212 protein-coding genes (2 of these 212 running past the window's edge) are annotated in these 220,669 nt (G+C 68.6%); 111 read left to right on the top strand and 101 right to left on the bottom strand.

Annotation, left to right across the window (positions count from 1 at the left end):
* The 4 genes from mblB to tnpB form a co-directional block, all read left to right on the top strand.
* A protein-coding gene (mblB, locus tag QTI51_RS26660) for an anti-phage 6A-MBL system MBL-fold protein (protein ID WP_286516738.1) crosses the window boundary here: on the top strand, window positions 1-899 show its 3' portion. The gene continues 298 nt to the left of window position 1, outside the view; 899 of the gene's 1,197 nt are visible here — the last part of the coding sequence; its start codon lies off the left edge, out of view; it ends in the stop codon at window positions 897-899.
* Window positions 896-3,145, top strand: coding sequence for an anti-phage 6A-MBL system cap2_3 protein (gene cap2-3, locus QTI51_RS26655; RefSeq protein WP_286516736.1), 2,250 nt, complete (start codon window positions 896-898; stop codon window positions 3,143-3,145). The genes mblB and cap2-3 overlap by 4 nt, the downstream gene beginning before the upstream one ends.
* A 186-nt stretch (window positions 3,146-3,331) precedes the next feature.
* Window positions 3,332-4,141: a hypothetical protein gene (locus QTI51_RS26650; RefSeq protein WP_286516735.1), complete on the top strand. Its 810-nt coding sequence runs from the start codon at window positions 3,332-3,334 to the stop codon at window positions 4,139-4,141.
* Between the two features lie 203 nt (window positions 4,142-4,344).
* A complete protein-coding gene (tnpB, locus tag QTI51_RS38975; protein WP_353506553.1) occupies window positions 4,345-4,542 on the top strand; it encodes an IS66 family insertion sequence element accessory protein TnpB in 198 nt (65 codons plus the stop codon).
* A gap of 87 nt (window positions 4,543-4,629) precedes the next feature.
* Here the strand turns inward: tnpB and QTI51_RS26640 are convergent, their stop codons facing one another.
* The 3 genes from QTI51_RS26640 to QTI51_RS26630 form a co-directional block, all read right to left on the bottom strand.
* Window positions 4,630-6,099, bottom strand: a complete 1,470-nt coding sequence (locus tag QTI51_RS26640) for a hypothetical protein (RefSeq protein WP_286516731.1) — start codon at window positions 6,097-6,099, stop codon at window positions 4,630-4,632.
* 12 nt (window positions 6,100-6,111) lie between these two features.
* Entirely contained in the window at window positions 6,112-6,276 is a 165-nt protein-coding gene (locus QTI51_RS26635; RefSeq protein ID WP_286516729.1) for a hypothetical protein, read from the bottom strand.
* A gap of 217 nt (window positions 6,277-6,493) precedes the next feature.
* On the bottom strand, window positions 6,494-7,924 hold the full coding sequence (locus QTI51_RS26630; RefSeq protein ID WP_286516728.1) for an MFS transporter: 1,431 nt from the start codon (window positions 7,922-7,924) through the stop codon (window positions 6,494-6,496).
* A 148-nt stretch (window positions 7,925-8,072) separates the two neighbouring features.
* Between QTI51_RS26630 and QTI51_RS26625 the strand changes: the two genes are divergently transcribed.
* On the top strand, window positions 8,073-8,996 hold the full coding sequence (locus QTI51_RS26625; protein WP_286516826.1) for a LysR family transcriptional regulator: 924 nt from the start codon (window positions 8,073-8,075) through the stop codon (window positions 8,994-8,996).
* A gap of 50 nt (window positions 8,997-9,046) precedes the next feature.
* On the opposite strand, the gene QTI51_RS26620 is transcribed toward QTI51_RS26625, so the two are convergent.
* The 4 genes from QTI51_RS26620 to QTI51_RS26605 all read right to left on the bottom strand — a co-directional run bounded on the left by QTI51_RS26620 (window position 9,047) and on the right by QTI51_RS26605 (window position 12,799).
* Window positions 9,047-10,060 carry a succinylglutamate desuccinylase/aspartoacylase family protein gene (locus QTI51_RS26620; RefSeq protein ID WP_286516726.1) on the bottom strand — a complete coding sequence of 338 codons (1,014 nt, stop codon included), beginning with the start codon at window positions 10,058-10,060 and terminating at the stop codon, window positions 9,047-9,049.
* Window positions 10,057-10,890 (bottom strand): transporter substrate-binding domain-containing protein, encoded by an 834-nt coding sequence (locus QTI51_RS26615; RefSeq protein ID WP_286516724.1) that lies wholly within the window; start codon window positions 10,888-10,890, stop codon window positions 10,057-10,059. Before QTI51_RS26615 ends, QTI51_RS26620 begins: the two co-directional genes overlap by 4 nt.
* A complete protein-coding gene (locus QTI51_RS26610; protein WP_286516722.1) occupies window positions 10,887-11,723 on the bottom strand; it encodes a transporter substrate-binding domain-containing protein in 837 nt (278 codons plus the stop codon). The genes QTI51_RS26615 and QTI51_RS26610 overlap by 4 nt, the downstream gene beginning before the upstream one ends.
* A 122-nt stretch (window positions 11,724-11,845) precedes the next feature.
* Window positions 11,846-12,799, bottom strand: a complete 954-nt coding sequence (locus tag QTI51_RS26605; RefSeq protein ID WP_286516720.1) for a LysR substrate-binding domain-containing protein — start codon at window positions 12,797-12,799, stop codon at window positions 11,846-11,848.
* Window positions 12,800-12,908: 109 nt separating this feature from the next.
* On the opposite strand from QTI51_RS26605, the gene metC reads away from it, so the two are divergent.
* Genes metC through QTI51_RS26590 form a run of 3 tightly spaced genes read left to right on the top strand, consistent with a single transcriptional unit; the run spans window position 12,909 to window position 15,494 of the window.
* Window positions 12,909-14,066, top strand: coding sequence for a cystathionine beta-lyase (metC, locus tag QTI51_RS26600; protein ID WP_286516718.1), 1,158 nt, complete (start codon window positions 12,909-12,911; stop codon window positions 14,064-14,066).
* A 10-nt stretch (window positions 14,067-14,076) separates the two neighbouring features.
* Window positions 14,077-14,727 (top strand): amino acid ABC transporter permease, encoded by a 651-nt coding sequence (locus tag QTI51_RS26595; protein ID WP_286516717.1) that lies wholly within the window; start codon window positions 14,077-14,079, stop codon window positions 14,725-14,727.
* On the top strand, window positions 14,724-15,494 hold the full coding sequence (locus QTI51_RS26590; protein ID WP_286516716.1) for an amino acid ABC transporter ATP-binding protein: 771 nt from the start codon (window positions 14,724-14,726) through the stop codon (window positions 15,492-15,494). The genes QTI51_RS26595 and QTI51_RS26590 overlap by 4 nt, the downstream gene beginning before the upstream one ends.
* A 52-nt stretch (window positions 15,495-15,546) precedes the next feature.
* Here the strand turns inward: QTI51_RS26590 and QTI51_RS26585 are convergent, their stop codons facing one another.
* Complete coding sequence (locus QTI51_RS26585; RefSeq protein ID WP_286516714.1) at window positions 15,547-16,734, bottom strand: MFS transporter; 1,188 nt, start codon at window positions 16,732-16,734, stop codon at window positions 15,547-15,549.
* A gap of 92 nt (window positions 16,735-16,826) precedes the next feature.
* Between QTI51_RS26585 and QTI51_RS26580 the strand changes: the two genes are divergently transcribed.
* Window positions 16,827-17,606 carry an AraC family transcriptional regulator gene (locus QTI51_RS26580; protein WP_286516713.1) on the top strand — a complete coding sequence of 260 codons (780 nt, stop codon included), beginning with the start codon at window positions 16,827-16,829 and terminating at the stop codon, window positions 17,604-17,606.
* Between the two features lie 105 nt (window positions 17,607-17,711).
* Window positions 17,712-18,230 (top strand): hypothetical protein, encoded by a 519-nt coding sequence (locus QTI51_RS26575; protein ID WP_286516712.1) that lies wholly within the window; start codon window positions 17,712-17,714, stop codon window positions 18,228-18,230.
* A gap of 89 nt (window positions 18,231-18,319) precedes the next feature.
* Here QTI51_RS26575 and QTI51_RS26570 read toward each other — a convergent pair whose 3' ends face one another.
* The 5 genes from QTI51_RS26570 to QTI51_RS26550 all read right to left on the bottom strand — a co-directional run bounded on the left by QTI51_RS26570 (window position 18,320) and on the right by QTI51_RS26550 (window position 24,195).
* Complete coding sequence (locus QTI51_RS26570; RefSeq protein ID WP_286516711.1) at window positions 18,320-19,612, bottom strand: TRAP transporter large permease; 1,293 nt, start codon at window positions 19,610-19,612, stop codon at window positions 18,320-18,322.
* Window positions 19,613-19,622: 10 nt separating this feature from the next.
* A complete protein-coding gene (locus QTI51_RS26565; protein ID WP_286516709.1) occupies window positions 19,623-20,135 on the bottom strand; it encodes a TRAP transporter small permease in 513 nt (170 codons plus the stop codon).
* A gap of 127 nt (window positions 20,136-20,262) precedes the next feature.
* Complete coding sequence (locus QTI51_RS26560; protein WP_286516707.1) at window positions 20,263-21,249, bottom strand: TRAP transporter substrate-binding protein; 987 nt, start codon at window positions 21,247-21,249, stop codon at window positions 20,263-20,265.
* Between the two features lie 43 nt (window positions 21,250-21,292).
* Window positions 21,293-22,339, bottom strand: coding sequence for a D-erythronate dehydrogenase (gene denD, locus QTI51_RS26555; RefSeq protein ID WP_286516706.1), 1,047 nt, complete (start codon window positions 22,337-22,339; stop codon window positions 21,293-21,295).
* A gap of 158 nt (window positions 22,340-22,497) precedes the next feature.
* Entirely contained in the window at window positions 22,498-24,195 is a 1,698-nt protein-coding gene (locus QTI51_RS26550) for an electron transfer flavoprotein-ubiquinone oxidoreductase (RefSeq protein WP_286516704.1), read from the bottom strand.
* Window positions 24,196-24,340: 145 nt separating this feature from the next.
* On the opposite strand from QTI51_RS26550, the gene QTI51_RS26545 reads away from it, so the two are divergent.
* The 4 genes from QTI51_RS26545 (at window position 24,341) to QTI51_RS26530 (ending at window position 27,205) form a co-directional block, all read left to right on the top strand.
* The gene (locus QTI51_RS26545) at window positions 24,341-25,123 is read left to right on the top strand and encodes an SDR family oxidoreductase (RefSeq protein ID WP_286516703.1); all 783 of its coding nucleotides are present in this window, start codon (window positions 24,341-24,343) and stop codon (window positions 25,121-25,123) included.
* A 77-nt stretch (window positions 25,124-25,200) separates the two neighbouring features.
* Window positions 25,201-26,031, top strand: a complete 831-nt coding sequence (locus QTI51_RS26540) for a DMT family transporter (RefSeq protein WP_503011544.1) — start codon at window positions 25,201-25,203, stop codon at window positions 26,029-26,031.
* Window positions 26,028-26,450, top strand: coding sequence for an acyl-CoA thioesterase (locus tag QTI51_RS26535; protein ID WP_286516701.1), 423 nt, complete (start codon window positions 26,028-26,030; stop codon window positions 26,448-26,450). The genes QTI51_RS26540 and QTI51_RS26535 overlap by 4 nt, the downstream gene beginning before the upstream one ends.
* Window positions 26,451-26,533: 83 nt before the next feature.
* Window positions 26,534-27,205: a M949_RS01915 family surface polysaccharide biosynthesis protein gene (locus QTI51_RS26530; RefSeq protein ID WP_286516700.1), complete on the top strand. Its 672-nt coding sequence runs from the start codon at window positions 26,534-26,536 to the stop codon at window positions 27,203-27,205.
* Window positions 27,206-27,259: 54 nt separating this feature from the next.
* Here the strand turns inward: QTI51_RS26530 and QTI51_RS26525 are convergent, their stop codons facing one another.
* Window positions 27,260-28,660, bottom strand: coding sequence for an ATP-binding protein (locus QTI51_RS26525; RefSeq protein WP_116912093.1), 1,401 nt, complete (start codon window positions 28,658-28,660; stop codon window positions 27,260-27,262).
* On the bottom strand, window positions 28,657-29,331 hold the full coding sequence (locus tag QTI51_RS26520) for a response regulator transcription factor (protein WP_116912092.1): 675 nt from the start codon (window positions 29,329-29,331) through the stop codon (window positions 28,657-28,659). Before QTI51_RS26520 ends, QTI51_RS26525 begins: the two co-directional genes overlap by 4 nt.
* A 163-nt stretch (window positions 29,332-29,494) precedes the next feature.
* On the opposite strand from QTI51_RS26520, the gene QTI51_RS26515 reads away from it, so the two are divergent.
* The 3 genes from QTI51_RS26515 (at window position 29,495) to QTI51_RS26505 (ending at window position 32,624) form a co-directional block, all read left to right on the top strand.
* Window positions 29,495-30,211 carry a phosphatase PAP2 family protein gene (locus QTI51_RS26515; RefSeq protein ID WP_116912091.1) on the top strand — a complete coding sequence of 239 codons (717 nt, stop codon included), beginning with the start codon at window positions 29,495-29,497 and terminating at the stop codon, window positions 30,209-30,211.
* The gene (locus tag QTI51_RS26510; RefSeq protein WP_116912090.1) at window positions 30,198-30,770 is read left to right on the top strand and encodes a phosphatase PAP2 family protein; all 573 of its coding nucleotides are present in this window, start codon (window positions 30,198-30,200) and stop codon (window positions 30,768-30,770) included. The genes QTI51_RS26515 and QTI51_RS26510 overlap by 14 nt, the downstream gene beginning before the upstream one ends.
* 102 nt (window positions 30,771-30,872) lie before the next feature.
* Window positions 30,873-32,624, top strand: a complete 1,752-nt coding sequence (locus tag QTI51_RS26505) for a phosphoethanolamine transferase (protein ID WP_116912089.1) — start codon at window positions 30,873-30,875, stop codon at window positions 32,622-32,624.
* A gap of 113 nt (window positions 32,625-32,737) precedes the next feature.
* Here QTI51_RS26505 and QTI51_RS26500 read toward each other — a convergent pair whose 3' ends face one another.
* Window positions 32,738-33,319: a peroxidase-related enzyme gene (locus tag QTI51_RS26500; protein WP_116912088.1), complete on the bottom strand. Its 582-nt coding sequence runs from the start codon at window positions 33,317-33,319 to the stop codon at window positions 32,738-32,740.
* Window positions 33,320-33,494: 175 nt separating this feature from the next.
* Here QTI51_RS26500 and QTI51_RS26495 point away from each other — a divergent pair, with 175 nt between their 5' ends.
* Genes QTI51_RS26495 through QTI51_RS26485 form a run of 3 tightly spaced genes read left to right on the top strand, consistent with a single transcriptional unit; the run spans window position 33,495 to window position 37,470 of the window.
* Window positions 33,495-34,244, top strand: a complete 750-nt coding sequence (locus tag QTI51_RS26495) for a gluconate 2-dehydrogenase subunit 3 family protein (protein WP_286516697.1) — start codon at window positions 33,495-33,497, stop codon at window positions 34,242-34,244.
* Window positions 34,245-34,258: 14 nt separating this feature from the next.
* The gene (locus tag QTI51_RS26490; RefSeq protein WP_286516696.1) at window positions 34,259-36,031 is read left to right on the top strand and encodes a GMC family oxidoreductase; all 1,773 of its coding nucleotides are present in this window, start codon (window positions 34,259-34,261) and stop codon (window positions 36,029-36,031) included.
* Window positions 36,028-37,470, top strand: a complete 1,443-nt coding sequence (locus tag QTI51_RS26485; protein WP_286516694.1) for a c-type cytochrome — start codon at window positions 36,028-36,030, stop codon at window positions 37,468-37,470. Before QTI51_RS26490 ends, QTI51_RS26485 begins: the two co-directional genes overlap by 4 nt.
* A 33-nt stretch (window positions 37,471-37,503) precedes the next feature.
* Here QTI51_RS26485 and QTI51_RS26480 read toward each other — a convergent pair whose 3' ends face one another.
* Together QTI51_RS26480 and QTI51_RS26475 are read right to left on the bottom strand one after the other, a co-directional pair.
* Window positions 37,504-38,709, bottom strand: coding sequence for a FecR family protein (locus QTI51_RS26480; protein ID WP_286516693.1), 1,206 nt, complete (start codon window positions 38,707-38,709; stop codon window positions 37,504-37,506).
* A gap of 73 nt (window positions 38,710-38,782) precedes the next feature.
* On the bottom strand, window positions 38,783-39,298 hold the full coding sequence (locus tag QTI51_RS26475; RefSeq protein WP_286516823.1) for an RNA polymerase sigma factor: 516 nt from the start codon (window positions 39,296-39,298) through the stop codon (window positions 38,783-38,785).
* Between the two features lie 349 nt (window positions 39,299-39,647).
* Here QTI51_RS26475 and QTI51_RS26470 point away from each other — a divergent pair, with 349 nt between their 5' ends.
* The 8 genes from QTI51_RS26470 (at window position 39,648) to QTI51_RS26435 (ending at window position 47,328) form a co-directional block, all read left to right on the top strand.
* Window positions 39,648-40,316 (top strand): nickel uptake transporter family protein, encoded by a 669-nt coding sequence (locus QTI51_RS26470; RefSeq protein ID WP_286516691.1) that lies wholly within the window; start codon window positions 39,648-39,650, stop codon window positions 40,314-40,316.
* A 117-nt stretch (window positions 40,317-40,433) separates the two neighbouring features.
* Window positions 40,434-41,090: a hypothetical protein gene (locus tag QTI51_RS26465; RefSeq protein ID WP_286516690.1), complete on the top strand. Its 657-nt coding sequence runs from the start codon at window positions 40,434-40,436 to the stop codon at window positions 41,088-41,090.
* The gene (locus tag QTI51_RS26460) at window positions 41,090-42,301 is read left to right on the top strand and encodes an efflux RND transporter periplasmic adaptor subunit (protein ID WP_286516689.1); all 1,212 of its coding nucleotides are present in this window, start codon (window positions 41,090-41,092) and stop codon (window positions 42,299-42,301) included. The genes QTI51_RS26465 and QTI51_RS26460 overlap by 1 nt, the downstream gene beginning before the upstream one ends.
* A complete protein-coding gene (locus tag QTI51_RS26455) occupies window positions 42,295-44,304 on the top strand; it encodes an ABC transporter permease (RefSeq protein WP_286516688.1) in 2,010 nt (669 codons plus the stop codon). The genes QTI51_RS26460 and QTI51_RS26455 overlap by 7 nt, the downstream gene beginning before the upstream one ends.
* 8 nt (window positions 44,305-44,312) lie before the next feature.
* Window positions 44,313-45,719 (top strand): efflux transporter outer membrane subunit, encoded by a 1,407-nt coding sequence (locus QTI51_RS26450; protein ID WP_286516687.1) that lies wholly within the window; start codon window positions 44,313-44,315, stop codon window positions 45,717-45,719.
* A complete protein-coding gene (locus tag QTI51_RS26445; RefSeq protein ID WP_165840432.1) occupies window positions 45,716-46,192 on the top strand; it encodes a Fur family transcriptional regulator in 477 nt (158 codons plus the stop codon). The genes QTI51_RS26450 and QTI51_RS26445 overlap by 4 nt, the downstream gene beginning before the upstream one ends.
* A 376-nt stretch (window positions 46,193-46,568) precedes the next feature.
* A complete protein-coding gene (locus tag QTI51_RS26440) occupies window positions 46,569-46,718 on the top strand; it encodes a hypothetical protein (protein WP_286516686.1) in 150 nt (49 codons plus the stop codon).
* Window positions 46,719-46,971: 253 nt separating this feature from the next.
* Window positions 46,972-47,328, top strand: a complete 357-nt coding sequence (locus QTI51_RS26435; RefSeq protein ID WP_286516685.1) for a hypothetical protein — start codon at window positions 46,972-46,974, stop codon at window positions 47,326-47,328.
* Between the two features lie 65 nt (window positions 47,329-47,393).
* Here QTI51_RS26435 and QTI51_RS26430 read toward each other — a convergent pair whose 3' ends face one another.
* Window positions 47,394-47,663, bottom strand: coding sequence for a hypothetical protein (locus QTI51_RS26430; protein ID WP_116912077.1), 270 nt, complete (start codon window positions 47,661-47,663; stop codon window positions 47,394-47,396).
* Between the two features lie 210 nt (window positions 47,664-47,873).
* On the opposite strand from QTI51_RS26430, the gene QTI51_RS26425 reads away from it, so the two are divergent.
* The gene (locus tag QTI51_RS26425) at window positions 47,874-48,455 is read left to right on the top strand and encodes a dihydrofolate reductase family protein (protein WP_286516684.1); all 582 of its coding nucleotides are present in this window, start codon (window positions 47,874-47,876) and stop codon (window positions 48,453-48,455) included.
* A 64-nt stretch (window positions 48,456-48,519) separates the two neighbouring features.
* Here the strand turns inward: QTI51_RS26425 and QTI51_RS26420 are convergent, their stop codons facing one another.
* Window positions 48,520-48,774: a hypothetical protein gene (locus QTI51_RS26420; protein WP_116912075.1), complete on the bottom strand. Its 255-nt coding sequence runs from the start codon at window positions 48,772-48,774 to the stop codon at window positions 48,520-48,522.
* Window positions 48,775-49,119: 345 nt separating this feature from the next.
* Here QTI51_RS26420 and QTI51_RS26415 point away from each other — a divergent pair, with 345 nt between their 5' ends.
* Complete coding sequence (locus QTI51_RS26415; protein WP_286516683.1) at window positions 49,120-49,770, top strand: phosphatase PAP2 family protein; 651 nt, start codon at window positions 49,120-49,122, stop codon at window positions 49,768-49,770.
* Between the two features lie 138 nt (window positions 49,771-49,908).
* Here the strand turns inward: QTI51_RS26415 and eutC are convergent, their stop codons facing one another.
* The 3 genes from eutC to eat are packed head-to-tail and all read right to left on the bottom strand — an operon-like array spanning window position 49,909 to window position 53,547.
* Window positions 49,909-50,706, bottom strand: coding sequence for an ethanolamine ammonia-lyase subunit EutC (eutC, locus tag QTI51_RS26410; RefSeq protein WP_286516681.1), 798 nt, complete (start codon window positions 50,704-50,706; stop codon window positions 49,909-49,911).
* A complete protein-coding gene (locus QTI51_RS26405) occupies window positions 50,703-52,097 on the bottom strand; it encodes an ethanolamine ammonia-lyase subunit EutB (protein WP_286516679.1) in 1,395 nt (464 codons plus the stop codon). The genes eutC and QTI51_RS26405 overlap by 4 nt, the downstream gene beginning before the upstream one ends.
* 16 nt (window positions 52,098-52,113) lie before the next feature.
* Window positions 52,114-53,547 carry an ethanolamine permease gene (gene eat, locus QTI51_RS26400; RefSeq protein WP_286516678.1) on the bottom strand — a complete coding sequence of 478 codons (1,434 nt, stop codon included), beginning with the start codon at window positions 53,545-53,547 and terminating at the stop codon, window positions 52,114-52,116.
* Between the two features lie 168 nt (window positions 53,548-53,715).
* On the opposite strand from eat, the gene QTI51_RS26395 reads away from it, so the two are divergent.
* The gene (locus tag QTI51_RS26395) at window positions 53,716-54,126 is read left to right on the top strand and encodes an FKBP-type peptidyl-prolyl cis-trans isomerase (protein ID WP_116912068.1); all 411 of its coding nucleotides are present in this window, start codon (window positions 53,716-53,718) and stop codon (window positions 54,124-54,126) included.
* Window positions 54,127-54,129: 3 nt separating this feature from the next.
* On the opposite strand, the gene QTI51_RS26390 is transcribed toward QTI51_RS26395, so the two are convergent.
* The gene (locus tag QTI51_RS26390) at window positions 54,130-54,882 is read right to left on the bottom strand and encodes a glucose 1-dehydrogenase (protein ID WP_286516677.1); all 753 of its coding nucleotides are present in this window, start codon (window positions 54,880-54,882) and stop codon (window positions 54,130-54,132) included.
* A gap of 124 nt (window positions 54,883-55,006) precedes the next feature.
* Between QTI51_RS26390 and QTI51_RS26385 the strand changes: the two genes are divergently transcribed.
* Window positions 55,007-55,924, top strand: a complete 918-nt coding sequence (locus QTI51_RS26385) for a LysR family transcriptional regulator (RefSeq protein WP_286516675.1) — start codon at window positions 55,007-55,009, stop codon at window positions 55,922-55,924.
* A gap of 7 nt (window positions 55,925-55,931) precedes the next feature.
* On the opposite strand, the gene QTI51_RS26380 is transcribed toward QTI51_RS26385, so the two are convergent.
* The 5 genes from QTI51_RS26380 to QTI51_RS26355 all read right to left on the bottom strand — a co-directional run bounded on the left by QTI51_RS26380 (window position 55,932) and on the right by QTI51_RS26355 (window position 62,803).
* Entirely contained in the window at window positions 55,932-57,530 is a 1,599-nt protein-coding gene (locus QTI51_RS26380) for an OpgD/OpgG family glucan biosynthesis protein (RefSeq protein ID WP_286516674.1), read from the bottom strand.
* Between the two features lie 285 nt (window positions 57,531-57,815).
* Window positions 57,816-58,658 (bottom strand): class I SAM-dependent methyltransferase, encoded by an 843-nt coding sequence (locus QTI51_RS26375; protein ID WP_286516673.1) that lies wholly within the window; start codon window positions 58,656-58,658, stop codon window positions 57,816-57,818.
* A 66-nt stretch (window positions 58,659-58,724) separates the two neighbouring features.
* Window positions 58,725-59,810, bottom strand: a complete 1,086-nt coding sequence (locus QTI51_RS38970; RefSeq protein WP_353506552.1) for a M24 family metallopeptidase — start codon at window positions 59,808-59,810, stop codon at window positions 58,725-58,727.
* 15 nt (window positions 59,811-59,825) lie between these two features.
* The gene (locus tag QTI51_RS26360; protein WP_286516672.1) at window positions 59,826-60,734 is read right to left on the bottom strand and encodes a nitroreductase; all 909 of its coding nucleotides are present in this window, start codon (window positions 60,732-60,734) and stop codon (window positions 59,826-59,828) included.
* 125 nt (window positions 60,735-60,859) lie between these two features.
* The gene (locus tag QTI51_RS26355; RefSeq protein WP_286516671.1) at window positions 60,860-62,803 is read right to left on the bottom strand and encodes a sigma-54-dependent Fis family transcriptional regulator; all 1,944 of its coding nucleotides are present in this window, start codon (window positions 62,801-62,803) and stop codon (window positions 60,860-60,862) included.
* A 225-nt stretch (window positions 62,804-63,028) separates the two neighbouring features.
* Here QTI51_RS26355 and adh point away from each other — a divergent pair, with 225 nt between their 5' ends.
* The 4 genes from adh to QTI51_RS26335 all read left to right on the top strand — a co-directional run bounded on the left by adh (window position 63,029) and on the right by QTI51_RS26335 (window position 66,521).
* Entirely contained in the window at window positions 63,029-64,549 is a 1,521-nt protein-coding gene (gene adh, locus QTI51_RS26350; protein WP_286516670.1) for an aldehyde dehydrogenase, read from the top strand.
* On the top strand, window positions 64,549-64,926 hold the full coding sequence (locus tag QTI51_RS26345; protein ID WP_286516669.1) for a DUF779 domain-containing protein: 378 nt from the start codon (window positions 64,549-64,551) through the stop codon (window positions 64,924-64,926). Before adh ends, QTI51_RS26345 begins: the two co-directional genes overlap by 1 nt.
* A gap of 284 nt (window positions 64,927-65,210) precedes the next feature.
* Window positions 65,211-65,591, top strand: coding sequence for a VOC family protein (locus QTI51_RS26340; protein WP_286516668.1), 381 nt, complete (start codon window positions 65,211-65,213; stop codon window positions 65,589-65,591).
* 177 nt (window positions 65,592-65,768) lie between these two features.
* The gene (locus tag QTI51_RS26335; protein ID WP_286516821.1) at window positions 65,769-66,521 is read left to right on the top strand and encodes a competence protein CoiA; all 753 of its coding nucleotides are present in this window, start codon (window positions 65,769-65,771) and stop codon (window positions 66,519-66,521) included.
* A 9-nt stretch (window positions 66,522-66,530) separates the two neighbouring features.
* Here the strand turns inward: QTI51_RS26335 and QTI51_RS26330 are convergent, their stop codons facing one another.
* Window positions 66,531-67,529 (bottom strand): oxidoreductase, encoded by a 999-nt coding sequence (locus QTI51_RS26330; RefSeq protein ID WP_286516666.1) that lies wholly within the window; start codon window positions 67,527-67,529, stop codon window positions 66,531-66,533.
* A gap of 86 nt (window positions 67,530-67,615) precedes the next feature.
* Between QTI51_RS26330 and QTI51_RS26325 the strand changes: the two genes are divergently transcribed.
* Complete coding sequence (locus QTI51_RS26325) at window positions 67,616-68,548, top strand: AraC family transcriptional regulator (protein ID WP_286516665.1); 933 nt, start codon at window positions 67,616-67,618, stop codon at window positions 68,546-68,548.
* On the opposite strand, the gene QTI51_RS26320 is transcribed toward QTI51_RS26325, so the two are convergent.
* Window positions 68,538-68,684, bottom strand: a complete 147-nt coding sequence (locus QTI51_RS26320; RefSeq protein WP_165840431.1) for a hypothetical protein — start codon at window positions 68,682-68,684, stop codon at window positions 68,538-68,540. The genes QTI51_RS26325 and QTI51_RS26320 overlap by 11 nt on opposite strands.
* Window positions 68,685-68,845: 161 nt before the next feature.
* Window positions 68,846-69,688 carry an oxidoreductase gene (locus QTI51_RS26315; RefSeq protein ID WP_286516664.1) on the bottom strand — a complete coding sequence of 281 codons (843 nt, stop codon included), beginning with the start codon at window positions 69,686-69,688 and terminating at the stop codon, window positions 68,846-68,848.
* Between the two features lie 158 nt (window positions 69,689-69,846).
* Between QTI51_RS26315 and QTI51_RS26310 the strand changes: the two genes are divergently transcribed.
* Window positions 69,847-70,821, top strand: a complete 975-nt coding sequence (locus QTI51_RS26310) for an AraC family transcriptional regulator (RefSeq protein WP_286516663.1) — start codon at window positions 69,847-69,849, stop codon at window positions 70,819-70,821.
* Window positions 70,822-70,866: 45 nt separating this feature from the next.
* Here QTI51_RS26310 and QTI51_RS26305 read toward each other — a convergent pair whose 3' ends face one another.
* Window positions 70,867-71,433: a LuxR C-terminal-related transcriptional regulator gene (locus QTI51_RS26305; protein ID WP_116912055.1), complete on the bottom strand. Its 567-nt coding sequence runs from the start codon at window positions 71,431-71,433 to the stop codon at window positions 70,867-70,869.
* Window positions 71,434-71,527: 94 nt separating this feature from the next.
* Here QTI51_RS26305 and QTI51_RS26300 point away from each other — a divergent pair, with 94 nt between their 5' ends.
* From QTI51_RS26300 to QTI51_RS26285, 4 genes are all read left to right on the top strand, one after another.
* Window positions 71,528-72,340, top strand: coding sequence for a CoA transferase subunit A (locus QTI51_RS26300; RefSeq protein WP_116912054.1), 813 nt, complete (start codon window positions 71,528-71,530; stop codon window positions 72,338-72,340).
* A gap of 1 nt (window position 72,341) precedes the next feature.
* Window positions 72,342-72,980, top strand: a complete 639-nt coding sequence (locus QTI51_RS26295) for a 3-oxoacid CoA-transferase subunit B (protein WP_116912053.1) — start codon at window positions 72,342-72,344, stop codon at window positions 72,978-72,980.
* A gap of 110 nt (window positions 72,981-73,090) precedes the next feature.
* A complete protein-coding gene (locus QTI51_RS26290; protein ID WP_286516661.1) occupies window positions 73,091-74,485 on the top strand; it encodes a CoA transferase in 1,395 nt (464 codons plus the stop codon).
* A gap of 12 nt (window positions 74,486-74,497) precedes the next feature.
* Entirely contained in the window at window positions 74,498-75,553 is a 1,056-nt protein-coding gene (locus tag QTI51_RS26285) for a DUF4241 domain-containing protein (RefSeq protein ID WP_286516659.1), read from the top strand.
* 36 nt (window positions 75,554-75,589) lie between these two features.
* Here the strand turns inward: QTI51_RS26285 and QTI51_RS26280 are convergent, their stop codons facing one another.
* A complete protein-coding gene (locus QTI51_RS26280; RefSeq protein WP_286516658.1) occupies window positions 75,590-76,855 on the bottom strand; it encodes an aminotransferase class V-fold PLP-dependent enzyme in 1,266 nt (421 codons plus the stop codon).
* A 174-nt stretch (window positions 76,856-77,029) separates the two neighbouring features.
* Here QTI51_RS26280 and QTI51_RS26275 point away from each other — a divergent pair, with 174 nt between their 5' ends.
* Both QTI51_RS26275 and QTI51_RS26270 read left to right on the top strand, forming a co-directional pair.
* Window positions 77,030-78,046: a LysR substrate-binding domain-containing protein gene (locus tag QTI51_RS26275; RefSeq protein WP_286516657.1), complete on the top strand. Its 1,017-nt coding sequence runs from the start codon at window positions 77,030-77,032 to the stop codon at window positions 78,044-78,046.
* Between the two features lie 50 nt (window positions 78,047-78,096).
* Window positions 78,097-78,420 (top strand): hypothetical protein, encoded by a 324-nt coding sequence (locus tag QTI51_RS26270; protein WP_116912047.1) that lies wholly within the window; start codon window positions 78,097-78,099, stop codon window positions 78,418-78,420.
* 18 nt (window positions 78,421-78,438) lie between these two features.
* Here QTI51_RS26270 and QTI51_RS26265 read toward each other — a convergent pair whose 3' ends face one another.
* Window positions 78,439-79,332: a LysR family transcriptional regulator gene (locus QTI51_RS26265; protein WP_286516656.1), complete on the bottom strand. Its 894-nt coding sequence runs from the start codon at window positions 79,330-79,332 to the stop codon at window positions 78,439-78,441.
* A gap of 187 nt (window positions 79,333-79,519) precedes the next feature.
* On the opposite strand from QTI51_RS26265, the gene QTI51_RS26260 reads away from it, so the two are divergent.
* The 5 genes from QTI51_RS26260 to mmsB are packed head-to-tail and all read left to right on the top strand — an operon-like array spanning window position 79,520 to window position 84,711.
* Window positions 79,520-81,043, top strand: a complete 1,524-nt coding sequence (locus QTI51_RS26260) for a CoA-acylating methylmalonate-semialdehyde dehydrogenase (RefSeq protein ID WP_116912045.1) — start codon at window positions 79,520-79,522, stop codon at window positions 81,041-81,043.
* Window positions 81,040-81,453 carry a lysozyme inhibitor LprI family protein gene (locus QTI51_RS26255; protein ID WP_286516655.1) on the top strand — a complete coding sequence of 138 codons (414 nt, stop codon included), beginning with the start codon at window positions 81,040-81,042 and terminating at the stop codon, window positions 81,451-81,453. The genes QTI51_RS26260 and QTI51_RS26255 overlap by 4 nt, the downstream gene beginning before the upstream one ends.
* Window positions 81,450-82,604 (top strand): acyl-CoA dehydrogenase family protein, encoded by a 1,155-nt coding sequence (locus QTI51_RS26250; RefSeq protein ID WP_116912043.1) that lies wholly within the window; start codon window positions 81,450-81,452, stop codon window positions 82,602-82,604. The genes QTI51_RS26255 and QTI51_RS26250 overlap by 4 nt, the downstream gene beginning before the upstream one ends.
* A 37-nt stretch (window positions 82,605-82,641) precedes the next feature.
* Window positions 82,642-83,757 (top strand): enoyl-CoA hydratase/isomerase family protein, encoded by a 1,116-nt coding sequence (locus QTI51_RS26245; RefSeq protein ID WP_286516653.1) that lies wholly within the window; start codon window positions 82,642-82,644, stop codon window positions 83,755-83,757.
* A 57-nt stretch (window positions 83,758-83,814) separates the two neighbouring features.
* A complete protein-coding gene (gene mmsB / locus QTI51_RS26240; RefSeq protein WP_286516652.1) occupies window positions 83,815-84,711 on the top strand; it encodes a 3-hydroxyisobutyrate dehydrogenase in 897 nt (298 codons plus the stop codon).
* A gap of 234 nt (window positions 84,712-84,945) precedes the next feature.
* Here the strand turns inward: mmsB and QTI51_RS26235 are convergent, their stop codons facing one another.
* Window positions 84,946-86,205, bottom strand: coding sequence for an MFS transporter (locus QTI51_RS26235; protein WP_286516651.1), 1,260 nt, complete (start codon window positions 86,203-86,205; stop codon window positions 84,946-84,948).
* Window positions 86,206-86,303: 98 nt separating this feature from the next.
* Between QTI51_RS26235 and gcvA the strand changes: the two genes are divergently transcribed.
* The 6 genes from gcvA to QTI51_RS26205 all read left to right on the top strand — a co-directional run bounded on the left by gcvA (window position 86,304) and on the right by QTI51_RS26205 (window position 91,464).
* Complete coding sequence (gcvA, locus tag QTI51_RS26230) at window positions 86,304-87,320, top strand: transcriptional regulator GcvA (RefSeq protein WP_286516650.1); 1,017 nt, start codon at window positions 86,304-86,306, stop codon at window positions 87,318-87,320.
* On the top strand, window positions 87,317-87,988 hold the full coding sequence (locus tag QTI51_RS26225) for a DUF1345 domain-containing protein (RefSeq protein ID WP_286516648.1): 672 nt from the start codon (window positions 87,317-87,319) through the stop codon (window positions 87,986-87,988). Before gcvA ends, QTI51_RS26225 begins: the two co-directional genes overlap by 4 nt.
* A 14-nt stretch (window positions 87,989-88,002) precedes the next feature.
* Window positions 88,003-88,743 carry a hypothetical protein gene (locus QTI51_RS26220; RefSeq protein WP_286547662.1) on the top strand — a complete coding sequence of 247 codons (741 nt, stop codon included), beginning with the start codon at window positions 88,003-88,005 and terminating at the stop codon, window positions 88,741-88,743.
* A 154-nt stretch (window positions 88,744-88,897) separates the two neighbouring features.
* Entirely contained in the window at window positions 88,898-89,719 is an 822-nt protein-coding gene (locus tag QTI51_RS26215; RefSeq protein WP_286516646.1) for a hypothetical protein, read from the top strand.
* 146 nt (window positions 89,720-89,865) lie between these two features.
* Window positions 89,866-90,849 (top strand): Bug family tripartite tricarboxylate transporter substrate binding protein, encoded by a 984-nt coding sequence (locus tag QTI51_RS26210; protein WP_286516645.1) that lies wholly within the window; start codon window positions 89,866-89,868, stop codon window positions 90,847-90,849.
* A 267-nt stretch (window positions 90,850-91,116) separates the two neighbouring features.
* Window positions 91,117-91,464: an alpha/beta hydrolase gene (locus tag QTI51_RS26205; RefSeq protein WP_116912035.1), complete on the top strand. Its 348-nt coding sequence runs from the start codon at window positions 91,117-91,119 to the stop codon at window positions 91,462-91,464.
* A 121-nt stretch (window positions 91,465-91,585) separates the two neighbouring features.
* Here the strand turns inward: QTI51_RS26205 and QTI51_RS26200 are convergent, their stop codons facing one another.
* Complete coding sequence (locus QTI51_RS26200) at window positions 91,586-92,494, bottom strand: LysR family transcriptional regulator (protein WP_116912034.1); 909 nt, start codon at window positions 92,492-92,494, stop codon at window positions 91,586-91,588.
* 117 nt (window positions 92,495-92,611) lie between these two features.
* Between QTI51_RS26200 and QTI51_RS26195 the strand changes: the two genes are divergently transcribed.
* Both QTI51_RS26195 and QTI51_RS26190 read left to right on the top strand, forming a co-directional pair.
* Window positions 92,612-93,595 (top strand): Bug family tripartite tricarboxylate transporter substrate binding protein, encoded by a 984-nt coding sequence (locus QTI51_RS26195; protein WP_286516644.1) that lies wholly within the window; start codon window positions 92,612-92,614, stop codon window positions 93,593-93,595.
* An 8-nt stretch (window positions 93,596-93,603) separates the two neighbouring features.
* A complete protein-coding gene (locus QTI51_RS26190; RefSeq protein ID WP_286516642.1) occupies window positions 93,604-94,770 on the top strand; it encodes a serine hydrolase domain-containing protein in 1,167 nt (388 codons plus the stop codon).
* A 29-nt stretch (window positions 94,771-94,799) separates the two neighbouring features.
* Here QTI51_RS26190 and QTI51_RS26185 read toward each other — a convergent pair whose 3' ends face one another.
* Complete coding sequence (locus tag QTI51_RS26185) at window positions 94,800-95,375, bottom strand: DNA-3-methyladenine glycosylase I (RefSeq protein ID WP_116912031.1); 576 nt, start codon at window positions 95,373-95,375, stop codon at window positions 94,800-94,802.
* Between the two features lie 105 nt (window positions 95,376-95,480).
* Between QTI51_RS26185 and QTI51_RS26180 the strand changes: the two genes are divergently transcribed.
* Window positions 95,481-97,235, top strand: a complete 1,755-nt coding sequence (locus QTI51_RS26180; RefSeq protein WP_286516820.1) for a dipeptidase — start codon at window positions 95,481-95,483, stop codon at window positions 97,233-97,235.
* A 34-nt stretch (window positions 97,236-97,269) separates the two neighbouring features.
* Here the strand turns inward: QTI51_RS26180 and QTI51_RS26175 are convergent, their stop codons facing one another.
* The 8 genes from QTI51_RS26175 to QTI51_RS26140 form a co-directional block, all read right to left on the bottom strand.
* Window positions 97,270-97,587 carry a chaperone modulator CbpM gene (locus QTI51_RS26175; protein WP_286516641.1) on the bottom strand — a complete coding sequence of 106 codons (318 nt, stop codon included), beginning with the start codon at window positions 97,585-97,587 and terminating at the stop codon, window positions 97,270-97,272.
* A gap of 2 nt (window positions 97,588-97,589) precedes the next feature.
* Entirely contained in the window at window positions 97,590-98,552 is a 963-nt protein-coding gene (locus QTI51_RS26170) for a DnaJ C-terminal domain-containing protein (RefSeq protein WP_116912028.1), read from the bottom strand.
* A gap of 62 nt (window positions 98,553-98,614) precedes the next feature.
* Window positions 98,615-99,265: a histidine phosphatase family protein gene (locus QTI51_RS26165; protein WP_116912027.1), complete on the bottom strand. Its 651-nt coding sequence runs from the start codon at window positions 99,263-99,265 to the stop codon at window positions 98,615-98,617.
* A gap of 15 nt (window positions 99,266-99,280) precedes the next feature.
* Entirely contained in the window at window positions 99,281-101,740 is a 2,460-nt protein-coding gene (locus tag QTI51_RS26160; RefSeq protein ID WP_286516640.1) for a penicillin acylase family protein, read from the bottom strand.
* Between the two features lie 96 nt (window positions 101,741-101,836).
* The gene (locus tag QTI51_RS26155; protein WP_116912026.1) at window positions 101,837-102,412 is read right to left on the bottom strand and encodes a glutathione S-transferase family protein; all 576 of its coding nucleotides are present in this window, start codon (window positions 102,410-102,412) and stop codon (window positions 101,837-101,839) included.
* Window positions 102,413-102,499: 87 nt separating this feature from the next.
* Complete coding sequence (locus tag QTI51_RS26150) at window positions 102,500-103,132, bottom strand: CDP-alcohol phosphatidyltransferase family protein (RefSeq protein WP_286516637.1); 633 nt, start codon at window positions 103,130-103,132, stop codon at window positions 102,500-102,502.
* Window positions 103,133-103,277: 145 nt separating this feature from the next.
* Window positions 103,278-104,066 (bottom strand): glutamine amidotransferase, encoded by a 789-nt coding sequence (locus tag QTI51_RS26145; RefSeq protein WP_286516635.1) that lies wholly within the window; start codon window positions 104,064-104,066, stop codon window positions 103,278-103,280.
* Between the two features lie 34 nt (window positions 104,067-104,100).
* Window positions 104,101-105,000 (bottom strand): LysR family transcriptional regulator, encoded by a 900-nt coding sequence (locus QTI51_RS26140; RefSeq protein WP_132748931.1) that lies wholly within the window; start codon window positions 104,998-105,000, stop codon window positions 104,101-104,103.
* A 145-nt stretch (window positions 105,001-105,145) separates the two neighbouring features.
* Here QTI51_RS26140 and QTI51_RS26135 point away from each other — a divergent pair, with 145 nt between their 5' ends.
* The 6 genes from QTI51_RS26135 to QTI51_RS26110 all read left to right on the top strand — a co-directional run bounded on the left by QTI51_RS26135 (window position 105,146) and on the right by QTI51_RS26110 (window position 109,813).
* Entirely contained in the window at window positions 105,146-106,357 is a 1,212-nt protein-coding gene (locus tag QTI51_RS26135) for a CaiB/BaiF CoA transferase family protein (protein WP_286516633.1), read from the top strand.
* Window positions 106,350-107,294, top strand: coding sequence for a hydroxymethylglutaryl-CoA lyase (locus tag QTI51_RS26130; RefSeq protein WP_286516631.1), 945 nt, complete (start codon window positions 106,350-106,352; stop codon window positions 107,292-107,294). The genes QTI51_RS26135 and QTI51_RS26130 overlap by 8 nt, the downstream gene beginning before the upstream one ends.
* A gap of 57 nt (window positions 107,295-107,351) precedes the next feature.
* Window positions 107,352-108,350, top strand: a complete 999-nt coding sequence (locus QTI51_RS26125; protein ID WP_371087445.1) for a Bug family tripartite tricarboxylate transporter substrate binding protein — start codon at window positions 107,352-107,354, stop codon at window positions 108,348-108,350.
* A gap of 117 nt (window positions 108,351-108,467) precedes the next feature.
* The gene (locus tag QTI51_RS26120; protein WP_286516630.1) at window positions 108,468-108,953 is read left to right on the top strand and encodes a hypothetical protein; all 486 of its coding nucleotides are present in this window, start codon (window positions 108,468-108,470) and stop codon (window positions 108,951-108,953) included.
* A gap of 7 nt (window positions 108,954-108,960) precedes the next feature.
* A complete protein-coding gene (locus QTI51_RS26115; protein WP_286516629.1) occupies window positions 108,961-109,467 on the top strand; it encodes a ribonuclease HI family protein in 507 nt (168 codons plus the stop codon).
* Window positions 109,468-109,564: 97 nt separating this feature from the next.
* Window positions 109,565-109,813 (top strand): DUF3297 family protein, encoded by a 249-nt coding sequence (locus tag QTI51_RS26110; RefSeq protein WP_116912020.1) that lies wholly within the window; start codon window positions 109,565-109,567, stop codon window positions 109,811-109,813.
* Between the two features lie 15 nt (window positions 109,814-109,828).
* Here the strand turns inward: QTI51_RS26110 and QTI51_RS26105 are convergent, their stop codons facing one another.
* Both QTI51_RS26105 and QTI51_RS26100 read right to left on the bottom strand, forming a co-directional pair.
* Window positions 109,829-110,755, bottom strand: coding sequence for a DUF2272 domain-containing protein (locus QTI51_RS26105; protein ID WP_286516627.1), 927 nt, complete (start codon window positions 110,753-110,755; stop codon window positions 109,829-109,831).
* A 246-nt stretch (window positions 110,756-111,001) separates the two neighbouring features.
* Window positions 111,002-111,919 carry a LysR family transcriptional regulator gene (locus QTI51_RS26100; RefSeq protein ID WP_286516626.1) on the bottom strand — a complete coding sequence of 306 codons (918 nt, stop codon included), beginning with the start codon at window positions 111,917-111,919 and terminating at the stop codon, window positions 111,002-111,004.
* Window positions 111,920-112,088: 169 nt separating this feature from the next.
* On the opposite strand from QTI51_RS26100, the gene QTI51_RS26095 reads away from it, so the two are divergent.
* Entirely contained in the window at window positions 112,089-112,877 is a 789-nt protein-coding gene (locus QTI51_RS26095) for an aldolase (protein ID WP_286516624.1), read from the top strand.
* A gap of 20 nt (window positions 112,878-112,897) precedes the next feature.
* Window positions 112,898-113,803, top strand: coding sequence for an amino acid ABC transporter substrate-binding protein (locus tag QTI51_RS26090; RefSeq protein WP_286516623.1), 906 nt, complete (start codon window positions 112,898-112,900; stop codon window positions 113,801-113,803).
* Window positions 113,804-114,024: 221 nt separating this feature from the next.
* Here the strand turns inward: QTI51_RS26090 and QTI51_RS26085 are convergent, their stop codons facing one another.
* Window positions 114,025-114,294, bottom strand: coding sequence for a hypothetical protein (locus tag QTI51_RS26085; RefSeq protein ID WP_286516622.1), 270 nt, complete (start codon window positions 114,292-114,294; stop codon window positions 114,025-114,027).
* A gap of 491 nt (window positions 114,295-114,785) precedes the next feature.
* Here QTI51_RS26085 and QTI51_RS26080 point away from each other — a divergent pair, with 491 nt between their 5' ends.
* Window positions 114,786-116,840 carry a putative bifunctional diguanylate cyclase/phosphodiesterase gene (locus QTI51_RS26080; protein WP_286516619.1) on the top strand — a complete coding sequence of 685 codons (2,055 nt, stop codon included), beginning with the start codon at window positions 114,786-114,788 and terminating at the stop codon, window positions 116,838-116,840.
* A 31-nt stretch (window positions 116,841-116,871) separates the two neighbouring features.
* Here the strand turns inward: QTI51_RS26080 and QTI51_RS26075 are convergent, their stop codons facing one another.
* The 4 genes from QTI51_RS26075 to QTI51_RS26060 all read right to left on the bottom strand — a co-directional run bounded on the left by QTI51_RS26075 (window position 116,872) and on the right by QTI51_RS26060 (window position 122,470).
* On the bottom strand, window positions 116,872-117,648 hold the full coding sequence (locus tag QTI51_RS26075; RefSeq protein ID WP_116912014.1) for a DeoR/GlpR family DNA-binding transcription regulator: 777 nt from the start codon (window positions 117,646-117,648) through the stop codon (window positions 116,872-116,874).
* Between the two features lie 152 nt (window positions 117,649-117,800).
* The gene (locus QTI51_RS26070) at window positions 117,801-120,083 is read right to left on the bottom strand and encodes a phosphocholine-specific phospholipase C (RefSeq protein WP_286516818.1); all 2,283 of its coding nucleotides are present in this window, start codon (window positions 120,081-120,083) and stop codon (window positions 117,801-117,803) included.
* Window positions 120,084-120,124: 41 nt separating this feature from the next.
* Window positions 120,125-120,313, bottom strand: a complete 189-nt coding sequence (locus QTI51_RS26065; protein ID WP_116912013.1) for a hypothetical protein — start codon at window positions 120,311-120,313, stop codon at window positions 120,125-120,127.
* Between the two features lie 57 nt (window positions 120,314-120,370).
* Window positions 120,371-122,470, bottom strand: coding sequence for a LamG-like jellyroll fold domain-containing protein (locus QTI51_RS26060; RefSeq protein WP_286516618.1), 2,100 nt, complete (start codon window positions 122,468-122,470; stop codon window positions 120,371-120,373).
* Window positions 122,471-122,810: 340 nt separating this feature from the next.
* Here QTI51_RS26060 and bla point away from each other — a divergent pair, with 340 nt between their 5' ends.
* Entirely contained in the window at window positions 122,811-123,701 is an 891-nt protein-coding gene (gene bla / locus QTI51_RS26055) for a class A beta-lactamase (protein ID WP_286516617.1), read from the top strand.
* 32 nt (window positions 123,702-123,733) lie between these two features.
* Here the strand turns inward: bla and QTI51_RS26050 are convergent, their stop codons facing one another.
* The 4 genes from QTI51_RS26050 to QTI51_RS26035 all read right to left on the bottom strand — a co-directional run bounded on the left by QTI51_RS26050 (window position 123,734) and on the right by QTI51_RS26035 (window position 128,467).
* Window positions 123,734-124,168, bottom strand: coding sequence for a DUF3806 domain-containing protein (locus QTI51_RS26050; RefSeq protein WP_286516616.1), 435 nt, complete (start codon window positions 124,166-124,168; stop codon window positions 123,734-123,736).
* Window positions 124,169-124,223: 55 nt separating this feature from the next.
* A complete protein-coding gene (locus QTI51_RS26045; protein ID WP_286516615.1) occupies window positions 124,224-126,824 on the bottom strand; it encodes a TonB-dependent siderophore receptor in 2,601 nt (866 codons plus the stop codon).
* 141 nt (window positions 126,825-126,965) lie between these two features.
* Complete coding sequence (locus QTI51_RS26040) at window positions 126,966-127,952, bottom strand: FecR family protein (RefSeq protein WP_286516614.1); 987 nt, start codon at window positions 127,950-127,952, stop codon at window positions 126,966-126,968.
* A 5-nt stretch (window positions 127,953-127,957) separates the two neighbouring features.
* On the bottom strand, window positions 127,958-128,467 hold the full coding sequence (locus tag QTI51_RS26035) for a sigma-70 family RNA polymerase sigma factor (protein ID WP_286516612.1): 510 nt from the start codon (window positions 128,465-128,467) through the stop codon (window positions 127,958-127,960).
* A 183-nt stretch (window positions 128,468-128,650) separates the two neighbouring features.
* On the opposite strand from QTI51_RS26035, the gene QTI51_RS26030 reads away from it, so the two are divergent.
* The 3 genes from QTI51_RS26030 to QTI51_RS26020 all read left to right on the top strand — a co-directional run bounded on the left by QTI51_RS26030 (window position 128,651) and on the right by QTI51_RS26020 (window position 132,738).
* Entirely contained in the window at window positions 128,651-129,124 is a 474-nt protein-coding gene (locus tag QTI51_RS26030; RefSeq protein WP_286516611.1) for a sigma-70 family RNA polymerase sigma factor, read from the top strand.
* 19 nt (window positions 129,125-129,143) lie between these two features.
* A complete protein-coding gene (locus tag QTI51_RS26025) occupies window positions 129,144-130,169 on the top strand; it encodes a FecR domain-containing protein (protein WP_286516609.1) in 1,026 nt (341 codons plus the stop codon).
* Window positions 130,170-130,260: 91 nt separating this feature from the next.
* Window positions 130,261-132,738, top strand: a complete 2,478-nt coding sequence (locus QTI51_RS26020) for a TonB-dependent siderophore receptor (protein ID WP_286516608.1) — start codon at window positions 130,261-130,263, stop codon at window positions 132,736-132,738.
* Window positions 132,739-132,784: 46 nt separating this feature from the next.
* Here QTI51_RS26020 and QTI51_RS26015 read toward each other — a convergent pair whose 3' ends face one another.
* A complete protein-coding gene (locus tag QTI51_RS26015) occupies window positions 132,785-133,786 on the bottom strand; it encodes an AraC family transcriptional regulator (RefSeq protein ID WP_286516607.1) in 1,002 nt (333 codons plus the stop codon).
* Between the two features lie 62 nt (window positions 133,787-133,848).
* On the opposite strand from QTI51_RS26015, the gene QTI51_RS26010 reads away from it, so the two are divergent.
* Entirely contained in the window at window positions 133,849-134,877 is a 1,029-nt protein-coding gene (locus QTI51_RS26010; RefSeq protein ID WP_286516606.1) for an SDR family oxidoreductase, read from the top strand.
* A gap of 26 nt (window positions 134,878-134,903) precedes the next feature.
* Here QTI51_RS26010 and QTI51_RS26005 read toward each other — a convergent pair whose 3' ends face one another.
* The 8 genes from QTI51_RS26005 to deoC form a co-directional block, all read right to left on the bottom strand.
* Entirely contained in the window at window positions 134,904-135,962 is a 1,059-nt protein-coding gene (locus QTI51_RS26005; protein WP_116912008.1) for an ABC transporter permease, read from the bottom strand.
* On the bottom strand, window positions 135,959-137,539 hold the full coding sequence (locus tag QTI51_RS26000) for a sugar ABC transporter ATP-binding protein (protein WP_286516603.1): 1,581 nt from the start codon (window positions 137,537-137,539) through the stop codon (window positions 135,959-135,961). Before QTI51_RS26000 ends, QTI51_RS26005 begins: the two co-directional genes overlap by 4 nt.
* A 21-nt stretch (window positions 137,540-137,560) precedes the next feature.
* Window positions 137,561-138,562: a substrate-binding domain-containing protein gene (locus tag QTI51_RS25995; RefSeq protein WP_503011543.1), complete on the bottom strand. Its 1,002-nt coding sequence runs from the start codon at window positions 138,560-138,562 to the stop codon at window positions 137,561-137,563.
* A 12-nt stretch (window positions 138,563-138,574) separates the two neighbouring features.
* On the bottom strand, window positions 138,575-139,630 hold the full coding sequence (locus QTI51_RS25990; protein WP_286516601.1) for an ABC transporter permease: 1,056 nt from the start codon (window positions 139,628-139,630) through the stop codon (window positions 138,575-138,577).
* Window positions 139,631-139,641: 11 nt separating this feature from the next.
* Window positions 139,642-140,598: a ribokinase gene (locus tag QTI51_RS25985; RefSeq protein ID WP_286516600.1), complete on the bottom strand. Its 957-nt coding sequence runs from the start codon at window positions 140,596-140,598 to the stop codon at window positions 139,642-139,644.
* 4 nt (window positions 140,599-140,602) lie between these two features.
* Window positions 140,603-141,055 carry an RbsD/FucU family protein gene (locus QTI51_RS25980; protein ID WP_286516599.1) on the bottom strand — a complete coding sequence of 151 codons (453 nt, stop codon included), beginning with the start codon at window positions 141,053-141,055 and terminating at the stop codon, window positions 140,603-140,605.
* Window positions 141,056-141,191: 136 nt separating this feature from the next.
* Window positions 141,192-143,621, bottom strand: coding sequence for an aldehyde dehydrogenase family protein (locus QTI51_RS25975; RefSeq protein ID WP_286516598.1), 2,430 nt, complete (start codon window positions 143,619-143,621; stop codon window positions 141,192-141,194).
* A gap of 4 nt (window positions 143,622-143,625) precedes the next feature.
* On the bottom strand, window positions 143,626-144,750 hold the full coding sequence (gene deoC, locus QTI51_RS25970; protein ID WP_286516597.1) for a deoxyribose-phosphate aldolase: 1,125 nt from the start codon (window positions 144,748-144,750) through the stop codon (window positions 143,626-143,628).
* 265 nt (window positions 144,751-145,015) lie between these two features.
* Here deoC and QTI51_RS25965 point away from each other — a divergent pair, with 265 nt between their 5' ends.
* Together QTI51_RS25965 and QTI51_RS25960 are read left to right on the top strand one after the other, a co-directional pair.
* Window positions 145,016-145,801 (top strand): DeoR/GlpR family DNA-binding transcription regulator, encoded by a 786-nt coding sequence (locus QTI51_RS25965; RefSeq protein WP_286516596.1) that lies wholly within the window; start codon window positions 145,016-145,018, stop codon window positions 145,799-145,801.
* Between the two features lie 193 nt (window positions 145,802-145,994).
* Window positions 145,995-146,804 carry a DUF1266 domain-containing protein gene (locus QTI51_RS25960; RefSeq protein ID WP_286516595.1) on the top strand — a complete coding sequence of 270 codons (810 nt, stop codon included), beginning with the start codon at window positions 145,995-145,997 and terminating at the stop codon, window positions 146,802-146,804.
* A 31-nt stretch (window positions 146,805-146,835) separates the two neighbouring features.
* On the opposite strand, the gene QTI51_RS25955 is transcribed toward QTI51_RS25960, so the two are convergent.
* Window positions 146,836-147,582: an alpha/beta fold hydrolase gene (locus QTI51_RS25955; protein WP_286516594.1), complete on the bottom strand. Its 747-nt coding sequence runs from the start codon at window positions 147,580-147,582 to the stop codon at window positions 146,836-146,838.
* 103 nt (window positions 147,583-147,685) lie between these two features.
* Here QTI51_RS25955 and QTI51_RS25950 point away from each other — a divergent pair, with 103 nt between their 5' ends.
* On the top strand, window positions 147,686-148,117 hold the full coding sequence (locus tag QTI51_RS25950) for a helix-turn-helix domain-containing protein (protein WP_286516593.1): 432 nt from the start codon (window positions 147,686-147,688) through the stop codon (window positions 148,115-148,117).
* 24 nt (window positions 148,118-148,141) lie between these two features.
* Here the strand turns inward: QTI51_RS25950 and QTI51_RS25945 are convergent, their stop codons facing one another.
* Window positions 148,142-149,947, bottom strand: coding sequence for a T6SS phospholipase effector Tle1-like catalytic domain-containing protein (locus QTI51_RS25945; protein ID WP_286516591.1), 1,806 nt, complete (start codon window positions 149,945-149,947; stop codon window positions 148,142-148,144).
* 338 nt (window positions 149,948-150,285) lie between these two features.
* Here QTI51_RS25945 and msrB point away from each other — a divergent pair, with 338 nt between their 5' ends.
* The 6 genes from msrB (at window position 150,286) to QTI51_RS25915 (ending at window position 156,074) form a co-directional block, all read left to right on the top strand.
* Window positions 150,286-150,816 (top strand): peptide-methionine (R)-S-oxide reductase MsrB, encoded by a 531-nt coding sequence (msrB, locus tag QTI51_RS25940; protein WP_116911939.1) that lies wholly within the window; start codon window positions 150,286-150,288, stop codon window positions 150,814-150,816.
* A 28-nt stretch (window positions 150,817-150,844) separates the two neighbouring features.
* Window positions 150,845-152,719 (top strand): cytochrome c biogenesis protein DipZ, encoded by a 1,875-nt coding sequence (locus QTI51_RS25935; protein ID WP_286516589.1) that lies wholly within the window; start codon window positions 150,845-150,847, stop codon window positions 152,717-152,719.
* A 111-nt stretch (window positions 152,720-152,830) separates the two neighbouring features.
* Window positions 152,831-154,204 (top strand): DUF2325 domain-containing protein, encoded by a 1,374-nt coding sequence (locus QTI51_RS25930; RefSeq protein ID WP_286516587.1) that lies wholly within the window; start codon window positions 152,831-152,833, stop codon window positions 154,202-154,204.
* A gap of 49 nt (window positions 154,205-154,253) precedes the next feature.
* A complete protein-coding gene (locus tag QTI51_RS25925) occupies window positions 154,254-154,463 on the top strand; it encodes a TOBE domain-containing protein (RefSeq protein ID WP_116911936.1) in 210 nt (69 codons plus the stop codon).
* A gap of 115 nt (window positions 154,464-154,578) precedes the next feature.
* Window positions 154,579-154,917, top strand: a complete 339-nt coding sequence (locus QTI51_RS25920) for a hypothetical protein (protein WP_286516586.1) — start codon at window positions 154,579-154,581, stop codon at window positions 154,915-154,917.
* A 302-nt stretch (window positions 154,918-155,219) separates the two neighbouring features.
* Entirely contained in the window at window positions 155,220-156,074 is an 855-nt protein-coding gene (locus QTI51_RS25915) for an oxidoreductase (protein WP_286516585.1), read from the top strand.
* Between the two features lie 25 nt (window positions 156,075-156,099).
* Here the strand turns inward: QTI51_RS25915 and QTI51_RS25910 are convergent, their stop codons facing one another.
* The 3 genes from QTI51_RS25910 to QTI51_RS25900 are packed head-to-tail and all read right to left on the bottom strand — an operon-like array spanning window position 156,100 to window position 159,183.
* Window positions 156,100-157,029, bottom strand: a complete 930-nt coding sequence (locus tag QTI51_RS25910) for a bestrophin family protein (RefSeq protein ID WP_286516583.1) — start codon at window positions 157,027-157,029, stop codon at window positions 156,100-156,102.
* A gap of 56 nt (window positions 157,030-157,085) precedes the next feature.
* Entirely contained in the window at window positions 157,086-157,715 is a 630-nt protein-coding gene (gene trhA / locus QTI51_RS25905; RefSeq protein WP_286516582.1) for a PAQR family membrane homeostasis protein TrhA, read from the bottom strand.
* A 22-nt stretch (window positions 157,716-157,737) separates the two neighbouring features.
* Complete coding sequence (locus QTI51_RS25900) at window positions 157,738-159,183, bottom strand: glycerophosphodiester phosphodiesterase family protein (RefSeq protein WP_286516581.1); 1,446 nt, start codon at window positions 159,181-159,183, stop codon at window positions 157,738-157,740.
* 189 nt (window positions 159,184-159,372) lie between these two features.
* Here QTI51_RS25900 and QTI51_RS25895 point away from each other — a divergent pair, with 189 nt between their 5' ends.
* Window positions 159,373-160,458, top strand: coding sequence for a DMT family transporter (locus tag QTI51_RS25895; RefSeq protein ID WP_286516580.1), 1,086 nt, complete (start codon window positions 159,373-159,375; stop codon window positions 160,456-160,458).
* A gap of 86 nt (window positions 160,459-160,544) precedes the next feature.
* On the opposite strand, the gene QTI51_RS25890 is transcribed toward QTI51_RS25895, so the two are convergent.
* Entirely contained in the window at window positions 160,545-161,348 is an 804-nt protein-coding gene (locus QTI51_RS25890) for a class I SAM-dependent methyltransferase (protein WP_286516578.1), read from the bottom strand.
* 77 nt (window positions 161,349-161,425) lie between these two features.
* Here QTI51_RS25890 and QTI51_RS25885 point away from each other — a divergent pair, with 77 nt between their 5' ends.
* Window positions 161,426-161,668 (top strand): hypothetical protein, encoded by a 243-nt coding sequence (locus QTI51_RS25885; RefSeq protein WP_286516576.1) that lies wholly within the window; start codon window positions 161,426-161,428, stop codon window positions 161,666-161,668.
* Here QTI51_RS25885 and QTI51_RS25880 read toward each other — a convergent pair.
* The 3 genes from QTI51_RS25880 to QTI51_RS25870 form a co-directional block, all read right to left on the bottom strand.
* Window positions 161,665-162,018: a hypothetical protein gene (locus tag QTI51_RS25880; RefSeq protein WP_286516574.1), complete on the bottom strand. Its 354-nt coding sequence runs from the start codon at window positions 162,016-162,018 to the stop codon at window positions 161,665-161,667. The two genes, QTI51_RS25885 and QTI51_RS25880, sit on opposite strands and share 4 nt — an antisense overlap.
* A 175-nt stretch (window positions 162,019-162,193) precedes the next feature.
* A complete protein-coding gene (locus QTI51_RS25875) occupies window positions 162,194-163,660 on the bottom strand; it encodes a GTPase/DUF3482 domain-containing protein (protein WP_286516573.1) in 1,467 nt (488 codons plus the stop codon).
* Entirely contained in the window at window positions 163,657-165,132 is a 1,476-nt protein-coding gene (locus tag QTI51_RS25870) for a DUF2868 domain-containing protein (RefSeq protein ID WP_286516572.1), read from the bottom strand. The genes QTI51_RS25875 and QTI51_RS25870 overlap by 4 nt, the downstream gene beginning before the upstream one ends.
* Before the next feature lie 585 nt (window positions 165,133-165,717).
* Here QTI51_RS25870 and tssE point away from each other — a divergent pair.
* Both tssE and tssF read left to right on the top strand, forming a co-directional pair.
* Entirely contained in the window at window positions 165,718-166,236 is a 519-nt protein-coding gene (tssE, locus tag QTI51_RS25865) for a type VI secretion system baseplate subunit TssE (protein ID WP_286516570.1), read from the top strand.
* Window positions 166,237-166,334: 98 nt separating this feature from the next.
* Complete coding sequence (tssF, locus tag QTI51_RS25860) at window positions 166,335-168,215, top strand: type VI secretion system baseplate subunit TssF (RefSeq protein WP_286516569.1); 1,881 nt, start codon at window positions 166,335-166,337, stop codon at window positions 168,213-168,215.
* 41 nt (window positions 168,216-168,256) lie between these two features.
* On the opposite strand, the gene QTI51_RS25855 is transcribed toward tssF, so the two are convergent.
* Window positions 168,257-168,838 (bottom strand): TetR/AcrR family transcriptional regulator, encoded by a 582-nt coding sequence (locus QTI51_RS25855; protein ID WP_286516568.1) that lies wholly within the window; start codon window positions 168,836-168,838, stop codon window positions 168,257-168,259.
* Between the two features lie 118 nt (window positions 168,839-168,956).
* Here QTI51_RS25855 and QTI51_RS25850 point away from each other — a divergent pair, with 118 nt between their 5' ends.
* Complete coding sequence (locus QTI51_RS25850) at window positions 168,957-169,385, top strand: VOC family protein (RefSeq protein WP_286516566.1); 429 nt, start codon at window positions 168,957-168,959, stop codon at window positions 169,383-169,385.
* Window positions 169,386-169,430: 45 nt separating this feature from the next.
* Here QTI51_RS25850 and QTI51_RS25845 read toward each other — a convergent pair whose 3' ends face one another.
* The 5 genes from QTI51_RS25845 to QTI51_RS25825 all read right to left on the bottom strand — a co-directional run bounded on the left by QTI51_RS25845 (window position 169,431) and on the right by QTI51_RS25825 (window position 173,558).
* Complete coding sequence (locus QTI51_RS25845) at window positions 169,431-170,162, bottom strand: FadR/GntR family transcriptional regulator (RefSeq protein WP_286516564.1); 732 nt, start codon at window positions 170,160-170,162, stop codon at window positions 169,431-169,433.
* Window positions 170,163-170,201: 39 nt separating this feature from the next.
* Entirely contained in the window at window positions 170,202-171,233 is a 1,032-nt protein-coding gene (locus tag QTI51_RS25840) for a Bug family tripartite tricarboxylate transporter substrate binding protein (RefSeq protein ID WP_286516563.1), read from the bottom strand.
* 76 nt (window positions 171,234-171,309) lie between these two features.
* Window positions 171,310-172,278, bottom strand: coding sequence for a 2-hydroxyacid dehydrogenase (locus QTI51_RS25835; protein WP_286516559.1), 969 nt, complete (start codon window positions 172,276-172,278; stop codon window positions 171,310-171,312).
* An 81-nt stretch (window positions 172,279-172,359) separates the two neighbouring features.
* Complete coding sequence (locus QTI51_RS25830) at window positions 172,360-172,935, bottom strand: enolase C-terminal domain-like protein (protein WP_286516558.1); 576 nt, start codon at window positions 172,933-172,935, stop codon at window positions 172,360-172,362.
* Window positions 172,914-173,558 (bottom strand): enolase-like domain-containing protein, encoded by a 645-nt coding sequence (locus QTI51_RS25825; protein WP_286516556.1) that lies wholly within the window; start codon window positions 173,556-173,558, stop codon window positions 172,914-172,916. Before QTI51_RS25825 ends, QTI51_RS25830 begins: the two co-directional genes overlap by 22 nt.
* A 160-nt stretch (window positions 173,559-173,718) precedes the next feature.
* Here QTI51_RS25825 and QTI51_RS25820 point away from each other — a divergent pair, with 160 nt between their 5' ends.
* The gene (locus QTI51_RS25820) at window positions 173,719-174,420 is read left to right on the top strand and encodes a FadR/GntR family transcriptional regulator (RefSeq protein ID WP_286516554.1); all 702 of its coding nucleotides are present in this window, start codon (window positions 173,719-173,721) and stop codon (window positions 174,418-174,420) included.
* A 66-nt stretch (window positions 174,421-174,486) separates the two neighbouring features.
* On the opposite strand, the gene QTI51_RS25815 is transcribed toward QTI51_RS25820, so the two are convergent.
* Window positions 174,487-176,343, bottom strand: coding sequence for an ABC transporter ATP-binding protein (locus tag QTI51_RS25815; RefSeq protein WP_286516553.1), 1,857 nt, complete (start codon window positions 176,341-176,343; stop codon window positions 174,487-174,489).
* Window positions 176,344-176,555: 212 nt separating this feature from the next.
* Between QTI51_RS25815 and QTI51_RS25810 the strand changes: the two genes are divergently transcribed.
* Window positions 176,556-176,819 (top strand): hypothetical protein, encoded by a 264-nt coding sequence (locus QTI51_RS25810; RefSeq protein ID WP_116911917.1) that lies wholly within the window; start codon window positions 176,556-176,558, stop codon window positions 176,817-176,819.
* Between the two features lie 52 nt (window positions 176,820-176,871).
* Here QTI51_RS25810 and QTI51_RS25805 read toward each other — a convergent pair whose 3' ends face one another.
* A complete protein-coding gene (locus QTI51_RS25805; protein WP_286516550.1) occupies window positions 176,872-177,126 on the bottom strand; it encodes a hypothetical protein in 255 nt (84 codons plus the stop codon).
* A gap of 322 nt (window positions 177,127-177,448) precedes the next feature.
* Between QTI51_RS25805 and QTI51_RS25800 the strand changes: the two genes are divergently transcribed.
* The 3 genes from QTI51_RS25800 to QTI51_RS25790 all read left to right on the top strand — a co-directional run bounded on the left by QTI51_RS25800 (window position 177,449) and on the right by QTI51_RS25790 (window position 181,450).
* The gene (locus QTI51_RS25800; protein WP_286516549.1) at window positions 177,449-178,615 is read left to right on the top strand and encodes a GGDEF domain-containing protein; all 1,167 of its coding nucleotides are present in this window, start codon (window positions 177,449-177,451) and stop codon (window positions 178,613-178,615) included.
* 138 nt (window positions 178,616-178,753) lie between these two features.
* Window positions 178,754-178,990 (top strand): hypothetical protein, encoded by a 237-nt coding sequence (locus tag QTI51_RS25795; protein ID WP_116912130.1) that lies wholly within the window; start codon window positions 178,754-178,756, stop codon window positions 178,988-178,990.
* 270 nt (window positions 178,991-179,260) lie between these two features.
* Window positions 179,261-181,450 carry an ATP-binding protein gene (locus tag QTI51_RS25790; RefSeq protein ID WP_286516548.1) on the top strand — a complete coding sequence of 730 codons (2,190 nt, stop codon included), beginning with the start codon at window positions 179,261-179,263 and terminating at the stop codon, window positions 181,448-181,450.
* Window positions 181,451-181,511: 61 nt separating this feature from the next.
* Here the strand turns inward: QTI51_RS25790 and QTI51_RS25785 are convergent, their stop codons facing one another.
* Window positions 181,512-181,871 (bottom strand): nuclear transport factor 2 family protein, encoded by a 360-nt coding sequence (locus tag QTI51_RS25785; RefSeq protein ID WP_286516547.1) that lies wholly within the window; start codon window positions 181,869-181,871, stop codon window positions 181,512-181,514.
* An 11-nt stretch (window positions 181,872-181,882) separates the two neighbouring features.
* Here QTI51_RS25785 and QTI51_RS25780 point away from each other — a divergent pair, with 11 nt between their 5' ends.
* From QTI51_RS25780 to QTI51_RS25765, 4 genes are all read left to right on the top strand, one after another.
* Window positions 181,883-182,509: a hypothetical protein gene (locus QTI51_RS25780; protein ID WP_286516546.1), complete on the top strand. Its 627-nt coding sequence runs from the start codon at window positions 181,883-181,885 to the stop codon at window positions 182,507-182,509.
* 62 nt (window positions 182,510-182,571) lie between these two features.
* Window positions 182,572-183,537, top strand: coding sequence for a LysR family transcriptional regulator (locus QTI51_RS25775; protein WP_286516544.1), 966 nt, complete (start codon window positions 182,572-182,574; stop codon window positions 183,535-183,537).
* A gap of 86 nt (window positions 183,538-183,623) precedes the next feature.
* Complete coding sequence (locus QTI51_RS25770) at window positions 183,624-183,887, top strand: hypothetical protein (protein ID WP_116913685.1); 264 nt, start codon at window positions 183,624-183,626, stop codon at window positions 183,885-183,887.
* Between the two features lie 131 nt (window positions 183,888-184,018).
* The gene (locus QTI51_RS25765) at window positions 184,019-184,840 is read left to right on the top strand and encodes a DODA-type extradiol aromatic ring-opening family dioxygenase (protein WP_286516542.1); all 822 of its coding nucleotides are present in this window, start codon (window positions 184,019-184,021) and stop codon (window positions 184,838-184,840) included.
* 37 nt (window positions 184,841-184,877) lie between these two features.
* Here the strand turns inward: QTI51_RS25765 and QTI51_RS25760 are convergent, their stop codons facing one another.
* Entirely contained in the window at window positions 184,878-186,335 is a 1,458-nt protein-coding gene (locus tag QTI51_RS25760; RefSeq protein ID WP_286516541.1) for a glycosyltransferase family 2 protein, read from the bottom strand.
* 144 nt (window positions 186,336-186,479) lie between these two features.
* Between QTI51_RS25760 and QTI51_RS25755 the strand changes: the two genes are divergently transcribed.
* The gene (locus tag QTI51_RS25755) at window positions 186,480-187,040 is read left to right on the top strand and encodes a cytochrome b (protein ID WP_116913688.1); all 561 of its coding nucleotides are present in this window, start codon (window positions 186,480-186,482) and stop codon (window positions 187,038-187,040) included.
* Window positions 187,037-187,912: an alpha/beta fold hydrolase gene (locus tag QTI51_RS25750; protein WP_286516539.1), complete on the top strand. Its 876-nt coding sequence runs from the start codon at window positions 187,037-187,039 to the stop codon at window positions 187,910-187,912. The genes QTI51_RS25755 and QTI51_RS25750 overlap by 4 nt, the downstream gene beginning before the upstream one ends.
* A 261-nt stretch (window positions 187,913-188,173) precedes the next feature.
* Here the strand turns inward: QTI51_RS25750 and QTI51_RS25745 are convergent, their stop codons facing one another.
* From QTI51_RS25745 to QTI51_RS25725, 5 genes are read right to left on the bottom strand one after another with little or no spacing between them, the layout of a single operon-like run.
* Window positions 188,174-189,154, bottom strand: coding sequence for a Bug family tripartite tricarboxylate transporter substrate binding protein (locus tag QTI51_RS25745; protein WP_286516538.1), 981 nt, complete (start codon window positions 189,152-189,154; stop codon window positions 188,174-188,176).
* A gap of 43 nt (window positions 189,155-189,197) precedes the next feature.
* The gene (locus QTI51_RS25740; protein ID WP_286516537.1) at window positions 189,198-190,511 is read right to left on the bottom strand and encodes a gallate dioxygenase; all 1,314 of its coding nucleotides are present in this window, start codon (window positions 190,509-190,511) and stop codon (window positions 189,198-189,200) included.
* A gap of 16 nt (window positions 190,512-190,527) precedes the next feature.
* Window positions 190,528-191,223, bottom strand: coding sequence for a 4-carboxy-4-hydroxy-2-oxoadipate aldolase/oxaloacetate decarboxylase (gene ligK, locus QTI51_RS25735; protein ID WP_503011542.1), 696 nt, complete (start codon window positions 191,221-191,223; stop codon window positions 190,528-190,530).
* 8 nt (window positions 191,224-191,231) lie between these two features.
* Window positions 191,232-192,260, bottom strand: coding sequence for an amidohydrolase family protein (locus QTI51_RS25730; RefSeq protein ID WP_286516535.1), 1,029 nt, complete (start codon window positions 192,258-192,260; stop codon window positions 191,232-191,234).
* Window positions 192,257-193,390: a 4-oxalomesaconate tautomerase gene (locus QTI51_RS25725; protein ID WP_286516532.1), complete on the bottom strand. Its 1,134-nt coding sequence runs from the start codon at window positions 193,388-193,390 to the stop codon at window positions 192,257-192,259. Before QTI51_RS25725 ends, QTI51_RS25730 begins: the two co-directional genes overlap by 4 nt.
* Window positions 193,391-193,540: 150 nt before the next feature.
* Here QTI51_RS25725 and QTI51_RS25720 point away from each other — a divergent pair, with 150 nt between their 5' ends.
* Window positions 193,541-194,824, top strand: coding sequence for a LysR family transcriptional regulator (locus QTI51_RS25720; RefSeq protein WP_286516529.1), 1,284 nt, complete (start codon window positions 193,541-193,543; stop codon window positions 194,822-194,824).
* 19 nt (window positions 194,825-194,843) lie between these two features.
* On the opposite strand, the gene QTI51_RS25715 is transcribed toward QTI51_RS25720, so the two are convergent.
* Entirely contained in the window at window positions 194,844-195,728 is an 885-nt protein-coding gene (locus QTI51_RS25715; protein ID WP_286516525.1) for a class I SAM-dependent methyltransferase, read from the bottom strand.
* 303 nt (window positions 195,729-196,031) lie between these two features.
* On the opposite strand from QTI51_RS25715, the gene QTI51_RS25710 reads away from it, so the two are divergent.
* The 3 genes from QTI51_RS25710 (at window position 196,032) to QTI51_RS25700 (ending at window position 198,560) form a co-directional block, all read left to right on the top strand.
* Window positions 196,032-196,490, top strand: a complete 459-nt coding sequence (locus tag QTI51_RS25710; RefSeq protein WP_286516523.1) for a DUF4148 domain-containing protein — start codon at window positions 196,032-196,034, stop codon at window positions 196,488-196,490.
* A 15-nt stretch (window positions 196,491-196,505) separates the two neighbouring features.
* A complete protein-coding gene (locus tag QTI51_RS25705) occupies window positions 196,506-197,330 on the top strand; it encodes an alpha/beta fold hydrolase (protein WP_286516521.1) in 825 nt (274 codons plus the stop codon).
* A 177-nt stretch (window positions 197,331-197,507) separates the two neighbouring features.
* Complete coding sequence (locus QTI51_RS25700) at window positions 197,508-198,560, top strand: AraC family transcriptional regulator (protein ID WP_286516520.1); 1,053 nt, start codon at window positions 197,508-197,510, stop codon at window positions 198,558-198,560.
* A 43-nt stretch (window positions 198,561-198,603) separates the two neighbouring features.
* Here the strand turns inward: QTI51_RS25700 and QTI51_RS25695 are convergent, their stop codons facing one another.
* On the bottom strand, window positions 198,604-199,803 hold the full coding sequence (locus QTI51_RS25695) for an ABC transporter substrate-binding protein (RefSeq protein ID WP_286516817.1): 1,200 nt from the start codon (window positions 199,801-199,803) through the stop codon (window positions 198,604-198,606).
* Window positions 199,804-200,010: 207 nt separating this feature from the next.
* Between QTI51_RS25695 and QTI51_RS25690 the strand changes: the two genes are divergently transcribed.
* From QTI51_RS25690 to QTI51_RS25665, 6 genes are read left to right on the top strand one after another with little or no spacing between them, the layout of a single operon-like run.
* Window positions 200,011-201,294, top strand: coding sequence for a dienelactone hydrolase family protein (locus QTI51_RS25690; protein WP_286516519.1), 1,284 nt, complete (start codon window positions 200,011-200,013; stop codon window positions 201,292-201,294).
* Entirely contained in the window at window positions 201,291-202,280 is a 990-nt protein-coding gene (locus QTI51_RS25685) for a PDR/VanB family oxidoreductase (RefSeq protein WP_503011541.1), read from the top strand. The genes QTI51_RS25690 and QTI51_RS25685 overlap by 4 nt, the downstream gene beginning before the upstream one ends.
* A gap of 24 nt (window positions 202,281-202,304) precedes the next feature.
* On the top strand, window positions 202,305-203,666 hold the full coding sequence (locus QTI51_RS25680) for an aromatic ring-hydroxylating dioxygenase subunit alpha (RefSeq protein WP_286516516.1): 1,362 nt from the start codon (window positions 202,305-202,307) through the stop codon (window positions 203,664-203,666).
* The gene (locus QTI51_RS25675) at window positions 203,663-204,148 is read left to right on the top strand and encodes an aromatic-ring-hydroxylating dioxygenase subunit beta (RefSeq protein WP_286516514.1); all 486 of its coding nucleotides are present in this window, start codon (window positions 203,663-203,665) and stop codon (window positions 204,146-204,148) included. Before QTI51_RS25680 ends, QTI51_RS25675 begins: the two co-directional genes overlap by 4 nt.
* A complete protein-coding gene (locus QTI51_RS25670) occupies window positions 204,145-204,738 on the top strand; it encodes a cysteine hydrolase family protein (protein WP_286516512.1) in 594 nt (197 codons plus the stop codon). The genes QTI51_RS25675 and QTI51_RS25670 overlap by 4 nt, the downstream gene beginning before the upstream one ends.
* On the top strand, window positions 204,735-205,523 hold the full coding sequence (locus QTI51_RS25665; RefSeq protein ID WP_286516511.1) for an SDR family oxidoreductase: 789 nt from the start codon (window positions 204,735-204,737) through the stop codon (window positions 205,521-205,523). Before QTI51_RS25670 ends, QTI51_RS25665 begins: the two co-directional genes overlap by 4 nt.
* Before the next feature lie 8 nt (window positions 205,524-205,531).
* Here the strand turns inward: QTI51_RS25665 and QTI51_RS25660 are convergent, their stop codons facing one another.
* Entirely contained in the window at window positions 205,532-205,975 is a 444-nt protein-coding gene (locus tag QTI51_RS25660) for a universal stress protein (protein WP_286516510.1), read from the bottom strand.
* A gap of 108 nt (window positions 205,976-206,083) precedes the next feature.
* Between QTI51_RS25660 and hemN the strand changes: the two genes are divergently transcribed.
* Window positions 206,084-207,535 carry an oxygen-independent coproporphyrinogen III oxidase gene (gene hemN / locus QTI51_RS25655; RefSeq protein ID WP_286516508.1) on the top strand — a complete coding sequence of 484 codons (1,452 nt, stop codon included), beginning with the start codon at window positions 206,084-206,086 and terminating at the stop codon, window positions 207,533-207,535.
* 26 nt (window positions 207,536-207,561) lie between these two features.
* On the opposite strand, the gene QTI51_RS25650 is transcribed toward hemN, so the two are convergent.
* The 5 genes from QTI51_RS25650 to QTI51_RS25630 form a co-directional block, all read right to left on the bottom strand.
* The gene (locus tag QTI51_RS25650; RefSeq protein WP_286516507.1) at window positions 207,562-209,889 is read right to left on the bottom strand and encodes a putative bifunctional diguanylate cyclase/phosphodiesterase; all 2,328 of its coding nucleotides are present in this window, start codon (window positions 209,887-209,889) and stop codon (window positions 207,562-207,564) included.
* Window positions 209,886-210,707: a GGDEF domain-containing protein gene (locus QTI51_RS25645; RefSeq protein ID WP_286516506.1), complete on the bottom strand. Its 822-nt coding sequence runs from the start codon at window positions 210,705-210,707 to the stop codon at window positions 209,886-209,888. Before QTI51_RS25645 ends, QTI51_RS25650 begins: the two co-directional genes overlap by 4 nt.
* A 1-nt stretch (window position 210,708) precedes the next feature.
* Window positions 210,709-211,098: a DUF1987 domain-containing protein gene (locus QTI51_RS25640; RefSeq protein ID WP_286516504.1), complete on the bottom strand. Its 390-nt coding sequence runs from the start codon at window positions 211,096-211,098 to the stop codon at window positions 210,709-210,711.
* A gap of 35 nt (window positions 211,099-211,133) precedes the next feature.
* Window positions 211,134-211,706, bottom strand: coding sequence for a SiaB family protein kinase (locus QTI51_RS25635; RefSeq protein WP_116913716.1), 573 nt, complete (start codon window positions 211,704-211,706; stop codon window positions 211,134-211,136).
* Window positions 211,707-211,776: 70 nt separating this feature from the next.
* Window positions 211,777-213,009, bottom strand: a complete 1,233-nt coding sequence (locus tag QTI51_RS25630; protein WP_286516503.1) for a SpoIIE family protein phosphatase — start codon at window positions 213,007-213,009, stop codon at window positions 211,777-211,779.
* Window positions 213,010-213,249: 240 nt separating this feature from the next.
* Here QTI51_RS25630 and QTI51_RS25625 point away from each other — a divergent pair, with 240 nt between their 5' ends.
* Together QTI51_RS25625 and QTI51_RS25620 are read left to right on the top strand one after the other, a co-directional pair.
* The gene (locus QTI51_RS25625; RefSeq protein WP_286516502.1) at window positions 213,250-214,272 is read left to right on the top strand and encodes an LLM class flavin-dependent oxidoreductase; all 1,023 of its coding nucleotides are present in this window, start codon (window positions 213,250-213,252) and stop codon (window positions 214,270-214,272) included.
* A 91-nt stretch (window positions 214,273-214,363) separates the two neighbouring features.
* Window positions 214,364-215,206 carry a dienelactone hydrolase family protein gene (locus QTI51_RS25620; protein ID WP_116913719.1) on the top strand — a complete coding sequence of 281 codons (843 nt, stop codon included), beginning with the start codon at window positions 214,364-214,366 and terminating at the stop codon, window positions 215,204-215,206.
* Window positions 215,207-215,230: 24 nt separating this feature from the next.
* On the opposite strand, the gene QTI51_RS25615 is transcribed toward QTI51_RS25620, so the two are convergent.
* From QTI51_RS25615 to QTI51_RS25605, 3 genes are read right to left on the bottom strand one after another with little or no spacing between them, the layout of a single operon-like run.
* Window positions 215,231-217,582 carry a hybrid sensor histidine kinase/response regulator gene (locus QTI51_RS25615; protein ID WP_286516501.1) on the bottom strand — a complete coding sequence of 784 codons (2,352 nt, stop codon included), beginning with the start codon at window positions 217,580-217,582 and terminating at the stop codon, window positions 215,231-215,233.
* Entirely contained in the window at window positions 217,579-218,571 is a 993-nt protein-coding gene (locus QTI51_RS25610; protein ID WP_286516500.1) for an ABC transporter substrate-binding protein, read from the bottom strand. The genes QTI51_RS25615 and QTI51_RS25610 overlap by 4 nt, the downstream gene beginning before the upstream one ends.
* Window positions 218,572-218,589: 18 nt before the next feature.
* Window positions 218,590-219,300 (bottom strand): response regulator, encoded by a 711-nt coding sequence (locus QTI51_RS25605; RefSeq protein WP_116913723.1) that lies wholly within the window; start codon window positions 219,298-219,300, stop codon window positions 218,590-218,592.
* Between the two features lie 357 nt (window positions 219,301-219,657).
* Between QTI51_RS25605 and QTI51_RS25600 the strand changes: the two genes are divergently transcribed.
* On the top strand, window positions 219,658-220,669 hold the 5' portion of the coding sequence (locus QTI51_RS25600; RefSeq protein ID WP_286516497.1) for an FAD-binding oxidoreductase. It continues 449 nt past the right edge of the window; 1,012 of the gene's 1,461 nt are visible here — the first part of the coding sequence; it begins with the start codon at window positions 219,658-219,660; its stop codon lies beyond the right edge, outside the window.

Here is a 220,669-nt window from a genome sequence, read left to right as displayed (position 1 = left end):
AGGCGGACAAAGACAAGAAGATCGTTATCCGCGAGCTTTGGTCTTCGCCGATCGTCTTTCGCCGCGCCGACAAGAACCACACGCTGTGCGATGACGCCAAGGCCTTCAGCAAGGAGGCGCGCCGACGCGTCAAGCTCAACAAGGACCACTATTTCGCGGTATCAGACGGTGACCGCATCCAGATCATGGGCAAGGACATCAATGGAAAGACCGACGACTTGATGCCCATCGTTCGTCCGGTGGACCAAGCATTCAACACGATCGCCGGTCGCACATCAAAAATGTTCAGGGCCTACTTGCTGGCGCCCATTGATGCTAGCGACGACGAAGAGATAGAAGAATGCTTGGTGAAGAATCAGTCCAGTGTGATCATCAATTTCACCCTGGCGGCCGACGACAACACGCCCGACGGCGCAAAGTTCCTCACCGGTGGAGATGCGGAGGTCTTCATCTGGAATCGCCAGTGGGATCGCCATAAGAGTGACCCCTCTGTCCTCGAGTACGACCTGATGCAGGCGCCGCACCACTGCTCCTGGCACTCGCTTTCCTATGACAGTTGGTCGGACAAAGGCGATGACGCGAAGCTCGACGTTGACGCGCGCGAAGCCCTGTCCCAGACCCGAAGCGGTGCCGTCGTAGTGGCCAGCTGCAAGCCCATCAAAGACGACGACAGTGACCCGCCGTGCATCCGTGCCAAGCGTGAATACATATCGATCGTGAACGATGTCAAAGGCAATTTCTACTGTACTGGCGAGTACCCAAAGGAGGGTGAAGTAGAGCCCATGGTGTTCACCGTTACAGCGCAAGGCATAGCTCTGGACCAACTCCGCGAAGCCGGCTCTAAGGTGGCGGCGTTCACCTCTGCCACGTTCACTCCTCGTCCTCACGGCTCGGCATGACCACCGCTGCCTGCGCCATTGAACAGCTCTGCCGGCATCGTGGAATCACACGAGTCGGCACGCCTGAGTTCGACAACGACGGGAGCGGCCGCTGGCGGGTTGAGATCGATATCCCTGTCGAGTTGCCCAGCCGGGCACAGACTGCAGGAATCTCCGCTACGGGCGTCAAGGCTATGGAGACTTGCGCGCTTGTGTTCAGGAACTGGCCTCTCCGGGCACCAAGGCCGCTCTTGCGGCGCGATTTTCCAAGGGACCTGCCCCACATCAATCCGCATAGCGCAGGCGGAATGGTTCCGCCCTGCATCTATGAGGGGTCACTAGACGAGTTGCTCCATGATCGTGGGCTAGACGCAGTTGTTGATCAACTCATTGACTGGCTGGGCAAGGCTGCTAGCGGCACGCTCATCGACCTGAGTCAAGGTTGGGAGCCCACGCGGCGCGACAGGTGCCCGTCGACTGCAGAGTTTAGCGCCGAGCGCCTGATTGCTGTCACGCCTGCTGACGGCAAGGTGATGACGATCAGCGCACGCTATTTGGCGGTCGGTGACGGCGTGTACTGCCGCCTGTTGCCCGCCCTGACTCCGCAGGCGGACGCGACCTTTACACAAGATCGGAGAGGCACGCCGGAGAATCCATTCAGCGGCGGCATTCTCCCCGCTTTCGTTGCTCGGGCGGCCGCAGTGGGTGGTCAGTTCCCGGTTCTTGGTAAGTACCAACCGGACACGGTTGTTGACCTGCCCTCTTTGCTCGAGCTTGCAAGCGCGCTAGGTATAGACGCGGGCACCTTTCAGACAACGCTGGCCGACTTTTACCGTGCTCAAGTCTTGGGGCTTCAGGACTACACACAGTGGACGAAGGGCTTGTACGCGTTGGTAGTCCTTGTTGTTAAGCGCCCGGCACCGCTAGTCGGGTCGGATGGACGCGACGTGGAGGTCCTCCCTTATGTTCTCAGGTACGACATCGACCCAAACGCGCCGCTAGAGCATCATTGCAACGTTCATCCGGCATTTCATTCGCACGTTGTCTCGCCCGCTTTACTCGCGCGGACATCAGGTCTGCCCCAGTCGACTACTCAGGCCAAAGTGGTTCTCATCGGCTGCGGAAGCCTTGGCTCCAAGGTAAGCATGCACTTGGCGCGAGCCGGCATCGGGCAACAGATTCTTGTCGACAATGAAGTGATGTCACCGCACAACCTTGCGCGGCACGCCATGATGGAGACATCTTCTCTGGCTCTGCACAAGGCCGAGAAGGTGAAGAACGCGCTCAACGGCCTTTCTCATCTAGATGCGAAGGCGTTTAACCTTGACGCCATTCAGCTCCTCACGTCAAGCGAAACATTTGCTGAGGTCGTGCCTCCCGACGCGATTCTGGTTATAGACACCACGGCGTCGCTGCAGGTGCTTGTCGCGTCAGCGTGCTCCGGCGCGATGAGCGAAAGTCCAGTTCGGCTCGCTCGCGCAGCGCTCTTCGGACAAGGGCGTTGTGCCGTACTGGTGCTGGAAGCCCAAGGCCGAGAGTCTCGGGTGGACGACATCACCGTCCTCGTCTTCGAGATGTGTCGCTGGAACCCAGGTTTGCGCGGGGCGATGATTGGCAACTCGTCAGAACTTCAGAGGATCTTCGTTGGCGACAACTGTAGATCGCTGACAACGTCGATGTCCGATGCACTTATCTCACGGTCAGCGGCTATGGTCGCCATGCAGGTGCAGAAGTGGATCTCCGACGGCAAGCCAACGAATGGTCAGCTCTGCGTCGGTTTGGGTGACACTTCGAACATCGGCAGTGCCTGGCAAGTGATCGACGTCGGCAAGACGCTTGTCATTGATGTGCAAGAGGACGGCGGTTGGCAGGTTCGCGTGCTGGCGCATGTGGAGCAGGCCATCGACGAGGACGCACGTTATTGGGGGAACTGCGAGACGGGAGGCGCTTTGCTCGGACACGTGTCTTTCGAGGCGCGCACTATCACCATTGCCGGCTTGGTGCCCGCACCTATAGACAGCGTTCGTTCTGAAGCCACCTTTCTGCTTGGCACGGAAGGGCTCAATCAAACCCTGGTCGAAGCGCATGCTACTAGCTTGGGGCACCTCATGTTCGTGGGCACTTGGCACAGCCATCCCATGGGCGGATCTCATTCAGGAATAGACAAGGACACGCTCAAGAAGATCGCAACAGACGCCCGTGGCTTCCCTGCAGTCTCATTGGTGTGGACGCCCCAGGGATTTATCTGCGCGGTCGACCGCTGGTAGCGCCCTGTTATCGGCCATCATCTGACAGTCGAGAGGAACTGCAATGAAGTAAGAGATTGATTTCCTTGCGGGAGGCGAGGGCTCTGCGGATTGCGCGGGATGGATCTCACACCCCCAAGTTGGCGGCCATTCAAATACGAAGCCGATTTCCCCAGAGATGTTCAAAAATTAGGTTGAGGGTCTGTGATGGAAATTCTCAAGTTTTTCGATGCCTATTCAATTCGCGCTAGGCTGTTTCCTGCGATCGTGGCAGCAGCGCCAGCGCTCGCAGCGTTAGCTCTTCTGATTTCCTGGAAGTCCTTCGGACTTTCAAACATCGTTGCGTCGCTCGGGGTTCTAGTCCTGCTTTATGCTATCGCGGACTTCGCGCGCGCGCGTGGTCGTGCCATCGAGGAAAGACTGTTTTCGGAGCACGGTGGAAAGCCATCGATCACGATGTTTCGTCGCATTGATGACACCATCGATGCGGGTTCGAAAGATCGATATCGCACGTTCCTCGCTACCAAGCTGAACATGGCCCCGCCAAGCCCTGGAGACGAGCTCGTCGATCCAGCGGCCTCGGATGCCTTCTATTGGCAGTGCGGCAACTGGCTGAGAGAAAGTACTCGAGATGCGAAAGCGTTTCCGATCTTATTTGGTGAGAACGTCACATATGGTTTTCGCCGCAATTTGTATGGTGTCAAATGGCTGGCACTGAGCCTCAACTTGATCATCGTTGCACTCAGTGCCTTCATTCTTTGGCGCATGGGCTGGAACATTGAAGCCCCCATGAGGAACAAGACACTTGTGGTGTTAGTTGTGGCAGCGGCGCATGCGATCTACATGCTACTGGCGGTGCGTCGGTCGGCCGTCTGGGATGCCTCAAGAGCCTACGGGCGCCAACTGATCCTGAGCTGCGAGTACTTCCTGAAGGAGCCCAAGACGCGGGCGAGGAACACCTCGGCACGAAAAATGGCAGCGAAGAGCGAGGACACACCTGCTAAGAAGTCGCCCTGATTTCGAGCGAGCAGTCAGTCCTTTTGTCATTCGTGGGGGTGGTGGTCCGGGGCCACAAAGACGAAGACCCAACCGATTTGCGGGCCCGCTCCGTGGTGTCACCCGTAATGCGATAACCTGCTTGGCAGAAGCGCCGATCTTCTTGATGTCGATGTTGCCCGTCGGCTATGAATACATGAACTACCTCTTGGTAGTCCAAGTTTTTGTCCGCATCCCCTTATTGCCTTAAAGGTTCAATTTTCAGTGGCAATCAACAGCGCGTTGTCCAGGCCTTCGGGTCGACCAAGCCGCACCACGCCTACCTCTTCGCCAATCGACGCGCCAACCGCATGAAGGTGCTGGTGCACGATGGCATCGGGATCTGGCTGTGTGCGCGCCGGCATCGCTGGCTGCCAACCTGAAATCGATTCGCCCAGCGCAACGTGGACCGGCGGGACGCTCACTGGTGACGCGCATGCAGCGTCCTAGTCGCGATCTTCGACTTCTCCCTAGCCTTGCCCGTCGGGGCTTGGCGAAGGGGTCTCCTGAGAAGCTGCCGCTGGCGTTGGTTTGGTGGCGTTCCAGCAAGCTTCGGCGTTGAAGCTCTCGCGTGGCCAGCCGTGCTGCGAGAAGTCTGTGTACTTCCCGGCATAGCCGATTTCCATGAAGACCAGCTTGTAGACCATCGTCACGGACTTGAACACGTTGTCCAGCATCTCCTGCATCTTCGCAGGGTCGATGCGCAGGCTGCCGTGGGCGGCTGAGTTTCGCAGCTTCCTCCACGTCTCCGGATCGGTCGACGCGAGGGCGCCGCAGTTCGCGAGAGCCGTCAGTTTCTCTTTGATGCCGACCTCGCCCATGCGGCCGATCAATCCCAGCCCGCGGCCCCGGAAGCTCTTGTCAGCCGTCGATTCATCGATGGCTGCCTTCATGATCTCCATTTGCCTCTTGAGCTCAGGATCGACGGAGCCGAGATCCTTGAACTTCTCGCCCTTCACCAGAGACTCGATGGCCACGGAGACGACCAGAGCCACCGTGTCGATCCAAACGCTTTTGAGCGTGTAGAGGCCGCCCAGTTTGGCTGAGATCGGCGAGACGTCGTTGCCCGTGGCGGTCGCGCACGCGTGCTTGTAGTAGGAACTCACGAGGGCATAGAAGTCGCGGTCGCTCCCTCGCGGGTTGAGGGGGGGGTTGATCATTTTTCCGCCCGGGGCGGGGCGAGCCTTCGAAAGCTCCAAGGTCCGCGCGCCGTCTTGCACGGTCTCGGTTATTACCGGCCAGAACATCGTCGCGGTGGCGAAGCGCACTGCCTCGAGCAATCGCTCTTCAAAGGCTTTCGGAGCGGTCGCGTCTCCGGCCGCGTAGAGCTCTGAAAACCTCGGCTCGGCAGGCGAGCCTTTCCGCGCGTCGTAGATGATGGAAAGCGTGTCGGCAGTTCCTGCCGACGCAGTTTCGAACATCATGGACGATTCCTTGCCGCGCACGAACAGCCGCTTCTCGTTCACGACGTTCATGGGGAACTCGAGCTCTTCCAAGACGACCATGTCCGTCCACGTCTGGCCGCTCGGACCAGGCAGCGAGCAGCGCAGGTAGTCGCACGAGACGTTTAGGGTGATGGAATCCGCGTGCTCCTGAAACACGATGGACGCGGCCGGGTGCGTCCACGTGTTGCCCGCCACGTCGCAGGCCTCGAGCATGTAATAGTAGGTGTCCGGGATGATCCTGCCCGAGCGCAGATCTGCGACGCGCTTCAGGCTCCCGAAGATGTCCAACGTCTCGCCTTCCTTTCGCAGGCAAACCAAGCGGCACTCGGCGCCGATCTCAGGGCCTGTCAGGAGGTAACCCGGCGAGGAATATGTCGCCGGTGCATCCGCGCCGTTCTGCGTGAGCTTGATCTCGATGCAGTCGATGACAAATTTGCCGTCGACAAAGGCCGTCTTGAACTGCTCGTCGGCAAGGGTGATGTTTCGAATAGCCACTCGTTCTCCAAGTCAGGCGCCGATCTTGTCGGCTGCTCTTACGAACAGCCACAACTTCGCCGGGGTGAAGCCCGACGGCCACTCGCCTCCGCGGCTTTCGAACGCGAGCTTAGCGAGCGTGCGGTGCATGGGCGCGTTGTTTGCCCGCGAGGTGGCGAAGATGTCGTAGCGTCCCAACACCTTCCGCCGAGATTCGCAAACTGACGGCGAACTGTTGAAGGAGCTCGATGGGGCAATGCCATGGCCCGGAAAGAAGACGCGAAGGTAGTCGCCACTAGCGAAAATCTACGTTTGCAGCCCAAAGCAACCTCCGACGCACCTTGCTTCGCTAGCCTTGGAAGAGAAAAGGTCCAATAAAATCAATGTCTTACGTTGACTTTGAGTGTGACGCACCTTATTCCAAAACAGCACGCCTGAGCAGGCTCGCCACGCTCCCCGCCAACGCTGCCACCGCCGCTGTCGCCAGCCCCCAGTGCACCGCGCTGTGCGAAGGCAGCAGCCCGAACATCAGGCTCATCAGCAGGCTGCCCAGCGTCAACCCGGTGAGCCGCGCGGTGCCTTGCGCGCCACCGGCCGCGCCGCTGCGCTCCCTGGGCGCGGAGAGCAGCATGTTCTGGTTGTTCGGCGTCTGGAAGAAGCCGAAGCCCAGGCCGGCGAGGCTGGTGAACAAGGCGGTCGGCAGGGCGGAGTCGCCGTGCAGCGGCCACAGCGCGCACAGGGCCAGGCCGGCGGCGAAGCAGGCGCCGCCGGCCGCGCAAAGCCAGGCGCTCGGCAGGCGCTGGGCCAGGCGCGCCGACAGCGGCGCGGCCAGCATCACCGCCAGGGGCCAGGGCGTCATCAGGAGGCCGGCCATCACGGCGCTTTGCCCGAGCTCGTGCTGGATGTAGAACGGCAGCGCCACAAGGGCGGCCATCTGGCCGGTGAAGCAGCACACCGAGGCAATGATCGAGATGCGGAACGAATGCACGCGCAGCAGGTCGAGCGGGATCAACGGCGCCGCCTTCGGCAGCTCTCGCCGGACCAGCAACACCAGGCTGGCCACCGACCCCGCGAGCAACGCGCCGCCCTGCAACGGGTGCGCCACGACCCGGTCGGCTCCGAGCACGAAGGCTGCGAACATGCCCGCGTTGAGCGCGATGCTCCATGCATCGATGGGGCGCGCCGTGCGCGGCGCGAGCGTCGGGCCGGGCAAGCCCGCGCAGGCCGCGAGCACGAGCAGGCCGATGGGCAGGTTCACCGCGAAGAGCCACGGCCAGCTTGTCGCGGAGAGGATGAAGGCGCCCAGCGTGGGCCCCGCCGCCGAAGCGGCCGCGACGGCGAGCGCGTTCCAGGCGATGGAGCGTGCGAGCAGCCGGCGCGGGTAGGTGAAGCGCAACAACGCCAGCCCGAGCGGCATCACCGCCGCGCTGCCCAGGCCCTGCAGGCATCGCGCGGCCACGAGCCACGGCAGCGAAGGCGACAACGCGCACAACACCGACGCCGCGGTGAACAGCGTGACGCCGCCCGCGAACACGCGCCGATACCCGAACCGCTCGCCGACCGCGGAAGCAGGCAACAGGAACATGACCACCGCCAGCTGGTAAGCGGTGACGATCCAGACCGCATCGGCGGGCGCTGCTTGCAACTGCCGGGCGATGCTGGGCAGCGCGATGTTGGCGATGGCGCCGTCGAGCACCACCAGCACGCCCGCGCCCAGGATCGCGGCGACGGCCGCGAAGCGTCGCGGCAACGGCAGGCCGTCGGCGTCGTGCACCGCGTTCGTGCCGTTCGGGGTGGTCCGGGTGATGGGGGGAGAAGGGTCAGGTTGAAGCGTGGATGTCAGCATGATGGGAGTCCTGGAAGGCTGGAAGGAGCACGCTCTATGGCGCGAGTCCAGCTTAGGACTGGGCCCCGGGCTTGCACAGCGCGTGGCGCGCAACGTGTTCCTGCATGCGGCGCCTGTCGAAACCTGCGCGGCCGTGCTAGGTTCGGGCATGCCGACGGAAGCCGACCTGAACCTGCTGTTTGCGTTGAACGCGCTTCTTGCCGAGGGCAGCGTCGCGAAAGCCGCCGAGCGCCTGGGCCTGAGCGAATCGGCGATGAGCCGGTCGCTCGCGCGGTTGCGGGACGCCACCGGCGACGAGCTGCTCGTGCGCGCGGGCCGGGCCATGGTGCTGACGCCGCACGCGCTCGCGCTGCGCGAGCGCGTGGGAGACCTGCTGCAGGCGTCGCGCGCGGTGCTCCAGCCCGGCGACGCGCGCATTGACCCGCGCGCGCTCCAGCAGTTGTTCACGGTACGGGCCAACGACGGCTTCATCGAAGCCTTCGCGCACCGCCTGGTGGCGCGCGCCGCGAGCGAAGCGCCCGGTGTACGCCTGCGCTTCGCGCCCAAGCCCGACAAGGACGTTCGCCCGCTGCGCGAAGGGCTGCTCGACCTGGACATCGGCGTGCTCGGCGAGTCGGGGCCGGAGGTGCGCGTGCAGATGCTCTTTCGCGACCGCTTCGTCGGCGTCGTGCGCCAGGGCCATCCCCTGCTCGAAGAGCCTGGCGTGAGTGCCGAGCGCTACGCCGCCTGCGACCACGTGGTCACCTCACGCAGTGGCCGCAACGGGGGACCGGTGGACGATGCGCTCGCGGCGATGGGCCTGGTGCGCAACACCGCGGCCGTGGTGCCCAGCTTCGGCACCGCCTTGTCGATCGCGGCGGCGACCGACCTGGTCGCGTTGATACCGTCCTCCTACTTCGAACACCTGCGCTCGCAGGGCACGCTGCGCGCGTTTGCGCTGCCCGTGGCCACGGAGCAGATCACCGTGTCGCAGATGTGGCATCCGCGGCTGGACCGGGATCCCGCGCACCGGTGGCTGCGGGGGCTGGTGCTGGAGGTTTGCCGGCCGCTGAACGAGCAAGCGAGGGCGTGACTTCGTTCGAGTAACCGCCGCGACCGGCGCCCCTGGCTCCGCCCGCCGGTTCAGACTCGCGCGCGACGTTCGCTCGCAAGCTGGAAGATGCAATCTCCCCGCCGCACCATTGCGATCGCGCGCTTGCAGATGACCTCCCCGTCGCCGGGAAAGTACACCGTCTCCGGCTCGCGCTTCGGGCTCGCCGGGAAATGCACCAGGGCGGCAGCCTGGCCCTTTCTCACGACCGCACCCAGCTCGACGAGCGGCTCATGGACGCCCTCGTCCATGGCATAGACATAGTGCAGCGCGCGGTCGATGTGCATGAGCCGCGGCACGGCCGGCGGGCTCGGCGGCACGATGGCGCCCTGCAGCACGCCAATGAAGCCCAGCAGGTGGAGCAGGCCCTGCCTGCCTTGCGCGACCAGCGATGCGTCCACCGCGCCGCCGCCACCGAGTTCGGTCAGGAGGCAGATCGCGCCCTGGCGCCTCGCTGCCGCCGTCACGTTGACCGGGTTCGGCTGGTACAGGAAGGCCCGTGGCAAGCCGAAGGCATTGAGCAGGCCGGTGACGCGCGTTTCTTCTTCGGCATCGCGCGGCTCCAGGCCCATCATGTTGGCGCCGTGGTACAGCAGCGACGAGCCGCCCGAGTGCAGGTCGATCATGTACTGCGCCCGCGCGAGCAGCGTGTGCTCGATGTAGTGCGCGATGACCTGCGAGGGTGTTCCCTGCGGGTCGCCGGGGTACAGCCGGTTGAGGTTGCCATCGTCGAGCGGCGAGGTGCGAAGCCCCGCCTCGGCCGCCGGCGCGTTCGCCATCGGCAGCAGGATCAGCTGGCCCTGCACCATGTGCGCGTCGATCTCGCGGATGAGCCGCGACACGATGATCTGCCCTTCGTACTCGTCGCCGTGCGTGCCCGCGCTCACGACCACCACGGGGCCCTCGCCGCGGCGGATCGAGGCGATGGGAATCGGCAGCCAGCCGTAGGCCGAGCGGTGCACCGAATGCGGCAGCCGCAAGAAGCCGATGTGCTTGCCCTCGGCATCGAGATCGATGTCGCAGCGAATGGGGTTGGGAGCGCTCATTTCCAGGCCGTGCCTTTCTTCATGTTGCCGACCATGTCGTAGCCCGGCGCGACATGCTCGTTCGCGAGCTTCTGCAGCGTGCCGTCGGCCACCATGTCGTTGATGGCCTTGTTCATCGCTTCGAGCAGCGCGGGCGAATTCTTGGGAACAACCGCGGCGCCCAGCGAATACACGACCGGTTCGCCGACCGACTTGATCGGCAGGTTGTTCACCGTCTTCATCTTGTAGCCGTTGAAGTAGGAATCGACGATGGCGTCGATGCGCCCGTTGACGAGGTCGTTGAACACGAAGCCGCCGCCGTCGTACGCCTTGATGTCCGAGGCCGGCAGGCTGCGTCGCGCCCACATCTCGTTCGTGGTGCCAGCGCTCACGCCGACCTTCTTGTCCTTCAGGGTTGCGGGGTCCGCGATGTCGGTGTTCTTCGCGTGCACCCAGATGCGAAAGTCCTGCACCGTGTAGGGCACGGTGAAGTCGACCACCTTCGCGCGCTCCTCGGTGCGCGCCAGGCTGTTGACGACCGCGTCGTACTTCTTCGTGTTCACGCCGTCGATGAAGTGCTTGAACTTGTCCGCGACGAACTCGACCTTGGCCACGCCCAGCCGCCGGAAAATCTCGCGCGCCACGGCCACGTCGTAACCGGCGGGCTGGTTGTCGGCGCCCACGTAGCTCCACGGCGGGCTCTCCTGCGTGTTCGCGACGAGCACCACGCCCTTCTTCTGCAGCCGTGCCAGCGAGTCATCGGCCTGGGCCGAGGCGAGGGTGCTGCCGCCCGCTGCCAGTGCAAGCAGCACAAGCGGAGCGAGGCCGAAGATGCGTCGGGCCGGGCTCATTGCTTTTCCTCTTTCGCGATCTGCGCCGACATCTGGTAGCTCACGCCGAGCAGCCGGTTCGAGAGCCTGTCGATCGTGCCGTCTGCACGCATCTCCCGGATCGCCTTGCTCACCGCTTCGCGAAGCGCGGGCTGGTTCTTCGGCATCGCCGCGGCCGAGAGCTGGTACGTCAGGATCGGGCCGACCTCCTTGATCGGCAGCTTGTTCACGCTCGCGTAGCGCATGCCGCCGAAGTGGGAGCTGATGAGTGCGTCGATGCGGCCGATGGCGATGTCGTTGAACACCAGCCCGCCGTTGTCGTAGGTCACGATCTCCGAGCCTGGCAGATTGGCACGCGACCAGGATTCGTTGCTGGTGCCCGCGGTGACGCCAACGCGCTTGCCCTTGAGGTCGGGGCGGTCCTTGATGTCGTTGTTGGACGTGCGCACAAAGATGCGAAAGTCTTCCAGGCCGTAGGCGACGCTGAAGTCGACCTGCTTCTCTCGCTCGGGCGTGGGCGTCAGGTCGTTCATCACGAGTTCGTACTTGCCGGCCTTCAATCCCTCGACGAAGTTCTTGAAGAGATCGGCAACGAACTCCACCCTGGCGACGCCGATGCGCTTGGCCACTTCCCTGGCCACCTCGACGTCGTAGCCTGCCGGCTGGTTCTTGTCGTCGAGCATGCTCCACGGCGGGCTGGCCTGCGTGTTGGCCACGCGAATCACGCCGCTGGCGCGCGCGTTCGCAAGAAGGTCGGCCTGCTGCGCGGAGGCCGTGGGCGCAAGCAGTGCGCCGAAGGCCGACACGGCGAACAGGCTGCAGATCAGGTGGCGTCTGGAAGAAACTCGGTTCATGGCGCTTGGGCTGGTTGGAGGTCGATGAATGAGCGCGATCTTGTCGCGCGTCATGGCCTTGCCACAATCCGGCGCCGGTAGTTACTCAATAAGCGCAGCTTATGCACCAATCAGGGAAGCCACTATCCCCGTTTGGGTGCCTTCCTCGGAATCGAGACGACCGCGCCACCCACGGCCTCCCGCACGCGCTTGAGGTCGGCGTCGAGCTGGATGCGCATGACGCGCAGCAGATCCTTCGCGTTGTCGGACAGCGGCACGCCCGGCCTGAAGACGAGCAGCGACGTCGAAGGAATGTCGAAGGTCATGGGCTTGAGCAGCAGTCCGCGCGCGACATAGTCGAGCGCCATCACCGGGTGGGCCATGCCCATGCCGACGCCTTGCAGCGCGAACTCGCACACCGAGTTGGAGTACGGCGTCTCGATCACCGGCCGCAAGCTCCTGCCCTCGGCGGCCAGCGCTTCGTCGAGCGCTCGTCGTCCGACGTCTTCCGGATTGAGCGCGATGAACGGGTGGCTTGCCAGGTCGTTCGCGTCGAGGATCTTCTTACGCGCCAGCGGGTGCTGCGCGTTCATGACGATCACGCCGTACACGGCCGCGAAGGGGGAGTGCTCGAGCCCGGTGACCGACAGCTCCTCGGCCATCAGGCCGAAATCGAGCTGGCCGGCGGACACCTGCTGGTACACCTCGCGCGAGCTCATCACCTGGAACGACAGCTGGATCTGTCGCTGCCCGAGCCCGAACGCGGCAATGGCCCGCGGCATGAAGCCGGTGCCCAGCGCAGGCAGCGAGCCGATGGCCAGGCGCCCGAGGCCGAAAGACTTGAGGCTGCGAATGCGGTGCTCGATCATTTCGAGACCCGTGAAATAGCGGTCGACCTCGACCATCAGCGCCACCGCCTCCTGCGTCGGCACCAGGCGCCCGCGCACCCGCTCGAACAGGCGCAACTCGCAGGCCAGTTCGAACTTGCGCAGCGACTGGCTGACCGCCGGCTGCGAAACGCCCAGCAGGTTGGCCGCCTGGCTGGTGGTGCCGGCACGCATCACGGCGCGAAAGACCTCGATGTCGCGTTTTTCCATCCATAACCTCCGCTTATCGAGCGAGTAATCCGGGCTGTTGAGTTGATAGGACGGTTGACAAATACTTCATCGCATCGCCACGACCATCTAACCTGGACGAATAGCATAAATGCAATCAATTGCCGCAACTAATGACCCGTTCGAGAGCCTGTCGCCGCCCGTGATGCGCGCGTCGACGGTCGTCTTCAAGACCTTCGACGACTTCGTCCAGCGCAAGAGCCGCCAGCCCGACGGCTTCAGCTACGGCATTACCGGCACGCCGACCGCGCGGGGGCTCGAGAAGAAGATTGCCGCGCTCGAGGGCGGGCGGCACTGCGTTGTCACCCCGTCGGGGCAGTCCGCGCTGATGACCACCGTGATGGGCTTCGTGCGCGGCGGCGACCACCTGCTGGTGTCTGCGGCGTGCTACGGCGCGCTCAAGACCTTCGCGCAGAAGTGGCTCGCGGGGATGAACGTCGAGGTGGAGTTCTATCCGCCGGCCATCGGTGCGGAGATCGAATCGCTGATCCGGCCGAACACCCGCATGATCTGCATGGAGTCGCCCGGCACCGTGACCATGGAGATGCAGGACACGCCCGCTATCGCGGCGGTGGCGCGCCGCCGCGGCGTGCTCACGATGATGGACAACACCTGGGCCAGCCCGCTCGGCTTCAGGCCGCTGGCGCATGGCGTGGACTTCAGCATCGAGGCCGCCACCAAGTTCTTCGGCGGCCATTCAGACCTGCTGATGGGCAGCATCAGCATGAACGACCATGCGCACTACGAAGTGCTGCGCGAAACGCAGAGCATCCTCGGCCAGCAGGTGAGCCCCGACGACTGCTTCCTGGTGCTGCGCGGCCTGGAGACCTTCAAGCTGCGACTCGAAGCGCAAAGCGCTTCCACGCTGCGCGTGGCGCGGTGGCTGGCCGATCAACCCGAGGTTGAGCGCCTGCTGTACCCGCCGCTCGAATCGGACCCCGGCCACGGGCTGTGGAAGCGCGACTTCCACACCAACGGTTGCCTCTTTTCCCTGGTGCTCAAGCCGGGGCCTGAGCGCGCCTTTCACGGCTTCTTCGATTCGCTCAAGCAGTTCGTCATCGGCGCGAGCTGGGGCGGCGTGCACAGCCTGGCGGCCTACTACCCCGCCGCATTGCAGGCCGAGCGCGTGTTCCCCGCCACCGACCAGCCGGTGATCCGCCTGTCGATCGGGCTGGAAGCTGCCGACGACCTCATCGCCGACCTGAAGGCCGGGCTGGCGGGCTACAGCGCGTTGCTGGCGGCGCGCTGAGGAGACCACGATGCTCGATCTGTTCCTGAGGGCGCTGCCCTTGCTCGAGAAGGCGGTGCTGGTCACGCTCGGCCTGGGGTTCTCGGCGTTCTTCTTCGGCAGCGTGCTGGGGCTGTTGGTGGCGCTGGCGCGAATCTCGCCGTTTCGACCTCTGCGCTGGTTCGCCTTTTCGTACGTGTCGGTCTTTCGCGGCACGCCGCTCCTGATACAGATCCTGCTGATCTACTTCGGACTGCCGAGCTACGGCATCGTCATCGCGCCCATTCCGTCCGCGCTGCTCGCGCTGAGCCTGTTCGCCGCGGCCTACCTGAGCGAGAACTTTCGCTCCGGGATCATGGCCGTCGACAAGGGCCAGTGGGAGGCTGCCTGGGCCATGGGCATGGGGTATTGGAAGACGCTGCTGCGCGTCGTGCTGCCGCAGGCCTTTCGCATCGCCCTGCCGCCGGTGGGAAGCCGGCTCATCGGGCTGATGAAGGACACGTCGCTCGCATCGACTGTCACGGTGGTGGAGCTCACCCGCGTGGCCGAACAGATAGGTGCCACTACGTTCCGCTACATGGAGATGTTTCTTATCGTCGGTGCCATCTACTGGTTCATCAACCAGGTGCTCACCATCCTGCAGACCTGGCTCGAAAGCCACCTCTCGAAGCGCTACGCATGACCGAATCCCATATTCCTCCCGTGCAGGTGCAGGGCTTGGCCAAGAGCTTCGGCGAGAACCACGTGCTGCGGCAGATCGACCTCACGGTCGCGCGAGGCGAGGTCGTGGTCATCATGGGCCCGTCGGGCTCGGGCAAGACCACGCTGATCCGTTCGCTCAATTTCCTGGAGATGCCCGACCGCGGCACCATCCGCATGTGCGGCATTGAGATCGCCGATGCGGGGCCGAAGCCTTCGAGCGACACGCGCCGCAGGATGCGCGAGATCCGCAAGAAGACCGCCATGGTGTTCCAGTCGTTCAACCTGTTCGCGCACATGACGGCCGTGCAGAACGTGATCGAGGGCATGGTGTCGGTGCAGGGCATTCGCAAGTCCGCCGCGTTGCCGCGCGGGCGAGAGCTGCTGGCGCAGGTGGGCCTGCTGGAGAAGGCCGACGAATACCCGGGCCGGCTCTCGGGTGGCCAGAAGCAGCGCGTGGCCATCGCGCGCGCGCTCGCCATGAACCCCGAGGTCATTCTTTTCGACGAGCCCACCTCCGCGCTGGACCCCGAACTGCGCGGCGAAGTGCTCAAGGTGATGCGCGACCTGGCCGACAAGGGCATGACGATGCTGGTCGTGACGCACGAGACGCGCTTTGCGAAAGACGTCGCCGACCGCATCGTGTTCATGGAAGGCGGCGTGATCGTGGAAGATGCGTCGCCCGATCACTTCTTCGGGCCGGCAGCGAGCCAGCGTGCGAAGGATTTCCTGGGGCTTATACGAGACTGAACCGGAACTGAGCCGGGACTGGACGCACTTCACATGGCCGCTGCCATGCCCGTCAGGCCGCCGCCCCCTGCGCACCCACCACCACCTGCACCGCCCGATTGCGCAGCCTCAGCGCCAGCCCCGTCGCCACCCCCAGCACGCACAGCACCGCCGTGAAGGTCACGCCCAGTCCACGCGCATCCGACAGCATGCCGAACAGCGGCGACACCAGCCCGCCCACCGACAGCGCCAGCCCCAGCGTGATGCCGCTGGCCGTGGCCGGGTTGCGCGGCAGGTAGTCCTGCGCCAGCGTCACCTGCGCCGCGAAGGGCAGGAACATGCTCATGCCCAGCAACGCGGTGCAAACCAGCGCCCAGCCGGCAGATGGTGCGAGCACCAGGCCCGCGAGCGCGGGCAGGGCGAGCAGGTAGCCCGCGCGGATGGTGCCCATGCGCCCGATGCGGTCGCCGAGCCAGCCGCCCAGCAGCACGCCCACCGCGCCCGCGGCGGTGAAGCCGGTGAGCGCCGCGGCGCCCTGGAAGCTGGTGCCGTGCAGGTCGCGCGTGATGCGCAGCGACAGCATCGACAGCACCGTCACGTACGGAATCGACCAGCCCACGATGGTCGCCACCAGCCAGCCGAAGGCGCGCCAGTCGTTGTGCGGCTTCAGCACCTCGCCTCCGGCCTTGCGCGCCGCGGCCGCCGTGGCGGCGGATGCGCTGCCGCGCCCCGCGTTCACCAGCACCCACACCACGCCCATCGCCAGCGCCGGCAGGCCCAGCAAATAGCTGCGCGCGAGGCCGCCGCCGCCCACCACCGTGGCCGCCAGCACCGGCGCAAACGAAGCGCCGATGGTGCCGCCCACCGAGAACACGCTCATCGCCTTCTGCGAGGCGCCGCCGGCCGCGCGCGCCGCCACAGTGGCCGGCGGGTGGTACGCCGCGATGCCCAGCCCGCACAGGGCAATGGCGACCCAGGTCAGCAGGTAGCTGTGGCTCAGCCCCGCCAGCACCACGCCCAGCGCCGCCACCAGGAAGCCGGTGGGCACCAGCCAGCTGCGCGGGTGGCGATCGGCGTACAGGCCGAACAGCGGCTGCACCACGCTCGACAGACCGGTGGCCGCCAGCATCAGCCCGCTCACGGCCGTGTAGCTGTAGCCGCGCTCCAGCACCATGAAAGGCAACAGGGCCGGCACCAGGCCCTGGTAGAGGTCGTTGACGGCATGGGTGCCGGTGAGCAGCCCGAGTCGGCGCTTGTTCATGCGAATCGCTTTCTGTGTGTCCATTGAAAAAAGCCATCGTAAAAAGCGCGGCGAAGATGTTCTCGCTACGAATCAGCATCTATCGTCGAGAAATGGACAAATTGAATCTGCGCCCGGAAGAAGGCGAGCAAACACCGCGCACCGTCGCCGTGCTCGCGACCGACCCGGCGGGCGATGCCTTCATTCCTTTGCACACGCACCGGCGCGGGCAGCTCATTCATGCCATTGCGGGTGTGATGCTCGTGAGCGCCGTGGCCGGCAGCTGGGTGGTGCCGCCGGGGCGCGGCGTGTGGGTGCCGGCCGGCATGGCGCATCAGATCCGCATGGCCGGCGAGGTGCAGATGCGCACCGTGTTCGTGGAGCCCGGCACGCGCGCGGACCTGGGTGGCGAATGCCGCGTGATCCATGTGGGCGAGCTGCTGCGCGCGTTGATCGTCACCGCCGCGTCGCTGCCGCTGGACTACGCGCCGGGCGGGCGCGACGAGCGGGTGATGGAGTTGATCCTCGACGAGATCGAGCTGGCGCCGGCGTTGTCGCTGCACGTGCCCATGCCGCGCCACGCGCGCCTGGCCGCGCTGTGCGAGCAGCTGGTGCGCGACCCGTCGCTGCCTGCTTCGCTGGACGACTGGGCGCTGCGCCTGCACATGAACACGCGCACGCTGGCGCGGCTGTTCCAGCGCGAGACGGGCATGAACTTCGGCGCCTGGTGCCGGCAGGCGCGGCTGTTGCTGAGCTTGCCCAGGCTGGCCGCGGGCGCGTCGATTCTGGAAGTGGCGCTGGCCCACGGCTACGAGAGCCCGAGCGCCTTCACCGCGATGTTCCGCCGCGCGCTGGGTGTGCCGCCCAGCCAGTACCTGCACCGGCACGATTGAGCACGCGATCTGCGTGAGCGCCCGCAAGGCGCGACAATTCGGCAGCGCGACAAAGGCCGGATGCAGGGGGCGTCGACGCGTCGCAAAGATGAATCAGAGGACGACATGAGAGATCAGGACAAGCAGGCGCTCGAGGCGCTGTTCGCGCACGCGCAGCGGCGCAGGCGGCAGCAGCAATCCGAGGCCGACCGGGCGCGCCAGGAGCTCGCCGAATTTCGCCAGCGGTTCGAGGAGCACGTCGATGCGGTCGTGCTCCCCACCTTCCTGGAGTTCAAGGGCTTTCTCGCGGGCAAGGGCATGGCGAGCTTCATCGAGCGCGAGCATACGCGCGACAGCGGCGACGCGCTCCCGGCGGGCCAGGACATTCAGGGCACCCAGGGCACCCAGGTCGTGCAGGCCAACCCGCGGTGCCGCTTCTGCATCGGCTCGGAAGGCCATGCGTACACCTACGACGGCTACATCCAGGTCGAGGCCGACCTCGGCCGCCGCCAGGCGGTGCTGACCCGCAAGTCCAAGGAAGAAACGCAGCCCGTGGAGGCGGCGCAGGGCGAGGGCGTGTTCGCCTACGTGTCCGCCAGCAAGCTGCACGAAGAACTGCGGGCGCTGCTCACGGCGATTCTCTGACCCGGCGCGAAGGGCCGTGGTGAAAGGGGCGCAATGGGCGCAAGGGGCCGGCGCCAGCCTTTGAAGGCCCGGCGCCCGCGGCTCTTGCGCTACTTGAACCCGAGCGCGCGCGGCATCCAGGTGCTCAGCGCCGGCACGAAGGTCAGTATCAGCAGCACCGCGCCGTGCGCCCACAGGAACGGCACCAGCTCCTTCACCAGCGCCGACATCGGCACCTTCGACACGTTGCAGGTCACGAACAGCAGCCCGCCCACGGGCGGCGTGATCATGCCCAGCGTGAGGTTGAAGATGACGATCATCGCGAAGTGCACCGGGTCCACGCCCAGCTTCATGGCCACCGGTGCGAGGATGGGCGCGAGCACCATCACGCCCGGCAGCGGCTCGATGAAGATGCCGAACAGCAGCAGGAACACGTTGACGATGATCAGGAACATCCACGGCGACAGGTTCATGCTCACCAGCCACTCGGCCATCTGCTGCGGAATGCCCTCGATGGTGAGCACCCACGCGAACGACGCCGACAGGCCGATGATGATCAGCACCGAGGCCGACAGCAGCGCCGAGCGCGAAAGAATGTCGGGCAGCGCCTTCCACTCCAGCGTGCGGTACACGAACTTGCCGCACACCAGCGCATAGAACACAGCCACCACCGACGCCTCGGTCGGTGTGAACCAGCCCGCGCGCATGCCGCCCAGGATGACCACCGGCAGCAATATCGCGGGAATCGCCTTCCACGTGGTAATGAGGATGTCGCGCAGCGGCGGCGTGCGGCCTTCGCCCTTGTAGTTGCGCTTCTTCGACACGTAGAAGTTCACGATGCACATCGCCACCGCAATCAGGATGCCCGGCAGGATGCCGGCCACGAACAGCTGGCCGACCGACACCGTCTCGTCCTGCAGCGCGTAGATGATCATGATGATCGACGGCGGAATGATCGGCCCCACGATGGCCGTCGACGCGGTGAGCGCCGCCGCGTACGAGCGGTCGTAGCCGGCCTTGTCCATCATCTTGATGAGCATCGACCCCGGCCCCGCCGCGTCGGCCAGCGCCGAGCCCGAGATGCCCGAGAAGAAGGTCAGCGAAACCACGTTGGTGTAGCCCAGCCCGCCGCGCCGGTGGCCCACGAACTGGCCCGCGAAGCGCAGCAGCACCTCGGTGAGCGAGCCGCCGCTCATCAGCTCGGCGGCCAGGATGAAGAAGGGCACCGCCATCAGCGGAAAGCTGTCGATGCCGGTGAAGGTTTCCTTCAGCAGCACCATCAGCGGGTAGTTCTCCGCGAGGATCAGCGTGGCGGCGGTCGACAGGCCCAGCGCGAAGGCCACGGGCACGCCGATGGCCAGGAACACGCAGGCGGAAACGATCAGAACAATGCTGGCGTCCATGGTCGGCTCCTTACAGCGACGCCGACGCGTTGGCGTCGAAGTGGTCGTCGGAGGCGAACTCGCGCCGCAGCACGTAGCCGCGCACCACCAGCGCCCAGTGCACGATCAGCAGCACGCCGCCGATGAGCATGGCGCTGTAGATGTAGGCGAACGGAATCTGCGTGACGGCCGTCAGCTGGAACATGGTGCGCTGCATGTACAGCCACCCGTACCACACCATGAAGCCGAAGAAGGCGAACAGCAGCGCGGCGACAAAGGCGCGCACCGCGACGGCGCCCGCGTGCGGCAGGGCGTCCTGCAGGTTCTCCACGGCGATGTGGCCGCCGTAGCGCAGCACCGGCCCGGCGCCCAGGAAGGTGAGCCAGATCATCATGTGGCGCGACACCTCTTCGGCCCATTCGAGCGACTGGCTCGTGGTGTAGCGCAGCACGACGTTGGTGAAGATGATGACCGACATGGCGGCCAGCAAAAGAATCAGCGCCCAGCGGTTGGCGGCGAGAAAGTAGCGCTCGAAGGCTTGCACGGTAAGAGTCTCGGGGTTCGGTCGGGGGAGGCGGGCGAAAAAGCGAAGCGCCCGGCGCACTGAGGCGTGCCGGGCGCGGGGTCAAGCGGTGCGTGTAGCCGTATGGCCGTGATGCCGTGAACTCGGCTTACTTGACGTCCGTGATCTTCTTGATGTTGTCCGCGCCGAACTCCTTCGCGTAGCTCACGTAGGCGGGCTTCAGCGCGTCGCGGAAGGCGGCGCCGTCGACCGTGCGCGTGACCTTCATGCCGTCTTTCTCGAGCTGCGCGATGCCGTTGTTCTCGTCGTCGTTCACCTTCTTGCGCTGGGCGATGGCGGCCTTCTTCGCGGCTTCGGTGAACACCTTCTTGTCGGCGTCCGAGAGCTTGTTCCACACCTTGGGCGACAGCAGCAGCAGCGCCGGCGAGTACACGTGGCCGGTGAGCGAGAGGTGCTTTTGCACCTGCGAGAACTTCGACGCCAGGATCACCGGAATCGGGTTCTCCTGGCCGTCGACCGTGCCTTGCTGCAGCGCGCCGAACAGCTCGGGGAAGGCCATGGGCGTGGGCAGGATGCCGAAGGTGCGGTAGCCGTCCATGTGCACCCTGTTCTCCATGGTGCGCATCTTCAGGCCGGCCGCGTCGGTCGGCTTGACGATGTCGCGCTTGCTGTTCGTCATGTGGCGAAAGCCGTTTTCGGTCCAGGCCAGCGCGATGATCCCCTTGCTCGGGAACTTGGTCAGGATGTCCTGCCCGATCGGGCCGTCCATCACCTTGCGCGCATGGTCGTAGTCGCGGAACAGGAACGGAATGTCCACGATCTTGACCTCGGGCACGAAGTTGCCCACCGGGCCGGTCGAGGTGTTCACCAGGTCCTGCGTGCCCAGCTGGATGGCCTCGATCTGCTCGCGCTCGCCGCCCAGCGCCGAGTTGGCGAAGTGCTGGCACTTGAAGCGGCCTTGCGTGCCCTTTTCGATCTCGTCGCAGAACACCGTGGAGCCCACGCCGTAGTGCGACTCCTTGGAGGTCGCGTAGCCGATCTTCAGGACGGTCGGGGCCTGGGCGAAGGCGGAAGCGCCGAGCGTGGCGCCCAGGGCGAGCGAAAGGCAGGCGGCGGCGGTGTGGCCGAGTTTCATGGTGTCTCCGGGTTTTGGTCAGGTGCGCGTCAGGCGCACCGGACTATGCAACACCCGGAAGCTTTACAGCGTCGGGATTTTCACGGACGTACTCACGAATGACCGCCTCGAAACTCTCGTCGGCCGCCAGCCCCAGCGCCCGCGCCCGCGCGGTTTCGAAGTGGCCGGGCCAGGTTTTCACGATGCGCTGGATGGCCGCGTCGGGCGTGCGGTCGAGCAGTGCCGTGGCCGCCTTGCCGGCCACGCGCTCCAGCGCCGCGGCCATGTCACCGACCGTGGTCGCCAGCGACGGCAGGTTCAGCGCCGTGCGCGGGCCCCATTCGGCGTCGCTCGCCGAGGCCGCGCGCACAAGGCCCTCGACGGTTCGCGCGGGTGACGCAATGGCGACAGGCGTGGCGTCGGGCACCGGGCACGCGGCGGGCAAGCCGGCCAGGGGCTCGCGAATCATCCCGCTGAAAAATCCCGACGCAGCGCCGTTCGGCTTGCCCGGGCGCACGCTCACCGTCATGAGGCGCACGCTGCGCCCGCGCACGAACCCCTTGCGCGTGAAGTCGGCCACCAGCTGTTCGCCGATGAATTTCTGGATGCCGTAGCTGGTCTGCGGCGTGGGCAGCGTGTGGTCTTCGATGACCTGGGGCAGCGGTTGCTCGGGCGAGTCGCCGAACACCGCCAGCGAGCTGGAGAACACCAGCACGGGCCTGGTGCCGAGCGCGCGAACCTTCTCGAGCAAGGCATGCGTGGCCGCGAAGTTGCTGCGCATGCCGAGGTCGAAATCGGCCTCGCATTCGCCGCTGACCGCGGCGGCCAGGTGGAAGATGGCGTGGGCCTCGCGCCAGACGGTGTCGTCCGCAACACCTCCATTAGCGCCATCAGCGCCATCACCGGCGAGCTGTGCGTTCAGGTCGCCGGTGATGGCGTCGACGCGCGGGTCGGCCGCGAGGTCGGCGGGCGGCGGCGCGCGGTCCACCAGCGTGATGCGCCGGATGGTTTGCGCCGGGGCGCCCGCGAGCGAGAGCCGGCCTTGCGCGAGCAGGGTGCGGGCAAGGCGCGCGCCCAGGAAGCCGGCGCCGCCGGTGATGACGATGTGCATGGGTCTTGTCTCCTTTTGTCGCCCAAGAATAGCTTCGGGGCTGGGTTCTGGCGCCATTCGGGGTGCCATCGCCCGCGCCGGAACAAAGACACCGAACACAACAACAGAGCCAAAAACGAAAAAGCCCTCCGAAGAGGGCTTCAAGAAACCAGGGGGACTTACATCCCCACGTAGTTGGGTCCGCCGCCACCTTCAGGCGTTACCCACACGATGTTCTGCGTCGGGTCCTTGATGTCGCAGGTCTTGCAGTGCACGCAGTTCTGCGCGTTGATCTGCAGGCGCTGCTTGCCGTCTTCGGTGCCCACGAATTCGTAGACGCCCGCCGGGCAGTAGCGGCTCTCGGGCCCCGCGAACTTGGCCAGGTTGACGTTGACCGGCACCGTCGGGTCCTTCAACGTCAGGTGGGCCGGCTGCTGCTCTTCGTGGTTGGTGTTGCTGATGAACACGCTGGAGAGCCGGTCGAAGGTGAGCTTGCCGTCCGGCTTCGGGTAGACGATGGGCTTGCACTCCGACGCGGGCTTGAGGTACAGGTGGTCGGCCTTGGTGCGGCGCAGCGTCCAGGGAATATTGCCCTTCAGCAGCCATTGCTCGATGCCGTTCATCAGCGTCGCGATGCCCAGGCCCTTCTTGAACCATGCCTTGAAGTTGCGCGCCTTCTTCAGCTCGGCATGCAGCCAGCTCTTCTCGAAGGCTTCGGGGTAGGCGGTGAGCTCGTCGTGCTGGCGGCCGGCCTGCACCGCGTCGAACGCGGCCTCGGCGCACAGCATGCCCGTCTTGATGGCCGCGTGGCTGCCCTTGATGCGGCTCACGTTCAGGTAGCCGGCCTCGCAGCCCACCAGCGCACCGCCCGGGAACACCGTCTTGGGCAGCGACTGCAGGCCGCCCGCCGTGATGGCGCGCGCGCCGTAGCCGATGCGCTTGGCCGGCTTGATGCCCTTGGCCTCGTCGCCTTCCAGGTACCAGCGGATGTTGGGGTGCAGCTTCCAGCGCTGCATTTCCTCGAAGGGGCTCAGGTACGGGTTGCTGTAGTCCAGCCCCGTGATGAAGCCCATGGTGACCTTGTTGTCCTCCATGTGATAGAGGAACGCGCCGCCGTAGGTGTCGCTCTTCATCGGCCAGCCGGCCGTGTGCAGCACGAAGCCGGGCACATGGCGCTTGGGGTCGATTTCCCACACTTCCTTCACGCCCAGGCCGTAGGTCTGCGGGTCTCTGCCTTCGTCGAGCTTGTACTTCGCGATGAGCTGGCGGCCGAGGTGGCCGCGCGCGCCTTCGGCGAACACCGTGTACTTGCCCAGCAGCTCCATGCCGAGCTGGAAGTTCTCGGTCGGCTCGCCGTCCTTGCCCACGCCCATGTTGCCCGTGGCCACGCCGCGCACCGAACCGTTCTCGTTGTAGAGCACCTCGGCCGCCGGAAAGCCCGGGAAGATTTCCACGCCCAGGTTCTCGGCCTGCTGTGCCAGCCACTTGGTGAACGCACCCAGGCTGATGATGTAGTTGCCGTGGTTCTGGAAGCACGCCGGCAAAAAGGCGTTGGGCGTGCGCAGGCTGCCCTTCTCGCCCAGGAACACCATGGCGTCGTCGGTCACCGGCTGGTTCAGCGGCGCGCCCAGTTCCTTCCAGTCGGGCAACAGCTCGTTGAGCGCGCGCGGGTCCATGATGGCGCCGGACAGGATGTGCGCGCCGGGTTCCGAGCCCTTCTCGAGCACGACCACCGAGATTTCTTTGTCCTGCTGTGCGGCGAGCTGCTTCAGCCTGATCGCGGTCGAGAGGCCGGCCGGGCCACCGCCGACCACGACCACGTCGTATTCCATGGCTTCCCGAGGGCCGAACTGGGCAAGGATTTCGTCGTGCGTCATGTGGGTTGGGTCGATAATGATTTTTCGAGGCGCGGGGTCATGCATCGCGGATTGCGGGGCATTTTATGCGGCGTCCGTGGGCGGCCCCTGTCGTCCATGGGCGCGCCTTCAGCGTCACCTGCGCGACTCCACAGGATTCAAGTTCATGGCCTACAGCATCGATCTTTCCGGCCGCGTGGCCCTCGTCACCGGCGCCTCCAGCGGGCTCGGGGCCCAGTTCGCGAAAACGCTGGCACGCGCCGGTGCCGCCGTGGTGCTGGCCAGCCGCCGCGTCGACAAGCTCAAGGAGCTGCGCGCGCGCATCGAGGGCGAGGGCCACGACGCCCACGTGGTCGAGCTCGACGTGACCGACTTCGGCAGCATCAAGGCGGCCGTGGCGCGCGCCGAGACCGAGGTCGGCCCCATCGACGTGCTGGTCAACAACTCGGGCGTGAGCACCACGCAGCGCCTGGAAGATGTGACGCCCGACGACTACGACTACATCTTCGACACCAACGTCAAGGGCTCGTTCTTCGTCGCGCAAGAGGTGGGCAAGCGCATGCTGGCGCGCGCCAAGGGCAGGGCGCCGGGCACCTACATCGGCGGGCGCATCATCAACATCGCCTCGGCGGCGGCGCTGAAGGTCATGCCGCAGATCGGCACCTACTGCATGAGCAAGGCCGCGGTGGTGCAGATGACCAAGGCCATGGCGCTCGAGTGGGGCCGCTTCGGCATCAACGTGAACGCGCTGTGCCCGGGCTACATCACCACCGAGCTCAACGAGGAGCACTGGGGCACCGAGGGCGGCGCCAAGCTGGTGAGCATGCTGCCGCGCAAGCGCGTGGGCAAGCCCGAAGACCTCGACGGCCTCATCGTGCTGCTGGCCAGCGGCCAGAGCCATTTCGTGAACGGCGCCGTCATCGCGGCCGACGACGGATTCGCGCTCTGAGCCCGAGGGCGTGGATCGGCGTCGCGGCCGGGCTGGCCGCGGGCGCGCTGTGGGGGCTGGTGTTCGTGGTGCCGCGCATGGTCGGCCACTTCGGCATGGTCGACATCACCGCCGCGCGCTTCCTGGTGTTCGGCGCCATCTCGGGCATCGCCGTGTTCGCGCGGCCGGCCGCCGTGCGCTGGCCCACGGGGCGGCAGGCTTTGGCGGCGCTGGGCCTCAGCGTGCTGGGCTTCAGCGGCTACTACCTGTTGCTGGCCTTCGGCATCCAAGCCGCGGGCACCGAGGTGCCCAGCCTCATCATCGGCACCATTCCCGTCTGGATGATGCTGCTGGGCCGCCCCGCGGGCCTGCGGCTGCGCACGCTGCTGCCGGGGCTGCTGCTTACGGGCGCGGGCATCGCGCTGATGATCTGGGGCGCGTGGTCCGCGCAGCACGGCACGGGGCAGGGCGGGGCTCGCTTCGGCTGGGGCATTGCGCTGGCGCTGGCCGCCATGGCCAGCTGGACGGTGTACGGCCTGCTCAACGCCTCCTGGCTGCAGCGCCACGCCGAACTCAACGCGACCGACTGGGCCAACTGGCTCGGCGTGGCGACCGGCCTGGGCGCGTTGCTGCTGTGGCTGGTGGCGGGCAGCGACCTGGCCACGCTGCGCGCCCGGCCCGACGGCATGCTGTTCGTGTGGATCGCGCTGGCCAGCGGCTTCGGCTCGTCGTGGCTGGCCACCATTCTCTGGAACGTCGCGAGCCAGCGGCTGTCGGCCAGCCTGTGCGGGCAACTGATCGTCAGCGAGACGCTGTTCGCGCTCGTCTATTCCTTCGTCTGGGACGGCCGCTGGCCGCAGGCCACCGAGTGGGTGGCGGCGCTGCTGTTCGTGCTGGGCATCCTCGCATCCATCAAGGCGCACCGATGAGAATCGAAATTCCCGAAAAGAAGAAGCTCGTGTACGAAACGTCCATTCCCATCCGCTGGGGCGACATGGACGCCATGGGCCACCTGAACAACGGCACCTACTTTCGCTACCTGGAAACCGCGCGCATCGACTGGATGCGCTCCATCGGCTTCGAGCCCGAGCCCGGCGGCGAGGGCATGGTCATCGTCAACGCCTTCTGCAACTTCTACCGGCAGATCGAGTACCCGGGCAACGTGCTGCTGAAGATGTACGTGAGCGACCCGGGCCGCACCACCTTCGAGACCTGGGGAACCATGGCGCGCGAGGAGTCGCCCGAGGTCATCAGCGCGGCGGGTGGCGCGACCACCATCTGGGTCGACTTTCCGAAGCAGAAGGCGCTGGCGCTGCCCGACTGGCTGCGCACGCTGGTGGGCGAGTAGGGCGGGGGGCGATGCAACGCAAGATCCTCTCGCTCGCGACACTTTCGACACTCGCGGCGCTTGCGGCACTGGCAACCCTTGCCTTGTCAGCGACCTGCAGCCATGCGCAGGGCCGGCCCGGCACGGCCATCGCCGCCCGTGAATGCCCCGCGAACGCGCCCTTCCTGAGCGCAGACGCGCTGAAGAAAGCCGGCTTCGACCTCCGCGCGTTCAAGCGCTACTGCTACACCGACGCGGCCGGCAGCCACGCCCTGCTGCTCGGCGAAAAGCAGGACCTGCCGTTCGCGGAAGAGCTGCTGTCCTCCACGATCAGGGCCTCGCTGTACAAGGTCGAGCCCGACAACACGCTTACGCAGGAGTGGTCGATCCGCGACTTCGCGGGCAAGGACGAGGCGGGCGTCAACTTTCGCTCGAAGCTCATCGAGCTGGCGGACATCGATGGCGACGGCCTGGTCGACCCGGTGCTCGTGTACCGCTTCTTCAACCAGAAGGACGCCGAGCACATCGACGACGACGACTTCGTGGGCCGCATCAAGCTGGTGACCTTTCACAAGGGCAGCAAGGCCACCATCCACGCGGTCACCGGCCACTTCGACGGCGAGCGCAAAACCACGGCCAACAGCACCTACTTCGCGTTGCCGAAGCCGGTGCAGCAGCACCTGGTGAAGAAGATGACGGCGATGGACGCGGCCGGGCAGTTCGGGTTCGACAACTCGTACGGGTACGAGCCGCGGAAGGAGCGCGCGAGGCGCTGAGGGGGCGCCTCTGAGCCTGATCCCGGCCGATCCCGGCCGATCCCAGCCTGAAGCTCAGGCCGGCTGCAACACGATCCGCGCCTCGAACCCATGCGCCGCCCCCACCGGCGGCGACGACAGCACCAGCTTCGCGTCGTGCTTCTCCACGATGGTCCCCACGATCGACAGGCCCAGCCCGTAGCCCGCGCGGTCCGAGCTGTGGCGCACGTGGCGCTGTTGCAGCGTGCGCAGCTGCGCTTCGTTCACGCCCGCGCCGAAGTCGCGCACGGCCAGGGTGCAGGGCGCCATCACCTCCATCACCACGCGACCGCCGCCGCCGTAGCGCAAGGCGTTCTCCACCAGGTTGCGCAGGGCGATGGCCAGCGCGTCGACGTCGCCGCGCGCCATGGGCGCGGCGCTGTCGGGCACCTTGAGCGCCAGGCGTTCGCTGACGAGCGGGTCCTGCCAGAACTCCTGCGCCACGGTGCCCACGAGCTGCACCAGGTCGATGCGCGCGCGTGCCAGCGACGCGCCCGACTCCGCGCGCGACAGCTGCAGCAGCTTTTCGGCGCGGTGGCTCAGCATCTGCAGGGCGTCGAGCGCGGCCTGCACGTCGTTGCGGCGCAGGTCGTGCTCCAGCGCGGTCTGCAGCCGCAGGCGTGCCGCGGCCAGCGGGGTGCGCAGCTCGTGCGCGGCGTTGGCGGCCAGCGCGCGCTCCACGTCGAGCGACTGCGACAGCCGCTCCAGCAGCCGGTTGACGTGGTCGCCCACGGTGCGCAGCTCGCGCGGCAGGCCGGGCAGGGCAATGGGGCTCAGGTCGGCGCCGCTGCGCTTCTCGATCTCGCCGGACATCTGCTGCAGCACGCGCAGCTCGGTGCGCGCCACGTTGCGCAGCACCAGCGCCAGCAGCGGCAGCACGGCGCCCAGCGGAATGATCAGGCCGAACAGCGTGCGGTTCAGCGCACGGCGCCGCTCGTCGAGCGGGTCGGCCACCTGGAAGTACAGGCCCAGCGTGGGATGGCGCACGGTGTAGATGCGCCAGGTCGGGTTGTTGGCGAAGCCGGCGGCCAGCGGCACGTCGAAGGTGTCGGCCGGTGTCTCGGCCGAGCGCAGCAGCACGTGCTCGTGCAGGTCGACGATCTGGTAGATCACCGCGTCTTCGGAGAACAGCTGCTTGGGCGCGACCAGCGGTTCGGTGGGCGCGGCTGGGGCGGAGCCGTTGCTCGAGCCATTGCCTGAACCATTTCCCGTGCCGCTTACATGCTGCAGCTTGTCGAGCTCCTGCACGGCCATGTCGAACATGCGGTGCGACACCTCGACCAGCTCGTTGTCAAAGTTGTGGTTGATCTCTCGGTCGACGTACCACACCACCGCGAACACGCACAGCAGCCACACGCCGCCGACCCACAGGATCAGCGTGCGGGTCAGGCGGCCGGCGAGCGAGTCGCGCCCGCCCGCGGGCAAGCGGATGCTCATTCGTCGTCGTCCGCGGAGGTCGACAGCCGGTAGCCCAGGCCGCGCAGCGTCTGGATGTGGCTGCGCCCGAGCTTGCGCCGCAGGCGGCTGATGAACACCTCCAGCGTGTTGCTGTCGGCCTCGTCGCCGAAGCCGTAGAGCGCGTCGGCCAGGTTCTCGCGTGTGTGGATGCGCTCGGGCCGCGTGGCCATCACGCGCAGCAGCGCCCATTCCTTCTGGGTGAGCGTGATGGGCGCGCCGTCCTTGCGCACCATGTCGTGGGCCAGGTCGATCTCGAGCGTGCCCAGCTTCAGCACCGGCGAGCTGTGGGCGCTGCGCCGGCGCTCCACGGCGCGCAGGCGCGCGAGCAGCTCGGCCGGGTCGTAGGGCTTGGTCAGGTAGTCGTCCGCGCCAGCGTCCAGCCCGCGGATGCGGTCGGTGACCTGGTCGCGCGCGGTAAGCACGATGACGATGGGGCGCTCGGGCAGGGCGCGCACCTGCGGCAGCAGCGACAGGCCGTCGCCGTCGCCCAGGTGCAGGTCGAGCAGCACGGCCGCGTACTGCACCGACAGCAGGGCCCCGCGCGCGTCGGCGAGGCTGGGCGCGACATCGACCACGAAGGCCTTGGCCAGCAGGTAGCTGCAGACGGCATCCGCAAGAGCAATGTCATCTTCGACGAGCAATATGCGCACGCCATGTCCTTTACGCAAAAAAACGAGTCTAGCGCCACGCGATTGCAGTGGCGCCGCCAGCCCATCGGGCACCGACGCCAGTCAGCTTCGGTTCATGTGGCTTCAGGCTGGGTTCATGCCGCGAACGTAGGCTCGCGGCTGTTTTCCCGTCCTGCCTTCGTTCATGACACGTTTCCCGAATTTTCGCCTGGGGGTGCTGACCCTCGTTGCGCTTGCCGCGGTAATGGCATGGGACGCGACCGGCGGAGACCTGTTGCTGGCACGCATGGCGGGCTCGGCCATGGGTTTTCCCTTGCGTTCGAACCCCTTCATGGTGCACGTCATGCATGAAGGCGCGCGCGACCTGAGCTGGGTGCTGGTGATCGGCCTGTTCGCCGCCATCCGCTGGCCCTTCGCCTTCCTGCGCCGCCTGGCCACCGCTGAGCGCGCCCAGCTGGCCGTAACGGTGCTGGCCTCGGTCATCGCCGTCAGCATTCTCAAGAACCTGAGCCAGACCAGCTGCCCCTGGGACCTGCAGGAGTTCGGCGGCGTGGCGCGCTATGTGTCGCACTGGTCGTGGGGCGTCAACGACGGCGGCCCCGGCGGCTGCTTCCCGGCAGGCCATGCCTCGGCGGCCTTCGCCTACGTGGGCGGGTACTTCGTGCTGCGCCGGGTGTCGCCCCGCGTCGCGGCCGTCTGGCTGGGCGTGGCGGTGGTGGCCGGGTTGGTGCTGGGCGTGGCGCAGCAACTGCGCGGCGCGCACTACATGAGCCACACGCTGTGGACGGCCTGGGTCTGCTGGACGGTCGGCTTCGCCATCGAGCTGGCGCTCACGCGCCGCAGCCCGCGCGTTCTCGCGCCGGCGCCGGAACAGGCCGTGCCCGCCCATGCAGGGTCTTGATGTCGCGCTGTTCGGGCTGGTCAACGCGAGCGCCTCGGTGCCGCCGAGGACCTTGCAGTTCGCCGAATTCGCCTCGAACCTGCTGCCTGCGCTGCTGCTGCTCGCCATAGGGGCGTGCGCACTGGCCAGCCGGCGCTGGCGCTACGCCCTGTTCACCGCGCTGGTGAGCCTGCTGGCGGCGTGGCTGCTCGTGAACCTGATTCGCACAGTCGCGCCCATTCCGCGGCCGGCGTTCTACGGCCTGGGCATCCAGTGGGTGCCGCAGGGCGCGCGGCCGGGCTTTCCGAGCATGCATGCGGCCGGCACCTTCGCCGTGGCCTTCTCGCTGTGGAGCCTGCCCTCTCGCATGCCGATGTACGCGGCGCTGGTGGTGGCCGCCGTGGTGGCCTGGAGCCGCGTGTACCTGGGGCTGCATTTCCCCTCCGACATCGCGGCCGCCGTCATGCTGGGCGCGCTGGTGTCGATCCTGGTGGAGCGGGGCTTGAGCCGGCCGGTGGGCCGGGCCGCCACCGGGGCGTCCGTGGCGGCGCGCCGCCGGGCACGGCTGCGCAAGGCCTGAGCCGCGGAGCCTGAATCTCCGGGCCTTGCCTGACCGGACACTGAACCGAGACTGAACGGATCAGTTCAGGCTCCCTTCAGGCGGGCGCCCTACATTCTTTACATGTCTGTTTCGCGAACCGCCTCCACGCCCTTGCAGCGTACAGGTGTCCCTGAGCCCCTGAGCCAGCTCCCGTCGGTCGGCGCCAACCCCTGGACCCGTTTCAACCTGTGGCTGGCGCAACCGCGCTCCGCCGCGTCGGTCGTGCTGTGGCTCGGCCTGTACCTGGTGCTGACCACCAACTGGCCGCTGTGGAACGACCTGGCCCGCATCGGCGGCGCCCCCAGCACCTACCTGCCGACCGTCGCCGTCATGAGCCTGCTCACGCTCTGCGGCACCGTGGCCATGCTGTCGTTCACCGCCTGGTCGCGATGGATGAAGCCGCTGTGGTTCGCCGTGGTGGTGCTCGCGGCCGTGGTGCAGCACTACATGCTCGAGTACCGCGTCGTCATGGACCCGACCATGATCGCCAACGCGATGCAGACCGACCCGAACGAAGCGCGCGACCTGCTCAGCTGGCGCATGGCCTTCAACGTGCTGGTCGTCGCGCTGCCCGCAGGCTGGGCGCTGTGGCGCGTGCGCATCGTGCCGATGCGCTTCCTGTCGAAGCTGTGGCGCAACGTCGCGCTGCTGGTGCTGGCCGTGGTGGTGGCGCTGGCCGCGGCCGTGTCCATGAACCGCGAGCTGGCGCCGCTGATGCGCAACAACGTGCACCTGCGCTACATGATGAACCCGATCGCCACGCTGTACTCCACGGGGTCGCTGTTGATCAAGCCGATGTTCAAGCGCAGCGGCAAGCTCATTCCCATCACCGCCGGCACCGCGCTGGGCGCGAGCTACGCGTCGCAGACCAAGCCGCCGCTGTTCGTGGTGGTGGTGGGCGAGACGGCGCGCGCCGACCACTTCGCGCTGAACGGCTATGCCCGCGACACCACGCCCGAGCTCGCCAAGCGCGGCGTGCTGAGCTACCGCGACGTGCACTCCTGCGGCACCAACACGCTGGCCTCGGTGCCGTGCATGTTCTCGCCGCTGGGCAAGCAGGGCTACGAATCCCGCAAGGACGACTACGAGTCGCTCATGGACGTGCTGCAGGCCTCCGGGCTGGCCGTGTTCTGGCTCGACAACCAGGCCGGTTGCAAGGGCGTGTGCGTGCGCGTGCCCAATGCCTCGGCCTTCGACGGCCTCGACGCCGCCACCAAGAAGGCGCTGTGCGACGGCGACGAGTGCCTGGACGACGTGATGCTGAAGAACCTGGACGAACGCATCGCCGCGCTGCCGGCCGAGCGCCGCGCCAAGGGCATCGTGCTGGTCATGCACCAGATGGGCAGCCACGGCCCGGCCTACTACAAGCGTTCCGCCCCCGACGTGAAGCGCTTCCAGCCCGAGTGCAAGACCAACGCGCTGGCCGAGTGCGGCCACAACGAGTTGATGAACGTGTACGACAACTCCATCGCGCAGACCGACCGCTTCCTGGGCGAGACCATCGACTGGCTCAAGGCCCAGTCGAAAACCTACGACCCGGCGATGCTCTACGTGAGCGACCACGGCGAGTCGCTCGGCGAGTACGGCCTGTTCCTGCACGGCGTGCCCTACAGCTTCGCGCCCGAGGCGCAGAAGCACGTGCCCATGGTCACGTGGTTCAGCGAAGGCATGACCGAGCGGCGCAAGCTGTCGCGTTCGTGCATGGAAGCGGGGCTCGACGCGCCGCTGACGCACGACAACCTGTACCACACGGTGCTGGGCGTGATGGACGTCACCACGCCCACCTACAAGCCGGCGCTCGATGCGTTGGCTTCCTGCCGCGCCAAGGGTTGAGCATCGGGGCTGAGCGTCGCGCGTTTGTTCAGGGTGCGATCAGCGGCGGTGGTTGATCTGACGCGAACCGGCAGCGTGCCGCGCAACGAACTGCGCGGCCCTGCAAGGCTCGTTCACTTCTTCTCGCGCGGCACCCGCCCCATCAGGAAGAACTCGTTGTTCGGCTGCATGCCGCTGAAGCTGGCCAGCCGGTTGCTCAGCCCGAAGAACGCGGTGATGGCCGCGATGTCCCAGATGTCTTCGTCGTCGAAGCCGTGCGCGTGCAGCGGTGGAAAGTCGCTGTCGTCGATCTCGTGCGAGCGGTCGCAGACCTTCATCGCAAAGTCGAGCATCGCGCGCTGTCGCGGCGTGATGTCGGCCTTGCGGTAGTTCACCGCCACCTGGTCGGCCACCAGCGGCTTCTTCTCGTAGATGCGCAGCAGCGCACCGTGCGCCACCACGCAGTACAGGCACTGGTTGGCCGCGCTGGTGGTGGTGACGATCATCTCGCGGTCGCCCTTGGTGAGCGAGCCTTCTTCCTTGAGCATCAGCGCGTCGTGGTACGCGAAGAAGGCGCGCCACTCGGCCGGGCGGCGTGCCAGGCCCAGGAACACGTTGGGCACGAAGCCGGCTTTTTCCTGCACCGCGAGGATGGCGGTGCGAATGTCCTCGGGCAGGTCTTTCAGTTCGGCGAGCGGGTAGCGGGTGGCGGTCATGTCGTCTCCTTCTGTTGTGTGTTCGAAAGCGTTTTACAAGCCGCTTGAAAGCCACTTGAAAGGCGCATTGCGGCTTCCATGATAGGCAGGACACTTTCCTACAAGATGTTGCGCACGGTATCGCGATGATGAAGGTTCGCACAACAACACGCGGCGCAAAGCCGCACATAACGCGATGAAAGACGTGTCGCATTCCGACCGGCGGGGTTTCCTGCGCCGGTCCATCGCCATCGTGCCGGCCGCCACGGCTTTCGGCGCCGGTGGCGTCACCGGGGCCGCGCTGGCCCAGGCCACCACACCCGCTGCCGCTCCTGTGCCGGCCGCCGCATCAAGCGCTCCCCCCACCCCTTACACCCCGGTCTACTTCAACGCCGACGAATGGAAGTTCGTGCAGGCCGCCGTCGCCCGGCTCATTCCCTCCGACGACGCCGGCCCCGGCGCCATCGAGGCGGGCGTGCCCGAGTTCATCGACCGGCAGATGGAAGGCGCCTTCGGCCATGCGGCCACCTGGTACATTCAGGGGCCCTTCGTCGAGGTGTCGCCGCTGTTCGGCTACCAGAAGAAGATGCCGCCGCGCGAGGTGTACCGCGCCGGCATCGCCGCCACCGACGCCTACTGCCTCAAGCAGTTCGCGGACAAGCCTTTCGCGCAGCTCAGCGCGGCGCAGCAAGACGAGGTTCTCAAGGGCCTGGAGGCCGGCAGCGTCAAGCTCGACGGCGTGGGCGCGACGGACTTCTTCGGCTTCCTGCTGCAGAACACCAAAGAGGGCTACTTCAGCGACCCCATCCACGGCGGCAACAAGAACGCCGCGGCCTGGAAGATGATCGGCTTTCCCGGCGCGCGCGCCGACTACGCCGACTGGGTCGACCGCCCGGGCGTCAAGTACAACCTGCCGCCGGTGAGCATCGCCGGCCCGCAGGGCTGAAGGGGCGCACCACCATGGCAAACATCAAGAAACCCGGCGTCGACGCCGTGCTGGTCGGCTTCGGCTGGACCGGCGCCATCATGGGCATGGAGCTCACCGCCGCCGGCCTGAAAGTTCTGGCGCTGGAGCGCGGCGAAAACCGCGACACCCAGCCCGACTTCGCCTACCCGCGCATCACCGACGAGCTGAGCTACGGCATCCGCGGCAAACTCTTCCAGAACCTCTCGCGCGAGACCGTCACCATCCGCCACACGCCGGCCGAGATTGCCGTTCCCTACCGGCAGCTCGCCTCCTTCCTGCCCGGCGACGGCGTGGGCGGCGCGGGCGTGCACTGGAACGGCCACCACTGGCGCCCGCTGCCCAGCGACCTGCGCATTCGCAGCACCTACGAAGAGCGCTACGGCAAGAAGTTCATTCCCGATGGCATGACCATCCAGGACTTCGGCGTGAGCTACGAAGAGCTGGAACCGCACTTCGACCAGTTCGAGAAAATCTGCGGCACCTCGGGCAAGGCCGGCAACATCGGCGGCAAGATCCAGGCGGGCGGCAACCCGTTCGAAGGCGCGCGTGCCAACGAGTTTCCGCTGCCGCCGCTGGCCTCGGTCAACAGCGCCAAACTGTTCGAGAAAGCCGCGCGCGAGCTCGGCTACCACCCGTTCCCGCAGGCCGCGGCCAACGCCTCTCGCGCTTACACCAACCCGCACGGCGCGCAGCTGGGGCCGTGCAACTTCTGCGGCTTCTGCGAGCGCTACGGCTGCTACATGTACTCCAAGGCCTCGCCGCAGACCACGCTGCTGCCGGTGCTGATGAAGCGCCCCAACTTCGAGCTGCGCACCCGCTCGCACGTGCTGCGCGTGAACATGTCGCCCGACGGCAAGCGCGCCACCGGCGTGACCTATGTGGACGCCGAAGGCAACGAGGTCGAGCAGCCCGCCGACCTGGTGGTGCTGTGCGCCTACCAGTTCCACAACGTGCGCCTGCTCATGCTGTCGAACATCGGCAAGCGCTACGACCCCGCCACCGGCGAAGGCGTGGTGGGCCGCAACTACGCCTACCAGCTCAACGGCGGCGCGAGCCTGTTCTTCGACAAGGAACAGCCGATGAACCCCTTCGTGGGCGCGGGCGCCAGCGGCACCGTGATCGACGACTTCGACGGCGACAACTTCGACCACGGGCCGCTGGGCTTCATCGGCGGGGCCACCATCAACAGCATCAACACCGGCGGGCGCCCCATCCAGCAGATGAGCCTGCCGCCCGGCGCGCCCGCATGGGGCGCGGGCTGGAAGAAGGCCGTGAAGGACAACTACCTGTACATGGCCAGCGTGGGCAGCCAGGGCTCGGTGATGGCCTACCGCGACAACTACCTCGACCTGGACCCCACCTACAAGGACGTGCACGGCCAGCCGCTGCTGCGCATGACCTTCGACTGGAAGGCCAACGACCTCGCGATGACGCAGTTCATCGGTACCAAGGTCGAGCAGATCGCCAAGGCCATGGGGCCGAAGCAGATGAAGATGAACTTCCAGAAGCCCGACGCCCACTACGACGTGCGCTTCTACCAGTCGACCCACAACACGGGCGGCGCGCCCATGGGCACCGACCCGAGCACCAGCGCGGTGAACCGCTTCCTGCAGGTGTGGGACGTCCCCAATGTGTTCGTGATGGGCGCGAGCGCCTTCCCGCAGAACTTCGGCTACAACCCGACCGGCATGGTGGGCGCGCTGGCGTACTGGTCGGCCAAGGCCATTCGCGAGCAGTATCTGAAGAACCCGGGAGCGCTGGCATGAGCGCGCGTCGTGTGTACGGCGGCGTTGCCGTGGCCGTGGTGTTGCTGGGCGCGGGGGCATGGGCCGTGGCGCAGAAGAGTGGTGAGCAGAGCGAGGCGCCTGCGGCAGCCGCGTCTGCATCGATGGCCGCACCGGCATCTGCACCCGTTGCCATGGCAGCCGCTGCGCCGGCCCCCGCCGCCTCCGCGGACCCCGTGCTTGAGCACGGCCGCTACCTCGCCCGCGCGGGGGACTGCGTCAGCTGCCACACCGCGCCGGGCAAGCCGGCCTTCGGCGGCGGGCTGCCGATGAAGACGCCGTTCGGCACCATCGTCTCCACCAACATCTCGCCCGACCCGCAGGCCGGCATCGGCGCCTACACCGAGGCCGAGTTCGCCCGCGCGCTGCGCGAAGGCATCGCCCGCGACGGCCACCGCCTGTACCCCGCCATGCCGTACCCCTCGTTCGCCCGCGTGAACGACGAGGACATGCATGCGCTGTTCACCTTCTTTCGCAACGGCGTGCAGCCCGTGGCGCAGAAGCCGCCGGCCACCGACCTGCCATGGCCCTTCAGCATGCGCAGCCTGATGATCGGCTGGAACTGGATCTACCTCGACAAGGGCGTGTACCAGGGCGACGCCGCGCGCAGCGCCGAATGGAACCGCGGCGCCTACCTGGTGCAGGGCCTGGGCCATTGCGGCGACTGCCACACCCCGCGCAGCATGCTCGGCGGCGTGAAGGCCGCCAGCGAGCGCAAGGGCGAGGTGTACTTGTCGGGCGCGGTGATCGACGGCTGGTACGCCCAGCCGCTGCGCCACACCGACCGCCCGACGATGGCGCAGTGGTCGTCCGAAGACATCGTGCAGTACCTGCAGAGCGGCCGCACCAGCCACACGGCCGCCTTCGGCGCCATGGTCGACGTGGTGCAGAACAGCACTCAGCACCTGTCCACGCAAGACCTGCAGGCGGTGGCGGTGTACCTGCAGTCGCTGGGCGCGAAAGACGGGGCACAGGCGTCGTCAACGTCAACGCCTCAAGCCACCCAAGCGTCGTTGCTTGCGGCGGCCCCTCAGCACCCGAGCGCGCTGGCACTGCGCAATGGCACTGTCGAAGGCAACAGCGGCGCCATGGTGTACCTGAACAACTGCAACGCCTGCCACCGCTCCGACGGCACGGGCGCGGACAAGACCTTTCCCGCGCTGGCCGGCAACAGCGTGGTGAACGCGAAAGACCCGACCTCGCTGATTCGCCTGGTGCTCGCGGGCTCCGCCATGCCCAGCACCGCCAAGGCGCCGTCGCCCATCGCCATGCCCGACTTCGGCTGGCGCCTGACCGACGCCGACGTGGCGAGCGTGCTGAGCTTTGCGCGCAGCAGCTGGGGCAACCAGGGCGACGCGGTCACGCCCGCGCAGGTGGCCAAGGTGCGCGACACGCTCAAGCCGGTGGCGAAGAACCCGTAGCGCGTTCTCGGGCAGCCCGCGGCCGCTTGCAGATCAAGGCAGCACGGGCACGGGCACGATCTCGCGCTCGCCGTTGCCCGCGTCGCGCAGCACCACCGGCAGCGCGCGCGGCAGGGCCAGCGCAAAGTTCTCGACCTTGCGCGCATCGACGCTGCCGCTGATGCGCATGCGAGCGATGGCCGGGTCGGCGATGCGCAGGTGCGTGTCGCCATAGCGCTCGAACTCGGCGAGCACGTCTGACAACGGCGTGTTGTCGAACGCGATGCGGCCGTCGCGCCACGGCGCGAAGGCCGCCGTGCTCACCTGCGAGACCGCATCGATGTGGCCGCTGCTGTCGGCATTCACGGCCTGGCCGGCCGTGAGCAGCACGCCGGCGCCGCCCGCCAGCGGGTCGTCGGCATCGACCGGCGCGCTGGCCGGCGCCACCTTCACGCGGCCTTCTTCCACCGCCACCCTTACACCCCCGGGCACGTCGGCATCAGCCGTATAGCGCACCGAGAAGCGCGTGCCCAGCACCGTGATGCGCAGCGGCCCGGCCAGCACGTCGAACGGCCTGCCCGGGTCGGCCTGCACCTGGAAGGCGCTCTGGCCTTGCGGCAGGCGCACCTCGCGGCGCTGGCGGTAGAGGCTGACCTCGGCGCGCGTGGCCGTGTCCAGCTGCAGGTTGCTGCCGTCGGGCAGCGTCACGTCGAGCAGCTGGCCGCGCGCGGTCACGAAGGTCTGGCTGAACAGCGCGCGGTTCTGCCACTGGTCGTAGCCCAGCCACGTGCCGGCGGCCACCACCACGGCGAACGCGGCGCCCGCGGCCTGGGGCACCAGGCCGCGCAGGGCGTGCGGGGAAAGCCATGCGGTGGCGCGGGAGCGTTGTGGTTGCGTCGGCCTTTTGGTTGTTGTCGGTGTTGTCAGTGTTGGCGCAGGGTTCGGCGGCAGCGCGCGCGGCAAGCCGTCGCGCAGCCGCTCGACTGCGTGCGCCGGCAGCGTGTCGAGCTCGGCCCATGTCGCCTGGTGCCGCATGAACGCGGCATGGTGCGCCGGGCTTTCGGACAGCCACGCCTGGAACTGGGCCTCCGCCTGCGCGCCCAGCCCGCGCTGGCGGCGCAGCAACCACGCGGCGGCCTGTTGATCGACCGCATCGCCGGTGGGCTCGTACTCCGCTAGCTCGCGTTCGTCGCGCAGCTCGTCCCCGCGCGCAGGCGCGAGGTCGGGGCGGTCCGGGGAAGGTGGCAGAAGGCGGTTCATGGAATGAAGGCTGTCTGCATGTATGGACGCACGAGGCGCCGCCATCCTGATGCCGCTGCGTAAAAAAGCCGTGTCATGGCGCGCGGCCTTCGCTGCCTTCACCGTCCAGCCGGTCGCGGCAGGCGCGGCAGGCGTCCATGCCGCGCATCACGTGGCGCTCCACCATGTTCACGGAAATGCCCATGCGCCGTGCGATCTCGGCCTGGTCGACGCCGTCGATCTTGTAGAGCACGAAGGCTTCGCGGCAGCGCGGTGGCAGCGCCTCGATGGTGGCCAGCATGGCCTGCGCGCGCTGCGCCGCGCACAGCTGCTCCTCGGGCTGCGAGGAGCGCGCGGCGGCGGGCAGCGTGTGTTCGGGCAGCGCGTCCAGGTCGTCGTGGTCGCGCAGCTTGTTGCGCCGGCTCGCGTCGATCACCAGGTTGTAGGCGGTGCGGTGCAGCACCGAGCGCAGCTTTTCCACGGGGCGCCCGGCATGGCGCAAGGCCAGCACGCGCGTGAACGCCTCCTGCACGACGTCGTCGGCCGCATGGCGGTCCTTCAACGTGCGGGTGAGGAGGGAATGCAGTTCCCGGTAATAGCGCGCGACCACGGAAGACAAGGCAAGACGTCCAGCAGGGGAAGCCTCCCTCGGGCATGCGGCAGATGTGGCGGCGGCTGATCTGTACAGGCGAAACGGGCCGAGGGCGTAGGGCGCGGATTATGGCATCGGGCCTGTTGGCCCCTCGGCCTGCGGCCCCATTGCGCGGACGCATTGCACGCCCTCGTTGCTCGGGGTTCTTGCCGCCGAAAAAAAAGTTGAAAAAAAGTGGTGACGGCACGTCAGGGCCGGGCGGCCTCGTGCGTCTATATGAATGAGAGTCTTTGTTATTCGCCAGCTTCGCCGGGCTGCGCCGCCACAGACCTTCGTTTTTTCAACCGTGTATCCAAGGAGCACTCTCATGTTCAAGCAATCCCTGCTCGCGCTCGCCTTGTCGGCGGCCGCCATCGGCGCCCAGGCGCACCAGCTCTGGCTGGAGCGCGACGCCAGCGGCCCCGTGCGCGTGTACGTCGGCGATGCCGACAGCGCGCACGACAGCGGCGAAGAAGTCGCCAGGCTCGCCGCCACCACGCAGGTGTTCACCACCGACCGCGCGCAGCCCGCGAAGCTCGTGGTGAAGCCGGACCACCTCGAAGCGGCCGTGGCCGAAACGGGTGCAACGGGCGGAACTGGCGATGTGCGCTTGGTCAACGACCAGGTGTGGAAGCCCTGGAAGACCAAGGAAGGCCACACCAAGGCCGCCGTGTTCAACGCACGTGCGGGCCGCACCGACACCCACGTCGTGCTCGACTACGAGCTGGTGCCCGTGAAGGCCGGTGGCGACACCTTCATGCTGTTCTTCCGCGGCCAGCCCGTGGCGGACAAGGCCGTGACCGTCATCAACCCCGAGAAGTGGAGCAAGCACTTCAAGACCGACAAGGCCGGTCGCATCGACGTGCCGGTGAAGGAAAAGGGCCGCTACATCCTCGTGAGCGCGCACGACGCCGACCCGGTGGGCGAGCTCGAAATCGCGGGCCAGAAGGTGCAGAAGCTGGGCTACACGGCCACGCTGAGCTTCGTGGCCAGGTAAGCGCCGCAAGCACGCCATTCGCCCCATGGCCAGAGTGCCGAGGGGAGGGCGCTGAGGGGCACGCGCGTCGTGCCCCGCAGCGTGAACAGAGACAAGAAGAGAGAGCCAGAAATTTTCATGAACACCCGATTCCACGCCGCGCTCGCAGCCGCCGCCTTGCTGCTGGCAGGCACCGCCCATGCCGACTACCTGTGGCTGCAAAAAGAGCCCGCCACCGGCGGTGACACCACAAACACCATCGCGTACTTCAGCATCCGCGCCGGCGAGCTGCGCAAGCCTCTCGCCGCGCTGCCCGCGCTGCAGCAACCCAAGGCCGTGCTGCCCGACGGCAAGCCCCTGCCCGTCGAGTCCCGCGCCGACTGTTTCGATGTGGCGCTGCCCGCGGAGGCGGCGAATGGCGACCTTCGCTTCACCGCCACCCGCACCGGCGACAAGGGCGTGCTCACCTACTACCAGTCACGCTTCGGCCGCGCCGGCACGCAGGCCGTGAACGACCTGGAGCTGGTGCCGACCGAGCCTGGCGGCAACACCTTCAAGCTCATGTTCAAGGGCCGCGTGGTGTCGGCCAGCCAGGTCAACGTCGACACCGCCGAAGGCTGGCGCCGCCAGCTCGCGCCGGCGGCCGACGGCAGCGTCACGCTGGGCACGCCGTTCCCGGGCCTGTATGTGCTGGAGGTGACCGCGCGGGTAGACAACGGCGCCGTCACGCTCGACGGCAAGAAGTACGACGACGTGCGCCACACCGCCACGCTGAGCTTCGAGGTCAAGCCCTGATGAATGCGCCTGTGCGCGCGGGCACCGCCGTGCTGCTCGTTGCCGTGGTGGTGGTCGCGGGCATCGCCTTCTGGTGGCCGGGCCGCGGCGCGCCCGCGTACGACACCGTGCCCGTGGCCCGCGCCGACATCGAAGCCACCGTCACCGCCATCGGCACGCTGCAGCCGCGCAAGTACGTGGACGTGGGCGCGCAGGTGTCGGGCCAGGTCAACCGGCTGCACGTGCAGGCCGGCGACACGGTGAAGAAGGGGCAGCTGCTGGTCGAGATCGACCCCAGCGTGCAGCAGGCCACGGTCGACGCGGGACGCGCATCGCTCGCCGGCCTGCGCGCGCAGCTGGCCGACCAGCAGGCCCAGCACCGCCTCGCGGGCCAGCAGCTGGCGCGGCAAAGGCAAATGGCGCAAGACGAGGCCACGCGGCTCGAAGACCTGCAGGCCGCCGAAGCCGCCTTCGCCTCGGCCGGCGCGAAGAGCGACAACCTCCGCGCCCAGATCGACCAGACCCAGGCCACCCTCAAGGCCGACGAGGCCCGGCTGGGCTACACCCGCATCTACGCCTCGATGGCGGGCACCGTAGTGTCGGTGGAGGCGCGCGAGGGCCAGACGCTGAACGCCACCTACCAGACGCCCAACATCCTGCGCATTGCCGACCTGGGCGCCATGACGGTGTGGACCGAGGTGAGCGAGGCCGACGTGCGCCGCGTGAAGCCGGCCATGCCCGTGTACTTCACCACGTTGGGCGGGCACGGCGACGGCCGTGGCGATGAGGTGCCGCGGCGCTGGCAGGGCGCCGTGCGCCAGGTGCTGCCCGCGCCGCCCGTCGCCGAGAACAAGGGCGCCACCACCGCCACGCCGGCCGCCGCCACCAAGGCCGTGGCGTACACCGTGCTGTTCGACGTGGACAACGCCGACGGCGAGCTCATGCCGCAGATGACGGCGCAGGTCGCCTTCGTGACCGCGAGCGCCAGCAACGCGATCGCGGTGCCGCTGGCGGCCATCACGAGCGTCACCGCCGCGGGCGGTGCCACCGGCGCACGCGGCTCCCACACCGCGCGCGTGCTCGCCAGCAACGGCCGCCCCGAACTGCGCACGCTGCGCGTGGGCGCGCGCAGCCGCCACCACGCCGAAGTGCTGGAGGGCCTGAAAGAGGGCGAGCGCCTGGTGCTCGGCGAGGCGAAGCCGGCCACCGGCCTCGGATGGCTGCAATGGTGAGCACCGCGACCGTTCCCGCGCTCATCGAGTTACGCGGCATCCGCAAGCGCTACGGCGGCGGTGCGCAGCCCGCGGTCGAGGTGCTGCGCGGCATCGACCTGGACATTCGCGCGGGAGAGTTCGTCGCCATCGTCGGTGCCTCGGGCTCGGGCAAGTCCACGCTCATGAACCTGCTCGGCTGCCTCGACCGGCCCAGCGAGGGCAGCTACCGCTTCGCCGGCAAGGACGTGTCGGCGCTGGGCGCCGACGAGCTGGCCTGGCTGCGCCGCGAGGCCTTCGGCTTCGTGTTCCAGGGCTACCACCTGATCGCCACCGAATCGGCGCGCGAGAACGTCGAGGTGCCGGCCATCTACGCCGGTGCCTCCGAAAGCGAGCGGGCCGCGCGCGCCACCGCGCTGCTGGCGCGCCTGGGCATGGCCGACAAGCTCGACAACCGGCCTGCACAGCTCTCCGGCGGGCAGCAGCAGCGCGTGTCGATCGCGCGCGCGCTGATGAACGGCGGCCGCATCATCCTGGCCGACGAGCCCACCGGCGCGCTCGACAGCAAGAGCGGCGCCGAGGTGATGGCGCTGCTGAACGAGCTGGCCGACGCGGGCCACACCATCGTGCTGATCACGCACGACCGCGGCGTGGCCGCGCAGGCGCGGCGCGTCATCGAGATTCGCGACGGCGCCATCGTGGCCGACAGCGGCAGCGAGCCGGGGCACGAAAAAAAGAAAAACGAAAACGAAAAGGAACACGAAAAGCAACACGCTGTCGCCGTGCTGCCCGCCTTCGACATGTCGCGCGCCGCCGGCGACAGCGGCGCCTCTTTTGCCGCCGACCTGCGCGAGGCCGCGCGCACCGCCTGGCGCGGCATGCGGCTGAACCGCTCGCGCACCGGCCTCACGCTGCTGGGCATCGTCATCGGCGTAGCCTCGGTCATCGTGATGCTCGCGGTGGGTGAAGGCGCACGCCAGCGCGTGGTGCAGCAGATGGGCACGCTGGGCACCACCATCATGTACCTGGGCAGCCGCGCCCCCACCAGCGGCGGCCCGGCCCGCCCGCTCACGCAGGACGACCTGGACGCCGTGGCCGCGCTGCCCGAGGTGGGCCATGTGATGCCCGTCATCGGCGACCCGATCACCGTGCGCCACGGCAATGCCGACCGCGAGGTGTACGTGTTCGCCAGCAGCAACGCCATGCCCGTGGTGCACCAGTGGCCCGTGGCGCTGGGCCGCTACTTCAGCGACGAGGAAGACCGTGGCCTGGCGCCGCTGGTGGTGCTGGGCCACAAGGCGCGCGCGCACTTCTTTCCCGACATCGAAGACCCGCGCGGGCGGCAGTTGCTCATCGGCAATTCGCCCTTCGAGGTCATCGGCGTCATGGCCGAGCGTGGCGCCGAATCGGGCGCGCAGAGCTACGACGACATGGTGTTCATCCCCTACCAGGCGGGCAGGGCGCGCGTGTACCAGGTGCAGACCCAGCCTGACTACACCGTCGTTTCCGCCGCCTCGTCGGCCCAGGTGCTGGCGGCGGAGGCGGGCATTCGCAAGCTGCTGCTGGCGCGTCATGGCAGGGAAGACTTCGCCATCGGCAACGCCGCCGCCAAGCTGCAGGCCGAGGCGCAGACGCGGCGCAGCATGACGCTGATGCTGGGCCTGATCGCCGCCGTGTCCCTGGTGGTCGGCGGCATCGGCGTGATGAACGTGATGCTGATGACCGTGCGCGAGCGCACGCGCGAAATCGGCATTCGCATGGCCACGGGGGCGCGGCAGCGCGACATCTTGCGGCAGTTTCTGACCGAGGCCACGCTGCTCACGCTCACCGGCGGCGTGGTGGGCGTGCTCGCGGGGCTGGCCGTGGGTGCCGTGCTGATCTTCAGCGGCGTGCCCATGGTGTTTTCAGTGACGGCGATGGCGGGAGCCTTCGGCTGCGCCGTCGCGACCGGATTGATCTTCGGCTACATGCCCGCGACGACCGCCGCGCGGCTGGCGCCGGTCGTGGCGCTGGCAGGGGAGTGAGGATGACGATGCGCAGGTTCTTGAAACCGCTGGCGGCCACGGCGGCAGCGGTGGCCGCGGCTTGGCTGCTGTCGGGTTGCGCGACCGCGTCGCCGCCGACCACCACGCCCGTCGCGGCCGTGCCCGACGCGGCGGCACAGCGCGACGCCCCGTGGTGGCGCAGCTTCGGCAGCACCGAGCTCGACGCGCTGGTCGAGCAGGCCGCCACGCAGAGCCTCGACGTGGCCGCCGCCGCCGCGCGCGTGCGGCAGGCCGAGGCGTCCGCGCGCATGGCCGGCGCGGCCCTGTGGCCGGGCGTGACGGCGGGGCTCGATGCCACGCGGCAAGGCCGCATGGGTGGCGAGGCGCAGGTCGCGGGCGACAGCTTCGCGGCCAGCCTCGGCGCTAGCTACGAGCTCGACTTCTGGGGCGGCAACCGGGCCGCCCAGCACAGCGCGCTGGCCGGCCTGCGCGCCAGCGCCTTCGCGCAAGACACCGTGCGGCTGACCACCACGGCGGGCGTTGCCAACGCATGGCTGCAGGCCGTGTCGCTGCGCGAGCGCGCGGCCATCGGCACGCGCAACCTCGACAACGCGCAGCGCGTGCTGGCGCTGGTCGACTCACGCGCCCGCGCGGGCGCGGCCACGCCGCTGGAGCTCGCGCAACAGCGCGGCCTGGTCGCAAGCCAGCAACGCACGCTGGCCGCGCTGCACCAGCAGGCCAACGACGCGCGCACCGCGCTGGCCGTGCTGTCGGGCCAATCGGCCTTCGGCTTCGACCTTGCCGCCGCGAGCCTCGACGGCCTGCGCGAGCCCGGCATCGGTGCGGGCCTGCCGTCGGACCTGCTCGCGCGGCGGCCCGACATCGCGCGTGCCGAAGCCTTGCTCGACGCGGCCGATGCCGACATCGCCGTGGCGCGCGCCGCCCTGCTGCCGCGCGTGACGCTGGGCGCCGGCGTGGGCTGGAGCGCCGGCCGGTTGCGCGCGCTGTTCGACAGCCCCGTGTACTCGCTGGCCGCCGGGCTGGCGGCGCCCATCTTCGACGCCGGCCGGCTGGCCGCGGGGCGCGATCTGGCCGTGGCGCGGCGCGAAGAGCTGCTGGCGGGCTACCGCGCCGCCGTGGTCGCGGCCTTCGGTGACGTGGCCACCGCGCTCGACGCGGTGGCGGGCATCGACCGGCAACGCGATGCGCAGGCGGAAGAACTCCGCCAGGCCCAGCGCGCGTTCACGCTCGCGCAGTCCCGCTACAAGGCCGGCGCCGAAACGCTGCTGGTGCTGCTCGACGCGCAGCGCACGCTCTATGCCGCGCAAGACGCCGCGGTGCAACTGAAGACACAGCGCCTGCAGGCCAGCGTGGCGCTGTACCGCGCGCTGGGCGGCGGATGGGCGCAGCAACAGCAGGTGGCAACCACACACAACAGGGAGACATCGCCATGAGCGGTACCAACGTGATGCAGCGCCTGCGCGCCGCGGGGCTGCGGCCCACCAGCGCGCGCATCGGCGTGCTGCAGGTCATCGATGCGGCGGGAGAGACGCCCTTGCCCGCCGAAGAGGTGTTCCGCCGCATGAGCGTGCGCGGCACGCGCGTGAGCCTGGGCACCGTCTACCGCCTGATCCACGAGCTGGAAACGCGGCAGGTGCTGCTGCGCGGCTGGGGCAGCGACCGCAAGGCGCTGTACTGGCTGCGGCGCACCGAGCGCGGTGCGCTGGGCCTGCAGCTGGTGTGCCAGCGCACCGGCCGCCGCGTGGTGCTGGACGACGCCGACCTGGGCGCGCGCCTGCTCGCCGCGGCGGAGCGCGAAGGCTTCGACCTGGCCGGGCTCGTGCTCGAAGTGCAGCCCAGCCCCGGCGGCACGGGCCGCTACTTCAGCGCCTTGCCTGCCGACGCGGCCAGTGCTGTGCGCACCTGAAAGAAGAGGCGGCCAGGCGCCCGTGTTGTCGTCGCGCCGCTGCGGCACGGCGCGCGTTCGCGTGTCCTGCGCAAGTCCTTCGACGGAAGTTGTATTTGTTGGCGCGAATCAAGAATTCGTGCTGCGTGCCTTGCCACACGGCACCTGCTCTTGCCTAAAGTGAACGCCCCAGTCACTCAATTTCCCATCAAGGGAACACAGAAAGGCGTCACGCACAACCTCATCGGTTCTTGAAGGGCTGCTTGCCTCGCGGCAGGTTGTCGGTGTGAAAGCACCGATGCAAAAGCGAGGTATCAAAAGGCGACGGCCGGGGTGTAAGAAGCACCCCGACCGTCTAACCAAAGAAGTGCAACAACCTTCAAAGGACCGCACAAAAATGGCTACCAAGACTATAGCCCCGCCTCGCACGCCGGTATCCCCCGAAGCAAACGCCCAGGACACCCAGCATCCGGCGGACTTGCTTGAAAACACCCTCTCCCAACTCGAGGCATTGCTGTGGGTTTGCCACGGCGAAGACGTCGACTGATGCAGCGGTGAGGGGCCACGTCAACTGGACAACCTGCTCTGGCTCGCGGCCGACATGGCGCGCAAGGCGGGTGAGCTGTTTCAGTTGAACGAGAAGGCGCGACGCCATGCGCCTGAGGCCGGCACCGTCGCCTAGCAGCGGCCGGCCTGACAGGCTGCGAATTTTTCGTGGCCTGTCATTGAGCTGCTCGTGCCTGGTTCATACCGCCCGTGATCCATCGCCCGTGATTTGCGCGCCATGGAAAATCGCCGGCATGCGCGAAATCATTTACTACTCATCGATGCTGCTGCTCGGATTCGCCTGGTACCGCTTCGGGCAGAACCGTTTGAACAAGGGCTACCGCGACGAGAACGACCAACGCACCGAAGGGTTTGTCGGGCCCATCGGATTCGTGATGACGGCTGGCATCTCGGTCTACCTGCTGTTCGCCTTCTTGCGCGCGCTGGTTCGCGGCGAAGTGCCCTGCGTGGGCAAAGCCTGCAGGTCGCAGATCTATACCCTGGCCGCGAACGCGGGAGAGTACTGGGCCAACATGTTCTTCCTGCTGTGGATCGTGCTGGCCCTGGGGTACGGGCTGTACGTGACGGCCAGGATCTGGTTTCGCGCCTAATTCGCCAAAAGCGCGCACTGCGTCTACTGCGCTTGGTGCGCTTCCCAGCGTCGGCCTTTGCTCTTTTACTGCTTGACCGGAGCGTGCGCCGCGCCGTCTGCCGGCGCCCGCTGCGCGGCGGCGGCAGCTTCGGCCTCCTTGTCCTTCTTGTTCGCCATGTGCCGCCCGACCACGCAGCCGCCCGCCGCGCCGATCAGGCCGTGATGCCCCGCGACGTGGCCGCCGACACCGCCGACCACCGCGCCCTTGATGCAGCCCTTGGCTTCCGCAGCGCCGGCCATGGTGAGAAATGCGCCGGCCGCAGCGAGCGCGAGCAAAGTGCGAGAGAGCTTCATGAAACGTCCTTCGTGTTGTTGATGGTTTTATGCCATTCACGGTAGGGCGCTTGCGCACAGGCCGGCGTACGCGGCGGATGCCTTGCGCTGTAGGCGCGCTTCGCCGTCGGCGGAGCGACGGGTAGCCAGGTCTGCGGGTCGGTGGGTCGGTGGGTCGACGCGGGCAGCGCGCGCCACTACCATTCCCGAAGCCCAAGCACGGAGACCCGCATGAAAACGCTCAAGATCATGGCGCACATCTCGCTGGACGGCGTGATGCAGAGTTCCGCCGAAGACGGCTTCCCCTACGCCGACTGGACCGCCCCCTACCGCACCCCCGCCGGCCTGGGCGAGGTGCTCGCCGCGCAGGGCGCGCACTTCGACCTGCTTCTGGGCCGCCGCACCTACGACATGTGGTCGGCCTACTGGCCCAAGGCACCGGGCGGCCCGATGGCGGACAGCCTGAACGCGGCGACCAAGTACGTCGCCACGCACCACCCCGAAACCTTGCAATGGGGCCCCTTCGAGGGCGTCGGGCCGGACATCGTCGAAGGCGTTCGCCGCATCAAGTCGCAGGCGGGGCCGAACCTGGTGCTCTGGGGCAGCTCCACGCTGGCGTCGACGCTGCTCGAACACGGGCTCGTGGACGAGCTATTGCTCATCGTCTACCCCGTGCTGGTGGGCACCGGCAAGCGCTTCTTCGCGCAAGGCACGCCGGCGCGTTCTCTCGAAATCGTCAGCACGAAGGCGATGCCGTCGGGCATCGTGCTGAATGCGTTCAGGGTGGCCGGGCCGTTGGAAAACCGAAGCTAGGGCGCGGGACATTGCGGCTCTCGGCCGCGGTCGGCAGCCGTCGCCAGCCCGGGACTTTCCGCTTTCAGCGGTTCGTGAGCAGGGCCGAAGCCGTTGCCTGCAGGACGATTGCGCGGTCGGGCTCGTCCATCACGTAGGCCGAGTCGAGCAGGTTCTTCAGAAGCCGATCGAACTGGCGGCGCACCTGTTCAGGTGCCGGATGCGCCATGTAGAGGGCATGGAGCATCGAGCAGATGCCGGAAATCTGCGTGCCCAGTACGTCGATGTCGCCGAGGCGCCCCGCAGCCTCCGCTGCCAATAGATGGTCTTCGTGTGTCATTGGTCTTTGGACCGTCTTGTGACGGTGCTTTCCTGGTTTGGCGCCCTTGTGAAGCGCATGTGCTTCGAAACCGAAGCCGAACCCAGATTACGCAATACCAATACCAATGGATTACATTTGGCGAGGCGATTTTTGAAATTTGAGACTTATTTCACGCTTCAAGACGCCTCCCACCCACCAAAGCCAGTCGGTCGCTCGCCTCAGCTTCCGGGTTGACCGGCGGCTGCGCGGCCGCCTTTTTCGACACGCGTGCAGCTCGCGACCATCAGCCCGGCACAGGCATTGCTGCGGAGCCTTGACCGATTCGGCGGAACCGAAACCCCAAGCCGCACCTCAGTCATTCACATGCACCGTTTCTGGCACTCCTTCACGTCACTGGGCGACAGCGGCTTTCTGCTGCCCGCCGCGTTGCTCGTCGGGCTGTGGCTGTTCCTTCACCGGCACACACGCACGGCCGCTTGGCAATGGGCGTTGATGTTCGGCGCCTGCGGCTTCGTGGTCATGGTGTCGAAGATCGCCTTCATGGGCTGGGGCATCGGCAGCGCGGCGCTCAACTTCACCGGCTTCAGCGGCCACACCGCGCTGGCGACCAGCGTGTGGCCCGTGCTGCTGTGGGTGGCGACGTCGCGCGCCTCGCGCCGTTGGCGGCTCGCCGCCGCGGTGCTGGGGTGGTGCCTGGCCGTCGGCATCGGCATCTCGCGGCTGGCGCTGGAGGCGCACTCGGTCTCGGAAGTGGTCGCCGGCGCCATGCTCGGCACCCTGGTGAGCGCCGGCTTCCTGTGGTTGCAGGGGCCAACGCCGGCGCCCGTGCGGGGACGGCGTTGGCCGCTTGCGGCAGCCGTCGTGCTGATGGCGCTGGTGTCGCACGGCCGGCCCGCCCCGACGCAGGACGCGCTGGCGCTCATCGCCGTGAAGCTGTCGGGCAGGGAGCGCCCCTGCACGCGCGATGAAATGCTTGCGACTTCGGTGGCTTGGCGCGCGAAGCAAGGGCTGTAAGGGAGCGACGGGGTGGGCAGGCCGCAGGAGGCGGCCGAGTGACATCGTGTGTGCAGCGTGGAACGGCGTAGCCACGTTCCGTGCGCAATAAATTGACTCTTAAGCGGCTTAAGAGTCAATTTATTGCGTATTCGCGCTTCAAGGATGCCTGCTCGCCCGCCCGATGGCTGGCGTGCCTCGCGCTTGCAGCACCGCGACATCGCTCTCGTCCTTCAGCCCCACGCCGGTCAGCCCTCGCCGCAGCGATTCGCGCATCAGCCAGGCCAGCTTGAACGCCGCAGTTTCGTAGGGCAGTCCTTCGGGCCGCACGTTCGAAATGCAGTTGCGCTCGGCGTCGTGCCGCCCGCGTTTCGGCGAATGCGTCAGGTAGATGCCCAGGCTGTCCGGCGAGCTCAGGCCGGGCCGCTCGCCGATGAGGATCACCGACAGCGCCGCGCCGAAGAGCTCGCCCACCTCGTCGGCCAGCGCCACGCGTGCCTGCGTGGCGATGACCACCGGCGCGAAGCTGGTGTCGGCCGGCAGCTGCGCGCGCAGCGCCGCGAGCAGCGGTGCGGCATGGCGCGCGACGGCGAGCGACGAGAGGCCGTCGCCGACGACGATGCACACATCGCAGCCGTAGCGCCGGTCGGCGAGCAGGCGCGTGGCGGCGCCTTCGTCGAGCTGCCGGCCCAGGTCGGGGCGGCGCAGGTACTCGGTGCGGTCCGCGGCCTGGCTGCGCGCGCGGGCCACTTGCCAGTGCTGCGCGGTCAACGCGGCTTCGAGCGCGTCGACGTCCAGCGCCGCGTGGATCGCGTCGCGCGCCATGGCGTGCGCCCAGCCGAAGCGCAGCGTCTCGTCGGTCGGCATGCCGGCGCCCGCGCGGCCCAGCGCGAGCCGCGCCGGGGTGGCGGCGCGCCATTGCGCCCAGGGGTTGGGGGTGACCGAGTCGTCGCTCATGGCGCCAGCGCGGCCAGCCCGCCCATGTCGGCCAGCAGCCGGTTCGACGAAGGCGGCGCGAGCCGGCCCGCCGCGTCGGTGATGTGCATGCGCTGCAGCCAGGCCTCGAACTCGGGCGCGCGCTGGAGGCCCAGCGTGTCGCGCAAAAAGAGCGCGTCGTGGAAAGAGGTGCTCTGGTAGTTGAGCATCACGTCATCCGCGCCCGGAATGCCCATGATGAAGTTGATGCCCGCGGTGCCCAGCAGCACGAGCAGCGTGTCCATGTCGTCCTGGTCGGCCTCGGCGTGGTTGGTGTAGCAGATGTCGCAACCAATGGGCAGGCCCAGCAGCTTGCCGCTGAAATGGTCTTCCAGCCCGGCGCGAATGATCTGCTTGCCGTCGTACAGGTACTCCGGCCCGATGAAGCCGACCACGGTGTTGATCAGGAAGGGCTTGTAGCGCCGCGCCAGCGCATACGCGCGCACCTCGCAGGTCTGCTGGTCGACGCCGAAGTTGGCGTTGGCCGACAGCGCGCTGCCCTGGCCGGTCTCGAAATACATGACGTTGTCGCCGACGGTGCCGCGCTTGAGCGACAGCGCCGCGGCGTAGGCCTCGTCGAGCAGCTCGGGCGTTACGCCGAAAGACAGGTTGGCCTTCTCAGTGCCCGCGATGGACTGGAACACCAGGTCGACCGGCGCGCCGGCCTCTGCCAGCTTGAGCGTGTTGGTCACGTGGGTGAGCACGCAGCTTTGCGTGGGAATCTCGAAGCGCTGGATGACCTCGTCGAGCATGCGCAGCAACTGGCCGAGCACGGGCATGCTGTCAGAAGCGGGGTTGAGGCCGATCACCGCGTCGCCCGCGCCGTAGAGCAGCCCGTCGAGCGTGGAGGCGGCCACGCCGCGCAGGTCGTCGGTCGGGTGGTTGGGCTGCAGCCGCACCGCCAGGTGGCCGGGCAGGCCGATGGTGTCGCGAAAGCGCGTGACCACGCAGCACTTTTTCGCGACCGACACCAGGTCCTGGTTGCGCATGAGCTTGGACACGGCCGCCACCATCTCGGGCGTGAGGCCCGGCGCCAACGCGGTGAGCGTGGCGGTGGTGGCCGCGTCGGACAGCAGCCAGTTGCGAAAGTCGCCGACCGTGAGGTGCGAGACGGGCGCGAAGGCCTGCGCGTCGTGGCTGTCGATGATGAGCCGCGTGATGTTGTCGCGCTCGTAGGGAACCAGCGCTTCGGTCAGGAACTGCTTGAGCGGCGTGTCCGCCAGCACATGGCGCGCGGCCATGCGCTGCTGCGCGGTGGCCGCGCCGATGCCCGCCAGGTAGTCGCCCGAGCGCGCGGGGCTCGCGAAGGCCATGACCTGGCGCAGGTCGTCGAAGGCGAACACCTGGTGGTCGATGGTGGTGCGGTAGAGCATCTTTCTTCGGGGGTGGTCACGCGTTGGTGGGCGACGACGACAGCATGTCGTCGGGCGCGGCGGCCTTGCGCTGCGCCGAGGTCATCAGGAAGTAGCCGTAGGCCGCGGCCATCAGCACCGCGAACAGCACGGTGAGCATGAAGTTGAACCACACCATCGCGCCCAGGCACACCACGCCCAGGCCGAGTGCAATGGCCGGGAACACGGGGTAGAAGGGCGCGCGGTAGGTGCGCAGCAGGTTCGGCTCGCTGCGGCGCAGCTTGAACAGCGCGGCCATCGAGACGAGGTACATGACGATGGCGCCCAGCACCGCCATGGTCACGATGTTGGCCGTGAGCGTCTGCCCGCCGAACTGCACCCACTCGTCGCTGAAGATGGCGACGACGCCCACCACGCCGCCGGCCAGCAGCGCGCGGTGCGGCGTGTCGAAGCGCGGGCTCAGCCCCGCGAACCAGCGCGGCAGGTAGCCCGCGCGCGCCAGCGCGAAGATCTGGCGCGAGTAGCCCATGATGATTCCGTGGAACGACGCAATCAGCCCGAACAGGCCGATCCACACCAGCATGTGCAGCCAGCCGCTGTTTTCGCCCACCACCGCTTTCATGGCCTGGGGAAGCGGGTCGTTGATGTTGGCGAGCTTGCGCCAGTCGCCCACGCCGCCCGCGAAGATCATCACGCCGAAGGCCAGCACCACCAGCGTGACGATGCCCGTGGTGTACGCGATGGGTATGGTGCGGTGCGGCTCGCGCGCCTCTTCGGCGGCCATGGCCGCGCCCTCGATGGCCAGGAAGAACCAGATGGCGAACGGTATCGACGCGAAGATGCCCGAGACGGCCGCGCCGTTCAGCACGCTGCCGCCGGCCCAGCCGTTGGCGGTGAAGTTGGCCAGCGTCCAGCCCGGCGTGACCACGCCCATGAACACTAGCAGCTCCACGATGGCCAGCACCGTGACGAACAGCTCGAAGGCCGCGGCAATGCCCACGCCGATCCAGTTCAAACCGATGAAGATCACGTACGCGCCGAGCGCGAACCACTTCGGGTTGATGCCCGGGAACTGCACGTTGAGGTAGGCGCCGATGGCCAGCGCGATGGCCGGCGGCGCGAACACGAATTCGACCAGCGTGGCAAAGCCCGCGACGAAACCGCCGTGGGGCCCGAAGGCGCGCCGCGCATACGCGAAGGGGCCGCCCGCGTGCGGGATGGCGGTCGACAGTTCGGTGAAGCTGAAGATGAAGGTGGTGTACATGGTGGCCACCAGCACCGTGGCGACCAGGAAGCCGAGCGTGCCGGCGGTGTTCCAGCCGTAGCTCCAACCAAAGTACTCACCCGAGATGACAAGGCCCACGGCGATGCCCCAGAGCTGGAACGGGCCGAGCACCTTCTTCAGGTGGCCCGTGCCCGCATGCGCGGCCCCCGTCGACGTGGCGGCCTGCGTGGCTTCTGTGGAATGCATGGGGCTTTCCTCTCTTCGTGAATGGTGACAGTGCACATTCAGCAAAGCAAGGGCTGTTCCACCGAGAAAAACGCGTGTCCAAAGCCCCGCGTGCGCCCCGCATATCCCCTTACAGGCCCTTCACGGGCGCTGGCCATAATCGGGACCTCTCAACCTTCGAGGTGTTTCGTGAAGTCTTTTTTCTGTGCCGCGCTCGTGTCCGTTCTTGCTGTTCCCGCTGCCTTCGCGCAGTCTGCCCCGGTGACCACGCCCAGCGGCCTGATCTACCAGTCGCTGAAGGAAGGCACCGGCACTTCGCCGCTGGCCACCGACGTGGTCAAGGTGCACTACCGCGGCACCTTCCCCGACACCGGCAAGGAATTCGACAGCTCCTACAAGCGCGGCGAACCGACCGAGTTCCCGCTCAACGGCGTGATCCCGTGCTGGACCGAAGGCGTGCAGAAGATGAAGCCCGGCGGCAAGGCCAAGCTGACCTGCCCGCCATCGATCGCCTACGGCGCGCGGGGCGCGGGCGGCGTGATTCCGCCGAACGCCACGCTGAACTTCGAAGTGGAACTGGTCTCGGTCGCCAAGCGCTGAGCGTCAGATCTGGGCCATGCCGCCGTCGACGAAGAGCTCCACTCCGTTGACGAAGCTGCTGTCGTCCGAGGCCAGGAACACCACGGCCTTGGCGATTTCATCGGGCGTGCCGACACGGCCCAGCGGAATGTTCTGCGCCTGCCCGTCGATGAAGCCCTTCACCTGTTCCGGCGTCAGGCCCAGCAGCTCGTAGGCAGGCGTCGGCACCACGCCGGGGCTGACCGCGTTGACGCGGATGCCGGCATCTTTCAGGTCGACCGTCCAGCTGCGCGCAAAGCTGCGCACCGCCGCCTTGGTGGCGCTGTAGACGCTGAAGGCCGGGTTGCCCTTGATGCTGGTGATGGACGCGTTGAGCACGATCGATGCGCCCTTGGGCATCAGCGGCAACGCCTTCTGCACGGTGAAGAGCAGGCCGCGCACGTTGGTGTTGAAGATCTTGTCGAAGTGCTCCTCGGTGATCTGCCCCAGTGGCAGCAGGCTGCCGCCGCCCGCGTTGGCGAACAGCACGTCGAGGCGCCCCTTTTGTTGCTGGATGGTGGCGTAGAGCCGGTCGAGGTCTTCGAGCTTCGACACGTCGCCCAGCACGCCCGTCACGTTGCGGCCGATGGCCTTCACGGCCGCGTCGAGCTCGGCTTGGCGGCGCCCGGTGATGAACACGTGCGCGCCTTCGTCCACGAAGCGTTGCGCGGTGGCCAGGCCGATGCCGCTGGTGCCGCCGGTGACGAGGGCGATCTTGTCGTCGAGCTTGAGGGTCATGATTTCTTCCTTGGTGGATGCTGCGATGCAGCGTTGTCGATGGAGGGGAGTTTGGGCGCGACCCCCTGCCGCACCAAGAGGCCGGGCGGAACTTGTTTATTCACGATTCACCAATAATCCGGCCATGGACCAGATCACCGCCATGCGCGTGTTTGCCCGCGTGGTCGAGGCCGGCACCTTCACCCGCGCCGCCGACTCGCTGCAAATGCCCAAGCCCACCGTGACGAAGCTGGTGCAGCAGCTGGAGACACGCCTGCGCGTGAAGCTGCTGCAGCGCACCACGCGGCGCGTGACCGTCACGCCCGAAGGCGCGGCCTACTACGAACGCACCGCGCGCGTGCTGGCCGAGCTGGAAGACATCGAGTCGAACCTGAGCAACGCGCAAGCCAACCCGCGCGGGCGGCTGCGGGTGGACGTCGGCTCGTCGCTGGCCAACATGATCCTGATTCCGCAGCTGCCGGCCTTTCATGCGCGCTACCCCGAGATCGAACTCGAGATCGGCGTGAGCGACCGGCCGGTGAACCTGATCGGCGACGCGGTCGATTGCGTGATTCGCGCCGGCGAGCTGAACGACCAGTCGCTGGTGGCGCGCCGCATCGCGACCTTGCCCTTCGTGACCTGCGCCACGCCCGAGTACCTGAAGCGCCATGGCGTGCCGAAGACGCCTGCCGAACTGGGCAACGGCACGCACCGGGTGCTGGGCTACTTCTCGTCGTTGAGCAACCGGCCGATCCCGTTGCGCTACGGGCGGGGCGAGGAGCGCGTTGAAATCCACGGCCACACGGTGATGAGCGTGAACGAGAGCACCGCGCACCTGAGCGCGATGCTCACCGGCATGGGCGTGGCGCAGACCTTCGATGTGATGGCCGCGCCCTACCTCGCCAGCGGCGCATTGGTCGAGGTGCTGCAGAGCTGGGCGCCCGAGCCGTACCCGCTGCATGTGGTGTACCCGACGAACCGGCACCTGAGCGCGAAGCTGCGTGTGTTCGTCGATTGGGCGGTGGCGCTTTTTGCGCCTTACAACAAGACGGGCAGGCGCTGAAGCGCTTTCAGCCTGGCTGGTATTGGTACAGCCACGTCTCCGTCAACGTCTGGTCCCCGTTCTTCAGATACAGCCGCATGTCGATCGGCTCATTGCCCTCGGGCGTGAAGTCGAACTGCGCGCGCCAGTGGCCCGGCACGCCGTTCGGCACGGCCTCCGCGAAGACGTACGAGAACTTTCCGCGCGCCGCCGTCAGCACCACCTCGGGCTTCACGCCGAAAGGCACGGACTGCAGCGGCTGGCCGATGAACTCGACCATGAACTTGCGCACGCCCTGCGGCCGTGGCTGCCCCGGCTGGCCACCGCGGCCGATGCGCGTGGCCACGCAGCGCGCGAGCGGTGACGGAAAGGGCTCCTGGTCGGTCCAGTGCAGGCGGTACTGCAGGCTGTAGCTCGAGCCCGCCTTGGCGTCCGCCTTCGGCACCCAGAAGGCGACGATGTTGTCGTGGATCTCGTCGTCGGTCGGAATCTCGATGAGCTGCACCGAGCCCTCGCCCCAGTCGCCCAGCGGTTCGATCCACAGGCTGGGACGCTTCTCGTAGTTGACGCCGTCCTGGTAGTGGTCGAATGCGCGGTCGCGCTGCAGCAGGCCGAAGCCGCGCGGCCTGGTGTCGGCGAAGGCCGAGGCGCGCGTTTGCGTCGGGTTGTTCAGCGGGCGCCAGATGCGCTCGCCCGCGCCGTTCCAGATGGCGAGCCCGTCGGAGTCGTGCACCTCGGGACGCCAGTCGATGGCGGTGGGCTTGATGGTTTCCGAGTACCAGTACATCGACGTGAGCGGCACCAGGCCCAGGCGCGACACGTCGCGCCGCAGGAACATGCGCGCGTCGATGTCCATGATGACGGCCTTGTTGCGCTGCATGACGAACTTGAACACGCCCGTCACGCTCGGCCCTTCGAGCAGGGCGTAGACGGTCATCGAGGTGGTGTTGTTGGCCGCCGGCGTCTCGAAGTAGAAGCGGGTGAAGGTCGGGAATTCCTCGGCCTTGTCGGGCACCGCCACGTCGAGCGCGACGCCGCGCGCCGACAGGCCGTACTGGTAGAGCTCGCCGATGGCGCGGAAGTACGAGGCCCCCAGGAAGGCGACCCAGTCGTTCTTCTGCCAGTCGAGCTTGCCCTGGTCGCCCAGGCGGCTCTCTTGCAGGCGGAAACCCGCGAAGCCGGCGCCGGGCGGCAGCGCGCGCGCGGGGCTGTCGGGCGGCATCGAGAAGTACGAGGCGTTGTAGAGCACCTCGCGCGAGAAGGCATCGCCGTCGGCGTTTTCCAGCACGTGCATGCGCACGGGCGTCTGGAAGAAGCGGCCCAGGTGAAAGAAGGTGACGGGGAACGCACCGGGGCCGTCGCGGAAGAGCGCGTTGGCGGGGTCGAACTTGATCTTGCCGTGCGCGTCGTAGTCGATGCGTTCGAGCACTTCGGGGGCCAGCGGCACGGCCGCGACGTAGGGCTTGGCGGCCAGCGCCTTGGCCTGCGCGAGCAGCGCGTCGAAGGAGAAGGGCGTGGGCTGGCTCAGCTGCAGGCCGTTGGCGGCCAGCGCCTCCGCGGGCAGGCCGAGGGCGGCGAGGGCGGCGGCGGCGCCACCGGCGGCAAGGAAGGATCGGCGATCAAGCATGTGGTTCTTGAGGGTTGCGAATCTTGCGAGTCTGGGGAAAAAGGAAAGAGGCGGAAAGAGGGCGGGAACGATGCGGTCCGCCTGCCGTGCAGGCTTCAAAACGGTCCGGAACGATCCTAATGCAGCCCAAGGCCGCAGGGACTTTCCACCATCGGGAACAGCGAGCAGCTTCGCCTGCGCCGCGCCCCGGCGGCGTCAGCCATTCCGCGCACCCCGGGCCGGACAAAGCCGCCAATGTGCCGACTTGGCGGGAAATTGTGCGTTTATGTATCGCCTGTCGATCAGCTATGCATCGCCTTCATCCGCCGCCCGCAGCGCGTACACCGCATACAGCGACACCCCCAGCACCAGCAGGACCAGCGGCGCGAACAGCGTGTAGGCCGGCCCGATGCCCTGCAGCACGCGGTAGCTGCTGTCCAGCCGCAGGCGCGGGTGCGGCTGCGTCAGTTCGGCGGCGCGCCGGATGCCCCACTGGAATTCAGCGCCCGTGGTGCGCACGGACGGGTGCTGCTTCGCGCGGCCGACGCCCAGCCAGCACATGGCATCGAAGGCCAGCACCGAGCCCGCGGGCGCGCGCTCGCCGAAGGTGGCGAACACGGCGCGCACCTGCTCGGGCGTGAGGTACATCAGCACGCCTTCGGTGAAGAGGAACACGGGCGCGTCGTCGCGGGTGGCCGGCAGCTTCAGCTGCTCCCACCAGTCGGGCGCGGTCAGGTCGAGTTCGCGCAGGTCGTGGCGTGGGTTGATCTCGGGGATGAGCTGGCGGCGCAGTTCGAGCACCTCGGGCAGGTCGGCGTCGGTCATGCGGCACCTGTCGTCGTCCAGCCACTGGAAGTAATGGCTCAGGCCGCAACCCATGTTGACCACGCGGCCACCCGGGTGGCGCTCTAGAAACTCCTGCGCCAGGCTGCGCAGCCGGCGCGTGCGCGAGAGGATGCTGTAGATGGTCGACCGGTCTTCGGGCAGCGCCTGGCCGTCGTCGCGAATCTGCTCCAGGATGCCCGCCGCGTAGGCATCGCGCACCGCGACCTGGGGAAACATGCGGTCGCCCGATGCGCGCGCGGCCAGCGGGATCCGCAAGGTGGAAGGTACGGCCGACAGGCCCTGCGCAGGTTTGGGAAGGGTCATTTAAGGGGTGCGAAACCTGGCTGAAGCCAGGCTCAAAGTCTCGCGCCTGCGGCACCCCGGGGCAAGTCAATCTTTGGTTGTGCCCGACGGCGCGGGGCGCGCATCGCCGTAGGCCCAGGCTTGCAGCCCCGAGGCCAGCGTGACCCGCTCGCGGCGGTAGTCGGCCACCTCGTAGGCATCGGCATGCGCCAGCTCGGCAGGGGTAAGGGCAAAGACCGCGCCGTCGACGCCTTCACTGGCGTCCGCAGCCGGCGCGACGATCGGGTGGTGCGTCTTGCCGCTGGTCGCGACCACCTCGGCGTCCTGGATGGCGAGCTGCGCGAGCCGGTAGCCGGGCAGGCGGTCGGCGTGGCCGGCCAGCCTGCGCCCGAAAGTGGCGAGCTGCACCGAAGGGAGCTGCAGCGTGCCGTACGAAAAGAGCTGCTCCGTGGCCGCGCCGGAAGCCGCCGCGTCCGCCACGCCGTCTTCGGGGCGCACGTCGTCTTCCATCAGCAGGTCTTCGTAGAAGGCGCCGAAGGGCCGCGTGGGATGCGCGATCTGGATCTCCAGGATCCAGATGCCCGTGGTCGGGCACAGGCCGAAGTCGCCCAGCTTGCCGGCCTGGTAGATGGCATGCGGAAAGTCGCACACCCGGTGGCCCTTGATGTCGAGGTTGAGCCGCCAGCCCATGGCCTCGGCGCGTTCGGCGGCGTAGGCGTACAGCGCCTGGCCGCTGAGCTTGTCCGCGCGCCAGCGCGCGGCCACGTCGTGCCAGAGCGCGCGCGCGGCTTCGGCGCAGGCATGCATCTGCGGGTCGTCGCCGGTCACGAAGGTGTCGCCGGCATCGCCCTCGTGGCCTTCCCACACGGGGCCGATGTCGACGAAGAAGATGTCCTGCGCGCCCAAGACGCGCTCGGGGTCGGAGATTTCGCGGAAGGTCTTCAGCGTGTCTTCGCCAAAGCGGATGACGATGGGGTGCCAGTTGCGCTCCATCTCCAGCTTCTGCAGCGTGGCCATCGCCAGCTCGTGCGCCTGCGCGTGCGTCATGCCCGGGCGCATGCCCGAGGCGATGCGGCGCACCGCGAGCTGGGAGAAGGCCCGCGCGGTCTGCATCGAGCACAGGGAAAACTTGGCGCCGGTGGCCTCGGTGCGACCGGCTTCAGCTGTTGTCATTGGCAATGTCCAGGTTCAGGGGGTCTGCGGGAATTCGAGCGGGGCGGGGGCGGCGGCGGCGGGGGTGGCGGGGGTGGTGGAAGAGGCCGGCGGTATCCATGCGGACCACACCTGGCCCGGCAGCGCGTGGCTGCGTGCCGGCGGCGCCTCGGCCACGCTGCCCAGGCTCACGAAGCCTGCGAGGAACTCTTCGGGCTTGATGCCCAGCTCGGCACCCAGCACCGGGTCGAAGCAGCGCTCGCCGCTGAGCATGATCGCGCCGAAGCCGAGCTGGTGCGCCGCGTTCAGCAGGTTGCCCAGCGCCGCGCCGGCCGCCAGCCATTGCTCGCGCCCCGGCACCTTGCTGCGGGCGCGCGGCACCACCACGAAGGCCAGCAGCACCGGCGGGCGCGTGGCGTGCTCGCGTGCGCGGCGCAGGTCGGTGCTCGACGCGAGCGGGTCGCGGCGGCGCTTTTCTTCCTCGAAGCGGTCGGCCAGGGCGGCGCGCTGGCCATCGCGAAACTCCAGCACGCGCCAAGGGTGCAGCCCGCCGTGGTCGGGCGCGCGCAGCGCGGCCTGCAGGATCAGGTCGATCTGCTCGGGGCTGGGCCCCGGCGCCCGCAGGCGCTTGGGCGAGACCGAGCGGCGCTCCAGCAGCGGGGCGATGGCGTTCTCCTGCCGGGCGGACTGCAGCTCGCGGTGCAGGTCGGCGCTGCCTTGCAGAAAGCTGCGCGCCCAGGCCAGCACCTGTTCGCCCTGGGGCGTGAGGCCCTCGAAGCGCGAGCCGGTCGTGAGGGGCGAGATCAGCGGCCGGCCGTATTCGGCTTCGAGCGCGCGAATGGCCTCCATCAGCTCTAGCTGCGAAACCTGGACGGCCTGGGCGGCCCGCCCGACGTGCCGCGTCTCGCCGAGCGCGACGAGGCAGCGAAGTTGACTGGTGACCATGGATGCGGGTGGTGAAATGCGGGGGCGCGGTGGCGATGCTTCGCTATATTTTACGAAGCATAGCGAAGCGTTGCACTCCGGGCTGCGAAGCGCGTTGGGGCCCGCTTGTTTCGCCGGGTCTTGCTTCAGCGCCCGCCGGGCTTGCCGCGTTCCCGCGCGATGTGGCGGTAGACCGTGCTGCGGTGAACCCCCAGCCTGCGCGCGGCCTTGGCCACGTCGTGGTCGCAGGCCTTGAGCGCCTCGTCGATGGCGTGGCGCGTGATGGCTAGCAGGGGCTCGGACTGCGGCGGATGTGTGAAGGCAGCGGAAACGTCGTTCGCGCGGTCGGCATGGCTGGCGTGGTCGGCGTGCGCTGTGTGTGCTGCATGTGCCGCGTGAGTCCCATGCAGGTGCGCCGGCAGCGCCGAGGCCGTCACCGCGTCGCCGACATCGGCCAGCGCCACCACGGCGCGCAGCGTGCTGCGCAGCTCCCGCACATTGCCGGGCCACCGGTAGGCCGCCAGCACGGCCAGCGCATCGCGCTCCAGCCGCAGGTGCTTGGCCGCGCCGCCCGATTCCATGAACAGCCGCTCGATCAGCGCATGCCTGTCGCTGCGCTGGCTCAACGATGGCAGCGCCACGGTAAAGCCCGCTACGCGGTACATCAGGTCGGCCCGAAACCGCCCCGCTTGCACCAGCGCGGGCAGGTGGCCGTGCGTGGCGCAGACCAGGTCGAAGTCCACCGCCACGCCCTGGCCGCCGCCCAGCGGCGTGACCACGCGCTCTTCGAGCACGCGCAGCAACCGTGTCTGCAGGGCGAGCGGAATCTCCGCGATCTCGTCGAGGAACAGCACGCCCCCGTGCGCCTCGCGAATGCGGCCCGCCATGCCCTTGCGCCGGGCGCCGGTGAAGGCGCCCTCGTCGTAGCCGAACAGCTCCGACTCGATCAGCGTCTCGGGTAGCGAAGCGCAATCGACCGCCACGAAGGGCCCCGTGCTGCGCCGGCTCGCGGCATGCAACCGGCGCGAGAACACTTCCTTGCCACTGCCGGTCTCGCCGTTCACCAGCACCGACACGCCTTCGTTCAGCACGCGCACGGCCTTGGCCAGCAGCGGCTGCACGTCGTCGGCCTCGGGGCCTGGATGCGAACCGGAAGTGCGCGCTTCGGCCGTCTGCATTGCCGGCTGGCGTGCGCTGCCCGGCGCGGTCGAGCGCTCCATCACCGTGGCAATTTGCCGTCCGCCCGGCAGCGTGAGCAGGCTGCGCCGGTGGGCCATGCGCGGCCAGTTCTCGCCGAGGAAGACTTCGGCGTCCAGGTCGAGCAGCCCGTTCCACGAGCGGCCGAAGAGCTCCAGCGCCACCCGGTTGGCCGCCACGATGCGCCCGCCCTCGATCACCATCAGGCCTTCGCGCGCGGTGCCGATCAACGCCGGGCGCGCATGAAAGCGCAGCACGTGCCCATTGGCCTCGGCCAGCAGCATGCGGTGCTCCACCTGCTGCGCCGCCATGCGCACCAGCCCCAGCGCATGCGGGTTCACGCGCTGGGTTTCGCCCGAGATGTCGAGCGCGCCGGCCACTTCGCCGCGCCCGGTGAAGATGGGCGCCGCCGCGCAGCCCAGCGCGCCGTTCTGCGACAGGTAGTGTTCGCCGCCGAGCACCATCAGCGCCTCGCGCTCGGCCAGCGCGGTGCCGATGGCGTTGGTGCCGCGGTGGTCTTCCGACCATTCCACGCCGGGCTGCAGCGCGATGCGCTGGGCCTTGGGCAGGAAATCGGGGCTGCCGACCTCTTCAAGAATGAGCCCGCTGGCGTCCGACAGCACCACCACGCAGCCGTTGCCCACGGCGTGCTCGGCCAGCCCGTCGAGCTCGGGCTGCGCGCAGGTGAGCAGGCGCATGGCCTGCTCGCGCCGTTCGCGCAGCAGGGCGAGCGCCATAGGTTCGGGGTCGATGGCGCGGTGGTCGACCGGGCGGCTGCGCTGCCACGAGCGGGAGATGTGCGGCGCGATCCAGGGGGCCGGGTCGCGGCCCTGCCTGAAGAACAGCTCGCGGGCCTGCTCCACTCCGACCGATGGCAACTGCGCTTCGCTCATGGGTGTCTCCGACGGGTTTTCGCCTTGTGCGACATCGTAGTCGCTGTGTTCGCGCATGCATGTCGCAGATTGCGAATGGAAACCCTGCGAAACCCGCCGCCACGGCCCGTTGCTGCGCGGAAGTACTCAGGGAATGTCCTGATCCGCGCGGGTACGTGGCTTGCAAATGCCCATGCGGGACGCCGCATGTCGCGGTGCCACCAGCCTGCAAATGGAGACAAAGACATGGACATGCTCGAACCGGGCAAATTCGGTACCGCGGTGCCGTTCAAGAAGCGCTACGGCAACTACATCGGCGGCGAATGGGTCGCGCCGGTGGACAAACAGTACTTTGAGAACATCACGCCCGTCACCGGCAAGGTCTTTTGCGAGGTGCCGCGCTCGACCGCCGCCGACATCGACCGCGCGCTGGACGCCGCCCACAAGGCCAAGGCCGCCTGGGGGCGCACGTCGACCACCGAACGCGCCAACATCCTGAACAAGATCGCCGACCGCATGCAGGAAAACCTGCCGCTGCTGGCGGCCGCCGAAACCTGGGACAACGGCAAGCCCATCCGCGAGACCACGGCGGCCGACCTGCCGCTGGCCGTGGACCACTTCCGCTATTTCGCCTCGTGCATTCGCTCGCAGGAAGGCGGCATCAGCGAGATCGACCACGAGACCTTCGCGTACCACTTCCATGAACCGCTCGGCGTGGTCGGCCAGATCATTCCGTGGAACTTTCCCATCCTGATGGCCGTGTGGAAGCTGGCGCCCGCGCTGGCTGCGGGCAACTGCGTGGTGCTGAAGCCCGCGGAGCAAACGCCGGTGTCGATCCTGGTGCTGATGGAAATCATCGGCGACCTGCTGCCGCCGGGCGTGCTGAACGTGGTGAACGGCTTCGGCGTGGAGGCCGGCAAGCCGCTGGCGTCGAGCAACCGCATCGGCAAGATCGCCTTCACCGGCGAGACCACCACGGGCCGGCTCATTTCGCAGTACGCGAGCCAGAACCTGATTCCGGTCACGCTGGAGCTGGGCGGCAAGTCGCCCAACATCTTCTTCGAAGACGTGATGGACCGCGACGACGCCTTCTTCGACAAGGCACTCGAAGGCTTCGCGATGTTCGCGCTGAACCAGGGCGAGGTGTGCACCTGCCCGTCGCGCGCGCTCATCCAGGAGTCGATCTACGACCGCTTCATGGAGCGCGCGCTCAAGCGCGTGGCCGCCATCAAGCAGGGCAGCCCGCTGGACATGGCCACCATGATCGGCGCGCAGGCATCGAGCGAGCAGCTCGAGAAGATCCTGTCGTACCTCGACATCGGCAAGCAGGAAGGCGCCAAGGTGCTCATCGGCGGCGAGCGCCAGAAGCTCGAGGGCGACCTGGCCGACGGCTACTACGTGCAGCCCACCGTGTTCAAGGGCCACAACAAGATGCGCATCTTCCAGGAAGAAATCTTCGGCCCCGTGGTGTCGGTCACCACCTTCAAGGACGAGGAAGAGGCTCTCTCCATTGCCAACGACACGCTCTACGGCCTGGGCGCCGGTGTGTGGAGTCGCGACATGAACCGCGCCTTCCGCATGGGCAAGGGCATCCAGGCGGGACGCGTGTGGACCAACTGCTACCACCACTACCCGGCGCACGCGGCCTTCGGTGGCTACAAGCAGTCGGGCATCGGGCGCGAGAACCACAAGATGATGCTCGACCACTACCAGCAGACCAAGAACCTGCTCGTGAGCTACAGCGAGAACAAGCTGGGCTTCTTCTGATGGCCGGCGAGGTCCTGCGCGTCACCGCGACCGAAGCCGCGCTCGCGTTGATCGACAGGCTCGCCGCCAAGCATGGCCCGCTGATGTTCCATCAGTCGGGCGGCTGCTGCGACGGGAGCGCGCCCATGTGCTACGGCCGCGACGAGTTCATCGTCGGCGACTACGACAGGCTGCTGGGGCACATCGGTGGCATGCCGTTCTACATCAGCGGGCCGCAGTTCGAGTACTGGCAGCACACGCAGCTGATCATCGACGTGGTGCCGGGGCGCGGCGGCATGTTCTCGCTGGAAGGGCCGGAGGGCGTGCGGTTCCTGACGCGCTCGCGGCTGTTCACGGACGAGGAGTGGGCGGTGCTGGAGGCTGAAGAAGCGAAGTAGCGGCTGCTCGAACAGCAGTTGCTGAAGAGGCTGCGCGGCCGGGTGCCGCGCAGCCGCGTCACTTTCAAGTCGGGCGCGGCCGCATGCGCCCTGCATGCGGCCATCGCGTTCTGCGAAGGGGCTGCTGCCCTCAAAGAAATTCCGTGTCGAACGATCTGGTCCTAGAGTCGGGCCTGCGCCCGAATGACGGGGTCGCATGCCACCAGGCCGTGGCAAGCGCCGCCCGATCGGATCTCGACGACATCGCGCAACGGCACGCGTGCGCGACCACAAGGACCTCACCCATGATCGATCACCTGGACCATCTCGTGCTCACCACCGCGCACGAAGACGCGTGCATCCGCTTCTACACCGACGTGCTCGGCATGGCGCTGGAGAGCTTCGGCGCCGGCCGCAAGGCCTTTCGCTTCGGCAACCAGAAGATCAACCTGCACGTGAAGGGCCACGAGTTCGAGCCCAAGGCGCAGCTGCCGACGCCGGGCTCGCTGGACCTGTGCTTCATTGCCAGCGTGCCGCTCGAGGCGGTGGTCGCTCGCTTGAAGGAACACGGGGTGCCCGTGCTCGAAGGGCCGGTGATGCGCACGGGCGCGACGTCGCGCATTCGCTCGGTGTACGTGCGCGACCCGGACCAGAACCTGATCGAGATCTCGGAGCTGGCGGCCTGAAGGGGCTGACCGGTTGGAAGCACCGGGCGCTTGAAGAAATCGCCGGCAGGCGCGAAAAATTCACTGCGAAGAGGCTCTTTCCGTAGCTTCAGCGTTCGCAAGGCTCGATTCGTTCTTCGAGCCCGCACTACGATCGCCGCCGTGCTCACAGCCCTGCGCCAATCCGACGGTTTCAAGATGGTCGCCCGCGACGCCCAGCGGGTCGACGCACCTTTCTCCTGCGCGGGTTGCGCAGCGGAAATGACGCTCAGAAAAGGCCCGATCCGCGTCCACCATTTCGCCCACAAGGCCCCGACCGCGTGTCGCCTGTCGGTCGGTGAAACGGAGGACCACTTCCTCGTCAAGCTTGCCATCCACGATGCCTTGCGCGAAGAAGCCAACGTGGCCAACCTGGAGCTCGAAAAGCGCCTGCCCGGCGCGGTGGCCGATGTGTTCGCGGTCATCTCGGGCGTGCCCGTGGCCATCGAGGTGCAGCGCAGCGTGCTGGGCATTGCCGAGGTTGCGGCGCGCACGGCCAACTACCACCGGCTGGGCATCGCGGTGGTCTGGGTGGCGCTGCCGGACGGCGAGCTCGGCTTCAGCAGGTACAGCCCCAGCGCTTGGGAGCGCTGGTGCCACGCGGCATGCTTCGGCCGGGTGTATTACTGGGCGCAGGGCCAGTGGCTTCGGCCCGTGCACTACGCGCCCGTGAGCCTGCATGTGCCTCAGCAGACGTGGCGCAAGGCCGGGCGCGACCTCAGCGCCGGCGGCTACGACCGGCGCTCCAGGCTCTGGGTGCGGCCGCACGCGGGCGAGCCGGTGTCGCTGTCGGCGCACTTCCAGCGCCGGGTGCGCCCGGCGTGGTCGGGCGGCAAGATGGTGGTGCCCGATTGCACGCTGTTCATCGACCGGCAGCCTGCATGGTGGACGCAGGGCACCGACCCCTGTTGAGCGGCCGCCTCAGGCTTCGAGGCGCACGCCCGTCAATCGTTCGCTGAGCTGCCACAGCCGCTCGGCCAGCGCGGGGTCGATGGCCCAGGCACGCACGCCGGTCGTTGCCGGATGGTCGGCGGGCACGATGGGCGCCACGTCGACGTTCTCGCAGTACACGCCGCCGATGCCGTCGAGCTGCGTGCTCGCCGCGCACCACACGGAGGTGGCCGCGCCCTGCGCCACGGTCTTGAAGTCGCCGCCTTCGGCCGCGGACTGGCCCGGCGGCAGGCGGTCGGGGTCCGCGCGGGTCATGTTGAAGCGCTTGGCCAGGTCGTCGTCGGGAATGTGGCGCGCGAGGTCGGTGAGGATGGAGCCGGGGTGCACCGAAAACGCCCGCACGCCATGCGCCTTGCCGCGCGCGTCGAGGCCCACGGCGAACAGCGCGTTGGCCGTCTTCGACTGCCCGTAGGCCAGCCACGGGTCGTAGGGCCGGCGCTCGAAATCGGGGTCTTCGAAATCGACGCCCGTGATGCGGTGCCCGCGCGACGACACCGACACCACCCGCGCCCCATGGGCTTGCCGCAGCGCCGGCCACAGCCGCGCTGTGAGCCGAAAGTGCCCCAGGTGGTTCGACGAGAACTGCGACTCGTGGCCTTGCGCATCGCGTGACAGCGGCGCGGCCATCACGCCGGCGCTGTTCACCAGGATGTCGAGCGCGCGGCCGCTGGCCAGGAAGCCTTCGGCAAAAGCGTCGATGGAGGCCGGGTCCATCAGGTCAATGGCGCCGAGCGTGGCGCCGTCGATGCCCGCGAGCGCGGCGCGTGCCTTGTCCGCACTGCGCGCGGGCACGAACACATGGGCGCCCGCGCCGGCCAGCACGCGCGCTGTTTCGAGCCCGAGGCCGGAGTAGCCGCCGGTGACGATGGCGGTCTTGCCGCGCAGGTCGCGCCCGCCCAGGGCCTCTTGCGCGGTGGTGGTCGGGCCGAAGCCGGAGGGCAGGGGTTTTTGATGCGGTGAGAAAGTCATGCTAGCGATGGTGGCTTGTGCGGCGCCATCAATCCATGCAAGATCCGCTGCATTTCATGCGCGATGCTCTGGAGTTGACGCCCCCCATGGACCCGTTTTCCGATGTGCTCGCGCTGCTGAACCCGAAGGGGTTTCTCTCCGCGCTGCTGGCTGCCGGCGGCGACTGGGCGCTGCGCTTCAACGGCTACGAAGGCGTGAAGTTCAACGCCGTGCTGCAGGGCCGTTGCTGGTTGGCGGTGGAGGGTGTGGAACATCCCGTCGCGCTGCAGGCCGGCGACTGCTACCTGCTGACCGACGGCCGGCGCTACCGACTGGCGAGCGACCTGGCGCTGCCCACGGAAGAAGCGGCGCCGTATTTCGCACGCGCCACCGGCGGCGTCGCGCAGGTGGGCGACACCGCCGACGTGATGCTCATGGGCGGGCGCTTCGCGTTCGACAAGGCCCATGCCGCGATGCTGCTCGACGCGCTGCCGCCGGTGGTGCACGTGCCTGCTGCATCGGCGCACGCAGGGGTCATCCAGTGGGTGCTCGCGCGGCTGGCCGACGAGGTGTCGCAGCCGGCCATGGGCGCCACGCTGATGGCCGACCACCTGGCGCACATCCTGTTCGTGCAGGCCTTGCGCGCGCACGCGGCGGCGGGTGGCGCGCAGGCGGTGGGCTGGCTCGGTGCGCTGTCGGAGCCGCGGCTCGCCAAGGCGCTGGGGCTGATGCACGGCGCGCCCGCGCAGCGATGGACGGTGGACGCACTCGCGAGCGCGGCCGGCATGTCGCGCTCGACCTTCGCCGGGCGCTTCAAGTCCGCCGTGGGCGTGGCGCCGCTCGACTACCTGCTGCGCTGGCGCATGCGGCTCGCGGCGCGCGAACTGCGCGGCGGGCGCAAGACCGTTTCCGCGGTGGCGCTGTCGCTGGGCTACGAATCGGAGAGCGCCTTCAGCCACGCGTTCAAGCGCGTGATGGGCGCCGCGCCGATGCACTTCAAGAGCGCAGCGGCACGTGCGCCCGAGCGGCCTACAGCTTGACGTTGATGATCGAAAGAATGATGGCCGACAGCGTGAGCGCGACCGGCAGCTTCTGCGCGGCCAGCGCGTGGGCACGTGCGACCGTCACTTGCGTTTGCAGCAGCAGGCTCTTTTCGGAATGAAGGGATGTGGACATGGCAGGCTCCTTGGACGATGTGCGGGCGGCTTGCCCGCATGCCTTCAAAGATAGGCCTCAATGCGCCCGATGAAGCGCAGGTTTCGCGGACGCGGCGTTTCCGTTTTTGCAACGATGCGGCGCGGCATCGCCCGCTCGCGTGCCGAGCTTTCAGCCGCCTTTCAGTCGTGGTCGGTGGAGGCCGACACGGCTTCCCACGCATCGATTTCTTCGCTCATCGACGCGAGCTTGGCGCGCACCAGCGCGAGCGCGTCCTTGCCCAGCAGCAGGTGCACCGGCGGCTTCTCGGCCTCGATCACTTCCAGCAGGGCCTGCGCGGCCTTGGCCGGGTCGCCGGCCTGCCGCCCATCCTTGGCCTGGCGTGCTTCGCGAATGGGGTCGAACACGGTGTCGTAGTCGCTCACGCGCCGCTCGGCGCGCACCATCGAGCGGCCCGCCCAGTCGGTGCGGAACGACCCCGGCGCGATCGCCGTCACATGCACGCCGAAGGCCGCGACCTCCTTGGCCAGCACTTCGGAGATGCCTTCGAGCGCGAACTTGCTGCCGCAGTAGTACGCAATGCCCGGCATGGTGATGAAGCCGCCCATCGAGGTGATGTTGACGATGTGCCCGCTGCGCCGCTCGCGCATGGCGGGCAGCACGGCCTTGGTCATGGCGACCGCGCCGAACACGTTGACGTCGAACTGGTGGCGCATGTCGGCCAGGCTCGATTCCTCGAGCGTGCCTTCGTGCCCGTAGCCCGCGTTGTTGACCAGCACGTCGATGCGGCCGACCTTGCGAAGAACGCCTGCCAGGGCGGGTTCGATGGCGGCGCTGTCGGTCACGTCGAGCACCACGGCATGGGCGCGGCCGGGCGCCAGCGCCTCGAACTCGGCGCACGCGCCTGCGTCGCGCAGCGTGCCGACGACGGTGTGGCCCGCCGCGAGCGCGGCGCTTGCGAAGGCGCGGCCGAAGCCCGAGCTGACGCCGGTGATGAGAAGGGTCTTGGGTGCGAATGCGGTCATGGCGAAGTCCTGTGAGTGAGTGCCATGGATGCTAGGTTCGGGTCGCCGGAACGTGAATATCCGGCCCTCTGCGGTGCTTGCCTGAAACTATGAGCGAGCAGACATTCCGGCCAGCCCATGGCACATTGCCATTGCCCAACTTCATCTGACCAGAATACGTGACCACCCGCCCCGCACCTGAGCCGAGCGTGCAGCAGCGCACGCTCGCGCTGCTGGCCCGACTGGCCCCGCTCGACGGCTACAACCCGACGCCGCTGCCCGACGTGCGCCTGCTGCGCGCCAACCGGCCGCTGGCGCGCGCGCCGGTGCTGTACGAGCCGGGCATCGTCATCGTCTGCCAGGGGCGCAAGCGCGGCTTCTTCGGCGGCGAGGTGTACCTGTACGACGCGCAGCACTACCTGGCGGTGGCGGTGCCCGTGCCCTTCACCATGGAGACGGACGCCAGCGAGAAGGAGCCGCTGCTGGCCATCTACCTGCGGCTCGATTTCAGCGTGGCCGCGGAGCTGATGCTGCGGCTGGACGAGTTCGACGACGGCGATGCGAACGCCGTGCGGGCAAAGTCAAGCGCGAAGGCGAAGGCCATGGTGTCCACGCCCATGGACGCGCGGCTCGCCCTCTCGGTGCTGCGCCTGCTGGAGGCGCTCGCGTCACCGCTGGAGGCGAGCGTGCTCGGGCCCTCGCTGGTGCGCGAGCTCTACTTTCGCGTGCTGGGCGGCGAGCAGGGCGCGGTGCTGCGCACGGCGCTCGCGCGGCAGGGCCACTTCGGCAAGGTGGGCAAGGCGATCCGCCGCATCCACGCGGCGTTCCACGACGCGCTGGACATCGACCAGCTGGCGCGCGAGGCCGGCATGAGCGCGCCGTCGCTGCACGCACATTTCAAGACCGTGACGGGCACCTCGCCCATGCAGTACCTGAAGTCGACCCGGCTGCACCAGGCCCGGCTGCTGATGCTGCGCGACGGCATGACGGCGGCGGCCGCCTGCGACCGGGTCGGCTACGAGAGCCCCTCGCAGTTCAGCCGGGAGTTCAAGCGGCTGTTCGGCCTGAGCCCGGTGGAGGAGGTGGCGCGCATGAAGAGGGCCTTTGCGCTGCCGTACCCCGGGCCGTCGTCGGCATTCGTCAGCTCGCACTGACAGCGGCTGGGGCGTGCCAGTGCTCATTCCGCAATCAATCCGCGATCATCCCGCGATCAGCTTCTGCACCAGCTCCGCCGTGGTCGCCGCCGCGTACTTGCGCATCAGCCGCGCCCGGTGCAGCTCCACCGTGCGGTGGCTGATGCCCAGCGCCTTGCCGATTTCCTTCGACGTGAGCCCGCGCATCACCTGCGCGGCCACTTCGCGCTCGCGCGGCGTGAGTTCGGCCTTCACGGCGCGGCGCGAGCCCAGGTCTTCGAAGGTCCAGATGCCGGCCTCGTGCGGCGCCGCGCGGTTCATGGCGTGGCCGGTCACGTGGCACCAGAAGGTCTCGCCCGCGATGGCGCCGTGCAGCCCGCCCAGCCGCTTCATCATGCGGTTGTCGGCGTAGTGCCCGCTGGCGTTCAGAAAGGGCTCCATGCGCTTGCCGATGCGCTCGAACTCAGCCACGCTGGGGTACAGGATGCTGAACGAATGCCCCACCAGCGCCGGGGGCGTTGCACCGAAGATTTCGCACACCCGCAGGTTGCAGGCGACGATGGTGCGGTTGCTCGAGACGACCATGCCGACCGGCGCGTGTTCAAAAGCCAACCGGTAATCGATCTCGGGCATCGGGGGTCACCATTACGAAATACTACGTATGCGGGTACGTAGTATCGTTCAGGGCTTTCCCACCCACTCTCCATTCATCCATCAAGGAGCCCGAGTGAACAAGATCTATCCCTCCGCAGACGCGGCACTCAAGGGAGTCGTGGCCGACGGGCAGATGCTCGCGGTCGGCGGCTTCGGCCTTTGCGGCATTCCCGAGGCGCTGATCGACGCGCTGAAGGACAGCGGCGTGCAGAACCTCACCGTGGTGTCGAACAACGCCGGCGTCGACGGCTTCGGCCTCGGCAAGCTGCTCGAAACGCGCCAGATCAAGAAGATGGTCGCCTCCTACGTGGGCGAGAACAAGGAGTTCGAGCGCCAGTACCTGGCCGGAGAACTCGCGCTCGAATTCACGCCCCAGGGCACGCTGGCCGAGAAGCTGCGCGCCGGCGGCGCGGGCATTCCGGCCTTCTTCACCAAGACCGGCGTGGGCACGCAAGTGGCCGAAGGCAAGGAGCTGCGCGAGTTCAACGGCGAGACCTACGTGATGGAGCATTCGCTGGTGCCCGACGTGGCGCTGGTGAAGGCCGACGTGGCCGACAAGTCGGGCAACCTGCGCTTCCGCCTCACGGCGCGCAACTTCAACCCGGCCGCCGCCATGGCCGGCAAGGTCTGCATCGTCGAGGTCGAGAAGATCGTCGAAGTGGGCGAACTGGCCCCCGACGACATCCACCTGCCGGGCATCTACGTGCACCGCATCGTGCTCAACGCCAACCCCGAGAAGCGCATCGAGAAGCGCACCGTGAGCGCCGCCGCGCCGGTGGACGCCGCTGCCGCCAAGGTCGAGGCCCAGGCCGTGATCGCGCAGGCCGCCGCCACCTCCGACGTGCCCGTGCCGACGGTGCCCGCCAACAAGAAAGAAGGAGCCTGAGATGCCCTGGACCCAAGACCAGATGGCGGCCCGTGCCGCGCAAGAACTCGAAGACGGTTTCTACGTCAACCTGGGCATCGGCATTCCGACGCTGGTGGCCAACCACACCGGCACGAAGGAAGTGTGGCTGCAGAGCGAGAACGGCATGCTCGGCATCGGCCCCTTCCCTACCGAAGACAACGTCGACGCTGACCTGATCAACGCCGGCAAGCAGACCGTCACCACGCTGCCCGGCTCGGCCATCTTCGGCAGCCATGACAGCTTCGCGATGATTCGCGGCGGCAAGATCAACCTGTCGATCCTGGGCGCGATGCAAGTCAGCGCGAAGGGCGACCTGGCCAACTGGATGATCCCCGGCAAGATGGTCAAGGGCATGGGCGGCGCCATGGACCTGGTGGCCGGCGTGAAGCGCGTGATCGTGCTGATGGAACACGTGGCCAAGAAGAAGGACGGCACCGAGGACCTGAAGATCCTCGAGGCCTGCACCCTGCCGTTGACCGGCGTGGGCGTGGTCGACCGCATCATCACCGACCTGGCCGTGATGGACGTGGTGCCCGAGGGCCTGAAGGTCGTCGAGCTGGCACCGGGCGTGAGCTTCGACGCGCTGCAGGCCAAGACCGGCGCCAAGCTGATCCAGTAAGGCAGCGAACGCGCACACCACCAAGGGCAGGGCCGCGAGAGCGGGCCCTGCTTTTTTGTTTGCGCTCTCTCTGCACTTTCTGCACCGTTTTCACTGTCTGGAGAAACGACATGAACCCAAGCGAAGTCTTGGCCGGTATCTGGCGGCAGGCGGGGTTGCCGAACGACGCGCTGGCCCGCGCCCATCTCACGGGCGCCGACCCGGTGCTGCCGTCGTCCTTCGCGGTCGGCACCGCGGCGCAGAGCACCATCGCGGCGGCCGCGCTCGCGGCCTGCGAGCTGGGGCATTTGCGCGGCACGGCGCGCCAGCAGGTCGGCGTCGACATGCGGCACGCGGCGCTCGACTGCTGCGGCTGGTTCAGCCTCGACGGGCGCGTGCCGGCGCAGTGGGAGGCCTTCTCGGGCCTGTACTGCTGCGCCGACGGCTGGGTGCGCGTTCATGCCAACTTCGCGCACCACCGCGACGGCGCGTTGCGGCTGATGAAGCTGGACCCCGCCACGGCCACCCGCGCCGATGCCGATGCCGCGATGGCCCTCTGGCGCGCGCACGACTTCGAAGACGCCGCCGCCGCGCAAGGCCTGGTGGCCACCGCGCTGCGCAGCTTCGACGCGTGGGACGCCACGCCGCAGGCGCAGGCCATTGCCGCGCAACCGCTCTTCACCATCGAGCGCATCGGCGACGGCGCTCCACTCGCGCTGCCGCCGCTGCGCGAAGACCAGCGCCCCCTGACCGGCGTGCGCGTGCTCGACCTCACGCGCATCCTCGCCGGGCCCGTCGGCGGTCGCGCGCTCGCCGCCTATGGCGCCGACGTGATGCTCGTCAATTCGCCGCACCTGCCGAACATCGAGTCCATCGCCGACACCAGCCGCGGCAAGCTGTCGGCGCACGCGGACCTGCGCACGGAAGAAGGCCGCGCCGCGCTGCGCCGGCTCGCGGCCGACGCGCATGTCTTCGTGCAGGGCTACCGGCCGGGCGGCGTGGCGTCGCTGGGTTTCGGTGCGGCCGAACTGGCGCGGCTGCGACCCGGCATCGTGTGCGTGTCGCTCACCGCCTATGGCACGCAGGGGCCGTGGGCGAACCGGCGCGGCTTCGATTCGCTGGTGCAGACGGCCATGGGCTTCAACCAGGCGGAAGGCGAAGCGGCCGGCGACGGCAAGCCCAGGCCGCTGCCGATGCAGATCCTCGACGAGGCCACGGGCTACCTCATCGCCTTCGGCGCCGCAGCCGCGCTGTGGCGCCAGCAGCGCGAAGGCGGCAGCTGGCATGTGCAGGTGTCGCTGGCGCAAACGGGGCAGTGGCTGCGCGGGCTGGGGCGCGTGCCCGGCGGGTTGTCCCTCGCCAGGCCCGACCTGCAGCCGTACGTCGAAACCGGGCCCTCGGGCTTCGGCGAACTGGCGGCGTTGCGCCACGCCGCGCAGCTGTCGCGCACGCCCGCCGCCTGGACGCGACCGTCGATGCCGCCGGGCAGCCACGCGCCGGTGTGGCCAGGCCATCCGACGGAATGAGAAACTGGGCGCATGCCCTATCTAGACACCGACAACCTGCACGCCATCTTCCAGGACGACGAGGCGCTGCGCGCCCATCACCTGCAACGCCAGCCCTGCGGCACGCTGAGCATCACCAGTGGCCGCATCGTGGCCTGCGACCCGCTGGTGCAGCCCGAGCGCCAACCCTTCGCGCGTGAGCTGCAGGCGCGCGGCGCCTTCGGGGTCGAAACGCTGCACGACAGCGGCCGCATCGCGCTGGCCGTGCTGTGGCTGCGCGAGCGCGCGGCCGTGCGCGCCGCCGACCTGCGCTGGGAGATGGCGCTGATCGAAGGCGAGTTGCCTGACACGCTGGGCGACGACGAGTTCTACGGCTACCCGGTGGACGCGGGTGTCGGTTGCTTCATGGACGTCGACGGCGCGGCCGCCATGGCCGAGCGCGACAGGCGCGAAGCCGAGAACCCCGACTACGTCAGCTACTACGACGATGTGATCGCCGGCGAGATGGGCGATGCCGACACCGCCGACCACTGGCCGCTGGGCCCGGGCTCCGCGAACAACACCGTGATCTTCCGCTCCGGCTGGGGCGACGGTAGCTACCCCAGCTTCTGGGCCCTCGACGCAGCGGGCGAGCCCGTGGCGCTGGTGACCGACTTCATGACCATCACCGGCGGCGACGCGCGCGACGAGAACGACAAGCGCGGCGATGCCTACAAGGCCAGCCTGTCGCCGGAGAAGCTCGCGGCGCTCGAGGCGCTGGGTGCGGCGGCGGTGAGCGGCGACGCGGCCGCCATCGGCCCGCTGCTGGCGGCCGGCGTTGCCGGCGCGAACGAGATCGTTCCGTCGCTCGGCGAAACCGCGCTGATGAGCGCCATTCGCATCAACCGGCTCGACGCGCTGCGCGCGCTGCTGGGCGGCGTGTCGGGCCTGCCGATGCCGCCGCAGCTCTACACGGGGGACGACGAAGAGAGCTACCTCGTGTATGCGCGGCGGCTCAGGAAGCCGCGCGTCGAGGGGCTGGTCGAGCTGCTGGAGAAAGCGTCGGCGCCGGTTGCGAAGCCTGGGCTTTTGAAGCGGCTGTTTTCCTGAGCGTTGCTGTCAGAGGTCGCATGGGTTGGCAAGCGGTCACGGGCGAGCACGAGGCATCGCCGCCGCCATGGCAAGCGCAAGACGCTCGATCTCGTCGTCATCGGTGAGGTAGTGCGGCGTCAGCCGCAGCAACGCGCTCGCGCCGGTCGCCTCCATCGCCCAGCGCGCATGCTGGGTGCCGACGACCGAGGCGTTCACGCCCGCGTCCCACAGGCGGCGCACGAAAGCATCCGCGTCGCCGGCCGCAGCGGGCAGGGCGTAGGTCATGAGCGCTGTGGCATCGGCATGGCCCGCCTCCATCGCTTGCCAGCCGAAGCGGGCCTCCAGCGTGCGCGCGACCTGGGCGCGAACCTGCGCGTTCCGGCTGGCGATGCGCTCGATGCCGATCGCCATCGCGCAGTCGCTGGCCGCGCCGAGTGCCAGCCGCAGGCCCGGGTTGAATTCGTTGCCTTCGAAGCGGCGAGCGTCTGCATGCGGCTGCATGCGCCCGTCGGCCAGCCACGTGGCGCCGGCCACGTCGAGCGTGTCCGGCACGCCGAGCCGCGCCAGCGCGCGGTCTGAGATGCACAGCACGCCCAGGCCCTTGGGCCCGCGCAGCCATTTGCGCGACGGGAACACGAGCATGTCGCAGCCCAGCGCGTGAACGTCGACGGGCAGCTGCCCCACCGCGTGGCTGGCGTCCAGCATCAGCAGGCCGCCGCGCGCATGCACGCGCTGCGCCACGCCTTGCAGCGGCGTGGCGACGCCCCACGCGGTCGGCACCACGCACAGCGACACCACAGGCATGTGCCCATCGGGCACGCGCTGCAACTCGTCGTCCAGCCGTTCGAGCAACGTCCGCTGCGCGGGCCGCGACGACATGACAGAGAACGCCAGCCGCCCGAGCTGCGCCGCGTTGATCAGTGCCAGCGCGTTGGCGCCGTACTCGTCGTGCGTGGTGATGACGTGCACCGGCTGCGCGGCCGTCAGCGTGGCGCTCATCGCGGCGGACCAGGCGTGGCTGGCGGAACCGAGAAAGGCGACCTGGCGGGGTTGCGCGTTCACGAGCCGCGCGACGCTGGCGCGCGCGCCCTGCAACGCGCCGACATGGTGTTCGGCGGCGCGCTGCGCGCCCATCTGCCGCTCGGTGTCCAGCCACGCCTGCGATGCGGCATACACCGCGTCGGGCGGCTGGCTGGCCGAGCCGTGGGCGAAGTGCGCGTGCCGGCCCCAGGCCGGCGTGTCGCGGCGCAGGCGCGCCAGTTCGGCTTCGGTGAAGGGGGCGGCAACGCCGCGAAAAGGTTGTTGCGGGGGCAGCGGCATGGGCGACTCGAGGTTGGACGGTGCTGCAAGTGTGGGTTTTTGCTGACCTGCGCGTGATGATTTGTTCGGCGAACGGTTTGCGAAATCCGCAAACGGCGTGGTCTTTTGTCTCATCGTCATTTGATCGGTGAGATGTAGACTTTTCGCGGCTTCAACATTTGAGTAATCCACAACATGATCGACTTGGGCACCTTCAAGGACTTCCTTGTCCTGTGCCAGGTGCGCAGCTTCAGCCGCGCCGCCGAGCGATGCCATGTGTCGGTGTCGGGGCTGAGCCGGCGCATCCAGGGCCTGGAGCAGTGGCTGGGCGCGCCGGTGTTCGACAGGCGCAAGACGGCGCTGGAGCTCACCGAGCCCGGGCAGCGGCTGCTGGCGGTGTCGTCCGAGGTGGTCTATGCGCTCGAAGGGCTGCGCAAATCCATCCAGGCCGACGGGGAAGACCGGCAATCGCGCATCCGCTTCGCGGCGCCGCACATCATGTCGGCGGTGTTCTTCCCCGACTGGGTGCCGCGCCTGCACAACGACTTCAAGAGCGCCCGGTTCAGCGTCGACTCCGACAACCTGCCCGAATGCGTGGAGATGCTGCGCGACGGCTCCGCGGACTATGCGGTGGCGCTGTTCGACGAGGCCGGCGCCGTGGCGGCCCGGCTGGGCCCCGCCTTCGAGGCGGGCGATTTCCGCATGCTCGAACTCGGGCACGAACGCCTGGTGCCCGTGAGCGCGCCCAACGCGGCCGGCCGGCCGCGGTTCGACCTGCACGACCGCACGGGTGAGCCGATTTCTTTCCTGGGCTACGCCGACGAGTGCCACCTCGGCTGGTCGCTGCAGCCCTTGCTGCAGCGCCACGGCGCGCTGCGGCTGCGGCAAGACCACGGCGCGAGCCTGGCCGACGGGCTGCGGTTCATGGCGTTGTCGGGCCTGGGCGTGGCATGGCTGCCGCACGCGCTGGTCCGCGAAGACATGCATGCCGGGCGGCTGGTGCGGGCCGGCGAGGCGGCGTTCGACGTTGCCTTGCGCTTCACGCTGCTGCGGCGCCCCGATGCGTTGGCCACGCAGGCCGAGCGGCTGTGGCGCTACCTGGGCGATCTCGCGCAGGCCAGCCCTCCGATACCCGCCGGCGTGGCCGTCAAGGAAATGCGCTCGCAAGTGCCCGCGCCTGCGACACTCCATGCCCCGGCACTTGCCGGCTGAACCAACCGACGACAACGACACAGAGCCGACGCAAAGGCGGCGACACGACGATGAGCAGATACGAAGGAAGGCCGTTGCTGCGGCTGGTGGATTGCCTGGTGCTCGACGCCATCGAGCAGCTCGACGACACGAAGCGCGAGACGCTCGAAGCGCTGGAGCCCCGGCTCGCGCAGACGTTCATGGCCAGCGGCACCTGGCAGGAAATGATCAGCGCCCAGATGGGCTTTGCCGACGACGTGCCCGACAAGATCCGCCACTTCTGGCGGCGCTACCTCGACCATGCGGAAAAGCACAACGAGCGTGTCGACGCGCAGGCCTTCGTGGTCGACTTCGTGGCGCAGAACTTTCCCGACATCGCGCCGCCGCGGCGCTGAAACCGGCGGGGCCGGTCTTCAAGTCTCCTGCAGCAGCAGCGCCCGCTGCGCCTGCGCCGTCTCGCGCAGAAACTCCCACACCGCCTGCATGCGCAGCAGGTGCTTGGTTTCCGCGGGCATCGACATCCAGAACGTGCGCGTGAAGTTCGCCTGGCCGGGCAGCACCGGCTTCAGCGCGCTGTCCTTGTCCGCAATGAAGGCCGGCAGCACCGCAATGCCCGCGCCCGCCGCCACCGCGCTGTGCTGCGCCAGCACGCTGGTGCTGCGCAGCGCGAAGCTGTCGGGGCGATGCAGTTCGTCCAGGTACTGCAGCTCCTTGCTGAACAGCAGGTCGTCCACGTAGCTGATGAAGGTGTGGCCGCGCAGGTCTTCGCGCGTCTTGATGGGTTTGTGCGCGGCCAGGTATTTTTTCGACGCGTAGAGCCGCAGCGTGTAGTCGGTGAGCTTGGTGACGACCACCGGCCCTCGCGCGGGGCGCTCCAGCGAGATGACGATGTCGGCCTCGCGCCGCGACAGGTGCACCAGCCGCGGCATGGCCAGCAGGTCGATGGTGAGCTTGGGGTGCTGCACCGCGAACAGCGCCAGCTGCGGTGCCAGCACCACGGTGCCGAAACCCTCCGTCGCGCCGATGCGCACCAGGCCCGACAAGCCTTCCTGCGAAGCCGGCGCAGTGCTCTCCACGGCCTGGAAGGCGCTTTCCATCGCCTCGACCTGCGGCTGCAGCCGGCGGCCCGCCTCGGTGAGCCGGTGGCCGCCCGATTCGCGCGAGAACAGCGGCGCACCCACTTCCTTTTCGAGCGCCTGGATGCGCCGCGCCACCGTGGTGTGGTCGACCTCGAGCCGGCGTGCCGCGCTCATCAGCGTGCCCGAGCGGGCCAGCTCCAGAAAGTAGCGCAGGTTGTCCCAGTCCATGTGTGCCCGTGTCTGCTGTGTTCGCTGCCCGCGAGCAGTCTGCATTTTTGCAAAGCCGCCGCGCATATTTGTCTATTGTCATGGCAAATTCGCAAAGCTAGGATGCAGGGCTGAACCGGCCAGACCGGTAGACCCAAGGTACCTGCCCGCCGCAGGGCCCCCCCAGATTCACAGGAGACAAACCCCCATGGACGCCACCACCACCCCCTCGACCCAGGTCGCCACCGTCAAGCTCTTGATCGGCGGCAAGCTGGTCGAATCCAAGACCACCGAATGGCGCGACGTCGTCAACCCGGCCACGCAGCAGGTGCTGGCCCGCGTGCCCTTCGCCACGCCGGCCGAGCTCGATGCCGCCGTCGCCTCGGCCAAGGAAGCCTTCAAGACCTGGCGCAAGACCCCCATCGGCACGCGCGCACGCATCTTCCTGAAGCTGCAGCAGCTCATTCGCGAGAACATGGGCGAGCTGGCCGCCATCCTCACGGCCGAACAGGGCAAGACCCTGCCGGATGCCGAAGGCGACGTGTTCCGCGGCCTCGAAGTGGTCGAGCACGCATCCAACATCGGCAACCTGCAGCTCGGCGAGCTGGCCAACAACGTGGCCAACGGCGTCGACACGTACACCCTGCTGCAGCCGCTGGGCGTGTGCGCCGGCATCACGCCGTTCAACTTCCCCGCGATGATCCCGCTGTGGATGTTCCCGATGGCCATCGTCACCGGCAACACCTTCGTGCTGAAGCCTTCCGAGCAAGACCCGATGGTCACCATGCGCCTGTGCGAACTGGCGCTCGAAGCCGGCATTCCGCCCGGCGTGCTGAACGTGGTGCACGGCGGCGAAGCCATCGTCAACGGCATCTGCGACCACAAGGACATCAAGGCGATCAGCTTCGTGGGCTCGACCAAGGTCGGCACGCACGTCTACAACCGTGCCACGCTGGCCGGCAAGCGCGCGCAATGCATGATGGGCGCGAAGAACCACGCCATCGTGATGCCCGACGCCAACAAGGAGCAGACGCTCAACGCACTGGCCGGCGCCAGCTTCGGTGCCGCGGGCCAGCGCTGCATGGCGGTGTCGGTGGCGGTGCTGGTGGGCGACGCGCGCAACTGGGTGCCCGAGCTCATCGAGAAGGCCAAGACGCTGAAGATCGGTGCCGGCACCGAAAAGGGCGTGGACGTGGGCCCGCTCGTGTCGTGCGCCGCCTTCGACCGCGTGAACGGCCTGATCGAACGCGGCGAAGCCGACGGCGCCAAGCTGGTGCTCGACGGCCGCAAGCCCACCGTGCCCGGCTACGAGAAGGGCAACTTCGTCGGCCCGACCATCTTCACCGGCGTGAAGCCCGGCATGACCATCTATGACCAGGAAGTGTTCGGCCCCGTGCTGTGCATTGCCGATGCCGAAACCATCGACGAGGCCATCGAGCTGATCAACAGCAACCCGAACGGCAACGGCACGGCCATCTTCACGCAGTCGGGTGCCGCGGCGCGGCGCTTCCAGGAAGACATCGACGTGGGCCAGGTCGGCATCAACGTGCCGATTCCGGTGCCCGTGCCCATGTTCTCGTTCACCGGCTCGCGCGCGTCCAAGCTCGGCGACCTGGGCCCGTACGGCAAGCAGGTCATCATGTTCTACACGCAGACCAAGACCGTGACCGCACGCTGGTTCGACGACAGCACCGTTTCGCACGGTGTCAACACCACCATCAGCCTGAAATGAGGCGCGGGCTTCGCAGGCAGGGGCTTCTTGCCGCGGCCTGGGGCGCGGTGGCGGCGCTTGCGTTGTTCGCCGGCGCGGCGCAAGCGGCCGGCGCCGACGAGCCGGTCGACTGCAACCCGAACGGCAACCAGCTGCAGATGAACGACTGCGCGGTGCGCGACTTTCGCGCGGCCGATGCCGTGCTCAACATCCGCTACGGCGAGGTGATGAACACGCTGTCGCCGCAGATGCGCGTGGCGCTGCGCAACGAGCAGCGGGCCTGGCTCAAGGGCCGCGACCCCGCCTGCAAGCGTGCTTCCAAAGCGAACGAAGGCGGCTCCATCTGGCCGCTGGTGTTCAACTCTTGCCTGGAGAAATCGACCCGCAAGCGGACCGCCGAACTGGACCGCTGGAAGGGTCGCCAACAATGAACTTCGAACTGTCAGAAGAACAGAACGCTTTCGCCCAGACCGCGCGCGACTTCGCCCAGGCCGAGTTCGCGCCGCACGCGGCCCAGTGGGACGCGGAGGCCATCTTTCCGAAAGAAGCCATCGCCAAGGCCGGCGAGCTGGGCTTCTGCGGCCTGTATGCGCCCGAGCGCGTCGGCGGCCTCGGCCTGCCGCGGCTCGACGCGGCGCTGGTGTTCGAGGAGATGGCCGCGGTGGACCCCTCGACCACGGCCTTCATCACGATCCACAACATGGCCACGTGGATGCTCGGCACCTGGGCGACCGACGCGGTGGCGCAGCAGTGGGGCGAAGACCTGACGAGCGGGCGCAAGCTGGCGTCGTATTGCCTCACGGAACCGGGTGCCGGCTCGGACGCGGGCTCGCTGAAGACGCGCGCCGAGTTGCAGGGCACCGAATACGTCATCAACGGCGGCAAAGCGTTCATCTCGGGCGCGGGCGCCACCGACGTGCTGGTGCTGATGGCGCGCACGGGCGGCGCGGGCGCCAGCGGCATCTCGGCCTTTGCCGTGCCGGCCGATGCGCCGGGCATCAGCTACGGCAAGAAGGAGCACAAGATGGGCTGGAACAGCCAGCCCACGCGCACCATCAACTTCGACAACGTGCGCGTGCCCGCGCAGAACCTGCTGGGCAAGGAAGGCGAAGGCTTTCGCATTGCCATGAAGGGGCTCGACGGCGGGCGCATCAACATCGCGACCTGCTCCGTGGGCGCGGCGCAGGGCGCGCTCGACGCGGCGCGCCGCTACCTGCACGAGCGCCAGCAGTTCGGCAAGCCGCTCGCGAGCTTCCAGGCGCTGCAGTTCAAGCTGGCCGACATGGCGACCGAGCTGGTCGCGGCGCGGCAGATGGTGCGGCTGGCGGCCAGCAAGCTGGACGCGGGCCATGCCGACGCGAGCACCTATTGCGCGATGGCCAAGCGCTTCGCGACCGATGCGGGCTTCAACGTGTGCAACGACGCACTGCAGCTGCACGGCGGCTACGGCTACCTCAGCGAGTTTCCGCTGGAGCGCCTGGTGCGCGACGCGCGCGTGCACCAGATTCTTGAAGGCACCAACGAAATCATGCGCGTCATCGTTGCGCGAAAATTGCTGGAAGGCGACAGCGACATCCGCTGAACGGCCGTCAACCCGCCATCCAGGACCTGAAAAAACAATGACCGACAACGTAGTTCTCTTCGACGAAATCAAGACCACCGGTGGCCAGCGCTTCGGCGTGGCCACGCTCAATTCGCCGGCCTCGCTCAACTCGCTTTCCGTGGCGATGGTGCGGCTGCTGACGCCCAAGCTGCGCGAATGGGCGCAAGACGCGGGCATCGTCGGCGTGCTGCTGCAGGCCGCGGGCGAGAAGGCCTTCTGCGCCGGCGGCGACCTGCGCCAGCTCTACCAGACGCTGCTCGACTGCGGCCCCGAGCGCAACACCTACGCCGAAGATTTCTTCCGCGAAGAGTACGAGCTCGACCACCTGATCCACACCTTTCCCAAGCCCTTCCTGTGCTGGGGCCACGGCATCGTGATGGGCGGCGGCGTGGGCCTGCTGGCCGGCGCCTCGCACCGCGTGATGACGCTGCAAAGCCGCATCGCCATGCCCGAGATCAACATCGGCCTGTACCCCGACGTGGGCGGCAGCTGGTTCCTGCGCCGCACGCCGGGGCGCACCGGCCTGTTCCTGGCATTGACGGCCGCCAACATCAACGCGCACGACACCATCTTCTGCGGCCTGGCCGACGTGCTGGTGCCGCAGGAGCGCAAGGCCGACGTGCTGGACGCCATTGCATCGACCACCTGGGCCGGCGACAACAAGGCCGACCGCGCCACGCTGTCGCGCATCCTGGCCAAGGCCGGCGAGGGCGCGGAGCTGCCGCCGTCGAAGGTGCGCGAGCACTACGACACCATCAACGCGCTGATGGCGGGCGACGATCTGCTCGACATCGCGAAACGCCTGCGCGAATTGCAGAGCGAAGACGCCTGGCTGCAGACCGCGGCCAACACCTTCATCAAGGGCGCCCCGAGTTCGGCCGCGCTGAGCTTCGAGCTGTGGCAGCGCGTGTACCGCATGTCGCTGGCCGAGGTGTTCCGCCTGGAGTACTGGGCCTCGCTGGGTTTCTGCGCGCACAAGGACTTCGCCGAAGGCATTCGCGCGGTGCTGGTCGACAAGGACCGCAACCCGCGCTGGAGCCCGGCCACGCTCGAAGAGATCACGCCCGCCTTCATCGAAGACCACCTGCGCCCGCGCGGCGAGATGCCGGCCGAGCTGGCGTCGCTGGCCTGAGCGACGGCTTCATTCCCTGAAAAGAATTTCCTGCACAGCACCACGGAGACAAGACACATGAAGATCGCATTCATCGGCCTGGGCAACATGGGCGGCCCCATGGCCCTGAACCTGCTCAAGGCCGGCCACACGCTCAGCGCCTTCGACCTGTCGGCCGACGCCTGCAGGAAGTTCGCCGCCGAAGGGCTGCCCATTGCCGGCTCGGCCGCCGAGACGGTGGCCGACGCCGAGGTGGTCGTCAGCATGCTGCCGGCCAGCGCGCACGTCGAGGGCCTGTTCCTCGGCGGCGCGGGCAAGCCCGGCCTGCTGGAGAACATCAAGGCCGGCACGCTGGTGATCGACAGCAGCACCATCGCCGCGGCCACGTCGCGCAAGGTGGCCGAGGCGGCCGCGGCCAAGGGCGTGGCGATGATCGACGCGCCCGTGTCGGGCGGCACCGGCGGCGCGATTGCCGGCACGCTGACCTTCATGATCGGCGGCGACACCAAGGACCTGGAGCGCGCGCGCCCCGTGCTCGAGAAGATGGGCGCCAACATCTTCCACGCCGGCGCCGCCGGTGCGGGCCAGACCGCGAAGATCTGCAACAACATGCTGCTCGGCATCTTGATGATCGGCACCTCGGAGGCGCTGGCGCTGGGCGTGGCCAACGGGCTCGACCCGAAGGTGCTCAGCGAAATCATGCGCCGCAGCTCGGGCGGCAACTGGGCGCTGGAAAAGTACAACCCGATGCCGGGCGTGATGGAAACGTCGCCCGCCTCGAAGAACTATGCGGGCGGCTTCGGCACCGACCTGATGCTGAAGGACCTGGGCCTGGCGCAAGAAAACGCCACCGCCGTGCGCGCAGCCACGCCCTTGGGCGGGCTGGCACGCAGCCTGTATGCGGCGCACAGCCTCGCGGGCCATGGCGCGCTCGATTTCTCGAGCGTGCTGAAGCTGGTGCAGAAGGCTTCTTGAGCGTCTTGCGTTGCGGGGGGAGGGTGATCAGCCGAAGTGAGCCTTCAGGCCCCACAGCAGCCCGATCACCACGACGAACAGCACGAAGAAGAGAACCCAGGCACGCGTGAACGCCTGGGTCTCCGTGATCTCTGGGGCGGCAGCCACGGGGGGCGGGCTGGAAACGGAGGGCGTTGGTTGGGTCATTCCCGACTGTACTCCCCGGTCTGCGTGGCGGGCTGTCGGTGCATCGGGTCATTGGCCCCGACGCGCCATCGGCCACAGGATGCCGGCCGACACCCCATTCGCACCCGCGCCGAACAGGATCGGCCACAGGTAGCTGCCGCTGGCGTCGAACGCGAACCCCGCCGCGGCCGGCCCGACCAGCGTACCGAAGGCCACGCTGGTATAGAGCACGCCCAGGATCGCGCCGATGCTGCGCCCGCCGAAAAAGTCCATCACCAGCGCCGGCAGCAGCGCCACGAAGCCGCCGTAGAACGCGCCGTAGAAAAACGCGAACACGGCCAACCCCCAGAACCCGCTGGACGCTGCCCACACAAGCTGTGACAGCGCCATGCCCACGACCATCAGCACCATGGCCGGCGCGCGCCCCATGCGGTCGGCCAGCCCGCCGAGAAAGAAGCGGCCCGCCGTGCTGCCGACGCCGATGGCGCCCAGCAGCATCACGGCAGAGGGTGCGCGCACGCCGTGGTCGAGCGCGTACGGCACCAGGTGCACGAAAGGCACGAACAGTCCGAACGAGCACACCAGGCAGGCCGCGTACAGGCCCGCGAAGCGCCGCGAGCGCACGGCTTCGCGCAGCGTGAAGCCTGTGGGCGCATTGGCTGCAATCGATGGCTGCGGCGCATCGCCGTCGGGCGCCAGGCCGTGGTCGCGCGGGTCGTTCGCAATCAGCAGCGCCATGCCCACGCCCAGCACCACCGCGACGATGCCCAGCGCCAGGTAGGCGTGCCGCCAGCCCAGCGTCGTGATGAGGTACGCCGCCAGCGGCGGCATCGCCAGCGTGCCCACGCCGATGCCGCTCACGGCCAGCCCCGACGCGAAGCCGCGCCGCCGCACGAACCAGCGCTGCACCGCGCCCAGCACCGGCACGTAGGACGCGCCGACGCCCAGGCCCACGCCCAGCCCGTACGCCAGGTACACCTGCGTGAGGCTGCGCGCCTGGCCCGCCAACGCCAGGCCCAGCCCCACCAGCACCATGCCCGCCACCGCCAGGCGCCGCGCACCCCAGCGGTCGGCCAAGGGGCCGCTGAGCACGCCGAGACCGAAATACAGGAAGCCGGCCAGCGAGAACACCAGCGACACCGAGCCACGTGAAGCGCCGAAGTCCTTCTGCAGCGATTCGAGAAATGCGCTGAAGGTGTAGGCGCTGCCGAAGCCGACGAAGGTGACGGTGAACGCGCCTGCGACCACCAGCCAGCCGCGGAAGAGGCCTGTGCGCTGGGCGGCGGAGTGCCCGGGCAGTTGCGTGTGCGAGGTGTTCCTGTTCGACATCGGGTGGAGCCTGGGTTCAGAATGCCTAAATGGTCTTCCTGGCGGCATCGATGTGCAAGCCAGAAAAACTTGTCGATCCAGATCAGATTTGCTAACGCATGGAACACCAGCTCCCACCGCTCAACGCATTGCGCGCCTTCGAGGCCGCCGCACGCCATCTCTCGGTGAAGAACGCGGCCGACGAACTGTGCGTCACGCCCGGTGCCGTGAGCCAGTTGCTCAAGACGCTGGAGCAGCACCTGGGCGTGCCGCTGTTTCGTCGCGTCAACCGCGGCATCTTCCTGACCGATGCGGGCCAGGCCTACCTGCCGCCGGTGCGCAATGCGTTCCGCCAGATCAGCGATGCCACGCAAAGGGTGGCGGTGCCCGAGGAGACCGGTCTTCTCACCGTCAGCGCCACGCCGTTCTTCGCGTCGGCGTGGCTGGTGCCGCGGCTGAAGTCCTTCCAGGACGCGCACCCCGACATCGACCTGCAGCTGCAGACCGGCCACGCGCTGGCCGACTTCTCGCGCGACGGCGTGGACGTGGCCATTCGCCATGGCATGGGCCAGTACCCCGGCCTCGCGAGCCAGCGCGTGCTCACGGTCGAGATGGTGGCGGTCGCGGCGCCCGCCTTGGTGGCCGAACGCGGCAAGCCGAAGCAGCCGGCCGACCTGCTGCACTGGCCGCGCGTGAACGATGCCGAGCGCAAGGGCTGGCGCGCGTGGTTCGAGGCCCAGGGCGTGCAGGACGCGGGCCCCGCGCGCGGCCCTTCGTTCGACGACGCGGGCCTGCTGCTGAAGGCCGTGCTCGCGGGACAGGGCGCCGCGCTGCTGCCGGCCGCGATGATGGCGCCGGACATCGCCGAGGGCCGGCTGGTGGCGCTCAGCCGCGCGAGCTGGCTCGAAGACTTCGCGTACTACCTCGTGTGCCCCGAGGCTGGGCGCGACCGGCCCAAGGTGTCGGCATTTCGTGACTGGCTGCTCGAAACGGCGCAAGAAAGCCGCGCCAGGCCGTCTTCGTCAGGTAGCCGCAAGAGAGCTTCGCCGACAGTCGCAGGCCAGAACACAAAGCGCGAGCCCATGCGCAGTCCCGCCTCCAAGTCCGCCTCCAAGTCCGCGCCCAAGCCCCGATGAAACTCCCCAGACACCGACTCCTGCGCCAGATGGTCGTGCGCCCGCGCCTGTTCATTGCCGCGGCCATCGCCATCGCGGTGGGCGTGCTGCTGCCTTCGGCCGTGGAAGCGCACTTGGTCACGCGTCTGCTCATCGCCTGGAACACCGGCGCCTGCCTGTACGTGCTGCTGGCCGCGGTGATGATGACGCGCTCGTCGCAGCAGCTCATGCGCGTGCGCGCCAAGGTGCAGGACGAGGGGCAGGGCGTGATCCTGGTGCTGGTGGTGGTCTCGGCCATCGCGAGCCTGGCGGCCATCGGCGGCGAACTGGCGGTGGTGAAGGACATGCACGGGCTCGAGAAGATCGCGCATGTCGCGCTGGCCGGGCTCACGGTGGTGTCGTCGTGGGCCTTCACGCAGGTGATGTTCACACTGCACTACGCGCACGACTACTACGCCTCGACCAGCAAGGGGCTCAAGGCGGGCATCCAGTTTCCGGACGAGGAGCCGCCCACCTACGGCGACTTCTTCTATTTCTCGGCGGTGATCGGCACCTCGGGCCAGACGGCGGACGTGTCCTTCGTGTCCAAGCCCATGCGGCGCATCGGCTCTGTGCATTGCATCCTGGCGTACCTGTTCAACACGACGGTGCTGGCCTTGCTCATCAACATCGGCGCGAGCCTGTTCTGAGCGCCATGGCACGCATGCAACCTCTGTTCGCCGCTCCTGGGCTGCTCGGGCTCGCGCTGCTGGCCTTCGCGCCTGCCGCCCGCGCGGACGACGACGCGGCCGAGCTGCCTTTCAAGCTCACCGTGGGCGCCTACCGCGTGTCGGGCGGCGGCCTGCCCGCTGGACCGGGGCTGGACCTGAACCTGCGCTACACCTACGGCGACGGCAACGTGTGGATCGGCTGGTTCCGCTCGCCGGTGCTCGACTTCGCGCAGCCGCGCGCCGGCTGGGACCACACCTTCACGCTGGGGCCGGTGCGCGTGCTGCCGTCGCTTCAGGTGGCCTCCGGCGGCTTCGTCGGCGGCAGCCTCGCGGTGGAAACGGGCGACAGCTGGTTCGTGGGCACGGGGCTGGGGCGCACCAACCTGCGCAGCTACGCCAACCTGAACTTCGACCCGAACGATTCGTACACGGTGTACGGCGGCTACAAGTGGAGCGACGGCACGGCGCTGTCGCTCTCGCTGATTCGCGACAACCGGCTCAACCCCGACCAGCAGGACGTGCACCTCGTCTACCGGCTGCCGCTGCCCGAGCGGCAGCGCCTGACCGTCGACCTGCTGGCCAAGCAGGGCACGGTGGACGGTCAGTTCATCCGCCGCGCGGGGCTCACGGTGACCTACGACTGGCCGCGCTGGTTCGTTCGGGTGGCGTATGACCCGAAGGTGAACTTCACGGAGCAGGACATGGTGCGGTTGTCGGTCGGGACGCGGTTCTAGTTTTTTCCCCTGCTGGGGGCGGGCCCGGGCGATGCGTGGACTGACGCCACGGCGGGCTCAGGGCTAATCCGGCGCGCAAAGGAGCGGCGCCAATAATGGCGCCATGCTTGTCCTGAACCGCCTTTCCCCGTCCGCCGCTTCACGTTGTTCCCTGTTGCTGTTGTTGCCCGCGTTGCTGCTGGCGCCCGTGGTGGGCTGGGCGCAGGGCCGTGCCGAGGCGCTGCTTCAGTTCGAAGGCGTGCAGCCGCGCTACCAGGCCTCATACGCGCCGGGGGCCGTGGCGCGCGGCGCGAAAGAGCTGCTGGACCCCGACGACGCGGCCATCGCCGACAAGGCGCTCAAGGCGCTGGACACGGCCGCCGGCCGCGCCTTCAACACCAAGGCCTCGGTCGCGGCCATCCAGCAGGAAGTGGCATCGGCGGGCACCGGCGGCGCCGCGCCCAGCCCTGAGGTGCTGGCCGCGGTGGGCCGCTTCGTGAAGCTGCGCACCGACTACGCCGCGATGAACGAGGCCGGCAAGGCCGAGTTCTTCAACCGCGAACGCGCGCGCCCCGCCGACCCCGCGCGCACCGAGCTGCTCGAGCGCATGGCCGTGGGCGACGTGCGCGACATCGATTTCTCGAGCCAGTTGCTGATGAGCGCGGTGGTCAAGCAACTGGCGCGTGGCAACGGCGGCCAGCTCAGCGGCCTGCCCGACAGCACGCTGGCCATGGCGCTGGACACGCTGTGGTCGCGCGGCGTGACATCCACGCGCCCGCGCAACCTGATGCTCGTGGCGCGCGAGTTCGAAAGGCAGGTCACGCAAGCGCTCCTCGCGGCGCTGCCCGACGCCGACGTGGCCGCGCTGCTGGCCTGGCGCAACGACCCGCAGGCGGCGGCCGAGCGCGAGGCACTGGTGGGCACCTACCGCGCCGAGGTGAAGGGCAGTGGCGGGGTCGCGCTGCGCACGCTGATAAGGGCCTGGCCGCGCTCCTGAGCTGGCACACAGCAGCCGGGCAGGGGCAACGCGCGCACCGCCGCGCTGCTAGGACAAATCCCGAGGGCGCGAACACGCGCACGGGCGTGCAATGCGCCGTGCCCCGCACGCGCGTGGCACCGCCTTTCATCCACGGGAAAAACAACATGAACATCGACCGTCGAAGCTTCTCGGCCCTGGGCCCCGCGTTCGCGCTGGGCTCGCTCGTGCCTTCGTTGGCACGGGCGCAGGCGGGAGCCTTTCCGTCCAAGCCCATCCGCATCGTCTGCCCGTTCGCGCCGGGCGGGGGCTCGGACTTCATCGCGCGGCTGGCCGCGGCCAAGCTCGGCGAGCGCGTCGGGCAGACAGTGCTGGTCGACAACAAGCCCGGCGCGGGCGGCGTGCTGGGCACCGAGATCGGCGTCAAGGCCGCGCCCGACGGCTACACGCTGCTGCTGGTGGCGGGCAGCTACACGGTGAACCCGGCGCTCTACAAGCTGAGCTTCGATCCGGTGGCCGACATCACGCCGGTGGTGCAGCTGTCGCGCGGCGCGTACGTGCTGTGCGTGAACCCGCGCGTGGAAGCACGCAACCTGCAGGAGCTGCTGGCGCTCGCGCGCAAGGAGCCGGGCAAGCTCACCTTCGCGTCCAGCGGCGCCGGCGGCCACCTGCACGTGGTGACCGAATACATGTTCGAGATGGCCAAGGCAAAGGCCACGCACGTGCCCTACAAGGGCACCGGCCCGGCGGTGAACGACCTGCTGGCCGGCAACGTCGACATGCTCTTCGCCGGCACCGAGGCGCTGATGCAGCACGTGAAGGCGGGCAAGCTGCGCGCGCTGGCGGTGAGCACGGCGAAACGGCTCTCGGCCTACCCCGACATTCCGTCGGTCGCCGAGAGCGGCCTGAGCGAGTACGACGTCGTGGCCTGGCACGGGCTGGTTGCGCCCAAGGGCCTGCCGCCGGCCGTGCTCGCCAAGTTGAGCGCGGAGCTCAACGCCATGCTGCGCGCCAAGGACGTCGAAGACCGCCTGGAACCCACCGGCGTCGGCGCGGCGGGTGGCACGCCCGAGGAGTTCGGCGCGCTCATTCGCGCGGAGCTGGTGCGCTACGGCAAGGTGATTCGCGAGGCGGGCATCAAGGCGGAATAGCCGCTTCCTGTTGGCAGCGACTGAGCCGCCACGAAGGTAGACCTCGGCAGCTGGCGTGCCGAGTGGCATGCAACGTGCTTGTCAACAAGATGCACGCACACCGCGTGCGTTTGCGCACCAGAAAGGGCAGTTGACTTAGCGGCGTCAGAAAGTTCCTCGTCATTGTTTCAATTTCATGAACACTGCGATTCGATTGAATAGGGTTTTCCCTAGGAATCGTGGTGCAAACTCGCGGCACTCAAAAAGCCCAGTAAAGAAGGAATTGAAATGAAGACCTCGAAGATCCTCGCCGCCGCCGCTCTCTCCCTGCTCGCCGCCGCTGGCGCCCACGCAGAAACCTACGAAGGCGTGCAAGCCGTGACCTCCGGCTACAGCCGTGCCGACGTGGCCCCCCAAGCTGTTGCCGCCGCCCGCGCTGGCAACGTGTACGGCGACGGCGTGTCGTCGACCGTGGCTCCCGCCCTGACCGCATCGGCCGACCGCGCCACCATCCGCAGCGAAGCCGTGGCCGCCGCCCACGCTCCTGGCCAGAACCTGCGCCGCGAATCGTTCGCCGGCAGCGTGGTGCCCGCGCAAGCCAAGGGCCTGACCTTCACGCGTCAAGCCGGCCTGTGATCCGAAGGCGGCGCAAGCCGTCTCGGTGACACCGCCAAGCCGAAAACCGGACCCTGCGAAAGCAGCGTCCGGTTTTTTCATGGGGCTTCGCTTTTCTCCCGAGACTTTCAGCTTCTCCGGTTCAACGGTCGCGCATGTGCTCCGCACAGAAGGCATGCACGATCTTCAGCGCCGGCGCCTTCGTCACCCCGTCCAGCGTGATGAACGCGAACTGCGAGGTCAGGCGCAGCGGCTTGGGCATGCGCAGCTCGACGAGTTCGCGCGCGTCGATCAGCGTGCGCGCGGTTTCGACCGCGCCCAGAAACACCGTGTCGCTGGTGCGCACCAGCTCGAGCAGGCACGAGGCCTCGTCGGACTGGAAACGCACCGCGTCGTTGAAATGCATGGCGTTGCCGAAATATGCGTCCAGGCTCTGCACCACGTCGCGGCCCAGCCCGATGCCGCTCGCCGCCAGCGGGTAGTCGCGCAGCCTGGCCAGCGACACCGCCTCCGTGCCGCACAGCGGATGGTCACGGCGGCAGACGAAGCCGATGCGCATTTCAGGCAGCAGCTGCACGTCGAGGTTGTCGTCCAGCGGCAGCAAGCGCTTGTGGACCACCAGCGCATCGACCGCACGGTCGCGCAGCGCCAGCAACTGGTGCTCGGCCGGCCCGCCGATCAGCTGCACCTTCAGGCGCGGATAGGTTTCTGCGATGTGGCGCAACAGCGGCAACGCCAGCACCGCGGTGGGCGCCGGGCCGAGCGCGAGCCGCACCGTGCCCACCGCCAGGTCGGCGAGCAACGCGGCGCTGCGCTTCATTTCAGACACTTCGATGGTCACGCGGCGCGCGCGCGAAGCGACCAGCGCGCCCAGCGGCGTCAGCCCCTTTCGCTTGCCCGTGCGATCGACCAGCGCACCGCCCAGCTCTTCTTCCATCGCCTGGATGCTGCGGCTCAGCGCCGGCTGCGTGAGGTGCAGGCGCTCGGCGGCGCGGCTGAAGGAGCCCGTGTCGACCACGGCCAGCAGGTGTTCGAAATGCTGAAGGTTCATGGCACGCGCCCTCTATTTTCATGAGTCCAGGTAATGCCGATGCGGCTGAATATGCATTGGACGTTGCGTGGGCCGAAGCCTAGCATCGCCACCGTTTTCATCCATCGAAAGCGGCCCATGACCTGCAGACCCTCCTGTTTCACCGCCATCGTGGCGTGCGTGCTCGCCTCCCACGGCGCGGTTGCGCTGGCCCAGCCGGCGTACCCGTCCCGCGCGATCACGCTCGTGGTGCCGGTGGCCGCGGGCGGCGCGGCCGACGCGCTGGCGCGCGCCTGGGCCGAGCGGGTCGGCACCGCGATGGGGCAGCCGGTGGTGGTCGACAACCGGCCCGGGGCCAACGGCAGCGTCGCCGCGAGCTACGTGGCCAAGCAGCCGCCCAACGGCTACACGGTCCTGTTCGCGAGCACGTCGAACATGTCGCTCAACCCGTTCTCGTACAAGTCGCTGTCGTACGACCCGGTGAAAGACTTCGACCCTGTGCTGATGCTGGCGGGCACCTCGCAGGTGCTGGTGACCAACGCCGCCACCGGCATCCGGTCGCTCGACGACCTGGTGAAGGCCGCGAAGACCAAGCCCGGCGGGCTGGACTTCGGCTCGGCCGGCAAGGGCAACTCGACGCACCTCAACGTCGAGTTCCTGGCGCAGCACTACGGCCTGAAGATGACGCACGTGCCCTACAAAGGCGCCGCGCCCGCCATGGTCGGCCTGATCGGCGGCGAAACGCAACTGGTTGCCGACGCCGTCGTCAGCGTGGTGCCGCAGGTGAAGGGCGGGCGCGTGGTGCCCCTGCTGGTGTTCGGCAGCGAGCGTTCCAAGGCCTTCCCCGATGTGCCCACCGTGTTCGAGGCCGGGCTCACCGACTATCCCGCCGGCGGCTGGTACGGCCTGATGGTGCCGAAGGGAACGCCCAAGGACGTGGTCGCGCGCCTGAACAGCGAGACCGCCAAGTTCTGGGCCGACCCGGGCGTGAAGCAGCGCATGGACGCGCTCTACATGGACCCGCCCAGCGCCCTCGGCCCCGAGCCCCTGGCGCAGACCATGAAGAAGGAGGCCGCCGTGTGGGGCCCGGTGATCACGCGCCTGGGCATCCAGAACGATTGAAAGAAGCCATGACCGAACCCGCCCTGGCGCTGCCCCGCACCCACCTGCCGCGCAGCGAAGACTTTCTGCTGTGGTCGCCGTGCCTGCAGTCGTACGGCTACCGTATCGTCGACAAGCTGTTCGCCACCCGCACCATCGAGCGCGGCGTCGCGCGGCCGTTGCGGCGCGGCCACGAGCTGCAGCTCGGCTACCGCCACGCGGGCGAGGCGCGCACCGTCGAAGACTTCATGGACCGCAACAGCGTGGCCGGCCTGCTGGTGGCGCGCGACGGCCAGGTGCTGCTCGAGCGCTACGGGCTGGGCCTGCAGCCCGGCGAGCGCTGGAGCACCATGTCGACCGTCAAGTCGATGACCGGCATGCTGGTAGGCGCGGCGGTGCGCGACGGGGCCATCGGCTCCATCGACGATCCGGTGGTGCGCTACCTGCCGCAGCTCGAAGGCTCCGGCTATGCGCGCGCCACGGTGCGCCACCTGATGACCATGTCGTCGGGCGTGGGCTGGTCCGAGGTCTACACCGACAAGAACTCCGACGTGAACCGCTACAGCAAGTCGCTGGCCGACAAGGTGCCCGGCGGCGTGCTGCAGATGCTGCGCGACGTGCCCGCGCTGCACGAACCCGGCACGCACTGGCACTACAACACCGGCGACACCTTCCTGCTCGGCTGCGTGCTGTGCGCGGCCACCGGCCAGACGCTGGCCGACTTCATGGCCCGCACCGTGTGGAAGCCCTGCGGCATGGAAGACGAGGCCTTCTACACGCTGGAGTCCGAAGGCGGGCAGGAAATAGCGGGCAGCCGCGCCGGCATGTCGCTGCGCGACCTGGCGCGCTTCGCGATGCTGGTGGCCGCCGACGGCGTGCTCGACGGCGCGCAGGTGCTGCCCGCGGGCTGGGTGCAGTCGGCCTCGCGGCGGGCATTCGACATTCCCGCGGAGTTTCATCCGTCGCGGCTTTCGCTGGGGGTGACGGGCTACGGCTACGGCTGGTGGCTGACCGACGACGGCGCGATGCTCGCGCTGGGCCATTCGGGCCAGCGCATCTACGTGCACCGCGAAGAGCGCCTGGTGGTGGTCAACCTTGCCGTGTACCCCGAGCCGCGCTACGCGAGCGCGGCGGAGCACGACCGGGACGCGGAGCTGAACAGCTTCATCAGGGCGTGCAGAGGGCTGACGAACTGACGCACTGACTCATCGACAAGGGCCTGTGATCACCGCCGCTTCGCGGCCCCGTGCCGATGGCAATCCTGCGCGTGGTCGTCCACGATGCCGGTGGCCTGCATCCACGCGTACACGATCACCGGCCCGACGAACTTGAAGCCGCGCTTCTTCAGCGCGGCCGACATCTCCTCGGACAGCGGCGTCTTCGTCGGCACGCTGCCCGTGCGGTTGACGATGGGCTTGCCGCCCGCCATGCCCCAGACGAACTTCGAAAAGTCTTCGCCCGCGGCCTGCATCGCGAGGTAGGCGCGCGCGTTGCCGATGGTGGCCTCGATCTTCGCGCGCGAGCGCACGATGCCCGCGTCCTGCAGGAGCCGTTCGATGTCGGCCTCGGTGAACTTGACGATCTTCTCGGGCACGAAGCCCTTGAACGCCTTGCGGAAGGCGTCGCGCTTGCGCAGGATGGTGAGCCACGACAGGCCGGCCTGGAAGCCGTCGAGCATCAGCTTCTCCCACAGCGCGCGGCTGTCGTATTCGGGCACGCCCCATTCGGCGTCGTGGTAGGCCGCCAGCAGCGGGTCGGTCTGGGCCCAGGCGCAGCGGATCTTGTCGTGGCTGTTGCTCATTTTTTCGGTTCGTCGGGTGGAGGGCTGGGCTATCGTCGGGCTGCTTTTCAGAACAAGGGAGTCACTGTGACGCAGCATTTTCAATTTCCATTGTCGGCCTTGTCGATGGTTGTCGCGGCCACGCTCGGCCTTGGCCTTGGCGCGGGCTTCAGCACGCCCGCGCACGCCGACACGCTCAAGAAGCCCCAGCTCGAGCGGCTCGCCGCCGCGTGGCAGGCTGGCAAGCCGCCCGCGAATTTCAACGCCTTTCTCACCCAGGCCGCCAAGGCCGAGCCCACGCTGCGTCCCGCCGTGGCCGCGTACCGTGCAAAGAAAAAACCGCTGACTGGCGACGAGCTCGTCGACATCGCGCGCCTGCTCGGCCTGTACAACCGCCTGCACAACCAGCAGGCGGTGATCGCGAGCATCGGCGCCATGGTGGCCATTCCGACGGTGCGCAACGTGCAGGTGCCGCCGCACGAAAGCCCGCAGATCGTCGAGTTCGGCAAGCTTGTCGAGAAGATGGCGGGCGACTTCGGCCTGGCCTACCGCAACGTCGACAACCGCATCTTCGAAGTGAGCCTCAAAAGTAACGGCAGCGGCAGCGGCAGCAGCAGCACCGGCAGCGAGGAGTTCGGCATCCTCACGCACGCCGATGTGGTGCCCGCCGTGCTCTCCGAATGGGTGCTCGACGACGGCACGCGGCTCGACCCCTTCCAGATGCCCCGAGTGGGCGACTTCCTCTACGGCCGCGGCACCATCGACGACAAGGGCTCCATCGCCGCCGTGCTCTACGCCATGAAGGCCGTGAAGGAGAGCGGCCTGCCCATGGCGCGCAGCATCCGCCTGATGATCGAGACCACCGAGGAAACCGGCGGCGACGCCATGCAGTACTACCGCACCAAGACCGAGCTGCCGGCCTACAACATCGTGCTCGACAGCAAGTACCCCGCGGTGGTGGCCGAGAAAGGCTCGGGCGCGCTGAAGGTGCTGTTCCCGGCGGAGCAGGCCGATGGCGCCGCCACCGCCATCACGGCCATGTCGGGCTCGGCGTCGGCCAACGCCATTTCGCAGACGGCCACCGCCACGCTCAAGGGGGGCGATGTCGCCGCAACCGTGGCAAGGCTCGAAGGCGCCAGGCCCGCCTTCCTGCAGAAGTACGAAGGCCAGGGCGGCAAGTTCGCAATCGACATCGCGCGCGGCGCCGACGGCGTCGAGCTCAAGGTGACGGGTGTTTCCGCCCACGGCTCGCGGCCCGAAGAGGGCGTGAACCCGCTGCCGCGGCTGGCGCTGTTCCTGCAGGAGTCGGGCGTCCAGCTGGCGCCCAACCACTACCTGAAGGCCGTGAGGTACATCGACGCGCTCTACGGCACCGGCTACCTCGGCGAGAAGATGGGCCTGGGCTATGCCGACGACTTCATGGGCCCGTTGACCTTCTCGCCCAACCTCGTGCGCATGGACAAGGACGGCAGGCTCGAGGTCACGGTCAACGTGCGCATGCCGCGCGGGCGCACGCCCGACGAGCTGAAGGCGCAGGTCAAGGAGAAGATCGACGCCTGGGCCGGCGCCAGCGGCGTGAAGCTGGAAGTGGCCTACGACCAGGGCAACTGGATGGCGCGCGACCCCAAGGGCGCGTGGCTTTCCACGCTGCTGAACATCTACGGCGACACCACCGGCCTGGAGGCCAAGCCCGTGCCCACCGCCGGCAGCACCACGGCCAAGCTGATGCCCAACGCCATCAACTTCGGCCCCGCGATGCCCGGCAAGAAGTACACCGCGCACAACGCCAAGGAATACAAGGAGGTGCCCGACCTCGACGCCGACATGCAGATGTTCACCGAGATGCTGGTGCGCATCGGCAACCTGCGGCAGATGCAGTAACGGCCGCTGCCGCCACCGCCGCGGCGTGAAGGGCTCAGCGCAGCCCGTGCGCCTGCAGCGTCGCCTTCAGCCGCCGCACCTCGTGCTGCAGGTCGAGGATGAGCGCGGCGGCGTCCAGCCCCACGCCGAAGTCGCGCTCCAGCCGGCGCGCTTCCAACGCATGCTGCAGGTCGGCGCTGGTGAACTGCCAGCGCTCGGGCAGCGTCTCGGCGGGCTCGATGTGCAGGATGCCGACCTCGACCAGTTGCACCACCCAGGCGGTGTCGGCGCCCACGGCGTGCGCGAGCTCGTTGGCCGCCAGCGGCTGCGAGGCGCTGATGGCGGTGGCGGTTGTGAGGGTGAAATTCACCATGCTCAGACTCCCAGATGCTGGCGTGGGTTGAACGATGCCGTGGCTTTCGCCAGCTGCTCGTAGGCCTGGCGTGCGTCGTCGGTGTCGGCGGGCGCCAGCGCGATGTCGATCAGCAGGTACAGGTCGCCCGGCGTCTTGCCCGCGAGCCCGCGGCCCTTCAGCCGCAGCTTCAGGCCGCTGCGCGCGTTGCGCGGCACGGTCACCTCGACCACGCCGCCGGTGGGCGTGGGCACTTCCACCTGCGCGCCCAGCGCGGCCTCGGCGGGCGTGACGGGCAGCGTCATGTACAGGTCGCGCGCCTCCACGCGGTACAGCTTGTGGGGGGCGATGCGCACTTCGAGGTACAGGTCGCCCGCGGCCTCGCCGCCGTGGCCCGGCATGCCCTGGCCGGCCAGCCGGATGAACTGGCCCGGGTGCACGCCCGGCGGGATCTTCACGCTGAGCGTGCGGTTCTCCCACTGCGGCTGGCCCTGCGCGTCGACGGTCTGCGCGCGCAGCGTGATCTCGCGTTCGGCGCCGTTCAGCGCGTCTTCCAGCGTGATCTCGATGGCCGCATGGTGGTCTTCGCCGCGCGCGCGGAAGTTCTGCCGCGCGGCGCCGCGGCGCTCGGCCTCGCCGAACAGCGACGAGAAGAACTCGCTGAAGTCGGCGTGGTCGGCCGGCCCCTGGCGCGGGCCGCGGTGGAACTCGTAACCCTCGTCCCAGCCCGGCGGCGGCTGGAAGCCCCCTTCGGGGTGGCCGCCGCGGGCCACGCGGTCGGCCAGGGCGTCGTAGGCGGCGCGCTTTTCCTTGTCGCCCAGCACGTCCTTGGCCTCGTTGATGTCGCGCATGCGCACCTCGGCGTCGGGCTCCTTGCTGACGTCGGGGTGGTACTTGCGTGCGAGCTTGCGGTAGGCCTTGCGCACCTCGTCGTCCGACGCGGTGCGCTCGATGCCCAGGGCGCTGTAGTAGTCCTTGAATTCCATGGTGTGTGGCGTTTCCTTGGGGTGGACGGCGGGGGCGGCTCCGGGCGCTTCGTGTGGCTGCGCTACGCCAGTGCGGCCCCGCCGTCGTTGTCTGCTGGCCGCAGCAGCGGCTTCACGGCCCATGTGGGGCCGCTGCGCTCGAAACGCAATGGCTGCGCGTTGCCCATGATGCCCACGTCGACCGGCACGCCCAGCAGCGCCGCCAGCACGTACAGCGTGCCGCCGTGCGCCACCACCAGCACCGGCGCGGGCTGGCGCAGCGCCGCGTCGAGCGCGGCGCGCTTGCGGGCCACGAACTGCGACAGCGTCTCGCCGCCCTCGGGCTCGCAGGCCCAGTCGATGTTGGCGGACGAGGTGCCGATCAGCGCGCCGAAGTTGCGCTCGCGCAGCGTCTCGTGCGCCGTGGGCACGAGGCGCAGCGCGGCGCCCACGGTGTGGGCCGTGTCGAAGGCGCGCCGCGCGTCGCTGCACACCAGGGTGCGAATCGGCTCGCCCGCCAGCAGCTCGGCCGCGCGCGCCGCCTGCTGCAGGCCCAGCTCGCTCAGCGGCTCGTCGGGCGCCTGGAACACGCGCAGCGCGTTGCGCCCGGTCTGGCCGTGGCGAAGAAAGTAGAAGTGGTCGCAGGCCGGCGCGAGCGGCTGGGCCTGCGCCAGCTGCACCAGTTGCTCGAGCCCGCCGGCGGCGGTGTGGGTGGATGGGGTGGGAGATGACATGGTTTCGATGATCGATCAGTACGCCAGCTGCAGCGGCTTGCCTTCGCGCTGCGCCTGCACGTCCGCCGGGTGGAAGGGCAGCGGATGCCACTGCTTGGCCGCGAACAGCGGCAGCTGGTCGTAGGCGCGCGGCGAGGCCAGGTCGCTGCTCTGCCCGTAGGTGAGCAGGCCCTGCGCGACCGGGCCGCGCTCGTCGAAGGTCACGACCTGCATGTAGCTGCTGCCGTAGTTGACGTTGTAGCCTTTCGGGTCGATGAGCGACTGGCCCTGCGACTCCAGCTTGTTCAGCACGCCCTCGAACTCGTCGCCGCCGTGCAGCGCGATCTGCTGGCCGCGCACCATGCGCGACTGCGGCACGCCCAGCGGCACGTCGGCCGCGTAGCCTGCCGTGCGCAGCGTGGTCACCGCGTCGCCCACGGCCTTGAAGACGGCGTCGCGCGTAGCGGGCGTGGCCATGTCCAGGCCGGCCGGCGTGGTCACGGGCTGCGCCGGGTCGAAGGGCTGGCGCCACACCTTCGGAATGTCCTTGGCCTTGCGCCAGAACTCGCGGAACAGCGGCGCGCCCTTCGAGTCGGCGTTGCTGGTGCGGTCCCACGCGGCCAGCACGCGGCAGCCGTGCGCCTGCTCGACGGTGAGCGTCGAACCCGCGTTCGCGCAGGCCGCCTTCAGGTCGTCCATCACCAGCATGCCGGCCAGGTTCTTGTCGCGGAAGATCACGCTGCGCAGCTCGGCCGCGCCCATGCGGTTGCCCGGCAGGCCGTCGCTGCCGGCGAGCCGGCCTTCGATTTCCATGATGGCGCTGCGCGTGCGCAGCCGCTGCGCGACGCCGATGGGGCCTACCAGCGGCGACACGCCCGCCATGGGCGCCACGCGCGGGTTGGCGAGCCAGAAGCTGTCGTTGCTGTTCTGCACGTAGTCGGGCGTCACCAGCACCGGCATGCGCGCCGGCGCGATGATGCCGGGCGCCGCGGCCGTGGCGTCGCGGTTCCAGGCGCAGGCGCTGCGCGAGCCGTCGAGCACCGGCAGGCCGGCCGCGTTCAGCAGCGCCGCGGCGGCGGGCGAGGGCGCGCAGGTGCGCAGCATGTCGGCCGACACGTCGGGCACCACCGACAGGTCGGCGTACATGGCGTTGCCGTCGCGGTCGGCCGCGATGGTGTTGATCCACGGCATGCCCTGGTTGCCCATGGCTTTGCGCAGCTCGGCCACGTTGCGGGCGCGGGCCATCTTCATCCAGCTTTCGGCGGAGCGCACGTTCAGCGTGTTGGCGTCGCGGATGGCGTAGGCCTTCTGCGCGGTCCAGCCCAGGCCGGCGCGCGGCAGCGAGATGACGGGGCCCCAGTCGGTGGCGTAGAAGGTGTGCTGCACCGCCGGGCCGTTGCCGCCGGTTGCGGCAGCCGGCAGCACCACCGTGCGCGCCACCATCTTCTTGGGCTGCCCGTCGACCCAGTACACGGTCGGGTCGTTGGGGTCGAGCTTCAGCTCGTACAGCGTGAAGCGCTTGCCGGTGGACACCGTGTGCGTCCACGCCACATCCTTGTTGAAGCCGATGGACACCACCGGGCTCAGGCCGCCGGTGGCGCCCATCACGTCGACCTGGCCGGGAATGGTCAGGTGCATTTCCCAGAAGCGGTTGGTGCCGGTCCATGGAAAGTGCGGGTTGCCCAGCAGCAGGCCGCGGCCGTCTGGCGTGGCGTTGCGCCCGAAGGCCCAGCCGTTGGAGCCCAGCTCGCCGCCCTCGGGGTTGGCGTTGAAGCTGTGGCGGCCGATTTCGGCGACGGCGTCCTTCAGGTCGACCGGCGCGGCGCTGGTCTTGGCGCCTGCTGCAGCTGCGGCGTTGGGCGAGGGCGGCACGGCGGCCAGCACCGCGCCCGCCAGCGCGCCCAGGCCGCCCTGGATCATCGATTGCTCGGTGGCGCGCGACAGGTCGGCCATGGTCATCGGGCGCACCCAGGGCTTGCCGCGGCAAGCGGCGGGCAGGCCGTTGGGGCCGGCGTCCTGCAGGTAGCGGTTGTAGCCGGCCACGTAGCCGCGCAGCGCGGCCTGCACGTCGGGGCTGGTGGTGGCGCCGGCGCGCGCGAGCGCGGCGTCGTCCATGTGATAGCGGATGAACAGGTCGATCTGCGCGTTCGGCACGCGGCCCAGGCCCAGCTCGCCCATGTTCTGCGCGCCCAGGAACTGCGAGCGCTCGCCGCGCAGCGTGAGCAGGTGCTCGGCCGTCTGGCACACGTTGTCCTGCGCGTGCGCGTAGGCGCTGCCATAGGCCAGGCCTTCGTAGTCGGGGGCGGTGATGTGCGCGATGCCGAAGGCGGTGCGCTCGATGGTCACGCTGCGCCCGGTGGGGGGCGGCGCGCTGGCGCAGGCGGTGAGCAGGGCGGCGGCGGCCAGCGCGAGGGGCGCAAGAGGCGGAAGGCCCAAAAGGGCGGAACGGGCCGTCAGGGGCAACCGGGAGAACGAAGCTGTCTTCTTGGGTGTCATGGTGCGGGCGTGTTGTTCTTGGAGTGAATCGGCAAGCCGATTAAAGGGCGTGCCCGCTGCCGCGTCTGTCACCGGCGCGGCACGCCCGCGCGCTGCTCAGCCGAACTTCATGCCCTTGGGCCGGGCCTGCAGCCGGTTGATGTAGGCATCGATCTTGGGTCGGTTCGAGTGCCCGCCGAAGGCGCGGTGCCAGATGAACATCGAGCCGATCATCACGTCCGCCGCGGTGAAGCGCGCGCCGAAAAGGTAAGGGCCTTCGCCCAGTTCGCGCTCCACCGCGTCCTTGGCGTGCTCGAAGTCGGTCCAGCCGCGCGCGCTGTTGTTGCTGCGAATCTTCATGAGGCTGTCGCCCATCGCGGGCTCCAGCTGCGAGGTCGAATAGACCATCAGCGACAGGTAGCGCCCGCGCTCGGGCGACCCCACGGGCGGGGCGAGCTGCTTGCCGGGAAACTTCTCGGCCACGTACATGCAGATGGCCGCGTTCTCGAAGACGCGCGTGCGCCCGTCGACCAGCGCGGGCAGCTTGCCCGCGGGGTTGATCTTCAGGTACTCGGGCTTCTTGTGCGCCTTGTCCTTGATGAGGGTGGTGACGATCTCGTAGTCGACGCCCGCCTCGTCGAGCATCCACTTGGCCACCTGCGAGCGGCTGTGCGGGTCGAAATACAGCTTCATGAGCCAGTCTCCTTCGTCGTTGAAAACTCAGAAAAAACTCAAAAAACCCCGGGGAAAACCAGTGGGAAAAACCAGTGGGGAAGCAACTCAGAACTTGGGGATGCGCAGCGTCTTGCTGATCATGAGCGTGCCCGACAGCGCGAACATCAGCGTGAGCGGGTGCAACTGCCACGGCCCGACCACCCAGGCGCCGCCCCACAGCGCATCGCCGATGCGGCCATGCCAGGCCGCGTACGCCAGCACGCCCACCAGCACCACGCTGGTGGGAATGGGCGTGCCTTCGAAGTACTTCACCTTGTTGGCGCCTTCGGACAGCGATTCGGCCGTCACGTTGTAGCGCGCGAGCCGGCTCACGCCGCAGCACACGAAGTAGATGAGGATGGCGCAGTCCCACCCGCCGTTCAGGCCGGCCGCGAATCCGAGCGCGGCGGGCGCCACGCCGAAGGAAATCACGTCGGCCAGCGAGTCGAGCTCGCGGCCCAGCGCCGACTGCGTCTGGCGCCAGCGCGCGATGCGCCCGTCGAACACGTCGAAGATGAAGGCCGCCGGTGCCAGCGCCGCCGCCCACAAAAACTGCGTGAGCGACTGGCTCGCCATGAACGCCATGGCCAGGAACACCCCGCCCACCCCGCATGCCGCGTTGCCGAGCGTGAACACGTCGGCCAGGTGGAACTCCCGGATCATCGAGAAATGCTTGCGGGCGGGTGAAGGCGTGGTCATGAAGAGGGGGGAGACGGGGCGGTCTCTGAAGGCGACGATCGAGCGACGAATGGCCCGCACCTTAACCCAAGCGCGGGGCGCTTTTTGTAGTCGCGCTCCGACGAAAGGCCGGCGCCGGGCTGCCCTCAAACGTCCTTAAACGCCCTCAAACGCCTTCGTGCGCTTCCACGATGCGCGCGAAGCGCCCGAGCAACCCGGCCGCCGCGCCCGTGGTGGCCACGTGCTCGCGCAGCGCCGCCGGGTCGGCGCCTTCCTTGCGCAGGCCGTCGGCCAGCATGTCGATGTAGCCGCGCATCACCTCGTCGTCGAACTCGGGGTGAAACTGCACGCCCCAGGCGCTCTCGCCCACGCGAAAGGCCTGCACCGGCTCGTGGTCGTTGCCGGCCAGGCGCACCGCCCCTTCGGGCAGCCGCAGCGCGCTTTGCCAGTGCACTACGTTCGCCGGAAACTGCGCGGGCAGGCCCTGCAGCAGCGGGTCGGTGGCGGCGGCGGCGTCGAGCGTGACGCTCACGGTGCCCACCTCCGCGCCTTGCGGGTGGTCGCCCGCCTCGCCGCCCAGCGCATACGCGAGCAGCTGGTGGCCGTAGCAGATGCCCAGCACCGGCGTGCGGCGCGCCACCAGCTGCGCGAGCCAGGCGGCGGTGGTTTCGCTCCAGGGTTCGCGGTGCGACACCATCGCGTGCGATCCCGTCACGACCACGCCGGAGACCGCGTCCACTGCGGGCAGCGTGTCGCCCCGGCGCGGGTCGACCACCAGGATCGGCAACGACTGCGTGGCCAGCCCGTCGGCAATCCAGTGTTCGAAGTCGCCACGGCGGGCGCGAAGGGCTTCGAAGGTGCTGCCGACCTTGACGATGACGAGTGGGTGCGGGGCTTCTTTCAGCGTGTTACTCGAGGCTTCATTCGAAGCCTTTTCCGGGGCGTTTTCTTGCATGGCCGCGATCATGCCGCAGCGCGAAAGAGCCAGCTCAGCGCGCGGCCTCCCTGCGGTGCAGCAGGTCCATGAAGGCCCGCCCCACCGGCGAGGGCGAGCGCCCCGCGCGCGTCACCAGCCCGATGGGGCGCGACATGGCCGGGCGCTGCAGCGGCACCGTCACCAGGTCGTCGTTGCGCGTGAGCTGCAGCGCCAGCCGAGGCAGCGCCGTGATGCCCAGCCCCGCCGCCACCAGCGCGCCGGCCGCGGCCACGCTCGGGTACTCCAGCGCCGGCACCACCTGCAGCCCGCGCTGCAGAAAGGCCGCGTCGGTGATCGGGCGGATGCTGCTGCGAAAGCCGCTGGCAATGAAGGGCCGCGTGGCAAACACCGACCACGCCACCGAGGCCCGCCCCGCCAGCGCGTCGTCGCGCCGGCACAGCAGCACGAAGGGGTCGTCGATCAGGTGGCGGTACTGCATCGGCTCCTGCGGGCCGGGGCGCACGCTGATGCCGAAATCGGCCCGGCCTTCGTCCACCGCCGAGCGCACCAGCTCCGCCGGCCCTTCGATGAACGAGAACGCCACCTGCGGATGGCTCGCGCGAAATTCCGCGATGGCGTTGGGCAGCATCGCCGAGCCCGTGGAGGGCAGCGCGGCAATGGTGAGGTGCCCGCTGCGCCCTTCCAGGAACTGCGACAGCTCGCTGAACGAGCTGTGAAAGTTCTCCAGGATGCGCAGCGCAATCGGCAGCAGCTCGCGGCCCGCGGGCGTCAGCTCCACATGCCGCGTGTCGCGGTCGAACAGCCGCGCGCCGGCCAGTTCCTCGACGATGCGGATGGTGCGGCTCAGCGCCGGCTGCGACACATGCAGCGCATGCGCCGCCGCGCGAAAGTTGGAGGTTTTCGCGACCTCCACGAAGGCTTGCAGCTGCTGCAGGGTGATGTCGATTCGCACGGGAACGGCGCGGGCGTGACCCGGTCGGGATTGATCCGGCCAAGTTATCACAGATATAGAAATATTCGTCTTCCCAGATCAATGGCCGAGGGCCAGACTCGCCCACACCACACAGAGACAAGCCCGGTTCCCCCGGGCCGCGGACATGCAAAAAACACTGGAAGGCATCCGGGTGCTCGAACTCGGACAGGTGCTGGCCGGGCCCTTTGCCGGCGCCATCCTGGCGGACCTGGGCGCCGACGTCGTCAAGCTGGAGCGCACCGAAGGCGGCGACGACGCGCGCCACATGGGCCCGGCCTTCAGGCACGGCGACGCGCTCAACTTTCATGTGTTCAACCGCGGCAAGAAGTCGGTCGCGCTCGACCTGAAGAGCGCAGAAGGCATGGCCGTGTTCGAGCGGCTGGCGGGCGAGTCGGACATCCTCATCCACAACCTGCGCCCCGGCGTCACGCGCGCCATGGGCATCGACGGGCCCGCGCTGTGCGCGCGCCACCCGCGCCTCATCTACTGCGAGATTTCCGCCTTCGGCCACACCGGTCCGCTGGGCATGCAGCCGGGCTACGAGCCGCTGATACAGGCGTTCAGCGGCCTGTCGAGCATCAACGGCGGGCCCGACGATCCGCCGATGCGCACCGGCGCCTCGGTGTGCGACCAGGGCACGGGCATGTGGGCGGTGATCGGCGCGCTCGCGCTGCTGCAGCGGCGCCATGCCACGGGCAAGGGCGGGGTGGTGAGCGCGTCGTTGCTCGAAACCGCGCTGGTGTGGACCGGCCAGAAGGCCGACGCCTACGCCAACGAAGGCCGCCTGCCGGAGCGCCACCGCTCGGGCCACCCGGGCTTCGTGCCCTACGAGTCTTTCGACACCGCCGACGCGCCCTTGCTGGTGTGCTGCGGCAACGACCGCCTGTTCGCCAAGTTCGCGCACGAACTCGGCCGCGACGATTGGACCACCGACGCGCGCTTTGCCACCAACCGGCTGCGGCTGCAGCACAAGGCCGCGCTGTTCGAGCAGATCGTGCCGCTGCTGCGCGCGCACGGCCGCGCGCACTGGAGCGCGCGCTTCGCCGCCGCCGGCGTGCCCTGCGCGCCCGTGCACACCGTGCCCGAGGCCATCGCGCACCCGCAGGTCGAGGCGCTGGGCATGTTGCAGGCCGTGCCGGGCGAAGACTTCAGGCTGACCGCGCTGCCGCTGTCAATCGACGGCCAGCGGCCCGCGCACCGCTCGGTCGCGCCGCGGCTGGGCCAGCACAACGCGGAGTTCGGGGCGCCTGTTCAAGCCACCGAACACGCTACGGAAGCACCGCAACAGCCCCAAGCACAGCCCCAAGCACAGTCCCAAGGAGATGCCGATGTCTGACCTGCCCCGCCGCGTTCACCTGCACGAGGAGGGCCCGCGCGAGGGCTTCCAGATCGAGACGCGCCACATCGCATCGACCGAGAAGGTGCGCCTGATCGAGGCGCTGGCCGGCACCGGGCTGCAGGAGGTGCAGTGCGTGTCCTTCGTCAACCCCGAGCGCGTGCCCGGCATGGCCGACGCCGAGCTGGTCGCGCAGTCGATACGCAAGCGCGACGGCGTGCGCTACACCGGCCTGTGGCTCAACCTGCGCGGCATGCAGCGCGCCATGCGCACCCAGCTGGACATCGAAGGCACCATCGGCACCAACGCGTCCGAGGCCTTCTCGGTGCGCAACAGCGGCAAGAGCCTGGCCGCGCTGCGCGAGGCCCAGCGGGAAACGCTGGCCTTCTGCGTCGACCACGGCATCGCGGTCACGCGCGGCATCGTCACCACCGCCTTCGGCTGCAACCTCGAAGGCGCCATTGCCCCGGCCACCGTGGTCGAGCGGGTGGCGCAGATGTTCGAGGTGATGGCCGATTTCGGCCTGCGCCTGCCCATCCTGCGGCTGGCCGACACCGTGGGCTGGGCCCAGCCCAACGCCATTGCCGCGGTGGTGGGCGCCGTGCGCGAGCGCTGGCCCGCGCTGCGCCTGGGCCTGCACCTGCACGACACGCGTGGCACCGCCATGGCCAACGCGCTCATGGGCCTGCAGATGGGCATCGACACCTTCGACAGCGCCTGCGCCGGCCTGGGGGGCTGCCCCTTCGCGGGCCACACCGGCGCGGCCGGCAACATCTGCACCGAAGACCTGGCCTTCATGTGCGAAGAGATGGGCATCGAAACCGGCGTGGACCTCGATGCGCTCATCGACTGCGCGCAGATGGCCGAGGGCATCGTCGGCCACCCGCTGCCGGGCAAGCTCGTGCGGGCCGGCACGCTGGCCAGGTTCCGGCACTGAGGCCCGCCGAGCGGCCCACGACGCACACACAAAGAACATTCCACAGGAGACAACACCGTGCCCCCCTTCTTCCACCGACTTCGCGCGCCGCTGGCTTTATCAGCCACGCTGTGCGCGGCCCTGCTCGCCGTTGCGGCCGCGGCCGTTCCTGCGCACGCGCAGACCTACCCGAGCAAGCCCATCACCATCGTCGTGCCCTTCGGCGCGGGCAGCGGCACCGACCAGCAGGCGCGCAGCATGGCGCAGGCGCTGGGTGCGGAATACAAGGTGCCCGTCATCGTGGACAACCGGGCCGGCGCCAGCGGCTTCATTGCCGCGCAGTACGTGGCCAAGGCCGCGCCCGACGGCTACACGATGCTCATGACCACCAACACCACGCACGCGGCCAACGAGCACCTGTTCAAGAAGCTGCCCTACGACCCGGTGAAAGACTTCACCCCGGTCGCGCTGCTGTCCAAGGGCCACATGCTGCTGCTGGTGAATGCCGAATCGCCCATCAAGTCGGTGGCCGACCTGGTGGCCGCCGCCAAGAGGGCGCCGGGCAAGCTCAACTTCGGCAGCGGCAGTTCGTCGAGCCGCGTGGCCAGCGAGCTGCTCAAGCAGATGGCGGGCATCGACGTGGTCAACGTGCCCTACAAGAGCAACCCGCTGGCCATCACCGACCTGCTGGGCGCGCAGGTCGACTTCATGTTCGCCGACGCGCCCACCGCGCTGCCGCAGGTGAAGAGCGGCAAGCTGCGCGCGCTGGCCGTCAGCGGCAACAAGCGCCTGGCCGCCGTGCCCGCGCTGCCCACCGTGGAAGAGGCCGGCGTGAAGGGCTACGACATGTCCTACTGGACGGCCGTGTACCTGCCGCCCGGCGCGCCCGCGGCCATCACGCAGAAGCTGAACGACATGATGATCAAGGTGTCGGCCGCGCCCTCGGTCGTGGCCTACCAGGCCACCACCAGCGGCGAGGCCGTCACCAGCACGCCCGAGGGGCTGGCGCAGTTCCAGGCGGCCGAGTCGCAGAAGTGGGGGCGGGTGATTCGCGCGGCGGGCATCGAGCCCGAATGACGACGCGGTGAGTGGGGGCGTGCGCGTGGGGCTCGCCGGGCGCGGGCGCTGCGGCTACAGTGGGGCCACATTCTTTCCCACGGCTCTTCCTCCCGGATCTTCACCAGACCTCATCCGATGCGCTCCCTGGCCCTGTTCCTGTCGATCTTCACCGTCGCCCTGGGCGCGCACGCGGAAGTCGTGCGCTGCACCGACGCCAGCGGGGCCATCTCGTACACCAACGTCGCCTGCCCGCCGGGCAGCAAGCGCGCAGCGCAGGTGCAGATCCTGGAGTCGCCGCCGGTCGATGAAACGCGGCGCGCGTACACCCCGCCGGCCGGCGCGGCACCTGCGCAATCCACCCAGTCCACCCAGTCCGCACCACCTGCGGCGACCCAGCAGGCCGCCAATCCGCCCTCGGGCCCGGCCATCATTCCGCGCTACCCCGCCGACACGCAGCAGCGGCCGGCGAGCGACCCGCCGGTCTACATCTTGGGCCCCGACGACCCGTACTACGACGGCGTCCGCCCCATTCGCCGCCCGCCGCACCAGGTGCGCGACCCCGGCCCCCCGCCCGGCCAGCGGCCCTGCAACCTGGCAGGCATCAAGCGCAACAACTGCTGAGCGCGCGATGAGTTTGAACGACAGCGTGGGCATCGGCGCACCGGTGGGCCTGCCAATCGACCTGCCAACGGGCCCCGCGCCCTGGACCGTGCACTGCGACGGCAGCGCCATGCCCAACCCTGGCCGCATGGGCATCGGCGCCGTCATCACCGCGCCCGACGGCACGCGCCACACCCTGTCGCAGGCCACGCACACCACCGGCTGCAACAACGAGGCCGAGCTGCTGGCGCTCACCCTGGCGCTGCAAGACCTGCGCGAACGCGGCGTGAGCGCCGTGCGGGCGTACAGCGACAACAGCATCCTGGTCGAGCAGCTGGGCCCCGCGCGGGCCAAGCCCATCGCGCGGCTGGCCGGCCTGTTCGACGATGCGCGGGCGTTGCTCGGCAGCTTCGACGACGCACGCGTGCAGTGGATTCCGCGGCACCGCAACGGCGAGGCCGACGCGCTCGCGCGCGCCGCCCTGGGCTTCGCGCCCAAGCCGCCCGCGCGCCCCGCAAAGAAGAAGCGGCGCTAGAGCAGCGGCGTTAGAAAGCCGCGCCGGGCCCACCGCAACCCGGGGCCAGGCCCGGAGTCAGCCCCAGGGCCGTGCGGAGCCCCTATCATCACGCGCCATGACAGAAGCCACTCCCCGCCCCCCACTCCCCGACCACCTCTCCAGCGATTCGCGCAGCCCGCATCACCTGGCTGCCGCCTTCGAGCACGACATCGGCATTCGCTTCAACGGCAAGGAACGCCTCGACGTCGAGGAATACTGCATCAGCGAAGGCTGGATCAAGGTGCCCGCCGGCAAGACCCTCGACCGCAAGGGCAAGCCCCTGCTGCTCAAGCTCAAGGGCACCGTCGAGGCGTTCTACAAGTAATCTTTCTTTTTGAGATCAGCGCCACTGCAGCAGCAGCGACCAGGGCTGCCGGCTCATGTGGCGATCGATGCAGCCGGCCGCGCCAGATGCACCAGAGGCGCTTGATGTACCGGATGCACCAGGTGCACCAGGTGCACCAGACGCCGGCGAGCACCCCTCCGGCAGGTAGCTCGGGTCCAGCAGCCGCGTGCCCGGCGCGAAGTCGAGCCGGCGCCGCGTGACCGACTGCAGCACGTTGCCTCCCACCGTGTCGAAGCCCGCGGCCTCCACGCTCACCACCACATCGCAATGCATGGGCAGCGCGTCGCCGCCGGTGTCGCGCGTCGCCAGCACCTCGCCGATCTTGTCGAAGGTGTTCAGCTCGGCGCCCGCGCCGCGCGCCTGGCACACCAGGTCACCCACGCGCGGTGGCGTGCGCAACAGGTCGCAGGCGCGCATCGCGTAGCGCGTCGGCCTGCCGGCGGTCTCGTCGGTGCCGGCTTGCCAGGCCGCGCCCGCGTAGTCCTCATGCGCCTCGGAGAACACGAACTCGTCGTCCGCCAGCCCGGCCTGCCGCGCCAGCCAGCTGATGAAGGCGGCCGACCACGGCGTGTCGACGATGGAGACGCGCGCCAGCGCCACCTGCACCGCGCGCAGCTCGTCGGACGCCAGCCCCTCGTCGGGCCCCACGCCCAGGCCTTGCAGCCGCCCGGCCGTCGCCTCGTTCAGCGCCTGCAGCAGCAGGTGCCGGTTGGCCGGGCGCAGGCCGCCGTAGCGCACCTGCGTGGGCAGGCGCGGGTCGACCGCCTGCCAGTAGGCGAGCACGCGCTGCCAGGGGGCGAGGCTGGGAATGGTGTGGCGCGTGTCTTCGGCTTCGGAGTCGCCCGCCTCGGTCACGCGGCCCTCGGCGTCCATGGTCTGGCCGCCGAAGGCCTGGTGCTCTTGCGTGGCGTACGTGGCCATCGCGAGGGCGCGGGCGGGGGAGGGGAGCTGGGTGGCGGTGTCGATGCAGGAAGACGAGGAGGGTGACGCGAGGACGGGAAAAGCAGCGGCGAGAACGAGTGTGCAGGCGAGAGCGGCGAAACAGCGTCGCGCGCTGAAAGTCGTGTCGTAGGGCGGCATGGGCGCGAGCATAGCCGTGGGCTTACCGCGCCCACGCCGCACCGCGATCGGTCGACCCGTGCGCGTTGTAGCGTGCGGTTGCCGCCGCTAGGGCGCGTTGTGCCCACCCTGACTCAACGCCGTCTTGAAGGCCTGCAAGAAGTCGACGAAATCTCCGCGTTGCCGCCCTTGGGCAACGGACACCGCCGACACCGCCACCGGAATGCGCGGCGAGATGCTTCGGCATGACAGCGTCGGGTCGCGCGAAAAGCCGGCGGTGAAAGAGTCGATCACACACGGGCCGAAGCCGTCGAGCGTCAGCAGCAAGGCCGACTGGTAGGTCTGCGCCGAAAGGCGAATCTGCGAGAACACCGCGCTCTCGGACAGGTGCCCGAGCAGCACCTTGCCGACCGGGTCGTCCTTGTCGATGCCGATGAACTCGCGGCTGGCCATCTCGGCAATCGATATGTCGGTGGTCTCGACGTGTCCGGCCGGCCCCGCAGGCGCGGCAGGCGTGGCCTCAACCCAGACCAGATGGCCGACCCCCAGCACTTCGGAATCGACCGAAGGCAAATCAATTTCGCCGTAGGCAATGCCCAGGTCGAATTCCTGCAACGCCACCGCCCTGGCAATTTCGTCGGAATGAAGAATCTTGATGGACACCGCGCTGTGCGGATGCCGGGTCTTGAAAAGGCTCAAGGCGGTGGACAGGCATTTGGTGGACAGCGACGGCACGATGGCGATCCGAAATTGCGACAGGTTGCTTGTCTTCAAAGACTGCGCCAAACGCCTCAGTTCGTCCACCTGCTCGAATATTTCCTTCGAGCGGAGATACAGATGCCGCGCTTCCGGCGTCGGCTTCAGCCCTCCTTTTTCTCGCAGGAAAAGCGCGTAGCCGAGTTGCTGCTCCGCGTGCTTGAGCGTTTGCGTGACCGCAGGTTGCGTGACGTTGAGGATGCGCGCCGCGGCGCTCACACTGCCCGACAGCATGATGGCGTTGAAAACTTCGATGTGTTTGAGCCTCATAGCGAACCCATAAGAAAAGCTTATCGCGCTCCGTCATCTTCTAATTTGACGGTCAAACGGCGCGGCTGCAGACTTCATTGCGTCAAGAAACTTTCATTTTTCTTGAGCGATCCACGACGCAAAGAATGAAATTTCAGCCGGACTCTCGAATTAAATCCTGAATTAAAAAATGGCCCACTCCTTGGCGGCAGGCGACACCGCACCGAAAAAAGTTGACCCCCGCATGTTCGAGAATTTCGAGGTGCAGCAAGCCCGTATCGATTTGGCGGCCTGTTTTCGCATGGCATCGAATCTTGGCATGGAAGAGGGAATTTGCAACCATTTTTCAGCCGTGGTGCCCGGCACAGACGATTATTTTCTGGTCAACCCGTTCGGCCTGGCATTCGAAGAAGTTCGCGCGTCCGACCTGATCATTTGCGATTTCGAGGGCAATGTCGTTCAAGGCGACAGGGCACCTGAAATTACCGCCTACTACATTCATGCCAGGGTGCACAAGAACCTGCCGCGTGCCCGGGTGGCATTTCACACCCACATGCCGTATGCCACAAGCCTTGCAATGGTCGAGGGCCAGCCGCTTCAATGGGCCGGCCAGACCTCGCTGAAATTCTACGGACGCACCGCCGTCGATGAATTCAACGGCCTGGCGCTCGATGCGCAGGAGGGCGACCGAATTGCGGCTGCAATTGGCGATGCCGATGTCGTGTTCATGCGAAATCACGGTGTGATGGTGGTCGGCAAAACCATTGCGCAGGCCTGGAACGACCTGTACTACCTCGAACGGGCATGCGAAGTGCAGGTGCTGGCCGAATCGACGGGCAGAAAACTCGTTCCCGTTCACCCGAAGGTGGCCGCGGCCACCTACGCCCAGATGCGTGCCGGGGGAGACGAGAGCGCCGTACAGCATCTGGAGAGCGTGAAGCGAAGGCTCCAGAAAACCGACCCCGATTTTTCTTCTTGAACTCCATACCCCAGTAAAAAATGAAGCCCCTCATTGTTTGCATTGCCGCAGCCGCCTGCTCGCTCGCCTTTATTCAATCGAACGCAGCCGAATTGACCGGACGATTGAAAGAGATCAAGGAAAGAAACTTCATCACGGTCGCGTACCGCGAATCTTCGATTCCGTTTTCTTACCTCGGCGGAAACGGCCAGCCCATCGGCTATGCGCAAGATATTTGCCAGAAAATTGTAGAAGACGTCAAGACCGCCATCGGCAGCCCCAATCTGCCAGTCAAAAGGCAGGCAGTCACATCGCAGAACAGAATTCCGCTGATTCAGAATGGAACCATCGACCTCGAATGCGGCACGACGGTAAATAACCCGGAACGCCAAGCGCTGGTGAGTTTCAGCAATACGTATTTTGTGGTCGGCACCAAATTCGTATCGCGCAAGTCAGACAAGCTCAACGCAATCAAGGACCTGAAAGGAAAAACGGTCGTCGCGACCACCGGCTCGAACACGGTTCTGAAACTCCGAGCGCTAGACAAAAAAGATGGCCTCGGCCTCAACCTCATTCAGGCCAAAGATTTTTCAGACAGCATGTTGACTTTCACGTCAGGTCGAGCCGATGTGTTTTTCGAAGACGACATCAATCTCGTCGGGCAAATTTCTTTCTCGCAAAACCCTGCCGATTTTTCTCTGAGTTCCGACGCATTGAGCCGAGACCCTTATGCAGTGTTGTTGCCCCGTGGCGAGCCTGAATTCAAAGCCATCGCCGACAAAGCCATTGCCAAATTGTCTGTCAGCGGAGAAATAAAAGCGCTGTACGACAAGTGGTTCCAGTCGCCCATCCCGCCGCGTGGCGTGAACCTGCACTTCCCGATGAGCGAAGCGCTGGCAAAGGTGATAGCCAAGCCGACCGATTCCCCAAACTCGTCCGACTATTGAGACGAGCTCAAGTGATGCAGTGCAGTCGTCGCGGCAGGTTCACCAGCAGCGTGCCCAGGTGAACAGGGCGTCGGGTGCTTCCCGCAGCGAAATAAAGGAGGAGCCGAAGGCGGGGGACATTCGCGGAGGGAAGTACCCGTCGGCCTGTTCACGCGTCCCGAACCCAAGCAATCCAATCCCAAAAGGCGGGCCATGAACCTCACAGCCCGCCAGACCAGCCGTTAACCGCCAGTCTCAGGCGCCGCCATGCGCGCCTTCTCGCTCAACTGAAACAGCTCCCCGGCTTTGCGCGCCATGTCGGCTGCAAGCCAGAGCAGGTTGTCCAGTTGGCGTGGCCCTTCCCCAGTGGACCAGTCGATGCCTTCTCCGTGGCACACCCACAGGAGTGCTTCGAGTTGCGAGAGGATGTTTTCGAGGAGATCCGCCGGTTCCTGGGCGTTCTCTTCGGGGGATACCGGCGTGCGAGGCCGGGCTATAGTCTTCGTAGCCATTGATGTGCGCTTCCTTAGAGTTGGTTGCACGTTTTTGGTTAGACGGCTGGGGTGTTCCTAGCACCTTGGCCGTCGCCTTTGATACCTCGCTTTCTGCATCGGTGCTTTCGCATCGACAACCTGCCGCGAGGCAAGCAGCCCTTCAAGAATCGATGTGGTTGTGTGTGGCGCCTTTCCGGGTTTCCTCGGCGGGAAATTGAGTGACAAGGGCGTCCACTTTAGGCAAGAGCGGCCATCGGCGCCGCACCTTGCACACCACGCAACTTCCATTCGCGCCAACAAATGCAGCTTTGGCCGCACCGCGTGCGCGCCGAAGGCAGAGGCCTTTGTTAGCCGTTGGCACTCCTCATGTCGGACAACGACCACGCGACACGGTGGCAATCGCCGAGTCTCAGCGCGTAACTTTTGCCACCGAATGACAACGGGAGGCGAGGCGTTGTCAGTTGTCGGCCCCATCCTTGGGGCTACGGCGCGGCGCCTTCAGTCAACACATGGTCGATTTCGACGCAACCAGCCACGCTCCACCTCACCCGACCGCCCACGCCGCGCTCGACAGGATGGTGCGGGCCGACCAACTGCTTTCGGTGCGGCGCAGCGTTCGCGCGGTGGTGCCCTCGGGCATGGCGGTGGGCACTGCCGCGGCGGTGGTGGCGCTGTATTCGTCGCACGCATCGCGGTCACCGGGCACGTGGGCGTTGCCGCTCGCGTGGCTGCTGCTCGTGGTGCTTTCCAATGCGTTGCGTGCCTTCGTCTCGCGCCCGGTGCACGCCGCAGTCAAAGACGACGACGCCGGCACGCTTGATGAAAGCGCTATCGCGCGGCAACTGCGCCGGGTCACGCTGTCGTCGTTTTTCTCGGGCTGCGTGTGGGCGCTGCTGCCGGTGTTCTGCAGCAAGGCGGTGCCGGAGGAAACGCTGTTCTTCCTCACGGTGATGTGCGGCGTGTGCGCCGGATCGGTCATCTACAGCGCGGCGTACGCGCCGGTGCCGGTGGCCTTCGTGTCACCCGCGCTCGCGTCGGTCACGGGGTGGCTGCTGTGGGCGGGCGGCTTTCATCACAGCGTGCTGGCGTTGATGGTGGCGGTGTACCTGGCCACGCTGGTTCACGCATCGGTGCGCGGCGACCGCGCGTTCCGCGCCAGCAGCCGCCTGAAGAACGAGGCGCTGTTCATGGCCTCGGAGCTGCGGCGAACGCACGCGCAGTCGACCCGCGCCGCGCGCGAGCTGGACTTTCGGGCCAACCACGATTCGCTCACGGGCCTGCTCAACCGCGAAGGCTTCTTCGAGGCCGCGTCGCGATTCTGCCGCGCGAGAGGCGCGCGGCGCGAGCCCGCTGCAGCGGCCGCCGCCGCGCTGATGCTCGACCTCGACGGCTTCAAGGCAGTGAACGACGCCTTCGGCCACAAGACGGGCGACCAGGTACTGCAGGATGTGGGCCAGTGGCTGCAGCAGCGGCTCGCCCCGCACGACGCGGTGGTGGGCCGCTGGGGCGGGGACGAGTTCGCGGTGTTCTACCAGCCCCACGGCGCGCACGACGCACCCGAGCGGGTGGCGGGCGAGCTCATCGCTTCCATCGGGCAAGCGACCTCGCACTACGGCGGCCAGCTGGGCGTGAGCGTGGGCATCTGCACGGAGCACGACTGCTCGGTGGCCGAGATGCTGAGCTTTTCCGACGAGGCACTGTACGAGGCCAAGCGCCGCGGCCGCAACCGCTGCCACCGCTTCGACGAGGCGCTGCACAGCCGCCTGCTGAGCCGGCGAGACATCGAGCGCGACCTGGCCGAGGCCATCGCCTCGCGCGCCATCTGCGTGTGGTACCAGCCCATCCTGGCCGAGGGCGGGCGGCGGCTGCACAGCCTGGAGGCGCTGCTGCGATGGCAGCACCCCCGGCATGGCTGGGTGGCGCCGGCCGACGTCATCTACGCGGCCGCGAACACGGGGCTGGCCGAGCGGCTGCTGCGGCACATCCTCGATGAAATCTGCCTGGGCCTGCGCCAGCTGACTTCGGCCGGCGTGCGCTTCGCCGACGTGCCGGTGGCCATGAACGTGTCGCCGCGCGAGATGTCGCAACTGCCGGTGGACGCCATCGTGCTCGAGGCGCTCGCCAGGCATGGCCTGCCGCCGCACCGGCTGCAGATCGAGATCACCGAAGAGGTGGCGCTGGACACGTCGGCCGCGAAGACGCGGCTGCGCGCGCTGGCCGAGGCGGGCATCGCCATCGTCATCGACGACTTCGGCGTGGGCTATTCGTCGCTCGCGTCGCTGCGCGGCGAGCATGTGCGGCAGGTGAAGATCGATCGCAGCTTCGTGCTCAACCTGGCGTCGTCGCCCGGCAGCCGGCTGATGGTGGAGGCGGTGATACGGCTGGGCCAGTCGCTGTTCATCGAGGTGGTGGCCGAGGGCGTGGAAAACCGCGAGGAGCTGGAGGCGCTGAACGCGCTGGGCTCGCCGCTGCTGCAGGGCTACTACTTCATGCGGCCGGCGCCGCTGGACAAGGTGATGGCGTGGGCCGCGCAGCGCGAGGACGCTTCCGCGGCGCAGGCCTGAGGGGGAGACCTCGGCCTGCTTGCTGGCAACGTCAGGCCAGCACCACCTGCTCGCACGCCCTGCGCAGCGCCGCCATGCCCGGCAGGTCGCGGGCCTTCGCATCGGTGACCACCACGCCGATGTCCGCTGCGCGCGCATAGGTCACGCGGCTGGCCTGGCCGATCTTGGCGTGGTCGGCCAGCAGGATGAGTTGCTGCGCCTGCTCGGCCATGGCGCGCGCAATGGTGGCCTCGTGGTGCTCGAAGCTCATGGCGCCGTGCTTGGCGTGCAGCCCCACGGGCGACAGCAGCGCCACGTCGGCGCGGTAGCGGCGAATGGCCTCCACGGTGGTGTCGCCGCAGGTGGCCTGGCCCTGCACATCGATCTCGCCGCCCAGCAGGATGGTCTTGTTGCCGGTGAGCCGGCCTTCACCCGCGCCCGCGAGCTTGAGCGCGATGTTCAGTGAATTGGTGATGACGGTCATGCCGCTGAGCGTGGCCAGCTCTTCCGCGCAGATCGACATGGTGCTGCCCGCGTCCATGAACACGGTCTGCCCCGGGCGCAGCAGCGCGACGGCGGCCTTGGCGATGGCGCGCTTCTCGCGCTGGCGGGCCACCAGCCGCACGGCCAGCGGCGGCTCGGGCTCGGCGCTGGTGGCAATGGCGCCGCCGTGCACGCGGCGCAGCTCGCCCAGGCCCTCGAGCTCGAGCAGGTCGCGCCGCACGGTCTCGCGCGACACCTCGAGGTCTTGCACGATGCGCTCGACGCTCAGGCGCGAGAAGGTGGCGAGCAGGCTGCGGATGCGCAGGAATCGTTCTTCTTGGAGCATGAAATACCGGCGTTTGACAAAGAAAGAAAGGCGGCGTCTGTGCGACGGCCGCCCCGGTTTGCAGATGCAAGCTGGCACGCGAGCGGTGCCATTGTGCCGGTGGGCGCGGCGGCTCGGTCGCCTGTAGCCGCCCGTCCCCACCGGTTTTGTGCTCAGAGGTCCGCGCGCCCCATGGCCGGGTCGCTCACCGAGTGCTTGCCGTTTTCCACGCGGCCGGCAAAGCGGCGGTAGAAGGTCGGGTCGGCGTCGCAGGTGACGGCAAAGTCGTACCAGTGGCCGCTGCCTTCCAGCGTCCACAGCTGCTCGGCCTTGGCGCCGCCGGCCACGGTGGCACCCCACGGGCCGTCGTTGCGGTAGGCCTTGGCGCGCACGGTGAAGTTGCAGGTGCTGGCGCCGGTGCCGCCGTTGAGCATCTCCAGGTACACGTTGCCGTTGGCCACGTCGTAGCACACGCGCACTTCGGCGTTGGCCGCGCCGCCGGCACGCAGGGTGTCGAGGTTGCCCTTGAAGTGGCGGTGGAAGCCGTTGGGGCCGAGCACCCACAGGTCGTACGAGTTGCCGGCGGCGTCGGCCGTGCCGCTCCACACGTCGTCGAGCATCTTGCCGGGCTCGACCATGTAGCGGCGCGGCAGCTGGTCGAGGTGCAGCTTGTCGTACACGTGGAACACGGCGCCGACCTTGCCGGTGTTGGAGAAGATGAGGCGCATGGCGCCGTTGGCGGCGTCGGCGCGCCCGCTCACGTGCAGCTCGTAGGGCAGGGCGCGCGAGGGGCGCGTGCCGGTGGCCTGCTTGGGCAGCGTGGCGTTGGTGGGCGGCACGATGGCGGGGAGCGCCTGCTGGGCGACACGCAGGTTCGTCGCCTCGTCCTTGGTGCGGGTGCCCGCGAGCGTGGGCAGCACTTCGTTGTTGGGGGTGGCGAAGTTGAAAGCGCTCGTCAGGTCACCGGCCACCGCACGGCGGAACGGCGAGATGTTCAGCTCTTTGACTCCGAAGCGTGCTTCCAGGAAGCGCAGCACCGAGGTGTGGTCGAACACCTGCGAGTTGACCCAGCCGCCACGGCTCCACGGCGAGATGACGTACATCGGCACGCGCGGGCCGGGGCCGTACACGCGGCCGTCCGCAGGCGGCGTGGTGCTGCCGACCAGCGGGTAGTTGTGGCGCTCGAAGGCCACGTCGGCGTCCGACAGCGTGGTCTTGCCTGCCGCGGCGCTCTTCGGGTCGGTGGGGTTGATGAGCGAGGGGGCCGACGGCGAAGGCATGTGATCGAAGAAGCCGTCGTTCTCGTCGAAGTTGACGATGAGCACGGTCTTGCTCCACACCTCGGGCGAGGCGGTCAGCGCATTGAGCACTTCCTGGATGTACCAGCCGCCCTGCACGGGGCTCGACGGCCCGGGGTGTTCGGAAAACGCGGCGGGCGCGACGATCCACGACACATTGCGCAGCTTGCCGTTGAGCACGTCCTGCTTGAAGGTGCCCAGGAAGCCGCCGTCGGGCATGGTGTTGGCCACGCCCTTGTACAGCGGGTTGCCCGCGTCGTCGGTGGCGGGGTCGTAGGCCGGCACGCTCACGCCGGCGGGCGGGCTGGCATCGCCGTCGTAGCGCCCATCGTTCTTGCCCGAGAGCTTGTTCGCCACGCGGAACTGCTTGAAGCCGTGCAGCGGGTTGTCGGTGTAGTTGTCGGGCAGGTTCTGGTAGACGATCCAGCTGACCTTGGCGTCTTCCAGGCGTTCGGGGTAGGTCTTCCAGTTGCAGCCGTACTGGGTGGAGTCGACGTTGGGGTTGTCGGTCGGGTCCCACGGTTCGCGCAGGTTCTCCCAGGTGTTGTCGATGGAGGCGACGCCGGCCAGGCCGGTGGCCGTCTGGCCCGAGGGGCCGTTGGTGCCGCTCCAGTGGAACAGGCGGTTGGAGTTGGTGCCGGTGTGCATGCCGCAGTGGTAGCTGTCGCACACCGTGAAGGCGTTGGCCAGCGCGTACTGGAAGGGCAGCTCGGCCTCCTGGAAGTAGCCCATGGCCGCGTTGGTCTTGTAGCGCGGCCATTGGTACATGCGCCCGCCGTCCCAGGCGTTTTGCGCGTCGCCCCAGCTGTGCGGCGTGCCGCTCGCGCGCTGGGCGTTGCCCTTGCTCTGGTCAAGGTGGTAGGGCAGCACGGGCTTGCCGTTGGCATCGCTTTGCTGCCACACGTTGAGGCCGCCGGGCAGCGGAATGGTGAAGCGGTCGCCGAAGCCGCGCACGCCCATCATCGCGCCGAAGTAGTGGTCGAACGAGCGGTTCTCCTGCATCAGGATCACGACGTGCTTGACGTCCATGATGGTGCCGGTCTCGTTGTTGGCCGGCAGGGCCAGCGCGCGGCGGATGCTGGGCGGAAAGGCCGAGAGCGCGAGGGCGGCGGCGCCGGTGGTTGCGGTGCCGGTGAGGAACTTGCGGCGCGAATTCATTGGCTTGGTCTTGTCGTTCATGTCATTGATTCCGTGGGGCTTCAGGGCGCGCAGCTCTTCACGGGCGCGGTGCCGGTGTCGGGCTGTTGCGGGGTGGTGGGTGTCGTCGGCGTGGTGGGCAGGCCACCGACGACGCCACCACCGCCACCGCTGCCGCCGCCGCAGGCGGAAAGCGCGCTGGCCACGATCAGCGCGGCCAGCAGGCGCGCGCTCAGGGATGCAGATTTCATGGGTCTATCCTTTGTTGTGCAGTGTTTGTGGAGCAGGGGGGCAAGACGGGGAAGCGTTCAGGGGACGAGCAGCGTCGACAGCGGGCGGGCCGCCTTGTAGATGCTGGAGATCTCGTCCTTGGTGAGCGCGCGGTTCCAGATGGCGAACTCGTTGAAGTCCATGGCGCCGCGCGGCGAGGAGGCCTGGCGCTTGTAGTAGAGGCCGGTGCCGTCTTCGTTCAGCCCGATGCCGTTCTTCAGGCCGCCGAGCTTGGCGATGAGCTCGGGCGTGAGCGCCTTGCTCCCGGTCTGCACGCCGCGCACCGGGTCGACGGCGTAGCCGTTCATGGTGAGCGCCGCCTTGTCGATCACCATGGCCACGTAGGCCCACTGGCCGGCGCTCAGGTAGTGCGCGCCTGCGATTTCGCCGCGGACACTTCCGGTGCCGGTGTTGAAGCGCAGCTCGCAGCTGCCGAACAGGCCGATGGCAATGCCTTCGTTGACGCCGGTGTCGTAGTTCTTGTTGGCGATGACGGAGCCGCCGTTGCTCACGCCCTGGCTGCACGAAGCGTCGGTGCGCATCCAGAAGCCGATGGTGAAGGCGGTGGTGCCTGCGTCGGTGGTCACGTCGGTGGCCTGCTTCAGGCGGTAGCCGGCCATGCCGCTCGCGTTGATCACCTTGCTGTTCACTCGCAGTGCCTTGGCGCGATCGCGCATCCGCATGCCGTCGTCGGTCACCAGCGAGCCGCCATCCGCATCGGCGGCCCAGGGCGCGAGGGTGGAGGCGCCGGCCTTGCTGTCCACGCCCGGCAGTGCGTCGAGAGGGTAGTAGCTCACCAGGCCGTTGACCAGCGTGGGCGCCAGCGGCACCGGCTTCACGTAGGCGATCTGCATGTCCAGCGCGACGATGGTGTCGCCGGCCGTCAGCGTGTAGCGGTAGCTGTAGCTGCCGTCGGTGGCTGCGTCGATGTAGTCGGCATACGAGGTGCTGCCCGCCGCCAGCGTGGCCACCAGCTTGCCGTCGCGCAGCACCTGCACGGGCACGCTGGCGTTGCCGGCGAGCTTCCAGGCGAGTTCGACGTTGTCCTTGTCGGCGCCGGCCTTCGCGGTGAATTCGCGGATGCTCGTGGCGCCTTGCAGGGCGATGCCGCTCCAGGTGTAGTCGGCCGCCGCGGGCGTCACGCCCAGGTGGCGCAGCACGGTCGGTGCGATGTCGGTCGCGGCGGCGAGCTGCAGCAGCGTGGTGTCGGTGGGGGCGGCAGCGCCCGTGCCGGGCAGGCTGGCGAGCGTCTTGTTGCTCGCGATGAACACGGTCTTGTTGTCGATCGACTGCAGCCCGGTGGCGGTGCCGAAGCCGTCGAGGCCATGGCCCGTGGTGAGGATCACCAGCCAGTCTTCCTTGGCGTCGTTGGCGGTGCGCTGCGCGACGTGCGCAAGCAACTGGCCGATGGCGGTGGCGGTGTCTGCCACCGCGCGGCGGTAGGCGTCGCTGGCAAGACCGGCGCCTGCTGCTGCGGCCGGCGCGCCGTATTGCGCCACGAGCAGGTCGTCGCCTGCGTCGATGCGCTGCGCGGCGTGCTCGGTCACGCAGCTGTCGGCGCCTGCGCAATCGAAAGCGGTGTCCACGCTGCCCGGCTCGTTGGCCAGCAGCGGGGCGTACACCGGGTTGGCGGTAATGACACCGGTCGTGTAGCCCGCCGCCGTCTTCTGCTTGGCCATTGCGAAGATGGACGGTGCGAGCTTGACGTCGATGCGCTGGCCGGCAGCGTCGGAGCGCACGCCGTGTCGCTGCGCCCAGGTGCCGGTCACCAGCGTGGCCCAGCCGGGGCCGTCGGCGAGGCGCTGCTCGGTGAGCGTGCCGTTGGCGCCGCCGGTCCAGGCGGGAGCGAGCTGCAGCGACTGCAGCGCCGGTGCCTTCTTCTGCGCGATGGCATCGCGAAGCGCGGCATGGGTGAGGCCGTCGACTTCGACGATCAATGCCTTCGGGCCGCTCTTGCCCTGGTTGACGGTGGGTGCGGGCGGGTTGCCGCCGTTGTCGCCTCCGCCCGAGGTGGGCGGGGTGATGGGCAGCAGGCCGATGCCGTTGCCGCCACCGCCGCCACCACACGCTGCAAGCAGCAGCGCCATGCACAAGCTTCCCCCCGCCAGGCCGCTGCGCGCGGTCATTCCTCTGATCATGTTTTTTTCCTGAAGAAACCAAGGGCGCCCCGCGCGGCGGCGCCGTGCGGAACGTGGCATCGGCATGTGTTTGTGCAAGGAAATGTATTTGCAACAAAACACACAAATGCTCCGAATGCCGCAGATGTTGCGTTCTTCAGGTGACAGCGGTTTGACAAGAACGGCGAATGCCGGCTTCTGCGAAAAGAGGGGTTGCCGCGTTCGGTGCCCAGGCGCCGTTACAGCGGATACAGCCGGGACGCCGAGCACGCGCGGGTTGCTGGATGAGCGCGGCGCGCGCTCCTACGATGCCTTTCATCGCATCCCTGAACATCCACTTGCAGAAAGAAAGAACGAAGCCATGACCAACTCCATCGTCCAGCGCCGCACCCTGTTGCTTGCCGCATCCGCGTTGCCGCTTGCCAGCGCGTGCACCGCGTGGTCGCGCAGCGGCGCGCAGTCTTCCGCCGAAGCGCAACTCGCCGAGCTCGAACGTTCCTGCGGTGGCCGGCTCGGCGTGGTGGGTTTCCACACCCGGAGCGGCGTGCGCGTTCAGCACCGCGCGCACGAGCGCTTTCCGCTGTGCAGCACCTTCAAGCTGATGCTGGCCGCGAGCGTGCTCGAGCGCAGCGCGCAAGACGCCAGCCTGCTGCAGCGCCCCATGCGCTACGGCAAGGCCGACTTGATCGCGAATTCACCCGTCACCGAGAAGCACGTGGCCACGGGCATGAGCGTGGCCGAGCTGTGCGCGGCCACCATCCAGTACAGCGACAACGCCGCCGCGAACGTGCTGTTGAAGCTGGTGGGCGGCCCGGCCGAGGTGACGGCGTTCGCGCGCCGCATCGGCGACCAGGCCTTTCGCCTCGACCGCACCGAGCCCGAGCTGAACACGAGCATTCCCGGTGACCTGCGCGACACCACCACGCCCGCAGCCATGTCCGACAGCGTGCAGCGGCTGGTGCTGGGCGACGCGCTGGGCGCGGGCCAGCGCGAGCAGCTCAAGACCTGGCTGCTGGGCAACACCACCAGCGCGGACCGCTTCGTGGCCGGCGTGCCCGCGGGCTGGAAGGTGGCCGACAAGACCGGCGCGGGCTCCTACGGCAGCAACAACGACGTGGGCGTGCTGTGGCCGCAGGCGGGGGAGCCGCTGGTGCTGTCGGTGTACCTGACGTTTGCGCAGAAGGATGCGAAGACGCGCAACGACGTGGTGGCCGCGGCCACGCGCATCGCGGTGGGGGCGTTGGCGGGGTAGGGTGCCGGGGTTCGGGTCGCGGGTCTTGGGGCTTACGCGTTGCGGTAGTGCTCCGCAACGACCTCACGCACCATCTCCACCAGCCCCTCGTAGATCTCCGCGACGTCGACCTGCTCGCCGTCCTCGATGCGCTTGGAGAGCATGGTTTTCGGAAACATCAGCAGCGTCGTTTCCTTATAGCGGATGGCCGGGTCGCGGCCGAACTCGTCTTCGACCATCCACCAGTCGAAATCAGGGCGAATGCGCATGAACACCTTGCCGAAGGCCAGCCCGAGCGCCTGCAGCGAGTAGGTGGCCTCCGGCTCGACCAGCCTGGAGTCGACGATGCGCTGCAGTCGGGGCAGGTCCGACTCGTCGCTGCGCAGCGGCTCGCCGGTGGCCTCGGCCACGAGCTCGGAGGCGTGCAGCAGTTGCACGGCGATGTCGCGCAGGTCGTCGGTGGTGGGCTTCTCAATTTTCTGATCCATGGCGTCGATTCTCTGTCGTCCCGCCAGCGTGGAAACGACGTCGAACGCCGTCGCGTCAGAACTTGCCGCGCAGCGTCACCATCCAGTTGCGTGGCTCGCCGTAGTAGTTGCCCGAGACCGAGCTGCCCACGGTGCGATAGTATTTTTTGTCGAGCACGTTGTTCAGATTGAACGTGAGCGTCCAGTGCGGGTCGATGCGGTACTCGCTTATGAGATTCCACACGGCGTAGCCGCCCTGGGTGTATGCGAACGGCACCGAGGCACCGCTCCAGTTCTGCCGCGCAGCGTTCCAGCTGGCCGCCGTGCCGGACACGTACTGCTTGCTGTTGACGGTGGCGCCGCCGCCCAGCTTCCAGGCCGAGGCCGCACCCGGCAGTTGCCAGGTGCCGAAGAACTTCAGCGAGTGCTTCGGCGTGATGGTGCTGAACACGGCGTTCTCGGTCTTGTTGCGGTTCTGGTTGTAGGTGTAGCCGGCGTACACGTTCACTCCGCGCGCAATTTCACCGTTGACCTCCATGTCGACGCCCTGGCTCACCACCTTGCCGGCCGACAGGTAGCAGCAGGTGCCGGCGTACAGGATGTCTTCGGTCGGGTAGCGGGTGTCGAGCACGGCGCGGTCGTTCTGCTCGGTGCGGTAGAGCGCCAAGGAGGTGTTGAGCCTGCCGCCGAGCAGCTCGCCCTTCACGCCCAGCTCTGCGGTGCTGCCGTGCATCGGGGCGAGCCCGGTGCCGGGTGCCGGGCCGGTCTTGTAGTTGGCCTGGGGCTTGAAGATTTCCGCGTAGCTCGCGTAGGCCGTCCATGCGTTGTTGATGTCGTACACGATGCCGCCGAACGGCACCACCTTGGTGGGCTCGCTGTACTGTGTGGCGGCGGCGATGTGCCAGGTGTCGGTCATGCTCCAGTTGGCGTCCAGCAGCGTGCCGTAGACCTGGTTGTATTTGTATTTGTTCGCCCGCGCGCCAACGATGAGCCTCGTGTGGTCGGCCACTTCGAGCCGCAGCGTTCCGTAGGCGCCGTACTGCCGGGTGTCGTTGGGGCTGTAGCTGCGAAAGAGTTCGCCGCGCCGCAGGCGGTTGGGCACCCACGGCGTGCTCGCGATGTCGAACACATTGGCGAGCTGCACGCCGCTGCCCATGTCGGTGTTGTAGCTGTTCCAGGTGCTCTTGATGTCCTGCATGTCCGCGCCCACGAGCACTTCGTGCGTGCGGCCGAACAGATCGAAGGCGCCGCTCAGGTTCACGTCGACCAGCGTCTGCTTGTTGGCGATGGAAACGTCCGAGCCACGCCAGCGCGGCCCTTGCAACGTCTGCGGGTTGACCGCCCCGGAGACGAAGCCGCCCACGATGTCGCCGTCGTCCTGGGTGTGCGTGGCGTTGGCCCGCAGCGTCCAGCGGTCGGCGAGGCGCCAGGTGAGCTTGGCGAACAGCTCCTTCGAGGTGTGGTCCGAGTAGGCCCAGGGCGTGGTGAAGCCCGAGTTGCGCGGCAGGTTCAGGTCGGCACCGTTGCTGTAGCGCGGCAGGCCGATGCTTCTGCCGTTTTCCTTGGCGTGTTGTTCGCGCGCGCCCAGCGCCAGCACGGCGGAGGGGCCGAGGTCGGCTTCGAGCACGCCGTAGAAGGTGGGCTTCTCGGTGGCGCGGTAGTCGGTGAAGTAGTTGCGGTTCTCGTAGGCGAGCACGGCGCGACCGCGCAGCTTTCCGTCGAAGGCGAGCGGACCCGACACGTCGACCTCGGAGCGGTGGTTGTTCCAGCGCCCGGCGCTGGCCGTGAAGTTGAATTGCGGCGTCGCCGTGGGCATCTTGCGCACCAGGTTCACGGCACCACCAGGGTTTCCGGTGCCGTTCAGCAGGCCTGCGGCGCCGCGCAGCACTTCGACGCGGTCGAACTCGCTCATGTCGAACACCATCTCTGCGTAGTTGTCGTACGAGGAAGACATGGGCGCGCCGCCGTCGAGCTGGATGCTGTCGATGGCGAAGCCGCGCGAAAAGATTTCTTGCGAGCGCGAGTTGGTGTCTTGCACGGTGATGCCGACGATCTGCTCGGCGGCCTTGCTCAGGTCGGTGATGTTCTGGTCTTCCAGGCGCTGCCTGGTGAACACCGACACCGACTGCGGATGCTCGCGCAAGGCCTGGGCGGTCTTGCCGATGGTGATGGCGTCGCTGGTGTAGGAGCCGGTGCCCTCGGTCTCGCCGTCGCGCTTGCCGGTAACGCGCACTTCGCGCAGGGAGTATTCGCCTTCGCTGGTGGAGTGGTTGTCGGCGGCAGGCGATGCCACGCTCTTCACCACGGTGAGCGATCCGGCGGCCGTTCGCGCCAGGCTCAGGCCGCTGCCTTGCAGCGCGCCCTGGGCGGCGTCTTCGACGCTCAAGGCGCCGCGCACGGCGGGCGCGCGCTTGCCCTGCAGCAGCGCGGGGTCCGCGACAAGAGAGCGCTGCCCCTGTCTCGCGATGCGCGACAGGGTATCGCCCAGGTCGCCGCCGGGCAGGTCCCAGGTGATGAGCGCGGTGCCGGCCGCGGTAGGAACAGCCTGCGCGTGCGAGGCCGGTGCGCCGGTCAGCAGAAGGGCCAGCGCCGCGGCGACGGGCACGAGCGCGGCGGGGGGAGCTTTGAGCGAGAAAGTCGAAAGGGGCGCGAAGGCGCGCCGGCGTGCGAGAGCCATGGTCGGTACAAGGTCCTGGTTGCAATGGAAAAAGCGGGTGCTTCACTCCACTTGAGCAACGAGGCCGAAAAAAGCATCAGGTTCGTCGAAGAAAAACGGATGCTTCTTCGGTGCGGGCACGCGGATCACATGACGCGCTGGCTAGGACGCGGGTGCGCGCAGATCGACCAGTGTGAGCCACGGGCTCCAGTGCGTCACGGAGACCGGCTGGGTGTCGACCAGGTCCTGCAGGACCTGCTCGGGGCGGTCCAGGGGGAACACGCCGAAGACCCTGAGTCGCGCAGCCCCCGGGCTCACGCGGATCAGCCCGGCCGTGTAAGGGCGCAGCGCGTCGACGACGGCGCCCAATGGTTGATCGCGCACCTGGACCAGCCCTTCGCCCCAGGCGGCGGGCGCCATGAGGGACGCGTCGGCGGGCGTGATGTCGGTGTTGCCGACATACGCTGTATCGCCTTCCTGCAAGATGCGCTGGGTGCCTGAAAGGGTGGTGAGCCGAACGCTGTGCGCCATGACATGCACCAGCGTGCGCCCGCTCTCCTGGCGCACCATGAAGCGGGTTCCCAATGCTTCGACCATGCCCTCGGCGCAGCGGACCACGAAGGGCCGGGGCGCCCCGCTTCGGTCGGCCGATGCGGCAACGTCCGCAATCAGCGCGCCTTGGCGCAGCCATACCAGCCGGTGACTGTCACCGTAAAGAATGTCGGCGGCCGAACGGGCGTCCAGCGTGATCTCGCTGCCGTCGGCCAGGCGTTCGCGACGACGCTCGCCTGTACCGGTGCGCAGGTCGGCAACAAGGCTGCGCAAAGGCACCTGCCGGGATACGAGCCAGCCGGCGGTGGCGCTCACCAGCAAGGCCGCGACGCCGCCTTGAAGCGCCCTGCGGCGCGATGCCGAGGGCACGGGCGCCGCCAGCGCCTGCACCCCGGCCTTCGCCGCCATGCCGGCGTCGCGCAGCCGGTCGATCGCGGGGTTCAGGCCGTTGACATGGCCCTGCACCACCGCCCAGGCGCGCTCGTGTGCTGGCTCCTGCGCCAGCCACGAGGAAAAGAGCTGGCGGTCCTTGTCGGTCGCCCTGTCGGAATCCAGCTTCACCATCCAGTCGATGGCTTGCTCCATTGCACCGTCCATGGTGCTCAGGCCTCGTCGGGGAGGGGGCGGCTGCACAGGTGCACCAGCGCCTGCTTGAAGTAGCGCTCGGCGGTCGGCTCCGACACGCCCATGGCCGCGGCGATTTCCGCATGCTTCATGCCGTCGACCCGGCGCAGGAGAAAGGCCTGCCGCGCCTTCGGCGGCATGCCGTTGAGCCGAAGGTCGATGGCTTCTATGGCCTCGCGCACCAAGCAGTAGTCCTCGGGCGAAGGGGCCAAGCCTTCGGGCAGCGTGGCGAGGGCGTCGATCCAGGCCTTCTCCAGTTCACGCCGGCGCCAGAAGTTGTAGAGCACGCGTTGCGCCAGCGTGGTGAGGTACGCCCGAGGCTCCTGCAGCGCCGAAGCCTGCCGCCCCGTGATCACCCGCTCGAAGGTGTCGTGCGCCAGGTCGGCCGCTTGGTGCGTGTCGCCCAGCTTGCGCCGCAGCCAGCCTTGGAGCCATGCATGGTGGTCTACATAAAGAACGTGCACGGGATCGGCAAACGGCGAGGGCATGAACTGGATCTGGCGCAAATGAGAAGAGTTCTCATCTTATGCGATGCCGGCGCCCGGACTGCTGCACTACCTGGAGGCAGAGCGCGGCAGGCGGATGAACATGCGCCGCATACAATGGAGAATCATTCTCGTTTGCGAGCTCTTGTGTCCGTCCTGACGTCGCTCTCTTCGACCCGTTCCGCCGTGGAGACGCTCTACGTCAGCCATCACGCATGGCTCCAAGGCTGGCTGCGGCGGCAGCTTGGCGATGCAGCTGCGCATTCCGCCGACCTGGCGCACGACACGTTCGTGCGCCTGCTCGCGCGGCCCAGGCTGATCGACGCCGCACGCTCGCCGCGCGCCTACCTGAGCACCATCGCCAGAGGCTTGGTGGTCGACCATTGGCGCAGGCAGGCCATCGAGCGCGCCTGGCTCGAAACACTGGCGGCCCAGCCCGAACCGCTCGCGCCGTCACCGGAAGATTGCGCGCTGATCATGGATGCGCTGTTCCGCATCAGCGCGCGTCTCGACCAATTGGCGGCGCGTCCACGCCAGGCTTTCCTGATGGCGCGGGTCGACGGCCTGAGCTGTGCGCAGATCGGTGCCCAGCTGGGCGTGTCGGAGCGCATGGTCAAGAAGTACGTCGCACAGGCGATGCTGCATTGCATCTCCGAATGAAGCCGCGAAGGCAGCATCCATGAACGGCGCGATGACCGGTGAAGACGCACCCATCGACCACCGCGCATTGCGCGAGGCCGCCGAATGGTTCGCCGCGCTCAGCATGCCGCCTGTATCAGTTTCCGACCAACACCGTTGGCGCGACTGGCTCGCGGCCTCGCGCGACCACCAACGTGCCTGGGCGCGTGTGGAGGCCGTGGACGCGGATTTCGCCGCGCCCCGCGAGCTGCCCGACGGGCAACGCGCGCTCGCCGGCGCGGCGCTGAAGGTTGCCGCCGAGCAGGTGCGCCGGCGTCGCCAGGTGCTGCGCATGCTCGTGCTGGCAGGCGCCGGCGGTGCATTGGCCACCACCGCCGTGCAGCAGCAGGCCACACGTCGGTGGCTCAGCGCGCTGGGCGCCGACCACCGCACCGCAACCGGGGAAACGCGCCGCATCGATCTGGCCGGTGGCGGCGCGCTGTGGCTGGCCAGCGCCACCGCCGTCGATCTCGTCGATGACGCCGCGCTGCCGGGCGCGAAGCTGCTGCGACTGCTGCATGGCGAGGTGCTCGTCGAAACAGGCCACGGCGTCGGCGCCAGGCCCCTTGCCGTGCAGACGCCGCATGCTCGCTTGCAGCCGCTGGGCACCCGTTTTTCGGTGCGACTGCAGGACGACGGTGCGCAGACCTTGCTCTGCGTTTTCGAAGGTCGCGTCAGTGCAAGGCTTGCACGGTCGGCCGGCGGCGCAGACCAGGTCGTGCCTGCGGGCATGCAGGTTGCATTGACCAGCGACGCAAGCGGCGTCCCCGTGCCGGTCGACCCGGCGCGCGAAGCCTGGACGCGTGGCGTGCTGCTGGCAGACGGCATGCGGCTCGACGCGGTGGTCGCCGAGCTTGCACGGTACCGCCGCGGCCGGCTCGCCTGCTCGGCAGACGTGGGTGCGTTGCGCGTGACGGGCGGCTTTCCTTTGCTGGACACCGACCGCGCGCTGCAGATGCTGGCCGGTGCGCTGCCTGTGCGTATCAGCGCCGCGCTGCCTTGGTGGGTGAGCGTGGAGCCGCGCTAGCGGTGTTGTGTTTCCCCGCCGCGCCAACTTGTTGATTCAAAAAATTTTTCGCGTTTCGGTTCCCCTTCTCGCGTTTCGACCGGACTCCTTGATGAAACAACTCATCGAGGAAAAGTCGACCGTGCAACCTTCATTCCTGACGCCTACCCTGCGTCCTCTCGTACTGGCCGTGCACCTGGCCTGCATGGCGCTTCCCGCCGCGTCCGTCTTCGCCCAAGGCACGGGCAACGCCGCTGTGACCACCTACGCCATTCCGTCCGGCCCGCTGGGCACATCCCTGACAGGCTTCGTCGCTGCGTCCGGCGTGTTCATCGTGGTCGATTCCAGGCTGACTGCCGGCAAGAGCAGCCCCGGCCTGCAAGGCAGCTTTGCGCCGCGCGAAGCGCTTGCGCGCCTGCTCTCGGGCACCGGCCTGGAAGCGGTGCAGCAAGCCGGCGGGAGCTACACGTTGAGGGCCGGCGGCGCGGCGGCGCCCGCTGCACCGCCCACGCCCGAGGTCCACGCCCTGAACCCGATCACCGTGACCGCAGCATCCGCGCTCGACGCGGGTGCCACTGTCGGCTACGTGGCCAAGCGCAGCGCCGCGGGAACGAAGACAGACACGCCGATCCTGGAGATTCCGCAGACCATCAACGTGGTGACGGCGGACGAAATCAGCGCGCGCGGTGCCATCAGCGTGTCGCAGGCGTTGAAGTACACGCCGGGCGTGAAGGTCTCGGGCTACACCGAGAACTACATGCTGGCCGACGAGATGGCCTCGCGCAGCTTCGCTCCCGCGCCGTTGTACCTCGACGGCGCTTACCTGCCCTACGCCGGCAGCCTTGGCGGCGCCCCGCAGATCGAGCCCTACAGCCTGGAGCGTGTCGAAGTCTTCAAGGGGCCCGCGTCGGTGCTGTACGGCCAGAACCAGCCAGGCGGCATCGTCAACATGGTGACCAAGAAGCCCAGGGCGGACGCCGTGAAGGAAGTGCAACTGGGCTTTGGCAGCTACGGCCGCACGAACGCCGCGCTCGACATCGGCGGTGCCATCGAAGGCAGGCCCGAACTGATGTACCGGCTTCTCGCCGTGGCGAACGCCGGCGATCAGCAGGCCGACTACACGAAGAGCAAGCGCCTGTTCCTGGCCCCCAGCGTGACCTGGCAGCCCAGCGCAGCCACGTCCCTCACGTTGTACGCCCAGGTGCAGGAAGACAAGGGCGTGGGCGACTACCAGGCCGTGCCGTCGGTGGGCTCGCTGCTTCCCGGCCCGCTCGGGCAGCGCATCAGCCGCAACTTCTTCAGCGGCGACCCCAACTACAACGACTTCTGGCGCAAGCAGGTGGTGGTGGGGGCCGACTTTTCACACCGCTTCAGCGACGCGGTGAAAACGCAGCACAAGCTGCTCCTCATCGATGTGGAAGACCAGTACAAGGGCTTCTACCTGCGTGCTTTTCCGAGCACAGCCGGTGTCACCGACTACAGCCGCGCCACGCGAACCAAGCTCGACTGGGGCCAGCACAACAGCGTGGTGAGCCTGGACAACAACGTCGAGATACAGGCCACGACCGGCGACGTTCGCCACACCCTGCTTGCCGGTGTCGACTACCGCGGCTTCTCGCGCAAGTACGACGGCTACAACGACTATGCGGCCGCGGCCATCAACCTCTACGCGCCCGACTACCGCACGGTAACGGCCGCGCCCGCGCTCACCACGCGCTGGAACAACACCGTAGACCAGGTCGGGCTCTACGTGCAGGACCAGATGCGCTGGAAGGACTTCGTGTTCACCGTAGGCGGTCGCCAGGACTGGGCCGGCATCGACAACAGGGACTTGCTCGCCAACACTCGCACCCGGCAGGACGACAAGGCCTTCACGGGCCGCGCCGGGCTCACATGGCTCGCGGGCAACGGCTGGGCGCCCTATGTGAGCTATTCGGAATCCTTCGTGCCCACGCTGGGCACCGATTTCCACGGCACGCCCTTCAAGCCCACCACAGGCAGGCAGGTCGAGCTGGGCGTGAAGCACCAGCCTGAGGGGTCGGACACATTGTTCACCTTCTCGGTGTTCGACATTCGCCAGCAGAACGTGACCACGACCGACACCGCCAACCCCGGATACTCGGTGCAGACAGGCGAGGTCAAGTCGCAAGGCGCCGAGTTCGAGGTGAAGACACGGCTGAACAAGGTGCTCGACCTGGCGGGCGGCATCGCCTACAACGATGCGTACACCACGCGCTCGAACACCGCGTCGGACATCGGCCACCGAACGGCTGCGCAACTCGCGTGGAGTGCCACGCTCTGGTTGAACTACGAGGTGTTCGCGGGCCTGAGCGTGGGCAGCGGCGTGCGCTGGACCGGGCGCGCGTGGGGCGACTCGGCCAACACCTTCCGCACGCCGGCCTATGCCGTCGTCGATGCCGCGCTGCGCTACGACTTCGGAAAGATCGACAGCCGCATGCGGGGGCTCGAAGGCTCGGTCAACATCCAGAACCTGTTCGACAAGACCTATATCTCCAGCTGCAACTACGCCTTTGGTTGCTATTACGGCAAGGCGCGCAACGTCAGCGCCGCAGCCACGTACCGCTGGTAGGGACGCGCGCGGGGGCGGCCTCCGTCCCCGCCAACAGGTACCGCGATCAAGCCGCGGTGTCCGTCCGGGCTGGCGGCACCGTGCGTGCACCGGGCGCCCGCAACGCATGGCGGTACGCCGTCGGCGAACGCCCCGTCACGCGCTTGAACGCGTTGCTGAACGCGCTCTCCGACGCGTACCCCAGCGTCTGCGCCACGACGGCCACGTGCGTGGCCTCTTCGGCCAGCGCACGCTCGGCCAGGCGCATGCGCCACTCGGTCAGGTACGTCAGCGGGGCCACGCCGGCAACGGCCTTGAAGTGGAACGCGAAGGTGGTGCGCGACATGGCGCACGCCTTGGCCAAATCTTCGAGGTGCCAGGTGCGCGCCGGGTCGTCGTGCATCAGGCGAAGCGCAGGGGCGATGCGCGGGTCGCTCAGCGCCTGCAACCATCCCGCGGCCAGCAGCCCCGCGTTCTTCAGGTGGGCGCGCAGGATCTGCACGAACAGCAGTTGCGCCAGCTGCGCCGACGCCACCTGCGCGCCCGGTTCCGCCGCGGCCCTTTCCTGCACCAGCTGGTCGAGCAGCCAGCGAAACACCGAGGCCTGCGGCGCCGAGGCCTGGATGTGGATCCACGGCGGCAGCGCGTTCAGCAGCAGCGGTCCGCTGACGGGGTCGAGCAGCACGTGGCCGCCGATGTGCGCGAATTCGCTGCCGTCGCCCAGCTGCGTGGACGCGCGGCCGGCGCCCGAGAAGAGCGCCATCGCATCGACGGGCGCCACGTCGGGCCCGCTGGCCAGCACCGACCACCGGGGCGCCGACAGCAGGCCCACGTCGCCGGTTTCGAAGCGCACCGCCTCCGCTTGCCCTTCGAGCCGAACCCAGCAGTGGCCGCGCACGACGGCGAAGAACTTGATCTTCTCGGGCGCCGGAAAGCGGATGGCCCACTCGCCGCCGGCGGTGAAACCGCCCGTGACCAGGCTTTGCGCCCGGGTCAGCCGGAGGATGTCGGAGAAAGGGTCTGCGCTCATGCCCGGACTATCGCGCAGGCAAAGCGGACTTTCAAGCATTCACAGTACGGCGACCCGCCTCTATCGTTCCCCGGGTCGATACATGTTTACGAGGAACACACATGAGTCAAGAGTTGGTGCTGGTCACCGGAGGCACCGGGTTCATTGCGCAGCATTGCATCCTGGCGCTGTTGCGCGAGGGCTTCAGGGTTCGCACGACGGTGCGCTCGCTGGCAAGGGAAGCGGAGGTTCGCGAGAACCTGAAGACAGGCGGCGCGCAGCCCGGCGCCTTGTTGTCGTTCGCGGTCGCGGACCTGGGCGCGGACGCGGGCTGGGCCGAGGCCGCGAGCGGCTGCGCCTATGTGATCCACGGCGCCTCGCCGACGCCCTCGGGCACCTACGCGTCGGACGACGACTGGATCAACCCCGCGGTCGAAGGCAACCTGCGCGTGCTGCGGGCGGCCCGCGATGCGGGGGCCAGGCGGGTGGTGCTCACGTCCGACTTCGGTGCCGTGGGCGTCGGCCACAAGCCGATGAACAGGCCCTTCGACGAGAACGACTGGAGCGACCTGACGGGCGATGTCGCGCCGTACCAGAAGTCGAAGACGCTGTCGGAGCGCGCCGCGTGGGACTTCATCGCGAAGGAAGGCGGGGGGCTCGAGCTGGCCGCGGTGAACCCGACGGCGGTGCTGGGCCCCGCGCTGGGCGCGGACTACTCGCACTCCATCCGCATCATCAAGACCATGATGGACGGCCAGCCGGGGCTGCCGCGCATCAACTCGGGCTTTGTCGACGTGCGCGACGTGGCGGACCTGCACCTGCGCGCGATGCGCGATCCGGCCGCCGCCGGCGAGCGCTTCCTGGCGATCGCGGGGCAGAGCATGTGGTTCACCGAGGTTGCCGAGGTGCTTCACGCGCGCATGGGAGCCGCCGCCAGCAAGGTCGCGACGCGCAGCCTGCCGAACTGGCTGGTTCGCCTGGGCGCGAAGAAAGACCGGCGCATGAAGGACATCGTGCCGATGCTCGGCGTGAACATGAACGCCACGAGCGCGAAGGCCCGGCGCCTGCTCGGCTGGGACCCGCGCCCGGCCGAGGAGGCCATCGTCGCGACGGCCGAGAGCCTGGTCAGGCTGAAGCTGCTGGAGGGCTGAGCCTGCGGAAACGTCGGCGCGTGGCTTCAGCCCTGCTTGCGCATCGCGAAGCACGCGCCCGCCACCAGGATGAACGCGCCGATGATCACCTTCTGCCAGGTGCTCGGCACGCCCGCCAGGATGAGCACGTTGTTGATCAGCGTGACCAGCACCACGCCCAGCAGCGTGCCGCCCACGGTGCCGCTGCCGCCGGTGATGCGCGCGCCGCCGAGGATCACCGCGGCGATCACGTCGAGTTCGTTGCCCACCAGGTCGAAGGGGTTGGCCAGCCGCGTGCTCGAGACATGCACGATGCCCGCCAGCCCCGACAGGAAGCCCGCGTATGCGAACACGAAGACGTGCACCGTGCGCAGGTTGTAGCCCAGCCGCTCCGCGATGGCCAGGCTGCCGCCGATGGCGTACACGGCCCGCCCGATGAGGGTGCGGTTCAGCAGCCACCACGTGAGCACGGCCGCGCCGGCCAGCACCAGCACGGTGGCGGGCAGCACCACGTGCAGGCCCTGCGGCGTGTCGAAGCGCCACAGCGCGAGCTTGCCGAAGGCGTCCATGGGCGCGGGCACGTTCATGAAGAACACGGTGCCCACGAAGGTCAGCAGGATGCCGCGGTACAGGTACTGCGTGCCGATGGTCACGATGAGCGAGGGCGCCTTCAGCCAGTGCACCAGCAGCCCGTTGAACACGCCCAGCACCGCGCCGCTGGCCGCGCCCGCCACCAGCAGCACGGCGATGTGCGTGTCCGGAAAGTAGTTCAGCACGAGCTTGGTGATGCTGTACATGGTGAGCGCGGCAATGGCCGCGAACGACACGTCGATGCCGCCCGCGGCCAGCACGATGAGCACGCCCAGCGCGAACAGGCCCAGCACCGTGCACGCACGCACGATGTCGAACAGCACCGGCAGTTGGAAGAAGCTGGGGTTGATGGCGCCCACCCCCAGGCACACCAGCACGATGAGCGCCAGCGTGAACACCGAGGGCCGCTGCGCGAGCCAGCCGCGCCACGAAGACGGCGCGCTGGCAGTGACGGGGGGCGGCGCCACGGAAGAAGGCGCTGGCGTGGAATGCGCTTGCATGGTGGAGGCCGTCATGAAAATGCAGGAGAGGGGGTGTCGGAAACCAGCGCGTGGTAGAGCTCGCTCTCGGCCAGGCCCTGCGCGTCGAAGTCGTTGGCGATGCGGCCCTTGCGCATCAGCACGATGCGGTCGCAGTTCTGCAGCAGCTCCTGCAGGTCGTCGCTCACCAGGATCACGCCCAGCCCTTGTTCGGCCAGCCGCTGCACGATGCGGTAGATGGTGTCCTTGGAGCCCACGTCCACGCCCACGGTGGGGCCGTGCAGTATCAGCACGCGCGGGTCGATGGCCAGCCAGCGCCCGATGAGCACGCGCTGCTGGTTGCCGCCCGACAGCGACTGCACCGGGCGGTCCACGTCGGGCGTGGCGATCTGCAGCTCGCGCACGGTGCGTTCGGCCAGCGCCTGGCACTGCTTGCCGTCGAGCGCGCCGAAGCGCCCGCGCAGCCGGTTGAGCACGGCCGTCACGATGTTGTCGCGAATCGGCTTGTCGAGGAACAGGCCTTCGCTCAGCCGGTCTTCGGGCACGTAGCCGATGCCCTGGCGAATGCCGTCCGACGGGGTCTTCAGCACGATGTGCTGACCGTCGAGTTCAACGCGCCCACGGTCCGCGCCCTGCACGCCGGCCAGCGCCAGCGCGAGCTCGTTGCGGCCCGAGTCGAGCAGCCCGGTAATGCCCAGGATCTCGCCCTTGTGCAGCGTGAAGCTCACGTCGCTGAACAGCGCGCCACGCCCCAGCGCCTCGACCTGCAACAGCGCATCGCCGCCGTGCGTCTGGTGGCGGTAGCGTGCGCCGTCGAGCTGCTTGCCGGTCATCCAGTGCGCGAGCTGCGCCTTGGTGAAGTCGCGTATCGGGCCCTGGGCCACCTTGGTGCCGTCGCGGAACACGATGGCCTGGCCGCCCATGGCAATGCACTCGTCGAGCTTGTGGCTCACGAACAGCACGGCCACGCCCTGCGCGCGCAGCGCCTCCACCACGTGCACGAGGTTGTCGACCTCTTTCTGCGTGAGCGAGGTGGTGGGCTCGTCCATGATGACCATGCGCGCGCGCGTGGCCACGGCGCGCGCAATGGCCACCAGCTGCCGCGTGGCGATGGGCAGCTCGTCCACGCGCTGCGCCAGAAAGGCCGCGTCGGCAGGGAGCTTCACCGTCTGCAATGCGCGCACGGCCGTGGCGGCCACCGCCTTGCGGTCGAAACGCCGCGCCAGCTTGCCGCCGGTGGCAACCAGCTGCTCGCTGAGCGCGACGTTCTCGGCCACGCTCATGTTCGGCAGCAAGGACAGGTCCTGGTAGACCGTCTCGATGCCGAGCGTGAGCGCCTCCAGCGGTGACAGCGATTCATGCGGGCGCCCGTCGATCACGATGCGCCCCTGGCTCGGGGGTTGCGCGCCCGAGATGATCTTGATGAGCGTGCTCTTGCCGCAGCCGTTCTCGCCGAGCAGGTGGTAGATCTCGCCGGCCTCGATGGTCAGGTCGATGCCGCGCAGCGCGTGCACGCCCGCGAAGCGCTTGTGCACGTCCTGCACTTCGAGGAACACGCGGCGGGCACCTGCGGGTGCGGGTGCTGGTGCTGGTGCGGGTGCGGTAGAGGTCATGCGCTCGGGCTTCCCGAAAATTCAGAAGGCGTACTTCTTGTAGTTCTGCTTGTCGACCTCGACCCACGCTTGGCCGGTAACGACGATGCCCACGCCCGGGCCCTTCTTGACCGACACCTTGTTGTAGCCCTGCACGCCCATGTCGGTGCCTTCGGTGATGGTCTTGCCGTCGAGCAGCATCTTGGCCGCGCGGTTCATGACGATGCCTGCGTCCTTCGGGTCCCAGAAGGCGATGCCGCCGACCGCGCCCGACTCCAGGAACTTGGCCGCCTCGCTCGGCAGGCCGGTGCCGTAGACGCAGATCTTGCCCTGCAGGCCGGCTTCTTCCACCGCGCGGCCGATGCCCAGCACGTCGAGCGACGACGAGCCCTGGAAGCCCTTCAGGTCGGGGTGCTTGCGCAGCATTTCCTTGGCCTTGCCGTAGGCCTTCTCGGCGTCGTTGAGCGACTCGTTCTTGGCGTCGACCAGCTGCATCTTGGGGTACTTCTTGGCGTTGTTGGCGCCGCCGTCGGCCCACTGCACCTGCGACTGGCTGCCCAGCGAGCCCACCAGCGAGGTCCACTTGCCCTGCTGGCCCATGCACGCGGCCAGGCGCTCGTTGATGCGCGCGCCGTAGGCGGTGTTGTCGAAGGCCTCGATGTCGACCATGGCGTTCTTCTGGTTGTCGGCCTCGTGCGTTACCACCTTGATGCCGCGCTCCATGGCGCGCTTGAGCACGGGCTCCAGCGTGGGCGGGTCCATCGACACCACGGCGATGGCGTCGACCTTCTTGGCCACCAGGTCTTCGACCAGGCGCTGCTGCTGCGCGGCGTCCGACTGGGCGGGGCCGATCTGGCGCGTGGCCACGCCGGGGGTGGTGGCGCCGAACTCTTTCACGCCCACTTCCATGCGGTTGAACCAGCTGATGCCGGTGATCTTCACCACGGTGACGATGTCCTGCGGCTTGCCTTGCGCGTGCAGCGCCGAGGCGAAGGCCACGGTGCCCAGGGCCAGTACGGTGCAGGCGATTTTTGTTTTCTTCAGCATGTTTGTCTCCTAGCCCTCGGTGGTTCTTTGTTGCGCCGCGCCAGGAGGGGGCTGGTGCGGCGTTGCGCTGGTGCGCGAAGCGGTAAGAAAGGCGCGCAGGTCGCCCAGGCCGAAGCGCGCCGATGCCAGGAAGAACAGCAGCAGCAGGCCCCAGGCGCAGTCGCGGAAGAAGTTGGAAATGCCCAGCAGGTTGAAGGTGCTCGACAGCAGCTGCAGCGCCACGGCCGAGAAGAACAGGCACACCATGCGCCCGTAGCCGCCCTGGGGCCGCACGCCGGCCATCACGGTGATGAGGATGGCGATCAGCAGGTAGGAGTTGCCGTAGTCCGACTTCACGCTGGCCGTGCGGCTCGCGATGATCACGCCCGCCACGGCCGCCAGCACACCGCACAGCGCGTAGGTGGCAATCAGCATGCGGCTTTGCGAAATGCCCGCGTAGCGCGCCGCCTTGGCGTTGGTGCCCAGCAGGAACAGGCGGATGCCGAAGGGGCTCTGCTTCAGCAGCCAGCCGATGCCCAGCAGCATCGCCACGAAGATCAGGAACGGAATGGGCACGCCCAGCACCATCTCGTTGCCGATGGCCGACAGCGGCTCCGCGGCGCCCACGCGCAGGCTGGAGCCGCCGGTGAGCACCACGGCCAGGCCGGTGTAGAGCAACTGCGTGCCCAGCGTGCACAGGATGGGCGTGAGCCCCGCGCGCGCGATGAGCAGGCCGTTCAGCAGTCCACCCACCAGCCCGACCCCCAGCGCAACCACGGCGAACCAGCCGGTGTAGAGCCAGGGCGAGGCATCGGGCGAGGCGAGCATCGGCGCCAGCGTGGCCGCCACCACGCCCGCCAGGTTGGCCAGCGCCACGCCCGACAGGTCGATGCCGCCGTTGCCCGAGATCATCGACAGCGCCACGCCCATGGCCAGCAGGCCGAGCTCGGGCAGCTGCCCGCCCATGGACTGGAAGTTGTAGACGTCGAGAAAGTCGCCCTTCGACAGCACCGTCGCCGCCACGAGGATCACCACGTTGATGGCGACCAGGAAGTTGAGTTCGCGGTCTGAAAACCTGGAGGTCATGGCGGTGTCTTTCAGCTCGCGCGGTTCATGAGCGCATCGACTTCCGCGCGCGTGGGCATCGAGGGCGCGGTGCCCGCGCGCGTGACCGAGATGGCCGCCACCGCCGAGCCGAAGCGCGCGGCTTCCAGCGGCGACGCGCCTTCGGCCAGCGCCGCGGCGAAGCCGCCGTTGAAGGCATCGCCCGCGCCGGCCGTTTCCTTCACCGCGCCGGCATTGAACACGGGGATGTGCACCGAGCCGCTCGCGCTGTGCAGCAGCGCGCCCTTGTCGCCCAGCGTGATGAGCGCGCAGCCCACGCCCTTGGCCAGGAAGAAGTCGCCGGCGCGCCGTGCGTCGTCGATGCTGTCCACGGCGATGCCGCTGAGCGCCGCGGCCTCGTGCTCGTTGGGCGTGATGTAGTCGCACAGCGGGTACAGCGCGTCGTCGAAGGGCAGGGCGGGCGCGGGGTTGAACACCGTCACCGTGCCTGCCGCGCGCGCCAGCTCGAGGCCGCGCTGCGCTGCGAGCGCGGGTTGTTCCAGCTGGGTGACGAACACGCGCGCGCCGCGGATGGCGTCGGCGGCCTCGTCCACGTCGTTCGCGTCGATGAGCGCGGCGGCGCCGGGCACCACGATGATCGCGTTGGCGCCCGTGACATCGTGCACGTAGATGAAGGCCGCGCCGGTGGGCTGCGTGCTCACCTGCGGTGCGCGCGGCGTGATGCCTTCGTGCGCCCACAACGCCAGCGCGTTGGCGCCGAAGGCGTCCTGCCCGAGCTTGGAGATGAAGGTGACGCCCGCACCCGCGCGCGCTGCCGCCACCGCCTGGTTGGAGCCCTTGCCGCCGGGGCCCATGGCAAAGCCCGAGCCGGCGATGGTCTGGCCCACGCCGGGCAGGTTGGCCGCGCGGAAGGCGAGGTCGGCGACGAAGATGCCGAGCACGGCCACGCCGTGCTGCGCGCCGTGCTGGTGTGAAGAAACCGCGGCCATGGCGTCAGGCCTCGGGGGCGAGCACGCCCTTCTTGAACACGAAGCAACCGTAGAAGCGCCGCTCGCCGGTGGCGATCACGCAGTAGGCGCGGCGCGCGGCCTCGTAGAAGGCAAAGCGCTCGATGGCGCCCAGCGGGCGCGCTCGCCCTTCGGCCGCATCGATTTCGCGCTGCATCTCCTGCTGCACCGGCGGGATCTCGTCGGGCGCGCCCATGACCTCCATGCGCCGCGCCGGATCGTCCACCGCGTTGTCCAGCGGCAGCACCGACAGGATGGCGCGCGCCGCCTCGGTGGTGCCCACGCCGTCGATGCGCAGCAGCCGGCCCAGCGTGGTCTGGCGTGCGACCGAATCGGCCGGAAAGTTGGCGTCGCACAGCACCAGTTCGTCGCCATGGCCCATGGCGCGCAGGGCATATAGGACATCGGCGTTGAGCAGCGGATGGATGGACTTGAGCATGCGGTCTCCTTCGGATTGAAGTTGTTCTTGTGGTGGCGCGTGGCGGCGATCTTAGAGAGAGCAAACGTTTGCGCAAACGTTTGCTATTAGGTGCTTTCCCTTGGTTTTCGTGTTCGTCGCCAAGGGCGCGCGCAGGTCATTCGCCATAGGGAATCCAGATGTTCTTCACCTGCGTGGCGTGGCGCAGAAAGACCGGGCCTTCGGCCGCCGCCGCGTCGTGCCAGTCGGTGGCCAGCCCGTGGTCGACCAGCGTGCGCTTCAGGTTGCCCACCGACAGCCGCTCGGCGTTGCGCGAGAGTTCCTTCGCACCGAACACCCACAGCGCATCGACGTCGTCGTGCTCGGCCAGCGTGTGCGCCAGGCTGGCGGCGGGGCCGGTCACGAGGTTGACCACGCCGGCCGGCAGGTCGGAGGTTTCGAGCACCTGGTAGAAGTCGGTGGCGACCAGCGGGTGCTTCTCGCTCGGCACGACCACGGTGCGGTTGCCCATGGCCAGCAGCGGCGCCAGCAGGCTCACGAAGGACAGCAGCGGCGCCTCGTCGGGGCACACCAGGCCGACCACGCCCATGGGCTCGACCGTGGCCAGCGCCACGCCGCGCAACGGCGGCACGTGCACCGTGCCTTCGTACTTGTCGGCCCATGCGCCGTAGGCGAACAGGCGGCTCACCGAGGCCTCGACCTCGGCCTGCGCCGCGGAGGCGGCCACGCCGGTGAGGCTGGCGATGCGTGCTGCAAATTCGTCGGCACGCGACCAGAGGTTTTCCGCGAGGTAGTACAGCGCCTGCGCGCGGCGGTGCGGCGTGGCGCTCGACCAGCCCGCGGCCCCGCGCGCAGCGGCTACCGCGTTGCGGATGTCCTTGCGGTTGCCCGTGCCCACCTCGCCGGCGCGTTGGCCGTTGGCGGCCAGCACCGGGTGCGAGAGTTCGCCGTCGGGCCGCACCTGCTTGCCGCCGATGAACAGCTTGGCCGTGCGGTCGATGCCCGGCAAGGCGGACGACGGCTTGGGCTGCGCCTTGTTCGTTTCTTTTGCTTCATTCGCGGCGTGTGCCACCTCGATCGCAGTGCGCGGCTTGCGCGCGGCCCATGCGCGCGGCTTCAGGTATTCGTAGCAGCCCTCGCGTCCGCCTTCGCGGCCATAGCCCGATTCGCGGTAGCCACCGAAGCCCACGCCCGCGTCGAACAGGTTGGTGGCATTCACCCACACCACGCCCGCCTGCAACTGCGGCGCGATGCCCAGCGCCAGGCCGATGGTTTCGCTCCACACGCTGGCGGCCAGGCCGTAGCGCGTGTTGTTGGCCAGCGCCACGGCTTCGTCGGGCGTGCGGAAAGTCATCGTCACCAGCACCGGGCCGAAGATTTCCTCGGTGGCCACGGTCGATGCGGGGTGCACGTTGGTCAACAGCGTGGGCGGAAAAAAGCTGCCGCCCGGGGGCAACGCGCCCGGTGCCTGGTAGCAGCTCGCGCCTTCTCGCACGCCCGTGGCGACCAGCGCGCGCACGCGCTCCAGCTGCGTCGCATCGATCAGGCTGCCCATGTCGATGGCCTTGTCCAGCGGCGGGCCCACGCGCAGGCTCTGCATGCGGCGCTTCAGGCGCTCGATGAAGTCGCCCGCAATGCCTTCTTGCAGCAGCAGCCGCGAGCCGGCGCAGCACACCTGGCCCTGGTTGAACCAGATGGCGTCGACCACGCCTTCGACGGCGGCGTCGATGTCCGCGTCGTCGAACACGATGAAGGGCGACTTGCCGCCCAGCTCCAGCGTCAGCGACTTGCCCGAGCCCGCCGTCGCCTCGCGAATGAGGCGGCCCACCTCGGTCGAGCCGGTGAAGGCGATCTTGTCGACGCCTTCGTGCGCCACCAGCGCCGCGCCGGTGGCGCCGTCGCCGGTCACCACGTTCAGCACGCCCGGCGGCAGGCCGGCCTGCGCGGCCAGTTCGGCGAACAGCAGCGCGCTCAGCGGCGTGAGCTCGGCGGGCTTCAGCACCACGGTGTTGCCGAGCGCCAGCGCGGGCGCGATCTTCCACGCCAGCATCAGCAGCGGAAAGTTCCACGGCACGATCTGGCCGATGACGCCCAGCGGCACCTGGTCGGCGAACTCGCGCTCCTGCAGCTGCGCCCAGCCGGCGTGGTGATAGAAGTGGCGCGCCACCAGCGGCACGTCGAGGTCGCGGGTCTCGCGAATGGGCTTGCCGTTGTCCAGCGCCTCGACCACCGCGAACAGCCGCGCATGGCGCTGCACCATGCGCGCCAGTGCGTACAGATGGCGCGCGCGGCCATGGCCGCCGAGCGCCAGCCATCCGGCCTGCGCGGCGCGCGCGGCGGCCACGGCCGCGTCGATGTCTTGCGCGGTGCCTTGCGCGACGCTTGCCAGGCGCTGGCCGGCGGCGGGCTCGGCCGTTTCGAAGCGCGCGCCGGTGTCGGCCTGCGTGAACTGTCCGTCGATGAAGTGGCCGAAGCCCTGCGCATGGCCCGCGAGCCACTGGCGTGCGTCGGTGTCGCTTTCGGGCGCGGGGCCGTAGTCCATGGTGTCGAAGTAGCGTGCGACGCTGTTGTTGTTCTGGCTGCTCATCGGGTCATCCGATCGGGTGGCGGTTGAAGGCCGAGTAGCGGCCAGTGACGTGGTGCTCCAGCTGGCGCTCGATGTCGGCCAGCAGCGTGGACGCGCCGATGCGGAACAGGTCGGGCTCCAGCCACGCGCGGCCCAGTTCTTCTTTCATGAGCACCTGGTAGTCGAGCGCGGTCTTGGCGGTGGACACGCCGCCGGCCGGCTTGTAGCCCACGCGCAGGCCGGTGCGCGCCTCGTACTGGCGGATCATTCGCAGCATCACCAGCGTGACCAGCGGCGTGGCGTTCACGCCTTCCTTGCCGGTGGAGGTCTTGATGAAGTCGGCCCCGGCCATCATGCAGACCATCGACGCCTTGGCGACGTTGCGCAGCGTCTTCAGCTCGCCGGTCGCCAGAATGGCTTTCACGTGCGCGTTGCCCGCCGCCTGGCGAAAGTCGCGCATCTCGTCGTAGAGCTTTTGCCACTGGCCGGTGAGCACGTGCTCGCGGGTGATGACGATGTCGATCTCGGACGCGCCGTCGCGCACCGAAGCCTCTATTTCCTTGAGCTTGAGCTCGTGCGGAATCAGCCCCGCCGGAAACCCGGTGGACACCGCCGCCACCGGAATGCCCGTGCCTGCGAGCGCGTCGACCGCGGTGGCCACGAAGCGGTGGTACACGCACACCGCGCCCGTGTGCAGCGTGCGGTCCGCGAAGCCCAATGCGGCCAGCAGGTCGGGGCGCACCGGCGCCACCGCCTTGGCGCAGAGCCGGCGCACGCGTTCGGCCGTGTCGTCGCCGTTGAGCGTCGTCAGGTCGATGCAGGTGATGGCCTTCAGCAGCCAGCCGGCCTGCGCGTCTTTCTTGACGGAGCGGCGCCCGGGCAGCGTGGCCACGCGGCGCTCTGCGGCCGAGAGGTTGATGCGGATGTTGTCGAACCAGCCGCTGTCGAAGGGCTGCGCGGTGTTGCGCGCGGCGGTGTGGGGCTGCGCGGCCGGGTTGCGCTGCGCGGTGGCGTCTGGCTGCGCCGTGGGCGCTGCTGCTTCGGCGGTGGGGGCCTTTGCGGCGGCGGCTGCCGCGGCCAGTGCCGTGGCCGGCGCGGCCGGGCGCGAGCGCACCGTGCCGCTGGCGCGAACGAGTGAGGTGGATGTCATGGCGTGGGGAGCGCGGTGGTGCGCAGGCGCCGCGGGTGCGGCACGTGTGTCAGGCTGGCAAGGGGCATGTCTCTTGTCTCCGTGGCCGCAGTGCCTTGCAAGGCACTGCGGCGGTGGTGTGTGTTGCGTGCCGTCGTGCAGGGCCGACGGCGTGTTGGCCTGAATGTTATTGCAATAACATTTAAATCTGCAAGATGTTTTTTCAATAACATTCAGCATCAACCGATGACCGATACTCGAAGCCATCGATGCAAGAAAGCCGAACATGAGAAAAACCGCTGGGGCCGAAGCCCGGGCCGTGCGCCTGGCCAGGATGCAGGAGCTCGTGGAGGCCGGCGGGCCGTTGCCGATCAAGCTGGCCGCACAGCGGCTGGACGTGACCGAGATGACCATCCGGCGCGACCTGTCGTCGGCCGATTCGCCGCTGTCCGCCCTCGGTGGCTACGTGCTGGCGACCACGCTGCCCGGTGCCGAGCGCTACTCGCTCGACGAGGCCAGCGACCAGCACGCCGCCAACAAGCGCCTGGCCTGCGAGCACGCGGCGCAATGGGTGCAGCCGCACGACAGCCTGTTCATCGACTGCGGCACCACCATGGTCCACTTCGCCGAGGCGCTGCCGCCGGACATGCCGTTGAGCGTGGTGTGTTACTCCACCAACATTGCCGCGGTGCTGAGCCGCCGGCCCCACACGCAACTGATGCTGCTGGGCGGGCTGTACCACCCCTCGTCGGCCACCTTCTTCTCCGACGAAGGCCTGCAGTACCTGAACAAGCTGGGCGTGAACAAGGCCTTCATCTCGGCGGGCGGCCTCGACCTGCAGCGCGGCGCGAGCTGCTCCAACTTTCACGAGGTGCCGGTGAAGCAGGCGGCGATACGCAGCGCGTCGCAGAGCTTCCTGGTCGTCGACGAAAGCAAGCTGGGCACGCTGCGGCCCGCCTTCTTCAGCCCGCTGGAGTCGTTCGCGCGCATCGTGGTGGGCGGCGCGCCCACGGCGGCGGTGAAGAAGCAGTTCAAGGAACTACCGGTGGAGTTCGCGCGGGCGCAGGCGTAGCGAAAGCCGCGGCGTTGGTGGTGGTCGCAGGCGCTCGCATCGCCGTCGTTTAACAATCTGGAAACTCCCTTAACATGCGCCCCGGTCCGTGCGGCGTCACAGCCGCGCGCGGCCGATTTCTATAAGAAATTCGATGCAAGCAATGCGGATGCAATCTGCTTCTGCATACCTTTTTCGACACAGGGAGAAGCACATGGGATTCAGGGATTTCGTCGGCCACGCACTGCTGGACAACGACAAGCTGCACTTCGGCAACGCACCCGACACCACGCCACGCATCACACAGGAAGAGGCCTGGCTGGTCACGCTGAGCGCACCGCTCTCCGCCTTCAACGGCGACCATGTCGACGCGGTGGCCACGGGCAAGGACGACGAGGGCCTGCGCGAGGGCATCGAGCAGGTGTGGGGCGTGGGCGACCGCGCCAGCTTCGAGGAAAAGGCGCGCTGGCTGGTGGAAGAGGGGCAGCGCGACACCTATGCCTCGGTGTGGCGCGCCATCGCGGCCGTCGACGACGCCGTGCAGACCACCAACCCACTGGTGCGCATGCTGGTGGAAGGCACCTTCCCCGCGTTCTTCCAGATCAAGGCGCGCAAGAGCCTCGACTACAAGGCGCTGTCGGCGCAGAGCGGGCTCTCGTTCACCGACGTGTCGCAGGTGGTCACGCAAAGCCGCTCGTGGGTGGACGAGCTGCGCAAGCACTTCAAGGTGGCGCCGGCGCAAATTACCAGCCTGGTCGCATGGGACGCGGTGCGCCTCGTGAGCCTGTCGCGCTGGGCGGTGCAGCTGGGCTTCATCGACCGCGCGGAGTTCGCGGGCTTCGCGGGGGGGCTCAAGCAGCAGGTGCAGCAGGCCTATGCAGACTGGCCGCAGGTGAGCGCGGCCTACATCGCGGGCGGGCTGATCTGGCGGTATTCACACGAGCGCGAGGAGCACCTGTTGCGCACCAACCGGATGCTGCTGAAGGAGGCGCGCAGCCCTTACCGCACCACGGCGTTTCGTTGAACAGTTGACGCGAGGGCTGGTGGCAGTCACTTCATCGCGTATCGGCTGAAGACACAAACGCGTCGACGCGCGCGACCCAACGAGTGAACGCCTCGACCACGGCGGTGGGCTGCTCCAGCGTCGACATGTGGCCCGACTGCGGCACCAGCACCAACTCGACATTGCCGGGCAGCAGGCTCGCCATTTCCTCGCTCAGCGCCGGCGGGGTGATCTGGTCTTCGCGGCCGCACAGCACCAGGGCGGGGCAGTGCAGCGTGCGCAGCACGTCGCGGCCATCCTGCCGGTTCATGGCGGCCGTCTGCTGGCGCGTGAAGCCTTCGGTTCCCACGCTGCGCGCCATGTCGCCGAGCAGTTGCAGCAGCTGCGCGTCCTGCGCGTGCGCGGGGTGCAGCGTGATGGGCGCGAAGCCACCCGCCACCTGCGCGAAGCTCGCGCTGCCCGAGCCCAGCGCTGCCACCATGCGGCGGCGGTTCTGCGTGGCTTCTTCCGAATCGGCGCGCGCGCCGGTGTCGAGCAGCGCGATACCCGCGATGCGCTCGGGCGCCTGCCGGCACACCTCGACCGCCACGTAACCGCCGAGGGAAAAGCCAGCGACGGCGAACTTGCCGGGCGGCATCGCGGCGAGCGCGGCGGCGGCCAGCGTCGTGATGCTGTCCGCGGTGTGGGTGGGGGACACGACGACTTCGCGTTCGGCCGGAAGCGCCTTGCGCACCGGGTCCCACACCCGTTCGTCGTTCATCAGGCCGGGCAGGAGCAGCAGCGGTGTCGGGTGGGTCATTTCAATTTCTTCCATGGGGGTTGCGGTAGATCGACGTCACGCGCTGGTTATAAGTATGAAGTTCAGTTCACAGTCAAGCCATTCGGCACATCGGAGCACCTTCATGTGGATCGCAGAGTTTTCGCAAGCGGCCGGCCTCAATGTGGCCACGGTGCGCTTCTATGTCCGCCAGGGGCTGCTGACGCCCACTGCGGGCCTGGCGGGCGGCGCGCGCCCTTACCTGGAGTTTTCGCCGCGGGACCTGCGCATCGTGGCCGCCATTCGCGCGGGGCAGGCCATGGGCATGTCGCTGGCCGACATCAAGCTGCTGATGAACGAGCGCCGCGCCGGCGGCCGCAAGGTGATGCTGCAGACCATGGTCGCGCAGCGCGACAAGCTCAGCCGGCAGGCGAAGGAGCTCGCGGCGATGGTGCGCTTCATCGACGCGAAGATCTTGTGGCTGCGCGCTGGCGCCTCAGGCGCGCCGCCGGAGCCGCCGAGGGTGGGTGCCGTGGCGGGAGCGAAGCGCGCATCACGTGCGCGGGCCGCAAGCTAGCCGGCGCGGCGCACGCGGCGCATGTCAGGCGCGGTTCACCGCACCGATGCGACTGCGGCCCGCGACGACCATGACCAGACGAACGACGAGAAACGGAGTGCACGCAACGAGCCCCGCGAACTTTGCCAGCGCGCAGATGGCCGCCACGTAGAGAAGGGCGAAGGCCAGCCAATCCACGCCGAGGCCATGCACCGCCATCGCCGACAGCGTGGCGATGTTTTCCGCGGCATCGGCGCCGACGGCCAGCAGGGGCGCCATGCCGAGAACGTGCCAGAAGGGCCTGGCTTGTCCCGGAGCACGCAGACCCGCCATCCAGGTGAATGCGCGCGAGGCGCATCGCGCGATCAGATAGCCGTACGCGCCGATGAACGCGAAGTCCCAGAACAGGGCCCACGCGGGTTGGCCGTGTGCCTGCCACGGCAGCTGGCCTTGCGCCGGCAATCCACCAGCGAACAAGACGCCCAGTTGCGCCCATGCAAAGCGCGAGGGCTCGCACAGCGCATTCCAGAACGTGTGTGCCCAGCCGCCGGTGCGCTGTGCTTCCGCAAGCAGGCAAATGCCGGAGGCGAACAGGAAGAGCAGGCCCGACACCCCTGCGAGCCCCAAAGGCCACAACGCACGCCTGCGGTCCCAGACACTGGCAAGCCCGGGCGGCCGCTGAAACGGAATGATCTCGATCGGCTTGTGATGGCCCCCGGCCTCTGCCGATGCGGCCTTTGAGTGCATGAACGTGCGAGGCCTCATGTCGCGCAGGCACATTCCCGCAAGGGCCCACCACGGTGTTTCGTACAGCGCATCGTGGAGCAGGGGCACTGGCGCGTCTTCCTCGATGGCGGGCAACGGTGGAATGAGCAGCTCCGCGGCCACCTCGTTCACCATCCAGTGAAACGCGATCAGTGAAAGGCCGGACGCCTCGGGGGCGTAGCTGCCGCCCACGTCGCAATGCACGCCCGGGAACCATCTTTGCTTGAGGGTGCGGGCCCGGTTGAATTCAAATGTCGCCACATCGCCGGGAACTTCGTACAGCCTGGGCAGGAACGTCCATCGGTGCTCGTCGAAGGCCAGGGCGTGCCTCACATTGCAAACCCGCTTGTCGAGAAAGGTGGCGGTGCTCGGATTACTGCGCGAGAGGGGGCCCGGCAGTCCCACGGATTCCACCGTGTCCCACACGCCGACCCAATGCACCCAGGCCTCGCGGCCTTGCGGCGTGGCGAAGTAGTCGCGCACCTGTTTGGCCAGCAACTCGCGGCCCTGCTCCGGTACGGCGCGGCCTGCGACTCCTTTCCTGGCTGTCGACTGGTGAAGCCAGCGCGTGGCGCGCTGCCACCAGCGCCCTTGTCCGGACGGCAGCGAGAAATAGATGCGGATCAGCGTGGGGACCATGGCCTCGTGTTGCGGCTCGAGGATGCCGAACAGGTGGACCATGCCCACGACGCAACGCGCGGTGAATGCGCCACGCGAGAACCCGAAGCAGTAGATCTGGTCCTGCTCGCCGCGCCAGTGCCGCATGAGGAAGCGATAGGCCTCGGCGATGTTGTCGTAGATGCCCCGGCCCGAGGCCAGCCCCGACGTGCGCTCCCAGCTGCGCTTGACCCAGTCCATGGGGTCCGTGGGAGGCACCGCATCGGGAGAACCGACACCGGGGTCGTAGAACAGTATTCGCTCGACCCCTGGGGGCGCAGGGTGCCTGACCAGGTGCTGGTGGAACTGCAGCACGTTGGTGTCCGCGACACCGCCGGTCAGGGTGTTGTTGGTGCCGTCGCAGCAAACGATCAACTGGCGCATGCCGGTCTCGTTGCCGGCAGGGGAAATGCCTTCGAATCCGGTCATCGTCTGCTCCTTGTCATGGGAATGCACTCTTGTCAGGCCTTCGCGTGGCCTTGTTCTGGCAACGGGGCTGCGGTGCGCAGCCTAGCAAGCCTGTACCGGCTGCCCATCCCCTGAACGGGCGATGCGCGCTGACCTTGTCGAAGCGCTGCGTTTCGTTCGGGCCGTTTTCTTTGGCGGGCGCCCACCGGCCGTAACCTTCGCCGCGCCGCACCCGAACTACGCTGCACGGAGCGCGAATTCGAAACGCGATGAAAAGTATGCCCTGCGCTATGCACATCCATACATATCGAAGCCGCGTACATGCCTGCACAGCCCTCACCTCCAAGGATGCACTCGCCATGAACCACCCTCATCACGCTCACCACCACCCCGGACGCCGTTTCGTCCTGAAGGCCGCCGCGTCGGCGGTCGGCCTGGCCGTGGTCGATGCCTTCGGCTGGAGCGCCGGCCTGGCGCATGCCGCCGACGCCGAGAAGTTCGAAGTGACCCGCACCGACGCCGAATGGCGCAAGCTGCTTTCGCCCAACCAGTACGCGGTGCTGCGCCAGGAAGGCACGGAGCGGCCCTACACCAGCCCGCTGAACGACGAGCACCGCGAAGGCAGGTTCAGCTGCGCGGGGTGTTCGCTCGACGCGTTTTCTTCCAAGACCAAGTTCGACAGCAAGACCGGCTGGCCCAGCTTCTGGCAGCCGCTGCCGAACGCGGTGGCCCAGAAGGTCGACAGCTCCGCCGGCATGACGCGCAACGAGGTGCACTGCCGCCGTTGCGGCGGCCACCTGGGCCATGTGTTCGACGACGGCCCCAAGCCCACCGGCCTGCGCTACTGCATGAACGGCCTGGCCATGAAGTTCACCCCCGGCGCCGCCTGATTTCCACGGACCTGCTCCCGCTCTCCCCATGCTTCTTTTCGTCGTCGCCTACCTGGGCGGGGTGCTGACCATCCTCAGCCCCTGCATTCTTCCGGTCCTGCCGTTCGTGTTCGCGCGCGGGGACCAGCCCTTTCTGAAAAGCGGGCTGCCGCTGTTGCTCGGCATGGCGCTGACCTTCGCCGGCGTGGCCTCGCTGGCCGCGGTGGGCGGCGGCTGGGCCGTGCAGGCCAACCAGTACGGGCGCCTGGCGGCGATCGTGATGATGGCGCTGTTCGGCATCACGCTGCTGTTTCCGCAGCTGGCCGAGCGGCTCACGCGGCCGCTGGTGGGCTGGGGTGAGCGGCTGTCGGCATCGGCCGAAGGCGACGGCTCGCAGAGGCGGCGTTCGGCCTTCGTCACTTCGCTGCTGCTGGGCGTGGCCACGGGCTTGCTGTGGGCGCCCTGCGCGGGCCCGATCCTCGGGCTGGTGCTGACCGGCGCGGCGCTGGGTGGCGCGAGCGCGCAGACCTCGCTGCTGTTGCTGGCCTATGCGGCGGGCGCGGCAACGTCGCTGGCGGGGGCGCTGCTGATCGGCGGGCGCGTGTTCAAGGTCATGAAGAAATCGTTGGGCGCGGGCGAGTGGATTCGCCGCGGCATCGGCGTGGCGCTGCTGTGCGGCGTGGCGGCCATCGCGCTGGGGCTGGACACCGGCGTTCTGGCACAGCTGTCGCTCGCGGGCACTTCGTCGGTGGAGCAGGCGCTGATCGACAAGGTGCGGCCGAAGAAGCCGCTCGGCCAGCCCACCGAAGAGCCCGCCGTGGTCACGACCGGCCCTGACTCGACCGTGATGATGGCCGGCTCCAACGCCATGATGGCCCCGGGCAACGCCATGATGGCGGCCAGCAACTCGATGATGATGTCCGCCGACAAGGGCGCCGGTACAGCCTCGCCCTCCGCCTTGCCCGTCGAAGGCAACGGCCCGTCGCTGGACGGCGCCGTGCAATGGCTCAACTCGCCGCCGCTCACCATGGAAGGCCTTAGCGGCAAGGTGGTGCTGGTCGACTTCTGGACCTACTCGTGCATCAACTGCCTGCGCGCGCTGCCGTACGTGCAGGCCTGGGCCGAGAAGTACAAGGACAAGGGGCTGGTGGTCATCGGCGTGCACGCGCCGGAGTTCGCGTTCGAGAAAGACATAGGCAACGTGCGCAAGGCCGTGAAGGACCTGAAGCTCGGCTACCCGGTGGCCGTCGACAACGACTACGCCATCTGGCGTGCGTTCAAGAACGAGTACTGGCCGGCGCACTACTTCATCGACGCGCAGGGCCGCATTCGCCATCACCACTTCGGTGAAGGCGAGTACGACAAGTCGGAGCAGGTCATCCAGCAACTTCTGGCCGAGGCCGGGCAGGGCGCGATGCCCGGCGACCTGGTGAAGGTCGAGGCGCAGGGCGCGCAGGCCGCGGCCGACAGCCAGAACGTGAAGTCGCCCGAGACGTACATCGGCTACGAGCGCGCCGAGAACTTCGCCTCGGCCGGCGGCTTCGTGCAGGGCAAGCCGCATGCGTACGCGGTGCCGGCCGAACTGAAGACCAACCAGTGGGCGCTCGGCGGCGACTGGACCGTGGCCGGCCAGGACGCGGTGCTGGGCAAGGCGCGGGGCCGCATCGCCTACCGCTTTCATGCGCGCGACCTGCACCTGGTGCTGGGCTCGGGCGATGGCCGCCCGGTGCGCATCAAGGTGACCATCGACGGCAAGCCGCCCGGCGAAGACCACGGCATGGACATCGACGCGCAGGGGCTGGGCACCGTGAGCGGGCAGCGCCTGTACCAGCTGGTGCGCCAGCGCGGCACGGTGGCCGATCGGCGCTTCGAGATCGAGTTTCTGGATCCGGGCGCGCAAGCCTACGCGTTCACCTTCGGCTGAAAAGAACGATAAGAGGGCGAGAACCGGCGGCAAGGCCATCGTCCGTCGGGCTACGCAGGGTAGCGCGTTCGCTGTATTCTTAGAGATACGACGAACCCGGTTCCTTGCCTGATGCTCAACCCGCCCTTCAAACGCCTTGTGTCGGCCCAGCCTGCCGGCCCCGAAACGGGAAACGCGACCCTGCGCAGGGTCGGCGACTGCTGCGATCCGGCCGAGGACGCCGACCGCCCGACGACCGACGGCGCCGCGCCGCACGCCCGCACCCGGCTCTTCGACCTGGACACGCACTTCTTCTGCTCCGTCATCGGCACCTGCCTCAGCACGGCCGAGCTGCGCAAGCTGATGACGCGCATCGACACCGTGCAGGCCGACCTGCAGGGCGCGAGCGACCTCGACATCCACCACGACGCCGTGCGGCTCGCCACGCAGAACGCGGGCGTGGCCAAGGCCCTGCAGAAGGCGCTCGACCACCGGCATGCCACGGTCATCCAGCGGGCGTCGAAGCTGCACGACGCGGCGGCGCTGGTCGCGTTCTGGGAAGAGGCGCTGCGCCAGGGCGAGGTTCCAGGTGCCTACTGGGCCGTGCTGATGCACCGCAAGGCCACGGCCGAGCTGCGCCAGCGCGTGTTCGGCGACGTGCACATGCTGTCGCACCTGGTCGGCGCGGCCAACCGCGCGGACATCTGCCGCCTGGTGGCGCTGGAGCGCGAGAACGCCGAGCTGCGCGAGCGGCTCGACCGCCAGCAGCTTCGCTCGCAGGAGCTGGCCGAAGAGAAGGACAAGACCCTGTCGCGGCTGAACCAGGCGCTGGTGCAGGTTCAATCGACCAGCCCCAAGCCCGCCTCCCCGCAGGACGAGGCAGACCTGGAACTCGCGGCGCGCATCCGCCAGGAAGAAAGCGAGCGCGCCGCCTCGCTCATCGCGGTGCAGACCGGCCGTCGCGAGCGTGCCGAGCAGGCAGCGGTGGCTGCGGTGGCCGACGCCAACCGCCTGAGCGAAGAGCTGGAGCACCTGCGCCAGCACGCCATCTCGCTGGGCCGCGAGCTTGCCGCGGCCGAAGCCCAGTTGAAGCTGCATGCCGGCGAGGCGGCGCCCAGCGCCTACCTCGACAGCCAGCTGCAGGGCCGGCGCGTGCTCTACGTAGGCGGGCGGCCCAGTTCGATGCCGGCCATTCGCGACCTCGTGCACCGGCACGGCGGCGAGTTCCAGCGCCATGGCGGCCGGCTCGAAGACCGCTCGGGCCTGCTGGCATCGGCCGTGTCGTGGGCCGAGGTGGTGGTGTTTCCGGTGGACTGCATCGACCACGAATCGGTGGACAACATCAAGCGCGTGTGCGTGCGCCAGCAGGTGCGCTACATGCCCTTGCGCAGCGCGGGCATCGGCTGCTTCGCGGCGGCTTTCTCCAGCCCGCCGGCGGAGGGCGCGGCGGTTCAGGGGACACACGGGCAGGCTTCAGACCCGCCCATCTGCCGGCGCAACGGCTGAGAAACGTCGTAGATAAACTCGGGCGCTCAATCACACCCCAGGAGTTCTCATGAAGATCAGCGCACGCAATGTCCTGTCAGGCAAGGTCGTTTCCATCGTTCGCGGCCCGGTCACCACCGAGGTGACGCTGGAAATCGCGCCCGGTGTGCAGATCGTCTCGACCATCACCAGCAGCTCGGCGCAATCGCTGAGCCTGTCCGAGGGGAGCCCGGCCTACGCGGTGATCAAGGCCTCGAGCGTGATGGTCGGCACCGACTGACGCCCATGCCCGAGCTGGCCCCCGCGCTCGAAGTGTTGGGCCTGGTGCCGAGGCCGGGCGTGCTCGCGCTCACGGCGCTGCAGGACCTGCCCCGGCACGACCTGGGGCCACGCAGGTGCTGTGCTATTCGGGCCGGCCGGTGGCGCAGGTCGACAGCTACGTGGGCGCGCGGCTGGTCGAGGTGCTCGATGCCTGCGGGCTGTCGGAGCGGCCGCGCTCCGAGCTCAAGCGCTGCGTGGTCGTCGCGCAGGGCAACGACGGCTACCAGGCCATCTTCAGCTGGAACGAGCTCTACAACAGCACCATCGGCGAGAAGGCGCTGGTGCTGTACGAGAAGAACGGCGCGCCGCTGGAGGCGCACCTGGGGCGCATCTGCCTCATTTCCGCCAACGATGCCCGGCTGGGGCCGCGCCACCTGCGCGGCCTGTCGCAGGTGACGGTGAAGATGCTCTGACAGGTCTTTCAGGGCCTGCCAGAGCCCGTCGAATCGGCGGCGACCGCTTTCAGGCCGCTTGCTTCGGCGCGTAGCCCAGCACCGCCTTCACTTCCAGGAACTCGCCGAATGCATGGTCGCCCCATTCGCGGCCATTGCCCGACTGCTTGAAGCCATCGACGGGCCGAACGCTGTCTTTGGGGTTGTGGGCGCGTGCAGGACAGGGTCATCGATCCGGCGTAGCCTCTGCGGCCGTTGCGCCGTTTTGTCCACTCGACCCGTTTGCCCCGTCCTTTCCCTCGTTGTTGCATGGAGTTTCAAACATGATGAACAGAACCGACCCCGTCTGGCTGATCACGGGCTGCTCCACCGGCTTCGGCCGCGAGCTCGCCAAGCTGGTGCTCGCGCGCGGCTGGCGCGCCGTGGTCACCGCGCGCAACCCGGTGCAGGTGGCCGACATTGCCGAAGGCCATGGCGACCGCGCGCTGGTCCTGCCGCTGGACGTGACCGTGCATGAGCAGGTCGCGCACGTGGTGGCGCAGGCCAGGCAGCATTTCGGCCGCGTCGACGTGCTGGTCAACAACGCGGGCTACGGCTACCTTGCCGCCATCGAGGAGGGCGACGACAAGGCAGTGCGCGACATGTTCGAGACCAACGTGTTCGGGCTGGTCGACATGACCAAGGCCGTGCTGCCGCTGATGCGCGCGCAGGGCAACGGGCTGGTGGTGAACGTGTCGTCCATCGGCGGGCTCTCCAGCTTCGCGGCCACGGGGTACTACCACGGCACCAAGTACGCGGTGGAGGGCATTTCGGAGTCGCTGGCCATCGAGCTCAAGCCGCTGGGCATCGGCGTGCTCATCGTGGAGCCGGGGCCGTTTCGCACGAACTGGGCGGGCCCTTCGATCCAGCAGTCGGCCACGCGCATCGAGGCCTACGACGCCACCGCGGGCGAGCGCCGCCGGCAGACCGCCGCGCGCAGCGGCAACCAGGCCGGCGACCCGGTGCGCGCGGCGCAGGCCATCATCGACGCCGCGCTGTCCGACAAGCCGCCGCTGCGCCTGGTGCTGGGCAAGGCCGCGCTCGACCTGGCGCGCAAGAAGCTGGAGTTCATGCGCGGTGACTTCGATGCGTGGGAGTCGACCACGCTGGGCGCGGACTTTCCGCCCGGGGAAGGCTGAGCGCGCACAGAGAGCGGCTGGGCGTTCAGGTCTGGATGTAGTCTGCTGTTCCGCTCGCCGCGGGCTGCGCCGGTTGCGGCTCGCCGATCATCTCGCGCAGCGTGGCCTCGATGGTGCTCGACATCGCGTCCAGTGCCAGGTCGTTGGGCTGCGTGCCGAAGGGCTCCTCGATCTCCGCGCCCAGCGCTTCGAGCGCGAAGAAGGTGTACGCGATGAAGGCCACCACCACCGGCGTCATCGCGCCGATGGCGTCCACCAGCCCGAAGGGCAGCAGCACGCAGTACAGGTAGATGGTGCGGTGAATGATGACCGAGTAGGTGAACGGAATCGGCGTGCCCGCTATGCGTTCGCAGCCGCCCAGCGCCTCGGTGAGGCGGCCCAGCGGCACTTCCATGGCCTGCGCCAGCATCGGGTCGAGCTGGCCTCGCAGGCGCCTGTCGCGCAGCCATTCGCCCACCATCAGCAGCAACACGGCGGGCTTGAAGCGCGCAGGTTGCAGGCGCGCGCAGTCTTCGGGCGACAGCAGCCGCGCCAGGTCGGCGGCCGGGTCGGTGCCGCGCAGCTGGTGGCGCAGCGCATGCACGAAGGCGATGAGGCGATGCGTGGGCACGGCGGCATGGGCCTGCGCGTGGGTGCCCGCATCGGCCAGCGTGAGCACCTGCCGCACCAGCGAGCGCGTTTCGTTCAGCAGCGCGCCCCACAGCGTGCGCGCCTCCCAGAAGCGCGCGTAGCTCGTGCCGTTGCGAAAGCCCAGGAAGATAGCCAGCGTCAGGCCGATGAGCGAGAAGGGCACGAAGTTCAACGGCACCTTCCACTGGAAGAGCCGCCCATGCAGCACGGTGACCAGCACCGCGAAGGCCGTGGTCCACAGCAACTGCGGCGCGATGTCCCTCAGGACCGAGCCGCGCCATACGAAGAGCATGCGCAGCCAGTGGGGGCGGGGTCGGACGATCATGGGGTGGCGATTATCCCCGTGGCGCGCTGCCCGCGGCCACCACCGGGGCTCCCCCGCTATAGCACGAACCAGCCCACCGCCACGTAGTGGCTCACCGTGCCCGCCAGCACGAACAGGTGCCACGCCCCGTGCGCGTGCCGGTAGCCCCAGCTGTTGCGATAGAAGAGCGTGCCCGTCGTGTAGAGCACGCCACCGACGAGCAGCCACGCAAGCCCGCCGCCGTCGAGCCGCGCGGCGAGCGGCACGGCGGCCAGCACGCCGACCCAGCCCATGCCGATGTAGAGCATGAGCGGCGGCTTCTGCGGCCCGGGCCGCGCGGTGTTCGGCGGCGCCAGCTCGCGCCAGATGCCATACAGCGCGGCGCCCCAGATCACCGCAAGCAGCAGCGCGCCCCACACGCCCTGCAGCGTGACCAGCGCGAACGGCGTGTAGGTGCCGGCGATGAGCAGGTAGATGGCGCAGTGGTCGGCCCGCTCCCACATGCGCTTTCGCTGCCCGCGCGTGCTGTGGTACAGCGTGGAGGCCGCGTACAGCGCCACGGCCGACAGCGAGAACACCACCGCGCCCGCGATGCGCGCGGGGTCGCCGCTGGGCACCGTCTTGGCCAGCAGCAGCACCGCGCCCGGCAGCGCGAGCAACAGCCCCAGCAGGTGGCTGTAGCCGTTGAGCCGCTCGCCCGGGTACATGCGCGTGCCGCCCGCCCGCCTGTCAGCGGCCGGTTTCCTTCAGGTAGGCCTGGCGCGCGGCGAAGGCGGTGTTCGCAAAGTCGGAGAACACGCCGTCGATGCCGGCGCGGAAGTAAGCCAGGTACTCGGGCGTCGGGTCGCCCTTGTACACGCCGGCCAGGTACTTTGCCTCGTTGCGGAAGGTGTAGCTGTGCACGAACAGGCCGGCCTTGTGCGCGTCGGCGATCAGCGCGGTGGGCTTGATGGTGTTCACGTCGGCCAGGCCCTTGTTGGGCGTGGCGAAGGGCACGATGGTGTGCAGCATGACCTGCGGCTTCCACGGGCCGATGCCGTCGGCATAGGTCTTCACCTCGGCCAGGCCGGCCGGCGTGAGCATCTCGCCGAAGAACTTCGGGTTGCCGGCCAGCGTCCAGCTGTAGGGGCGGCCGTCGACGAAGGTATAGACGTCGTTGGTCACGTAGATCATCTCGCCGGTCTGGTAGTTGACGTCGTTGCCGTCCACCAGCTGCACCGCGCGCGCCTTCAGGCCGGCCGAGCGCAGGTACTTCAGGCTCTCGGGCTCGAAGCTCTGCACGAAGATCGGCGCGTCCTTGCGGTTGAGGTCGTTGAAATTCATGATCTTGAGCAGCGCGTCTTCCAGCGGGTGGCTGCCCACCGGGCCGCAACCGTTGGCAATGGCCTGCGCGTTGTTCCAGATCGGGTTCTTCGTCTCCGGGTACACCGTGAGCGCGCGGCCGGTGGAGGCGCTCTTGGCCTTGGCGATGTCGATGACCTCCTGGAAGCTCAGGATCGGCAGCTTGCCGTTCAGGTCGGTGGGGCGCTGGTCCTTGGCGTCGTAGGTGGTGCCGCGGATCCACTGGCGCAGCTCGTCCATGGTGAAGTCGGTGATGGACCAGTCGTTGGTGTGGTCCTCGCCGTCGACCACGAGCGACTTCAGCACCGATTTCGGATCGGCCGGGTCGGTCAGGTCGCTGTTGTACTTGGCCGGGCCGTTGGCGGCGATGGGCGGGTACTTCACGTCGACCAGCACCGGCGGCACGGTGCGCTTGCGGCCGGCGACGGTGGCGTTGGTCTTGGCGACGTCGACCACGTTGGTGTTGTCGCTGAGCCAGGGGTTGTGGCGGGCGACGAGCACGCAGTCCTTCGTGAGGTGCAGGTCGGTCTCCAGCGAATCGGCGCCGGCGTCGGCCGCGGCTTCGTACGATGCTTTTGTTTCTTCCGGATACAGGCCCGGCAGGCCACGGTGGCCGATGACCAGGGGCACCGAGCCGTCGAGCGTTCCCAGCGGCGAAGGCATGGGGGCCGGCGCGGGCGCGGGGGCCGGTGCGGGCGGCAGCACAGGGAATACGATGCCGTTGCCATTGCCGTTACCGCCGCCACAGGCGGCGATCACGAGGCAGCCACCGAGCGCGGCGAAGGCAGCGCGAACGGGGCGGGGGGCGGGTGCCGGGGTGCTCTTCTTGGTCATGTGCGTTCTTGGAGTGGTTGTAAAGACAAAGATCGGAAGGAGATCGAAAGCCGCCGGATGCTAGGTTTGGCCCATGACGGGACGGTGACCGCAGCGGCGTCGCAGAATCACGAACCCGCCCCTTTGCCGCTCCTTGCCGCCCTTTTGCCGACCCTTCGCCGGGCCCGCCGACTTTTCGAGATCGATGCCATGCCGCTTCCTCGCTTGCCCACCTCGCATGCATTGCGTGCATTGCATGCCTTGCCCGCATTGAGGGGCGGCCTGCTGGCCCTGCTCGCCGCGGCCCTCTTCGGCATTAGCACGCCGCTGGTGCAGCGCGCCGGCGAAGGCCTGGGCGCCTTCACCACGGCGGCGCTGCTCTATGCCGGTGCCGCCTGCATGGGCGCCTGGCTGCGCAGGCCCGTGGAGCGCGAAGCCGCCGTGCGCCGCGCCGACCTGAAGCGGTTGTGGTGCATGGCTCTGTTCGGGGCCGTCGTCGGGCCGGTCGCGCTTGCATGGGGCCTGCAGCACACCAGCGGCACCAGCGCCTCGCTGATGCTCGCGCTGGAAGCCCTCTTCACCGCCGTGCTGGCGCGCACGCTGTACCGCGAGGTGATGGACCGGCGCGTGGCGGCCGCGATGCTGTTGCTGCTCGCGGGCGGCCTGGTGCTGGTGGTCGACCGCGGACTGAGCGGCGGCGTGCAACTGGTGGGGCTGCTCGCCGTGCTGGCGGCCACCGCCGCCTGGGGCATCGACAACACCTTGTCGCGCGCGCTGGCCGAGCGCGATCCGGGCCAGGTGGTGCTCGGCAAGTCCGCGCTGGGCGCGGGCGCCACACTGGTGCTGGCGCTGCTGGCCGGCGAGCCGCTGCCGCATGTGCCGGCGGCGCTGGCGCTGTGGGTGATCGGTGCCTGCGGATACGGCCTGAGCCTGCGGCTCTACCTGCTTGCGCAACGGGCCTTCGGTGCGGCGCGCACGGGTTCGGTGTTCGCCTTCGCGCCCTTCATCGGCGCGCTGGTGGCCATCGGGCTGGGGGAGCGTGCCTTGAGCGTGGGCATGGCCGTGGGGGGCGTGCTGATGCTGGCTGGCGTGGTGCTGCACCTGGCCGAGTCGCACGGCCACGCGCACGACCACGAACTGATGGAGCACGAACACGCGCACCGCCACGACGACGGCCACCACGATCACAGTCACGACCCGATGCCCGCCGGCGAGCACAGCCATGCGCACCGGCACCTGCCGTTGCGCCATGCGCATGCGCACGTGCCGGACGCGCACCACGCGCACACGCACTGAGGCCTGTGTGGTGCTCCGGCGCTACAGCTGCGCGCGCTGGGCCAGCGCGCGTCACCTGCGTCGACGGTACGCTGACGTTGTAGCGGTCAGGCCGCCGGCGATACCGGGCGCGTTCCCACCAGCACCGGCTGAAAGAACGCATCGTCGATGCGCCGCACGTCCACCAGCCCGGCCTCGCGCATCAGCTCGCACAGCCGTGTGGTCGAGATGGCGTAGTACCGCGAGCGCATCACGCGCGTGCGCACGGCTTGCGTCGCGAGGTCTTCGGTGACGAAGAAGAAGCCCAGGTCATAGTGCGCGCCGCGGCCTTCGTCGTCGAAGTCCCACACCTGGAACAGCACGTGCCGCTGCCTGTCTTCTACGCGCGCGCCGTAGTGCTTCACGAGGTTGGTGCCACGCGGCTCCTGCGCGTAGTCGCGCACGCTCACCACGCAACCGCCGCCGGGGCGCAGGCAGGCGGCCATCTGGCGCAGGGCCGTGAGCAGGTCGTCGTCGGTCTGCAGGTGCGGCATCGAGTTGTCGCATGACATCACGATGTCGAAGCCGCCGCCGTGGTGCGTGTGCGCCTCGCGCATGTCGGCCACCGAGAAGGCGATGTCGAGGCCGCGCTCGCGCGCCTCGTGGCGCGCGCGCTCGACCTCGCGGGCGGACAGGTCCGACGCCGTGACCGCATGGCCGAGCGCCGCGAGGCCCAGCGCCTGCGTGCCGATGCCGCAGGACACGTCGAGCACCTTGCGCGGCACGCCGTGGCGTTGGTCTTGGCCGTCGGCGGCGGGCCATTCGCTGTCGATGAGGCGCGCGAGCTTCTCACCCTGCGCGGCGACGCTCTGGTTCCAGTCGGGGTAGATCAGGTGATAGAGCGGCGCGAGGTCGTCGTAGAAGTCAGTCATGAGGCGAGTGTGCGAGTGGCCTGGCATGGTACCGGTCGGCGCCCGAGGGCAGCGGCCGACAATACGCGCCACGCACCATGTTCAAGCACATTCCAGCCATCGCCTTCATCGCGTCCCTCGCGGCATCAGCCTTCTTCTTCTGGGCCTGGTATGAGCGCTACCTTCGCTGGGACTTCAACGAACTGGGCCGCTACTACGACGCAGACACGCAGACGGTCTACACCACAAGCGGCTTCGCTTGGGCATTGCCCGCCTTCGGCTGCCTGCTGCTGGCCGTGGCATTGCTGGCCCGCGCGTGGCGCCGACGCCGCAAGCGTTAGCGCCCGAAGCTGTTGACGTGCACTTCGACGATGTCGACGAACTCGGGCAGCTCGATCAGAAACTCAGCGTCCCGCGCCAGCGGCGCCACGCGCCGTGGATCGCCGCGCGTGGCGTGCATGGCCTGCATCTCTTCCATGGAGCGCCAGAACGACACGGTGCGGAACTCGGCGGTGTCGCCCTTGAGCTTGCGAAAGTACTGCACGCCGAGGCAGTCGGGCTTCTTCGCGATCTCGGTGATGCCGTGCTCGACGCTGTAGCGCAGGTACTCGTCGGCGCGCGCGATGGGTGTTCGGCCTTCCCAGATGCGACCGATCAGCGGGGTGGACAGCAGTTTGCATTCGACGGCCATGGGTGCTCCTTTCGATGGGTTCGCCTGTGCACATCGGGCGCACGTTGGCGCGCGACGAACGCCGTCGACGTAGGAGCGAACCAACTTCGGGTGCAAGCGAAGCCTTGTGCCGCGCCGCTCTAAAACCGCTCTAAAGCCGCTTGAAATCCGCTCGCAAACCGCCCTGAAAGGGCTTTCAGGCGGGCTCGAAAGCGCGCAGCAGCGCGTGCGACAGGTCGGCCACGAGCGCCTCGCGCTGCGGCGACGGCCGCCAGAACATGCGCCCCGCGACGCTGCCGGCGGCGGCCTCCCAGTCGGGATGGTTGCGCGACGGCTGCGCGCCGCGCACGGCGGCGGCCGCGGCGCTGGTCGTCGCATCGGCTCGGGCCTGCGCATCGCCGTTGGCGGATGCGTTCGCGGTTGCCTCCGCGTTGATGCGCTGCGTGGCCGCATGGCCGCGACGCTCCAGCGCCTGCGCGAGCTGCAGCTGCCATGTGGTCATCGCGAACAGCACCGCGTCTTCCACGGTGAGCTCGTGCATGTCGCGCAGCTTGTTCGCAATCTTGCGGCCCAGCGGGCCCCAGCCTTGCGACACCGCACCGCCGATGGCGCCGCCCAGCGCCGCGCCCGCACCGAGCGAGATGCCGGCCACCGCCAGGTCGGCCACCACGCCCACGGCCGCGCCGATGACCGCGCCCTTGCCCAGGCGCAGGCCCGCGTCCTTCATGGCCTCGGGGCTGAAGAAGTCCAGCGTCCAGCGGCCTGCGATGGCCTGCAGCGGGGCCTCGTCGGCGTCGCCCTGGCGAAAGCCGTAGAGCGCGAGCAGGTCGTCGGTACAGCGCTGGGCCTTGTCGAACACGGCCTTCTGCAAGGCCGCGACCAGCGCGTTGCGCCGCGCGGTGTCGGCGAACTCGGTGGCCGACACGGTGCGGCGCACCGCGGCGGCATCGACCAGCAGCTCGGCGATGCGCGCGCAGGCCGACTGGCGGCGCAGTGCCGCCTCGGCGGCCAGCGCGTCGACCACGCCGCGCAGCAGCTCGCGGCGCTCGCGCAGCAGCGTGGCCAGGTCGTTGTACAGGTCTTGTTCGGCGCCGACGAAGGGAGCGGCCGCGTCGAAACGCACCTGCACGTGCAGGCCGTAGGCCGACAGCAGCTCCCTCCACGCGGGCTCGCGGCTGGTGGTGTCGCGCACGAAGTTGAGCACCGGCAGCACCGGGCGCGCGCAGGAGTTGAGCAGCTCGATCTCGTCGCGGAACTTGGGCAGCACCGGTTCGCGCACGTCGATCACGAGGAAGGCGGCGTCGATGTCGAGCATGGTGCGCAGCACCTTGGCCTCCTGCTCGAACACGCCGTGGGCCTCGGGGCCCTGCAGGAAGCGGCGGATGCGCTCGGGCGGCGTGGCCTGTGTGGGATGCGCAGCCTGCGTGTCGAAGGCGGCGAGGTGCTCGCGCAGCGCGACGGCGTCTTCCAGCCCCGGCGTGTCGAAGAAGCGCACCGCGACCGCGCCGTTCACCTCGAGGTCGGCCGACTCGACATGGCGCGTGGTGCCGGGCCGGTCGGACACTTCGCCGAAATGCACGCGCCGCGTGAGCGTGCGCAGCAGCGATGTCTTGCCCGCGTTGGTGTGGCCGACGACGGCGATGCGGATGGGCTGCGCGCTCATGGCACGGGCGCGGTGTCGCGCAGGGCGGTGGCCAGGTGCTCGCTAGCTGTCACGCGTTGCAGGCCGGTGCCGTGCAGCCAGTCGCGCCAGCGCTGCGTGGCCGCAGCCTGGGGCGCGCCGGTCAGCCAGAGGCGGCATTCGCCGCAATGCGCCAGCACTTCGCGCAGGAAGCGCTCCGTGCCGCGGTCGGGGCTCGATGCGGCATGGCACACCAGCAGCACGGTGCGCGGGTGGATGTGTGCCAGCTGGTCGAGCAACGCGCGGCGTGACGGCGCGCTGCCGTCGATGCGCTGGACCTGGATTGTGGGGAGGGCGGCCAATTCGGCGGGCGGCCAGGGCGTGTCCGGGGTGCTGGGCGGCAGTTCGAAACCGACGACGAACACCACGTCCTGCAGCTGCGCATCCGGCAGGCCGGTGGGCGTGGCGTCGTGCGCGCGGCCGGGGTCGGCATCGACGATGGCTGCCGGTGCCATCGCGGCGAAGCGGGCGAGCAGCTTGCGGTAGTAGGGCGCGCTCCAGTCGGGCTGCAGCGCGCGGCGCCGGCTGCGCCACACGGCCGCGCTCCACAGCGCCAGCGCCACGCGCGGCATCAGGCCGTACACCACGATGCATCCGGTGAGCCACAGCGCCCAGGTGCGCTGCCCGCCCGCGCTGGCGGCGCCGGGCGCGGTGGCCAGCACGGTGGCCGCGTCGGGCACGGGGAAGCCGAGCTTCGCGGGCGCCCAGCCCAGCGTGTGCACGGCCTGCACGAAGAAGGCCGGATCGAGGATCGTCGTTTCCCAGCTCAGCGTGTAGCTGCGGAACGCGAGCGCGAACAGCATGGCCGCCAGAACAACCGCGAACGACAGCGACCAGATGCCATGGCTCACCAGCCCGAAAGCCCAGGGCAGCAGCCGCGCGCGCGAAAGCAGGCCGGTGGCCGCGCGCAGCAGCACCGGCGCCTGGCCCCGCTTGCCACCCGCGACGCGCGCGGTGAGCGACAGCCAGATCCAGCCGAGCGACGCGCTGCCGAAAAAGCCCAGCGGCAGCCACAGGCCGACGAGCCACAGCAGCAGCGTGAGCGCATGCAGCCCCAGCAGGCTGACCAGCGCGACGATCACGTTGATATGGCGCTCGCCGCCGCCGACCACGTTGCCTGCGAGGCCGAGGCCCGTCAGCACGATGAGCGCGACCATCGCCAGCAGCACCCACGGCGCCCATTGCCGGGCACGTTGCAGTTCAGGCTGGAGACCGATGCGTTCGCCGAGCTGCAAAGCGCGTTCCGTGACCTGGGCGTGGATGTAGGGGGTGCGCGAGGCGGCGGTGCGCATCGCCTGGGCGTCGTCGAGCGGGCCGCTCTGTTCGGTCCAGCGGATCGCCTCGCTGATGACCGCATCGTGGAAGGCGGGTGCGGCGGTCGCGGCGAATGCAGCTGGCGTCTCGGGTGTCTCGGGTGTCTTGGGTTCTTGCAGCGCGGTCGCGGTGTTGGTCAACAGGGTCCCTTTGCTGGTGAGTGTCCGCGCGGCGGCGGGGCGCGCAAATTATGCCCGGCACGTACGCCCGCTATTCATGCCGGCGACGCCTTGCGGCCCTCGGGGCTCTCCACCCGGCGCGCCCATGAGAAACGGGGCCGCAAGCGGCCCCGTTCGCAAGGGGAACAAATGGAGGCGGCGCGTGCCCAGTCTCAGCGAAGGCCGAAGAACGAAAGCACCGCGACAACGACCACGACCAGACCGACGATGTAGATGATGGAATTCACGCGAAGGCTCCTGTGTGTTGAATATGTATTCAGCTTCGCCGCATGGGGGCTTCTTGACTGTCGGCAAGCAGCGGCGTGTGGTGTAGGACTCGCGAAGCGAACGCGTCAGGGTGACCACGGCATTTCTGCGCCGTGCCTGCCTTTCCCTTTCGAGGCGCCGCGGATGTGACCATTGTTTGCAATGGGCAACCACGCACGACGCAAGACTCTGGCCCTCCTTCGCCATGCCTGCCAGGGTCTTCCCATGCCACCCCACGCGCCTTCCGTCCACCCTGTTTACTCTGTTCACCCTGCCCACCCCGGCGCCCGCCTGCCGCGCATGCCCAACGCCCAGCCCCTGCGCGTCAATGCGCACCTGCTGCCCACGCTGTCCGACCGGCTGCGCGACGAGGCCTCCAGCCGCACCTTGGAGCAGCCTTCGGACTACACCGTGACACCTGCGCAGATGCGCGACATCCTGCAGCGCGACCTGGCCTTGTTGCTGAACACCACCAATGCCGAAGACCTGATCGACCGCAAGCGCCACGCGCAGGCGGCTTCGTCGACCGTCAACTTCGGCGTGCCGCCGCTGGCGGGCAGCTACCTGTCGGAGCGCAAGTGGGCCGACATCGAACGCATCATTCGCCGCGCCGTGCTCGACTACGAGCCGCGCCTGATGCCGCAGACGCTCTCGGTGGTGCCGCTCACGAAGGAAGAGGGCGCGGCGCAGGGCTGCAACGTGCTGCTGTTCGAGATTCGCGCGCTGATCGACCTGCGGCCCTATCCGCTGGAGTTCACGGTGCAGAGCGCGGTCGACCTGGAAACGAACCGCATGAGCGTGCTGCACGCGGCGCGCTGAACCCTCCCCGGCCGTGCCGGGCTCCGTCGACACCACCCTTCTTTCCTCGCTCGCTTGCTTTCAATTTCCTTTCACCCGTTTCAGGACGCCTCACCCCCATGGACCCGCTACTCCTCGACTACTACAACAAAGAGCTGGTCTACATGCGCGAGGCGGCGAGCGAGTTCGCCAGCGCGCACCCGAAGATCGCGCGCCGCCTGGGCATGCACGGCATCGAGGTGGCCGACCCGTATGTGGAGCGGCTCATCGAGTCGTTCAGCTTTCTGTCGGCGCGCATGCAGATCAAGCTGGACGCGGAGTTTCCGCGCTTCGCGCAGCGGCTGCTCGAGGTGCTCTACCCCAACTACCTGCGCCCCACGCCCTCGATGGCCGTGGCGCAGCTGCACCCCAGCGTGAAGGAAGGCGACTTCACCCGCGGCTTCGTGGTGCCGCGCGGCACCGCCTTTCATGCGCGCGTGCCGGCCGGCGAGGAAACGCCGTGCGAGTTCCGCTCCAGCCAGGACGTGACGCTGTGGCCCTTTGAAATTGCCGACGCCCGCCTGACCGGCGCGCTGCCCGACATTCCCGCGCTGGAGCGCTACCTGCCGCCGCATGTGCAGGTGACGGGCGCGCTGCGGCTGCGGTTGCGCATCGTCGGCGAGATGAACTTCGCGGCGCTGGCGGGGCTCGACCGCCTGCCCATCTACCTGCGCGGCAACGAGCAGGTGGCTTCGCACCTGTTCGAGCTGCTGCACACCTCGGCCGTGGCCACCTTCGTCGGCGAGCCCGGCAAGCTGGCCGACCGGCCGCACGTGGTGACCGAGGGTGCGCTGGTGCACGAAGGCCTGGCGCCTGGTGAAGGGCTGTTGCCGCTCGAATGGAACACCTTTCACGGCCACAACCTGCTGCACGAGTACTTCGCGTGCCCCGAGCGCTTCTACTTCTTCGCGCTCACGCAGCTGGCGCCGGGCCTGGCGCGGGTGCAGGGCAAGGAGGTGGAAATCGTCGTGCTGCTGGGCAAGCCGCCGGGGGCGCTGGGTGCGCTGGTCGACGCGGGGCAGTTCGCGCTGTTCAGCACGCCGGTGGTCAACCTGTTCGAGCGGCGCACCGACCGCATCGAGCTCGACGAAGCCCAGCCCGAATTCCACCTGGTGCCCGACCGCTCGCGGCCGCTCGATTTCGAGGTGTATTCGGTCAAGCGCATCGCGGGCCAGCAGGCGCAGACCACGGCCGAGCTGGAGTTTCGTCCGCTGTACCAGACGCTGAACGAAGACGAGGGCAACCACGGCCGCTACTTCTCGGTACGCCGCGAGCCGCGCCTGGCGTCGGCCAACGCGCGCAAGTACGGCACGCGCACGCCGTACATCGGCACCGAGGTGTTCCTGTCGCTGGTCGACCAGCACGAGGCGCCGTACCCCGAGAGCCTGCGCTACCTGTCGGTGAAGGCGCTGCTCACCAACCGCGACCTGCCTTGCCTGGTGCCGCGCAACGGGCATTCGGACCTGGCCGTGTCCGACTCGGTGCCGGTGTCGGCGGTGGGGCTCATTCGCCCGCCGAGCACGCCCAAGTCGCCGTTCGCGCAGCGCGAGATCGCGTGGCGGCTGATACGCCAGCTCGGTTTCAACCACCCGCCGCTGGCCGACATGCCGCACCGCGAGGGCGCGCAGGCGCTGCGCGACATGCTGCGCCTGTTCGTCACCGCCGACAACGACGTGCTGGCCCGCCAGATCGACAGCCTGGTCGGCTCGCGCATCGAACCCGTCACGCGCCGGCTGCCGGGCGCGGGGCCGCTCATCTACGGGCGCGGCGTGCAGTGCACGCTGCGGGTCGACGAAGAGGGCTTTTCGGGCACCCGCCCCTACCTGTTGGGGCTGGTGCTGGAGCACTACCTGGCGCGGCACGTGAGCATCAACGTGTTCACGCAGACGGTGATCGAATCGATGCAGCGCGGCACGGTGGCGAAGTGGCCGGTGCGCATGGGCTGGCGGGGCATCGTCTGAGGCGAAGCCCCCCTTGCTACAGCCCTCAGTCCTCCAGCGCTTCAGCGCTTTTTGACGGGCCCCAGCGCCTGCTCGATCAGCCAGCGCATCGCCGCGCGCACCTCCTTCGCGTCGGCGCCCGCATCGATCTCCAGCGCGGCGCGGTCGAAGGCAGCCGATAGCAACTGCGACAGCGCATCGACAGCCACTTCGCCGCGCCCCATGCCGGCGCGCTGCAGGCCCTGGCGCAGTGAATGCGCGGCGTTGGCGTCGTCCATGGCCATGACCTCGGCCATGCCCAGCACGGCCGGTCCGTCGACCAGCAGCAGCCGCGTGCGGCCCGGCACGGTCATGGCGTCCAGGTAGGCATCGGCACCTTGCAGCAGGGCCTCGCGCGGGCCCAGTCGCTCGGGCGTGGCGGCCTCGATGTCGGCGGCCACGGCAACCGCCTCGCGCAGCAGCACCTGGCGGAACAGGTCGCGCTTGTCCGCGAAGTGGTGGTACAGCGCGCCGCGGGTGATGCCCGCGGCCACGGCAATCTCGGGAGTGGAGGTGTCGCCATAGCCTTTGCCGACGAAGAGCGCGCGGGCGGCTTCGAGCAAGGCCAGCTGGGTGGTTTCGGTGCGTTCGCGGTTGGTGGCCATGCGGCGTAATTTACATGCAGGCTGTCTGTAGGTTAGTATTTAACGTACGTACAGCCTGTATGTTTGCGTGTTGTGTTTCGGCTTCGTACGTTGTCTTGTTTGTTTGAAAGGACGCACCATGAAAGTCACGAGCTACTACCCCGTCGTCATGACCGCCGCCGTCGCGGCCACCGCCGATTTCTACCGCTCTCATTTCGGCTTCGTGCCGCTGTTCACGAGCGACTGGTATGTGCACCTGCAGCTGGCCGGCGAGCCCTCGGTGAACCTCGCCGTGCTCCAAGGCAGCCACGAGACCATTCCCGAGCCGGCACGCGGCCAGACCGTGGCCGGCCTGCTGCTGAACTTCGAGGTGGAAGACGTCGATGCGGTGCACGACCGGCTCGCGGCGGCCGGCCTGCCCATTCTTCTTTCATTGCGCGACGAGGCTTTCGGCCAGCGCCACTTCATCACGCGCGACCCGAACGGCGTGCTGATCGACATCGTCAAGCCGATCGCGCCGAGCGCGGAGTTCGCCGCGCAGTACGAGGCCGGCGCGCTGCCCACGTGACGTGACGCGGCGCGGCCCGCGTTGATTCAAAGGCCGCGGTGCCGCTCAGCGTTCCGCTGCGCGCCGCGGCAACTCGCAGGCCCGCCGGCGCTCCCGCCCGTTCGTCAGGTGCAGCCGCATGGCGGCCCGCGCGGCGTCCGCGTCTTGCCGCGAGATGGCCTCGAAGATGTCCCGGTGCTCGTCGGCCACCTGCTTCGTCCACAGCGCGCCCTGCGTGGCACGACCTGCCGCAACCAGCAAGGCCGTGGGAACGCAGCGCGGGCCCAGCGCCTCGAGCACCGCCGCGAAGTGCGGGCTCTGCGAGGCGCGCGCAATCTCGAGGTGGAACTGAAAGTCGGCGAAGGCGGTGTCCACGTGCTGTGCCTTCGCGGTGTCGATGGCATCGAGCGCGCGCTTCAGCGACGCCAGGCCGCTCGCGCTGCGCCGTTGCGCCGCCAGCGCGGCGGCTTCGGTTTCCAGCCCGATGCGCAGTTCGATCAGCGCCACGGCCTGCGGCAGGCTGTCGTCCGGGCCGCTGTCGACACGAAACGCCCGGGCCCGCGACGCGCCGGTGACGAAGCTGCCGACGCCGCGCTGCGCCCGGACCACGCCCGCCGCCTGCAGCTTCGACAGCGCCTCGCGCACCACGGTTCGGCTCACGCCGAACTCGCGCATGATCGCCGCCTCGGTCGGCAGCTGGTCGCCCGCGCGCAGCGGGCCGACCCGGATGCGCTGGTTCAGCGCGTCGGCGATGCCGGCGCTCAGGCTGCGCGGGCGTGTCGGGTCGAGCAGCTTCATGGGCGGCGCAGTTCGGGGGTGCAGGCTGTTTGCCGGCCGCTATTCGGCCTTGATGTTGTTGTCCTTCACCACCTTGCCCCAGCGCTGCGTCTCGGTGTGCATCCACTGCGAGATCTGCTGGCGCGTCATGGGCGAAGGCTCGGAGCCCAGCTCCTGCAGGCGCTTGGCGAAGCCGGGTTGCGCCACGACGTGCTGCACGGCCGCCTGCAGCTTGTCGAGCACGGCGGGCGGCGTGTTGCCGGGCGCCAGCAGGCCCTGCCATGAACCGGTGACGAAGTCGGGAATCTGCGAGGCGACGGTCGGCACGCCCGGCGTGGCCGCGAAGGGCTTGGCGCTGGTGACCGCGATGGCGTTGACCTTGCCGCCCTGCACCAGCGCGTTGGTGGCGACCACGCTCGCCATGGCGCTGTCGATCTGCCCGCCCGCCAGGTCGGCCAGCGCCTGCGAGCCGCCCTTGTAGCCGATCACGTTGAACGCCAAGCCGCGGTCCTGCGCCAGCAGGATGCCCGCGAGCTGGCTGATGGACGCGAGCGGCGTGCCGAAGCTCACGGGCTTGCCGCTCTTCTTGGCGTAGGCGGCGAGTTCGTCGATGGTCTTCACGGGCAGGTCCTTGCGAACGACCAGCAGGTGCGGCGAATAGGCCGGAATCGCGATGGGCACCAGGTCTTTCTCGGGGTTGTAGCTCAGCTGCGGCACTACGCTCGGGCCGATGGTGAGCACGCTCATGTCGAGCAGCAGCAGGTTGTAGCCGTCGGGCGCCGACTTGGCCACGAAGGCCGCGCCGATGTGCCCGTTGCCGCCGGCCTTGTTCTCCACGATGACGGGCTGCTTGAACATCTCGCCCAGTTCCTTGGCCAGCAGGCGGCCCAGCACGTCGGAGGTGCCGCCGGGCGGGTTCGGCACCACGATGCGGATCATCTTGGTGGGGTAGCTGGCCGCCGCGTCCTGCGCGCGGGCCGGCAGGCAGGCGCCGGCCAGCAGAGAGGCCGCGGCCATGCCCAGCAGGGCGCGCCGGGCCTTGGTGCGGTGGGCGCCAGGAGCGAACAGGGGAATCGATGTCTCGGCTTTCATGGGTGTCTCCGTTGGATGTGTGTGGACCGGAACGCGGGGCCGTGAATGGCCGAGGAGCGAAATCTGCGGCGGCCGCTCAGCGCGCCGTGTGGATCACGTTGCGCAGCGGCTCGCCCTGCCGAAGCCGCGCGATGTTGTCCGCCATGAAGCGGTAGCGCCGCTCGAGCAGCGCGGGCGTGATGGCCGAGATGTGCGGCGTGGCGCGCACGTTGGGCAGCGCGTGCAGCGGCCAGCGCGAAGGGGCGACCGGCGGCTGGCCCTTCTTCGGGTACCGGTACCAGACGTCGAGCACCGCGCGCCCCAGGCGGCCGTCGCGCAGCGCCTCGTACAGCGCGGGCTCGTCGACCACCTCCGCGCGCGCCACGTTCACCAGCAGCGCCTGCGTGGGCAGCAGCGCCAGCTGGCGCGCGCCGATGAGCCCGCGCGTGCTGTCGTCCAGCGGGCAGCACACCACCAGCACCTGCGCGCGCGGCAGCACCTCGTCGAGCGCCGACACCGCGACGAACTCGTGGGCCAGGGGCTCGGCCAGCGCGGGTGCTTGCCGGCCGCTGCGCGTCACCGCGATCACGTGCATGCCGCAGGCCCGCGCGCGGCGCGCGATTTCCTGCCCGATGTGGCCGAAGCCCAAAATCGCAACCGTCTTGCCGTGCGCCTCGTCGTGCGGTGCGCGCTGCGCGTAGGCCTGTGCCCAGGCGTCGGCGTCCAGTGTCTGCGGGTACTGCCACAGCCGCAGCGAATGCTCCAGGATGGCGTGCAGCACGAACTCGGCAATCGGCACCTCGTGGCCGTGCACGTTGCACACCGTGGTGCCCGCGGGCAGCGACTGCATCGCGATCTCCTCCGACCCCGCGCCGGGCACCTGCAGCAGTCGGCAGCGCAGGCGCGCGGCCTCGCTGTCGCTCACGCTGTTGGCGATGACCACGTCCGCGGCGATGGCGCCGGCCTCGGGGAAAGCCTGCAGCGCTTCGACCTCGTGCCCGGGGCCGAGCAGGGCGCGCAGGCGGGGCGCGTGGGGCGCATGGAGCCCGACGATCTGGATGTGCATGGGAAAAAGCCTTGTGTTCTGAAAAGGAGGAGGCGGCGGCGCGCGGTATCGGCTTGCGGGCAGTGCGCGATCGGTGATCGGCTATCGGCTCTCGCGCACCACAAGGTCGGGCCGCTGCTTGAAGGCGTCCTGCAGCCGCGTGCCCAGTCCGGGTGTCGCGGGCGGCTGGGCCATGCCCTCGCGGATCACCGGCAGCTCGGTGACGATGTCGCGGTACCAGGTCGCCAGCGTGGCGCGCACCACTTCCTGGTAGATGGCCGTGGGCGCGTGCAGCGCCATCTGCAGCCCGGCCATCAGCGTGACCGGGCCGGTGCAGTCGTGCGGCGCCAGCGGGCGGTTGTAGGCCTGCGCCAGCGCGGCGATCTTGCGGCCCTCGGTGAAGCCGCCGCACCAGGCCAGGTCGAGCATGACCACGTCGAGCGCGTCGTTGGCCAGCAGGTCGCGAAACGGGCGCAGGCCGCCCAGGGTCTCGCTGCCGCACACCGGCACCCGCGTGCGGCGGCGCAGGTCGGCAAGGCCGGCGCTGTCGTCCATCTTGCACAGCGGGTCTTCCACCCAGAACACGTCGAATTCCTCCAGCGCCTGGCAGATGCGCAGCGCCGAATGGCCGCCGAACAGGCTGTGCAGCTCGCACATCACCTCGATGCGGTTGCCCACGGCCTCGCGGATATTGCGAAAGGGCTCCAGGCCACGGTCGAGGTCGGCCAGGCCGATGAGCTGGCCGCCGCTGGCAGGCGCGTAGATGTCGAAGGGCCAGATCTTCCCATGGCCTTGTAGCCCTCGTCGAGCAGGCTGCGGGCGAGCGCGCCGGCGTCGCGCATGAACGCCACCTGGTCGTCATAGGGGCCCTGGGGCTCGTCGTGCGCGCCGATGTCGCGGCGCTGGCCGTTGGTGTTGAAGGCGTAGCCCGCGCAGGTGTTGTAGACCGGCACGCTGGGGCGCGCCAGGCCGCCCAGCGCCTCGTGCACGGGCACGCCCTGGCGCTGGCCGGCCAGGTCCCAAAGGGCGATGTCGACCGCGCTGGCCGAGCGCACTTCCACCCCCGAGCTGTTGTAGCCCACGTAGGGTGTGAGCAGGTGGCGCGAAATGCCTTCGATGTGCCGCGCGTCGCGCCCCAGCAGCCAGGGCGCGAGCTCTTCGTGCAGGCAGGTTTCCACCGAGGCCGCGCCGCGAAAGGTCTCGCCGAGGCCGACGAGGCCGTCGGCCGTTTCCAGCTCCAGCCAGATCAGGCTGGGCCGCTCCGGCAGGCGGTAGGTGCGCAGGCAGCGAATGAAAGACATGATTTACAGCTTTTTATATCTTTGCCAAGATAGTTCCCTCGGGTGAGTGGTTCTGGTGCTGAAATGAATTGTCTTCTTCGGAATTGGCCCGCCAATCACCGAATACCCTGTAAATACCTGTTATATGAAAACACCTGTTTCAGCCCCGTCGGACGCCGCCTTGCATGCGCCGAAAGCCGAGCGCCTTCTGGGCGACAAGGTCTATGAAGATTTGCTGCAGCTGCTGGGCACGCCGGGTTTCGAGCCGCGCGCGCGGCTTCCGGGGGAAACGGCGCTGTCGCAGCGCCTGGGGGTGTCGCGCCCGGTGCTGCGCCAGGCGTTGGCGCGGTTGCGCGAAGAAGGGCGCCTCTACGCGCGCAAGGGCTCGGGCAATTTCGTGACCGATGCGCTGCCGCAGGCCAAGCCCATTTCGCTGAGCACGCTGGAGAACATCGCGGACATCCGCGCGTTCCTCGAATTTCGCTGCTTCATGGAAGGCGAGGCCGCCGCCCGCGCCGCGCGCATGCGCACAACCGACGACATGCACCACATACGCCGATGCCGCGAGCGCTTCGAGCAGGCGCTGGTGGACGGCAGCGACGCCGTGGAAGAAGACGTGGCCTTCCACGACGCGGTGGCCCAAGCTTGCGGCAACCGCTTCTTCAGCATGACGATGACGGCCCTGGCGCCGCAGACGCGCTTCAGCATCGGGCTGTCACGCAGCCTGTCAGGGCGCCCGCAAGGCGAGCGGCGCGCCGTGGTGTACCAGGAGCACACGGCGGTGGAAGAGGCCATCGAGCGGCAGGACGCCGATGCGGCGCGCCAGGCGATGGAGGCGCATCTGCGCGGGGGCATTGCGCGGTTGTTCGGGCAGCCGGGCTGAGAGCCGCGGTGCCTCGCGTCGGGGCACTGCCGCGGCCCCAGGCCCCCACTCCCCCGACCCGGGGCTTCAGGCCTTGATCGCCTCGCCTTCGTCGAGGTCTTCACCCAGAAAACCGCCGCTCTGGTGCGCCCAAAGCCGCGCGTAGAGCCCGCCCTGCGCCATCAGCGTGCGGTGGTCGCCTTCTTCCACCACGCGGCCTTCGTCGAGCACGATGAGCCGGTCCATCGCCGCGATGGTCGACAGCCGGTGCGCAATCGCGATCACGGTCTTGCCTTCCATCAGCGCGTACAGGCTCTGCTGGATGGCGGCCTCCACCTCGGAGTCGAGCGCGCTTGTGGCCTCGTCGAGCAGCAGGATGGGGGCGTCCTTCAGCATCACGCGCGCGATGGCCACGCGCTGGCGCTGGCCGCCCGAGAGCTTCACGCCGCGCTCGCCCACGTGCGCCTCGTAGCCGCGCCGCCCGCTCGCGTCGCCCAGCGTCTGGATGAAGTCGTGCGCCTCGGCACGCCGGGCGGCCGCTTCGATCTGCGCGGGCGTGGCGTCGGGCCGGCCGTAGGCCACGTTGTCGGCCACCGAGCGGTGCATGAGCGAGGTGTCCTGCGTGACCATGCCGATGTGGCTGCGCAGCGAGTCCTGCGTGGCGTGCGCGATGTCCTTGCCGTCGATGAGGATGCGGCCGCTCTCCAGGTCATGAAAGCGCAGCAGCAGGTTCACCAGCGTCGACTTGCCCGCGCCCGAGCGCCCGACCAGGCCGATCTTTTCGCCGGGCTTCACCGTGAGGTTCAGGTCGTCGATCACGCGGCGCGTCGCGTCGCCGTACTTGAAGCTCGCGTGCTCGAAGCGCACTTCGCCGCGCGGCACCTTGAGCACCGTGGCGTCGGGCGCGTCGAGCACGGTGCGCGGGCGCGACAGCGTCTTCATGCCGTCCTGCACCGTGCCGATGTTCTCGAACAGGCTGGTCATCTCCCACATGATCCAGTGCGACATGCCCTGCAGCCGCAGCGCCATCGCGGTGGCCGCGGCCACCGCGCCCACGCCGACCGCGCCGTTCGACCACAGCCACAGCGCCATGCCCGCCATGCCCGCGGTAAGGCCCATGCTCAGCGTGTGGTTGACGATTTCGAACGCGCTCACCAGCCGCATCTGGCCGTAGCCCGTGTGCATGAACTCGCGCATGGCGTCGCGCGCGAAGCCGGCCTCGCGCTGCGTGTGCGAGAACAGCTTGACGGTGGCGATGTTGGTATAGGCGTCGGTCACGCGGCCGGTCATCAGCGAGCGCGCGTCGGCCTGCGCCTTGCCCACCTTGCCCAGGCGCGGCACGAAGTACACCAGCGCGCCGATGTACAGCACCAGCCAGATCAGGAAGGGCCACACCAGCTGCGCGTCGAGCACGCCCACCAGGATGATCATCGTGGCCACGTACACGCCCATGGCCACCAGCACGTCGGCCAGCACGAACACCGTCTCGCGCACCGCGAGCGCGGTCTGCATCACCTTGGCGGTGATGCGGCCGGCGAACTCGTCCTGGTAGAAGGCCATGCTCTGGCCCAGCATCAGCCGGTGAAAGTTCCAGCGCAGGCGCATCGGCAGGTTCACCGCCAGCGTCTGGTGCTTGACGATGGTCTGCAGCGCCACCACGCCGATGCTCACCACCAGGAACCCGGCCAGCCACAGCAGCGTGTCGCCGCGCTCGGCCCACAGCCGCGAGGGCACCTGCCCGCCGAGCCAGTCGACGATGCGCCCGAGGATGGCGAACAGCGCCGCCTCGAAGATCGACATGACGGCGGTGAGCACCGCCATGGCCGCGATCTTGCCGCGCACGCCGTGCGTGCAGGCCCACAGGAAGGCGAAGAAGCCCTGCGGGGGCAGCGTGGGTTCGGCGGCGGGGTAGGGGTGAAGTAGTTTTTCGAAGAAGCGGAACAAGGAAACTGTCTCCCAGAGAGCCCAAGACTTTAGCCGCGACTGTCGATGGCCTGGTGTTCCTGAAAAATTCCCCTATGGGGCGAGCGCCGGGCCTTGTCAGCCCGGCGCTCGCATGTGCACAGGCCCGCACCGCTGTCTTGGCGGGCACAACGCCATAAATATGAAACCCCACGCCGCTACATTGTTGAAAAGGCACTCGCAACAAGCAACCAATGTCATCTCAGCCCTGGGTCGAAACCATCTACATCGCGCACGGCGAACCCGACTGCCGCGTCTACGCCATGCCGTATCCCATGGGCCACAACCAGCGGCCTTCCGACATGCGCCTGAAGGAGCAGATGGACTGGCGGGAAGTCGCGAAGCTGGGGCCGGCGCAGGAGTTGATCTACATCGAGCCCGGCTATTCCGACCTGGCGGCGCGCATCGTCGGGCGGGAGAGCGGCGGGCATTTCCAGGTGACGCGTAACGCTGGGTGAGCCGGGGTGAACTCGGTGAGCTGGGCGGTGGTGCGCGCGGGCCTGCGCGCTCTCACGCGCATGCAGCGAGCTTTCCTGTCTTCGGCACCTTGGCCGCCTCCGCCATTTCGTTGATGACGTCGCGCGAACAGAAGTCCCGAAAGATGCGGTCGGGCTCCGTCAGGCAGTTGTCGGCCACCCGCGTGTCGCCGCGAATCAAGAGGAACTCATAGGCGGCGTCCGGCCGCGCGTTGTAGTCGCTCCACAGGAAGCGCTGCAAGGGGTGCTCGTTGGTCGCGAACCGAGGGATCTTGTTGTCGGTCGCCATCTGCCGCCCGCCACGCGGCGCCGGAAGGCAAAGCCCTTGAGGCCCTCACGGTCGGCATCGTCGAGGTGCAGCGCCAGCAGGACCACGCACGTCCCCGCAATGGCACGAATCTTGGGTTTCCGTCGGGCGGTTTCTCGTTGGGAGTCAGCCGCGTGCGAGCCGTTAGGTCATCGGGAAATGGAATCGCTGTTCCACCGGAGACGGAATTCTTTGGGTCCTGTCTTCTTGACTTCGAAATTTAGCGGCTAAATTTCGGCGTCATCTGTAGTTGCGGCGATCTGGTGCCCAACCCCTTCTTTCGCCTCATTCTCCCGGCATAAAAATGGTCACAACCATTCTCGTTGGCATGCTGTGCGCACACCTGTTGTGCTTCTCGGTGATGTTCTTTCTCATCAGCAGGCGCCTGCAAGGCAACAAGATGGGGATGGATTTCTTCGCGCTGGGCAACCTGCTGCTGGGCCTGGCGTATGCACTTCAATTTGCCGAAGGCGCTCCCGCCTGGAGTTTGATGAGCGTCGTCAATCACACGCTGACGCTTGCCGCGCCGGTGGCGTATTGGCTCGGGGCCATGCGATTCTTCGGCCGGTCCGTGCCGTTGTGGCGCCCGCTGCTTGCGGTTGGCGGAGCCTATGTCGTCGCCCAGATGCTGGTGCAATGGAAATTCGGCCTGGTTGCCCGCTACGCCATGCTCTCGGGCATGTCGGCGCTGTTGTTCCTGGTCATGACCATCACGGTGATTTCAGGCGTGCGCACATTTGCCAGGGACCTGTACGGGGAGATGGTGTTTTTTGCGCTGCTGATCAGCGGCATCTGCGTCCTCAATGCCATCAAGTTCGTGAATCTGATGGGCACCGGCCTGGACGCACTGCGCATGAGCGGAAATTTTCAGCTACTGTTCTATGTCTACATGTCATTCCTGGCCACCGTGCTGCCGCCTTCCATCGTCTGGCTGGTGCTGCGGCGGTTGACCGATGAATTGCGCGACCTGGCCGAGCGCGACCCCCTGACGAAGCTGCTCAATCGCCGCGGGCTCGCTGAAGCGCTGCAACGGTGTTTCAAATCTCGCACGGAGGTTTCGGCCTATTTGCTGATGGCCGATGTGGACCACTTCAAGCACATCAATGACCGGCATGGGCATCAGGCCGGGGACCAGATGCTGTGCCATGTGGCCGAAGTATTGCGTACCCATGTGCGCGGAAGCGATCTGACTGTTCGCAACGGGGGAGAAGAATTCGTTGTCGTCTGCATGAACACCGATGTGCAGGGCGTCACGCTTCTGGCGGAGCGCTTGCGAACGGCCATTGAAAGCTCCGAGACCGTTGTCGATGGGGTTGGCCACCCGCTGAATTGCACGATCACGATCGGGATTTCGCATGCATTCACGGGCTTGGATGCTTTGGAAAATGCCGTGAAGGAAGCCGATGCGGCGCTCTATCAAGGCAAAGCCGCGGGGCGCAATCGGGTTGAAATGGCGAGAGCCGTTCTCTGAAAAAATGGCGGTTCCATAGTCCGTCGGGAACGGACATTCGCAGTTCCGAATCGACGGTCCGCTTTGAGACTGAGACTGGTTGCAGACCACTGCCTCTCACGATAAATGGTGTCAAGTAATAGCCTGGAAATACTCGAAATGATGGATTGGGTCCCTGTTGTCTTCATTGCGTTCAAGGTGCTCGTGTTCGGCACGGGCATGTTCTTCGCCATCAAGTGGCACTACGAGCGAGGGAAGAAAGAGAAGGAGAAGCAGAGCGCGGTGCTGCGCGCGGGCGGCAAGGTGGCCGCAATCTTCGTGCTGGCGCTCCTGGGCCTCTCGCTTCTCACCTTAGGCCTCAGCAAGATGCTCGGTTTGGACTTGGCCTTCTCGTGAAGGCAAAAATGGTCGGCCGATATCGGTTGTGCGGCAGCATCCCTCGATGAGGCTATCGGTCAGCGTCGGCATGCGGGTCAGCATGTCACTTGAGTAGTCACACGTTGCGGTCCTCCGTCTTTGCGCTGATCGGAAGGACGCTTTTAGCCAACCTGCACACAGGCCTGCTGCTGCAAAATCCAGCATTGCCCCCAAATTGGCACGGCGGCGCAAATCGCAAGAGCCAGCCAGCCCGTCCGACCCGACACCCCAGGTGCACCGACACCCTTTATGACCCAGACCGTCACCCTAGAAAACTGCGAGAGCGAGCCCATCCACATCCCGGGCCTGGTGCAGCCGCACGGAGCGCTCATCGCGTTCGACGCCTCCACGCTGAGCGTGACGCGCATGAGCGCGAACGCCGCCGCGCTGCTGGGCGGCACGGCCCCGGCGCTGGGGGAGCGGCTGGTGCCCACGCACTTCATGGGCGACGCGCTGGTGCACGAGACGCTCCACGAGGTCAACGACACGGCCATCGCCGGCACGGAGCATTCGCCGGTGAACGTCGAGGTCGAGGTGGCGGGGCGGCTTTTCGACCTGATCGTGCACCGCATGGGCTACGAGTTGATCGCCGAGTTCGAGGAGCGTTCGGCCTCGGCGGACGCGGTTTCCGACTTCGCGCTGAAGGCGCACCGTGCCATGGACCGGCTCAAGCGGCAGGGCTCGATCGATGCCTTGCTCAGCCTGGTGGTGGACACAGTGCACCAGCTCACCGGCTTCGACCGCGTGATGGCCTACCGCTTCCGGCACGACGACAGCGGCGACGTGGTGGCCGAGCGGCGCCACGAGTCGCTCGAGCCCTTCCTGGGGCGCCGCTACCCGGCCAGCGACATTCCGGCCCAGGCGCGCCGGCTCTACGTGATCAACACGCTGCGGCTCATCGCCGACGTGCATTCGGTGCCGGTGGCGCTGGTGGTGGGCGACCCGGGGTTGCCGCCGCTGGACATGAGCTATTGCACCCTGCGCAGCGTGTCGCCCATTCACATCGAGTACCTGCGCAACATGGGCGTGGGCGCGTCGATGAGCATCTCGATCGTCATCAACGGCCGGCTGTGGGGCATGCTGGCCTGCCACCACCGCACAGCGCTGCAGGTGCCGCATGCGCTGCGCATGGCGTGTGACGTGCTGGCGCAGGTGCTGGCCTCCAACGTGCAGAGCCTGCTCTCGCGCGAGCAGGCCGCGCGCGCGTCCGAAGCCGCCAGCCTGCGCGCGCGGATGATCGAGTCGGTGCTGCATGCCGAAGACACCTTCGGCGCCCTGGCGAGCCTGGCCGGGCCGCTGGCCGCGGCGTTCGAGGCCCAGGCCGCGGTGATCGCCGAGCAGTCGCGCCTGCATGTGGAGGGCGAGATTCCGCACGAGACGGCGGCCGCCGTCGTGCAATGGCTGGCCGTGTCCAAGGCCAGCGACGAGATCGTCACGCTGCACGAGCGGGCCAGCCTGCCCGAGCACCTGCAGCCGCTGTGCGGCGTGTGGTGCGGTTTTCTGGCGCTGCGCTTCGACGCCATCGACAACGGCTGGCTGCTGCTCGCGCGCAAGGAGCAGATCGAAACCATCAACTGGGGCGGCAAGCCCGAGAAGCACTACGTGTCGGGCCCGCTGGGCCCGCGCCTGACGCCGCGCGGTTCGTTCGACATCTGGAAGCAGACCGTGAGCGACACCAGCGTGCCGTGGGGTGCGCCTGAAGTCGAATTCGCGGGGCAGCTGCGCGACGAGCTGATTCGCGCCAGCGCGGCGCGCAACGCCGAACTCTACAAATCACGAAACGAGCTTATCGCCGTACTGGGCCACGACCTGCGCGACCCGCTGCAGTCGATTTCCATGGCCGCCAAGCTGCTGGAGCGCAGCCTGCCCGAGGGCAACACGGTGGGCGAGCGCCTGGGGCAGCGCATCCAGTCGTCGAGCAGCCGCATGGGGCGCCTGATCGGCCAGGTGCTGGACGCTTCGCGCCTGCAGAGCGGCCTAGGTCTGCAGCTCCAGCCGGTCCAGATGGACGTCGCCCGTTTGCTGGAAGACGCGATGGACGAGGCGTTGACGGCCTACCCCGGTTCGCAGATCAAGCTGCAGGCGCCGAAGTCGCTCGCCATGGTCGGCGACCCGGACCGCATGGCCCAGCTCATCGGCAACCTCGTGAGCAATGCGCGGCACCACGGCCTGCCGGGCGAACCGGTGCGCGTGGCGCTGGAACAGGAAGGCAATGTGGTGGTGCTGCGGGTCGCCAACACGGCGCCGGCCATCGACGCTGCCCTGGTGCCCGAGCTGTTCAGCGCGTTCAAGCGCCGCATCGGGCCGAACGAACGCAACAAGAGCGGGCTGGGGCTGGGCCTGCACATCGCGCAGGCCATCGTGAAGTCGCACAACGGAAGCATCGCGTACAGCCATGTCGATGGACAGGTGGTGTTCACGGTGCGGATTCCGCAATAGGGAAATCCCCCGCTTTTTTCAACGGCAGGGCGAGCTGTGCGCGACTTGCCGCGCGCTGGGCTCAGGGGGCTTTGCCGGCCTCGACGACAAAGGCCTGCAGCTCGGCCAGCTTGCCATCGCTGAAGCGCCACACATCGCAGTACGCGGAGCGGGTGGCCTTGCCGGTGTCGTCCTTCAGCGTGATCTCGCCGATCGCCGAGAGAAAGTCGCCCTCGGCGATCAGCCGGTGCACCTCGAAGCGCGGCGGCTCCTTGTAGGCGACCGCCATCCATTCGCGAACGGCCTGCTTGCCGCTGAGCGTGATGTCGCCGACGAAGGTCCACGCCGTGTCTTCGGTGCAGAACGCGAGAAATCCCTCGTGGTCGCCTTGGGTGATGGCCGCGTTGGCCTTCTCCAGAATCGCCTTGTGGTTGTCGGACATCCAGAACTCCCATGTTCGACGGCTCCGACAGAGCCGACACATCGCAAGTTGTATCGACCCGGCGTGCGCCTTCTTGCCGGCCTGCCCGCAACGCCAACGTCATCTTTTGCCTCGTCGGGTGGCATGGCACCGTGCTAGATTGCCTGTTCCAGCAAATGATCACGCGGAAGGGCTCGGTCGATATGCAGCACGCTCGTGATTTCGCAACCTTCTCGTCGGTCCTCAAGGCCCGGGGCGCCGCCGCTGCTCTGGCTTACCTGAACGCAGGCGTGCCCCACAGGTTCTCCGGGGTCTACCGGATCGACGCGGGCAACCTGCGCAACGTGCTGCTGGTCGACAAGGACGGCGAAATGCGCCCGGCCTTCCTGGAAACCGTTCCGATGGACGCGAGCTTTTGCCAGTTCGTCGTGCGCGACGGGCTCTTCAGGACCAACAACTCGGCCACCGACGCGCGCCTCGACGGGCATCCGTACCAGGGCGTGGTCGTGAGCTACCACGCGGTTCCGCTCGTGGACCCTGACCGGGCGCTGGTTGGAACGCTGTCTCACTTCGACCTGATCGAGCGGTCCATCGACGACGCCGAGTTCGAACTGCTCTACCAGGCGGGGCACCTGTTCTCGGACTTCATTCCACCGTGAGCTGCTGCATGCTCGTCGGGGGTGCCTACACTTTCGCGCCCGAGACTTGAAGGAACCCGACTTTGGACCGTATGACCAGCCTGCGGGTGTTCCGCGAAGTCGTGGAAGCCGGCAGCTTCGTGGCCGCGGCCGAGCGCCTGGGCCTGTCGCCGCCCATGGCGAGCAAGCACGTCGCGCAACTGGAGAAATCGCTCGGCGCGCGGCTGCTACACCGCTCCAGCCGCCACCTGAGCCTGACCGAAGCCGGCACCGCCTGGTACGAGCAGAGCCGGCGCGCGCTCGACCTGCTCGACGCGGCCGAAGCCGCCATCGGCCAGACGCACGACACGCCGCGCGGCCAGCTCAAGGTGAGCGCGCCCGTGTGGTGCGCCACGCCGCGTTTCGCGCGCGTGCTGGCCGACTACCGCAAGAAGTACCCCGAGGTGCTGGTCGACATGCACCTGGAAAACCGCAAGGTCGACCTTGCCGCCGACGGCTACGACCTGGCCCTGCGCGCCACGCAGGAGCCTTCGCCCGCGCTCATCGCCCGGCCGCTGTGCCGCGTGCCCTTCTACCTGACGGCCACGCCGGGCTACATCGCGCGCAGGGGCGGCGCGCCCGCGCTGCCGGCCGACCTGGCGAAGCTGGGCGCCATCGTGCCCAGCTACGTGAACCTGGAGAACCTCGCGCTCAAGGGGCCGGGCGGGCGCATGTACCCGCTGCGGCTGGCGCCGGCCATGCGCTCGGACGACACCACGCTCACGCTGCACGCGGTGCGCGCGGACATGGGCGTCGCCTACATGCCTTCGTGGCTGGTCGACGACGACATCGCCAGCGGGCGCCTGCTGCGGCTGCTGCCGGCGTTCGATTCCGGGCCGGTCACGTTGTTTGCCGTCTACACGAGCCGGCAGTACATGTCGCCGAAGCTGCGGACCTTCATCGATTTCCTGAGCGAGCGGCTGGTGGACGCGGCTGCCGATGCGCAGCCTGGCGCCGCCGGCCGGAGCGAGCGCTTGAAGCCGCGACAGGAGCCACGCCAGAAGCCCTGACGCAACCGCAAAAGCTGCGGCGCAATCCAGCTTTTATGGGAGGAGGGCATCCGCAACCGCCGCCACGGTTCGCTGAAAATCGTTGCATGTTCGTGCCTTCACCCCGCGTCACAGACCGCGCCCAGCGCCTGGCAGCACAGCTCGGCTGCACCGTTGGCGACCTGATCGAACCCTATGGCCTGCCCAAGCCGGCGCTCCTGGGGAGCCTGTCGGCGGTGGCACTCACGCTCAAGGCGCTCGGCGGGCGCTGGGACCGCAACGAGCGGGTGTACTTCTTCGCGAACTGGGCAACGCTCGAAGCGGCGCTCGAGCACCTGGCCGACATTCCGCAGGACCTCGCCAAGGCCTGACAGCCGCTGCACTCTCGCCTGCAAGGCGATGCCATGGTTTCCTGAGAGGAAAGAAACCGATGCATCGCAGCCTGTCGATTTCCCTGCAGGAAATATCTACAGTCGACACAACGCTTTCAAGGAGCATCGACTTGACCCACGACACCACAACCCCGCGCCTGCCCACGTACTTCATCTCGCACGGCGGCGGCCCCTGGCCCTGGATGAAGAAGGAAATGGGCCCCACCTACGACCAGCTCGCCGCCTCGCTGGCCGACATGCCGCGCCAGATCGGCCGCACGCCCAGCGCCATCCTGATGGTGTCGGCGCACTGGGAGGCGCCGGTGTTCGCGGTGCAGGGCAACCCCCGCCCGCCCATGATCTACGACTACGGCGGCTTTCCGGCCCACACCTACGAGGTGCGCTACGACTCACCCGGCTCGCCCGAACTGGCGCGGCGCGTGCAGTCGCTGATCGCCGAGGCGGGCCTGCCGGTGCAGATCGACCCCGAGCGCGGCTACGACCACGGCATGTTCTCGCCCATGGCCGCCATCTACCCGAAGGCCGACGTGCCGGTGGTGCAGCTGTCGTTGCGCCGCGGCCTCGACCCGGCCGAACACCTGGCGCTGGGCCGCGCCATCGCGCCCTTGCGCGACGAGAACGTACTCATCGTCGGCAGCGGGCTGAGCTATCACAACCTGCGCAACTTCGGCCCGCAGGCGCACGGCGTGTCGAAGGCCTTCGACGACTGGCTCGATGCGGCGGTGGTCAAGGGTTCGGCCGGCGAGCGCAGCGCGCAGCTGCTCGACTGGGCCGCGGCCCCGTCGGCGCGCATGGCGCATCCGCGTGAAGAGCACCTGATTCCGCTGATGGTGGCGGTCGGCGCGGCCGAGGGCGAAGCGGGGGAGCGCGTTTATCACGAGGACGCGTTCATGGGCGGGCTGGTGGTGTCCAGCTTCCGGTTCGGCGGCTGAGACTTCACGGCGCCTGCAATTCACGGCGCCTCAGGCTTCAGCTGCGCCGCACCCCGTCGGCATCCACCAGCCCGACGCGCGTCTGCCGCCCCCAGGTGCCGCGCCCGGTCAGGAACGTCCACCACCCCCAGGCCGCGCCCGTGTGCCGCAGGATCTGGAAGGTGAAGGGCTCCACCAGCGCGGCCAGAAAGGCCTGCGCCATGTTGGCCTCGCTCGCCTGGCCGATCCAGCGGCGGTACAGGAACACCGACCACAGGTGAAAGGCCAGGTCGAGCACGATCTTCGCGCCGATCACGCCCGCCACCGGCGCCAGTACGCCGAGGTTGCCGCGCACCAGGTACACCAGTAGCAGCCCGAAGGCGGCCAGGCCGTAGAGCGGCTGTAGCGTGTCGATGGCCTTCACCGGCAACATGGCGATGCCGAGCCAGCCGTAGCGCCGGTCGCCGACCATCGCGCGGTACCAGTACTGCGTCTGCAGGAAGCCGCCGAACCAGCGGCGGCGCTGGCGCAGGAAGGCGCCAGTGCTGCTGGGCGCGTCGGTGTGGGCCTGCGCGTCGCCGAGCACGCGCACCGTCCAGGGCAGGCCGTGGGCCTGGGCGTGGCGGTGCAGGCGGTGGATGAGCTCGTAGTCTTCCACCAGGCAGTCGGTGTCGAAGCCGCCCACGGCGCGCACCGCGTCGGTCCTGAAGCCCGCGAAGGCGCCCGAGATCAGCAGCAGCCCGTTGACCTGCATCCACGCATAGCGCGAGAGAAAGTTGCGGATGTACTCGTACGTCTGGAACCACTGAAAGCAGCGCCCGGCCAGCGTGCGGCTGCACACCGGGGTGATCACGCCGGTGGCGGCCACCAGGTTCGGCTCCTGCGAGAAGGCCCGGCGCACCGCGCCGATGGCCTTGCTGTCGAGCAGGGTGTCGCCGTCGACCGTGAGCACGGTGTCGGTGTCGATGCACAGGATGGCCGCATTCAGCGCCACCGCCTTGCCGCCGTGCGGCAGGCGCAGCCAGTACAGGGAGGGGTGCGTGGTGCTCGCGGCGCTCAGCCCGCCCAGCGCGGGGGCGACCAGGCCGTAGCGCGTGGCCAGCAGTTCGGCCGTGCCGTCGCTGGAGCCGTCGTCGGCAATCACGATGCGGTCGGGCACGTCGGTCTGCCCGAGCAGGGCGGCCAATGTCACGGGCAGCACGGCGGCCTCGTTGTGCGAGGCGACGATCACGCCCAGCGTGTTGCGCCGCAGCCCCTCCGGCGGGGCGGCGGTGGTGCGCCGCCGCAGGATGGGCAGCGTCATCCAGCCGACGAACAGCAGCAGCACCGTGTCGTAGAGCACATAGGCCACCCCCACCGACCAGGCCCGCACGTTGCCCACCTTGAAGGCCATGGCGAACAGCAGCACCCACAGCACCAGCACGCCGCCATGGATGAGCCAGCTGCGCAGGGGGGTGCGGGGAGGGGACAGGCGCGGTGACGCGGCCAGGAAGGCGCTTTGGAGAGGATCGTTCAAGAGAAGGTGCCCGGGCGAACTGGTCGTCAGCTGATCGTTGGTACGCAAGAACTCGGCCCGCGGTTTCGAAAGGCCCAAGCCAAACCCGGGACAATCGCACGCGCCACCGACGACTGAGTCGCCCCACGCCTGAAAATTCCCCGCATGCTCGCACAAACCCGCTACACCCGAACCGCCATCGCGCTGCACTGGCTCATTGCCCTGCTCATGGCGACCAACATCGCGTTGATCCTGCTGGTCGACCACTACCCCGACGACTGGGTGCGCCCGGCCGTCGACACCCACAAGTCGATAGGCATCACGGTGCTGGGGCTGGTGCTGCTGCGCATCTTGTGGCGCGCCACCCACAAGCCGCCGGCCATGCCGGGCTCGTTCGGCGCGCTGGAGCGCTTCGGCGCCCATGCGGCCCACGGCGCGCTGTATGTGCTGATGGTGCTGCTGCCGCTGTCGGGCTGGATGCACGACTCGGCCTGGAAAGACGCCGGCACCCACCCGATGTACCTCTTCGGCCTGTTCGAATGGCCGCGCATCGGCTGGATCATGGCCATCGAGCCCGCGGTGAAGGAAACCTGGCACACCGTGCTGGGCGGCGTGCACACCTGGGCCGGCTATGTGCTCTACGTGATCTTCGCGCTGCATGTGCTGGGCGCGCTGAAGCACCAGTTCTTCGACGGCGAGCGCGAGCTGCAGCGGATGTGGCCATGACACAGGGAGAAACCGAGGCCCGAGCGGCCACCGCGCAGATAGCGCGCATCGACGCGCTCTCGACCCACCACGACCCGGTGCACGAAGGCGTGCGCGTGCGCTGGCGCCGCTTCGGCACCGGCACCGCGCAACCCCCGCTGGTGCTGCTGCACGGCGGCCACGGCAGCTGGATGCACTGGCTGCGCAACGCCGAGGCGCTATCGGCCGGCCGCACGCTGTGGCTGCCCGACATGCCGGGCTTCAACGAGTCCGACGCGCCGCCGCGCGTGGCGCCGGGCGAAGACACGCTGCCGCCGTTGCTGGCCGCGCTGGGCGGCACGCTCGACCAGCTCGTGGGCGCGGGCACGCCCATCGACCTGGGCGGCTTTTCTTTCGGCGGGCTCACGGCCGCGCGCTTCGCGGTGCAGCGCGGCGCCGTTCGCCGCTTCGCGCTGGTGGGCAGCGGCGGCCACGGCACCATGCGGCGCATGACGGCGCAAATGATCAACTGGCGCGCCGCCCCCGACCGCGAGGCCGAGCGCGCCGCGCTGCTGAACAACCTGGCCGCGCTGATGCTGCACGACAAGGCGGCCATCGACGCATTGGCTTTCGAGATCCATGACATCTCGTGCCACGGCACGCGCTTTCGCAGCAAGGAGGTGTCGCAGTCGGGCGGCCTGCGGCAGGCGCTCGATGTGCTGGGCGCGCGCGGTGTGGCAACGCTGCTGCTGTGGGGCGAGTTCGACGTCACCGCCGACCCGCGGCCGCTGGTGGCGCAGCTGGTGGCCGAAGGGCCGGGGCGGGAGGGCACGGTGGTCGACGGGGCGGGGCATTGGGCGCAGTACGAGCGCGCGGACGAGGTCAACGCGCGGTTGCTGCGGTTTTTCTCCTGAAGCGCCTTGCCGCTGCTGTACTTGATACAGCAGCCGCTGTACCAGATACAGCAATCTGTCGGTCGAGCGCGCCCAGGAGCTGCTGACCTCTCCCGGAATTCAACCGTCGCGGAACCGCTCGATCGACCGATCCGCATGGTGTTTCCACATGCTCCCCCGTCCAGTCTTTCGAAAACTCCCCGGCGCGCCCTGCTGCACCACGCAGTCCTGCAGTCCTGCTTCTCTTTCCTGATATGCGTGTGCCCCTGGTCAGCCGGGCCGTCAATCCGGCTTGATCCCCGCCTCGCGAATCAGCTTCCCATAGCGCTCGGCATCGCCCTTCAACAGCGTCGCGAACTGCGCCGTCGGCCCCGGCAAGGCGATGCCGCCCGCCGCCGCGAGTTGCTGGCGCACTTCGCTCGACGCGAGCGCCTTCTGCACGGCCGCATGCACCGCCGCCATCACAGGCGCAGGCGTGCCGGCCGGCGCCACGAAGCCGTACCACACGCTGGCCTCGAAACCCGGGTAGCCCGACTCGGCCACCGTCGGCACGCCCGGCAGCACGGCCGAGCGCTCGGCGCTCATCACCGCCAGCACGCGCAGCTTGCCGGCCTTGACCAGCGGCAGCACCTCCAGCGCGTTCATCGCCACCACGTCCACATGCCCGCCGAGCACGTCGGTGATGGCCTGCGCGCCGCCCTTGTAGGGCACGTGGCGCAGCTGCAGGCCGGCGGTGTGCTGGAACAGCTCCATCGCCAGGTGCGGCGTGGAGCCGTTGCCCGGCGTGGCAATGGTCAGGCCGCCGGGCCTGGCCTTCGCGGCGGCCACCAGCGCGGGCAGCGTTTTGAGGGCCGAGTCCTCGCGCACCGTGAACACCACCGGCACGCGGCCGACCAGCGCCACGGGCGCCACCTCGCGCGCGAGGTCGTAGGGCGCGGGCTCGAACAGCGATGGGTTCACTGCCAGCGCGTTGGCCGCCAGCAGCAGCGTGTAGCCGTCGGGCGCGGCGGCGGTCAGCGCCTTCACCGCGATGTTGGTGCCCGCGCCAGGCTTGTTCTCCACCACCACCGGCTGGCCCAGCGTGACCGCCATGCGCTGGCCGACCGAGCGCGCGATGGCGTCGACTGCACCGCCCGCGCTGTAGCCGACGAGGATCTTCACCGGCTTCGACGGGTACGCGTCCGCCGCGCTTGCGGTGTTGAAGCTGCACAGCGCCAGCAGGCCGGCGAGCGTGCACGCGAGGGTGCGAGCGAGTTGTCTCATGGTCTTGTCCTTGTGTGTCTTGTGGGTCTTGTGTGTCTTCAGTTCAGCGGGCGGGCGGTTCGCCCGCCGCGCCGGTGGTATCCCAGGCCTGTGGCGCGGCGTTCTTGCCGGCCACCGAATACAGCGCGCCGGGCGCGTTGCGCGTCTGCTGGAAGTCTTCGAGCGACTGGCCGCGCATGGCGGCGTAGATGTGCAGGTTCGACACGCCGACCACCGCGCCCAGCTTCTCCAGCATGAAGAAGATCACGCCGTAGTGAATCAGCCCGCGCCAGTCGCGCCCGCGCACCAGCGCGCGCTCCTGCTGCGTGAGCGCGGCGGCCTCGAAGGCCGCTTCCTCGTCCGCGAGAAAAGCCGCGCGGTGCGCGGGCCGGGTCATGCCGTGCAGGAACTTGTTCAGCCGGTAGGCGCGCACGCTGGTCTCCAGCGTGAAGGGGTAGCTGCCCTGCAGCGCCTCGACGCCCGCGAGCTGCGTGTCCATTTGGCGGCGGTGCCGCTGCACCTCGCCCGCAACGGGCGGGCTCGCCAGGTTCTCGTAGATGGCCGTGGCAATGCCGGTCATCGACGGCAGGTAGTAGCTCTGGTGCGTCTTGCGCACGTTCGACGACAGCGCGCCGCGCATCACCAGCCACATGATCACTTCCGCGCCTTCCATGCCGCCCAGCGTGGCGAGCTCGGCCTGCGTCATCTCGGTGAGGCGCACCGGGTCGTTCTCGATCAGCTCCAGAAACTGCGCGTCCCATGCGGTGTTGTTGAAGCCCGCGCGCTCGCCATGCACCTGGTGCGACAGCCCGCCGGTGGCGACGATGGCCACCTTCAGGTCTTCGGGGTAGCTCTCGATCGCGCGGCGCAGCGCCTGCCCTAGCCGCCAGCAGCGCCGCGCCGACGGCACCGGCGACTGCAGCACGCCCACCTGCAGCGGAATCACCGGCACCGGCCACGCCGGCTCGTGCGCGCACAGCAGCGACAGCGGCGAGAACACGCCGTGGTCCAGCGCGCGGTCCTGGAAGAACGACATGTCGAACTCGTCCGCCACCAGCGAGCGCCCGATGTGCTGCGCCAGCGCCGGGTGGCCGGCCAGCGCGGGCAGGTCGCGCGCGCCGCCGCCTTCGTCGGCCACCGCATGCTCCCCGCCCACGCCCAGCGAAAAGGCCGCGTAGTGGTCGAAGAAGAAGGAGCTGACGTGGTCGTTGTAGATGAAGAACAGCGCGTCGGGCCTGTTGTCTTCCAGCCAGCGGCGCGCGGGCGCGAAGGCCTCGAAGATGGGCGCCCACACCGGGTCCTGCTGCTTGTTCCTGTCGTACGCGAAGCCGATGGTGGGCGTGTGCGAGCACGCGACGGCGCCGATGATGCGAGCCATGGTGTGTGCTCCCGCTTCAGTCGATGTAGCGCAGGCCGGCGGTGGCCAGCGGCTCGCGCATGCCGTACATGTCCAGCCCCAGCTCGCCCGCGGCAAAGCGCGCGCGCTTGGCGACTTCGTTCGACTCGCGCGCCTCGGCCGCGTCGGCCACCTGCCGCGCGCGCGCGGCGGGCACCACCACCACGCCGTCGATGTCGGCCACGACCACGTCGCCCGGGTGCACCAGCGCGCCGGCGCACACCACCGGCACGTTCACCGAGCCGAGCGTGGCCTTGATGGTGCCCTTGGCATGCACGGCGCGGCTGAACACGGGGAAGCCCATCGCGTTCAGGTCGCGCACGTCGCGCACCCCGCCGTCGATCACCAGGCCCTTGCAGCCGCGCGCCTTGAAGGAGGTGGCCAGCAGGTCGCCGAAGAAGCCGTCGGTGCTGTCGCTGGTGCAGGCGGCCACCACCACGTCGCCGGGGCGAATCTGCTCGGCCGCCACGTGCAGCATCCAGTTGTCGCCGGGCTGCAGCAGCACGGTGACGGCCGGGCCGCAGAAGCGTGCGTCGGGGTGAATGGGGCGAATGCGCGGCTGCATCAGGCCGAGCCGGCCCAGCGCCTCGTGCACGGTGGACACGCCGAAGCGGGAGAGCTTGTCGACGGCGGCGGGGTCGGCGCGCTCGATGGTGCGGTGCACGACGCCGAGCTGCTGGAAGTTGGAAATCATGGTCATGGTCAGAGCCCCTTGGCTTTCAGTGCGCGGTCCAGCCGCGGGTACACGCGGCGCGCGTTGCCTTCGTAGATCTGGTGGCGCGCCCTGGCGTCCAGCGTGGTGGCCGCGTCGATGTAGCGGCGCGTGTCGTCGTAGGGAAAGCCGGTCTCGGGGTCGATGCCGCGCACCGCGCCGATCATTTCGCTGGCGAACAAAATGTTGTCCACCGGAATCACGCGCGTGAGCAGGTCGATGCCCGGCTGGTGGTACACGCAGGTGTCGAAGAAGATGTTGTTCAGCAGGTGGTCCTTCAGCAGCGGCTTCTTCATCTCCTGCGCCAGCCCGCGAAAGCGCCCCCAGTGGTAGGGCACCGCGCCGCCGCCGTGCGGAATGACGAAGCGTAGCGTGGGAAAGTCGCTGAACAGGTCCGACGCGAGGCATTGCATGAAGGCGGTGGTGTCGGCGTTCAGGTAGTGCGCGCCGGTGGTGTGGAAGCAGTCGTTGCAGCTGGTACTCACGTGCACCATGGCCGGAATGTCGTGCTCGACCATCTTTTCGTACAGCGGATACCAGTGGCGGTCCGACAGCGGCGGCGAGGTCCAGTGGCCGCCCGAGGGGTCGGGGTTCAGGTTGATGCCGACGAAGCCGTAGTCCTTCACGCAACGCTCCAGCTCGGGAATGCAGCTGCGCGGGTCCACGCCCGGCGACTGCGGCAGCATGGCCGCGCCCACGAAGTGCGCGGGAAACAGCTGTGCCACGCGGTGGCACAGCTCGTTGCAGATGCCGGCCCAGGTGGCGCTGGTCTCGAAGTCGCCGATGTGGTGCGCCATGAAGCTGGCGCGCGGCGAGAAGATGGTCAGGTCGCTGCCGCGCTCGCGCATCTTGCGCAGCTGGTTCTGCTCGATGGATTCGCGCAGATCGTCGTCGCTGATGCGCAACGAGGCGGCGGAGGGTGTTTCCGCCGGGTTGCCCAGGCTGGCGACCTGGCGCTTGCGCCAGGTTTCCAGCGCGGCGGGCGCGGTCGTGTAGTGGCCGTGGCAATCGATGATCACGGGGTCTCCTGTCGGTTCTGAAACTGGGGCACGAGCACGTGCCCGCGAAAAAGCGGCCGCGCTGTGCGCAGCAGCGCGGCGCCGGCGCCGGCGATGGCGTGGCCGGTCGCGTCCATCAGCAGGCGCACGGTGAATTCGCCGGTGGGGTGCTCCACCGACAGGTCGTGCAGTGGTTCGGCCGGGCCGGTCGCGATGTCGCACAGCCCCTGCATCACCGTGCCCGGCACCACGCACGCGGAAGCCGCCGACACCGCGCCCAGCACGCCGATGGCGTCGTGGCACTTGCGCGGAATGAAGGTGCGCGTGTTGAAGGTGCCGCCCTGCCGCGGGGCGGACACCAGCGTCATCTTGGGCACGACCTTGGCGCTCACGTCGCCCAGGCCCATGCGCGGGCCGGCCTGCAGGCGGACCGATTCGATGCGCGCCTTCAGCGCTGCGTCGGCATCGAGCGCTGCGGGCGTCTCGTCGCCCGAGACGCCCAGGTCGGCCGCGCGCATCAGCACCACGGGCATGCCGTTGTCGATGCAGGTCACCTCGATGCCGTCGATGCGTTCGCGCGCCTCGCCCGTGGGCAGCAGCGCGCCGCAGCTGGACCCCAGGATGCCGGAGAAGCGCAGCTCGACCGGCGCGGCGCGGCCGGGCACGCCGCTGATGGCGGTGTCGCCGCCGTAGCGCACGCGCGCGCCAGGCGTCTGCACCACCGCGTCGCAGTGCGAGTCGGTGTTGACCATGCGGATGCGCACCACCGACTGGCCCTGCTGCACCTGCACCAGCCCTTCGTCGAGCGCGAAGGGGCCCACGGCCGAGAGGATGTTGCCGCAGGTCGGCGCGTAGTCGATGCGCGACTCGGTGGCCACCACCTGGCCGAAGAGGTAGTCGACGTCCGCGCGCGGATCGGCGCTGGGCGAGACGATCGCGACCTTGGTGGTCAGCGGATGGCCGCCGCCGATGCCGTCGATCTGCCGGGGCTCGGCATGGCCCATGACCGCGAGGACCAGCGCGTCCCTCGCGGCGGGATCGGCGGGCAGGTCTTTGGCGTGGAAGAACGCGGCCTTGGAGGTGCCCCCGCGCATCCACGTGCAGGGCAGCGACAGCAGATCAGAATTGGGTTCGAGGGCTTCGGCAGGCATGCGGCCAGTGTGGCCGCGGGGTGCGGGGAGCGGGTTGAGTTCGGCCAGCGCTGCGTTCTCATCTGTTTATCGACAAGGGGTTAACCCTTGGGCGTGGAACGCGCCATGGCACCCGATGCCGCAGCACACGGCGCTTGGCAGAATGCGCGCATGGCGCCCAAGAAACTTATCGAACTTGATGCGAACCAAGGTGACGGCGGCGCGTTGCAGATCAACCTGCGGCATCTGCAGGCCTTTTCCGCCGTGGCGGCCACGGGCAGCGTCACGCGGGCGGCCGACACGCTGTTTCGCGTGGCCTCGGCGGTGACGCGGGCCGTGGCCGAGCTGGAGGCCGGCCTGGGCGTGTCGCTGTTCGAGCGCAAGGCGCGCGGCATGCTGGTGAACGCCTATGGCGAGGCCGTGCGCGTGCGTGCGCTGCGCGTGGAGCAGGAGTTTGCCGCCGCGTGCCAGGAGCTGGCCAGCGGCGACAACGCGGCGTCGCACCCGCCCATCGATGCGCGCGGCCTGCTCGCCTCGATGTTCAGCGGACGGCGGCTCGCGCTGTTCGCCAGCCTTGCTGAACTGCACAACATGCCCGCTGTGGCGGCTGCCTTCGGCGTGACGCAGCCCGCGCTCAGCGCGCTGGTGCGCGAGCTGGAGGCGCGCACGGGCCGGGTGCTGTTCACGCGCACCGCGCGCGGCGTCACGCCCACGCGCGCGGGCGGCCAGCTGGCCTTCCGGTGCAAGCGCGCGCTGGCCGAGCTGCGCAGCATCGGCTCGGACCTGGCCGCGCTGCGCGGCGCGGTCGAAGGCCGCGTGGCGGTGGGCGCCTTGCCGCTGTCGCGCACGCTGGTGCTGCCCTCGGCCATCGCGGCGCTGGTGGCGCAGCACCCCAGGCTGCGCGTGAGCACGGTCGAGAGCCCGTACGAGGCCTTGGCCGCGGCGCTGCGCAGCGGCGACATCGACTTCATCATCGGCGCGCTGCGCCCGCCTGAAGACGCCAGGGACCTGGTGCAGACCGCGCTGTTCGAAGACCGCATCTCGCTCATCGTGCGCGCGGGCCATCCGCTGGCGAAGTGCTCGCGCGTCGGGCGAGCGGCCTTGCAAAGCGCGCAGTGGGTGCTGTCGCGCCCCGGCTCGCCCTCGCGCGAGCTGCTGGAGCGCGCGTTTCGCGAGGCCGGCGTGCCCGCGCCCGTGCCGGCGGTGGAAACCGGCGACTTGGCGCTGCTGCGCGGCCTGCTGTTGCGCAGCGACATGGTCACCGCCATTTCGGCGCACCAGCTGCACTACGAGATAGAGACCGGTGCGCTGGTGGTGCTGCCGTATCCGCTGGAGAGCACGCGGCGGCGCATCGGCCTCACGCAGCGGGCCAACGCGCTGCCGTCGCCGGCGGCCACGGCGCTGATGGAGGCGGTGCGCGATGTGGTGACGAAAGTGCAAGCCGCGCGGCTCTGAAAGGCCCGCGGCGGCCGGCTCAGGGCTTGACGAACTTCAGCACGAACTCGTCCTTGGGTTGCGGCGGCTCCGGCGTGTTGCGGTCGCGTGGGTCGGCGGGGTTGCGCAGGAAGTTGCCCTCGTCCACCAGCCTGAAGCCCGCGCGTTCCACCTCCGCGCGCAGGAAGGACTGCTCGATGCGGTGCAGCGTGCCTGATTCGGAAATGCCCGTGCCCGGCCGCCCCGAATGGTCGGCAATCACGTAGAGCCCGCCCGGCTTCAGCGCGGCGAACACCGCGCGGTTGACTGCGGCGCGGTCCACGCCCATGTGGCCGAAGTCGTGGTAGTTGAACATCAGCGTGACCAGGTCGAGGCCGTTCGATGCGAGCTCCGGCGGCACCGGGTCTTCGAAGGGGCGCACCACGGCGACGATGTTGCTTGCGTTGGGGTTCTTCGCGCGCTCGGCCAGCGCGACGGGCGAAGGCCTCGGGGCAGGCGAGGCCGCGGCAGGAGCGCCCATCGGCAGCGGGCTGGCCGCGCCCTCCGGCTGCGCCGGCCGGCTGGCCGGTGGGCGCGGCGGGCTCTGGCCGTAGACGCGGCCCGTGGGTCCGGTGGCGCGTGCGATCAGCTCGGTGGTGTAGCCGCCGGCCGCGCTCAGGTCCAACGCGACCATGCCGGGGCGCACGCCGATGAAGGCCAGCATCGCTTGCGGCTTGCGCCGCGCGTCGTTGCGGCGGTCGGCCTCGCTGCGGTCGGGGCTGGCGACGATCGCGTCGATGCGGGCCTGCGACAGCGCGGGCGCCTGAGGCCCCGGCGTCGAGCAGGCGGCGAGCGCCAGGGCAACGCACGCGAGAGCGAGAGCGAGAGCGAGAGCGAGGGTGCGGGTGCGGGTGCGGGTGAGGGCGAAGGCTGGGCGAATGGGCATGGGCTGTTTTTCCGCAAAGGAGTGCACGAGCGCATTCGGTGCCGGCGGCGCGAATGCATCGGCGGCAGTCTATGCCTGCGTTCTTTCACCAGCCTGAGCGTGGAGGCCTTCATTCCTGTTGTTTCAGCTGTAACCCGGCCTGTTTCAACCGCATCCGCGCCGCGCGCCCACGCAATGCAGCCGGCACGCGCCGACCCGACAGTAGCGACATGGGCTGCCAAACGGTCCATGACCTCGGGACAGCGCCGGATGCATCTGCCGGTGCCAGCTCCTCACTGTTTCAGGTGCACGAAGGAGTTACTCATGAAAAAGCTCAATGCAACGATGTTCCTCGGTTCCGCCGTGCTGGCGCTGCTGGCTTCCGCGGCTTCGGCCCAGGGCCTGACCCGGGCCCAGGTGAAGGCGCAGCTCGCCGCGGCCGAAGCCAGCGGCCAGATGACGGCCCTGTACGGCCAGGACAGCGGCTCCGCCTACCTGTCTTCGCAGTTCCGCTCCAGCGAACCGCGCAGCGAGGTGAAGGCTGAAGTGAAGGCCGCGCGCGCCGACGGCAGCCTGGGCGCGCTCGACGGCTCCGACAGCGGCTCGGCCTACCTGTCGAGCCATCTCAAGCTGACGGAGCCGCGCTCGGAGGTGAAGGCGCAGCTCGCCACCGCCGAGAAGAACGGCACGCTCGACGCGCTGTACGGCGAAGACAGCGGTTCCTTCGAGCTGGCCGCGCGCCAGGCCGCCTCGTCGCGCACGCCCGTGCTCGCCACCCGCTGAGCCCCGGAGCGCCCCATGATCAACAGACGCGCTTTCTCGGCGACCCTGGCAGGCGGCACGGCCGCGCTGCTGGCCGCATCGGCCATGGCCCAAGCGCCGCAGGCCTCGCAGGCTTGGCAGGGCACGCGGGCCGAAGCCCGCCCCCGCCGCAACACCGGCACGCGCGTGCGCAACGTGGTGCTGGTGCACGGCGCCTACGCCGACGGCTCCTGCTGGAGCGAGGTCATCGGCCGGCTGCAGGCGGCCGGCCTGAAGGCCACCGCGGTGCAGAACCCGCTGACCTCGCTGGCCGACGACGTCGAGGCCACGCGCCGCATCCTGGCCCTGCAGGACGGGCCCACCGTGCTGGTCGGCCACTCGTGGGCCGGCATGGTCATCAGCGAGGCGGGTCTGGCACCGGAGGTGTCGGCGCTGGTGTACGTCTCGGCGCGCGCCCCCGACGCGGGCGAAGACTTCGCGGCGCTGGCCGCGAAGTTTCCCAAGCCACCGGCCAGCAGCGGCCTCGTCACCTCGGGCGGCTTCGCGCAACTGAGCGAAGAAGCCTTCCTGCGCGACTTTGCCGGCGACATCGATCCCGCACAGGCCCGGGTGCTGTATGCGGTGCAGGGGCGCATTTCGACCAACCTGTTCAGCGGGCGCACCACCGTGGCCGCCTGGCGCAGCAAGCCGAGCTGGTACCAGGTGTCCACGCACGACCGCACCATCGACCCCGAGCTGGAGCGCTTCCTGGCCAGGCGCATGAAGGCGACCACCATCGAGCTGCCCGCCAGCCACCTGGCGCTGATCTCGCACCCGAACGAGATCACCGAGCTGATCCTGGACGCCGCGGCCAACAGCTGAGCGGGGGTTGCGCGACTGGCGGGTGCGGCGGCGGCGTGCGGGCAAGCTTCTTGCGGCGGGGGTCGTGCCGCCCGGGCAAATCCCATGGCGGCGGGCGGCGCACGGACGTAGATTCCGGCATCGACCCGCAGAGTCGCCCGAGAGTCAGTTTCCCCACCTTGATCCGCAGGAGTGTCCATGGACGCATGGTCGAGCCAGCAGCTGTCCCCCTTGTACGGGCGCGAGGTCTTCCGCTCGCGCGAGGCGGACGACACGCACGCGCGCGTGTCCCGCGAACTCAAGCCGCACCGCAGCGTGTGGGGCCGCGGCAGCGTCGACGCCGTGTTCTGCCGCGCCGAGATGAGCGCACTGTCGTTGTGCATCCTGCGCTACGGCTGCGATGTCGACATCGAGCCCGACGCGCTCGGCAACTTCGTGCTGGTGCAGATGCCGCTGCGCGGCCATGCCGACGTTCACACCGGCGGGCAGACGCTGCAGATCCACCCGGGGCAGGGCGCCGTCATTTCGGCGCACAAGCCGGTGCGCCTGCGCTGGCACGCGGACTGCGAGCAGCTCATGCTAAAGATCGAGCTCAGCCGGCTGCAAGAGGTGGCGCGCCACGCCTTCGCGCTGCGCGGCACCGACAGCGTGGGCGAGATCGATTTCGAGATGCCTTTTCGCCTCGACGACGCCGCCGGCACGCAGTGGTGCCGCATGGTCGCGAGCCTGGCGTCGCTGCTGCCGGCGAGCGACTTTGCCCATTCCGCCAACTCAGCACATTCCGCAAACTTCGACCCGCGCTGGCTCGCGCACTGCGAGGACAACCTCATGCTCTACCTGCTGTGCCACCGGCCCAACTCGGTGCTGCAGCGGCACGCCGATGCGCGGCGCGGGTCCGAGGAAAGCAGCCTGCGCCAGCTGCGCCGGGCCGAGGAGTTCATGCGCGAGCGGCTCGACATGCCGCTGTCGCTCGAAGACGTGGCCCAGGCCGCGGACGTGACGCGCCGCGGCCTGGCATTGCTCTTCAAGCGCTACCGCGACCTGTCGCCCGGCGAGGTGCTGCGCAACATGCGCCTGGACGCCGCGCATGCGCAACTGGCGCGCAACGACGGCGCCAGCGTGACCGAGGTGGCACTGAACTGCGGCTTCTCGCACCTGAGCCGCTTTGCCGCGTGCTATCGCGAGCGCTTCGGGCAGTTGCCGAGGGATACGTCGCGGGACACCTTGAGCGCGCCAGCCGCAAGGCACTGAGGGCACAGCGCCGGCGCAAGGTGCGGCCGACGCTGCGCCTTGCTCAGGACTTCATTGCACACAAGGCCGCGGACGTGTCCTGGTAGTTCTGCAGCACCGTGCCGATCACCTTGTTCGCGATGCGCCCGTTCGCGTCCTTGCCGATCACGCGCAGGTAGTAGTTCTGGATCGGGAAGTTGTTGGCGCCGTAGCGGAAGTCGCCGCGCACCGACTTGTAGTTCGCCGCCTTGATCGCTTTCAGCAGCGCGGGCCGGTCGGCCACCTTGCCGCCCACGTCGCGCACGGCCGCGTCCATGGCCATGAGCACGTCGTAGGCCTGGCCGGCGTAGAACGACGGGTTGCGGCCGTTGTTCTGCGCCCGAAAGTCCGCCACGAAGCGCTTGTTGGCCGGGTTGTCGAGGTCGAAGGACCAGTGCGCGGTGTTGAACAGGCCCAGCATGGGCTCGCCGACGGCCGGGATCATGTCCTCGTCGGCCGAGAAGGCGGTGGAGATCAGCGCCACATCCTTGGACAGCCCCGCGCCCACGAACTGCTTGATGAAGCTCACGCCCATGGCGCCCGGAAGGAAGAAGTAGAGCGCGTCGGGCTTCGACGCGCGAATCTGCGCCAGCTCCGCGGAGTAGTCGAGCTGGCCGAGCTTGGTGTACAGCTCGTCGCCCACGGTGCCCTTGAAGGTGCGCTTGAAGCCGTTGATGGCGTCCTTGCCGCCGGGGTAGCTGGGCGCGATGAGCGCCACCTTCTTGAAGGCCTTGTCGGTGGCGAACTTGCCGGCGGCCTCGTGGTACGCGTCGTTGGGGTACGAGGCGCCGAAGAAGTACGGGTTGCAGCGCGCGCCCGAGTAGTCGCTGGGCCCGGTGTTGCTCGACAGGTAGGGCACCTTGGCCGCGAACAGCGGCGGGCCCACGGCCAGCGCGACCGATGAGCCGACCGGGCCGCTGAACAGGTCGATCTTGTCGCGCAGCAGCATGCGGTCCACGGCCTGGCGGGCGGTCTCGGGGTTGCCGGCGGTGTCGGCCTCCACGTACTCGACCGGCACGCCGCCGAGCTTGCCGCCCAGCTGCTTCATCGCCACGGCGAAGCCGGCCTTGGCCTCGGCGCCGCCGACGGCGAAGGGGCCCGACAGGTCCATGGCAAGGCCGACCTTCACGGTCTGCGCCTGTGCCTGTGCATGCGTGGGCAAGGCCAGCGCGCACGCCATGAGGGCGAGCGCGCCAAGGGCGGTTCTGGGGAATTCCTGCGGCATGGACATCGGAAGAAGCTCCTCGAAAGGGGACGTTGTTGAAGGTGGAAAGGAATGGGCCGGTCGGGCGAAACAGGCCGCAGTCTGTGGGCCGCGCCGGCGCGCGGCTATCCATTTCGTGCAGCGCCGCCGGCTGCACGAAATGGACAGACAGCGGCGCGGGCCGGTCCACAGAATCGCCGCCGAACCCCACCACTCCAGAGACACCCGATGAGCGACCACAGCAAGAATTCCATCGACATTCCCGCCGGCGATGGCACCGGCACCTTCCGCGGCTACCTGGCCCTGCCGGCCTCGGGTCGCGGCCCCGGCATCGTGCTGTGCCAGGAGATCTTCGGCATCAACGACTACGTGCGCGAGGTGGCGGACCTCTACGCCGAAGAGGGCTACGTGGTGCTCGCGCCCGACCTGTTCTGGCGCCAGGAGCCGAACGTCGACCTGGGCTATTCGCCCGAGGAGTGGCAGCGTGCCTTCGGTTTCTTCCAGAAGTTCGACCTGGCCGCCGGCATCGCCGACGTCACGGCCAGCGTGAAGGCGCTGCGCGCGCACCCGGCCTGCACCGGCAAGGTGGGCGCGCTGGGCTTCTGCCTGGGCGGCAAGCTGGCCTACATGGCGGCCGCGCACTCGGGCGTGGACGCGGCCGTGGGCTACTACGGCGTGGGCATCGAGGGCGCGCTCGACCTGGTGCCGCGCATCGAGTGCCCCATCGCCTTGCACTTCGCCGAGCTCGACCCGTTCTGCCCGCCCGAAGCACGCGCGCAGGTGCTGGAAGCCTTTGCCAACACCCCAGGCAAGCCGGGCGCGCAGATGTACGTGTACCCCGGCGTCGACCATGCCTTCGCGCGCACCGGCGGCGAGCACTTCGACAAGCCCTCCACGCTCATGGCGCACCAGCGCTCCATGGCCCTTTTCAAGGAAGCGATCGGTCCGGTGTACGACCTGTCGGCGCTGTGGGACAAGCACTGCGAGTACGAGTTCGCCACGCGCGACGTGGTCGCCACCATGGGCACGATGGTGAGCGAGCCCTACGTCAACCACATCCCGACCATGACCGGCGGCGTGGGCGCGAAGGAGCTGTCGCGCTTCTACAAGCACCACTTCATTCCGACCACGCCGCCCGACACGCGGCTCACGCCCATCTCGCGCACCGTGGGCGCCACGCAGATCGTCGACGAGATGCTGTTCTGCTTCACCCACACGGTGGAAATCGACTGGATGCTGCCGGGCATCGCGCCCACCGGCAAGGCGGTGGAAATTCCGCTGGTGGCCATCGTCAAGTTTCGCGGCGACAAGCTGTACCACGAGCACATCTACTGGGACCAGGCCAGCGTGCTGGTGCAGATCGGCCTGCTCGACCCCAAGGGCCTGCCCGTGGCTGGCGCTGAAACCGCGCGCAAGCTGGTGGACGAAACGCTGGCGTCCAACACGCTGATGCCGCGCTGGGCGAAGTCGACCGCGCTGACCATCGCCGACCCCGCGCTGCCGCTCGGATGAACGGCGCGGGCGACATGCCGGAACTGAATCTGGATCTGCAGCTGGCGTTGGTCGTGCACGCGGTGACCGCGCTCACGCCGGCCATCAAGGCCTTCGTGCTGCGCAGCGCCAACGGCGCGCCCTTGCCGCCGTTCGCGCCCGGCGCGCATTTGAGCGTGCAGGTGACGCAGCCGAACGGGCGCGGCGGGCAGCGCGCGTACTCGCTCGCGAAGCCGCACGACGGATCGGACCGCTGCGAGATCGCGGTGCTGCACGAGCCGCAGGGCGCGGGCGGTTCGGCCTGGATGCACCAGCTGGTGCAGGGCGCCGAGCTGCGCGCGCACGCGCCGCGCAACGACTTCGCGCTGCACACGGGCAGCGCCGCGCCCTTGTTGGTCGCGGGCGGCATCGGCATCACGCCGCTGCTCTGCATGGCGCGCGCACTGGCCGCCGAAGGCCGGGCCTTCGACTTCTTCTACGCCACGCGCAGCGAACAGGCCACGGCCTACATCGACGAGGTGCGCGCGCTCGGCGGCACGCTGGTGCACGACGGTGGCGACCCGTCGCGCGGGCTCGACCTGCGCGCGGTGCTCGCTTCGCCCGTGCCGGGGCGCCACCTGCATGTGTGCGGCCCGCGCGGCATGGTGCAGGCGGTGGTCGACACCGCCCGAACGCTGCGCTGGCCCGACGACCACGTGCATTTCGAGCTCTTCGCGGGTGCGCTCGAGCAGGCCGGCGACGCGCCCTTCGAGGTGCGCACGCTGCGCTCGGGCAAGACGCTGACGGTGGCGCCCGAACAAAGCCTGCTCGACGTGCTCATCGCCGCCGGGCTCGATCCGCTGTACGACTGCCGACAGGGCGACTGCGGCGTGTGCGCCGTCGACGTGGTCGAGGGCGTGCCCGACCACCGCGACCACAACCTGAGTCCGCGCGAGAAGGCGGACGGCAAGACCATCTGCACCTGCGTGTCGCGCGCGAAGACGCCGCAGCTGGTGCTCGACATCTGACGACGCTTCAGGAGACCTACCCCCATGAATCCCGTGAATCCGACAACCCATGTGATCCCTATCGTTCCGGTCGCCTCCGCGGCCCCGATCGACGTCCAGGCGCTGGTGCAGCCCGACCGCGTGCACAAGCGCGTCTACACCGACCCCGCCATCTTCGAGCTGGAGATGGACCGCGTCTTCGGCCAGGCCTGGCTCTACGTCGGCCACGAGAGCCAGGTGCCCAACCCCGGCGACTACTTCACCACCCGCCTGGGCCGCGAACCCGTGGTGATGCTGCGGCACACCGATGGGGAGGTGCACGTGCTGTTCAACCGCTGCCCGCACAAGGGCGCGAAGATCGTGCCCGACGGCAGCGGCAGCGCCGGCAAGTTCCTGCGCTGCCTGTACCACGGCTGGACCTTCAAGTGCGACGGCAGCCTGCTGTCGGTGCCGCTGCGCAGCGGCTACGAAGACACCGCGCTCGACCTGAAAGACCCGCAGTACGGCGTGCGTAAGGTGGCGCGCGTGGCCACGCACCGCGGCTTCGTGTTCGCGAGCCTGTCGACGGAAGGGCCGGCGCTGAAAGACTTCCTGGGCGGCGTGGCCACCTCGCTCGACAACTTCTGCGACCGCGCGCCCGACGGCGAAGTGGAAGTGGCGGGCGGCGTGCAGCGCGTGATCCAGCGCAACAACTGGAAGATCTTCTTCGAGAACCTGCACGACACCATCCACGCCGTGGCCACGCACGAGTCGTCGTGGCGCGCCGCCAAGGAAGAGTACGCGGCCATGCCCGCCGGCACGCCCAAGCCCTTCGAGGTGGTGATCGTCGACGGCAACGGCGAGCCGCTCGATTTCTGGGAGAAGCTGGAGTTGAAGGGCTACGACAACGGCCACGGCTTCATGGAAGGCATCTTCGTGCCGCCGACCGACCCGGTGAGCCTGGCCTACGTGGCATCGCTGGAGGCCGCGCAGGGCGTCGAGCGCGCCGACGCCATCCTGCGCGTGAACCGGCACAACACCATCGTGTACCCGAGCTGCTCGCCGCACACCTCGTTCCAGCAGATTCGCGTGATACGGCCGCTGTCGGTGGACCGCACGCTGGTCGAGATCTTCAGCTTCCGGCTGAAGGGCGCGCCGGAGGCCACCTTCCAGCGCACGCTGAAGTACACCAACATCGTCAACTCGCCCTCGTCCAACGTGATGCCCGACGACCTGGAGGCGTACAACCGCGTGCAGGAAGGCCTGGGCTCCGACGGCGGCGACTGGGTGAGCATGCACCGCGCGGCCGGCCGCGACCAGCCGCTGCCGGGCGGCCGCGCCTCCAACGGCAACAGTGAGATGCCGTCGCGCAACATGTTCGCGGCGTGGGCGTCTTACATGAGCGCAGATGCGGGAGACAAGGCATGAACTTCACCGACTGGCAAGAGCAGCAGCACATCACGCAGTTCCTGCACCACGAGGCGCGCCTGCTCGACGAGCACCGCTGGGACGAGTGGCAGAAGCTCTTCACGCCCGACGGCCTGTACTGGGTGCCGCTGGTACACGGGCAGGCCGACCACCTCAACCATGCCTCGCTGTTCTGCGAAGACGCGCTGCTGCGCTCGATGCGCGCGCGGCGGCTCGACCAGGCGCGGGCCTACTCGCAGCAGCCGGTGACGCGCACCGTGCATGTGCTGGGCAACATCGGCCTCGAATCGCGCGACGAGGCGGGCTGCGTCGTGCGCTCCACCTTCATGCTGCTGGAGTGGCGCAAGACCGAGCAGCGCGTCTTCGGCGGCAGCGTGCTGCACACGCTGCGAAAGCACGAAGAGGGCTTTCTCATGCAGACCAAGCGCATCGACCTCGTCAACTGCGACGCGCCGCACGAAGCCCTGCAGGTGTTCATGTGAAGGCCGCGCTGCTGGCCATGCACTACCAGAACGACGTGCTGCACGCCGACGGCAAGGTGCGCGTGGGCGTGGCCGCCGACGACCCGGCACGCCCGCGCCTCATCGCCTCGGCGGCGCGGTTGATCGCGGCGGCGCGCGCCAACGGCGTGCCGGTGATCTTCGTGCGCATCGCCTTCGCACCGGACTACGCGGACTGCCTGCGCAACTGCACGCTGTTCCGCCGCGTGGCCGAGACCGGCGCGGTGCAGGAGGGCAGCTGGGGCGCGGAATTCTTCAGCGAACTGGCGCCGCTGCCGGGCGAGGCCGTGGTCACCCACAAGCGCAACAACCCCTTCTGGCAGAGCGGGCTCGACGAGGCGGTGCGCGCCACCGGCGCGCGCCGGCTGTACGTGGCGGGCATTGCGACCAACCACGTGGTCGAGCACGGCGCGCGCCACGCGAGCGACCTGGGCTACAGCGTGGCCGTGGTGGCCGACGCCTGCAACACCGCGCAGGCGCACCTTCATGCGGCCAGCCTGGAGAATCTGGCGATGCTCGCGGACGTGATTCAGGTCGAAGACGCCGTTGCGCAAATGAGGGGTACGCAATGAACATGCAAGACAAGGTCGCCATCGTCACCGGCGCGGCCGCCATGCTGGGCAGCGCCATCGTCCGCGCCTTCGTGCAGGCGGGCGCCCGGGTGATCGCGGTGGACATCGACCTGCCGCGCGGCCAGGCGCTGGCGGCCGAGCTGGGCGCGCGCTGCCGCTTCGCGGCCTGCGACATCGCCTCCGACGAGGCGCTCGACGCGCTGGTGGCCGAGGCGTTGCGCACGGAGGGCCGCATCGACTTCCTCGTCAACAACGCCGTGGTCTACGGCGACGGCGGGCTGGGCGCCGCGCGCGGCGAATGGCTGGCCGCGCTGAACGTCAACCTCATCTCCGGCGCAATGCTGGTGCAGAAAGCCGCCGAAGCAATCGCGGCGCAGCGCGGCGGCATCGTGAACATGGGCAGCGTGGGCGGCAAGTTCGGCGCGGCGGGCAGGGCGCTGTACCCGGCGGCCAAGGCCGCCATCCTGCAGCTCACGCGCAACCAGGCCGCCACCCTGGCGCCGCGCGGCGTGCGGGTGAACTCGGTGTCGCCGGGCTGGACCTGGTCGGACGCGCTCTCGCGCATGGCCGGCGGCGACCGCGCGCTGGCCGACCGCGTCGGCACGCCGATGCATCCGCTGGGCCGCGTGGGCGACGGCGACGACGTGGCGCAGGTGGTGCTCTTCCTGTGCTCGGACGCCGCGCGCTTCGTGACCGGGGCCGACATTCCGGTCGATGGCGGCTACTCGATGCTGGGGCCCGACCAGGGGCGCTCGGCCGGTGGGTGGTTCGCGCCGTTGCCGTAGCAGCGCCTTCAGCGCAACACCAGCACCGGCAACGCCGAGTGCGTCAGCACATGCTGCGTTTCGCTGCCCAGCAGCAACCGCTCGAGCCCCTTGCGCCCGTGCGAGGCCATCACGATCAGGTCGCTGCCGTGCTTGCGCGCGGCCGCGATGATCGATTCGGCCACCAGATCGGAGCTGATGCGCGCGGTCTGCACCTGCACGCCGCGGGCCTGCGCGTCTTCTCGCACGGTGTCGAGCAGGGCCTGTGCCTTGTCGGCCCACTGCTGCTCGATGCGCGCGACTTCGTCGGCCTCGAACGCCATGCCGCCCTCAAGGTAGCTCTGCGGGTAGCGCGGCACCACGGTCAGCGCCACCAGTTCGGCGCGATGGCCTGCAGCCAGCGCCACCGCGGCCTCGACCGCCTTCTTCGAAAGCGTGGAACCGTCGGTGGCGACGAGGATGTGCTTGAACATGAATGAAGACTCCTTTTGGAATGCGATGCGCCAGCTTAGGCAGGCGGTGCGCGCGAAGCCTTGACCCATATCAAGCCGCGCGGCGCCGTGCCCCCTTAGCCTCGTGCCATGCCCGTCGCATCGATCTCCGACCACGCCCAGCGCCAGTCTCACCTCCGCCCCCACCCCCACCCCCACACCCTTTCGCAGCCCCCGCTCCCCATCGACCTGCTGCGCGCCTTCGACGTGCCCGGCCCGCGCTACACCTCGTACCCCACGGCCGACCGCTTCGTCGAGGCCTTCGGCGCCGACGAGCATGCGCAGGCGCTGCGCCTGCGGCGCGCGCAGGGCACGCAGGCCGCACCGCTTTCGCTGTACGTGCACGTTCCGTTCTGCGAATCGGTGTGCTACTACTGCGCCTGCAACAAGGTCGTCACGCGGCGCCGTGACAAGGCGCGCCAGTACCTCGGCTACCTGGCGCGCGAGGCGGCGATGCAGGCCGCGCTGCTCGGCCCCGCACGGGCGCTGGGGCAGGTTCACCTGGGCGGCGGCTCGCCTACGTTTCTCGACGACGGCGAGCTTGGCGAGCTGATGGCGATGCTGCGCGACACCTTCGGCTTTGCGCCCGGCGGTGAGCGCTCCATCGAGATCGATCCGCGCACCGTCGATGCCGCGCGCCTCGCGCACCTGGCCGAGCTGGGCTTCAACCGCCTGAGCTTCGGCGTGCAGGACTTCGACCCCGAGGTGCAACGCGCCGTGCACCGCGTGCAGCCCGCCGGGCAGGTGTTCGCGCTGATGGCGTCGGCGCGCGCGCTGGGCTTCAGGTCGGTCAACGTCGACCTGATCTACGGGCTGCCGCGGCAGAACGATGCGTCCTTCGAGCGCACGCTGTCGCAGCTGTGCGCGCTGCGGCCCGACCGCATCGCGCTGTACGCCTACGCGCACCTGCCCGAGCGCTTCAAGCCGCAGCGGCGCATCCTGGCCGACGAGCTGCCCGACGCGCCCGCGCGGGTGCGCATGCTGGCGCGCGCCATCGAGGTGCTGGCGGACGCGGGCTATGTGTACATCGGCATGGACCACTTCGCGCTGCCCGCCGATCCGCTGGCGGTGGCCAAGCGGCAGGGCCGGCTGCACCGCGACTTCCAGGGCTACAGCACGCAGCCCGAGGGCGACCTGGTGGCGCTGGGCGTGTCGGCCATCGGCCGGGTGGGCGCCACCTACAGCCAGAACGCCAAGACGCTGGACGCGTACTACGACCTGCTCGACCAGCAGCGCCTGCCGGTGGTGCGCGGGCTGGCGCTGTCGCGCGACGACCTGCTGCGGCGCGACGTGATCATGGCGCTGATGTGCCGCGGACGCGTGGACTTCGACGCGATGGGCCAGGCCCACGCGGTGGACTTTCGCCATCGCTTCGCGCCGGAGTTCGCCGCGCTCGGGCCGCTGGTGGCGCAGGGGCTGGTGCGGCTGTCGGACCACGATGTGGAGGTGACGCCGCGGGGCTGGTTCCTGGTGCGGGCCGTGGCGATGGTGTTCGACCGGTACTGCCGCGAAAGCGCGGGGCGCTTCTCGCGGGTGGTGTAGCGGCGAACGCTGCCCGGGGGCCGCGGCTACGCGTGGCCCGGCAGGCTCGACAGTCCGGGCAGGGCGGGAAAGCCCGGCAGGCTCGAAACGCCGGGCAAGGGCCGCTCCCGCCGCTGCGTTTCCGCCCGCTCGCGCAGCCATTGAAAAAGGCTGCTCCTGTCCATCGGCGGCGCGATGAAGTAGCCCTGGCCTTCGTCGCAGTCCATGGCCAGCAGCGCCTGCCAGGCGGTCGCGTCCTCGATGCCTTCGGCCAGCACATGCAGCCCGAGCTTGCGGCCCAGTTGCGCCACCATCTCGGCGATGCGCGCGCCTTGGGCCTCGCCGAGGCGGCGCACGAAGGTGCCGTCGATCTTGATGCGGTCCAGCGGCAGCCGCTCCAGGTAGCTCAGCGACGAATAGCCGGTTCCGAAGTCGTCGATGGCAATGGAAATGCCCTCGGCGCGCAAGGCCGCCAGCGTGGACTCCAGCAGCTGCGTGGGCAGCGCGGCGACCGACTCGGTGATCTCCAGCTCCAGGTGATGGCCCTGCAGCCCGGTGTTCGACAGCGTGGTGCGCACGGTGTCGAAGAAGCCGGGGTCCTGCAGCTGCACGGTCGACACGTTCACGGCCATGCGCAGCGGCGCGCGGTCGGCGTCCAGCAGCTCGCGCATGGTCAGGCAGGCCGTGTACAGCACCCATTGGCCCAGCGCGACGATCAGGCCCGAATGCTCGGCCACGGGAATGAAGCGGTCCGGCGGTATCAGGCTGCCGTCGTCCGCGCGCCAGCGCACCAGCGCCTCCAGGCCCACCAGCGCGCGGGTGTTCAGGTTGAGCTGCGGCTGGTACACCAGGAACAGCTGCGCGTTGTCGATGGCCGCGCGCAGGTCGGACAGCAGCAGCGCGCGGGCGCGCGCCTCGGTGCCCATGTGGGCCGAGTACTGCAGGTGCTGGCCGCGGTGGTCGCGCTTGGCGCGCTTCAGGGCAATGGTGGCGTCCTTCACCAGGTCGACGCCGGCCTGCGCGTCTTCGGGCAGCAGCACGTAGCCGCAGGTCAGCGAGACCTTGTGCGGCACGCCGTCGACGGCCAGCGGCTGGCGCATGCAGTCCAGCAGCTGCTGCGGCGACACCTGCCGCACGGGCCCGAGCACGCCGAAGGTGTCGGCGCCCAGGCGGGCCAGCAGCACGCCGGTGGGCACGGCGTCGGCCAGGCGCCGCGCCACGGTTTCCAGCAGGCGGTCGCCGAAGCGGTGGCCCATCACGTCGTTGGTGGCGCTGAAGTCGTCGATGTCGACCAGCGCCAGGATGTGGTCGCGCATGCCCTGGCGCGCGCAGTCGTCGACCTTCTCGACGAAGCGGGTGCGGTTGGGCAGGCGCACGAGCGGGTCGTAGTAGGCCGAGTCATGCATGCGCTCCAGCAGGCCGCGGCTGTGCAGCAGCGTGCCGAGGTTGACGCAGAACACGTCGAGCAGCCGCCGGTCGGGCGCGCCGTGCGAGGCTCCGGTGTCGATGAAGACGGCCATCTCCTGCGCGTTCTTGCTGCCGATGTGCAGGGCCAGTTCGCGGCTTTCGCTGCCTTCGCTGTCGTTGCCGTAGACATTGCCGCCGGAGGCCAGCGCGCGGCGCAGCAGCGCCACGGCGGGCGCGTCGGGCACGGCGTCCAGCGCCACGTCGGCCAGGTGCGCGAAACGGCCGGCCGCCGCCAGCACCCGGTAGGGTCCCACCGGCGGCACGCCCGGCGCGCAGACCAGCACGTCGCCGGGCGCGCCCAGCAGCGCGGTGAGCTGCGCGATCACGCCGTGGGCGAAGGCGCGCAGGCCCGCCTCTTCGAGCAGCGACGCACTGGAGCGCACGATGTGTTCCAGTCCTCGGCTCTGGGCCTCGTGGGCGCAGAGCTGCATGCAGGACCGCACGGCCATGGCCACCAGGGCCGGCAGGCGGCCTGGCGAAAGTTCGGCCGGCGTGCGGCAGTCGTCGATGGCGTGGCGCAGCAGCGCGTCTGGTGATGGCGCGTTGTTGCTGTCACTGGTTCCACTGGTTCCACTGGTTCTTAGGACGATGCGCGTGTTGCGCAGGCCGGCGGTGTGGCGGATGAAATCGGCGAGCGCGAGTGTCGGCGCCATCGCGGCATCGATGCCGGCACCGGTTGTCACCACGCCGAGGATGACGACCGCCAGGTCGGGCGCATCGAGCGCCAGCGCGCGTGCCTCCTCGTTCGAGCGCGCATGCGCGAGCACCACGGGCCGCCCGAGCAACGCAAGCCCCTGCAACGCGCCGCGCGCTTCGGCGTGCACGCGCTCGTCCTCGTCCACCACCAGCACGCGCCAGTCGGGCGCGGGGCCGTGCAAGCGCCGGCCCGTCTCTGCCTCGGGTCTCATGCGGCTTGGGCGTGCGCGGTGGCGGGTGCGCCGTGCGCCCCATGACCTGGGGCCTGGGTTGCAGCGATCGCCACCTGGTTGCGACCGCCGCGCTTGGCCACGTACAGCGCCTCGTCGGCCAGGCCGTAGGCGTCGTCGAAGTTGCCGCCGCACGGCATCCAGCTCACGCCGAAGCTGGCGGTCACGCTGCTGCGGTCGGGCAGGTCGAAGGCATAGGCCTCGATGGCGCGGCGCAGCGCGTGCGCCACCTGGCCGCTGGCGCTGCCGTCCTGCCCCGGCAGCACCACGGTGAACTCCTCGCCGCCGACGCGGCCGATCTGCGCGGCGTGCGGCACCTCGGCCTTCAGGCAGTTCACCACGCCCTGGATCACGCGGTCGCCCATGGGGTGCCCGAAGCTGTCGTTGATGCGCTTGAAGTGGTCGATGTCCAGCACGATCAGCGCGAGGTCGTTGCGCACGAAGTGGCGGTTCACCAGTTCGATGATGGCGGCCCGGTTGAGCACGTCGGTCAGCGAGTCGTGCGTGGCGCGGTACTCCAGTTGGGCGGCCAGGTCCTGCAGGCGCAGGTTGAGCTGGTTCATTTCCAGCTCGGCCCGGTCGCTGCGCCGCACCAGCCGGCGCGTTTCGCGCAACAGCCGCTCGTACACGGCCAGCAGGTCGCCCAGCGCCTGGCGGCAGGGCACCGCCGGCGCGGTGGCGCACATGCCGTGAGCGCCATCGACACCATATGCGACTTCATGCGCGTCGTACGCCGCGCGCGCGGCTTGCAGCGCCTGGTGCTCGGCATCGAACAGGTCGGGCAGCGGGGCGGTGTCCATGTCAGCTCGCCTTCACGGGGTGGCTGGCGAAGTCGATCGCGGGAAAGTCCTCGCTCAGCTCCTGGCCGAACTCGAGGATGGTGTCGTCCTCTTCGTCGTGGTACCAGTTCAGCGCCACCTTGTTGCCCGCTTCCACGGCGTCGTTCAGCGCCGCGATCAGGTTGAACAGCATCTTGGTGCTGGAGCTGTTGAAGTAGGCCAGCGCGATGTGCACGTCGATCTGGCTGCCGCTTTGCTGCGCCAGGTAGTCCTTCAGCTTGGCGATCACTTCGCCGTAGAAGGCGGCGGCGTTCTCGGGGTAGGACTCGCCTCGCAGGCTGAGCGTGCGGGTGTCGAACCTGAAGTCCACCTGGGGGGAACTGGGCGTCGGGGCGATGTAGAGGTTTTCCATCTGTGATCTCGATTCGTTGCCGGGCCTGCGCGGGGTCAGATCGCCGCCTTCAGGTAGAACACCGAAGCGCCGCCGGCGCTGTCGGCAGCGTCGAAGTCGAACTCCAGCGGCTCGCGGGCGTCGCGAGCGACCGTGAGGAGTCCCATGCCCGCGCCTTTGCTGCCTTCGGGCGTTTCCTCGCGCAGCGTCTGGCGGTAGGCCTGCTTGATTTCTTCCAGCGTCATGCTGCGCAGCGTCTCCAGCTTCATGCGCAGCGCGTCCGCGATGTCGGGCGCCACCGGGTTGGCACACAACAGCAGAAAGCCGCCGTCGCTCTCGCGGCGGATGCACACCGAGCCGTGGCGCAGCTCGCCGCTTTCAAGGCTGGCCGCGGTGAGCGTGTCGGCCGAGTAATGAATGATGTTCTGCGCCATTTCCACGAACGACGAGAACAGCTTGCGCCGCGTGGGGCCGGCCACGCCGGCCACCTCCAGCTGCAGCTTCACGGCGTCGGACATGGCGGCCACGATGTGCTGCGAGAAGTAGCCCACGTAGTAGAAGATGACCTGGTGCTGGCGCGCCAGGTTGAAGAAGGAGCCGTACTTGTCGGCGAGAGGGGGGCAGGGCATGGGCGGGTTCCCGTGTCGTGGCGGTCGGGCTTCAGTTGAGTTCGGGTGGGTTCGGGTCGGTCCGGGCGGTTCAGGTACGAAAGCAGAAGAAGGTCAGGTCATCGCGGCGGTGGTGCTCGCCCTGCCAGGCCTGCAGCGCGTCGAGCACGGCCTGGTTGACCTGCGCGGGGCTGCGCTCGCGCTGCTCCAGCAGCAGCTCGCGCACGCGGCGCTTGCCCATGGCGATGGCACGCGGGCCGCCGACCTGGTCGATGAGCCCGTCGGTGCTGACGAACACCAGCGTGCCCGCGGGCAGCAGCAGCTCCTGGTTGTGCCAGCTGAAGTCGAACTCGCTGTCCATGTAGCCCACGCCCTTGCGCTGGCCTTCGACCAGTTCCACCGCCTCGGCGCCGGGGCGCAGCACGAACAGCGACAGCCGCGCGCCCGCGAACACCAGCCGGCCCTGCGCGGGCTCGAACCAGAAGCAGGCGGCGTCCATGCCGTCGTCGGAGCCGGGCGTTTCGTCGTGCCCGTCCATCTGCCCGAGCATCTGCTTGATGCTGCGGTTCACGCTGCCCAGCAGCCGCGCGGGGTCGCGCGCGCCGTGCTGCTCGATGGCCTGGGTCAGGCTCGACGACGCGATCAGCGTCATGAACGCGCCCGGCACGCCGTGACCCGTGCAGTCGGCCACGGTGGCGAACCAGCCGTCTTCGGCGGTGCTGAACTGGTAGAAGTCGCCGCCCACCACGTCGCGCGGTTCCCACACCAGGTGGGCTTCGGGGCAGGCGCGGGCGAGCGCGTCGAGCGAGCTGCGCAGGGTCGAGCGCTGGATCACGCTGGCGTACTCGATGCTGTGCATCACCTGGCGGTTGCGCGAGGCCTGCAGGTCGGCCACCGCGCGCATGAGCTGCAGGCCGTTGCCCACGCCCGCGAACTCGCCGTCGCGCGTGATGATGAAGCCGTCGGACAGCGCCTTCTCGCCGTACGCCACGGTCTTGAAGGTCAGGGCCTCCAGGTCGAGCGCGGCGTCGACCACCAGCGGGTCCTTGTCCATGAAGGCGATGCAGCTCTTGCGGCCGTACAGCTCCACGCGAAACGGCTTGCTCATCTGCGACAGGAAGATGTTGCGGTTGATCAGCCCGATGGGCTGGCCCGCCTCGACCACCGGCAGGCTCACCAGTTCGCGGTGCCGGTTGAAGACGTCCATGACCTTCTCGTTCGTTTCCTCGGTCGTCATGCACGGCACGGCCGTGCACAGGTCGGCGGCGCAGGGTTGACGGAAACGGGGCCGAAAATCGCTCAAATACTCGGAGGTTTCGGGCATGGAAGCAGCAACTGCAGAATAAATGTGTACTTATGTTATGTTTTTAACGTTTCGTATCCATGACAAAGCGGTGACGAAGTCAGGTCCGTGCGGGGGCCTGCGCAAAAAGCCATAAACCGCCCGCGCACCCGGTCTTTGACGGAAGGGCAAAGTGCCTCCACCCCGCCCCCGCCGGACGCTTTTACTCAAGGTATCCGGGCGCGGACCCAAGATCCAAGCCCCCTCCCGCAAAGCACCTCCATGAAGAAGATCGGATTCCTGTCGTTCGGCCACTGGACGCCGTCGCCCCAGTTACAGACACGCTCGGCCGCCGACGCGCTGCTTCAGTCCATCGAACTGGCCGTGGCGGCCGAGGAGCTGGGCGCGGACGGCGCCTACTTTCGCGTGCACCACTTCGCCCGCCAGCTCGCCGCGCCGTTCCCCTTGCTGGCCGCCATCGGCGCCAAAACCCGCCGCATAGAGATCGGCACGGGCGTGATCGACATGCGCTACGAGAACCCGCTGTACATGGCCGAGGACGCGGGCGCCGCCGACCTGATTGCCGGCGGCCGCCTGCAGCTCGGCCTGAGCCGGGGCTCGCCGGAGCAGGTGATCGAGGGCTGGCGGTACTTCGGCTACGCGCCCGACGAAGGCCGCACGCACGCCGACATGGCGCGCGAGCACACGCTGGCCTTCCTGGACGTGTTGCGCGGCGAAGGGTTCGCCGAGCCCAACCCGCGGCCGATGTTCGCCAACCCGCCCGGCCTGCTGCGCGTGGAGCCGCATGCCGAAGGCCTGCGCGAGCGCATCTGGTGGGGTTCCAGCTCGGACGCGACGGCGGTGTGGGCCGCGAAGCTGGGCCTGAACCTGCAAAGCTCGACGCTCAAGACAGACGAAACCGGCGAGCCCTTTCATGTGCAGCAGGCGCGCCAGATCCGCGCCTACCGCGCGGCCTGGAAAGAGGCCGGCCATGCGCGCACGCCGCGCGTGTCGGTCAGCCGCAGCATCTTCGCCCTGGTGAACGACCAGGACCGCATGTACTTCGGGCGCAGCGGCCAGGAGGGCGACACGGTCGGCTTCATCGACGAGCAGACGCAGGCGATCTTCGGGCGCAGCTATGCGGCCGCGCCCGAGCTGCTGGTGAAGCAGCTGGCGCAGGACGAGGCCATCGCCGAGGCGGACACGCTGCTGCTCACCGTGCCCAACCAGCTCGGCGTGGCGTACAACGCGCACGTCATCGAGACCATCCTGACCCAGGTGGCGCCTGCGCTGGGCTGGCGTTGACCTGACTTCTCTGGCTCGCCTTGCGAGCCGCCACGATTCGTGGCACAAGCTGACGTCCTATGTGTTCCTATTCCTAAAGAGGTAAACAACCGTGTGTGATCTGAACGACCAGGAAGAACTCAAGAAGTACACCCGCCGCGACTTCGGCACGTGGGCCGCATCCGCCGGCCTGCTGACCGCGCTGCCCGGCGTGGCCAATGCCGTGGCCGTGGCCGAGCGCGAGGTGAGCATCACCACGCCGGACGGCACCTGCGACGCCTACTTCGTCGCGCCCACCGCGGGCGCGGCCCCCGGCGTGCTGGTGTGGCCCGACGTGTTCGGCCTGCGCCCCGCCTTCCGTCAAATGGGCCGGCGGCTGGCCGAATCGGGCTACAGCGTGCTGGTGGTGAACCCCTTCTACCGGCAAAAGAAGGCGCCCACCGCGGCGCAAGGCGGCCAGACGCCCATCGCCGAGGTGATGCCGCTGATGCAGGCGCTGACGCCCGCCATGCACCTGAGCGACGGCAAGACCTTCGTGGCCTGGCTCGATGCGCAAAAAGAGGTGGACAAGGCGCGCAAGCTGGGCACCACCGGCTATTGCATGGGCGGCCCGATCGCGGTGCGCACCGCCACCGTGGCCCCCGGCCGCGTGGGCGCGGTCGGCACCTTCCACGGCGCCGCCATGGTCACCGCGGCGCCCGACAGCCCGCACCGCCTGGTCGCGCAGACGCAGGCGCGCTACCTGATCGCCGTGGCCGAGAACGACGACACCAAGGACCCGCAGGCCAAGGCCACGCTGCGCGCCGCGTTCGACAGCGCCAAGCTGCAGGCCGAGGTGGAGGTGTACCCGGCCGCGCACGGCTGGTGCCCGCCGGACACGCAGGTCTACGACGCCGCCCAATCCGAACGCGCATGGGCGCGGCTGCTGGCCACGTTCGGCACGGCACTGGCCTGATCGCGGGCCGCGGCGGCAAGCCGCTCAGCCGTTGCTTGCCGCCGCCACCGCCACCACCTGCGCCACCACCCGGCGCACCTCGCTCGGCAGAAAGGGCTTCTCGATCACCGGGCGCCCGCTGGCCGACACGAACTCGTTCAGCACCGCCGACAGCGTGTCGCCAGTGACGAACACCACGCGCCCGGCCTGGTCTGGCCAGCGCCGCTCGATCTCCCTGTACAGCGCCCGGCCGTCGAGGTCGGGCATGCGCATGTCGGTGAGGATCGCGTCGTAGGGCTCCTGCGCCATGTGGCGCAGCGCGTCCCGCGCCGAGCGCACCGCCACCACGCGGTGCCGGGTGCCTGCGAGGATCTGCGCCAGCGTCTCGCGCACCTCCGTCTCGTCGTCGACGATCAGGATCTTGTGGCGGCGCATGCTCGCCTTGGCCTTCACAGGCGCCGGGGCCACGGCTCCGGCCCCGCCCGCCGTCTCGTGCGGGTCGCCCACGGGCAGCGCCATGTCGAACACCGCGCCGCCGCCCGCCGGGCTGTCGACGGTGAGCTCGCCGCCGTGCGCCTCCACGATGCCCAGGCTCACCGCCAGGCCCACGCCGGTGCCGATGCCCGTGGGCTTGGTGGTGAAGTAGGGCTCGAACACGCGGGTGCGCAGCGCGGGCGGAATGCCGGGGCCGTTGTCCGACACCGTCACGCACACCCTGTTCGCCGCGGCGTCGTGGCGTGTGCGCAGCCGGATGCGGCGCGGCGGCGGCTGGTCTTGCAGCGCCTGCTGCGCGTTGATGAGCAGGTTCAGCAGCACCTGGTGGATCTGGTCGGCGTCCGCGAGGATCGGCGGCAGGTCGCCCGCCTCGTCGAGCACCACCTCGACACCGCTGGTGCGCATGGCGTAGGCCGTCATGTCGAGCGCCGCGGCCACCACCTCGTGCAGCGCCACCGGCCCGCGTTCGGGCGGCTGCTGGCGCGCCATGCCGAGAAAGCTGCGCACGATGCGCGCGCAGCGCTCGGCCGCCACGCGGATCTTGGCCGCCATGGCCCGGGTGTTGGCGTCGCCCTGTTCCTCCAGCAGCACAGCGCGCGCCACCACCACGGCCAGCGGGTTGTTGAGCTCGTGCGCCACGCCGGCCAGCAGCGAGCCCAGCGCGGCCAGCTTCTCGCGCTGGTGCAGGGCCTCGCGCTGGCGCGCCAGCTCTTCGGCCGAACGCTTCTTCTCGGTGATGTCCGTCGAGATGCCGCACACCGCATACGCCTTGCCGTTGGCGTCGTGCAGCGGGAACTTGATGGAAATGTAGGTGTGCAGCCCGTCGTCCAGCGGCGCGGTTTCCTCGAACTCGACGAGCGCGTTGCGCTCCAGCACCGCGAGGTCGTTGCTGCGCGAATCGCCGGCGCTGGCCTGCGGCAGCAGTTCGGCCTCGGTGCGCCCGAGCACCTCGGCCTGCGGCAGGTGGAACAGGTGCTCCCACTGCCGGTTGACGAACAGGAAGCGGCCGCTGGTGTCCTTCACTGACACCACCGAGGTGGTGTTGTTCAAGATCTGCTGCAGCCGCGCCTCGCTGTTCTGCAGGGCCTGCTGCACGCGCGCGCGCTCCGCGATGTCGTGGCGCAGCCGGTTCTGCGTGCTCGCGACTTTTTCGGCCATGGCGTCGAAGGCGCGGCTCAGCCGGCCCAGCTCGTCGTTGCCGCGCAAGCGGCTGCGCGCCGCCAGGTTGCCCGCGGCCAGCTGCTCCGCCGCATGCACCAGGCGCGCGGTGCGCCGCGTCAGCAGGAAATGAAACACCAGCCACATGGCCAGCGCCAGCGCGGTCACGCAGCCGGCCCAGTACAGCGACTGCTGCACCACCTGCGCGCGCGCCTCGGCCTTGGGGCCTGCGAGGTCGTAGGCCAGGAACAGGCTGCCGCGCTGCGAGGGGCGCAGCTCTTCGCGTTCGCGGCTGCCCATCAGGATGCCGGCGTAGGCCAGCAGCTCCTTGCCGGTGGCGTCGGTCGTCACGCGGGCGCGGTGCTCGCGCATGGCGCCCGCGGCCTGCACGAAGTCGAACTCCGGCAGCACCTCGGCCACCGGCCGGCCCAGCCAGGCGCGCCGCGTGGCGGCGACGACCACGTTGCGCTCGTCGGTCATGGCCGCGAGCACGATGTCGTGGTTGTGCGCGAGCACCGCGATCTCGTGCTGCGCCGCGACCAGGTCGCCGCGCAGCGACAGGTATTCGAGCGTGCTCTGCAGGCGCGACATTTCCTGCGCGATGCGTTCGCGGCTGCGGTCTTCGGTGGCGCGCTCGGCCTGCGGCACGTGGTACAGGAGGATGAAGGTGCTCAGCATGGCCGCGAACCCCAGCAGGATCAGCGGCACCGTCACCTTGAGCGACGTCGACAGGCGCAACTTCACGGCGGCAGGCTCTGCAGCGGCGCGGGCGCCAGCACGTCCTCGATCTTCAAGGGGGTGGGCAGCAGCCTGGCCTGCAGCATCAGGTCCATCAGGCGGCGCCCGGTGGGCACCAGCTCGGGCGCGCTGCCGCCGAGCATCCTCAGGTTTTCGTCGCGCGACGGAATGTGCAGCCCGCGCAGCGCGGCCAGGTACGGCTCGCCCGTGGTCTGCTGGCGAATGCCCATGCGCCGGGCCGCGTCGGCGGGGTCGCGCTGCAGGTAGTCGATGGCCTTGAACCAGCCCGCGAGCAGCGTCTGCGTGGTCTTCGGGTGCTTGTCGAGCACGCTCTGGCGCACCGCGATCAGGTCGACGATCTCGCCCGGAATGCGCGTGCTGTCGAACAGCGTGGCGGCGCCGTGCGCGAGCATCTGCGCGCGGTACGGGTCGAAGGTGACTGCCGCGTCCACCTGGCCCTTTTCGAAAGCGCCGGGCTGCTCGTTCGACTCCATCTGCACCACCGTGACGTCGCTCGCCTGCATGCCGTTCAGCGCGAGCGCGCGGCTGAGCACGAAGGCGCCCAGCGCGCCGCTTTCCACCGCCACGCGCTTGCCGCGCAGGTCGGTCATCGAGGCCGTGCCGGGCCGCCCCACGATGGCGTCGGCGCCGTGCGACACATCTACCACCAGGATGGCGCGCGGCGCCATGCCTTCGGCCGCGAGCCCGAAGAGCTCGTCCAGGCTGATGACCATGCCGTCGATGGCCTGGTTGCGGAAGGCGCGCAGCACCTCGCTGGCCGAGGGGTACTCCAGCAGCTGCACCGACTTGGCCGGCAAGTGCCCGAGGTCGCGCGCGAGGTACAGCGGCTCGCTGCCGATCCACACGTTGGTGCCGATGCGCAGCGGCGATTCGGGCTCGCGCGAGCAGCCGGGTAGCACCAGCAGCACGGCCATCGCGATGGCCAGCAGCAGCGTGAGCAGCTTGTCGGCAAGGGTTTTCAAACGGGGGGTCATGCAAGCCTCGTTCGGGTGTCATCGTCCGTCGGGAATGAAGACATAGCCCGCATTGCGCAGCGTGCGGATGTACTTCGGATGCTCCGGGTCGGGCTCGACCTTTTTGCGCAGCCGCATGATGCGCAGGTCCACGCTGCGGTCGAAGGGCGCCAGGTCGCGCTGGCCGTGCGAGCTCAGGATGCGTTCGCGCGACAGTGGCCGGTTCGGGTGCTCGGCCAGCGCCTTGAGCAGGTCGAACTCCAGCGGCGACATCGGCACCTCGGTGCCCGTGTCGTCGCTCAGGCGGTGGGCCGCCAGGTCGAGCACGCAGCGCCCGATGCGCACGCGCTGCGCGCCCAGCTCCGCGCGCCGCGCGGGTGCGGTGCGGCGCAGCACGCTCTTCACGCGCGCCAGCAACTCGCGCGGGTCGAAGGGCTTGGGCACGTAGTCGTCGGCGCCCATCTCCAGCCCGACGACGCGGTCGGTCACGGTGTCGGCCGAGGTGAGCATCACGATGGCCACGTGCGCATAGCGCTCGCGCAGGTGGCGCGCCAGGCTCAACCCGTCTTCGCCGGGCATGTGGATGTCGACCAGCGCCAGGTCGACCAGGTGCTCGGCCGCCAGCGCCCGCGCGGCGTCAGCGTTGGCGGCGCCGAGGGCGCGGTAGCCGTGGGAGACGAAGTACTCCTCGATGACTTCGCGGATCTCCTGCTCGTCGTCGACGACCAGGATGTTCGCCTTCGGGGTCATGAACCCTCCTCTTGCTCGCTCGCGCTCCCTGGCCACCGCGAAGCGTAGACCGGCAGGCCCGCCGCGGCCCGGCCGCACGTGAAACAAACGAAACAAGAAGGGCGCGCCGCTGAAGCAAAACGAACGCACGTGCTTTTCAGAATCCATTGCATCCCAGCCGCGTTGCGCTGGTACGCACCGGAGTCCACACATCGTGAGTTCGCAACTCTTTGCTTTGGCCATCTGCGTATGGCCGTGGGTCAAGTCGGCATGGCGGTCGGGCGAGGCGCCATGGGGGCCGTTCGCGCTGCTCGCCAATGCCCTGCGGAACACGTTGCGCCGGGTTTCACATCGTCACATTCATTGAAGGAGCACACCATGCAATCGCTGTCTTACCTCTCGCTGGACAACCAACGCCAGCCCCTGCCGCAGGCCGCGGCCGATGCCTTCGCGGCGCAGGTCGGCGGCGGCGTGCTGCGCCGCGGCGACGCGGGCTACGACGACGCCCGCAAGGTCTGGAACGCCACGGTCGACCGGCACCCCGCGCTCATTGCGCGCTGCCTCACGGTGGCCGACGTGCAGGCTGCCGTGCGCTTCGGCGCCGCGCACCGCATGCTGCTGAGCGTGCGCGGCGGCGGCCACCACATCGCCGGCAACGCGGTGGCGAACGAGGGGCTGATGCTCGATCTGTCGGGCATGTCGGGCGTGCGCATCGACGCCGCCGCGCGCACCGCGCAGGTCGGTCCGGGCGCGCTGCTGGGCGACCTCGACCGCGCGGCGCAGGCCCATGGGCTGGCCGTGCCGCTGGGCATCAACTCGACCACCGGCGTGGCGGGGCTCACGCTCGGCGGCGGCTTCGGCTGGCTCACCCGCCGCCACGGCATGACCATCGACAACCTGATCGGCGCCACCGTGGTCACGGCCGACGGCGCCGTGCACGAGGTGTCGGCCGCCTCGGAGCCCGAGCTGTTCTGGGCCCTGCGCGGCGGCGGCGGCAACTTCGGCGTGGTGACCTCGTTTACGCTGCGGCTGCACCCGGTCGGGCCCGAGGTATACGCGGGGCTGGTGGTGTACCCGTTCGCGCAGGCGCGCCAGGTGCTGCGCGCGTGGCGCGACTTCAGCGAGGGCGCGCCCGACGAACTGAGCGTGTGGGCGGTGATGCGCGAGGCGCCGCCGCTGCCGTTTCTCGCGGAGTCGGTGCACGGCACCGAGGTGGTGATCTTGCCGCTGGTGTACTGCGGCGATGTCGCGAAGGGCGAGCAGGTGGCGGCACCGGTGACGCGCTTCGGCACCCCGCTGGCCGTGGCGCTGGGGCCCACGCCGTACGCGGCCTTTCAGACCGCGTTCGTTCCGCTGCTGGCACCGGGCGGGCGCAACTACTGGAAGTCGA

This window comes from Variovorax sp. J22G73, from assembly GCF_030317035.1.
Lineage (GTDB): Bacteria > Pseudomonadota > Gammaproteobacteria > Burkholderiales > Burkholderiaceae_C > Variovorax.
The sequence above is the reverse complement of the archived record's forward strand: the minus strand, read 5'-3'. Positions and strand labels throughout refer to the sequence as shown.

What these genes read in the sequence shown, in the direction of transcription:
- cap2-3 (WP_286516736.1), top strand. Translation starts at nt 896, where the DNA reads ATGACCACCGCTGCCTGCGCCATTGAACAGCTCTGCCGGCATCGTGGA.
- QTI51_RS26650 (WP_286516735.1), top strand. Translation starts at nt 3,332, where the DNA reads ATGGAAATTCTCAAGTTTTTCGATGCCTATTCAATTCGCGCTAGGCTG.
- QTI51_RS26630 (WP_286516728.1), bottom strand. Translation starts at nt 7,924, where the DNA reads ATGCTGACATCCACGCTTCAACCTGACCCTTCTCCCCCCATCACCCGG.
- QTI51_RS26625 (WP_286516826.1), top strand. Translation starts at nt 8,073, where the DNA reads ATGCCGACGGAAGCCGACCTGAACCTGCTGTTTGCGTTGAACGCGCTT.
- QTI51_RS26620 (WP_286516726.1), bottom strand. Translation starts at nt 10,060, where the DNA reads ATGAGCGCTCCCAACCCCATTCGCTGCGACATCGATCTCGATGCCGAG.
- QTI51_RS26615 (WP_286516724.1), bottom strand. Translation starts at nt 10,890, where the DNA reads ATGAGCCCGGCCCGACGCATCTTCGGCCTCGCTCCGCTTGTGCTGCTT.
- QTI51_RS26610 (WP_286516722.1), bottom strand. Translation starts at nt 11,723, where the DNA reads ATGAACCGAGTTTCTTCCAGACGCCACCTGATCTGCAGCCTGTTCGCC.
- QTI51_RS26605 (WP_286516720.1), bottom strand. Translation starts at nt 12,799, where the DNA reads ATGGAAAAACGCGACATCGAGGTCTTTCGCGCCGTGATGCGTGCCGGC.
- metC (WP_286516718.1), top strand. Translation starts at nt 12,909, where the DNA reads ATGCAATCAATTGCCGCAACTAATGACCCGTTCGAGAGCCTGTCGCCG.
- QTI51_RS26595 (WP_286516717.1), top strand. Translation starts at nt 14,077, where the DNA reads ATGCTCGATCTGTTCCTGAGGGCGCTGCCCTTGCTCGAGAAGGCGGTG.
- QTI51_RS26590 (WP_286516716.1), top strand. Translation starts at nt 14,724, where the DNA reads ATGACCGAATCCCATATTCCTCCCGTGCAGGTGCAGGGCTTGGCCAAG.
- QTI51_RS26585 (WP_286516714.1), bottom strand. Translation starts at nt 16,734, where the DNA reads ATGAACAAGCGCCGACTCGGGCTGCTCACCGGCACCCATGCCGTCAAC.
- QTI51_RS26580 (WP_286516713.1), top strand. Translation starts at nt 16,827, where the DNA reads ATGGACAAATTGAATCTGCGCCCGGAAGAAGGCGAGCAAACACCGCGC.
- QTI51_RS26575 (WP_286516712.1), top strand. Translation starts at nt 17,712, where the DNA reads ATGAGAGATCAGGACAAGCAGGCGCTCGAGGCGCTGTTCGCGCACGCG.
- QTI51_RS26570 (WP_286516711.1), bottom strand. Translation starts at nt 19,612, where the DNA reads ATGGACGCCAGCATTGTTCTGATCGTTTCCGCCTGCGTGTTCCTGGCC.
- QTI51_RS26560 (WP_286516707.1), bottom strand. Translation starts at nt 21,249, where the DNA reads ATGAAACTCGGCCACACCGCCGCCGCCTGCCTTTCGCTCGCCCTGGGC.
- denD (WP_286516706.1), bottom strand. Translation starts at nt 22,339, where the DNA reads ATGCACATCGTCATCACCGGCGGCGCCGGCTTCCTGGGCGCGCGCCTT.
- QTI51_RS26550 (WP_286516704.1), bottom strand. Translation starts at nt 24,195, where the DNA reads ATGACGCACGACGAAATCCTTGCCCAGTTCGGCCCTCGGGAAGCCATG.
- QTI51_RS26545 (WP_286516703.1), top strand. Translation starts at nt 24,341, where the DNA reads ATGGCCTACAGCATCGATCTTTCCGGCCGCGTGGCCCTCGTCACCGGC.
- QTI51_RS26540 (WP_503011544.1), top strand. Translation starts at nt 25,201, where the DNA reads ATGGTCGGCCACTTCGGCATGGTCGACATCACCGCCGCGCGCTTCCTG.
- QTI51_RS26535 (WP_286516701.1), top strand. Translation starts at nt 26,028, where the DNA reads ATGAGAATCGAAATTCCCGAAAAGAAGAAGCTCGTGTACGAAACGTCC.
- QTI51_RS26525 (WP_116912093.1), bottom strand. Translation starts at nt 28,660, where the DNA reads ATGAGCATCCGCTTGCCCGCGGGCGGGCGCGACTCGCTCGCCGGCCGC.
- QTI51_RS26515 (WP_116912091.1), top strand. Translation starts at nt 29,495, where the DNA reads ATGACACGTTTCCCGAATTTTCGCCTGGGGGTGCTGACCCTCGTTGCG.
- QTI51_RS26510 (WP_116912090.1), top strand. Translation starts at nt 30,198, where the DNA reads ATGCAGGGTCTTGATGTCGCGCTGTTCGGGCTGGTCAACGCGAGCGCC.
- QTI51_RS26505 (WP_116912089.1), top strand. Translation starts at nt 30,873, where the DNA reads ATGTCTGTTTCGCGAACCGCCTCCACGCCCTTGCAGCGTACAGGTGTC.
- QTI51_RS26500 (WP_116912088.1), bottom strand. Translation starts at nt 33,319, where the DNA reads ATGACCGCCACCCGCTACCCGCTCGCCGAACTGAAAGACCTGCCCGAG.
- QTI51_RS26495 (WP_286516697.1), top strand. Translation starts at nt 33,495, where the DNA reads ATGAAAGACGTGTCGCATTCCGACCGGCGGGGTTTCCTGCGCCGGTCC.
- QTI51_RS26490 (WP_286516696.1), top strand. Translation starts at nt 34,259, where the DNA reads ATGGCAAACATCAAGAAACCCGGCGTCGACGCCGTGCTGGTCGGCTTC.
- QTI51_RS26485 (WP_286516694.1), top strand. Translation starts at nt 36,028, where the DNA reads ATGAGCGCGCGTCGTGTGTACGGCGGCGTTGCCGTGGCCGTGGTGTTG.
- QTI51_RS26480 (WP_286516693.1), bottom strand. Translation starts at nt 38,709, where the DNA reads ATGAACCGCCTTCTGCCACCTTCCCCGGACCGCCCCGACCTCGCGCCT.
- QTI51_RS26470 (WP_286516691.1), top strand. Translation starts at nt 39,648, where the DNA reads ATGTTCAAGCAATCCCTGCTCGCGCTCGCCTTGTCGGCGGCCGCCATC.
- QTI51_RS26465 (WP_286516690.1), top strand. Translation starts at nt 40,434, where the DNA reads ATGAACACCCGATTCCACGCCGCGCTCGCAGCCGCCGCCTTGCTGCTG.
- QTI51_RS26460 (WP_286516689.1), top strand. Translation starts at nt 41,090, where the DNA reads ATGAATGCGCCTGTGCGCGCGGGCACCGCCGTGCTGCTCGTTGCCGTG.
- QTI51_RS26455 (WP_286516688.1), top strand. Translation starts at nt 42,295, where the DNA reads ATGGTGAGCACCGCGACCGTTCCCGCGCTCATCGAGTTACGCGGCATC.
- QTI51_RS26450 (WP_286516687.1), top strand. Translation starts at nt 44,313, where the DNA reads ATGCGCAGGTTCTTGAAACCGCTGGCGGCCACGGCGGCAGCGGTGGCC.
- QTI51_RS26445 (WP_165840432.1), top strand. Translation starts at nt 45,716, where the DNA reads ATGAGCGGTACCAACGTGATGCAGCGCCTGCGCGCCGCGGGGCTGCGG.
- QTI51_RS26440 (WP_286516686.1), top strand. Translation starts at nt 46,569, where the DNA reads ATGGCTACCAAGACTATAGCCCCGCCTCGCACGCCGGTATCCCCCGAA.
- QTI51_RS26435 (WP_286516685.1), top strand. Translation starts at nt 46,972, where the DNA reads ATGCGCGAAATCATTTACTACTCATCGATGCTGCTGCTCGGATTCGCC.
- QTI51_RS26430 (WP_116912077.1), bottom strand. Translation starts at nt 47,663, where the DNA reads ATGAAGCTCTCTCGCACTTTGCTCGCGCTCGCTGCGGCCGGCGCATTT.
- QTI51_RS26425 (WP_286516684.1), top strand. Translation starts at nt 47,874, where the DNA reads ATGAAAACGCTCAAGATCATGGCGCACATCTCGCTGGACGGCGTGATG.
- QTI51_RS26420 (WP_116912075.1), bottom strand. Translation starts at nt 48,774, where the DNA reads ATGACACACGAAGACCATCTATTGGCAGCGGAGGCTGCGGGGCGCCTC.
- QTI51_RS26415 (WP_286516683.1), top strand. Translation starts at nt 49,120, where the DNA reads ATGCACCGTTTCTGGCACTCCTTCACGTCACTGGGCGACAGCGGCTTT.
- eutC (WP_286516681.1), bottom strand. Translation starts at nt 50,706, where the DNA reads ATGAGCGACGACTCGGTCACCCCCAACCCCTGGGCGCAATGGCGCGCC.
- QTI51_RS26405 (WP_286516679.1), bottom strand. Translation starts at nt 52,097, where the DNA reads ATGCTCTACCGCACCACCATCGACCACCAGGTGTTCGCCTTCGACGAC.
- eat (WP_286516678.1), bottom strand. Translation starts at nt 53,547, where the DNA reads ATGCATTCCACAGAAGCCACGCAGGCCGCCACGTCGACGGGGGCCGCG.
- QTI51_RS26390 (WP_286516677.1), bottom strand. Translation starts at nt 54,882, where the DNA reads ATGACCCTCAAGCTCGACGACAAGATCGCCCTCGTCACCGGCGGCACC.
- QTI51_RS26385 (WP_286516675.1), top strand. Translation starts at nt 55,007, where the DNA reads ATGGACCAGATCACCGCCATGCGCGTGTTTGCCCGCGTGGTCGAGGCC.
- QTI51_RS26380 (WP_286516674.1), bottom strand. Translation starts at nt 57,530, where the DNA reads ATGCTTGATCGCCGATCCTTCCTTGCCGCCGGTGGCGCCGCCGCCGCC.
- QTI51_RS26375 (WP_286516673.1), bottom strand. Translation starts at nt 58,658, where the DNA reads ATGACCCTTCCCAAACCTGCGCAGGGCCTGTCGGCCGTACCTTCCACC.
- QTI51_RS38970 (WP_353506552.1), bottom strand. Translation starts at nt 59,810, where the DNA reads ATGACAACAGCTGAAGCCGGTCGCACCGAGGCCACCGGCGCCAAGTTT.
- QTI51_RS26360 (WP_286516672.1), bottom strand. Translation starts at nt 60,734, where the DNA reads ATGGTCACCAGTCAACTTCGCTGCCTCGTCGCGCTCGGCGAGACGCGG.
- QTI51_RS26355 (WP_286516671.1), bottom strand. Translation starts at nt 62,803, where the DNA reads ATGAGCGAAGCGCAGTTGCCATCGGTCGGAGTGGAGCAGGCCCGCGAG.
- adh (WP_286516670.1), top strand. Translation starts at nt 63,029, where the DNA reads ATGGACATGCTCGAACCGGGCAAATTCGGTACCGCGGTGCCGTTCAAG.
- QTI51_RS26345 (WP_286516669.1), top strand. Translation starts at nt 64,549, where the DNA reads ATGGCCGGCGAGGTCCTGCGCGTCACCGCGACCGAAGCCGCGCTCGCG.
- QTI51_RS26340 (WP_286516668.1), top strand. Translation starts at nt 65,211, where the DNA reads ATGATCGATCACCTGGACCATCTCGTGCTCACCACCGCGCACGAAGAC.
- QTI51_RS26335 (WP_286516821.1), top strand. Translation starts at nt 65,769, where the DNA reads ATGGTCGCCCGCGACGCCCAGCGGGTCGACGCACCTTTCTCCTGCGCG.
- QTI51_RS26330 (WP_286516666.1), bottom strand. Translation starts at nt 67,529, where the DNA reads ATGACTTTCTCACCGCATCAAAAACCCCTGCCCTCCGGCTTCGGCCCG.
- QTI51_RS26325 (WP_286516665.1), top strand. Translation starts at nt 67,616, where the DNA reads ATGGACCCGTTTTCCGATGTGCTCGCGCTGCTGAACCCGAAGGGGTTT.
- QTI51_RS26320 (WP_165840431.1), bottom strand. Translation starts at nt 68,684, where the DNA reads ATGTCCACATCCCTTCATTCCGAAAAGAGCCTGCTGCTGCAAACGCAA.
- QTI51_RS26315 (WP_286516664.1), bottom strand. Translation starts at nt 69,688, where the DNA reads ATGACCGCATTCGCACCCAAGACCCTTCTCATCACCGGCGTCAGCTCG.
- QTI51_RS26305 (WP_116912055.1), bottom strand. Translation starts at nt 71,433, where the DNA reads ATGCCCGAGATCGATTACCGGTTGGCTTTTGAACACGCGCCGGTCGGC.
- QTI51_RS26295 (WP_116912053.1), top strand. Translation starts at nt 72,342, where the DNA reads ATGCCCTGGACCCAAGACCAGATGGCGGCCCGTGCCGCGCAAGAACTC.
- QTI51_RS26290 (WP_286516661.1), top strand. Translation starts at nt 73,091, where the DNA reads ATGAACCCAAGCGAAGTCTTGGCCGGTATCTGGCGGCAGGCGGGGTTG.
- QTI51_RS26285 (WP_286516659.1), top strand. Translation starts at nt 74,498, where the DNA reads ATGCCCTATCTAGACACCGACAACCTGCACGCCATCTTCCAGGACGAC.
- QTI51_RS26280 (WP_286516658.1), bottom strand. Translation starts at nt 76,855, where the DNA reads ATGCCGCTGCCCCCGCAACAACCTTTTCGCGGCGTTGCCGCCCCCTTC.
- QTI51_RS26275 (WP_286516657.1), top strand. Translation starts at nt 77,030, where the DNA reads ATGATCGACTTGGGCACCTTCAAGGACTTCCTTGTCCTGTGCCAGGTG.
- QTI51_RS26270 (WP_116912047.1), top strand. Translation starts at nt 78,097, where the DNA reads ATGAGCAGATACGAAGGAAGGCCGTTGCTGCGGCTGGTGGATTGCCTG.
- QTI51_RS26265 (WP_286516656.1), bottom strand. Translation starts at nt 79,332, where the DNA reads ATGGACTGGGACAACCTGCGCTACTTTCTGGAGCTGGCCCGCTCGGGC.
- QTI51_RS26260 (WP_116912045.1), top strand. Translation starts at nt 79,520, where the DNA reads ATGGACGCCACCACCACCCCCTCGACCCAGGTCGCCACCGTCAAGCTC.
- QTI51_RS26255 (WP_286516655.1), top strand. Translation starts at nt 81,040, where the DNA reads ATGAGGCGCGGGCTTCGCAGGCAGGGGCTTCTTGCCGCGGCCTGGGGC.
- QTI51_RS26250 (WP_116912043.1), top strand. Translation starts at nt 81,450, where the DNA reads ATGAACTTCGAACTGTCAGAAGAACAGAACGCTTTCGCCCAGACCGCG.
- QTI51_RS26245 (WP_286516653.1), top strand. Translation starts at nt 82,642, where the DNA reads ATGACCGACAACGTAGTTCTCTTCGACGAAATCAAGACCACCGGTGGC.
- mmsB (WP_286516652.1), top strand. Translation starts at nt 83,815, where the DNA reads ATGAAGATCGCATTCATCGGCCTGGGCAACATGGGCGGCCCCATGGCC.
- QTI51_RS26235 (WP_286516651.1), bottom strand. Translation starts at nt 86,205, where the DNA reads ATGTCGAACAGGAACACCTCGCACACGCAACTGCCCGGGCACTCCGCC.
- gcvA (WP_286516650.1), top strand. Translation starts at nt 86,304, where the DNA reads ATGGAACACCAGCTCCCACCGCTCAACGCATTGCGCGCCTTCGAGGCC.
- QTI51_RS26225 (WP_286516648.1), top strand. Translation starts at nt 87,317, where the DNA reads ATGAAACTCCCCAGACACCGACTCCTGCGCCAGATGGTCGTGCGCCCG.
- QTI51_RS26220 (WP_286547662.1), top strand. Translation starts at nt 88,003, where the DNA reads ATGCAACCTCTGTTCGCCGCTCCTGGGCTGCTCGGGCTCGCGCTGCTG.
- QTI51_RS26210 (WP_286516645.1), top strand. Translation starts at nt 89,866, where the DNA reads ATGAACATCGACCGTCGAAGCTTCTCGGCCCTGGGCCCCGCGTTCGCG.
- QTI51_RS26205 (WP_116912035.1), top strand. Translation starts at nt 91,117, where the DNA reads ATGAAGACCTCGAAGATCCTCGCCGCCGCCGCTCTCTCCCTGCTCGCC.
- QTI51_RS26200 (WP_116912034.1), bottom strand. Translation starts at nt 92,494, where the DNA reads ATGAACCTTCAGCATTTCGAACACCTGCTGGCCGTGGTCGACACGGGC.
- QTI51_RS26195 (WP_286516644.1), top strand. Translation starts at nt 92,612, where the DNA reads ATGACCTGCAGACCCTCCTGTTTCACCGCCATCGTGGCGTGCGTGCTC.
- QTI51_RS26190 (WP_286516642.1), top strand. Translation starts at nt 93,604, where the DNA reads ATGACCGAACCCGCCCTGGCGCTGCCCCGCACCCACCTGCCGCGCAGC.
- QTI51_RS26185 (WP_116912031.1), bottom strand. Translation starts at nt 95,375, where the DNA reads ATGAGCAACAGCCACGACAAGATCCGCTGCGCCTGGGCCCAGACCGAC.
- QTI51_RS26180 (WP_286516820.1), top strand. Translation starts at nt 95,481, where the DNA reads ATGGTTGTCGCGGCCACGCTCGGCCTTGGCCTTGGCGCGGGCTTCAGC.
- QTI51_RS26175 (WP_286516641.1), bottom strand. Translation starts at nt 97,587, where the DNA reads ATGGTGAATTTCACCCTCACAACCGCCACCGCCATCAGCGCCTCGCAG.
- QTI51_RS26170 (WP_116912028.1), bottom strand. Translation starts at nt 98,552, where the DNA reads ATGGAATTCAAGGACTACTACAGCGCCCTGGGCATCGAGCGCACCGCG.
- QTI51_RS26165 (WP_116912027.1), bottom strand. Translation starts at nt 99,265, where the DNA reads ATGTCATCTCCCACCCCATCCACCCACACCGCCGCCGGCGGGCTCGAG.
- QTI51_RS26160 (WP_286516640.1), bottom strand. Translation starts at nt 101,740, where the DNA reads ATGACACCCAAGAAGACAGCTTCGTTCTCCCGGTTGCCCCTGACGGCC.
- QTI51_RS26155 (WP_116912026.1), bottom strand. Translation starts at nt 102,412, where the DNA reads ATGAAGCTGTATTTCGACCCGCACAGCCGCTCGCAGGTGGCCAAGTGG.
- QTI51_RS26150 (WP_286516637.1), bottom strand. Translation starts at nt 103,132, where the DNA reads ATGACCACGCCTTCACCCGCCCGCAAGCATTTCTCGATGATCCGGGAG.
- QTI51_RS26145 (WP_286516635.1), bottom strand. Translation starts at nt 104,066, where the DNA reads ATGCAAGAAAACGCCCCGGAAAAGGCTTCGAATGAAGCCTCGAGTAAC.
- QTI51_RS26135 (WP_286516633.1), top strand. Translation starts at nt 105,146, where the DNA reads ATGCAAAAAACACTGGAAGGCATCCGGGTGCTCGAACTCGGACAGGTG.
- QTI51_RS26130 (WP_286516631.1), top strand. Translation starts at nt 106,350, where the DNA reads ATGTCTGACCTGCCCCGCCGCGTTCACCTGCACGAGGAGGGCCCGCGC.
- QTI51_RS26120 (WP_286516630.1), top strand. Translation starts at nt 108,468, where the DNA reads ATGCGCTCCCTGGCCCTGTTCCTGTCGATCTTCACCGTCGCCCTGGGC.
- QTI51_RS26115 (WP_286516629.1), top strand. Translation starts at nt 108,961, where the DNA reads ATGAGTTTGAACGACAGCGTGGGCATCGGCGCACCGGTGGGCCTGCCA.
- QTI51_RS26110 (WP_116912020.1), top strand. Translation starts at nt 109,565, where the DNA reads ATGACAGAAGCCACTCCCCGCCCCCCACTCCCCGACCACCTCTCCAGC.
- QTI51_RS26105 (WP_286516627.1), bottom strand. Translation starts at nt 110,755, where the DNA reads ATGGCCACGTACGCCACGCAAGAGCACCAGGCCTTCGGCGGCCAGACC.
- QTI51_RS26100 (WP_286516626.1), bottom strand. Translation starts at nt 111,919, where the DNA reads ATGAGGCTCAAACACATCGAAGTTTTCAACGCCATCATGCTGTCGGGC.
- QTI51_RS26095 (WP_286516624.1), top strand. Translation starts at nt 112,089, where the DNA reads ATGGCCCACTCCTTGGCGGCAGGCGACACCGCACCGAAAAAAGTTGAC.
- QTI51_RS26090 (WP_286516623.1), top strand. Translation starts at nt 112,898, where the DNA reads ATGAAGCCCCTCATTGTTTGCATTGCCGCAGCCGCCTGCTCGCTCGCC.
- QTI51_RS26085 (WP_286516622.1), bottom strand. Translation starts at nt 114,294, where the DNA reads ATGGCTACGAAGACTATAGCCCGGCCTCGCACGCCGGTATCCCCCGAA.
- QTI51_RS26080 (WP_286516619.1), top strand. Translation starts at nt 114,786, where the DNA reads ATGGTCGATTTCGACGCAACCAGCCACGCTCCACCTCACCCGACCGCC.
- QTI51_RS26075 (WP_116912014.1), bottom strand. Translation starts at nt 117,648, where the DNA reads ATGCTCCAAGAAGAACGATTCCTGCGCATCCGCAGCCTGCTCGCCACC.
- QTI51_RS26070 (WP_286516818.1), bottom strand. Translation starts at nt 120,083, where the DNA reads ATGAATTCGCGCCGCAAGTTCCTCACCGGCACCGCAACCACCGGCGCC.
- QTI51_RS26065 (WP_116912013.1), bottom strand. Translation starts at nt 120,313, where the DNA reads ATGAAATCTGCATCCCTGAGCGCGCGCCTGCTGGCCGCGCTGATCGTG.
- QTI51_RS26060 (WP_286516618.1), bottom strand. Translation starts at nt 122,470, where the DNA reads ATGATCAGAGGAATGACCGCGCGCAGCGGCCTGGCGGGGGGAAGCTTG.
- bla (WP_286516617.1), top strand. Translation starts at nt 122,811, where the DNA reads ATGACCAACTCCATCGTCCAGCGCCGCACCCTGTTGCTTGCCGCATCC.
- QTI51_RS26050 (WP_286516616.1), bottom strand. Translation starts at nt 124,168, where the DNA reads ATGGATCAGAAAATTGAGAAGCCCACCACCGACGACCTGCGCGACATC.
- QTI51_RS26045 (WP_286516615.1), bottom strand. Translation starts at nt 126,824, where the DNA reads ATGGCTCTCGCACGCCGGCGCGCCTTCGCGCCCCTTTCGACTTTCTCG.
- QTI51_RS26040 (WP_286516614.1), bottom strand. Translation starts at nt 127,952, where the DNA reads ATGGACGGTGCAATGGAGCAAGCCATCGACTGGATGGTGAAGCTGGAT.
- QTI51_RS26035 (WP_286516612.1), bottom strand. Translation starts at nt 128,467, where the DNA reads ATGCCCTCGCCGTTTGCCGATCCCGTGCACGTTCTTTATGTAGACCAC.
- QTI51_RS26025 (WP_286516609.1), top strand. Translation starts at nt 129,144, where the DNA reads ATGAACGGCGCGATGACCGGTGAAGACGCACCCATCGACCACCGCGCA.
- QTI51_RS26020 (WP_286516608.1), top strand. Translation starts at nt 130,261, where the DNA reads ATGAAACAACTCATCGAGGAAAAGTCGACCGTGCAACCTTCATTCCTG.
- QTI51_RS26015 (WP_286516607.1), bottom strand. Translation starts at nt 133,786, where the DNA reads ATGCTTGAAAGTCCGCTTTGCCTGCGCGATAGTCCGGGCATGAGCGCA.
- QTI51_RS26010 (WP_286516606.1), top strand. Translation starts at nt 133,849, where the DNA reads ATGAGTCAAGAGTTGGTGCTGGTCACCGGAGGCACCGGGTTCATTGCG.
- QTI51_RS26005 (WP_116912008.1), bottom strand. Translation starts at nt 135,962, where the DNA reads ATGACGGCCTCCACCATGCAAGCGCATTCCACGCCAGCGCCTTCTTCC.
- QTI51_RS26000 (WP_286516603.1), bottom strand. Translation starts at nt 137,539, where the DNA reads ATGACCTCTACCGCACCCGCACCAGCACCAGCACCCGCACCCGCAGGT.
- QTI51_RS25990 (WP_286516601.1), bottom strand. Translation starts at nt 139,630, where the DNA reads ATGACCTCCAGGTTTTCAGACCGCGAACTCAACTTCCTGGTCGCCATC.
- QTI51_RS25985 (WP_286516600.1), bottom strand. Translation starts at nt 140,598, where the DNA reads ATGGCCGCGGTTTCTTCACACCAGCACGGCGCGCAGCACGGCGTGGCC.
- QTI51_RS25980 (WP_286516599.1), bottom strand. Translation starts at nt 141,055, where the DNA reads ATGCTCAAGTCCATCCATCCGCTGCTCAACGCCGATGTCCTATATGCC.
- QTI51_RS25975 (WP_286516598.1), bottom strand. Translation starts at nt 143,621, where the DNA reads ATGAGCAGCCAGAACAACAACAGCGTCGCACGCTACTTCGACACCATG.
- deoC (WP_286516597.1), bottom strand. Translation starts at nt 144,750, where the DNA reads ATGACATCCACCTCACTCGTTCGCGCCAGCGGCACGGTGCGCTCGCGC.
- QTI51_RS25965 (WP_286516596.1), top strand. Translation starts at nt 145,016, where the DNA reads ATGAGAAAAACCGCTGGGGCCGAAGCCCGGGCCGTGCGCCTGGCCAGG.
- QTI51_RS25960 (WP_286516595.1), top strand. Translation starts at nt 145,995, where the DNA reads ATGGGATTCAGGGATTTCGTCGGCCACGCACTGCTGGACAACGACAAG.
- QTI51_RS25955 (WP_286516594.1), bottom strand. Translation starts at nt 147,582, where the DNA reads ATGACCCACCCGACACCGCTGCTGCTCCTGCCCGGCCTGATGAACGAC.
- QTI51_RS25950 (WP_286516593.1), top strand. Translation starts at nt 147,686, where the DNA reads ATGTGGATCGCAGAGTTTTCGCAAGCGGCCGGCCTCAATGTGGCCACG.
- QTI51_RS25945 (WP_286516591.1), bottom strand. Translation starts at nt 149,947, where the DNA reads ATGACCGGATTCGAAGGCATTTCCCCTGCCGGCAACGAGACCGGCATG.
- msrB (WP_116911939.1), top strand. Translation starts at nt 150,286, where the DNA reads ATGAACCACCCTCATCACGCTCACCACCACCCCGGACGCCGTTTCGTC.
- QTI51_RS25935 (WP_286516589.1), top strand. Translation starts at nt 150,845, where the DNA reads ATGCTTCTTTTCGTCGTCGCCTACCTGGGCGGGGTGCTGACCATCCTC.
- QTI51_RS25930 (WP_286516587.1), top strand. Translation starts at nt 152,831, where the DNA reads ATGCTCAACCCGCCCTTCAAACGCCTTGTGTCGGCCCAGCCTGCCGGC.
- QTI51_RS25925 (WP_116911936.1), top strand. Translation starts at nt 154,254, where the DNA reads ATGAAGATCAGCGCACGCAATGTCCTGTCAGGCAAGGTCGTTTCCATC.
- QTI51_RS25915 (WP_286516585.1), top strand. Translation starts at nt 155,220, where the DNA reads ATGATGAACAGAACCGACCCCGTCTGGCTGATCACGGGCTGCTCCACC.
- QTI51_RS25910 (WP_286516583.1), bottom strand. Translation starts at nt 157,029, where the DNA reads ATGATCGTCCGACCCCGCCCCCACTGGCTGCGCATGCTCTTCGTATGG.
- trhA (WP_286516582.1), bottom strand. Translation starts at nt 157,715, where the DNA reads ATGTACCCGGGCGAGCGGCTCAACGGCTACAGCCACCTGCTGGGGCTG.
- QTI51_RS25900 (WP_286516581.1), bottom strand. Translation starts at nt 159,183, where the DNA reads ATGACCAAGAAGAGCACCCCGGCACCCGCCCCCCGCCCCGTTCGCGCT.
- QTI51_RS25895 (WP_286516580.1), top strand. Translation starts at nt 159,373, where the DNA reads ATGCCGCTTCCTCGCTTGCCCACCTCGCATGCATTGCGTGCATTGCAT.
- QTI51_RS25890 (WP_286516578.1), bottom strand. Translation starts at nt 161,348, where the DNA reads ATGACTGACTTCTACGACGACCTCGCGCCGCTCTATCACCTGATCTAC.
- QTI51_RS25885 (WP_286516576.1), top strand. Translation starts at nt 161,426, where the DNA reads ATGTTCAAGCACATTCCAGCCATCGCCTTCATCGCGTCCCTCGCGGCA.
- QTI51_RS25880 (WP_286516574.1), bottom strand. Translation starts at nt 162,018, where the DNA reads ATGGCCGTCGAATGCAAACTGCTGTCCACCCCGCTGATCGGTCGCATC.
- QTI51_RS25875 (WP_286516573.1), bottom strand. Translation starts at nt 163,660, where the DNA reads ATGAGCGCGCAGCCCATCCGCATCGCCGTCGTCGGCCACACCAACGCG.
- tssE (WP_286516570.1), top strand. Translation starts at nt 165,718, where the DNA reads ATGCCCAACGCCCAGCCCCTGCGCGTCAATGCGCACCTGCTGCCCACG.
- tssF (WP_286516569.1), top strand. Translation starts at nt 166,335, where the DNA reads ATGGACCCGCTACTCCTCGACTACTACAACAAAGAGCTGGTCTACATG.
- QTI51_RS25855 (WP_286516568.1), bottom strand. Translation starts at nt 168,838, where the DNA reads ATGGCCACCAACCGCGAACGCACCGAAACCACCCAGCTGGCCTTGCTC.
- QTI51_RS25850 (WP_286516566.1), top strand. Translation starts at nt 168,957, where the DNA reads ATGAAAGTCACGAGCTACTACCCCGTCGTCATGACCGCCGCCGTCGCG.
- QTI51_RS25845 (WP_286516564.1), bottom strand. Translation starts at nt 170,162, where the DNA reads ATGAAGCTGCTCGACCCGACACGCCCGCGCAGCCTGAGCGCCGGCATC.
- QTI51_RS25840 (WP_286516563.1), bottom strand. Translation starts at nt 171,233, where the DNA reads ATGAAAGCCGAGACATCGATTCCCCTGTTCGCTCCTGGCGCCCACCGC.
- QTI51_RS25835 (WP_286516559.1), bottom strand. Translation starts at nt 172,278, where the DNA reads ATGCACATCCAGATCGTCGGGCTCCATGCGCCCCACGCGCCCCGCCTG.
- QTI51_RS25825 (WP_286516556.1), bottom strand. Translation starts at nt 173,558, where the DNA reads ATGTCTTTCATTCGCTGCCTGCGCACCTACCGCCTGCCGGAGCGGCCC.
- QTI51_RS25810 (WP_116911917.1), top strand. Translation starts at nt 176,556, where the DNA reads ATGTCATCTCAGCCCTGGGTCGAAACCATCTACATCGCGCACGGCGAA.
- QTI51_RS25805 (WP_286516550.1), bottom strand. Translation starts at nt 177,126, where the DNA reads ATGGCGACCGACAACAAGATCCCTCGGTTCGCGACCAACGAGCACCCC.
- QTI51_RS25800 (WP_286516549.1), top strand. Translation starts at nt 177,449, where the DNA reads ATGGTCACAACCATTCTCGTTGGCATGCTGTGCGCACACCTGTTGTGC.
- QTI51_RS25795 (WP_116912130.1), top strand. Translation starts at nt 178,754, where the DNA reads ATGATGGATTGGGTCCCTGTTGTCTTCATTGCGTTCAAGGTGCTCGTG.
- QTI51_RS25790 (WP_286516548.1), top strand. Translation starts at nt 179,261, where the DNA reads ATGACCCAGACCGTCACCCTAGAAAACTGCGAGAGCGAGCCCATCCAC.
- QTI51_RS25785 (WP_286516547.1), bottom strand. Translation starts at nt 181,871, where the DNA reads ATGTCCGACAACCACAAGGCGATTCTGGAGAAGGCCAACGCGGCCATC.
- QTI51_RS25780 (WP_286516546.1), top strand. Translation starts at nt 181,883, where the DNA reads ATGTTCGACGGCTCCGACAGAGCCGACACATCGCAAGTTGTATCGACC.
- QTI51_RS25770 (WP_116913685.1), top strand. Translation starts at nt 183,624, where the DNA reads ATGTTCGTGCCTTCACCCCGCGTCACAGACCGCGCCCAGCGCCTGGCA.
- QTI51_RS25755 (WP_116913688.1), top strand. Translation starts at nt 186,480, where the DNA reads ATGCTCGCACAAACCCGCTACACCCGAACCGCCATCGCGCTGCACTGG.
- QTI51_RS25750 (WP_286516539.1), top strand. Translation starts at nt 187,037, where the DNA reads ATGACACAGGGAGAAACCGAGGCCCGAGCGGCCACCGCGCAGATAGCG.
- QTI51_RS25745 (WP_286516538.1), bottom strand. Translation starts at nt 189,154, where the DNA reads ATGAGACAACTCGCTCGCACCCTCGCGTGCACGCTCGCCGGCCTGCTG.
- QTI51_RS25740 (WP_286516537.1), bottom strand. Translation starts at nt 190,511, where the DNA reads ATGGCTCGCATCATCGGCGCCGTCGCGTGCTCGCACACGCCCACCATC.
- ligK (WP_503011542.1), bottom strand. Translation starts at nt 191,223, where the DNA reads ATGATTTCCAACTTCCAGCAGCTCGGCGTCGTGCACCGCACCATCGAG.
- QTI51_RS25725 (WP_286516532.1), bottom strand. Translation starts at nt 193,390, where the DNA reads ATGCCTGCCGAAGCCCTCGAACCCAATTCTGATCTGCTGTCGCTGCCC.
- QTI51_RS25720 (WP_286516529.1), top strand. Translation starts at nt 193,541, where the DNA reads ATGGCGCCCAAGAAACTTATCGAACTTGATGCGAACCAAGGTGACGGC.
- QTI51_RS25715 (WP_286516525.1), bottom strand. Translation starts at nt 195,728, where the DNA reads ATGCCCATTCGCCCAGCCTTCGCCCTCACCCGCACCCGCACCCGCACC.
- QTI51_RS25710 (WP_286516523.1), top strand. Translation starts at nt 196,032, where the DNA reads ATGAAAAAGCTCAATGCAACGATGTTCCTCGGTTCCGCCGTGCTGGCG.
- QTI51_RS25705 (WP_286516521.1), top strand. Translation starts at nt 196,506, where the DNA reads ATGATCAACAGACGCGCTTTCTCGGCGACCCTGGCAGGCGGCACGGCC.
- QTI51_RS25700 (WP_286516520.1), top strand. Translation starts at nt 197,508, where the DNA reads ATGGACGCATGGTCGAGCCAGCAGCTGTCCCCCTTGTACGGGCGCGAG.
- QTI51_RS25695 (WP_286516817.1), bottom strand. Translation starts at nt 199,803, where the DNA reads ATGCCGCAGGAATTCCCCAGAACCGCCCTTGGCGCGCTCGCCCTCATG.
- QTI51_RS25690 (WP_286516519.1), top strand. Translation starts at nt 200,011, where the DNA reads ATGAGCGACCACAGCAAGAATTCCATCGACATTCCCGCCGGCGATGGC.
- QTI51_RS25685 (WP_503011541.1), top strand. Translation starts at nt 201,291, where the DNA reads ATGAACGGCGCGGGCGACATGCCGGAACTGAATCTGGATCTGCAGCTG.
- QTI51_RS25680 (WP_286516516.1), top strand. Translation starts at nt 202,305, where the DNA reads ATGAATCCCGTGAATCCGACAACCCATGTGATCCCTATCGTTCCGGTC.
- QTI51_RS25675 (WP_286516514.1), top strand. Translation starts at nt 203,663, where the DNA reads ATGAACTTCACCGACTGGCAAGAGCAGCAGCACATCACGCAGTTCCTG.
- QTI51_RS25665 (WP_286516511.1), top strand. Translation starts at nt 204,735, where the DNA reads ATGAACATGCAAGACAAGGTCGCCATCGTCACCGGCGCGGCCGCCATG.
- QTI51_RS25660 (WP_286516510.1), bottom strand. Translation starts at nt 205,975, where the DNA reads ATGTTCAAGCACATCCTCGTCGCCACCGACGGTTCCACGCTTTCGAAG.
- hemN (WP_286516508.1), top strand. Translation starts at nt 206,084, where the DNA reads ATGCCCGTCGCATCGATCTCCGACCACGCCCAGCGCCAGTCTCACCTC.
- QTI51_RS25650 (WP_286516507.1), bottom strand. Translation starts at nt 209,889, where the DNA reads ATGAGACCCGAGGCAGAGACGGGCCGGCGCTTGCACGGCCCCGCGCCC.
- QTI51_RS25645 (WP_286516506.1), bottom strand. Translation starts at nt 210,707, where the DNA reads ATGGACACCGCCCCGCTGCCCGACCTGTTCGATGCCGAGCACCAGGCG.
- QTI51_RS25640 (WP_286516504.1), bottom strand. Translation starts at nt 211,098, where the DNA reads ATGGAAAACCTCTACATCGCCCCGACGCCCAGTTCCCCCCAGGTGGAC.
- QTI51_RS25635 (WP_116913716.1), bottom strand. Translation starts at nt 211,706, where the DNA reads ATGCCCTGCCCCCCTCTCGCCGACAAGTACGGCTCCTTCTTCAACCTG.
- QTI51_RS25630 (WP_286516503.1), bottom strand. Translation starts at nt 213,009, where the DNA reads ATGCCCGAAACCTCCGAGTATTTGAGCGATTTTCGGCCCCGTTTCCGT.
- QTI51_RS25625 (WP_286516502.1), top strand. Translation starts at nt 213,250, where the DNA reads ATGAAGAAGATCGGATTCCTGTCGTTCGGCCACTGGACGCCGTCGCCC.
- QTI51_RS25610 (WP_286516500.1), bottom strand. Translation starts at nt 218,571, where the DNA reads ATGACCCCCCGTTTGAAAACCCTTGCCGACAAGCTGCTCACGCTGCTG.
- QTI51_RS25605 (WP_116913723.1), bottom strand. Translation starts at nt 219,300, where the DNA reads ATGACCCCGAAGGCGAACATCCTGGTCGTCGACGACGAGCAGGAGATC.